The organism is Sporolactobacillus sp. Y61 (genome assembly GCF_040529185.1).
GTDB lineage: Bacteria > Bacillota > Bacilli > Bacillales > Sporolactobacillaceae > Sporolactobacillus.
Window position 1 is genome coordinate 519,043 of the sequence record NZ_CP159510.1, and the last position, 230,686, is coordinate 749,728.

The window sequence follows — 230,686 nt, forward strand, 5'->3', positions numbered from 1 at the left end:
CCCAGATAGCGACACTGATCAGGAATAAGCAGGCCAGAGTGACAGAAGTGATCTGCCCCGCTGTACCCAGATGTATGACAGGAGAATCAACAGCCCGATCAAGATAGGTCAGCCCGACAAAGAGAACGATCGGGGTCAGGCTGCAGCCGTAAAAAAAAGGTGTTCCCTGATCTTTGACATCTGACGACTGGCAACATACTTAAACAGAAGAATGATCAGAATAAGTCCAAGAAGGGTGATCAGGAGATTTCCTGTTATTTCAAGTAACGACCAGGAAAATATGCCATCCGCTGCCTTATTGAGTATATCGAAGCAAATCACTCCCAGCAGAATCATCGGTCCGTAGACCAGCAGATTTCGGGGATCAAAGGACATCTCTCCGGCTAACTGATCCATATAGGCTTTGGGGGTCCTCCCGATAATCATCTCCACACTTTTTCCATCTTTTTCCGCTTCAGACAAATGATCTTCCAGTTCACCGACAATATCTTCAATTTCCGTCTCTTTTTTCCCGCTCGATAATAAATAAAGTCGCAGATTCTTCAGAAATTCACGGCTTTCTTCAGACAGTTCCTCCATTTTCATTTTTCCTCCTCCAGCACATGATTCACGCTACTGGATATCTGACGCCAGCTTTTTTTGAACACATCCAGTTCCTTCTTCCCTGTATCGGTTAAGGTGTAATATTTCCGCTGTGGTCCTCCCGAGGGCAGTCTTTTCGAGTGGGTTTTAACCAGACCCTCTCTACGCATGCGGATCAATAAAGGGTAAATGCTTCCCTCACGGACCATGGTGAACCCGTAATCACTCAGCTTTTCCATCATTTCATAGCCATAAATCTCACCTTTCGCTATTATGGCCAGCAGGCATCCTTCTAAAATTCCTTTAAGCATCTGGCTCGACGACACAACGCTCACCTCATGAGGGAAAACTGACTTGTATTGCAATATAGATGGGTAAATAAAAAATGCTTGTCCAACATCCTTGTTATACAAGATAGCATAGCTTCGGATTCTTTTCAAGCACTCTCATCCCCCCTGCACGTGCTATAATTAAATTAACTACTTACTTTATATAAGGAGCCTGGCCTGAAATGAATGACACAATCCATAACCTTTTAAACCACCGCAGCATACGCAGTTTTACCGGTCAGAAGATCCCGTCTGACTATATCGATCTGATGGTTCGCGCCGCACAGCATGCCTCAACAAGTAACTTTTTTCAGCAATACTCGATCATACGCGTCACTGATCCGGCTAAGAAAAGGGCCCTTGCCCGGATCGGCAACCAGCACTACATAGCCGAAGCCGATGGACTGTTCGTTTTCATCATTGATATGCACCGCAACGCGGTTATTGCTGAAGCAAAGGGACAGAAAACAGATGTACTCGGCTCAACCGATTTTTTCTTCCGCGCCTTCAGTGATACAGTTGTCGCCGCGCAGAACCTCGTCACCGCGGCTGAAAGTCTGGGACTCGGCGCCGTATACCTGGGCAGTATTCTGAATGACCCCCGGTCCGTCATTGATTTATTGAAACTGCCGAAGCTGACGTTCCCCGCATTTGGTGTCGCGACCGGCTATCCGAATCAATCACCGCAGCTCAAACCACGCCTGCCTGAGGAAGCTGTTTATTTTGAAAATGAATACCATTCGATGACGAAACCTCTCGACGCGTTAAAGGACTACGACCATGAAGTCAACCAGTACTACGACCTGCGTGATGCGAACCGCCGTGTGGATACGTTCACCAATCAGATCGCAAAGGCGGTCTCCGGAACCCAGTCAGAAAGCAAAAAGAACATGTTAGAAACCCTGAAAGCACAGGGGCTGATCCGGTACTGACGGGATAACCCGCCCGCCTGTCAACTGCCTGATCTTTGCCGGACCTGCACGTACGTTGAGGCGTGAGGTCCGGCACTTAGTTTTTGTGTACCGTTAATCGGGCGTGCAAGATCTGACCGGGAGGCGCTCCTGTCGTCAATTTTCCTGCTTCAATCAGTTTTCTAATGCGCCAGAATATAAATACATCGCTGACCCACTGCTTCTCCTGCAACTCGCCAATGGCTTCACCAATCAGACGCATGCAGAGAAAGCCGTTTCGGTGTTCCGGCTGTCTGGAAAGCCGGCGTGCCAGTCGCAGGATCTCCGCATCAAAATAGTCCGGTGCGGCGGGCTGCACCCGCCCGTCCACCCAGATCCTCAGTTCGGAGGGTGCGCGGGACAGACGCAGCCATTCGTTTTCCAGCCGGTTCCGCTCATTAACGGTCAGTGGCGGATCTTGTACCTTTTTTTATACAGCATCGCCAGGGTTTCCGGAGCCAGCTGGCCGCTGTACGCGGTGATTGTTCCTTCACCGAACATCTCAAGCCTCTTTTTTTCAAAGTCAGAAGGATTGATGGCTTGAATCGGATTTGTCCGGCTGCACAGCAGACAGACAACGAGACAAAGTCCGCACTGCTCCCAGGCATTGTCCGATGCCCAAATGGTGACCGGCACCTGTTCAGGAATGGCTCTGATCGCATTCAGCTGATCGATCAGTGCTGCGTTACTGTCCTCATCAAAAAAATAGCCGTTAAAATTTTCCTTCATCCATGTCGTCCGCCGGTGCAAACCGTGCGCGTCGTTCAATCGGATTAACGGTCCGACTGAGAGGTCTGTGGATACGGTAACCACTTGCCTGCGCCAGGCCTTCATACTGCTCAGCCCGAATTTCAGACTCCCGGCCGCCGAATCGCCGAAGACAATATGCCAGTGATTCAAAGCAGCCTCCGTCAGCGGCTGTTCCGGCTGCAGACAGATCAGATCTTCATACATTCGGCGCATCCGTCTGGCCAGCCGCTGCTCATCCGGAACCTGTTCGGCAACTGCCGCCTCCTGAAACAGGTGCAGCAGCATCCACTTGCTCTCACGTTCATTCAGCCGGCTAATTGCTTCTGCCAGTTTCTCATACACGAAAAAATTGCCTCCCTTTGGTAAAAAAATATGACGCGGCCAGGATCCGCTGATTTATGAATAACTTTCTTCAATCTCACGCAGACGCGTGTAAAGAAAATCGTTTACCGGTGTCGGGATCCCATGCCTCCTGCCGAGTCTGCGAATCGTTCCCGCAAACAGATCAACTTCGGTCGGGCGATGCTGCAGCGTATCCTGACGCATAGACGGCATCCCCTCCGGATTCAGCGTATCATTAATTTTCAGCCAACCATCAATTTCCTCCTCACGCAATGGCACCCCTTCTGCCTGAGCTACGCGGATCACTTCTTTCATGGCCGCAATCACCGTCTCGCGGGGTCTGCCCGGAACCTGAATGCCGCCATAATTGGTTTTGAAAACTGCGGTTGACTGGTTCACTCCCGTATTCACCATCAGCTTGCTCCACATTTTGTGCAGGATATGCTTCGGAATTTCACAGGGAATTTCCGCTTTCTCAAACAGGCGCTGAAGTGCAGCCGTCTTTTCCGTACGCGTATCGTCCTTCTCACCGAAACTGACAAAACCGATTTTTGTCCAGGTCAGTTTATTACCGATTTTCGATGCATCCATGCCGGCAACAATACAGTAGAGCAGCCGGTTAAAACCAAATGCTTCACCGATCATCTGCTCACTGCTGATTCCGTTCAAAAATGAGATCAGGATCGTACGCGGCCCGACCTGATTTCTTGCAGACTCGATAGCCTGCTTTAACCCGGTATATTTGACCGTGAAAATCAGCAGATCAGCCGGTTCCACCTGCTCGCCTGCATCCACATAGTGAAAATCACAGGCCTCGCCGTTGCAGTACACACCCTCCCTTTTGTAGCGTTCAATGCGGCGGGTATCGGCAACAATCCGTACAGCATCTCTTCCCAGGTGGTCCACGAAACGCTTCCCATACATTATCCCGAGTGCCCCCAGCCCGATGATGGCAACTGTCTTGATCTCCATACGCTTCCCTCAATTCGTTTCAATTTTCTGTAAGATGAACTTTTCTTTAGTATAACGGTTCTCTTTCCCTTCTGGAAGACGTACGGTTCCGAAACCGGGAACAGCGGGGCCTCACTTTGTATCTTTTTTTTCAAAACGTGTGACAAAACTAATATCATTAGCTATAATACTAATAGTATTAGTTTAGGGGGTTCATACATGCGCCTGTTAACATTTGATCTCTTTCACCAGCTCACCTTTTTCCCATCCTGGTTTCCCGTGAACAGTTATCTGGTTGAAGATGAAGAAGCACTGACTTTGATTGACTGCGCCCTTCCTTTTAGTTCCCGGGGTATCGTTCAGGCTGCAGAGCAACTCGGTAAACCCATTACACGCATTGTCCTGACCCATCCGCACAGTGATCACGTCGGTGCACTTGATGTCGTAAAACAGAAATTCAGGGATGCTGCCGTGATTGTATCCAGACGCGACGCCCGGCTCCTGGCGGGCAAAACAGATCTGGATCCGGATGAACCGCAGATGCCGATTCGCGGCGGGATCCCAAAGGGTGTGAAGACGATACCGGATCAACTCGTACAGGACGGGGATACGATCGGATCTCTGCAGGTCGTTTCATGTCCCGGTCATACTCCCGGTCACATGGCTCTTTTCGATAAACGAAGCGGCGCTCTGTTTGCCGGTGATGCTTTTCAAACCCGTGCAGGTATCGCGGTAAGCGGCCAGATCCGACCGCTTTTTCCTTTTCCGGCACTTGCTACCTGGAACAAAAAAGCCGCCTGCGTCAGTGCCAGAAAACTGAGTCAGTTAAAGCCGCGGTATTTAGCTGTCGGCCACGGGAATGTCCTTGAATATCCTGAACAGGCAATGGCCCGTGCCCTGACTCAGGCAGAACAGAAGCTGGGGATGATGGACCATGCATAAAGGATTAACCCTGCAGCAAATCATTGAGCAGGCAGCAAGGCAGGTTGAGGAAGATGGGCTGCACAACCTGACACTCACGGCTCTCGCTGACCAGCTCCATATTAAGACCCCGTCTCTTTACAATCATATAAAAAACATGAGCGATCTGAAGAACCGGCTGGCAAGCTTCAGTCTCGCTCAATTTTCCGAGGCTCTGATCCGGTCTGCAATGGGCAAAGCACGGGACGACGCACTCTTTGCGATCTCAGATGCTTATCTCACTTTTATTAAAACCCATCCGAATCTTTATTGGGCAATCATTGAGGCCCCTGACCCATCTGATGCCGATTTTAAAAAACATTCAGACCGTCTGCTGGCCTTTTTGTTTCACATTCTGGAAGGTTACGCTTTGAGTGAGGAAGATCGTGTTCATGCGGTTCGGGGACTGCGCAGCATCATTCATGGATTCACCAGCCTGCAGCTTCACCATGGATTCAATATGCATTATGATCAGGAAAAATCATTAAAGTGGATTCTGTCTGCCTTTCTCCGCGGATTGAAAGAAAAGAATGAATCATGTGACGGAGCCGGTCAATCGGCCGAATAGTGAACATTGAAAACTTAATCGCCGGCAGCAAAACATCATCTATCATCCAGATCATGCGCTTTGGCGTTTGCAGCATTTGTTTCACAATAACGTCTGCGCGGGCATATGAAACCAATCTACCCGCTGTCAGGCGAATAACCGCTTTTTTAGAAACCGGATGATGCCTTCTCAGTTCCGTATATGTGACGCATCAGTGGACAGATGCTGGTGTTTCAGGGAAGGGAAAATTGTTCTGTCAAAAAGGCCAACCAGTGCGCCCTGAAACAGCAGGGCGAAAACGGTACCGATATTGATGGCGTAAATCTTTCCGGTTATGGCCCAGCTGAGGAGAATGATAAGTACCGGCGGCATAAACGTCACAAGCTGGGCTATAGCGGCGCTGCCTTTAAAGTACTTAAATCGAATAATCTGCATCAGATCATCACAGGGATGCAGCACCAGATTAACCCGCTGGTAAATGGAGATGCCTGCTGCGATGAGGCAGATCCCTGCCAGATCCAGGACAATGCGAAGCAGCAGGGGCAGGTGCATGATCCCCAGATTCACTAGAACATAGCTGAATGCATCCACCAGGAAACTGAACGGAAACATGAAAATGATGTTGCCAATGATCCGGTGCCAGTCTATTTTTCCAACGATCAGGGTATTGATAACGACGACGGCGGCACCGGTTAAAAAGAGGATGATATCCAGGTGAATGCCTGTCCACTGGGTGATGTTGACCGAGGAAGCTGTCCATAAAGCACTTCCAAGATTCAGGGCGACCGTCAGGGCATTTCCAAGGGCATTAAAAAAGATGGAAATGGAAAAGTAGGTCAGACTTTGATTCATTTTCAGTGGACCGGGTTGACTCTGATGCGTTTGCAACACAATACCTTCTTTAAACAGTTTTTCGTTAAATTCACAGGTCACTCTATACCTTTACCCACTTGAACGGGCAGTAAGACTCCCACCTCAAAGTCATGAGGGTAAACGAACTGACCCCGGGTGGGGGACTACTGCCCGCAGCCGCTCGATGGGTTCAACGAACAATCAGTGATGATGACGCAGACTAAAAAAGAGGAGGTCCTGTCGGAACGCCTGCACGGGCACGTCCTGTGCGCCTGAGAACCCCCACTGATTGACGTTTCACTTTAATGCTTGAGGTTTCGATTAAAATCGCGAATTTCCCGGTTCAGTTCATCAAGCGGTACGTTCCCTGTCATTTCGTCAGTCAGCTGATACTTTTTCTTTAATTTAATGATCCGTGTAACGCTGGCGTTGAGTCGTTCTTCAGAAATTTCTCCATTCTGCACAGCTGCTTTTATCGCAGATATCGCTTCTCTCGCCTGTGTATAATCATGACCGACAAGAACAAGATCGGCTCCTGCTTTCACAGACTGGACCGCCGCCGGCCCGAGTGAATACTGATTCGTTATGGCTTTCATTGTCATATCATCAGTCACAATCACGCCATTAAAGTGAAGCTGATTTCTGAGAAGATCTGTCATCACCCGATCGGACATAGAAGCAGGATAGGTTTTATCCAGTTTCGGAAGCAGGATGTGTGCCACCATGACGACGTCCGCCCCATCTTTTATCGCCTGTTCAAAAGGAATCAGTTCCAGCTGTTTCAGTTCGGACATATTTTTATTTACGACAGGCAGGGCAAGGTGTGAATCAACAGAGGTATCCCCATGACCCGGGAAATGCTTGATCACCGGAATCACTTTCTGATCCATCAGACCTTTCACCGCCTGAGTACCGAATGCCGCAGCCGTCTGCGGGTCACTACTGAACGAGCGATCTCCAATGACTGGATTGTCAGGATTGCTGTTGACATCGACAACCGGGGCAAAATCAAGATTGAATCCAAAAGATTTATCCGCCAGTCCAATGATGGAGGCATTCTGCCGGGCAAGCTGCGGCTGTCCGGTTGCCCCGATTCTCAGAGCCGCTAATGTATTTTCCAGACCGGGCAGTCTCTCCACCCGACCGCCTTCCTGATCCAGACTGAGCAGCAAAGGAAGACGATTCCCCTCATTTTCCTTTTTGATCTGATTTAATAGTTTGACGCTCTGGTCCGGATTGACCAGGTTGGGCGCGTAAAAAATGAATCCGCCAATTTTATTTTGCCTGATCAGGCCACGGGTCTTGGCGTCGAGTGAAGTTCCCGAAACGCCGGCGATAATCATCTGTCCGATTTTCTCATCCAGACTCATTTTTGAAAGGATCGCTTCAGGACGCTCCGGATCAATGAGACGGTTCGGATCCGTATATACGGAAAGATAGTCGATATGCGGGTCAGACTGCCTGTCCGTCGGGCGCGGTGCCACCCACTTCAAATCAACACGCCCCTGAAGATGGTAGATCAGAATGACCTGATCGGCTCCCTCATGCTTAAAAAATTTCACCTCATCCGGATGACCCTTGCTTTTTTTTATCTGACTGATTCGCAGCGAACGAACCTGTGGATCATACGACCGGATATCATAAACACTCTGATTCTGATGCACGATCACACCGTTTCGGTCCGGATAGTCCTCATATTGTCCATGATCTGTTTTCGTTGATGAATCCGGACTGCCCCAGGCCCCTCTGACGTCCTCGATGCCTGTTTTCCCTGCCGTAAAAGGGATATGGAGCGTCTGTCCTTTATCCGCCAGAGTAAAAATCCGGTCAATCAGTTGATCTGAACCTTGTTTCTTACTACTGGACGCTTTACCTGGTGAAGCCGCTGCGTTATGCTGCGTTTCTTTCGACGGGTTTCCGTTAATCAGGAAAAACAGGGACAGGCCTAAAAGAAACAGTGCCAGGAACACACCGGAAATGATCTTCATTAATCTGTGATTCAACAATACTAACCCCTCTGTTTCAGGCAACATGACACCAGATCTTGAGCTCATGATGCATTTTTTTCTATCTGTCTGGTCAGGTCCGGTCAATAGTTACAGACTTTAGTATACCTTTTAGAGTATAAAATTTAAATAAGAGATTGACAAATGCCGTCTGAAGTGATTAAATGAAATCTAATCCAATCGAAGGGATCCATGATGATGACGAAACGGTGGTTTAAGGGCCAGATCGGCTATTATAGCTTCTATTACTTTAGATAGCGTTCGTGTCCACTTCGGATACGGACGGGTAAAAACGTTTGTATCTGAAGCTGGAAGCTATAATGGTGAACCAGCAGGATACGTAAAATCCGATCTGACTGGCCGCCATCATCATCTGTAATCTCTCTTTCTTTCGTGAATCGCAATCACCGGCCAGTCGGATCTGTTGATCTGACTGGCTATTTTATTTTTCAGAAGGAGTGCAGCCGCACGTGTCACGATCTAATAAAATCAGGCTCAGTTTCACGCTCTACCTTAATTACTTTGTTCATGGAATCGGGCTGCTCATTCTCACACAGAATATGAAAGCCCTGAGCGGCGAATGGGGCACACCGCTCGCCACCGTGTCGTATGTCATTTCCGGAGTCGGTATCGGTCGGCTTCTGGCCTATTATCTTCTCGGCAGTCTGTCAGACCGTTATGGAAGAAAAAATTTTGTATACTTTGGCATGCTGAGCTACTTTATCTTCTTCATCGGTATGATCGTCACGACGGATTTCAGGGTAGCCTACCTGCTAGCCATTCTTGCCGGTGTCGCCAATTCCGCTCTTGATTCAGGTACCTACCCGACATTTCTGGAAATGGACAACCGGAATGGCGCAGCAAATATTCTGATTAAGGCAGCCATGTCTGTCGGAGAATTTGTTCTTCCTATATTTATCGGACTGAATGAAAACCTGGGCGGCTGGTACGGACTGAGTTTTATCTTTGCAGGTACTATTCTGGTGATCAATTTTCTTCTGATCATGCGGACGCCTTTTCCCAGACAGTCAAGACCGGATAAATCAGCCAATCATCACCTGATTGCCGGGCAGAATCTGTCCGGATGTAAAATTGGATTAATGATTATCCTTTCTATTTATGGATACACCTCTATGGCCGCCATGATCCTGTTCACTCAGTGGATTACGATTTATGGAACAGACATCCTGCATATGAGCAACATGAGCGCCCATTTTATGCTCTCCCTGTACAGCGTGGGTTCAATCACCGGGGTTCTGCTGATTTTCACTATAATGAAGAAGAGGCTGATTCAGGATATGAACCTGATCGTCGGATTGAACGGTCTGTCCCTTCTGACCCTGTTCATTGTCTGTTTTTCAACACAGCCGCTGCTGGTCAGCATCGGTTCGTTTATTTTCGGTGTGACCGCTGCCGGCGGTGTCATGCAGATCGGACTGAATATCTTTATTTCCCTGTTTCCGCAGGCTAAAGGGCGCGTTACCGGGATTTATTTTTCCTTTGGCAGTCTCGCCTCGTTCACCGTTCCGATTTTCACCGGCATGCTGTCAAACATCAGTACCGCCGCGGCTCTGCGGGCGGACCTCCTTATAGCCCTTGTATCCTTTACGATTTGGATTATCGGACAAAGATTACTTTCAGCTGCCGGCGAAAAGGCAAAAACACAATCGAGTCATGCTTGATTTCTACTTATTAAATTCAGGAAGGGAAGGTTATCATGATCTATTTCACTGCAGGAGAATCACACGGGCCGGAACTGACCGGCGTGATTGAAGGTTTCCCTGCCGGCCTTCATGTGTCTGTCGGGCAGATCAATCGTAAATTACGGGACAGGCAGACCGGTTATGGCCGCGGCTACCGGCAGAAAATTGAAAAGGACGAAGTCAGGATCACATCAGGCATGCGGCATGGCGTGACCCTCGGTTCCCCGATTACGCTGAAAATTGCCAATATCGACCACAAACACTGGGGCGAAGTCATGAAACCGGTCGGACAGCCTGATCCAGAGGTTGCGATGCGGGAAGTGAAGAACCCCAGGCCCGGTCATGCCGATCTGGTCGGCGGGATGAAATACGGACACCGCGATCTGCGAAATGTACTCGAGCGGTCCTCAGCCAGAGAAACGGCGATGCGGGTGGCCATCGGTGCGCTCTGTATCCAGCTGCTGCATCAGCTGGGTATTGAAATTGCCGGCTACGTGCGGCAGGTGGGACCGATTGAAGCGGATACCGGTCACCTTTTGTCCCCTGAACAGATTGAAGAAGAAATCAGCAAGAACGATCTGAGGATTGTTGATCAGGAAAAAGTCGCTCCCATCCACAACCTGATCGACAAGACAAAAAAAGAAGGAGATACACTTGGCGGCATCATCCGGGTCGTCGCACAACATGTCCCTGCCGGACTCGGCAGCTATACCAGCTGGAATGAGAAACTGGATGCGAAAATTGCAGCGGCAGTGGTGGGGATCAACGCCATGAAAGGGGTCTCATTCGGAGCCGGTTTTGATGCAGGATCCAGGCCGGGCAGTCAGGTCATGGACCCGATCTACTGGAATGAAGACCGGGGCTGGTACAGAAAGAGCAATCACCTCGGCGGATTTGAAGGGGGCATGACAAACGGTATGCCGCTGATCGTTAACGCCGTGATGAAGCCGATCCCGACACTGTACAAACCGCTGCACAGTGTGTCGATCGATACGAAAGAGGAACATAAAGCGAGCATCGAACGCTCTGACGTCACGGCGATTGTCCCGGCCTCCCTTGTCATCGAATCTGTTGTCGCCATCGAACTGTGCAGAGCCATTCTGGATACCTTTGATTCAAGCAGCCTGGCGCGACTGAAGCGCCAGTATCATGATTACTGTGATGAACTGAAAAACTATTAAGGGGGACCTTCTCTCTTGATTATTCATACTCTGGGGCCTGAGGAAACAGACAGCAGCAGCGCCGCCTATCATTATCTGAAAAAAAGGCAGACTGCCGGACAGATTGTCCTGCATGACTGTTTCGAAGACATTACGCATCATCTGACCGATTACCGCAGCGATTTTCTGATCATGCCCGCCGCCTACAAATCCTTTCGTGATCATATCGACTGGGCGGACTTTCATTACAGCCATCTGAGGGGGCTGAGGCTTGTGGCCTGTTTCCGTCATCCGCTGAATCCGCTTGTCCTGGTCCGTCGGAATGGGGCTTCAAACGGGATCGCCTGCACGCATCCGGCAACGACAACTCTGCTCAGGCACTATCTCGGCGACACTGCGTCAGACTGTGAGATCCGGTATGCAGACAGCAAGTACCTGGCTTATCAGATGTACCGCAGAGAAAAAGCCCGCTATGTGATCACCAGCCTCCGGATTGTCCGGCTGGATCCGGATGAAAGCATTGAACAGACCTGGACGCCGGATATGGTCTGGTGTGTCTATGAAATCCTTTAAGGACAGACGCGCGGACCGGGTGTGCGGGTGCCGCCGGAGCCCGGGTTTTTCTGAACCTTTATTTCGCAAAAATGAAAACTTTCTTTACGTGCAGGCTCTGTGAAACGGATCTGTTGTTTTTCGCGCCGGGTGCCGCTTTCCGCGTTCGCCCCGTGCGTTTCGCAGCGGGTTTCCCGCCGGGCGCGCTGATTCCGCAGGAGTCTCGTGTCCCTCACTTAACCAGTAAAAGGGTAATATCAACAGGCCATGTTCACCTGGCCTGAATTATAGAAATCGGAGGTGACCAGTTTTGAAAATATTACGAACAAACATCCGAAAGGGTCTGCATGGCGAACTCCGTGTACCCGGTGATAAAAGTATCTCTCACCGCAGCATCATATTCGGCGCCATCAGCAGCGGGGAAACGGAAGTCACCCACTTTCTGCCTTCTGACGACTGCCTGTCCACGATTCGTGCTTTTCAGGCGATAGGCGTCCCTGTTGAACACACCCATGACCGGGTGCTCATCCACGGCGTCACCCTAAGCGGGCTCCAGGCGCCCCGGCGTCCACTTAATATGGGTAATTCCGGGACGACCACCCGGCTGCTGCTCGGATTGTTAAGCGGGCAGCCTTTTTCTGCACAGTTAACCGGCGATCAGTCACTCAGCAGGCGGCCCATGCGGCGGGTCACCGATCCCCTGTCGGAGGCGGGCGCCCGGTTTGATCTGACAGAGGGCGGGACATTACCCATTACAGTACATGGAAACCCGAATCTCCGCCCGATCCGCTACCCTCTCCCGGTTGCCAGTGCTCAGGTCAAAAGTGCACTGATCCTGGCCGCACTCCAGGCCGATGGAAAATCGACGATCATAGAAAAGCAGCAGACCCGGGATCATACCGAACGGATGCTGAAAGCCTTCGGGGGTGACATAGAGCAGAGCGGCCTGACGATTACCGTAACCGGAAAACCCCATCTTACCGGGCGGAAACTGGCCGTCCCCGGCGATATCTCATCGGCAGCCTTTTTCATCGCTGCCGCCCTTCTGGTTCCCGGCAGCCTGATCACATTAAAACAGGTCGGCATCAACCCGACACGCAGCGGTTTTCTCGATGTCCTGAAACGTATGGGGGCCGATATTCAGGTAAAGCATCCCGTGCATCAGGCCGAGGCGTTCGCTGACCTTACGGCGCGCTGCTCAGAACTGAGGGCGATCCGGCTGTCACGCCCGGATATCCCCGCCGTCATCGACGAATTACCGCTGATTGCCCTCCTCGCCACTCAGGCTCAGGGGGTGACCGAAATAACGGGAGCTGAGGAACTCCGGGTGAAGGAAACCGACCGGATCACCGTGGTTACCGAGGAGCTGAATCAACTCGGTGCACGAATCACTGAATTACCTGACGGCATGCTGATCCACGGACCGACTCCGCTGCATCTTCCGGAAGATCAGAAGGTCGATTCGCATGGTGATCACCGGATCGGGATGATGCTTGCCGTGGCCGCTTTAACCCTTAAAGGGGAACTGAAACTGCTGAATGATTCGGCCATTTCTATTTCTTATCCCGGCTTTTTCTCCGATCTGGATCAGCTCATAGCGAAAGGTTCTGTCCGCCTGTGAATACCATTGTTATCGACGGCCTGGGGCTGATTGGCGGATCTATCGCACTTGCCATCCGGAAAAAGTGGCCGGAAAAACGGATTCTTGCAGTGGACGTGAATGCCGGCTCACTGGCTCTGGCAGAAGAAAGGGGCATTATTCATGAGGGTTTTGATCGTCTCGAAGATGCCGCACCGCTGGCCGATGTGATCATTCTTGCAACACCTGTCGCAACCATTATCCGCCATCTGATCCGGCTTTCCAGTCTGGAACTGAAGCCTGGCGTGCTCGTCACCGATGTCGGCAGTACCAAGAAAAAGATCATAGAACAGGCAAGTCATCTGATGAAAAAAGGGATCCTGTTCATCGGCGGACACCCGATGGCCGGATCCCATAAGACAACCCTGCACGCCGCGCGGGCAGATCTGTTTCAAAGCGCCTATTACTTTCTGATTTCGGATACCTTTGTGGATGAGCGTTACTACCTGGCCGTGAAGGATCTGAAGGATTTACTTTCCGGACTTGACGTCAAATGGCAGACAGTCACCGGCGAGCTGCATGATCAAATGATGGGGCAGATCAGTCACCTGCCGCATATCATTGCCTCCGGTCTGGTAAATATGTCTCAGGATCAGTTCAGCCACTCACCGCTTTCCCTGCGTGTCGCGGCCGGCGGATTCCGCAGCATGACCCGCATCGCTTCATCCGATCCCGATATGTGGACAGACATTCTTTTGAGCAACCGTGAAGTACTGTCGGGACTCCTTGATCAATTCATCAGCCGGATGAAGTGGGTTAAGCGGGCTGTTACTGATGCTGATCATGATGTGATTCGCAATTATTTTAATCAGGCCAAGCTGACCCGGGACAATCTCCAAGCCCACACTGGAAAAGCAGCCCCGAACTTTTACGATCTGTTGATCAATATCCCTGATCAGGTGGGTGCCATCGCTAAAGTCACGCGGATTCTGGCAGAGGCCCAGATTAATCTGGTTAATCTGCATATTCTGGAAATCAGAGAAGAAATTGACGGAATTCTGCAATTAACCTTTGCCAGCCGGAAAGATCTGGAACAGGCCGCAAGCGAACTGTCCCGGCACGGACTGAAACAAGTAGAAGGTGATGTCAGTTGACCCGTATGGTGCTTATTGGATTTATGGGGAGCGGCAAGACCACGGTCGGACAATTGCTTGCCGCAGCCCTGAACTGTCCGCATATTGATCTGGACCAGTCGATTGTTGCGTCAACCGGCAAGTCAATCAGCCGGATTTTTGCCGAACAGGGGGAAGCCTGTTTTCGCCGACTGGAGTCGGACAGGCTGGCGGCCGCTCTGACTCAGGAAGGCATTCTGTCAACCGGTGGCGGCACCCCGGTGAGCTTATTCAACCGGCAACGCCTGATCCGATCTGACGCGCTGGTCATCTTTTTAAAAACTTCGCCGGAGGGCATCCTGAAGCGTCTTCAGGGGGACACCGACCGCCCGCTGCTCAAAAACATGAACAGGACCCGGTTCATCACTCTTTTTCAGGAGCGGGAAAGCTACTATCACGAGATCGCAGACATCGAAATCGTCACAGATGACAAAACGCCGGAGAAGATCGCCAGAGAGATCATCGAGAAGGCGGCATCTCTATGAAAACAGGATCACAGAAAAGCCGGTTCCTGGCCAATCAGGCACAGGAACCGGCTTTCTCATACTTTGGCCTTCTTCCCGGAGACTTCAGGCCATCACCTTCTGAAAAAATTCATCATACAGCGCCTGGACGGCTTTTTTCTCAACCGCCTGTTTGACGCCAAACATCATGCTGACTTCCGACGAACCCTGGTTGATCATTTCGATATTGACGTGCGCCTCAGCGAGGGCCCGCGAGGCTCTGGCCGCCGTACCGATTGCCCGGCGCATCCCTTCTCCTACAATCATGATCAGAGCCAGATTATGCTCCACCTTAACTTGATCGACATGCAGATCATCCATAATCCTTTCGACAATCTTCCGTTCAATTTCGCTGTTCATCTGATTCTGTCTCAGAATAATGGTGATATCATCAATGCCCGATGGAATGTGTTCGAAAGAGATGCCGAAATGTTCGAGGATGATCAGGATTTTGCGAACAAAACCGATTTCCTTATTCATCAGATATTTGCTGACATAAATGCTGCAAAATCCTTCGTCACTCGCAATTCCGGCTACCGGGCCATGTTTGTGTTCCCTCTTATTTACAATCCGGGTGCCCGGTGCATCGGGATTATTCGTATTCTTCACGTTCACAGGTATCCCGGCACGAAACGCCGGAATCAGCGCTTCATCGTGAAAGACAGAGAAACCGCCATAAGACAGTTCTCTCATTTCACGATATGTAATTTCACGTATTTCTTTTGGATGGCGGACAAAATGCGGATTGACGGCACAAACCGCATCCACATCGGTAAAATTTTCATAGATCTCCGCTTGCACACCATTGGCCAGAATGGACCCTGTAATATCTGAACCACTGCGGGAGAAGGTGACGACATCGCCCGATTCGCTGTAACCGAAAAAGCCCGGAAAGACGATAATCCCCGGTTTTTCCTTAAGCGCACTCAGCCGTTTATAGGATTCAGGCAGAACACGCGCGTTCCCCGGATCATCACTGACGAGGAGCCCTGCTTCTTTCGGTGACATATACTGTGCATCCAGACCTTTGTAACGGAAGAAGGCAGCAACCAGTTTGGCGTTATTATCTTCGCCGCTCGCCTTCATGGCTTCCATAAAGGCCTCCGGACGGCTTTTATCATGATGAAGCCGCGTCAAGAGGTCATCTTCAATCTTGCGGATGATATCACCCGGAAGATGAAGCTCATCCGCTATACTTTGATAGCGTGCGACAATCGCCTGCAAAAGAGCCTCCGTCTCTCCCCCTTCCAGCGCCGACTTTGCACATCTGATTAATAAATCTGTGACCTTCATATCATCCGCAAAGCGTTTCCCGGGAGCCGAGACCACAACGATTCTCCGTTCAGGATCGGAGACAACAATATGATAAACTTTTTCAACCTGGGCGCCAGTTGCGAGCGAACTGCCGCCAAACTTGACTACCTTCATGCTTCGTTATTCCCACCTGTTCTGTCGCTTGCATTATTTATATTTTCAGACAACCATCCGTTCCATCTGTCAGACAGATCCATAAGGATTGGTTTCTCTAGTGTAGCACAAGCCCGGCTTTTATTCGAGAAAATCAGAGACTTTTCAGTTTTTTTGTACCGTTCCGGGGTTCGAGCGGTAACATCAGCTCTTTTCCGGCATAGACTACCGGTCCCTGAAATAAAAATAAGAAAATAACCGTCCGGGGGAGGGGAAAAATAAGATGAGACTTACTCCTTTTATTGATGAACTGCCGGTTCCCTCTGTACTCAAACCGCAATGGAAAAACACGCATGGGACGTATTATGAGGTCTCCATGACAGAATTCAGACAATCCCTTCACAGCGAATTGCCCGACACGACCGTCTGGGGTTATCAGGGGAATTATCCGGGACCCACCATCGAGGTCGAAAGCGGCGAGGCGGTGTGGATCAAATGGATCAACGCCCTGCCATCAAAGCATCTCCTGCCCATTGATCACACGGTCCATGGCGCCCATCGTGACGTCCCTGACGTCCGAACAGTCGTCCATGTCCACGGTGCCTGTGTGGAGTGGGAAAGCGACGGCTATCCGGAAGCCTGGTTTACACGGGGATTTGCGGAAACCGGCCCTTTTTTCAGAAAAGAAATTAATCAGTATGCCAACTGTAATCCCGCCAGTACGCACTGGTATCATGATCACGCTCTGGGGATCACCCGGCTCAACATGTATGCAGGACTTGTCGGATTTTACCTGATTCGCAATTCACGGGAACGCGCCATGAACCTGCCTTCCGGGAAATATGACGTTCCTCTGATGATTCAGGATAAAACGCTGAATACGGACGGTTCCCTTTATTACCCCAGACAGCCCGAACAACCGGTAGCCGGTCTGGATGTATCCATTGTCCCTGAATTTTTTGGCGATACCCTTCTGGTCAACGGAAAAGTACACCCCTGTTTCCGCGTTGAACCGCGCAAGTATCGCTTTCGGCTGCTGAATGCCGCCAACAGCCGTTTTTTCAGGCTGAAGCTTGATTCGGGACAGCTGATGTATCAGATCGCAACAGACGACGGTCTGATGAAGCAGCCTGTCGGCGTCACGGAAATCCTGCTGTCACCTGCGGAACGGGCTGACGTCATTATCGATTTTTCTAACCTTCAGGGACAAAAGATCCTGATGACTAATGATGCGCCCGTACCCTTTCCGGACGGGGAACCGGTCGATGAATCGACAGGCAGGGTGATGCAGTTCCAGATTACGCTGCCTCTCTCCCATATAGATACGAGTGTCATCCCCGCGCGTCTGGCGCCCTTCCACAAAATCAGTGAGCGGGCCGCTTCACTGGTCCGCCTTCTGACGCTGGACGACGCGACGGACCGGTTCGGACGCGAACGTCTGCTGTTAAATCAAAGGGGGTGGGACGCTCCTGTCACGGAAACACCGAAATTCGGTACAACAGAAATCTGGTCTCTGATAAATACAACAGCTGATTCCCATCCGATTCATCTGCATCTGGTTCATTTTCAGATTCTCGACCGAAGAGACTTTGATGTGGAGGCATTTAAGAAGGAGAAAAAAATCTATTATACAGGTCCGGCCCTCCCTCCGGAGCCGCAGGAATGCGGGTGGAAAGATACGATCCGTGCCGATCCCCGGCAGGTCACGCGGATCATTGTGCATTTTTCTACCTTTACCGGACTCTATGTCTGGCACTGTCATATGCTGGAACATGAAGACTATGAAATGATGCGCCCGTATCTGATTCTCAGGTGAGGGTCTGCGTTTTCTGCTGCCGCTTTGTTAATCCCCGTCATCGTTTTTCCGTTTTTTTCTGAGATAGTACATGAGTGAGAAACTGGCCAGGAAGCAAATGAAAAAGACGGCTCCGATAATCAGGCTGCTGACCGGATGCTGCCGATCTGAAAGAAAAGTAATCAGTCCCATAAGGATCCCGATACCTGCCGGGATAAGCAGGATTGCATAAAAAGGAAGACCTTTTCTCTGCTTTTTATCTGTTTCTTCAACATCAGCAGATACGTTCAATTGTAAAACAAGCAGAAGAATATTTGACAGCAACATGACAAAATTTAACGGCGATGCAAAAGCCGCATCAGGTCCGCTGGAAACAGCTGTATAGATGAGAATGGCAAGAATGCCCAGCGTCTGCGTGGCGAAGGCGATCCGAATATTTTTTAAAGTGACAAGTATCAGTCGTTCATCTTTGATTCTTTTCATCGTTTTCCTCCTTCGCAATCCAGAAAAGCTCATTAAGTGATTTTCCGAGAGCGTAACAAATCTGAAGACATAATTTTAACGTCGGGTTATATTTCCCTTTTTCAATCAAACTGATCGTCTGCCGCGTCACCCCGGTCTTCTCAGCCAGCTGCAGCTGAGTCATCCCGGACCTGACCCGGGCGGTTTTTACATGATTTTTCAATACACTGGATCACCTCCATGTCCCGATTGTAACATATACATTACATATTATGCAATATATATATTACGTTTCCCTGAAATAAAACCGGATTGAAAGGTGATTATTTTTCAATCCGGTTTACATCTGTGCGTTTGTTCGCCTTTATAAAACTGGCTCTGGCATCACTTTAGTGGCGAGATCAGCGTGGCAGTTTGTCGTGATCCACGTAACGCTCGCCCTTCAGCTCGCTGATCAGGTTAATCGCCGTTTTCGCTCCATCGCCACTCGTCACAATCGTGTGGACACTGACACCGGCCGCCACACCGGCCGCCCAGATGCCGTCTATGCTTGTGTGGCCGTATTCATCCACATTGATCACGGTTTTCACGTATTTTTCGCGGCCGTCTTTTGTCTTCAGCCCAATGGCCTGTGCTAGTCTCGCATTCGATCCGGTTGCCAGAATCACCTGTCCGGCCGAATAAGTCGTACCGTCTTCCGTTTGAATTTCAAATGACCCGTCTTTTTTCTCAATATTTGTTGCCTGAGCTTTTACAAACTCAGTACCGGCCCGCGCTGCCTGCTTCCTTCCGGTTTCGACCAGATTCGCTCCGCTGGTCTCCTCAATACCGTAATGGTTTTTCAGAAGCGCATGCCGCGTTAATCCCTTTTCATTATCAAGAAGCAGTGTTTTCAGATCGGCTCTGCCTGTAAAGATGGCAGCACTCTGTCCGGCAGGTCCGCCACCAATGATCGCAACATCATACATAAAAAATCCCTCCATTTTGGAAATTATCCTGTTTCCCCTTTTATCATAACTATTTTCACAGGTGAACGCTTGAATCATGCTTACAGCAGAGAGACTGGCGCCCTTTCGGCGGATGGGCAGGAAGATGGGATTATGCTAAAATGACTGGAAGATGACGGGAATCATTTGCTGGTCCTGCCGTCATTCTTTAATAAGGAGCTTTCCCTGTGAAAAAGATCATCCTCCCTGCCCTTTTTGGACTCATTTTCATCGTTCTGATCCTTACTGTCTTTTATTACCAGAATCAGGGACCCGCCGCCCGGCTGCAGCTGAATCATCCAGGAAAGATGCAGACAGCCCCTGAAAAAAAGACTGATGCTTTATGGCCGGTGAATCATGATACGATCAGCTATACCTTACAAAATCACGCGATTCACATCACGTTCAATAAAGGCCATAATTGGATAAAGGTCCCAGTAGAAACAGATGCATTATTTGGCGGAGAATACAATGGAAACAGAGAGGAACTGATTGAAGGCAGCTACATCCTTACGCAAAACCGGGCAGGATTTTTAACTTTTGATGAAGCTGACGGGGAAAACACAAAAGTGGTCTTTACCTGGACCCCCGATCAGGGAAAAACATGGAGAAAGTCCGTCGTCACAGGATATTTTCCCTCTTTACGTTTCAGAAAGGTCGCTTTTATCAATGCTCAGTCCGGCTATGTCATTTTATCCGGAGATCGAACCATGTCTCAGGAAGTCTCACGTGTCTATCTGACTCACAATGGCGGTCAAAGCTGGAAAAACGTATCAGATCCAGGGGTCACACGATTAATTTCGGATGGTGGATTTGTTAATGCGTCCACCGGGTTTCTGTCTTACGGAACGATTAACCCTGAGAAACCGGATCTCTATGTCACCCGTGACGGAGGAAAGTCCTGGGAGAAGGCGAGTATCCATATACCGGAAAAATATCAGAAGATCTTTGTTACAGCGGAGGTCCCAAAGATTGAGGGAGACCACTTATCTGTTCTCGTCAGCCAGGGACCAAACGGTGACTATCAGGGCGGCAAATTAAAAGGGAAGTTTATTTCAAAAGATAACGGCCGGACATGGACATTCTCAATGGAGGTACAGCAGGATGAAACAGAGCATGAATAGATGGGCAGCGATCACTGGCTGGCTTTGCTTCCTTTTCGCCGCCGGCCTTTTCTTCCTGCAAATGGGCTTTTTACTTCTATACAGACGGTTTGGAATGGAATATATAGACAATCGACTTTTCTTCATCGTGAATATACTCTGTGTCTTCTTTTTCGCCCTGTCTATCATATTTTTGCTGAAACGGATGGTGGTGATCAAATGGATCATCTCCGGTATCGTCGTTCTTTTTATCATCGTTAACAGCGTTCTGTTTGTTCAAAGCAACCGGGAAATCAAAAACCTCATCAGTCTGTCACCTGACTGGGAACATATGCTGGTCATAAAAGAACGTGTGAAAACGGGCGAGGCCATTTACTATCGCTCTTATTATGGCATACTGGCTCGCCCGAGAGAAAAATTGCCTGATCAGGTCAGTGGGCCTTTAAAAGTGCAGTGGCTGGCAAATGATATCGCAGCGGTGACTTACAGAACGGAGAATCATCAGTTGCAGCAGTTCATTGGGACATATGGGGACCGTGGAGGCGGAACTTCCTATTATTATGTGGGAGCTGAAATTCATGGACGCTGGCGGGCCGGCCATACCGAAGTAGTCAGCAGTACGAAGGGGATTTCTGTCAGCGAAAACCGAGCGACGGAAACCTTTAGCTGGGATGATGTGGAGCAGTTCGGCACACTGGCCGTGGTTTTAAAGCGAAACAATGAAGCGGTCTGGACCCTCTCCCTGAATGAAAATTTTAAGGTGCGGTCGAATGCGGCTGCACCGACGGTTGGAAACATCCGTCTTTTCAAGGCGAGCATGATGAAAAATCAGCCATTGACGTTAAATTATATATCGGAGAAGTAAACAGATATATATTTCATCAATTATGGTCCCACGTATGGAATTGGCAGCTCCCCCCACGAACATAACACATGGAAGAGGTGTATCCACTGATCAGCTGAAGAACACCTGCCGGCCGGCAAGCACAGACCTGGCCAGAAGTTAAGTCATTCCAAACCGTTTTCCTCTTAAGCCTGTCAGAAAGGCACCTCTCCCAATGGCTTCGGAGCAGGTGCCTTTTCTACAGAAATATTATTCTTTCTCTGGTTCTGCATCGATATATGACGTTTTTGATGATTCCTGCATCCGCCAGTAGACGATGAGACTGATAAAGATGCAGAAAGACACGTAAAAGAAGAAAAGGGGTTCGATCCCGATGCTTTTAAACCACAGTGCGACGAATTCAGCGGTTCCACCGAACAGAGCTACGGTCAGGCCGTATGGAAGACCAACACCCAGCGCACGGATCTCGGTGGGAAACAACTCTGCTTTAACGATCGCATTTATTGACGTATAGCCTGTGACAATCACCAGGCCAGCTAACATCAACAGAAACGCGGCGACTGCACTGTGGGACGCACGCATGACAAACATCAGCGGGACCGTCGCAAGCGTCCCGCAAATGCCAAAGAAAAACAGAAGCGGTCTGCGGCCAATGTGATCGGATAATAATCCGGCAAGCGGCTGCAGGATCAGAAAGATCAGCAAGGCAACGAAATTAATCACACTGACGACTTCTTTATCCAGTCCGACCGAGTTAATCATGAATTTCTGAATATACGTGGTATAAGTATAGAATGCTACGGTACCCCCGAGTGTCAGACCAACGACGGTCAGAACGGCACGTGGATATTTCAACAGCGCCTTCAGGGTCCCGGCATGCTTCTTCGTTTTTCCGGACATGTTTTTGAACTGTTCGGATTCATCCATAGTCAGCCGCAGCCAGAGTACAGCGAGTGCGCCAAGTGCGCCGATCACGAACGGGATGCGCCAGCCCCACACATTCAGCTGTTCCTCATTGAGGTTCAGCTGAAGAACGATCTGAACGCCGAGGGCAACCAGCTGACCTCCGACCAGCGTCACATATTGAAAACTGGAATAGAAACCACGGCGTCCTTTGCTTGCCATCTCGGAAAGATACGTCGCTGATGTCCCGTACTCTCCGCCAAGCGACAGCCCCTGAAAAAGGCGGGCCAGAACAAGAATGATCGGGGCAAAAACGCCGATCGTCTGGTATCCCGGCGTTGCAGCGATAATCAGAGAGCCGCTCGCCATGATCGAAATCGAGAGTGTCAGAGCCGCCCGCCGGCCATGTCGATCCGCATAGCGTCCCATAATCAGACTGCCGATTGGCCGCATCAGGAAACCGATAGCGAATATCGCAGCCGTGTTCAGCAACCGAGAAGTCGGGTCTTCTGACGGAAAAAAGTCTGTTGAAAAATAAACGGCAAAGGCTGCATAAACGTACCAGTCATACCATTCAATCATGTTTCCAAAGGAACCTTTAACCTAGAATATTCATGGCCCGCGGTATGAACTTTGCTTGTCGTTGAGCCACCAAGGTTTACAGCGATTTTCACTTTTCACCTGAAAAGTGAAAAAAGGGAATGAAAAAGGAGCTCATTCCTTGTATGATTAAGTTAAGCGAAACCAAACATACAGGGGGCTCCTCATATGTCCAGTGTAAAGGAATCAACGTTCCACTTCAATAAAAAGATTAAAGCCAGTTTCTCAGGCGGCGCGCTTTCTTCCGATTCCGGCTTATTACTTTATCGAGAATTCGATGAAAAGACTGGCCTCAGTGAGTTGATCCAGGAAAAACTGTACGTGAACGATCCGGTCACTCATGCCAGGCACACCAACCCAAAGGTGGTGATTCAGAAAATCTATCAGCACCTGGCTGGCTATCACACCGACGACCAGGCCGATGAGTTGGGAACAGATCCCATATTTACGACCCTGCTTGAGAAGAAGCACCTGGCTTCCCAACCGCGGCTGTCCCGCTTTAATCAACGCGTGGATGCCGACACCGTTCAATCGCTGGAAGCCGTCAATCAAGCTTACCTGGATCGACTCTATGCCCTCAGGCCCAGTCAGCAGGTAGTGCTTGACGTGGATTCAGCCAATTTTGAGACCGCCGGGCATCAGGAAGGCGCGGCCTACAATGCCCATTACCAGGACACCGGCTACCATCCGCTTCTCCTGTTTGACTCGCTGACCGGCTACTGCCTGAAAGCCGAACTACGTTCCGGCAATGTCTACACCTCCCGTGGTGTCGTCGATTTTATCCGTCCGGTGCTGGCACACTATCGCTCGCTCAATCCCGGACAGGATCTGGCCGTCCGGGGAGACAGTGGCTTCGCCGTTCCCGGGCTGTACAGCTTGTGTGAGGAAAAAGAGGTTTTTTACGCCATCCGTTTGAAGGCCAACCCCCGGTTGGCTGAAAAAGCACAGCGGCTTGTGGAAGCCCGTCAGAAAAAGCACGCCATGCCAGTCGGTTCTCCAGTCGTGTTTTATCGTGAATTTCAGTACCAGGCGGCTTCCTGGGATCAGGCCCGGCGAGTTGTTGTGAAACTGGAGCGCCCGGAAGGTGAGCTCTTTTTCCAACCGACCTTTATTGTCACGAATATGAGCCTTCCCGCTAAACGCGTCATTAAATTCTATCAAAACCGGGGCACGATGGAAAACCTGATCAAGGAAGGCAAGAACGGTTTTGCCTTTGATCAGCTGAGCAGCACCCGTTTTGAAGCCAACGCGGTGAAACTGCAGATTCGTATGCTGGCAAGCAATATTGAAGCCGGGTTTCGCCTGCTCTGTCTGCCGAAATCCGCTAAAAAGAAGCGGCTTTGTATGGATACTGTGCGCCTTCGCCTGATCAAGATTGCCGGCAGGCTCGTTCATTCCGGCCGTTCGCTCATTTTCCGACTCTGCAGTCACTGTCTTTACCAAAAGGCCTTCCGGCAGACGCTGGATCAAATCCATCGGTTGCCGGCATTGGCATAGTGTCCAGACCATCAATCTTAAAAAATTCAGAATTTCTGTTGGAAACGACGGGATTCGTCTGCCCTGAAAACGAGAAAATGGCTGTCCGCATGTTCCATGCGGGCCAACAGGCATTCAAAATCATCGTTAAGTTGTTCGCTTAGTAAAAATCTGTAAAATCCTTTGCGAAATTACCACCTAAACCATAGAAAATAAGCTGCTATGAATAATTCAGGTTTAAGAATGTTGGAGGCAATATGGCGCGACTTTGCGCGCTCTTCAGATGTTCTTTCAGTCATGTTGAACCTCTCCTTTGCATGAAAAAAGCTTGCCGGCCGGCCCATTGCAGGCGCTGCCGAATTGTTTTTCTTTTTTCGTAAAATTTTTACTTTCTCAAGATATAAGACAGACCCGATCCGGCCGCTTTGTTCCTCGAGAAATAATCATTCAGACAGTCTATTTAGCCAATAAATTTATTTTCATCCGTGGTCATGATCGCCCGCTCATCAATGTGCTCTGATCCGGAAATAATTCCTTTTTGTTATTATTACAATAACATAAAGATCATAATATAGCAGTATTTTTTATCAATTGATGAAATATTTTTTATTATTTTATGTTTTTACTGTAAACCATTTTCTTTTCTCTGTAGAACCATCTCCTCCTGGAAATAACCGGGAGCTGCCCTCACATTTAAACGAGCGCGTAACAGTTAAATAAATGTTTGATTGACTGAACAGATCCTGAACGAGCCGTTAATTTTACAGCCGTGTGCATATGATTCGTCATATTTTTTTTCAATGAATAGACTGGATCATAACGGAGGAATTTGTGATGGATCAGCAGATGACGGAAGCGGGATACCTGGGGATTAATGCATTGGGTACTATTGTTGCCGCAATTGGCGCAACACCGGGCCACGCCATTATTCCCGATCAATGGAAAAATGATTTCAGTATCATCGGAAACGCCCTGCAGGCAGCAGGCAACACGGGGAAGTCGGGTTCAGTACAGGTCTGGACGCAGTCGGAGACGGGACGCAGGCATTGGGCAACAGTCTGGTCATCCATGGATTGATCACTCAGAAGGACGGCCCTCGCACCGTCATGATCGGTAACTGGCTGCAGGCACTCGGCGGCACGCTTTCGCTGCAGGCACTTCTTGTTGATGAAGAACGGGATTGGGCGACTATCCTTACGATTATCGGTAATCTTCTGCAAATCGCCGGCAATTCGCTGCAGGCGGCTTCGGTTGCTCTTCAAAGAACGGGCAAAACAAACGCCGATCAGATCAACCTGGCAGGAGGCTGGGTCCAGGCTCTGGGTGCCTCCCTGTCCTATCTCTCTGCGACCACTTAACTGTTCAAACGTCAAACCCGCCGATCCTGCTCCCTTCCTGCTTCTGTAAAGTCCGCGCCTGTTATATGATGATGGGGATACACGCCTGAGCAGATCTTGAAATTTCGGATCAGTCCGCATTGGGCTCGCGACCCAATTGACCGTTCTGTTACTGTTTTGATCCGGTTCAATCGTTCCGGGCGTTACTGACCTGACTGATCCCCGGGTTCACAACCGATAAATCCGTAAAAAAACAGATAAACCAGTTCGTCAGTGAGTATTTTCATCGCCACCGGATGTTCTGCCGGAAGGGTTCCGTTTTTCGGATTCTGTGCATACTGCATGTACATGTCGATGTAGACCATCAGAGCCTGATCGGAAATCTGAGGTCGAATCAGTCCGGCTTCTCTCCCGCGCCGGATTAAAGTTCCCCAGAATCTGGCTTTACAGTCCTGATTAGCCTGCATCACTTCTGTACTGTCAAATTCCCCCTGCAAATCTTTTAAAGCAAATTTGTAAAAATCGCTATTCATGTCTTTCACAAAATCATGCTTACTCTGAATCATTTTTCTTACCAGAGTGGTGAAATCGATCGATGTATCGTCAACCAGCTTCTGAAACCGACCATACCCCTCTACGACGATATGCCGCATAACCTGATGACCGAGAGTCATCTTGCTGTCGAAGTACTTGTATAAAGTGACCGGAGACACCCCTGCCTGTTTTGCAATGGCCGTAATACTTGTTTTTGTAAAACCGTTATGCGTAAACAGATCCGTTGCAGCTGCCAGAATCCGCCTGTGGGTCTCAGCATGCCTCTCTTCATTCGTTGCCATCATATCACCTGTTTATAAATGAATTATTATTCACATATCATTTCATTTTATCATATATTTTTTGATTAAATAAGTTTTTTAAACTGAAATATTTAATATTTATATTTCAGTTTTTGTTGATTTTTCTTTCGTATCGTTCTATGATTCAGGATGAAGTCCGTAACGGAAGGAGAGATGGCTGTGACAGCTCCTGTTTTGCAAATCAACCATCTGCAGAAAAAATTTGGCAAGTTCCAGGCACTGAAAGACATCACATTCAATGTCTACCCCGGAGAAGTGTTCGGTTTTATTGGACCGAACGGGGCCGGTAAATCAACCACCATCCGAACCCTGCTGGGGATCATTAAAGCAAGTGGCGGTTCAGCTCAGTTTTTTGGGCAGGATGTCTGGACCAGAAGCGTGTCCATTCACAGGCGACTGGCCTACGTTCCCGGTGATGTGTACCTGTGGCCCAATCTGACAGGTGGCGAAATTATCGACCTGTTTCTTAAACTGGGCGGACAAAAGCATTCAGCCCGGACAGACCAGTTGATCAAACGGTTTGGACTGGATCCGGGTAAAAAATCCCGTACCTATTCAAAGGGCAACCGGCAGAAAGTGGCACTCATTGCCGCCTTTTCGTCAAATGCCGATTTTTATATCTTTGATGAACCGACTTCCGGCCTCGACCCGCTAAATGAACAGATCTTTCAAAATTTGGTTATGGAACTGAAAAAAGAGGGAAAATCCGTTCTGCTGTCCAGTCACATTCTCTCTGAAGTAGAGAAGATGTGTGACCGGATCGCGATTATTCGTCAGGGAGAAATCATTGAAACCGGAACACTGGCCGAGATGCGTCACCTGACCCGTACCGTCATCTCTGTAACCACACGGGAAGCGCCGGATGGCCTGGAAAACCAGCCCGGTGTATACAGTGTGAAAGCCGGCAGGCAGCCAAACCAGGTCTCCTTCTCAGTGGCATCCGAAAACACGGAATCAATTATGAATTATCTCGCTTCACGTGGCATCCAGGCGATTCAGAGTAATCCTCCGGCTCTTGAAGATCTGTTCATGCGTTATTATGAACAATCCGATCATACTGCGGATACAAAGGAGTGACGGGAGATGAATCACACGAACTTTGCACGTACCGGGATGCTGACACGATTTGGCCTGCGAAGAGACCGGATGCGCCTTGTTGTCTGGATCATTATTCTCGCCGGGCTGATGGTAACCGCAGCTGCCGAGCTTGATACAGTTTATGGGACTCAGAATGAGATTCAGGCCATTGTCAATACACTGAAAAGCCCGGGAATGGTATCACTCTTTGGGGCGTTTGCTTTAGAAGGGCGCGTCTCAACAGCTCAGGTTTTCGCAAATGAAATGCTTCTTTTTATGGCTCTGGCACAAATCATTATGAACTTTGCCCTGGCTGTCCGGGCAACCCGCGCTGAAGAAGACAGCGGTGTCACTGAAATGATCCGGGCCCATGCCGTTGGAAAACTGGCGCCACTGGCGGCTGCCGGGTTCGAGTTACTGCTGGTCAATTCGCTGATCGGCGTTCTCTATGGACTGGGTCTTTCAGCCGGAGACCTGCCGGGAGCAGATCCCGGTGGAAACTGGTTGATGGGTCTGGCGCTGGCCGCGTGCGGTCTGATGTTCGGCATGATGGCACTGGCTGTCGCACAAGTGGCAGATCACGCCGGATCTGCCACTGGAATAGCTTATATGCTGTTTGGAATCACTTTCCTCGTCCGGATGATCACGGATGTGGAAAATCCGGACTATACCTGGTGGTCACCGCTCGGATGGATTGAAAAAACGCTGCCGTACACGGATAACAACTGGATACCGGTGGGGTATATGGCACTCGCGGCAGCAGCTCTGTTTCTGATTGCCCTGTATGCTAATCTGCATCGTGACATGGGTGCCGGTGCGCTTTCTACACGACCCGGACGCCGAACCGCTTCTCCGATTCTTGCCGGACCTGCTACCCTGTTTCTGCGTCTGGTGCGGACGACTGTCATAGCATGGATTCTGGGCGTATTTGCTGTAGGTGCGATGTACGGCTCCATCTTCGGCACCATCGGTGATATTTTAAAAACCAACCCCACCATGCAGCAGGTTTTCGGTAAAGCAGCCGTAAACAGCGCCAACCATACGATTTTACTTAACTTTCTCGGCCTATTGACGATCATTTTCGCCGTACTCGCAGCTATTCCGGCCATTCAAATGATGAACAGGCTGAAAAAAGACGAGTCTAAAGGCTTGCTCGAGGTCATCTATGCCAAACCGGTGTCCCGTACCAGACAATTTTTTACCTGCCTGCTCACAGGTACGGTATCCGGAGCACTTGTGTTTCTGGCCGGTCTCGGAGGAACAGTGGTAACGGGTAACAGTGTGCTTAAGTCCGAAGCCGAACGGATTACGGGATCAGAATTCTGGACGGCCTTCTGGGGCATGCTGCCTGCCATCCTGGTCATGGTGGCGTGTGCTGCTCTTCTGGTTGGCTGGCTTCCGAGACTCATTGGTGTACTATGGCTATATTTGGCCTACGGATTCATTGCCCTGTACCTGGGTAACCTGCTCCAGCTGCCGGACTGGGCCAAACAGCTTGTCCCGTTCGGCTGGCCACCGGAAGTTCCGGTGCATGACGTCAATGGGGCGACGTTTTGGTGGATGATTGCACTATCCATCGTTCTCGTCATCGCCGGTTTAATCGGTTACCGGCATCGGGATCTGAATATGGGATAAGGAACTGATCATACCTGATTTCCGCCTGATTCCCTTCAGGGTGTCAGGCTTTTTTTCGTCCGGCAAAAAGTTCCGGTCATCGTGCCTGTGCGCCCGCTCCCCGCTTTGTGCTACTATAAGATGGATTCCCGTCAATGGAGTGAAAAAAATGGTTGAACATCACATGCACAGCTGGAGTGATTTTTTCAATCACCGTCCGACTGAAGAGATCGCCCGGTCAATCCTCGGGAAACGCCTGATTTATTGCAGCAGTCAGGGATTTCTCAGCGGTTTTATTGTCGAAACAGAAGCTTATCTCGGCGAGAACGATTCAACAGCCCATGCCTATAAAGGCAGACGGACCGCAGCAAATGAGGCGCTGTACGGGCCCGCCGGTATCATCTATATCTTTATGTTGCGCGGCTACCCAATGCTGAATGTCATCACTCAGGATCGGGGCGTGCCACAGGGGATTCTGATCCGCGCCGTTGAACCGGAAAAGGGCATGGATATCATGGAAAAGAATCGCGGTAAAGGCGGCTTCGGCCTGACCAGCGGCCCGGGAAAACTGACGACGGCATACGGCATATGTGATAAGTCGCTCAATTTAGTACCGATGGCCGACTCACCACTGTATATCGAGCTGGAAGGTGGCCGCGCGCCAAAAGAGATTGCTGCCTCTGCCCGTATTGGTGTCAGCCGCAGGGGCGGCAGCACCTTTGATCCCTTTCGCTTTTTCGTTAAGGGAAACCCGTACGTCTCCGGCATGAAAAAAAGCCAGATGGACCTGATCACATACGGATGGCGGACGAAACCCGGAAATCCCCAGTGAACCTTCAATCCGTGAGGGGTCGGACGCACAGGACGTGCCCGTGCAGGCGTTGCGACAGGACGCCCTTCTGCCACCAGACAGGATCTCAGGTCACCTTATTCATTCCGACCTTTCCCTGCCTGTTGACCAGAGATAAATCTGCGCTTCTGATCAAGTGGATTTTCCTTAGCTGTCAGTACATCCGGACTCAAACAATAAACAACGGTCCGGCTTCCGAGTTTCGACCGATACTTTTCCACATGGGACGAAGCTAATGGACGGCGAAAATAGCCGGGTACATATTTGTTCAGCATCTGCTGCATGACTTCAGTCCGCTCATGCAAATCGTCAATTGGCTGGACCCGGCCGAACAGCATCACGCTCATGTAAGCTGTACTCGTGTGTGCGGGCACAGGATCCGTCATGATTGCCTGTTCCTCGCAGACTGTAAAACAGGCAGGTGCTCCGCCACTCATGATCTTCGCTTTTCTCCCTGCTTCTGCACCATGAAAATAAATTTTTCCCTCGTGCCAGATAAAATTCACAGGAATGACATAAGGCCCGTCACTGTCGGACAAACCTAGAAAACCGACATGCATCTGCTGCAGAAAGCAGTCTATTTTTTCCTGATCATGGCATGCCAGCATGTGTTTCCGCATCTCCTGCATTGTATCCACCTCACTGTTTTTCGTATATACTCATTATAAAAATCCGTGTATTGATAAGAAGATACAGATTCAATTATTTTTACCAGTACAGACGGGAGATGAAAGCAATGGAAATTTATCCGATTCTCGACGAACACTTGCCGGAGGCGTTATATGTTCAACTCTATAACTATTTTAAACGTGAGATCGAGTCAGCCTCTTTGCCGGCCTGTTCGCGAGTGCCATCGATCCGATTTCTGGCCGACCGATTACATATTAGCTGTACAACCGTACAAACCGCCTATCAGCAACTACTTGCCGAAGGGTATCTGACAAGCCGGCCACGCAGCGGTTACTATATTGCCGAGCTGGACAGCAGGGCGTTTGCCGCTGCACCATCCACTCATCATCCGGACCGTCCGATTGATAAAAAAGCGCAATTTGCCTGCGACTTTTTCATTTCGGCAATCGATACCGCACATTTTCCGCTTACTCAATGGAAGAAATGCGCCGACAGGTGGCTTACCCCGTCCATGTTCAACTACGGCGATCCACAGGGTGAGCCGCACCTTCGGGAACTGTTAGCCTCTTATCTGCACCGTTCCCGCGGTGTGAACTGCCGGCCCGAACAAGTTGTGATTGCTGCCGGGACAGAAAGTATTCTGCGTCTGATCTATCAGTTAATTGAATGGAAAAACGGGGTACTGGGCATGGAAGATCCGGGCTATCGCGGTGTCCGGCGATCATTGAGAGATCAAAACATTCACCTGCTCCCCATTCCTCTTGATAAAGAAGGACTTTCAATCCGTGAATTAGAAAAAACTGCCGACGCCGTCTATATCACTCCGTCGCATCAGTTCCCGCTGGGTATGATCATGCCGGTTTCCCGGCGTCTTCAGATATTATCGTGGGCCCATAACAGACACAGCTGGATCATCGAAGACGATTACGATGGTGAATTTCGCTACCGCGGCAAACCGATTCCTTCCATGCAGGGAATGGACCGCTATCAGCGTGTGATTTATATGGGTACATTTTCAAAAGCACTGACCCCGGCGATCAGAGTGGCTTATATGGTCCTGCCTCTCCCGCTTCTCGACCGCTACCATCGTCTGGAGTGGCGGCAAACTGCTTCACGCCTGCATCAGCAAACTTTAGCACAATTTATAGAATCCGGGCAATGGGAAAAACACATCCGCCGTATGCGGACACACTATCGGAAAAAGCAGGAGTTACTGCTGGAGTCGATCAAAAGCATCATGGGAAGACATGTCACGGTCAGCGGTCAGGCTGCCGGACTGCACATTGTGCTCTATGTCAATAGTACGGTTCCCGCCGATAAGCTCGCTGCGATGGCCAGGGCATCCGGAATCAGGGTTCAGAGCACATCCGGCTATCTGATTCAACGCGATAGCATGCAGAAGCTGCCTCTTTTACTTGGATTCGGCGGCCTGTCCACCGAAGAGGCAAAGCAGGGAATAAAGCAACTGAACAAGATATGGTCGCCTTATTATCGATAGATTGGCAGAAAAAAAGAGAAAAAGCCTGTCACTTTTCCTCCCACTTTTTTCAACATTCTGTCAGTCATCACTTGTCTCGGACTCTGGTCAGCCGTAAACTGTTCAAAGTCACCATTAACGTTGCGCCCACATCCGCTAAAATGGCAATCCACAGCGTCAGCCATCCGGGGAAAACAAGCATGATCGTGGAAAATTTAATTACCAGTGAAAATGAAATATTCTGCTTGATCACCGCCAGTGCTTTGCGGCTTAACCTGATCGTATAAGGCAATTTTGTTAAATCATCAGACATCAGAGCAATGTCGGCAGTTTCCAGGGCAGCATCTGTCCCGGCCCCTCCCATCGCAATGCCCAGGGTGGCTTCTGCCAGTGCCGGGGCATCATTTACACCATCACCAACCATTGCGATATTTTGCCGCTTTCTATGAAACGACTTAATGACATTCAGCTTGTCTTCCGGTAATAGTTCTGCCTGTATGTCCGTAACACCGGCTGCTCTTCCTATCGAGCCGGCTGTTTCTTTATTATCTCCTGTCAGCATCACCGTGTGTTCAATCCCGGACCGGTGAAGTGCGCTGATCACCGGTTTTGCTGAATTCCTTAACTGATCCGCCACAGCAAGGACTGCCAGAAGGCTGCCGGCTGTTCCAAAGGCCAGTACCGTCTTCCCCTGTTTCTGAAAGGTATTGATCCGGGCACGGACAGGCGGCTGTATGCCATCGGGGAGAACTTCTTCAAAAAGCTTTGGACTGCCCGCATAATAAGTTTTCTGATTTATTACTGCTTTTGCACCTTTACCTGTTAATGATTGAAAGTCAGTCACGACCTGATCATGGAAATGAAGTCCGCGCGCTTCTGCCTCCCTGACAACGGCAGTGGCAAGCGGGTGCTGCGAAAGCTTCTCGAGTGCCGTCATTAACGTTAACAGATCCGCTTCATTCCCTTTTATCGTCAGAATATTTGTAACCTCCGGAACTCCTTTTGTTAACGTTCCTGTTTTATCAAAAGCAATGACTTTCAGCGAACCGGCCTGCTCGAGATGGATGCCGCCTTTGATAATCACCCCATTCCTGGCGGCGTTTCCAATTGCCGTTACAATGGCTACAGGGGTTGAAATCACTAATGCACAGGGACAACTGACCACGAGCATGGCTAAACCAAGATAGATCCAGTGCCCCCACGACGCGCCTGTAAAAAGTGGCGGAACAAGGGCAATCAGCAAAGCGCAAATAATGACGGCCGGCGTATAATATTTTGCAAAACGGTCAACGAAAGCCTGCGAAGGCGCCTTTTCTGCCTGGGATTCTTCCACTAAATGAATAATTCTGGAAAGTGTGGTGTCTTCGACTTTCTTCGTCACCTCGATTTCCAGTAATCCTTCTTCATTCAGCGTGCCGGCGAAGACTTCATCACCCATGGTTTTGGCTTTCGGAACAGATTCACCTGTAATAGCCGACTGATTGATCGTTGACGTCCCTCTGACGACTCTGCCATCCATCGCCAGCTTTTGTCCGGGCTTCACGATCATGATGTCACCGATTCGAACGTTTTCAACAGGCATCATCAATTCCTGACCATCGCGACGGATCAGTGTTTCTTTTGGCGCCATCTTCAGCAGAGACTGAATCGACTGTCTGGCCTTAACTGCCGAATAACTCTCCAGAGCTTCGCTTATGGCAAAGAGAATAACAACAACGGCGCCCTCCTCAAATTGACCAATCGCTGCTGCCCCAATAATGGCAATCGTCATCAGCGTATTCATATCAAAATCCAGACGGATCAGACTTCTAAGACCATCGATAAACAGGGAATAACCTCCTGTGAGGATAGCAGCAAGATAGCCGATTGTGGGAATCAGGCTCTGCTCTCCGATCTGAGTCCCGATGATCCAGCTGACAGCGGACAGAACGGCAGAAAGATAGACTTTCCTGTTTGCTTTTCGTTTCCAGAAAGGTTCCTGTTCTTCAATTTGTTCCGACTCATTGTACACCCTCAGGTTTTCAAATGCCCCGGCTTTTTCCAGAGCTTTGATTGTTGTATGGCCAATAACCGTAATCTTTGAAGCACCGAAGTTGACCCTGGCTTCAGAAACGCCCTCCAGCCTTCTCACATTTCTTTCGAATTTTAATGCACAGCCCATACAATCAAAGCCCTGTACGCGATAGGACGATACCTCTTGATCAGACATGAACCTTTTCTTCTTTTCCGGGCGAACGGACCAGGGTGAATAATTGTCTTACGTGCGCATCCTTAAGTGAATAAAACGCCATTTTCCCGTCTTTCCGGCAAGTGACAAGGCCCTGCCTCTTTAAAGCACGAAGATGATGTGAGGCCGTTGCGACAGAAGACCCAATGATGTTGGCAACGTCACAGACACACAGTGCCCTTTCCTGACACAGTGCAAATAAAACCTTTGTCCGGTTTTCATCCGCCATCGCTTTGCATAACTGAACGACGCGGGACAGGTCGTCCCTCTCAGTCTTCAGCTTCCCTTGTATGCGTGTTACCTTTTCTTCGTCATAACAATAAATGTCACATGTATCGTCAGCCAACCCGTCTCATCTCCTCATTCAAATGATTGTTTGATTATATTATAATCTATTTCGTCCATTATTCAAATGAGCATTTGAATATATCCGCGATGAGGCCATCATTGATTTTATTTTCAGATTCTTTAACCTTCTTTGACGTCATATTTATTTCATGCTAGACTGATAAGTAGACTATAAGTGATCGGTTATTCAGCAGCGTGAATCACTGACTCTGTCCTCTGTCTCCGGTACTTTCAGATTTTTTAGCACTCCGCGTGTTATTCGGAAGATACACTACCCTTGATATACCTTCTGATTCTCAAAATAATTAATTTATTCATCTCATTTCTGGTTGAATCATGAATTGATTTTTAAAAGGAGGAGATAACTTATTAGTTTGATAAAAAAATCAGAGAAGTTATCAGACGAAAACAGTAACGATGCCCATATCAGCTTTCGTCGCAACCCTGGTAAGTTTCTGAAAATGATTACGGTCATATCTACATTCGGGGGCCTTGTATTCGGGTATGACACAGGCGTCATTAATGGTGCCCTCCCGTTTATGTCCCGGGAGGATCAGCTGAACTTGAATCCCTTCACTGAAGGGGTTGTCTCCAGCTCTTTACTGCTTGGTGCTGCTTTCGGGGCGGTTTTTAGCGGCAGACTTGCTGATAAAAAAGGACGCCGAAGGATGATTATCTCTCTCGCTGTCCTTTTCCTTGTGTCAACGCTTGGCTGTACTTTAGCACCGACTGCCGGAGTCATGGTCTTCTTTCGATTCCTGCTGGGTCTGGCGGTTGGTGGCGCTTCAGTGACTGTTCCTACCTTTTTAGCGGAAATGGCACTTGTTGGAAAACGTGGCCGCATGGTGACTCAAAACGAATTAATGATCGTGACCGGACAATTACTGGCTTACATTTTCAACGCACTTCTTGCCAACCTGTTCGGTGATGCCTCACATGTATGGAGATATATGCTGGTACTGGCCACTCTCCCGGCTGTCGTTTTATGGATTGGCATGATGTTTGTCCCGGAGAGTCCACGGTGGTATGCAGCTAAAGGAAAATTTGGAAAAGCATTAAGTGTCCTTTCCAAAATACGCTTGGAACATCATGTCAAACCCGAACTGAGGTCGATCAAAAAATCCATCCGTGAAGACCGTCAACTCAAAAAAGCAACATTTAAAGACCTCAATACGCCGTGGATCCGGCGTATTGTCTTCATTGGCATCGGGCTTGCCGTCATTCAGCAAATCACCGGCGTTAACTCGATTATGTATTATGGAACGCAAATTCTCCGGCATGCAGGATTTAATACGGAAGCTGCCCTGATTGCCAATATTGCAAACGGTGTCGTTTCTGTACTGGCCACTTTATTTGGTATCTGGCTTCTTGGAAAGGTAAACCGTCGTCCGATACTCTTCACTGGTTTGACAGGAACGACCTCAGCACTGATCATGATCGGTATTTTTTCACTGACGCTTCATGGAACTGCATTACTGCCGTTTTTTGTTCTGGCGATGACAGTCACCTTTCTTGGGTTTCAGCAGGCCACTGTTGCTCCCGTCATCTGGCTGATGCTTTCAGAAATCTTCCCGCTCAAATTACGCGGATTAGGCATGGGGGTCAGTGTATTTTGCCTTTGGTCAACAAACTTTCTCATTGGCCTGTTTTTCCCGGTCCTGATGAACCAAATCGGCTTATCCACCACCTTCTTCCTCTTTGCAGTTTGCGGAATAGGCGCTCTTATTTTCGTCAAAGCATTCGTTCCTGAAACCAGGGGACATTCTCTGGAAGAAGTGGAACATCTATTTCGTATGATGGATAAGCATGCACAGAGCAGTCAGGCCAATCTGAACGATTAACTGAGCAATGTTTATACCGGTTATTTTATCTTTTTTCGCGTCAAAATGGAATGATTCATTATTAACGGCCTGAGCCCGTACTCCTCAGGCCTTTTTTTCATGCATACGATTTACAGGAGAGCCGCAGCCAAAATATGGACTTACCATCCAATTGTCACAATCGGCACACTACGTGTAATCATTGACAACAATTTCTCAGATCAGTGACAAAAATCATTGAAAACCCTTTCAAAAATAAACATTTTGAATTATGATAACATTCAAGAGCAGTCAAAGGATACAGAAGATACGTACATATTTCAATGACATGTTCCTGTCCCTGGTTTTATTGACTCGTTGTTTTTCAGTCGAGGGTTCAGGTTTGGCTGCCGGCGGCTTCAGTTGTCTATTACGGGAACGGTTCGTTCAGAGAGAGGCGCGGCTATTGGAAACGATCGGTACGATCAAACGGGGGACCGGCGCATTTTGGAGAGCCGGCGGCGCGGTGTTCGCGGGCAGTTTCATTACGTTTGCCAACCTGTATTGCACGCAACCGTTACTTCCGGTTTTTTCGCATCAGTTTCATGTGACGCCGACGGTATCCAGCCTCACTCTGTCAGTGTCGTCAGCCGTGCTTGCGGTCTGTATGCTGCTTGCGGCGGCGCTGTCGGAAAGACTGGGGCGGAGGAGGATCATGATCCTTTCTGTATTTGTTTCGTCCCTTGTCGTGATTCTGACCGCTTTCAGTCCGAATTTCACCACATTGATCATCCTGAGGCTCGCGGAAGGCGTCGTTCTGGCCGGTCTGCCATCGCTTGCAATGGCTTATGTGAGTGAAGAGTTTGATCCGGGAAGTTTAGGCGTGGCCATGGGGTTGTATGTCAGCGGCACGACTGTGGGCGGGATGTTCGGACGAATCGCCGCCGGTATGCTTACCGATATCTTTTCATGGCGTTACGCACTTGCCGTTATCGGCATCGTGAGTCTCCTATGCAGTGTTTATTTTTGGCTCGCCCTGCCTGCTTCGACACATTTTCACGGGCACTCTTTTTCGCTGAAAGAGACCATCCGTTCTTTTGGCCATCATCTGAAATCACCGGTCCTGTTTTCTGTTTTCGGCATCGGCTTTCTGCTCATGGGCAGTTTCGTAAGCCTGTATAACTATATCGGCTATTTATTGACGGGCGCGCCTTACCGGCTCAGCCAGACGGCATTTGGCTGGATTTTTACCGTTTATATCATGGGGACGATCAGTTCCGTCTGGATGGGGAAGCTGGCCGACCGTTTCGGACGGACGAAAGTGCTCGGCATCGGAATGATCATCATGTTGACCGGCGGTTTGCTGACACTAGCGCCGTCGCTCGTTGTCATTGTGATTGGAGCGGCTGTTTTCACCTTTGGTTTTTTCGGCAGCCACTCCGTTGCAAGCAGTTTAGTCGGGAGGCTGGCGAAGAGTGATCGGGCACAGGCTTCTTCTTTATATCTGCTGTTTTACTATGCCGGATCGAGTCTTGTCGGATCGATAAACGGCGTAAGCTGGAGTCTGTATCGCTGGCACGGGGTTATTCTGATGATTGGGTCTGCGATCCTGCTGTCCATGCTGCTGGAACTTTTAATTATTCGCTTCATGAAAGGGCATGTTGACTGATTGTATTGCTGTTTCGTACACGCGCAGGCAAAATTGGTGGGACTCTTTCGGGTAAAAGGGCGGCTTCTGAAGCGAATGGGCAACAGCCATGAGACGAGCCGTCAGGCAAAAGAATGGACCAGTTCGGGCAAACACTTTGTTTGAAGCGAGTCGGATCAAACGTTAGAATAATATGTATATGGACAAGGAGGGAATATGTTTATGCAGATTTCGGCAAAATCGCTGACAGACACGTATACGCTGAACAATGGCGTGAAGATCCCGGTGGTCGGGTTCGGGACGTGGCAGTCCGCAGACGGTGACGAAGCGTACCAGGCGGTCCGCTGGGCACTGGAAGCCGGCTATCGCCATATCGATACGGCCTGTGAATACCTTAATGAAGAATCGGTAGGAAAGGCAATTAAGGATTCCGGAGTTCCTCGCGAAGATTTGTTTGTAACGACTAAACTCTGGAACTATCAGCGCAAATCGTATGACGATACACTGCATGCTTTTGACGATTCGTTGACCCGGCTGGGTCTGGACTACGTAGATTTGTATCTGATTCACTGGCCAAACCCGATTGAGTACACCGATCGCTGGCAGCAACTCAACGCGGACAGCTGGCGGGCGATGGAAAAAATATATCATGACGGTCGTGCAAGGGCGATCGGCGTTTCCAATTTCCGCGAGAATCATCTTGATGAACTGGCTAAGACTCAGACTGTGGCTCCGATGGTCAATCAGATCTTTCTGAATCCCGGCGATCAGGAAAAAAGTCTGGTAGCTTACGATCAGGAACACAATCTGTTATCAGAAGCCTATTCGCCTCTTGGTACAGGTCAATTGCTCCATGTGCCTGAACTGGCCAGGATTGCCGAAAAGCACGGTAAGTCGGTACCGCAGATCCTGATCCGCTGGAGTCTGGAAAAGGGCTATCTGCCGCTGCCTAAGTCAGTCCACAAACCGTACATTCAGGCAAATACCGAAGTCTTTGACTTTGAACTGGATGACGACGATCTGGCTCTGCTGGCAAAGCTGGATGGTAAAGGGGCACAGCATCAGGATCCCGACACCAATACGTATCGCCATGTCGTTCCATTTCTCAGCAAAGCAAGTAAATAAGCGCGTGTCCGGACCGAATTTGACTGAACCTGGCCCGAACCCGGGCAGCCGGAAAGGTTTTTTTCGGATTCAGTGTTTTGAAAGAAGATATGGGAAGAGCAGAATTTTGTTTTTGTTGCTTTCCCGTTCAGGGACATCTCTCAGGTCATGCATTCTGAGAGATGTTCCTTTTCGTTTTCAACTTTTTTATTGATTCATTTTGTAAGGCTGGTGCTGATCCTGTCAGGCAGAAAAAAATGATCCGCATCATATGCCTTATGCCTTAGCGGAGGCTGATCGGATCATCTTAGTTTATAGCGCTGCATCCGCTCTAAGCGGATATTGCCATCCCGCCAGTGCCTGCACACCGGCGGATTTGTTTTCCTTTTTCTCAGAGAAGGGCATCCCCGCTGACGGCTCTTGATTCATCGTCAGAACAAGGTCCCGACGCCATAAGTAACGAGCATAGTCAGCCCGCCAACCACGACATTTCGCAGCACGGCCCTCCCTTTCGGCGCTTCCCCCAAATGAGCACTGACGTAACCGGTCAGGGCGAGGGCTGCAAGCACGGCCAGAACAGTAAACTGGACCCGGACAGGAGCCGGAAGCAGCACAATCGTCAAAAAGGGAAGAATCGCACCGACGGTAAATGAAAACATGGATGAAAAGGCGGCATGCCACGGACTCACGTATTCACCCGGTTGGATGCCAAGTTCCGCTGCGGAGTGGGCGGCAAGTGCATCTTTGTTCATTAAATCGACGGCCACTTTCCTTGAAAGTTCCGGAGACAGCCCATGATCTATATAGATCTGTGCAAGTTCCTTGATTTCGCCGTTATAATCATCTCTAAGTTCTGCTTTTTCAATATCAACCATTGCTTTTTCCGTATCTTTCTGGGTGCTGACAGATACGTACTCGCCACCGCCCATCGAAAAAGCACCCGCCAGAAGCCCCGCAAGTCCTGAAATCAAAATCGTCATCGAGTTCGTCGTCGCGCCGGCAACCCCAAGGACGATACCGGCTGTCGACACAATGCCATCATTCGCGCCTAACACCCCCGCGCGTAAAACATTCAATTTCTGATTCATTTTACTTCCTGATTGTTCCTCTGCCATAAAGATACCTCTTTTCCTGAACTGATCGTCCTTCCTGCTGTTCCCACAAATCTCTACAGTGAAAATCAATTATTCTAATTGATAATGGGAATCATCATCAGGACCCTGAAAACGCACCAAGCTGCCACCATTTAGGTGACAGCCTGGATACAATACATTATAATTATTTTAATAATATAATTATCTTATAACGGACCGGAGAAAATGTCTACCAGAAAAGCACAACATTCCCGATGTTGCATGGTCCCGGACTTTTTCCCTGACAAAGATGCGAAGCTTATAACATACGCTGTGATGATCCTGCCACCGTTGCAGGTTGTTATACCGGCAAGATTGCCCTATTATTCATTCTCTTAAAAGATGAAGGTGCATACGATGAAAATCCTGCTCGCTGAAGATGATGTGCGCCTCAGCAGGCTGATCATGAAAATGTTGAAAAAAGAGCAGTTCACTGCAGACTGGGTTGAAGACGGGAAAGCTGCTTACGATCAGGCTGCAACAGGCAACTACGATGTTCTGGTTCTGGACTGGATGCTCCCCGGACAGAGCGGAGTAAGCGTCAGCCGGGCACTCAGGGACAAAGGATACAGCGGCGCTATTTTAATACTGACGGCGCGTGACGCGCTGGAGGATCGTGTCCATGGTCTCGACTCCGGTGCTGATGACTATATGGTCAAGCCGTTCGCTTTTGAAGAACTCTTTGCCCGCATACGATCGCTCTCCCGAAGAAATTTCTTTCCACTTGAAAAGAACGTCATTCGAACCCATGATCTGGTCATCGACCTGTCCGGTCATATCGTAAAAAAGAGTGGAAAGACGCTCATGCTGACCCGCCGCGAGTATCAACTACTGATCTATCTGGTTAAAAATAAAGGGAGAATTCTTACAAAAGAGATGGTCATTGGCAGCGTATGGGAGGAAGCGAGTGACGTCACATTCAACACGATTGAAGCTTATGTAAAGCGTCTTCGCCGAAAACTCGGCCTGTCGAAAAAAAACAGTTATATTCAGACTATTCGCGGTCTCGGTTATATGTGGGTGGATTAAGCATGTTTAAACAACTGCAGAAGAGGCTGACGCTGACATACAGCCTCTTCTTTTTTCTTACACTTGCCATTCTTTTTGTGATTCTTTACTTTGTTTTTCAGAACATGATCTATCAGTCAGCCGAGGGGCAAATCGAAGAAATGGCGAGCAATCAGGCGACAGCGTTCAGCAAAGGACAGCGGATCAACAGCGGGCAATCAGAAAACTCTCCTTATCTGATAGGCCTTTTTTCGGAAAGCGGCAACGATCTTATCGATAAATGGAAATTACCAGACGACTTGCAGGATGATTTCGCCAGGCGGATCGCTGACCACAAGTTTTCCGGATTGATAAAATACAGATCTGCCGGAAACGGAGAAGACCTGCTGATCTATGCAATAAAACCCGTCAATTACAATCATGGATCTGCTTCCGGTTACCTGCTGGTTGCCAATGAATTGAAACAGACCCATGAACTGGTTGAAAGCTGGTTCCGTCTGCTTGTTGTGCTCGGTCTCGCCGCCGCCTCCTTTTCGCTGCTCATCGCCCACTTTCTGGCCAGACGTGCTGTACGCCCGATTCAGCAGAATTATGAAAAACAAAAAGCATTTGTCACCAATGCCAGTCATGAACTGCGTACGCCGCTCAGCGTGTTTTCTGCTTCTCTTGAATATTTTGAAACCGAAGAAAGGCATCGCATGTCCGAGTCATCAAAAGAAACCCTTCGTGATCTGAAGTCTGAAACAGCTGAAATGACCATGCTGATCCGCCATCTGCTGACGCTCGCTAAAGCAGACCAAAACAAGCTGTCAATCATTCGATCAGATTGCGACGTGCTGCATATTTTTCATGCTGTGATTCCGTATTACCGTCAGAGAGCGCTGCGCGAAAACAAGTCTTTCACAGTCAATCTCCCGAATCATCCGTTAATCATCCATGCGAATCCGATCGAAATAAGACAGCTCCTGACCATTTTCCTTGACAACGCCATAAAGTATACAGAAGCACATGATGAACTGGCGCTAAAATCATGGGCAGAAAAAGACGGCCGGAATTTCTGCTTCGAAATCAGAGACACCGGTATCGGCATAGCCGAAGTCGACCAGAGGCATATATACGACCGGTTCTACCGTGCGGAAAAGGGAAGGGCGCGCCAAAGCGGCGGGAGCGGACTCGGCCTGTCGATCGCCCATGAACTTGTTGATGCCTATCATGGACAAATCCGCTTTGAAAGCAAAGTTCATGAGGGAACTGTTTTTCAAGTCGCTCTTCCCATTCTCAGGCATCGCAGATAATTGAACTGGAACAACCAGATAATAGCCTTACGGATAACCTGATTCTGAAATATCATGAATTGTTCAGTTATCTTTCAGTTTCCTTTTGTATCATGATGGCAGAAAAGGAGACGATAGATATGTCTGGAATACCGCTTCACCCGTTGCTTGTCCATTTCCCGATTGCGCTGCTCCTCATGGGAACCGTTCTGCAGATTGTCGCAATTTGGAAGAAAAAGTTTTTTGATAAAGCCGCCCTGCTCCTGTTGTCGACCGGATTCATTTCCGGAGTTGCCGCCTATCTTTCAGGAGGGGGAGCGGTCAGGTTTGCCGCTGCGCATTGGGGCAGTGCCTATAAGTCGCTTGCTGAGATTCACGAACTGTACGCGTTCGCCACGATGGTGCTGTTTGGTATCGCCATCAGTTTACGCATGCTTCTTCATTACTTTCGAAGAAAATTCCTTATGCCGCTCATACTGGTCTTTTGCATCCTGGGATCGGTCACTCTGGGCATAACCGGCCATTACGGCGGCCAGATGGTGTACGTTCAGAAGCACGCCGGGTCCGCCGTTACAACGCTGACTGTCAGTCGGTGAATATACAGTTTTATTGATTACTGGTCAAATGCTTCATGTTGATGTGATCCTAAAATAAAAAGTGGCTGTCTTTTTCCCCGCCCCCGTGACTATGTGTCAGAGCGGCTTCATAAAGTAGCTTATACGGGGAGGGAGCTAAGTTGCAGCGGAAATTTCCGAACTTTACATCAGCACATTTTCTAAAACAGCATATCTTTGATACGGTTAACTTTTATGCACCGCGATGCGCAGATCATGTTCATGGTGGATATATCAACTGCTTTCTTGATGACGGAACCATATGTGATTATGAAACGAAGCAGCTTGTGGGTCAGGCAAGATTTTTGTTTATTTTCAGTGTGGCATCCATGTTGCATCCTGCCCGGGCGTACCGGCAACTGGCAGAGCGCGGCATTTCATTTTTGCAGAACCATCAACACGACCCCGTTCATGGCGGATACTACTGGGAATTGAAAGGCCAATGTGTCACTGATTCAACGAAAAAAGCATATGGCCATGCCTTTGTTCTGTTAGCCGCGGCTATGGCAGCAAGAGCAGGCATATCTTCTGCTGTTCCCATGATAGCCGATACATTCGATGTATTAGAGCGCTATTTTTGGAGGGAAAAAGAGGGGCTTTATCTTGATGAAATCTCAGCCGACTGGTCCGAAATATCTCCCTATCGGGGACAGAATGCCAATATGCATCTATGTGAAGCCATGATGACCGCCTATCAGGCCACCGGGAACAGGCGTTATCTTGATCGGGCCAAACACATTGCTGAATCGGTCATGTTTCGTCTTATTCCCCAATCGGGCGGCCTCATCTGGGAGCACTATCATGAAGACTGGACCATCGATTGGACGTACAATTTGGGCATCACGAAAAGTGAGCTGCGTCCTTATGGCTATATTTTGGGTCATTCCATTGAATGGAGCAAGCTGCTGCTGCTTATGGAACAGCTTGAACCCGGCAGTTGGCGTGTACCGATGGCAAAATCCTTATTCCGTTGCGCGCTTCACCTGGGATTAGACCGTGAGAACGGAGGGATTTACTTTAGTATGGCTCCTGGGGGTCACATCATCGATTCGGATAAATACTACTGGGTCATGGCAGAAACGTTAGGCGCATCAGCACTATTTGCCGTATATGATCGCAGCAGTCTGTATCTGTACAATGATCTATTTGCCTATTGCCGGACCTATTTTATTGATCAGCAAGGAGGAGGCTGGTATCAACTGCTTAACAGGTTCAACCACCGTTACAGCAATATAAAAAGCCCGCCTCCCAAAACAGATTATCATCCCATAACGAATTGTCTTACAGCATTAACATCCTTTTACAGATTATGAAGCGACAAAACCGCCACCGTTAATATGAATGGTCTGTCCCGTGATATACGAGCCATCACCTGAAGCGAGCAGCACATAGACAGGGGCCAGTTCGTATGGCTGACCTGCACGTTTCATTGGGACGTTACCTCCAAACGTTTTCACCATATCAGGTGTAAACGTTGCCGGAATAAGTGGCGTCCAGATGGGTCCCGGAGCAACAGCATTCACTCGAATTCCCTGGTCGACGACGTTATTGGCAAGCGCCCGTGTAAAGCTGACGATTGCCCCTTTCGTCGTCGTATAATCGATCAAATCCTTACGGCCAATGTAAGCGTTAATCGATGTGGTATTAATGATGCTGCTTCCTGCATGCATATGAGGAAGGGCAGCCTTTGTCATGTAAAAAAAGGGATGTATATTGGTGTCAAACGTTATATGCCACTGCTCATCACTAATATCCACAAAATGGTTTTGGACAAACTGAACCGCTAAATTATTGACGAGGACATCTACTCTGCCAAATGTTTCAAGGGTGCAGGTGATGACATACTTACAGTGCTCTCGGTTACGTAAATCCCCCGGAAGTAAGAGACAGCGCTGTCCCAGCTGCTCAACTGCCTGCTTTGTTACTCTGGCATCTTCATGTTCATCGAAATAGGCAAGGACCAGATCTGCGCCTTCTTTTGCGAACGCTACCGCCACTGCTCTGCCAATTCCGCTGTCACCACCACTGATGATGGCAACCTGGTTCTTCATTTTTCCGGTTCCAATATAGTGAGGATTATCATAAACAGGTCGAGGGATCATTAAATATTCCAGGCCGGGTTGTCTGGCCTGATGCTGGGGTGGGAATGTGTAGGTGACTTCTTCACACTTGATTTCTGATCCGAAATCGAAGGACTTTGAATCCATGATAACACCTCTTTAGGCCATTTACCTGTAATGTATTCAGAGGAAAAAATAATGTTAATGCCCAGGCTGGATAGGTCCTTTTTGTGTGTCAGTTCCTCCTCAACTGTTGTTTTTAAACCTTATCGTTAAAAGATAGGCCAGAATAATAGAAACGACGATCAGGAAAAGGTCGATCAGGAAGGAGCCCGGAGTTGAATAAAATGCGTTTGAAATATACCTGGATAGATACAGCATAAAAAGGAAGTTAATTATGTATTGGATCCACCAGACTATTTTTTCTATCATATCTAAATCCCCTTCCCATCTCTGTTAAATAGCAATAAAAAACACGCCTTAAGTTCCATTAAGTATACTTTATGGCGCGATATTTAGAAACTACTTTATCAGGCGCATACGCATGTTGTCCTTCCTCCTTAGCTCGAATCATTTGGCGGATGAACGTCCCGGAGTCATTTGCAATCTGCTGTCCCTTTGGAATGAATTTACGGATCATCTCATTGTGACGCTCATTCAGGAATCCGCGATCAATATAATCGTATAACGTACGCATCCGGACCCTGACCTTGTTTGTCCACTTCGGATCCCCTTTCTGCTGCACCACAGATCGCGTCCGGAGACCATCTGTCTGGAGACAGGATCTCTTCTCGGCACAGGTGAAGGCAGACGAGTCCTGTTACCCGCGATTTCTTTTTTTAAATAGCTGATGTAATGGGTTAGCCGCATGTGAATCACTTTTCAGACGGTAACCCCTTCTTATTTTTTCCGGTTGCTTTTCTTTGATGCGTCCCAGGGGCATCACCAGCATCAGCAGAGAATCAGCCCGCAGCGAATATACATTTTTTCCATACCTCCCTCGTCACTCACCTGCGACACGGTTCACTGTGACGCGGCAAATAGTAAAATAAGCAGAGATTTTCCGGTTAGGGGCAGAACGGAAATCTTTTCCGGGGGGGTATATAAGCGGATATTTTCCGATTATGTCAGGCAAAAAGCTCCATTTTCCCGTTTCTCCAGTCAATAGGCGGAGTCTCTCCGTCTATTTTAGCTATTTATAAATTTAATGACTCCGTAAGCGGAATTTTTCCGTCTATTCATCTGATCATGTGCTTAGCCTGATCCCCCCAACCGATAAGAGTGGATCCCAGGTCACTTCCACCAATATTTTCCATATGGGAGTCAATTTCCCCGATAGTCCCTGATTTTTGACCCTGCGACTTCAGATTTTTCCTCTATTTTGAGAGAAAATGATTTCATAACTCGTTATAATCCCTTTTGACACATGGGATTCCCCACGTCAGAAATAGAAACAGCCATGCGTGCATGGATAAGGTATTATAATGAGTCTGGCATTAAAGAAAAACCCGGTGGTCAGAGTCCGATTGAATTTCGGATTTCAACCACCGGGCAAGCAGCTTAAAACGGTGTCCAACTTTTGGGGTTGTCACTTTCCTCCTGTTAAGGCTTAGTCGCCTGAATGTTCGATGAGACAATATATTCTTCAATCCCTGTTTTCGGAGACCAGTCCCTGATAAATTCTTTTGAAGTGTCTTTAGGTTCAATGCTTATATCCTGAAAGCCAGCATCTTTCAACATGTTTTCCAAATCACTGATCGATGATGCACCGGAGATACAACTGGAATAGGAGGTATCGAGATCATTCTTAATCTCCGCAGGCAATTCTGCTGTCAATACAACATCAGAGATAGCAAGCCGCCCCCCTTTTTTCAGAACCCGGTATGCTTCTTTCAAAACCTGAGGCTTATCCGGTGCGAGATTGACCACGCAATTAGAAATGATCACATCTATCGTTTGATCTCCGACTGGAAGATGTTCAATTTCTCCGAGGCGAAAATCAACCTGATTAAAGGATCCTTTAGCTGCATGACTCCGTGCTTTACTGATCATTTCCGGCGTCATATCCACACCGATAACGTGTCCCCTGGAACCAACCTGATGGGCGGCGAGAAAACAATCGAATCCGCCTCCACTGCCGAGGTCGAGAACAGATTCACCCGGCTTTAATGAAGCAATAGCCTGCGGATTTCCGCATCCCAGACCCAGATTCGCTCCTTCCGGAACAGCGGACAATTCCTCTGCTGAGTAGCCGAGTTTCGCTGATACGTTGTCGCGTTCTGCAGATGAATTACAGCAGCAGCCGGCATTGGAAGAACAGCAGCCTGAAGCTGCTTCAGGCGCCACTTCAAGGGCAATTTTTTGATAACGATGACGAACGTTTTGTCTGATTTGATCGTTAGAAAGGCTCATAAAAGGTTACTCCTTGTTTCAATTATTTTAATAAGGTTTCTAATCGCAATACTGTAAAAAACTTTCTGTTGCAATAATTGATTTATTATCACTTGTGATTCGTGCTTTTAAACCAAGTTCAGCATGACGCTTTACTTTTACCCAAATAGAATCGTCGATAGATATACACCCACCAGAGTAATAAACAAAACAGGGATAGTAATCACTATGCCGATTTTAAAGTATTGCCCCCATTTAATTTTTACGCCTTTCTCTGCAAGTACATGGAGCCACAGTAGAGTTGCCAGCGATCCAATTGGGGTCATCTTTGGTCCAAGATCGGCACCGACAACGTTTGCGTAAACCAGGGCACGATGCATGATGCCGGTCATTGACGTCGCATCAATAGACAGAGCATTAATCATTACGGTCGGCATATTATTCATTAAGGCGGACAGAACGGCAGAGACAAAGCCCATCATTACCGTTCCTGCAAAAAGTCCACCCCTGGCTCCTGTTTCAATCACGCTGGCAAGCAGTTGAATAATCCCCGCATTCCTTAATCCGTAGACAACGACATACATACCTAAAGAGAAAAAAACGATCGCCCATGGTGCACTTTTCAGAATCACTTTTGTATGAATTGCCGGGCTTCTGTTGCCGAGTATCAAGAAAATAAACGCGATGGTGAGCGCAATAAAGGATACTGGAATGTTAAACAGACTGCTTACAAAATAACCTGCAACCAGTATGATCAGGACAAACCAGGAGATATGAAACATACGAATGTCTTTCAATGCTGATGAAGGGGTTTTCAGATCAGAGATCTCATATTGATGCGGCCAGTCCTTATGAAAATAGAGATACAGCACCGTAACACTGGCTACAAACGAAAAAAGAGTTGGTATGAACATGTGTAAAGCGTAACGGCTAAATGTGATGCCAAAGAAATCAGCTGAGACAATGTTCACCAGATTACTGACAACAAGTGGCAGCGACGTTGTATCGGCAATAAACCCACAGGCAATCACGAAAGGAAAAACACGCCGTTCATCAAATTTTAGTGCCCGAACCATGGCCAGTACGATCGGTGTCAAAATCAATGCACCCCCATCGTTGGCAAACAAGGCAGAGATGACCGCACCCAGTATGGAAATGAAAATAAACATCCGGATACCGTGCCCATCAGCCAATCGTGCCATATGGAGCGCTGCCCATTCGAAAAAGCCGATGTGATCCAAAATCAATGAAATAATGATGATCGCAACGAATGACAGGGTTGCATTCCATATGATTCCGGTGACGGTCCAGACATCATTGAAATGAACCACACCCACAAGCAGGGCAAGTACGGCACCCCCGCAGGCTGACCAGCCAATCGAAAGATTTTTCGGCTGCCAGATGACCAGCGTCAGAGTCAGTAAAAATACAATTATAGCTAAAACTGCAGACATCCTGTTTTCCCCTTTTCTCCCTGAACAAAAATTAAAATAAAGCCAAAAATAAAGTGGAGCCAGAATTTAGTAAATTCTAACTCCAATGTAAGTAATGGAGGATGGCTTAGCAGCAACCGGAAGGCCCGCACCCACAACCTCCTCCGTCAATGACCAGACTCCCGTCAACAACGCTTATCGTCAGTGAATCTGTCTGCTGCCCGGTTTCCTGATTCATGATCACCGGGACACCATTGATTGGGGTTGGCTGCTCACCTGATTTCTTATGATCCAGAGCAAATCTCAGTGAAACGCCGCAGCAGCCGGGTTGGGTATCAACACGCAGACAATCGCAGTTGTGTTCCTCCATACTTTGACTAAGTATTTCTTTAGCTTCATCTGTAACCTGCAACATTTTTCTTTACTCCTTTTGATGTATTAAGAAATTTTGAGCCCCTGTACTTTCATGCCTTTTCCCAGCCAGGGAATGACAACAAAATGATGTCCTGAATCCTCCGCTATGCGATGAATCCATGTACGCTCGGCCCTTGCCCGTGTTTTCAGCAATACATTTTCCGTCTGTGTGATCATCAGGCTCTGATTGATAACCCACCAGGCTGGCACGATCCCGGCACGCTTCAAATCTTTTGCCAGTCGTTCAGACTCAAACACCGGTGTGGTCTCTGCCAGCGTGACAATGACAACCGCTGTTTCCCCGGATCTCTTAATCGGGGCAACAGATGCTGAACTGAGGCAGGGACTTCGCCGGCCGAATGAGCTATTTCCCGATGATAGGCTTCTGTACTATCCAGAAGCAGCAATGTGTGTCCGGATGGGGCGGTATCAATCACAACAATTTCATTTTTAGACCTTTCAACGACATTGGCGAAAGCACGAAAGACAGCAATCTCTTCTGTACATGGTGATCGAAGGTCTTCCTTCAGATAAGCCAGACCTTCCTCATCCAGTTGATCCCGCGAGCGATCCAGCACCGTCTTCCGATAATCCTCAACCTCTTTTTTCGGATCAATCCGGCTTACTGTAATCTCTCCATACTCTGAGGAAATGGGATCTAAATGGCCGGCCGGATCTGTCGTCGTCAGGTGAACCTTGTTCCCACGCGCTGCCAGTTCCACAGCTATTTTTCTGGCAATCGTTGTCTTGCCGACGCCGCCTTTTCCCATCGTAAAGATAATACGCTGTTTTTTCTTAAGTAAATCATCAATCATTACCTGAAGTTCAGGGTACCCGGCAGAGTCTTCTCCATGTGTCTGGCGTTCGTTCCCTTTATCTCCATCTGAAAAATGGTCAGATAATAATCGTCTGATGTTTTGGACACCAGTCATGTTAAAAGGCGCAAGAAAAATATCGAATGACTGCAGGTCTTTCAGTTCTTCAGGAAGATTGGCCAGTGCCTGGTTTTCTCGTTCCAGAAAGGCAGCGGCTAAAGCATCATCCGCGCTCGCTCTTTTCATTCGTCCATTAATCAGCAAATACTGATTTTTTATTCCTGTTTTTTTCAGCTCTCCGGATGCCCGGGCCGCTTCTTTTATCGCTGAAGTCTCCGGACGGGTAACCAGCATCAACATGGTTTTTGTTCGGTCCGAAAGCGCCTGAACCGTTTCTTTATATTGCTTTTTCTTATCGCTTAAGCCGGCAAGCGGGCCCAGGCAGGAAGCACCATGTGTGTTCTCCTCGAGAAATCCGCTCCATGCCGTCGGCAGCTGCAGCAGGCGCAGAGTATGTCCGGTAGGTGCCGTATCAAAAATGATGTAGTCAAACGATTGAACAACTGACTGATCCGTTAGCATTGAAGAAAAAGCATCAAAAGCCGCAATTTCTACAGTACAGCTTCCGGAAAGCTGCTCTTCCATCTGTTTAACGGCTACATCCGGTAACTGATCACGGTAAGGACCAACAACTCTTTCCCGGTACTTAGATGCCGCTTCCTCCGGATCCAGATTTGAGACAAAAAGATTGGGCACCTCAGGTATTTCTTTATATGCCATATTCAGTGGCGTATCAAAAACATCTTGCAGGTTGGAGGCCGGATCCGTGCTGATCAACAGTACCTTTTTCCCCTCGTCTGCCAAGGCAGTAGCTGTCGCGCAGGCGATAGAGGTTTTTCCGACCCCGCCTTTCCCTGTAAAGAACAGGAAGGGTGTTAAATCCATGGATTGAGGATGAAACAGGTGAGACATTTGAATCTCCTTCTTTCCCTTACTTGTTCACCACGTTAAGCTTGATTTGAAACTGCTGCTTTTTACCGATTTCGTCAATGGATACTTTCGTCCAATCAGCCAGTTCCTGATTGCTGGGATAATTTCCCTTTTTAACGACCTTTCCATCAGCAATCGTTACAGGAAGCACATCCATGCCTTCACTTTCCAGCAGATCCTGGATGGCCTGGTTTTTAGCAAAAGCCCCCGATGGTTCGTTAAATTGAAACGGGAGATATTCACTCCGCCCTTTCTCAAATTGTGCACGGCACCGGTGATCCGGATCAGTTCCGGATCAATACCGGGTCCGCAGACACCGGTTGAGCAGCACATGGCTGGTTCAAAAATCTGGATGGTTTTCATCAAGACTCATCTCCATTTTTAATGATTCAGTGACTTCTCCTCTTCTGCAAACTGTTTGATTCGTTTACCAATGCCATCACGGACACGCTGGAACACCGCCCATTTTTCTACCTCTGTTCCCTGTGCTTTTGCCGGATCCTCGAACCCCCAATGTTCTCTTCGAACATGAGGAGGGGTCATTGGGCAACGTTCTTCTGCATCACCACAAAGCGTAACCACCAGGTATGCCTGATTTAACAGGTTTATGTCGATGACCTTCGACCCCTGCATCGAAATGTCAATACCGACTTCTTTCATCGCTTTTACCGCGTTCGGATTTAATCCGTGGGCTTCAATTCCAGCTGAACGGACGTCAAATTCTTCTCCTAAATATTTTTTACCAAACCCTTCAGCCATCTGACTGCGGCAAGAATTACCGGTGCAGAGAAAGTAGATGATTTTTTTCATGTGGACGATTCCTTCCATTTTAACTAACAACTGATTTGAGCCATGCTCATATCACTTAATGAAATATTAGTTACACTCAGAGCTTCCGCATCTGCCCACATGCTGATCCGGCAGAGAATCAATAATGACAGACACATAATCTGGAACTGATTTGTTCAGACTGTAATACACCCAGGTCCCCTGTTTTCTTTCCTGGATAATGCCTGCCAGACGCAGTTTTTTTAAATGCTGACTGATCGCCGGCTGCGAAGCATTTAGCAGGTCAACAAGTTCACACACACACAGCTCCCCGTGCTTTAAGTAAGAAAGAATCGTAAGGCGTGTTTTATCACCAAGCAGTTTAAGCAAGGAAGAAGTTTCAGCGACATCTTCAACTACTGCGTTCATATATTCACCTCCGCTTATATTCCCTAGCCTTTATATTACTGCAAACTTATATATGTTGCAATGAGAAACCATGCTCTTTGAGACATTGAAGCAGAAAACCGGATCAGGTCTGCTGAGCGTTATTTCAGCCGTCTCGACCCTCAGCGTAATCGTGCAATTTTATCTTCTGTCCAATGATTCGTTTGGTTCGGCAAACAATCACCCCTGAAAAAGAAAAGACTGCTACTATGATTAACTCATAGCAACAGTCTCAGTAAAGAACTTTATTCGATAGTACAATATATCTTACTTACTTATTTACAATTATTCCACCGTTACCGATTTGGCCAGGTTTCTGGGTTTATCAACATCGCATTCGTTCTGCAGGGCCGCATAATAGGCGATCAACTGCAGTGGAATGGCGCAAACAAGTGGTGTCAGGGCTTTGTGCACTTTGGGGAGCACAATCTGGTCACCGGGCTGGCTGGTCACACCATCCATACTGATGATACAGGTATGAGCGCCGCGCGCCGAGACTTCTTCGACATTATTTCGGATGCTGTTATTGACATTTTCCTGTGTGGCAAAGGCGAGAACCGGGGTTCCGTCTTCAATCAGGGCAATGGTACCGTGCTTCAGCTCACCGCCTGCAAAGCCTTCCGCCTGAATATATGAGACTTCTTTCAGCTTCAGAGCAGCTTCCATGCAGACGTAATAATCAAGGCCGCGGCCAATATAGAACGCGTTATGTGTGATTGACAGATAATCACGGGCAATGCCCTGAAGCAATGTTTTTTCATCAACCATCTGTTCCATCGCCTGAGCAGCGATACTCAGTTCATGGGTCAGGTCAAAGTCAGGTGTCATACCCTTTCGCTTCGCAGCCGCTACGGCAAGAAGTGAGAAGACAGCGATCTGTGCGGTGTAGGCTTTGGTCGATGCGACGGCGATTTCCGGTCCGGCATAGAGCAGCATTTTATAATCCGCTTCCCGGTAAAGGGTTGAGCCTTCCACATTGGTCATTGTCAGAGTCGGGTAACCCAGCTTTTTGACTTTAACCAGGACGGCACGACTGTCGGCCGTCTCACCGCTCTGGGAGATAAAGATAAACAGCGGTTTCTTCGAGAGAAGCGGCATATTATAGGAAAATTCACTGGAGATATGCACTTCTGTCGGGATCCCTGCAATTTGCTCTATCAACTGTTTTCCGACAACGCCGGCATGGTAGCTGGTACCGCAGGCGATGACATACACGCGGTCGCACTTCGTCAAAGCGTCAACAATGGCCGGATCAACCTTTATATTACCCTTCCCATCGCTGTACTTCTGTACCAGTCTGCGGATGACCGCCGGCTGCTCGTCAATTTCCTTGAGCATATAATGTGGATAAGCACCCTTTTCCGTATCAGCCGCATCAAAAGAAACGGTAAAAGGAGCTCTTGACTTCACGTTGCCGTCCAGATCTTTGATCGTATAGCTGTTCCGCGTGAGGACAACAATTTCCTCATCCATCAGTTCGACATAGCGTTTGGTCTTCTGAATCATGGCTGTCGCATCACTGGCAACGACATTGAAGCCATCGCCCAGTCCGATCAAAAGCGGGCTCTTATTTTTTGCCACATAAAGCGTTTCACTGTTTTCGGAGTCAAGGAGGGCAATGGCGTAAGAACCGTCGATCAGTTTCAGTGTCTTGCGCAGGGCTTCCTCCACACCAAGTCCATCGTTTACAAAGCGTTCAACCAGCTGAACGGCCACTTCCGTATCCGTGTCGCTCTTCATCGGGACGTCAGCGAGATAGTGCTCTTTCAGCTGACTGTAATTCTCAATCACCCCATTATGAACGATGGTGAACCGCCCAGAAGCGCTCTGGTGTGGATGAGCATTCCGACGGCTGGGTTCGCCGTGCGTCGCCCAGCGGGTATGCCCGATACCCAGTGTGGCATGAACAGCAGGATCAACCGATTTTTTCAGAACGTCAATCCGCCCTTTTTCCTTAAACACATGAACGCCGTCGCCATTGAGCAGAGCAATCCCCGCCGAATCGTAGCCGCGATACTCGAGATTAGTCAGACCCTTCAGTAAAATGTCACTTGCATCCTCATTGCCAATATAGCCAACAATACCACACATAGGAATGAACCTCCCTGTGAGGCAAGAAAGCTCAGGGGGCAATCCTGCCCCACTTGTTTTTTTGTGCTTACTGTCCGGGTTCTGTCCAGAAAGTTGCCTTCCTGTTTTGTGTGCGGACTTACGGTGCAAGCAAACCGAGAGGCATCCGCCGAGTTCTTCGATAAACCTCTTCCTCGTCAACTATTCCTGATTTTTCTCCGTCACTCGGAATAGTCCAGGCGCTTTCTATTCAGTTCAACTGCCCTCTTTTCCATTTCTGAGTCAAACACATGACTTAGTCTATCAATCCTGCATGCCCTTTCAACTGTTCTTTCTGCTTTATATTTATTCGCAGGAAGTGTCTCCTGTGCAGGGTCATTTTGCCAATTATATAAACGAAAACTTATTGCCTGATCTTGCCGCCAAGCTCAGATTCAATCACTTTGGCAATGCGGGAAACAAATGCATCGCAGGCCTCTTCGGTTGGTGCTTCTGCCATCACACGAATGAGCGGCTCTGTCCCTGACGGACGAACCAGGACGCGGCCGTCTCCCGCCATTTCTGTCTCAACCTGACTGATCACCGCGGCGACAGCCGGCTGATCGGTCACATGGAATTTGTCAGCAACCTCGAGGTTCACCAGTTTCTGAGGATATTTCTTCAGCCCGGCCGCAAGTTCGGATAATTTTTTCCCGGTTGCCTTCATGATGCTGACCAGCTGGAGTGCCGTCAGCATGCCATCCCCGGTTGTCGCGTGGTTGAGGAAAATAATGTGGCCGGACTGCTCGCCTCCGAGTACGTAACCACCGGCACGCATTTCTTCCATGACATACCGGTCCCCGACCTTTGTCTGCTTTGTTTCAATCTGAGCCTCTTTCAGTGTTTTATAAAGGCCAAGATTACTCATGACCGTTGTGACCAGTGTATTCTTATTCAAAAGTCCCTTTGATTTCATATAGGTTGCACAGATATACATGATCTTGTCACCGTCGATCACATTGCCGAGTTCGTCAACAGCAATCAGACGGTCCCCGTCACCGTCAAAAGCAAGCCCGCAGTCGGCCCCTTTTTCGACGACAAATGCTGAGAGCGCATCCGGATGCGTAGAACCCACGCCCTCATTAATATTCTTCCCGTTCGGTGAGGTCCCTATGGTCACAATATCCGCTTCCAGATCGGCAAACAGATGAGGAGCAAGTGAACTGGTTGATCCATTGGCACAATCCAGAGCCAGACTCATCGTTGAAAAGTCTTCATCCTCAATGGTCTGTTTCAGAAACTGGATATATTTCTGACTGCCTTCAAAATAATCACTGGAGGCGCCCAGGTTGACACCGGTCGGGCGCGGGAGGTCATCCTTTTCTCTTGCCAGCAGGGCTTCGATCGTTTCTTCCACGTCGTCACTTAATTTGAAACCGTCGCTGCCGAAAAATTTGATGCCGTTATCAGCTACCGGATTGTGAGAGGCGGAAATCATGACTCCGGCACTTGCATCCATGGCTTTCGTCAGATAAGCTACGCCCGGTGTCGTAATCACACCCAGACGCATGACTTCTACTCCAATGGAAAGCAGCCCCGCAATCAGGGCATCTTCAAGCATATACCCGGAAATACGGGTGTCGCGACCAACCATGACTTTCGGATGATCCGTCGTTTTTGTCAGGGCATAACCGCCTGCTCGGCCCAGTTTAAAAGCCAGTTCCGGTGTCAGCTCACTGTTCGCAACTCCTCTGACTCCATCCGTTCCAAAGTATTTCGCCATTTCCAATCTTCCTGCCTTTCCTTTCAACCTGGTTGCTGCTTTATTGTAAACTTCAGCCGGGTTTCTGTCAAAAGCCTTTTTAACTGATCAGCTCTGAGGAGTAAATTTTTGTGAGGCCCTCCGTGTCATGCGAATAGCTGATCTGATTTTACATATATTTCCAATTCTGCTTTTCCGCTTTTTTTGAAAAAGGGACAAGCCAAATTTTGATGGCCTTTTTTAATTTTTTTTGACTGTAGCTTTGCCTGGCATTCCCCCTTTCTGATATACTGTTCTTAACCGGTAAACCGGACTTGCATCGGTTTCACCAGGCTAGCCATATCCTCCTCTGTTAATCTGCGTGTCCGAATCGCTTCTAACAGGGCTGAGGATATTTCTTTTGCCGTCTTTTTTTGCGTACGGAGCAGTTTTGACCCCTTTTCATATAACTGCATCAAAATATCCGCAATCTGTGTAAGAAGATAGTGATTCTTCATCGCCTGATGATTCTGGCTGTTCACGTGTTGAATGGCGTACTGTACGTGCTTTTGTCGATTAAACCCCTGATTTTCAATCTTCCAGCGCCTTCGCCCAACCGCTACCAACACCTCTGCCTTCTTCTCCGTGATAGGCAGATTGGTCAGAAACAGAAAGGTGTGTGTTTTTTCTTTTTCCTGAACCGTAGCCTCCAGGGCATTTAGTTTTCTTTCCTGGTAGGCGATATCATTCACCCAGTAGGTCGTTGCAGATTGTCCCCGATACTTCAGCGCTTTCAGCGCCTCGAATTCCTGCGCCACACTCGGAATACTGCCTGCTTTGAAGCGAAACATGTATTTCCAGCGGTTAGCCTCACATCGCTGAAAGACTGATTCACACGCATATAGGCTATCCGCCAGGATACAGATGGGCAGACGCTTGAAGGTCGCTTTCAATCGGGTGCTCAGGCGCTCGAAGGCGCGACGTTCACAGTCCTGTTTGGTCACGTCCTCGTGCTCGTTCTCTATAAATTCCGAGTCGATACTCAGCACCATATCCCCAACGACCAGTTTGGCTTCCAGAACGTGATGCTGGTAATCCGTCCAGGTTTCTCCGGTCTTTTTGTGGGTATGTTCGCGTTTCAGGCAATGTGCACAATGCTTCTTGTTAAAGTGGAAAAGCCCGGTCCCATCAATGATAATCCCCCAATACTTCCCCTCGATCCGTTCGGCCTCAAAACACCGCTTTTTGAGGAGCTCCCGGATTAAACCGATGCGAATGTTTTCCAGTTCCTTCGGATCAAGCCGCGACAGGAAATCGTTGATCGTGTCATAGTGGGGCAGTTCATGAAGCTCCTGAGTAGCGAGCATCTTTTGCAGGTTATCGATACATTCTTCACGATTAAGTCCGTTGCTCAGGCTGCGCATGCTGGTGAACTGACAGACATTTTTCAGGATCATCATCCAAAGCATCAAGTCTGAATCATAGGTGACATAACTCTGGTGTCTCGGATCTTTGACCTTTCTGAGCCTGTTGGTGAATCCTTTAAAGAAATGATGGCATATTTTCTGAAACTCGAGAAAATAATTGACGTTCTTCTCCTGCTCTCGTTTCTCTTTCCGTGTAATCATAAGAACCTCCTAAAAAAATAGCACTATTATGGGATTTATTACTGTTAAATTATCTCATATATAGCATTATTTAGGGGGCTGTTGTTGATTTTATCGCGAAGAATTTTTACTCCTCAGAGCTGTTAACTGATGGTTACTTTCAGTTTCCCCGGGTTTGATACGGCAGTCATGCCTTCAGGGACGGCAACAGAAACCTGAACCTGGTGATCGCCCGTATCCAGACCTTTAAGATCCACTTCTGCACGAATGTCGTCCCTGTCCAGACGGTCCATGTCGGAAGCTTTTCCTGTGACTGAAACATCAACAGCACTGTTATGATCCAACGTGGCCCTGCGGTTATCCGACAGATTGGCTGCAGTCACAGGAACAGAGCTGAATTTCCTTGTTTCAGTACTGGCTTCGCTCTGCCCCGACGATGATGATGAACCGGAACTGTCCGATGATGAGCCAGAACTGCCCGATGAAGATGCGCCGGAAGATGATGATGATGAATCCCCATCCTGACCGGAAGCCGGCTTTTCAGAGGGAACAATGTGCACCGTCACTTTGACGGTTTTTGGCGTTACCTTTGTTGCACCCGGCGGTACGGGGACATTGACATTCACTGTTCGATCCTCTTTCAGACCATCAACAGATACAGACAGCGGTTCAATGGCCGTGATCTCATTCAGTGCATCTCCATCTTCAGCGAATACAGTGGCCTGTTTTTCTGAGAGCTCAAGTGAACTTACTGAATAACCATCGGCTGGCTTCCCTGTTGTAATACCCTGAATATCTAATTGTTTTGAGACTCTCGTAATCGGCACACGCACATGTACGGAGGACGGCGAAATATCCGTATTAACCTGGGATCCACTGTTATCGTAAGCGTGCAGTGAGATCATTTTGTCTACTGTGGAGTCCGCCCCTTTGAGGTTAACCACGCCTCTGACAAAGGCAATAGAATCCACCGTTTCTTTGCCTCCGGTAATCGTCACGCGCTGCTGATCGATAACTGGATCCCCGATCTGATAATCTTCACCTATAGAATCCTTATTCAGGATATCCACTGAGACCGGCATTTCTTTACTTGTCTTCTCCTGAAGCGTCACCCGTACCTTACGGGGAACAGGTGTCACCTTAAGTCCGCCCGGGAAGCCTTTCGTCTGAATCTGTACATCATAGGTTCCCGGCTTCATTCCTGTCATGTCAATAAATGCACTTTTACCTGCAAGCGGACGGGCCTTCAGAATCAGGTCATTTGAACCCGTCAGGCGCAGGTTGACCCGCTCAGGGGCTCCGCTGATCACGTACCGATCCGAGTCGTATCTCGCATCTAATTTTACGCTCATCGTCGTCTGCTGTGAACCATCAGCTGTTTTACTGACGTCCGAAGGGGCAGGAGGCTGACCGTTGCCTGCAGTCACAATGGCGTAAAGCATCATCGCAGTGACAAATGATATGATTTTTACAAACCAGTTGTTGTGCAGAAGTTTATCCATGATGTTTTCCTCTCCAGTTGAGAAATGAGGACGAAGCCGGTGCGGGATTGTTCAGTTCATGCTGCAGCATTTCTGACAGCTGTTCTTCTGATATTTCCCGGAACATTTCACCGTTTTTTGTCACCGTGATGCCGCCCGTCTCCTCTGAAACGACGACAGTCAGCGCATCGGTAACCTCACTGACCCCCATCGCCGCGCGATGCCGTGTACCCAGCTCTTTGGAAATAAACGGGCTTTCTGACAGCGGCAGGTAGCAGGCTGCGGCAATGACTTCATTGCCCCGGATGATCACTGCCCCATCATGCAGCGGCGTGTTCGGAATAAAGATATTGATTAATAACTGAGAGGTCAGATTTCCGCTGATCGGAATGCCGGTTTCAATGTAATCATTGAGCCCTGTCTTGCGTTCAATCGACATCAGCGCGCCAATTCGCCTTTTAGACATGTAAGAGGCAGCTTTAACCACCGACTCGATCATCTGTTTATGCTGCTCTTCGACAACTGTTCCTCTGGAAAACAGTTTACCACGACCCAGCTGTTCAAGCACGCGTCTGAGTTCCGGCTGGAAGATCACAATGATCGCGAACAGCCCATATGTAATCGCATTGTTCAGGATCCATTCGAGCGTTCTTAAATGAAACAGACTGCTCAGGAACCAGACCCCGACAATGAGCAATATACCCTTCGCAAGCTGAACGGCCTTTGTGCCCCGGATAATCATGATAACCTTATATATCAGATAACTGACAATCAGAATATCAATAATATCCGTAAGATAGTTTAAAATGTTGAAATGAGCCCATAAAGACATGGCTTTTCTCCTCCAAATCAGCCGTTCGTATCACGATATGAATACGGGGCCGGCGCAATCCTGTACGGCCCCTCAGGCAGACAACAGTAAAGTCCGAATGACTCAGCCGGAAGGTCAGGGTGCATCCGGACACCGTTCACTTCTATTTTTCATTCAGCAGTATGAATCAAACGTAACGGGAGCGGGGCTCCTCTTTCAGGAACGCTCCCCGGGCAGCTTAAGCATAATAAAATGGTCATCATTTTTCTCTGAAAGCTGGTTCTGCCGTCCCGCCCTAACCATAAGATAGGACACCGGAAGCGCGCAGACCACAACAGCCGAAAGCAGGGGATGACGGGATGTCCATGTCCGGATCGCATGCCTTTTTTCTGCGGGAAGGCGTTCCATCACGTGCTGCGTGAAGTCATCCGGCAGCCGCGGGCGGCTCAGCTGATGCAACAGTTCTGTTGACAGCTGAAGCTCGTGAAAATAATTCCGGCAGCTGTCACATGAGGCCAGATGCTGATCAAGCTCTTCCCTTTCACTTATCGTCGCCTCGCCATCCATTACTTTATTCATTAATGCAAGATATTTTTTATTAGAACACGTCATCGTTTCTCACCTCTTGAAGCCACCAGGGTTTTCCGCAGCATTTCCCGGCCGCGGTGGACACGGGTCTTGACCGTACCGATGGGAAGGTCCATCACTTCGCTTATTTCCTTCAGACTGAGTTCTTCAATGTATTTCAGGACCACAGCAGATCGATATTTTTCCGGAAGCTGTGCAATGCCGTGCTGAACCCACTGTTCCGTCTCACTGCGCAGCAGGTGTTTATCCGGGTGGGACGATTCATCCGGATCAGACAGCATCGTATTGAGTGACAGGCCATCCGTTCCGGGAACTTCAGCATCCAGGGAAACGCTGGCCTTCTTTCTGCGCAGGGAATCGATGGACAGGTTTGTCGCAATCCGGAAGATCCATGTAGAAAAGCGACGGTTTATGTCAAATCGATCAATATGGTTATAGGCACGAATAAATGTCTCCTGGGACAGATCTTCTGCTTCCTGACGATTTCCAACCATTCTGAAGCAAATATTAAATACGCTGTTCTTGTATCTGTCAACAAGTTCAGCAAAGGCCTGATGGTCTCCTTTTTTTACTTTTTTGATCAGCCGCTTCTCCTGATGTTCCATCCTGAACCTCTTTTGCAGCAATATTTTATACGATTTGAACCGGCGGAAGTTTCACCCTGACGGTTCACTATCTCACTTTGTTTCATTATTAACAAAACGGGTAACCTGATACTATACGACATATTCTGGAGGTGTCACATGAATAAGCCCCAATTGATCAGAAAAATTGAACAGGCCCGCAATCAAATGATTCTGGCCACGATCAGAGAGCCGCTTACTTCACGTCACGTTCAACACCTGAGTCGTCGACTTGATCAGTTACTGAACAAATATGATCACCTGACTAAATGATTCGTCAGTGCAATGAAATATACAGGCGCATGCCCATGCGCCATTTTTGTTTTTTTCATACGTTTTAGTCACAATGGATTAATCCAATTATACCATACCCCAAAGCGAAATTTTTACGATAAACAAGGGTTTTGACTTATCGAAAAGTATAAAAGGAAACAATCAGTTTACTTCTATACTGATAAAATGATCATCAAAAACTGATCGACAGCGAAAGCAGGTCTCCTGACATCAGGAGGCCTGTGATTTCGTCTATACGATAGCCATGCGAAAAGCAGCCTGCCACCTTCCCGCTTCATTCAGACGTTGACACCTAAAATCTTCAACTGTTCTTTAATGGTGGCCTCAAGTTCAGCAATTTCTTTTTTATCCTGATCCAGCTGTTTGATCACTTCATCCAGATCAATGGGTGGTTCTTCCTCAAAAGTGTCCACATAACGGGGAATATTCAAGTTGAAATCATTTTCTTTGATTTCATCAGGCGATGCAACATGAGCATATTTATCGACGTCTGCACGATTTTGGTACGTTTCAATAATTTTGTTGATATGCTCGCCCGTAAGTTTGTTTTGATTTTTACCTTTTTCAAACTCCTTCCTTGCGTCAATAAATAAAATATCTTTCGTTTTACGATTTTTCTTGAATACTAAAATCGTGGTTGGAATGGAAACGCCATAGAATAGATTCGCAGGTAAACCAATCACGGTGTCAAGATAATTCTTTTCAATGATTGTCCGGCGAATTCGCCCTTCAGCAGCCCCACGGAACAGCACACCATGCGGCAACACAATCGCCATCTTTCCGGTATCGTTCAAGTGGTAAAGGCTGTGCAATACGAAAGCATAGTCTGCTTTCGTTTTTGGAGCAAGCTTTCCGTATTCACTAAAACGCGGATCCTTCAGCTTCGTTTCACTATTGTCCCAGTGAGCGGAATAGGGTGGATTTGCGACCACGGCGTCAAAACTGCGTGGATGGTCGATGCCCTTTGCATCCGGTCCGTCCGGCCAATCACTTTCCAGCGTATCTGCATTATTTAACGTCATATTGTTAAAAGAAACACCGTGCATCATCAAATTCATGCGTGCCAGGTTGTACGTTGTCGTATTTTTCTCCTGACCGTAGAATTTAATCGCGCCAGGTTTATTTCCTCCCGGCAGCTCACCCTGAACGGTCAAAAGCAGAGAACCGGAGCCACAAGTCGGATCATATACAGAAAACGTACGGTCAGATTCTTCTACGCCATCCGTGACTATTTTGGCCAGAACCTTGCTGACCTCATGAGGCGTATAAAATTCTCCGCCTTTTTTACCCGCACTTGCGGCGAATTGACCAATTAGATATTCATAAATCGCACCGAGAATATCTTCTCCGTCTTCACCTTTATAGGCAATCCCGTTAATCAATTTGACGATACGGTTAAGCGATTTGGCACGTTCATTAGTCGAACTCCCAAGACGCGAGTCTCCCAAATTAATATCGTTGAATACACCATGGAAGTCCTGTACCGCCTCTTTATTCAGTCCGGCATTTTTATTGAAGTTATCAAAAATAGTCTGATAATCGCTTGGGATCACCTGGCTGTTATTGATTTTATTGATCAGCGATGCCCAGGTATCGTCCGGTGCAATCGCATAACCTAAACTTGATGAAATATCTTCTAAATATTCAGCCAGGTCGTCTCCTGCGGCCTGTTCTTTATAGGCGTCATTAATGGATTGACCGTTTGCCACATCAATCACATTATAATCTACCAGGTATTGCTCCTGATGTTCTGACAAATAACGATAGAACATAAATGCCAGGATGTAGTTTTTGTACTCTGATGCGTCCATATTTCCACGCAGTTCGTTTGCCATCGCCCAGAGCCGGCTGTTAATGCTTTGTAATTTTTTACTCATGTCTTTGATTTCCTTTCGATTTTGAATTTAAACAAACATTTGTTGCAACAAAGCTTTCTTTAACTTCTTGCAATGATCCAGCTCGCGCTGATGAAGAGTGATGAGGTGATCGAGATTCTTGAAGAAGGCTCCGATTTTCTGTTGTTCTTCAATGTTCAAAGGGATAGTAACCTTTAGCTTAAGGAAATCTTTTTTATTCATTACACGATTTCGACCAGCCCCTCCAGGAGATATGAACTCTAATTTTCTTCTAAATTCTTCTCGTGAAACTAAATAATGAAGGAAATTAATATCAGATTTCCCATCTGCTCTATAGGTAGGAAATCTATGTGACACTAATAATCCATTATCTGATTTATTTGCAATAGCGATTGCATGCTCCCAAGCAAAAGTAATATTTACAATTAAATCATTTTCTTTAACCACAAATAATTTATCCATAGCGACAGTTTTAGGGTCTTCAACCTTCTGATGAAAAGTACCTTTTGCATGTGATCTGACAGAAATTCTTTCATATGGATGATCAGGTTTTGGAACTTTGCGAATAACTTGAGTTACAAGATCATTTACCTTTCGCTGTTCCCAGGCGTGAGTAAATCCTGGAAAGCGAATTTCAGGAACATTTTCACCCTTTTTCGGAAACATTTTTTGCAGCAAACTTTTCTTCTCATCCTGCAAGTGATTTAACTTACGCTGATGAAGGGTGATGAGGTGATCGAGCCCTGCGAAAAAGGCACCGATTTTTTTTTGCTCATCTTTAATTGGAAATGGAAATTTCATATCTTCAAACGTTTGTCTTGAGATATAGAATATTGTTGAACCAGCAGATTCTAATCTCATTTTTTTTTGAACAGTCGAAGATTGAAAAAAAGTATATAGAAAATCTAAATCAAAATCTTCTTTAGGAACTAACCCAATAAAAGTTTGATTTGTGATCAAATCCCGTGTTACCACTGCAACAACCCCAAATGTAGCACTAGCAGAAACAATCAAGGAACCTTTAGGAATTATCCTTAAATTCATTTTCTTTATAGTTTCTTCCGACACATATTGCCCAGAAAGTGAATCATTCAAATACTTACCTTCAATATCTTCAATTCTGGTCCAAGGTATAGTTCCAGAGAATTCTTTTGGTTTATCGCGCATTGGAACAATGAAATCTGACATCACTTCTGAAAGCTTCCGCTGTTTCCAATCACCAGTGAAACCCGGGAACCTTATTTTGGGTACGTTTGTGTTATTTTCACTCATTATCATTGCCACCTAATCTTTTTATCTCTTTTGTCGTCTTAGATTCAAAACCGGGTTTTCACTTTCAACCCTCTCTTGCTGAGCCCGCAATAAAATCAATATTTTACAAGGTCATCAGCGAGTTCATAGATCGCTTCACGTAAACTATTACGGTACTTGATTTTTGAAAGTTTTTGGATGGCTCCGTCGTGTGCCATGGTCTTATAATTAGTGCTGGCCTGAGCGATAATATCTCGTATCTGACCGGTATCGTCCAGGTCCTGTAAACCATAGCGATGGCGACTGAACAGCTCACGCATTTGGCTGCTTGTAATAATATCCGTAATCCCCCACTTAACGCGGAAGTCTAAAAACATCCGGTCCAGACTGATCGTGTTTGCCTGTTGAATGATTTGTTCGCTGTCAGAAAGTTTCACAGGATATGTGAAATCAGCCCCATTCGGCGGGAAATGACCTTTGATAATCGCAAACGCAGCATTGATAATCCTGGACGCATAGTTTCGATCATCCAGACCATTCGCAAATTGTTTAATCTTCTCCTGCGTTTCCCGGGCTGCTTCAGTCTGTCCCTCGTGAACCTGGTTCAACAGTCGCTCAACCAGTTCTGTCAAATAATCATAATCGATTTTAACATCCTTGACGTGCGTCATTTTTAGTTCAATTTCGTATAAGGGAATTTTTTTCTCCTTAGAAATATGCTGCTTCAATTCGTTTGTCAGAACGGTTGTCAGCATCGTTTCCTGTTCAGAAGTCATACCTAATTTTTCAATCAATTCATCAGGGTGATCATAATCAAACCCTGTTTTTTCACCATTAACTTCATCAGGGTCGTATTGTTTCAGCTTTGCCATACCGGCATGATAATCACGTAACAAATTGAGCATATCCTCTTTTTGCTTTTCTGATGGCGGCAGCTGTTGAAATTCACGGGTTAACTGGCTAAGCTTTCCGACAACTTTTTTCACTTCATTAAACACTTCTTCAAATGACTTAGCGGTGAGCCCCTCTTTTTTATTAAACCGACGCCGATCATCGTCTGACAAATCGGCTGAATTTTTATTGGCGTATATGGCAAGTGCCCGATTCATCAATTTTTCATTTTGTGCCGGCCATCTGTAGTTGACCACGCGTCCCCAAGGTTTCTCCTGCATGTCGGCGATACGGTTTGTTCTGGAGTAGGCCTGAATAAGTCCTGCTCCTTTAAGTGTTCTGTCCACATAAAGCGTATTAAGTTCCGGTGCATCAAAACCCGTTAAGAGCTGATCGACAACAATCACAAGATCCAGGTAATTCTTATCCGTTGCCGACTTGTTCAAACGACTCGTCACATCTTGCGTGTACCCGGAGACATCATCCATACCAAAGGACGTGCCGAATTCTTCATTATAGGCTTTGATTGCATCATGCAGGCCCTGATTGGTCGGAAGCATATTGTCATTATTAGAAGCATTGAGGCTGAAGGTCACTGCAACTTTCAGCGTTTGGCCGCCATTCTTCCTGTGTTCAGCATTGACACGCTGAAATTCGTTGAAATACATCATCGCCATGGGCGTACTTGCTTTGCCACCCCCTACATGCGTCGTTAATAAGGCGTTATATTTGCCTTCATTTGAACGATTACGCCAGTTCTTGAAAATATCTTCAACCACTAATCGAACATGATCCGGGTTTTCATCATAGAAGCTTGGTTCAACTGCATCGTCCATATCTTCCTGCGACAAATTTTTAATCTTGTCTTTGATTTGCGCGTCTGTCCATTTGGGATAACGCTCACGATAGAATTTCGGTAAGTATTCCCTCTTCATCTGCTCTTCGTCAATGGTTGTTTCAAAATCAACTTTGAAGCCCAGGACGTTTCGATCGGCAATGGCTTCACGAATCGTATACGCATGAAGCAGCGGGCCGAAGATGTCTTCTGTACGAAGTCCGGTCGTCGTCTCATCAAACATTGGTGTTCCGGTATAACCCACCCATGCTGATTTTTTGAACGCTTTTTGAATCTTTGCGAAACTTTCTCCACCCGTAGACCGGTGCGCCTCATCGACAATAAAGACGATGTTTTTATCAGGCGCTTTGAAAGATGCCCGCTTAACAAGTGTCTCGAGCTTTTGAACACTGGTCACAATGATGTTATTGTCTTTACTTTTGAGTTTGCGATTTAAGTCTTTGGTATTATCCGTATTTTGAACACTTCCAAGTGCATCTTCTGTGCTGTCCGGATCATATGCCTGATAGTTTTCATTTGTTTGTTTCGTCAAGGCGATTCGGTCAACAACAAAAACGACTTTATCCACTTTAGGCATGCGACTGGCAAGCCATGCGGTTTTGAAACTTGTGATGGTTTTACCGGAACCCGTTGTGTGCCATATGTAACCGACCTTGTTCATTCCAAGTTCAAAATCAATGTGCTTCAGTTTTTCAATAACATTTTGCGTAGCATATACCTGGTAAGGACGCATGACTTTAAGCATCTGCTTATTTTTCGTCCCATCCAGAATCATATAATTCGTCGCCATTTGATGGGCCATTGGAATGCTAAGCATGGAATCCGCAAACTCTTTCCAGTTTCGTACGATGGTATTGTCGCTTTTACGCTGCCAGTTAAATGCAAAATCCTTATTGAATTTATCGGCCGTTGTATTGGCCATATACTTGACATTATTTGGCGTGATCGCAACTAAAATCTGCAAGGTTGAAAAAATATCGCGGTATTGATTTTCATCAGCATATTGATGCATTTGATTCAGTGCTTCATTCACATCATGCGTTTCACGCTTCTCTTCAATCTGAATAATCGGTAAACCGTTGATCATAAGTGTCGTATCGAAACGGCGATTTGGCTTACCGGTAATGACCGCCGGCCGTTCAATTTGATTGACTACCTGATAGACGGTATTGCCTGCCCCAATCTGTTTCTGATCGAATACGGTTAAGAAGACATGTCGCCCATCATCCAGATCAATCTCAATTTGCGATACACCGTTTAAACCGTATAAGAATTGCCCCGCTTCATAAGGCGTTTTAAGGTCGGAGATGATTTTCTTTACCTGATTAAATTCAACAGTACTTAGCGGATGATCAAGCGTGTTATGATTATGCTGTTCAAGAATGGCTTTAAAATTAGCCCAAAGCTGATCTGTCGTTTTGATTTGCGGTTCATATTTCCAGAGTTTCGTTTTAACCACGTAATCAAGCGGTTTTTCATGAACTGCAGAATCACCCGTTCTTTTTAAGTGTTCAGGCGCTGTAATGGTTCCACTGGTTATATACTGAATCAGTTCCGTTTCAAATCGGGTTTCATTCATCATAAGTAGCCTCCTCTAACCGTTTTAAAAGAATGACCTTCTCAGATTCTGCCACGCGATTTCGCAGCGCGTGCAAACGTAGCTGTTTAAAATAGACCTCTCCGATATTTTTCTGCTTTTCGATTGATGGAAGCTTTGGCATTTTAAGTTCTTTAAGCTGCCTCAACGTATATTTCAATACTTGTGAACCTTGCAGTCCGATCATCAATTGTTTTCGGATGGTCTTATTTTCATTAAGCAGATAAACCAGATATTTCGAGTCGATGTGATTCTCTGGATCGAGCCTCACATAATTTTGCGTGTAGAGATAATTTTCGTGAACTTTTCTTACCATAGAAGCGGTGCCTGAAGTCAGACTGAATACAACATCCCCGGCGTGCAACGTGTTCACTTTATCCCTTGTACGTATTTGTTTATTGTCGTTATCCGGCGAAACCATGCCAACCAGATCATCTGATAAATCGGTCTGACTGTAAAAATAGTAGAGCGGTGCCTGTTCATCGAAACTTTCAGTGAGCCGAAACTGTGGTGAGCCGCTGACCAGCTCAACCCTCTCACTTAATTTTTTCATAAACACCGTGCCTTTCTAAAATTACGTTTTTGATGATATAAATATATCATGGGAAAATAGATTTTGCAACATAAAATTTTAATTTCGCAAAATTACATTTTAAACAATAAAACATTCGCCGGCTGAAATCGCATAAGCTTTTTTGTACCACAACAAAAAAGCGATCATTTTGCTTCTTCGGCAAAATGATCGCTTCGTTCATATATTCTCCGATGGAGCCTAGCGGGATCGAACCGCTGACCTCCTGCGTGCAAAGCAGGCGCTCTCCCAGCTGAGCTAAGGCCCCATAATATGGAGCGGAAGACGGGATTCAAACCCGCGACCCCCACCATGGCAAGGTGATGTTCTATCACTGAACTACTTCCGCAAAATAAAGGGTGTATAAAAATGCCACCCATTTTAATAAATAAAGTAAAGTGCGGATGAGAGGACTTGAACCTCCACGCCCGGTAAAGGGCACTAGAACCTGAATCTAGCGCGTCTGCCAATTCCGCCACACCCGCATCATATGGTGGGCCATGAAGGCCTCGAACCTTCGACCCTCTGATTAAGAGTCAGATGCTCTGCCAACTGAGCTAATGGCCCACAGGTATAAGTGGTGGAGGGAGAAGGATTCGAACCTTCGTACCCTGAGGGAACGGATTTACAGTCCGTCGCGTTTAACCACTTCGCTATCCCTCCACGGTAAGCGCTGCAAACTATGGTGCCGGTCAGAGGACTTGAACCCCCAACCTACTGATTACAAGTCAGTTGCTCTACCAATTGAGCTAGACCGGCGAAATGATGGAGGATATAGGGCTCGAACCTATGACCCTCTGCTTGTAAGGCAGACGCTCTCCCAGCTGAGCTAATCCTCCATGGTGACCCGTACGGGATTCGAACCCATGAACCCACCGTGAAAGGGTGGTGTCTTAACCACTTGACGAACGGGCCATATCCTTTTTCTTTCGCAATCGACGTTCTTTATTATATCTAGAATGGACAGGCTTGTAAAGTAAAATATAAAAACTTATATTTTCTGAATATTACCAGGCTCTATCAGTCTGTTCTACATTCCCTGCCTTTATACCTGTTTTACACCTATCCCGAAAAGCAGAAATCCCGTCTCGCCACCTCACAGAACATTTACCACCCTGCTCATTTCGACCGCTCCCATGACACGGGCAAAGAGATGGATGAGCGAAAGGCTTTGGCTGTGATTATTTTGAAACCGGGACGTCGCCCAGATATTCTTCAAGCGCAAGTCCTCTCTTAAATATAGTGGTTGCAGCGGAACGTCCGACATATCTCAGATGCCACGCCTCATATTCATAACCGGTAATGGATTCTTTCCCTTTCGGATAACGGATGATAAATCCATATTCATGCGCATGCTGCGTGAGCCAGGCCGCTTCCCGTGTCCTGCCAAAAGCTTCAGTTGCCGCATATTGGCCGTTACGTCCTGATACATCAATGGAAAGGCCGGTTTCATGTTCGCTTGTTCCCGGGCGTGCGCTGTACGTCAATGCCTTTTTTTCTCCATCTTTGTTCACATAATAATTAAAAAGAGAGACCTGCGTCCGATGAGAACGATAAGCCGAGACGCCTGTCAGCCGGATCCCTTCCTTCTCTGCTGCGGCGAACATGTGCTCAAGCGCATGTGCCGCTTCCTGGCGCATTTTCCTTTTCTCAGATTTTCCGGAAAAAATGAAGGGAACCCGGGCATCAACCAGATTCTTTGGCACATAGCTGTCAGGCAGCTTGAAATATTTATTAACAAGAACCAGAGAGCTGTCCGGATCGGCGACAACATGGATCCCCTTCTGATTCATCGCAGACATTTCATGATCCTGTGTAGACGGGCTTGCTTCCTGACTTTGAGAAGACCGGTTTTCTGCTGATTTTTCAGCCGACTGCGACGCATGATCCGGCTCCTGATGAGATTGCGGAGCTGTGGTGCATGCGGACAGAGAAAGGAGCAGCGCTGCCGTCATTCCCATGAATCTTTTGAGTTTCAATATCACTGTACTCCTGTCTATCTTCAAAATTCTTTAAAAACTAATAAACCTATCATCTCACAAAACAGTCACAATAAAAAGGAACAATGAAGGGATACCACAATTTCCCACCCTTGTTCCGACTGCGTTATCCGCTTACCCGAAAATCAGTTTGACGTTAATGATGATTGAGATAGCAAGCGCACAATCAGTCAAGAGTAATTTACGGTTCAGACGGACGGTTTCCTCATGACGTTCCTGATCCGTTCTGGTTAATTGATGTTCCCGATATCCCCTGATCTCCATGATCTCAGCTCCTGTCCGGATTTCTCATACCATGATTCCCGTTTTCTCTGCTTTTATTCCTCATTTTCAGAATAAACGGCCAGTATATAGAAGGAGTTGATCGTTGATAAAGATCTTGTAAAATTACTGTTTTTTCAGTGTATGTGCAGTAAACTTGACAATGGCCGGCTGAGACATCAGCCGCGCATCCGCCTGACCGATTTTACCTGCAGACAGCTGCTTCGGACCAGACTGACTGCTCTCAAACTGCTTACCGATTTTTGCGAATCGTTCCTCATGATAATCCCAGTCTCTGTAAGTGACCCATCGCCTTTCATGATGCTGCAGGACGGGACTTTTCCGCCTGACCTCTTTCAATGTCCCTGACAGATATTCCCCGAGATGCATGGACGTATTATTTCCATAGCCAACCCCGATCAGGAGGACAAATCCCTGCCTGTTGAAGATTCTGCCAAGGGGAGAATCCATGCCCAGTCCGTCATTCAGCGCGTGCCCGGAAACAATCTGATCCCGTCCGGCTCCCCAGGCCGTAAAAGAATAGATCGGATGACTGCTCCGCCGGACGCCGGGAAACATGCGAAATGTTTCTGCCACGCGGCCCATACCGAGTGTCGGTGTCCGAAGCGGGTCAAATGGAGGCATCTCATGGTAAATCGTTGAAATCCAGCTCTGCGGTACGGTCGGATTTCCCCAGTCAGCCGGGTCTGAAACATCGCCACTGTGTGCGGGCATGACCAGCGTGCCTTCTGACGTCAGGACGTCCTGCAGAGCTTCAATCACCGTCACAGGACCGCCGCACACCCAGCCAATCCGGCTCATGGATGTATGGACGAGCACCGTCATCCCTTTTTTCAAGCCAATTTTTCTCAGATCACTGACCAGGCTGGACCGCGTTACAGGCCGCTTCGTCTGTCTGATCACATCTTTTTCACTCATGCTCCATCTTTCCTTCATTCGCTTTTCTTTATGGCATGACGCCTCAGAGAACTTTGCGGAGCCCGGACTCTTTCGTCAGGCACGCTTTGGTTGTTCTTATACAATCATCCATAGAATTTCTGTACGTTCTTATATCAAAAAAAGCACTCCGATCATTTTCGGAGTGCCTGATCATTCAGAATTCTTTGACCTGCCGGATCATTTGACAATCAATACCGGTACTTTAGACCGCTGAACAACACCATGACTGACACTTCCCAGAAACTCTTTAACACCGCTTAACCCTCTGCTGCCGATCACAATCAGATCATATCCGTTTTCCTCTGCGAATGTCAGAATCGCACGCACAGGCTGACCTTCCTCGACAAACGTATGTGTGCTGTTCGGGAGCTTGCGCAACAGGTTGTCTGCTTTCGACACGATCTCATTTCCATATTTAAATGTCGATTCGCGCACTTCACGGTAAACGTCACCGACAATAAACTGGTTGGCCGGTACCGTGACCACATGGAGCACATCCAGTACGGTACGTCCGTCCAGTTCGGTAATTTCAATCGCCTTTTTCAGTGCTTTTTTAGACAGATCTGAATCATCATAGGAAACCAGTATTTTCTTAAAAAGCATGATCAATCACCGCCTCTGACATTTTTTTCATGCCTCAGGAGATCTGTTTCTCTCTCTATTTTAAATCAGACGGACAGATTATGAAAGCAGATTTTCATGTGGGCGATGACTCGTCTGTCCATAAATTTCCGGATGTGACAAAGCAGACCGTCACAATTACCCCCTTACATTTTATTAATATCTGCGTTATATTAAAGTTTGCATAATTAAACATAATAAGTATTATTTGGTAACGTTTTCATTATTTCGTCCAAGCCGGTCTTTCGCGGCTCACTATGCGATCAGATCACCTGAATTCGTTGATAATAGAGGTTGTGTATATGAAAAAGGGATATATTTTTATCGCCTTTTCGGCTTTGTTTTTCAGTACGATGGAAATTGCTATTAAACTGGTGGCTACAGATTTCAATCCGCTTCAGCTTAATTTCCTGCGTTTCCTGATCGGATCCATCATCCTTTCTCCACTGGCTGTCCGCCATCTAAAAGGAAGTGGATTTTCGCTTAACCGGAGCAATGTGCTTTACTTTATGTTTTCGGGATTTATGTGCGTTGTGGTCAGCATGACCTTTTTCCAGATGGCTATTGTGTATTCAAAGGCATCGACGGTCGCCATTCTATTCAGCTGCAACACCGTCTTCGTTATACTCTTTGCCCATTTCTTCCTGAAAGAGAAACTGACGAAGCTGACGATCCTTTCACTTGCCATCAGTCTTGCGGGTATGATCTTCATCGTCAATCCGAAGAATCTGACGAACCCGCTCGGTATCTCTCTGTCCCTGATCGCTGCCGTCACTTTCGCTCTTTATGGGATGGTCGGTCGTAAAGGGAGCCTGAAATTCCACTATGACGGCATCGTACAGAGCAGTTTCAGTTTTCTGGCCGGAAGTATGGAATTACTCGTCCTGATGCTGATCACAAAAATAGATCCGGTCAGCCGGTGGCTTGAGAGTGTGGGACTGGGTGCATTCAGCAACGTTCCGGTCTTTCAGGGCATATCCTGGGGCACACTCCCGACGCTGATTTATCTCGGTGTCTTTGTCACCGGGCTTGGATTCAGTTTCTATTTTCTGGCCATGGAGGAAACTTCGGCTTCAACGGCTTCGCTTGTCTTTTTCATTAAACCGGCACTCGCACCGGTTCTTGCTCTTCTGATACTGAGTGAAGCCATCACGTCGAATGTCCTGGCCGGCATTCTGCTGATTCTTACCGGATCCTGCGTCCAGCTCTATTCAGACAACAAAGAAGCCAGACTTGCGGAACAGAGAAAAGTGGCCCAACATCCGGCACACGCTCATGAAGTCCATGTCAGATCATAATCGGTCTGTTTCAGAAAACGGGAGACTGTATCAGATGCAGTCTCCCGTTTTTTTCATGCCATCGCGAGAGGATTAGTTTCTGATACAAGGCGTAAAAAAAAGATCTCTCTAAGAGATCCAGTTTGGGGAAGTTCATTACTTCATTATTGATTATAGGTCTGACGCAGCTCCGGTCACATCGTACTCCGGTACACTTCTCTCTACTTCTGAGGTCTGATTTTTATCAGTTAATATCCTGCGAACCTGAAGTCACCTGGCACCTGCTTCTTTGTATCGTTTCGGCAAGTAAACGCAGTATGGCTCAGATGCCTTATAATCACCGGTTACCGCATAAGCCCGCGACCGGGATCCGCCGCAGATAAAGCGAAATTCACAGACCCCGCATTTTCCTTTTGTCGAATCTGGATCGCGAAGCGCTTTAAAAACCGGATGATTCCGATAGATGTCCGGAAGCGGCTTATTCCGGATATTCCCGCAATTGATCGGCAGAAATCCTGATGGCTGAACATCCCCTGTGTGACTGATAAACACAAAACCATTTCCATCATTCGTCCCGCGCGGTGCTTTTGCCAGATCGTCATGCGGTCTGCCGATCGGTTTCAATCCGAGTGCCCTGCGTCGCCGGTTTTCCTGAAAAGCAACCCGGCGGTAAAACTGGGCTTCCGTTGTGGAGACGATATAGGGCATTTTCTCCTGCAGATTGAACGCCCAGTGCAGAATCTCTTCGTGCTGCTGCGGTGTGACCGGTTCAAGCTCCCTGCCCCGTCCCACAGGCACAAGGAAGAACAGCGTCCAGACCGAAACGCCGCAGGCTTTCATCAGCTCTGCCATCTCCGGCAGCCTGTCGGCATTGAATCGGGTCACCGTTGTATTGATCTGAAATTTAATGCCCAGTTCATTCAGATAAGAGATACCCTTCATGGTCCGGTCGAAAATACCTTTTACACCCCGGAATGTGTCGTGTGAGGCGGCATCCGGTCCATCAAGTGAAAATGCCCAGCGTGCAATCCCCGCTTCCTGGGAGCGCCGAACCGCCTGTCTGGTCACACGCGGCGTGGCTGAAGGGGTCAGCGACACGCGCATACCCTTTCCCGAAGCGTAAGCGGCCAGGTCGAAGATGTCGTCGCGCATCAGCGGATCTCCTCCGGAAAAAACAAGCAGCGGGTTTTTCATCGAGTAGATCTGATCAATCAGTTCTTTCCCTTCTTCTGTCGAAAGTTCTCCGGGATAGGGGTGAAGCTGAGCCGCCGCCCGGCAGTGTCTGCAGTGAAACGGGCACATCCGGGTCACTTCCCAGATTACAATAAAAGGGTCCTGATTATAATCCCGTGGTATTATCATTTGTTCACCGCTTTCTTATCTTTTCGATTTAAATAAGCGACAGCCTGACCGGCTACCTGCATAGCAGCATCCACACAGTCCGGCAGCCCGACGCCATGCAGCATAGCGCCGCAGGTATACACCCCGTCCATATTCTGAAGAGCCTTCTCAAAGGCCTTTATACGCTGATTATGGTTCACCGTATATTGCGGCATATTATCGATCTGCCGTGTAATGACCGAGAAGAGCGGCGTACCCATCCGACTGATTTTTCTCAGATCATGGAGGGCGGCCTGTTCTATTTCTTCATCACTCTTTTCAACGATTGACGGATTTTCAGGTGTGCCGACATAAGTCCGGACCAGCGCATATCCCTCAGGAGCCGTATAGCTCCATTTGCGGTCCATCCAGCTGCAGGCTGTAATATTCAGGCCTTCTTTTTTCGAGACGACATAACCTGTCCCGTTCAATTGGGCGACATCACTTTTCCTGAATGCCAGCGCAACCGTTGCCGTTGTTGATCTTTTATCCCCGGACAGACGCCACGCTTCAGGAAAGTCAAGAAGCGGTCCGAACTGATCCGGCGTTGCGGCCAGAATCACAGCGTCGGCTGCAAGTTGCGTGCCATCTTTAAGGAAAACCCGTCCGGGCGTCACGCGGCGGACAGGTGTATTCAGTTTCAGTTCATCTGCAAAGGAAGCCAGTTTACCGACCAGCCTGTCCAGCCCGCATGACAGCGAGAGAAAACGTCCCGCCGTCTTCTTTGGCGCACCTGCCTGTTCAGGCGGACGTATACTCTTCATTCCTAAAATGAGGCTTCTGTGTTTCTTTTCAATCGAGGCGAACTGGGGTAAGGTCGCTTCAAGACTCATATCCGACAAAGAGCCGTTATAGATGCCCGACAGCAAGGGGTCGATCATATTCATGACGACTTCACGGCCAAGCCTTCTGCGGAAGAATTCCTCCAGGGAAATATCCTGGTCTTTATAGACGTGTGGAATGACGAGATCCAGAGCGGCACGCAACTTGCCGATCGGACTGATCAGTCCTGTGGTTACCATAGGAAGCAGTTTCGTCGGAATCCCCATCACCGATCCCCTGGGCATCTGCCTGAGCCGGTGATTGACATAGATGTAGTAAGTCCCTGCCTGTGACCGGATCAACTGGTCGCCCAGTCCGATATCCTGGATCAGGCGGGTCAGCGTCGGCTTGCGCGCCATATAACCTTCCGGCCCGCATTCAATCAGGAATCCATCACGATGAATGGTTTTAATCTTGCCTCCGATCCGGCCCGAAGCTTCCAGCAGCACGACATGCGCCTGCGGTTGGTTTTTCTTCACATAGTACGCGGCTGCCAGGCCGGAAATGCCGGCACCAATCACAATCACTTTCTGTTGTTTCAACTTCTTCCCTTCTTTACGTCGAACTTCCGGCTGCCTGGAAAAACAGCAGTCAATATGTTTATAGTAGCATGAGTGCGTCTGTTATACTTTTGTAAGCCGTTTCATTTTATGAGCGTTTTGTGACTTTTTTCAGAGTACAAAAAAGACTTCGGTCACACCGAAGCCTTTTTCTATCTCATTTCTCTTTTTCACATCACAGCCATCTTTTCATGGCTCTCCTTCTGCTTCAACATCCGGATGATCCGTCATCTCTTGGCACGCCCGGGAGCTGTCCTTGCTTATCAGAGCGTTATCGTGTTGAATGGATATAGACGGCCCGCAGCCGATCATCGATAAAGGAGGAACCCATGGCAAAATACCTGTTATTACTTATTCCACTCTACTTATACAGATACAGTTTTCTCTATCCAAATCTTGATGAATGGTTGAATTTAACACTTATCATAAGCTGTCTGATTTTGCTTTACAGACGCACGTCTCTTCACTCCGTCCTGGATTGGATCGTGGGGATTCTTTTTACCGTATATTTTTGTATTCTGTACCAAAAAACCGTTTTTTTCGTCGGGTTCACCTTTTTACAGAACCATGATTTCTCGCCTGAACACCTGAAATTCCTTTTTTCCACGGTCAATCTGATTCCATTCAGGACGATCATCGACCAGATTGGGCAATGGCCGGCAGCAGGGGCAGCAGGTTACCAGCTATCCGGCAATCTGCTGATGCTTGCACCGCTCGGCTTCTCACTGCTTTACTTTAAGTGGGCGAAGAACTGGAAACAGGCTTTGCTGTACGCTTTTCTATGTACCTTTGCCATTGAATTCATCCAGTTTCTTCACAATCTCTATTTTCGATTGTTTTCGATGGGTATGAACCGAAGCACGGACATTGATGATATTCTGTTAAACACTGCCGGAGCACTGCTCGGCATCGGGATATATACCCTCTGGTCGGGCATCACCGGCAGAAGAACGCGCGCGCATCAGCCGAAACAATCGGTGAGCAGCAAATAAGTAATCATCATTCTGCACGGTGGTCATGGAATCATCCACTGAAGCACGTAAGCCTGAAGCAGCGTGATGACTCCGGTAATCGCGACGAACAGCAGACTGTGCAGAATGGTAAACCGGAACAGATCACCTTCTTTGCCTGTCAGCCCGGTCGCCGCTGTTGCTACGGCAATCGACTGAGGCGAGATCATTTTGGCTGCGACACCACCTGTTGAATTAGCGGCGACCAGAAGCGTCGGGTCCACACCGATCTGATTCGCTGAAACTTTCTGCAGATTGGAAAACAGGGCGTTCGATGAGGTATCCGAGCCAGTAAGGAAAACACCCATCCAGCCGATAAAAGGCGCCAGAAACGGGAACACCATTCCGGTGGATGCCAGCCCGAGACCAAGCGTCGCACTCATTCCGGAATAGTTCTCAATATAGGCAAAACCAAGGACGGAAACGATCATAAGAAGCGGAAATGACAGCTTTTTAACCGTCATGATGAAGGTTGTGCCCCACTTCTTCCAGCTGATCCCAACCAGGAACTTGCTTAACACACAGGTCACCAGAATAGCCGTACCTGTTGCTGCAAGCAGATCCAGCTTATAAACGGCCCCATAAGGTGTGACCTGCTCCACAATCGGCTGTACCTGGGCAATCATCTGATCAAACCCGGGGATTGGCAAAAGCAACGTTGCCTTACTCAGAAAAGCTTTGATGGTCTCTGAACCGCCCCAGATACAAATCACCGCAACAAGTAAGACGAAGGGCGACCAGGCCTGCAAAATTTGCCCAAAAGAATGCACACGCCTGGAATCATCGCGTCCCGCTTCCGATTTATGAATTTCGTTTTTAAAACGAAAAAGTGATTTGGGCTGCCAGAATTTCAATAACAGGACAAGACAGACCATACTGACGATGGATGACGTGACATCCGGAAGTTCCGGTCCCAAAAAGTTGGCTGTCAGATACTGGGTACCGGCAAACGAAATACCGCTGACCAGCACAGCCGGGAGCACTTCCATCGTTCGCTTCCAGCCTGACATAATGAAGACAAGCCAGAATGGAACAAAAAATGATAAGAAGGGAACCTGACGCCCAACCATCTGGCTTAACGAAAGGGAATCTATCCCTGTCACCTGGGCAGAGGTCAGAATCGGAATCCCGACCCCGCCAAAGGCAACTGGAGCCGTATTCGCAATCAAACACAGCCCGGCAGCGTAAAAAGGATTGAAACCAAGACCGGCAAGCAGCCCGCCGGCAATCGCCACCGGGGTGCCATAACCTGCTGTACCTTCCAGAAAAGCACCAAACGAAAAAGCAATTAATAACGCCTGAAGACGCCGATCTTCCGTGATCGATGCAATCGAATCACTGATCACCTGAAACTTTCCTGAGGCAACAGTCAGTTCGTAAAGAAAGACGGCCGTAATGACGATCCAGCCAATCGGCCATAACCCCTGCAAACCACCAAAGAACGTGGCTTTCAGTGCCAGATCCACCGGCATCCTGTAAACGATAACTGCCTCAACAACAGCAATCCCAACAGTCAGAAGTCCGGCCTGATAACCTTTCATCTTCTTTATGGCCAGGCACCAGAAAAAAAATAACAGGGGAATACAGGCCAGGACAAAGGATAGAACCATGTTCCCCGTTGGATTATAATTTTGTGCCCACTGCATGAGTCACTTCTCCTTCCCTATTCTTGTAAAGCGCTTACATGATTTGATTGTATCTAGATTGTACCTATATTGCATCCGGCTTGCAATAGAATTGTGACATTTTTATGAACTTTTTTATTTCATATCGTCATAGTCTGGATTTTTCTGCATGACAGAAGAGCTGTATGGCCTATGCACCTGGTTCCAGTCTGTCTGTCGTGTCATGGACAATGATCAGCCTTTTCATTGCCGTCTGTTACACTTTACTTCCGAATACGGGTATAATAAGATCATGCTCGGACGTCGACGGAACGGCCATATCCGCGATAAGAGCGGATGCAGCGTCTCAATCAAAACTTACATTTTCGGAAAATGGTCTGCTTCAATCAAAGCCACTGCGAATGGCATATGAGGCGGATTATTTTTTTCTATCTGATGGACAAGCACGCCAAAAGAAACCGTTAGTGAAAACGAAGTTGATGAATCCCAATGAAGGGTGAAACAGGTATGATAAATGGCATTCCATAAAAAGAGTACTTACCTGATCGTAGTGAAAGAGTTACAGCAGTTTTTATTTATCATGGCTGGGAAACTTCGATTGATGTGTTTGATGAAAAAGCAAAGTGATTAGCAACAAACATGAGGATACTGTTGTCTTGCCTGAAATAATCTGCCATGACTGCAGAGAAAAATTAAATCCCCTTTTGTTAAGAGACCGTGCAAGCATTTTATTAAACTTGAGGGTGATTTCTTGAGAAGTGAAGAATTGCAGTTAAAGAAACAATTAGTCAAGATTCGTGATCATCAATTCTCCATCCCTGCCGGTTTCAACGAACAGGAAGCAGCAGAACTTGTCATGAGGGCACTGGGTGCAACAGATAGCGAGCTGAGAGATGACCTGGGTTATGGTATTCTTTGTGAATGGATTATTGAAAAAAAACTGTTAGGGTCCGAACAGCTGCATCTTATGCTTAAGCAGGCAACCTCCTCAGAAATGCTTTTTTGCCAGGCAGGGAATCCGGAATCAGACACCGTCTTTCTTCGGTCTTTTTCTTCTTTACTGATTGCGTTGATTCTGTACCGTGATAACACGGAGCATTTTTTGAAAGAGGATGAATTCAAAAAAGTTGTCCAATCCATCGCTCATTATTGTAATCTGGAAAGGGATTATCGTAGCTTCGTTACCGGAAAGGCTGGGCACATGCACCTGCACATATCAGCGATGCAATCGATGAATGCGCCAGGAGCAGATTTTTAACAAAAAATGAGCGGTCACTCTTATTGCAAAGTGTGCAGGCTCTTTTATTCCATGCTCCTCACGTTTTTGATGCAGAGGAAGATGAGCGTCTTGCGACCGTTCTGATTTCATTGATCAAGTATAAAAAAATACCACATGAAGACTTGCTTCACTGGCTTGATTCTGTTCAATTGAATGAACCTGATGTACCCGCACATTCTGCAGAAATGAGAGATTATTTAACTACCCGTATTAATTTCAAACACTTTTTGAGATGTCTCTTCATGAGGTTTTCCGAACAGTCATTAATTTCGAACGACAAATTAATGACTTTATTTAAAATAGAGCACAAGTATAATCCGTATTTCTTTAACAATTAACCAGATAAAAATAATGAGGAACCAGAATGCTTTGAAATAGAAATGTCTGTTCAAGACAAGGTTGATGATTCAAAACGGTATCTGGAGCAAAGGAGGGCGAAATTGTCCCGTTCGACGCCCGCTTTGTTCCGGTCAGGCGCACAGTTGTCTTTTTCGCGGTTCTATTTGGCGACTTGTCCCGTTCCGCCGGGAAGTTGTCCGGGTCATTCGGTTTTCTGTCCGGTGTTCCCGCGGAAAGCGAGCAACCGAAGGACCGGGCGCTTTTTGCCCGATTTTTCTTACACTAAAAATCATTGAATACGTATACATGTGAGGCTGTACGAAGCGGCAGAAAAAACAATCCTAAAAAGAGTGGCATAATAACTGACCATTTTGAAGAAACGAACATACATTCCGTGATATAATTTCAAACAGGCAATAGAAGATGCATATGAGCGGATGCGGTAACACCCTTGTGAAAGGGGGTGGGGCCAATGACAGTATTTCAAGCGCTAACACTTATGATTAGTTTTGGAGCGCTTATCTTGATGCTGTCTGACAGAAAGAAATAATCCGCTTCATATGCTCTTGCAGGAGCTGAAGCAGATCGGTTAGAAACGATTTAGCTAGAAGGCATTGCATCCGCTCTACGCGGATATTGCCATGCCGTCAGTGTTAGCAGCACTGGCGGATTTATTTTGCCTTGATCTACTATTATTATACACAGTTTGCGCGAGTCGATGCAATCATTCGTCTGTGTTTGGAAATTAATGAATTAATGGATTTTCTAAAAAAACAGTTCTAAAAAAAGAGTGGCATAATAACTGATGATTTTGAAGAAACGAACGTACATTCCGTGATATAATTTCAAATAGACAATAGAAGATGCATATGAGCGGATGCGGTGACACCCTTGTGAAAGGGGGTGGGGCCAATGACAGTATTTCAAGCGATGACACTTATGATCAGTTTTGGAGTGCTTATCTTGATGCTGTCAGACAGAAAGAAATAATCCGCCTCATATGCTCTAGCAGGAGCTGAGACGGACCGTAGTAAAATACGCAATGTTGATGAAGCACTGCATCCGCTCAACGCGGATATTGCCATGCCGCCAGTGTTCAAGCACTGGCGGATTTAGTTTGCCTTGATCTAATGTTATTATACACAGTTCGCGCAAGTTAATGCAATCATTCAAAAGTATTGTCAGCATTCATTCTCATAAGAAGGGCTTGCTTTTTTTACAGGTAAAGAAAGTATATCGTTTTGCCTTGCCGGTACGACGATAAAGTCACAAGATTCGGTTGGGCGATCAGGTAAGCACCCAGTCTGAGAAATAACCGGCGATAAAGAGCCCGCCCGTCGGAACAACAGCATCGCCAATGAAAGTCATGCTTTTAAAAGAGGGGACGTTATATTGGAGTTAGAAAAAGGAGCCCAAATAGTGGGCTCAATAAAATGCTTTATATTTAAACCGTTAATCTCATATTTATTGTATAGTGAACCTCACACGACTCAAGTCGTGTGCTTCTGGGAACATTGCACACTTACCTAACGTTCAGGCAGAGGTCACAACTCTTTTACCAAGGCTCGTCCCGAGCCGAAGAATATTCTTTGCTGCGTTAATATCTCTATCGTGATGATGCCCACAGCCAGGGCATGTCCAGTCCCTTATGTCTAACGTATGCTTTCCGTCATCATAACCACATTCCGAGCATATTTGTGATGTCTTATAGGGATTGACAATGACTAATGTTTTACCACACCATGCACATTTGTATTCAAGCATCCGTCTCATTTCCCGCCAGGATTGATTAACAATTGCTCTGGATAATTTGTGATTGCGTAGAAGATTTTTTGCTTTCAAATCTTCCATGACAATGACATCATTATCTTTAACTAATTGCACTGTAATTTTATGGAGATAGTCATTGCGTTGATTAGTCATTTTCTCATTGTATTCAGCAACCATTAATTTGGCTTTTTTATAATTTTTAAAGTCATCAAGGCATCTGGGATTAAGTACCTTATTATGCTTATCCCATGCAATTTCTTTCTGAGCTTGCAATCTACGTCTAGCTAACCGTTTCTCCCAGTAATGTTTCTTCCTGGCTAAGATTTTGTCAAAACGAATGGTAGGGAACTTAATACCATCAGATCCAATGACTAAATCGGCAACACCCAGGTCAATACCTAATTGCCTTCCTGTTTTGTTGAATGTTTGCTTTTCATATTCAACAAGCAGCACAGCATAATATTTTCCTGTTGGTGATAGACGAACAGTTACTGATTTAATTTTTTCAGGAATTTTAATTCCTGCTTTGAATCTCATAATTCCTAATTTCGGTAATTTAACATGATGTTTATTACTCGACTTCGACAGTTGTAGGCACAATCTTTCAAGTGAGCGATTAAAAGAATCCCTTGTTCTAGGGATTTATTTAAATTATCCACATGTGCATAATAGGTCATCCAAAAGTTATCCATAGGCACACATCTGTGGATAACTATGCTTGATGTTGAAACTCACCTGTAATATAATATAGGCATGTACTTACGAAGGGTTTCTCGAAAAAATAAAGATGGTCGTACAGTAGCCTATCTGCAGCTGGCTCAAAATGAGTGGGATTCCAAGGCCAAATATGCCAAAGCAAGGGTGATTTATTCGTTCGGTCGCGAGGATCAACTGGATGTTGACGCGCTCCGTCGGCTGGTGGAAAGCATTTCAAGGTATCTCTCTCCTGAAGAAGCCCTGCGGGCTCAGTCTGAGATTGGTCAGGCGGCTGATTTTGCTTTCAAAGCATCCAAAAGGCTGGGTGGAGTCTGGACACTGGATCAGCTCTGGAAAATGCTGAGCATGGACCAGATCATTCATGAATTATTGGCGGGTCGTAAACATGATATCGACGTCGAACGACTCATCTTCGCTATGGTAGCCAATCGAGCTCTGGATCCAACAAGCAAGCTGGGGCTTGAGGAGTGGATACAGGATGAAGTGGCACTGCCCGGACTCAATGAGGCACATGTCCATCAGTTTTACCGTGCCATGGATTTACTCCTGGAAATGCGCAGCCAGCTGGAGGAACAGGTTTATTTTTCGACAGCGAATCTACTGAATCTTGAAGTCGACCTGATCTATTTTGATACAACCTCGTCCTACTTTGAGGTTGAGCCCCAGGAAGCTCCGGAAAAGGAAAATCTGCGAAAGCTGGGCTATTCCAAAGACAAACGTCCGGATCTGCTGCAGGTGGTCATCGGCATGGCCGTTACGAAGGAAGGCTTGCCCATCCGATGCTGGGTCTGGCCAGGTAACACGGCGGATAAAACAGTCGTTGAAGAGGCCAAAAAGGATTTAGTTGGCTGGAAGCTGGGACGGGTGATCAGTGTGATGGACCGTGGCTTTTCCACGGAGGACAATCTAACGACGCTGCAGCGTGCCGGAGGGCATTATATTGTTGGTGAGCCCATGCGTTCCGGTAAGAAAATTGTGGATGAAGCGATGTCCCGCAAGGGACGTTATCAAAAGGTTCGCAACCATCTTGAGGTTAAGGAGATTGTCGTCGGGGACGGAGAAAAGCGGCAGCGTTTTATCCTCGCCTACAACTCAAAAGAAGCAGAGAAAGATAAGAAACAGCGGGAACGACTGGTTCGTGATTTGGAGATGGCTCTGGAAGACTTACATCAGTTGCCTGAAAAGAAGCATACCAAAGCGGCCTGTACCCTGCGGTCACATAAGCTTTATGGTCGTTATCTTCGCCAGCTGAAGGACGGGCAGCTGAGAATTAATCGGCAGGCGCTTCGAGATGCGGCGCGTTATGACGGGAAATACCTGATTCGAACATCGGATGACACCCTGTCCGCAGAAGAAGTGGCGCTGGGATACAAGAACCTGATGGCTGTAGAAAATGGATTCCGAACCTTAAAGTCTACACTCTGTCTTCGACCGATGTACCATCGGATCGAGGATCGGATTAAGACGCACGTTTTACTGAACTGGCTGGCTCTGCTTCTTATTCGGCTGGCGGAACTGAAGACCGGTGAAACCTGGCCAAAACTGAAACATACCATGGATCAGATGGTTCTGGGCAAATTTTCTTCAAAAAAAGGAGACTTCTATCAAAGGACGGAAATCACCGCAAAACAGCATGAAATCATTAAGGCTCTTGGGATAAAGGTCCCTCGAAAGATATGTCGAATCGACCTTAAATCCTAGATACACACATATAAAAATTAAAAGTCCGAAAACAGGCTACCTGTCGCCTGTTTTCGGACTTTTGTGTACCTAGAAACTGTCGAAGTCGAGTATTAACTTGTTTCATGTTTTTACCTACACATTTTGATTGAAAACTTTGTTTCGGATATTTCTTTGATTTAAACTTTGGAAAACCGGTATGTTCTTTGAAAAACTTTTTATATGCTTCCACCAGATCATGATTCGTACATTGTAAACTGGTACTCTCAGCATCTTTTAACCATGGATACTCCATCTTCAAGGCTTTAAGCATGTTATTCAATGCAAAAGCGCTAAGAAAAGAAGAGTCGGGATTGTTGTGGTATCGTTCAATCATCATGTTTAACATCTGATTCCACACAAAACGGTTATAGCCAAAGTTTAATTTAATTTTAAGTTTTTGTTCTTTGTTAGGATATATTCTTAACTTTAAACCTTTTAATACCATTGTTGTTTCACCTCTTTTCTTTAACTATAATATATCATTATGTCATTATCTTGTAAACATTATGATTAAATATTATTATATTTATGAGGTGAAATGATATGGGTACGATAGCAAGTAACAAAACAAGAACACTATTGACCATTGAGAAAGACTTAAAGAAAGAGTTGGAACAAATAGCCGAAGAACAAAACAGATCATTTAACAATTTAGTGATTACAGTATTGAGAAGATACGCCGATTCATCTCATGGCTGAAGTCACGAGTGTTCTCGGCTAATAATAAATGTATGAAATAACGCACTGTGATGCGATTTTCTGTGCATTTTTCAATAGATGGAGTACTTGGAATGGTTTATCGGATAAAAACGGTTCAACTTTCAAAAGAGTCTTTCGGTCAGGAACTGGGTGTCTCCTTAAGCCCGGAAAATAAATGGGTTCAGCTCGCGGATCAGTTGCCGTGGACCCGGATGGAGGATGTTTATCGTGTCCTTTTTCCGTCTTCACGTGGCCGAGCGTGCAAACCCTTTCGGCTTCTGTTTGGCGCCCAGCTCATTAAACAGTCCACGGGCCTTTCCGATGCTGATTTGATCAAGGCCATTCGGGATACGCCTGCTTATCAGTACTTCATCGGTTGTCCCACGTACGTGGTCAGCCGACCCTTTGACCCTTCTGCCCTTACACATTTTCGGAAACGGATCGCCCCCATCAGTACCCAGTTGCGTCAAATCATGGGCGCCTGGTGTAAAGACCGGCTTCAAGGCAGCGTGGGCAGCGACCGGACGACGATCCTTGATGCCACGGTCACGCCAGTCAACATTCGCTTTCCAAAGGACCATTCATTACTCAATCAGGCCCGCACCTTCCTTGAAAAGATGATTACGGAACTGGCTCATCAGCTCCACGTCCCCATGCCACGGACGTACAAACGGGAAGCACATAAAGCGTATGTCACCTTCACCAAGAAGTCCCGTCGCACAGCTAAAGAAACGCGCCACCAAGTCAAAGCACAACTGCAATACATGCGACGTGACTTGCGTTATGTCGAAGAGCTGCGCGCAAAAGGCGGTGAATTGACAGAGAGACAACGCAGCCGACTGACCACGATCCAGCAGCTGTTTACGCAGCAGGAGTACATGTACCGAAATAAGACCCATCGAGTGGATCATCGGATTGTCAGTCTGTCCCAGCCATACGTGCGCCCAATCAAGCACGGCAAGGCGAAACAAAACACTGAGTCTGGTCCGAAAATTGATGCCTCGATTCAAGACGGGATCATCGAAATCGAACGGGTCGATTTCAACGCATTTAATGAAAGTACCGACTTTCAAAAGGCCATTGAGCGCTATAAAGAACAGCACGATCATTACCCTGACGAAGTGTTAGCCGACAAACTGTACCGCAATCGTGAAAACATCGCGTTTGCCAAAGAGCGAGGCATTGCGATTATCGGACCCAAACTCGGGCGCAAGCCCAAGAACGTTGATGAAAAGCAACGACGCGCCGACAACGCAGCAGCACGTGACGCTGAAAATCGTCGAGGGGAAATTGAACGTCGTTTTGCTTTTATCAAGCAAAAGTGCGGTCCTGGTTTAGTACGCGCCAAAACCGCTGAAACAATTGCAGTCACCATTGATATGGGGATCACGATAGCGAATATCGATACGGTCTTACGCCTTTTTTCTTTGGCCCTTTTACTTGTCATAAAAATCAAGGATACGTACCTGACGATTAGCTACAAAATAGGGGAAAAGACTGATTTTTACCAGTCTGATTCAGCATCCACTAACTAATGAAACAAGAAGATAAAAATGTGAACTCGCCAGGCGCGTGATACTTCCTCCGTGATGTGAACCATCGTTTGTATTACCATTCAAGATAGAAAAACGTAAGAGGCAATGATGAACATAAAAAAAATCTCCCTTTCAGGAGATTTTTTTAGAAGATTGATTAAATTAAACCTTGTGCAACCATCGCATCAGCTACTTTTGTAAATCCGGCGATATTTGCTCCAACTACTAAGTTGCCGGGGTATCCGTATTCTTCAGCAGCCTTTACGCTGTTACGGTAAATGTTAACCATAATTTCATGCAGCTTGCTGTCAACTTTTTCAAATGACCAGGACAGTCTTGCACTGTTTTGAGCCATTTCCAGAGCTGAAACCGCAACACCGCCGGCATTTGCAGCTTTCGCCGGTGCAAATAGTACTCCACTGTTTAAGAAGACATTCACTGCTTCAAGAGTGGACGGCATGTTAGCCCCTTCACCAATTGCCTTAACCCCATTTGATACCAGGGTTTGTGCAGAGTTTACATCAATTTCATTTTGTGTTGCACAAGGAAGGGCAATGTCACATGAAATGGACCAAATGCCTGAGCTCCCTTCAAAGTATTGTGCTTGTGGATGATCATTGACGTATTCGTAAATTCTCTTACGCTCAACCTCTTTAATTTGCTTAATCGTTTCAACATTTAAGCCGTTTTCATCATAGATATAACCATTAGAATCACTGCAGGCAACAACTTTAGCGCCGAGCTGTTGCGCTTTTTCAATGGCATAAATGGCAACATTTCCTGATCCGGAGACAACGACGGTACTTCCTTTGAAGCTTAGACCCTTATCCTTCAGCATTTCTTCAACAAAATAAATAACACCATAGCCGGTTGCTTCAGTTCTTGCCAGGCTTCCGCCGTAAGTAAGTCCCTTACCGGTAAGTACGCCCGGTTCATTATTGCCGCGAAGCTTCTTGTACATACCAAACAGGAAACCAATTTCTCTGCCCCCTACGCCGATATCTCCTGCCGGAACATCGACATCAGGTCCGATATGACGATATAGCTCTTGCATAAAGGCCTGGCAGAAACGCATGATTTCACCATCAGATTTACCCTTGGGATCAAAGTCAGAGCCGCCTTTAGCGCCACCAATTGGTTGACCGGTTAAGGAATTTTTTAAAATTTGCTCAAAGCCTAGAAATTTAACAATGCTGGAATTTACAGATGGGTGGAAGCGAAGTCCGCCTTTATATGGTCCAATTGCACTGTTAAATTGAACGCGGAACCCTCGATTTACTTGAACTTTACCTCTATCATCTACCCAGGGGACGCGGAAAGAAATCGCTCTTTCCGGTTCCACAATTCTTTCTAAAATGCCTTGCTCCATATATTTTGGATGTTTTTCCAAAACAGGCACGAGGGAGTTGAAAACTTCCTCAACAGCCTGATGAAATTCATGTTCAAAAGGGTTGCGGTGTTTTACCGTTTCAAACACCTCACTCACGTAGTCTCTCACTGCTGGTGTTCCCGATTTTTTTATATCCTCGATAGTTTGCATAGAAATCAACCCCTTTACTAAAACTTAAAATTCATTTTATCATTCGTCAAGTCTTTACTGAAAAGTCTTTTTTTAGCCACATTTTTTTTATAAGCCTTGAATTTACACTTAGAAAATATAATGACTCATCGCTGAGCCTTCCTGTACAGATTTGAGAAAACTATCGAAAGCAGGTGAACAACGATAAGTCACTTTCACCATCTTCATCCATTTGAATGGGAAGCACACTGAAACATGTCATTTCAGGCAAATCCATACACTCAATCGCAGCCTTGCCGGGCCGATCACCAGCTACGATCAGCCGCAAGCTGAAACGTAATCAGCAGCGTGATGGCGCGTACTCGTCGGTCCATGGCGAAGCGAGCTACCGTACCCGACGGAAGGACTGTCATCCGCAGTCCCTGCTAGCCAATCGGGCACTTCATGACCGGGTACAACGGTTGATTCTCGATCAGCAATGGTCTCCTGAGCAAACTGACCAGTGGATGAAACGGGATCATCTCTTTGGAAGATTAGCTATACGACCATTTATCGCGGGATTAAGCGGTATACACCTTCTGCCCGTTGCATTCTTCTTCAGGATACGGGTATAATAAGATCACAGGGAACATAAAATAAAATCGCCAGTGCGTCAACGCTGACGGAATGGCAATATCCGCATAGAGCGGAACAGCGCAATAAGAATTAAACACATGAACATGAATGGTCTGCTTCAATTATCGCCACTGCGAATGGCATATGAAGGATCATTTCTTTTTTCTATCTGACAGCATGAGGACGAGCACACCAAAACTAATCATCAGTGTGATCGCTTGAAATACTGTCATCGGCTTCACCCCCAATCTATAAGGGCGTCGCGGTCCGCACATATGCTTCATCTATCGCCTGTGTTGATTATAGCATGTCACTACCCAATTGGGGGACGTTCAAGGTGAAGAAAGAAAAAGTTAAAAAGAAGCCGACAGGGAATCATCCTTACCGGCTGTTTGTATACTTTTTTTCGTGTTATTTTTTAAATCTGCCCCTGCTTTAAGCCTTCACTGGGTAGATCTGACTCTCCAATTTTGGACAGTCAACTCGGTTCAAATTTGAGCGGTACAGTCCCGCCCATTGCATCTTTTACACCTTACCGGGTATAATAAAATCATAGGGAACATAAAATAAAATCGTCAGTGCGTGAACACTGACGGAATAGCAATATCCGCGATAATAGCGGATGCAGCGCTAAACGAATATTTTACAGAGTGATCCGTTTCAGCCACCGCAAATGGCATATGAAACGGATTATTTCTTTCTGTCTGACAGCATAAGGACGAGCACGCCAAAACTAATCATTAGTGTGATCGCTTGAAATACTGTCATCGGCTTCACCCCCTTTCAAGAGGGTGTCACCGCATCCGCTCATATGCTTCATCTATCGCCTGTGTTGATTATAGCATGTCTCTAATTTTGGGGAATGGATTAATGTGCTCAATTTTGAACTGGTGTAAACAACCCAAGGGGGACCCGTTCAAGGTGAAGAAGGAAAAGAAGCCAACAGGAAAATCAGCCTAACCGTCTGTTTCTATGCCCTTTTTCACCATTATTTTTCAAATCTGCCCCCGTTTTAACCCTTCGCTCGGCGGATCTGCCGGCTCTCTAATTTTCGACAGTCAACTCGGCTTAAATTTGAGCGGTGCAGTCCCGCCCATTGCATCTTTTACACCTTACCGGGTATAATAAAAGCGCAGGGAACATAAAATAAAACCGCCAGTGCGTCAACACTGACGGAATGGCAATATCCGCGATAAGAGCGGATGCAGTGCTTTAACTTAACAGCTTTTCAACCGTCCGTCTCAGCTCCTGCAAGAGCATATGAGACGGATTATTTCTTTTTATCTGACAGCATCAGGACGAGCACACCAAAATTGATCATCAGTGTGATCGCTTGAAATACTGGCATGGGCCCACCCCCTTTCAAGAGGGTGTCACCGCATCCGCTCATATGCTTCATCTATTGCCTGTGTTGATTATAGCATGTCATACCTCATTTAGGTGGGTTTATCATTTTTATAAGATATGGTCACCAATTTAGTCACCAGGCAGCATAAATAAAAATGCATCAAGGTCAGCCATCGATTAAAAGCCTTGATGCATCAACGTTTTATGAGAAAGCTTCCAACTGGACTTGAGCCAGCGACCCCTTCCTTACCATGGAAGTAAAAACCGAATATATCCTGTTAGAAACGGGTTATGTATCCTGGACTACTTCCCTGGTGAACACAACAGAAAATAGTGTAAAGTAATCGTGGCATCAAAACCAGTGATGTTATTTACAGGGATGTTGATCAGGAAAAATAACACACACGTGTGCAGTGAGTATTATTACTGATTAGGTTGATAGCGGGAATAGCTACTTAATTTTCTCTTTAGCCATGTTAATGAGTTGATTTGAGGTTATTAGGAATTTTACACGTCTCGGGGAGTGTGGATGACCAGGGAAGCATCTGATCCACGAGCTCCGAATCCTTCAAGTCCCTATTGGGATGAGCTGTTCAAAAAAGGTACTTGAGATATCGGAAGGGATGGCGTCCATTTTTTTTAGCTGTCTGAACGATTAACAATCTCCGAAGCGGAGTTATGCGATAATTCCTTCCTCTAAATTTCTCCATAGGTGGTGGGCTTCTCTGGCAACATGTTCCAATATGTTTCGCGGTGCAGTAGTAATAGCCGCGCACTGCTTGATCAGAGCATCTAATTCTAATTTAAATGCTTCTAAATCCCTTGCTTCATTAATGACTATTTGCCTGAAAGTATTTAAAACTGGCAGCATCTCAGTGCGTGGTTTTCGTACTATTGTTCTGAGTGCGTTTGCCTGGAGAAAAAGTCGCTCAAACTTTTGTGTCATTCCCCTTACCTTATCTTGCAGGTCATAATTTGTTGGATCTAAATAATGCTGAACAAAAGCAAGATGATCAGCCATTTGTCTCAACCAAAACGTACTTTCATGGATGACCGAATCCGCTACAAACACTTGACCGCCACTTTGTATTAACCCAAATACTTTCTGGGACTCCTCGGCTTCTCGTATCATATGATCCATAAGTGCTACTGGCGTTGAAACAATCAAGTCACAGTGTAAAGCCTTATTCATGCCAAGCATAAGGAAATGACGAAATTCACTTATCGCTTGTTGCGATTCATTAATTAAAATACCCAAATCCCCCTGTTTCTCTTCCGCCCTCTGCCATATCCCTCCCAAACTCTGAACCATACTCTGATTTGCACGTGCTAATTCCAATTCATGATGACTTATTTCCCTGTCAAAAAATTGACCATGCTCTAAATTACTTCGCAACCAGAAGGCTACTATCCCATATGCATCCCTTTCGTAGTTATCCGTATATCCCATAAGTACACCTCTTTCCATTACCAACGATTTATTCTGAGGAAATTTGGATATGCAAAAATGATTATATTACAGTTAAAATAAAAAAAGACCTTCAATTGAAGGCTACAATATAACAAATGTCTCGCACTGTTCAAAACATGAAATTAGAGGATATGGTTGTGAAGCGAAAAACAATCTTATGTGTCAGTAAAAGAAGTACTGAGTGGCTGGAATTAATTTAACTGTAGATGTCTATCAAACGTTTAGTCAACCACAGATTTCATGATAAAAAATTCTCTACTGCTCTATAATTAACGGAAATAGACTGTTACGTAGTTGTCGAAAACTGCGAAACAGATGGAGAGGTGACTGAAGAATGGATTTTAAATTTTACAAAGTAGAAGTGCTTATTCCTGAAACCTTTATCGTTCCACTTAGAAACCTACATTCCCGGAGATTTATACCAATAATCAAGCCTGATTCCTTATAAATCAAGGGAATCAGGCTTTTTTGCGCTTGCTTTTTTTACCAAAACATGGTATAATTATACCATGTTTTGGAGGGATGAAGATGTCGCTGGTTCATTTGAAAAACAAGAAGAATGGTGTGACCTATGTATATGAATCCGTTGGATATTGGGACAAGGAGAAAAAACAGACACGAAACCATCGGAAATGTATTGGTAAACTGGATCCGAAAACTGGGAAACTGATTCCATCTAAAAAGTATACCGAAGGTCTGAAAGACCTTCTGAACCAGAAAAAGAAGAAACGGGGACCGGTTCCGTCAGTTACTTATCAGCGTCGTTTCTACGGGGCAACTTACCTGTTTGACGCCATCGGCGCCAAGCTTGGAATCACAGAAGATCTGGCGCGATGCTTTCCAAAGTCCTATCAGCAGATTCTTTCGCTGGCTTATTATCTGGTGCTGGAAGATCGCAATCCGATGAGTCGTTTTCCCCGCTGGGCGAAAACCCATGTGCATCCCTATGGTAAAAATATGCCCTCTCAGAGGAGCAGTGAACTGTTTGGCTCAATCACGGAAAATGCCAAACACCATTTCTTTATTCTCCAGAGCAAACGGCGTATCCATGAAGAGTATCTGGCTTATGACACCACCTCCGTTTCATCCTATTCCAAAGCACTGAAGCAAGTCCGCTACGGTAAGAATAAGGATCATGATCCGCTGCCGCAGATTAACCTGGCGCTCCTTTATGGAGAGACCTCCGGTCTGCCGGTGGCTTATCGTAAACTGCCGGGGAATATTTCTGATGTCAAAACCATACGGACACTGCTCGCTGATGTGGACTTTCTCAAACAGAAGAAAGTGAAAGTGGTCATGGACCGTGGCTTTTACAGTGAGAAGAATATTAATGCTTTTTATCAGGATCATGTCAAATTCTTGATGGGTGTCCGAGTGTCACTGAAATTCGTTCGTCAAAAGTTAAACGCTGTCCGTCAGAGCATGATTACCCGTGCTCATTATGCTTCCGACTGCAATCTCTATTATCAATCTTTCCTGACCGACTGGGACTATACCGAGGTCAAAAAGCGATCCGGGCAAATCATCACTGGCAAGAAAAGGCTGTACCTTCATCTTTTCTATAATGACCAAAAGGCAACCGACGATAAGATGGCGTTCAATAAACTGTTGGACCGTCTGGAAGAAGAGCTGCAGTCCGGCAGGAGAGAACCTGAACATGAAAAGCTATATTCACGTTACTACGAATGGAAGGAAACGCCCGTAAGGGGGCTCTCCCTGACGCCAAAAAACGAAGCCATAGCTAAAGCAGAAAGGGACTTTGGTTATTTCGCACTGATTTCTAATGGAATCAAAGATCCCATTGAGGCACTGGAAGTTTATCGAACAAAGGATCTGATCGAGAAAGCCTTCGGTAATTTAAAGGAACGACTGAACCTGCGTCGGACTTCTGTTTCCTCTGAGGAAAATCTGGAAGGCAAACTTTTCGTCCAGTTCATTGCCCTGTTCTATCTTTCGTACATAAAAAAGGCCATGAGCGATCATCATCTGTTCAAACAGTACACCATTCAGGAACTTCTGGATGAACTGGACGTAATCGAACAGTACAGTCAACCCGGTGGTCACACCCATTTGGGTGAGTTGACAAAGAAACAGACGAATCTTTATCAATACCTTGATGTGGATTCGCCTGCCTTGGTATAATTTCACGGGAATTCAGGTTAGAAATAAATTGAATGAAGCTGGAGTTCTTACAGTTGGGAAGTATGACAATGTTATATCATATTCAAAAGTAAAGGGATATTGGCGACCATTAGAGGGGGCTAATCCATATGACGGCGTAATTGGTCAAATAACCTCGGGAACCGAGTGCAAAATGGAGTTTAGATGTCATCTTAAAGAAGTGGCTTTTGTTAAAAGTATAATCAAAGAAGTTCATCCATACGAAGAGCCAATCATTAATATAATTCCTTCGTTATGAGAAAAGATTATTTCACAGTCTAACGTCACTGCGCAACAGAACCTTTCAAGGTATCTATAAATAAATTCCTTATCGGTGAGAAAATCTTTCGCAACAAAATGAATGAGCATATAAAAAAACACCTCTCACAGTTTCAGCGCTCACTATGGAAACTGGTCTTGGCAATACCCTTTGGATCGGATCTATCCCTAACTACTTTACTAATAGCAAGCGATTTTAGAGGAAAAACCCTTATACACCGCGCTTTTAAGCTTCCAACTGGACTTGAACCAGCGACCCTTTCTTACCATAACTGCGCCGGTTGTTTTTGTTAATATGTTACAGTATGATAAAGCCCGATATAATAGGGCTTTTAATCTGTTTAGTTGGCTGTGGTTGATAAAAAACAGGCTTTTACGTTTGATTTTTGCCTCCGAATCTGCCCCGCTTTAAGCCCTCACTCGGCGGATCTGCTGGCTCTCCAATTTTGGACAGTCAACTCGGCTCAAATTTGAGCGGTGCAGTCCCGCCCATTGCATCTTTTACACGTTACCGGGTATAATAAAGGCACAGGGAACATAAAATAAAACCGCCAGTGCGTGAACACTGACGGAATGGCAACATCCGCACAGAGCGGAACGGCGCTTTTAATCAAAGAGATTCATACAGAAAATGATCCGCTTCAATCAAAGCCACTGCGAATGGCATATGAAGCGGATCATTTCTTTTTATTTGACAGCATCAGCACCAGCACTGCAAAACTAATCATCAATGTTAATGCTTGAAATACTGTCATCGGCTTCACCCCCTTTCAGAGGGCATCACCGCATCCGCTCATATGCTTCATCTATTGCCTGTGTTGATTATAGCATGTCACCCCCAATTTGGGGGGCTAAATCAAATTTTGCGTTTATTCGAGACGTAGCCAGCATGTTCGACACGTTCAAAGAAAAAGAAAGCCATTAAAAGAAGCCGACAAGGGAATCATCCTTACCGGCTGTTTTCATGCTTTTTTTCATATTATTTTTCAAATCTGCAGCCAAATCTGCCCCCAAACCCATTTTCACATAAAAACAGCGGGATACCGGGCACCCGATAAACCCCGCTGTTATCACGTTTTTTGTTTAAGCTTCCAACTGGACTTGAACCAGCGACCCCTTCCTTACCATGGAAGTGCTCTACCGAACTGAGCTATGGAAGCATTGGCTCCACAGGCAGGGTTCGAACCTGCGACCAATCGGTTAACAGCCGATTGCTCTACCGCTGAGCTACTGTGGAACAATAAATATGGACTATGTATATTATAATGAACCTTTCCTTACCATGGAAGTGGTCTCATTAATAAAAATCATATAAATATAAACAGGTCGCCATCATTTCTGATGGTTTCCTGTCATTTATCATTTGCCTGGCAGTGACCTACTCTCACAGGGGGGCAACCCCCCACTACCATCGGCACAGAAGAGCTTAACGACCGTGTTCGGGATGGGAACGGGTGTGACCTCTTCGCTATGACCGCCAGACTGAAAATCACCCGGGGTCGGGCGACCCCTCAAAACCGGTAACGAAAGATACAGCACGTCTTTTTTTTCTTTTGTCCGCTGACTTTGGGTTAAGCCCTCGGCCGATTAGTATCTGTCCGCTTCACGCGTCACCGCGCTTCCACTCCAGACCTATCCACCTCATCATCTCTGAGGGGCCTTACCAGCTTAAAGCTGTGGGAAATCTCATCTTGGAGGGGGCTTCATGCTTAGATGCTTTCAGCACTTATCCCGTCCACACATAGCTACCCAGCGTCTGCTCCTGGCGGAACAACTGGTACACCAGCGGTGTGTCCATCCCGGTCCTCTCGTACTAAGGACAGCTCTCCTCAAATTTCCTGCGCCCGCGACGGATAGGGACCGAACTGTCTCACGACGTTCTGAACCCAGCTCGCGTACCGCTTTAATGGGCGAACAGCCCAACCCTTGGGACCTACTTCAGCCCCAGGATGCGATGAGCCGACATCGAGGTGCCAAACCTCCCCGTCGATGTGAACTCTTGGGGGAGATAAGCCTGTTATCCCCAGGGTAGCTTTTATCCGTTGAGCGATGGCCCTTCCATGCGGTGCCACCGGATCACTAAGCCCGACTTTCGTCCCTGCTCGACTTGTGGGTCTCGCAGTCAAGCTCCCTTGTGCCTTTACACTCTGCGAATGATTTCCAACCATTCTGAGGGAACCTTTGGGCGCCTCCGTTACCTTTTGGGAGGCGACCGCCCCAGTCAAACTGCCTGCCTGACACTGTCTCCGGACCGGATCACGGTCCCGGGTTAGAATGTCGGTATCGAAAGGGCAGTATCCCACCGGCGCCTCAGCCGAACCTGGCGGTCCGGCGTCAAAGGCTCCTGCCTATCCTGTACAATCGATACCCACATCCAATATCAGGCTGCAGTAAAGCTCCATGGGGTCTTTCCGTCCTGTCGCGGGTAACCTGCATCTTCACAGGTACTATAATTTCACCGGGTCTCTCGTTGAGACAGTATCCAAATCGTTACACCTTTCGTGCGGGTCGGAACTTACCCGACAAGGAATTTCGCTACCTTAGGACCGTTATAGTTACGGCCGCCGTTTACTGGGGCTTCGGTTCAAAGCTTCTCCCCGAAGGGATGACCTCTCCTCTTAACCTTCCAGCACCGGGCAGGTGTCAGCCCCTATACATCACCTTTCGGTTTAGCAGAAACCTGTGTTTTTGGTAAACAGTCGCTTGGATCTTTTCACTGCGGCTCAAAGGGCCCGAAGGCCCTTTGAGCACCCCTTCTCCCGAAGTTACGGGGTGATTTTGCCGAGTTCCTTAACGAGAGTTCTCCCGAGCGTCTCAGAATTCTCTTCTTGCCCACCTGTGTCGGTTTGGGTACGGGCGCTGGTTCACTCGCCAGAGGCTTTTCTAGGCAGTGTAGGTTGTGGCCCTTCGGTACTTAAATTTCCCTCCTCATCACCGTCCGGCCTCAGGCAGCGGGATTTGCCTCGCTGCCAGCCTCGCGGCTTGAACGCACGCTTCCATCCGTGCGCTGACCTCGCCTTCCTGCGTCCCCCCCTTCACTCAAACGTGTTCCAGCGGTACAGGAATATCCACCTGTTGTCCATCGCCTACGCCTTTCGGCCTCGGCTTAGGCCCCGACTGACCCTGGGCGGACGAACCTTCCCCAGGAACCCTCGGGCTTTCGACGGAGGAGATTCTCACTCCTCTTTTCGTTACTCATACCGGCATTCTCACTTCCAGACGCTCCAGCCTGCCTTCCGGCAGACCTTCCCGGCCTCTGGAACGCTCCCCTACCATGACTCTGAAAGAGTCATCCGCGGCTTCGGTGCTGCGCTTAGCCCCGTTACATTTTCGGCGCGGCGCCACTCGACCAGTGAGCTATTACGCACTCTTTAAATGGTGGCTGCTTCTGAGCCAACATCCTGGTTGTCTGGGCAACGCCACATCCTTTCCCACTCAGCGCAAACTTAGGGACCTTAGCCGGCGGTCCGGGCTGTTTCCCTTTCGACGACGGATCTTATCACTCGCCGTCTGACTCCCGGAGCCTGAGCGTCTGGCATTCGGAGTTTGACTGAACTCGGTAATCCTGTGGGGACCCCTTATTCAATCAGTGCTCTACCTCCAGACCTCTTTCTCCGAGGCTAGCCCTAAAGCTATTTCGGGGAGAACCAGCTATCTCCGTGTTCGATTGGCATTTCACCCCTACCCACACCTCATCCCCGCATTTTTCAACATGCGTGGGTTCGGGCCTCCATCCAGTGTTACCTGGACTTCACCCTGGACATGGGTAGATCACACGGTTTCGGGTCGGCAACCCTGAACTCATTCGCCCTCTTCAGACTCGCTTTCGCTGCGGCTCCGCCTCTCCGGCTTAACCTTGCTCAGAATCGCCACTCGCCGGTCCATTCTACAAAAGGTACGCTGTCACCCCCGAAGGGGCTCCAACTACTTGCAGGCACACGGTTTCAGGATCTCTTTCACTCCCCTTCCGGGGTGCTTTTCACCTTTCCCTCACGGTACTGGTTCACTATCGGTCACTGGGGAGTATTTAGCCTTGGGAGACGGTCCTCCCGGCTTCCGACGGGGTTTCTCGTGTCCCGCCGTACTCAGGATCCACTCCGGAGAGCGCGCCTCTTCGGCTACAGGGCGTTTGCCTTCTTCGGCCGGCCCTTCCAGGCCATTCGCCTGAAACGCGCTTTTCTGACTCCATGCGGAGTGTCCTACAACCCCAGGGGGCAAGCCCCCTGGTTTGGGCTGTTTCCTTTTCGCTCGCCACTACTCGGGAAATCGCATTTGCTTTCTCTTCCTCCGGGTACTGAGATGTTTCAGTTCCCCGGGTCTGCCTTGACGCCCCTATGAATTCAGTGCGTCATCCTGTCCGTCAGGACAGGGGGTTTCCCCATTCGGAAATCTCCGGATCAAAGCCCACTTACAGCTCCCCGGAGCTTATCAGAGTTCGTTCCGTCCTTCATCGGCTCCCAGTGCCAAGGCATCCACCGTGTGCCCTTTAAAACTTAACCACCGACACAATCATTGATCATGTCCTGGACAAAATGGAATTCTTGACGTGTTTTCTGTATCTTTCGTTATCCAGTTTTCAAGGATCGTCCCGCGTGCCCTGCGGCACGCCGGGTATTGAAGGAATGACTCCTTCAAAACCAAACAAAAGCGCAAACGTTTCGCTATCGATCGTTTCCTTAGAAAGGAGGTGATCCAGCCGCACCTTCCGATACGGCTACCTTGTTACGACTTCACCCCAATCATTTGTCCCACCTTCGGCGGCTGGGCCCATAAAGGTTCCCGCACCGACTTCGGGTGTTACAAACTCTCGTGGTGTGACGGGCGGTGTGTACAAGGCCCGGGAACGGATTCACCGCGGCATGCTGATCCGCGATTACTAGCAATTCCGGCTTCATGCAGGCGGGTTGCAGCCTGCAATCCGAACTGGGGGCGGCTTTATGGGATTGGCTCAGCCTCGCGACCTCGCTGCCCTTTGTACCGCCCATTGTAGCACGTGTGTAGCCCAGATCATAAGGGGCATGATGATTTGACGTCATCCCCACCTTCCTCCGGTTTGTCACCGGCAGTCACCCTCGAGTGCCCAACTGAATGCTGGCAACCAGGGTCAAGGGTTGCGCTCGTTGCGGGACTTAACCCAACATCTCACGACACGAGCTGACGACAACCATGCACCACCTGTCACTTCGTCCCCCGAAGGGGAAAACCCGATCTCTCGGGCGGTCGAAGGATGTCAAGACCTGGTAAGGTTCTTCGCGTTGCTTCGAATTAAACCACATGCTCCACTGCTTGTGCGGGCCCCCGTCAATTCCTTTGAGTTTCAGCCTTGCGGCCGTACTCCCCAGGCGGAATGCTTAATGTGTTAACTTCAGCACTAAGGGGTTGGACCCCCCTAACACCTGGCATTCATCGTTTACGGCGTGGACTACCAGGGTATCTAATCCTGTTCGCTCCCCACGCTTTCGCACCTCAGCGTCAGTAACAGACCAGAGAGCCGCCTTCGCCACTGGTATTCCTCCACATCTCTACGCATTTCACCGCTACACGTGGAATTCTACTCTCCTCTTCTGTACTCAAGCTCCCCAGTTTCCAATGCCCGCCTGCAGTTGAGCTGCAGAATTTCACATCAGACTTAAGAAGCCGCCTGCGCGCGCTTTACGCCCAATAATTCCGGACAACGCTTGCCACCTACGTATTACCGCGGCTGCTGGCACGTAGTTAGCCGTGGCTTTCTGGCCGGATACCGTCACGACGCGGACATTTCCTCCCGCATCCGTTCTTCTCCGGCAACAGAGCTTTACGATCCGAAAACCTTCTTCGCTCACGCGGCGTTGCTCCATCAGACTTTCGTCCATTGTGGAAGATTCCCTACTGCTGCCTCCCGTAGGAGTTTGGGCCGTGTCTCAGTCCCAATGTGGCCGATCACCCTCTCAGGTCGGCTATGCATCGCAGCCTTGGTGGGCCGTTGCCCCGCCAACAAGCTAATGCACCGCGGGCCCATCAGTCAGTGATGGCCGAAACCATCTTTCAGCTCCGCACCATGCGGTGCGGAGGATCATCCGGTATTAGCTGCGGTTTCCCACAGTTATCCCAGTCTGACCGGCAGGTTGCCCACGTGTTACTCACCCATCCGCCGCTCACCTCAGGGAGCAAGCTCCCCTCTGTGCGCACGACTTGCATGTATTAGGCACGCCGCCAGCGTTCGTCCTGAGCCAGGATCAAACTCTCCAAAAAAGTGTTGCTTCTTCCGGATCCCTTTCGGCATCCGGGTCAGTCTTTTTCGTTCATCAGATCCATAGCAAATTGAATTGATCAGGGGATAAACCCCTTAAATCACGCTTGGCTTTTGTTCAGTTTTCAAGGAACATTCTCTTCGTCGCTTATCTCAGGCGACCTAAATAATTATACTTTGTTATCTTCATGTTGTCAACACCTTTTTTTAAAATCAGAATGTCGACGCATGCATTGACGCATACATTTCTGAAAGACAACAATGATGATTATACCAGCTGATTCTTTTTTGTCAATCATTTATGCCCATTCTATAATATTCCTTATTTTTCCACACCGTAAGCATCGCTGCACGTCCACATATTCAGGCAGGCCTGGACATAGAATGGTACAAACATCAGGAACGGGGTGGATAGCTCATGTTATGGGTTGTGAACGGAAAGAAGCTGAAAAACCTGTTTTTCATTATTATCGCTGCCTTTTTTGCGGCTCTGATCCTGTTTGTCCAGAAACAGGAATTGAGCGTATTCACGCCAGTTAAACAATCCGGTGCCCTGGCCAAAGTTGAAACGAAACAGAAACATCTGGCACTGACGTTTGACAGTAACTGGGGTGACAGGCAGATCGGGCTGATTTTAAAAACATTGAAAGACGAGAACGTGAAAGCTACTTTTTTCTTCTCCGGTGAATGGGCGGAACGTCATCCTGAAATCATCAGAAAAGCCCTTAAAGACGGCCACGAGGTTGAATCGCACGGAATGAGACATGAAGATTACACGCAGCTTGATATTGAAAAAGTCAGGCGGGATATGCTTTTCTCCGGTGCAACACTCTATAAAACAGGTGGCACAAGACCCGTGATGATTCGCCCACCCTACGGAAAAATTAATGAGACTGTCTTACAGGCAGCAAAAAGTCTTAACCTGCAGCTTGTTCTCTGGAGTGTCAATCCCCAGGATGAGATGAATCCAGGCTATAAAGAGATTGTCCACAGCGTTCTGAAAGATGCCGGAAAAGGGGATATTATCCGGCTTCATGCTTCCGATTCAGCAAAACAGACCTATCGGGCATTGCCCTTCATTATTCGTGAACTGGAAAACAGAGGGTATACCTTTGTCACTGTTCAAACCCTGATGGCCGACGGGAAGTCCAGCCATCGGCTGCTTGACTGATTCGATCACTCGGCGTTTTCCGCCTTTTCAGCCTGCTTCTGTAACACTTTTGTTATCGCATCTGACAGCTCCTTCTGAAACATGGGACCCGCGACCGTCTCCTGAAGGATCTTCTCCATTTGTTTACGAAATGGTTTGGTTTTCTGCAGTTCAAGATAGCCCTTCTGCAGTTCGGGATCCTTCAGAATGTCAATCATCATGCCCTGATAATCAGGATCCTTCATCATTTTTTTTAGCAGCTGTTCATTCTCCTTTTCCATCGTCTTTGCCAGCTTCCGGGAAAAGTCGGGGTCTTCCAGGAGTTCCTGCCAGACTTTGTGTCCTTCATCTGTTGTCAGCGTCTCAATAATGGTCTGTTTTACCGTCGTATCATTCATGACGACTGCAGATCTCAGTTCTTTGTCCTGCAACATTTCTTTCAGCGTGTCTCTGCCTTCATCGGTACGCAGCATATCCAGTACCATCCGTTTGCTGTCTTTATAAGTGGACGTCTCTTCTCCGCATCCGGACAGGATGATAAGGATAATAGCTGAGAAGACAATCACTGCTTTCTTTATCATGAACATGGCCCTCCTCACACATCCACCGTTAATATGTGAGGATCCCGCTACTTTATTCTCTGAGTATAAAAAAAGAGACACTCAATGGAGCGCCTTTTCTATTCAGCCATTGGATGATTCCACTTTCCGAAGAATTTTTTCAGCTATTTTGTCATAAATCCCGGCAACAGGGTCATCCTTGAAATAAACACCCGGGGCAAAAATTTCCGGATGGGGATCAGGCTGACGGAGGGGTAATCTGCCCAGAAGATCAGTCTGCAGAAGATCACTGAGTTTGTCACCGCCACCCTGGCCAAAGACATGTTCTCTTTCCCCGGTTTTTCGACTTTCAAAATAAGACATGTTTTCAATGACACCCAGAATCTCGTGCTTCGTTTTTACAGCCATTTGACCCGCCCGGGCTGCGACAAATGCGGCTGTCGGATGCGGTGTTGTCACAATAATCTCTTTAGAATGCGGAAGTCTGCTGTGCACATCCATGGCGACATCACCCGTACCCGGCGGAAGATCAAGAATCAGATAATCCAGATCGCCCCAGTCAACATCATGGAAAAAGTTATTCAGCATTTTTCCGAGCATCGGCCCGCGCCAGATCACAGGGGAATTGTTTTCTACAAAGAAACCCATGGAAATCACTTTGACACCAAAACGGTCGACCGGAATAATCCGGTTATGCGCCACCGCCGGTCGATTTTCGATACCCATCATGTCAGGCACGCTGAATCCGTAAATATCGGCATCCAGGAGTCCGGTTTTTTTCCCTTTTCGTGCGAGCGCGAGGGCCAGATTAACGGAAACCGTTGACTTGCCGACGCCACCCTTACCACTTGCGACAGCAATAAAAACCGTCTTATTTTCAGGGGAAAGCAGTGTCGGTGCTTCCCTGGGAAATCCACCGAGTGCTCTGATCTCGTCTTCACTGAGTTGTGTAAAACGCATGCCGACCGATCCGGCTCCCGCCTCTTTCAGTTTCGATGAGATTTCAACCTGAATCTGCATCTGTTTGACACGATCTGCCTTACTCAATGCAATCTTCATACTGACAAGGTCCTCTTTAATCTTCAGCTCACGCAAGGCACCTGTCTCCATCAGATTTTTATGTAAAAAAGGATCCTGAACGGTCTTCAGTACTTCTTCGATCTTTTGCTGATCTATCATCGATATTCCAGTCCTCCCGTGTCATCGTTTTCATATCCAGTATACCAGACATCTGTGTTCATGACGTGAAAAAAGGCCGGAGTATTTACTCATCAGCAGGTGTTTTTTCAGACGTGAAATAGCGCATAATCCCCTGGCTGATGGCATGTGCCGCCTTCCTCTGATAATTTTTCTGAATCAGCAGATGACGCTCATCCGGGTTAGATAAAAAACCGACCTCAACAAGTGCTGCAGGAGGGGCGGCTTTTTTTAACAGATACACGTGGCCGATCGGTCTGGCATAGCGGTCCGTATTGCCCAGATTCTTCTTCAGCGAGTCCTGAATAAACCGGGCGAACTTCTGATTTTTTATCGACTTCGGGTGATAAAAGGTCTGCGCACCGCGCCAGCGGGCAGAAGGGATGGCATTCATATGGATACTGATGAACGCATCCGGACTGGATGTCTGGATCAGTCTGGCACGACGCATCAGATCCTGCGTTTTATGGCGTCCGGTATAATCTTCATCCGACAGGTCTCTGTCGCTGTCCCGGGTCATGATGACAAGAGCCCCTGCTTCCTGAAGATAGTTGCGGATATCCCGGGCAATGGCAAGCGCGATTTCTTTCTCTTCGGTTTCACCGCCGACTGCACCGCCATCTGGACCACCATGGCCGGCATCAACCACAAGCACACGTCCGGAAAGTGGCAGATTCCATGCCTTCCAGGTGTGCATACTGGTGATCAGCCAGCCGACGGCCACAACCACGGACAATGCACCAACAACCAGTATCCCCGCCAGCCACTTCCGTCTCATTTGCCCTGCCCCCTTGTCCTGCTTTGTCTCTTGGACATGTATATGGGCAAAATCGCCTTTTATGACGTACTTAATGTAATTTCATTCTCAGACGTTTCACGGATAAATCAAAACCGTCCAGCCACCATCCATGCAAAAAGGTTCTGCATGCCTGATCAATCCCGCGCAGTTCTTCCGGATCGGTTGACCAGAAACGCCAGAAATCAAAGAAATCTTCATGCAGCATATCGAATTTCGGTTGACTCCGTTCAAATACCACCTCTTCCCGTTCACCATAAAAACCGAAGCGCCCCATCGATGAGCCCAGCAGAAAAGATTCAAGCGCGTATTCTGCGCACATCTCCATGGCCATACTGCTGCCCGTAGGCAGAGCACTCAGATACCGATCGAAAGTATGATGAATCGCGCTCTGGATCTTCTCAAAGGAGAGATCCTGAAGTGCCCGCCTCTCTGAATGTATTTGTTTATCCCGCTTCTTTTTCTGAAAATCCATAACAACAGCCATCAATTTTCCCTCCTTTCCCTTTATCATCCGACGGAGTCGCGATTTTAAAACGTAACAGCTTTTGCCATCCCTTTATGTGGCAAAAGTCCGGTTTTAAAAAAAATTTTCCGACTGGCAAGCTGCAGGTGCCGACAGAGACTTCATTTTTCCGATCCTTTTCGCAAAAAATTTGTATTTTCTTTAAAGGTAAAAAAAAATAAGCCCGGTAAACGGACTTATAGAAAAATGAAACTAAAGAGAGTACTCCACTACTCACTTATGACATTACACTTTTCGACTATATGATCGCGGATTTTGTTAAATTTCACATGAAGAAAACCGTGTCGACCGGCAGGTCATAAACCTGGCCGGAGCCTTAGTTTATCTGTAAAAGCAAAAACTCCCGGCTAAAAAACCGGGAGTTGCAAAACATATATAAAAAACAGATCAGCGTTTTGAGAACTGCGGTGCGCGACGGGCGCCCTTGAGTCCATATTTTTTACGTTCTTTCATTCTTGGGTCACGGGTCAGGAAGCCTGCCTTCTTCAATACCGGGCGATATTCCGGATCTGCCTTCAGAAGCGCACGGGCAACACCATGACGGATCGCACCAGCCTGACCGGTAAATCCTCCGCCTTTCACGTTAACCAGCACGTCATATCTTCCTTCTGTTTCTGTTGAAACAAGAGGCTGTTTCAGAATCGTGCGCAGTGTTTCAAGGTTGAAGTAGTCATCCGCATTACGGCCATTAACGACGACTTTTCCGTCACCCGGAACGAGCCTGACGCGGGCAACTGAATTCTTACGACGGCCGGTACCGGTATATTGTAATTGTGCCATTCTTATTTCCCCCTCCTTATCCACGAAGTGTGTAAACTTCAGGTTTTTGTGCGGCATGCGGATGTTCCGCGCCTTCATATACGTGCAGTTTCAGGAACATTTTGTGTCCAAGACTGTTGTGAGGAAGCATGCCCTTAATGGTACGTTCGAGCATTTCCCTTGAACGCGTCTCACGCATTTGCTGGGCTGAACGGGCCTTAATGCCTCCCGCAAAGCCTGAATGACGAATATACTGTTTGGTCTGCAGTTTTCTGCCTGTCAGACGAATTTTTTTCGCATTAATAATAATCACATTGTCACCGACGTCCGCATGAGGCGTATAAGTCGGTTTATTCTTGCCGCGCAGTATCGCTGCGACCTGGCTTGCAAGGCGGCCGAGAATCTGGCCGTCCGCATCAATAACCAGCCATTTGCGGTCAGCTGATGCTGTTGTAGCCATATATGTTGTACGCACTACTGTTTCCTCCCTGATTACATTCATATTCTCTCAGCGACCCACAACCGCTTAGAGCCGGAAATGATCAATTTCCGTTTCCGTTCATGATTCTATTTGATCCAATATATTTTGGGGCTAATAGTGGTCAAATCAGAAATGCCGAAGTATATTTTATAACACACAGACTTGATTGTCAATCACTGATAATTTTTCGGGAGAAAGAATTAATAGATCACCCGCCACAATGTCAGCCCATGGGCAGGTGCCGTCTTTGACGCTGCCTGCCTGTCTTTTCCTTCAATGATTCGGCCAACGCTCTCCGGTACCCGTGCATGCAGACCGACATCCAGAAGTGTCCCTGTGACGATCCGAACCATCTGGTAGAGAAAACCGCTTCCGACGATACGGATCACGGTCTCATCAGGATCCACAGGGAAAATCTCCAGTTCATAAACCGTCCGGACTTTATTCCTGACGCTTGTATTTGCCGCACAGAAGCAGGAAAAATCATGCGTGCCGACAATATACTGTGCCGCTTCATTCATTTTCCCAAGATCCAGTTTATCAGGGACGTGCAGGGTGTAAAGTCGTCTGAACAGATCTGGCTGCGGTCTGGTCAGCAGACGATATCTGTATTCTTTTTTCCTGACATCATACCGGGCATGAAAAGATTCCGGTACCCGTTCCGTCCTGAAAATATGGATATCTTCCGGCAAAAGGCTGTTCAGCGCCAGCGTCCAGTGATCGACCGGAATCTTAAGCGGACTGCTGAAATGGAAGACCTGACCTTTCGCATGAACGCCCCGGTCCGTACGCCCCGAGGCTGTGATTTTTATCTGGCTGCCATGATGCATTCGGGAAAGGGCCAACTGAATTTCGCTCTGAACGGTGCGTTTTTCCGGCTGCACCTGATAACCATAGAAATGCGTTCCATCATAGGAAACCGTGCATTTGAGTTTATCCATTATGTTAACCTGCCTTCAGCTTCGGACAAGAATCAGTACGACAGTCAGTAAGCCGAGCAGGACCATCAGTTCCGTGTCCCGGTGCCCCCAGCTCAGTTTATGAAGCCGCGTCCGCCCGGCCTCCCCGTGATAGCCCCTGGCTTCCATCGCCATCGAAAGGTCTTCAGCTCTCTTAAACGCACTGACAAATAGTGGGACGAGCAGGGGGACAACCGCCTTCATCCGGTTTTTCACGGAGCCGCTGGAAAAATCAGAGCCACGGGCAGCCTGCGCCTTGATAATCTTCTCCGTTTCTTCCAGAAGTGTTGGAATAAAACGCAACGAGATCGACATCATCAGGGCAAATTCATGGACCGGAAACTTCAGCTTTTTCAGTGGCCCAAGTAAGCTTTCCATGCCATCCGTTATTTCTATCGGCGAGGTCGTCAGAGTCAGAAGAGTCGTCATGATAATAATCACTAAAATTCTGATGGAAATAAATATCGACTGGATTAGTCCATTAAGATAAATATGAAACCAGCCCAGGCTGAACAGGAGCGGTCCTCCCGTCGTAAAAAAGAGGTTCAGGAAAAAAGTCAGGAGAACGATGAAAAAGACGGCCTTTAGTCCCCTGTAAATAAATTTAAACGAGACTTTCGAGAAAATAATCCCCGCAACACAGAAAAGCAGCAATAATCCGTTAGTGACCCAGTTATTAGCCAGAAAGACAATGATGACAAATAAAAAAATGGAAATCAGTTTTGAACGCGGATCCAGCTGGTGGATAAATGACTTCAGCGGAACATATTGTCCGATCACAAGATTAAACATGGTCAGCGCCTCCATTCAGAATCCGGATAACCGTATCAGCCGTTTCATTGAGTGTGAATACCGGACCTGTTTTTTTCCTGCGGCCCATTTTTTGGTTCAGCTGATCCAGAAACAGCATGGTCTGCGGGGCGTCCAGTCCGGCCTGATGCAGCTCCTCTTCCCTGGAAAATACGTCTTCAGGTTTCCCGTCCATTATTTTCTTCCCATGATTCATCACAATCACCTGATCGGAATATAAAGCGGCATCGTTCATATTGTGTGTGACCATAATAATGGTTGTTTTTCTCTCTTTATTCAGTCCGAGAAATAGCTGCAGAATCTCCTCCCGGCCCCTCGGATCAAGGCCGGCTGTGGGTTCATCAAGAATGATTGCCTCGGGGTGCGCTGCCAGTACACCTGCAATAGCCACGCGGCGCATCTGGCCTCCACTGAGATCGAACGGTGACCGTTGCCAGTATGGGGAAGGAATACCGACCCGTGTCAGACTTTCTTCTGCTCTCTTCACCGCTTCGTCCTGCGGCACACCGAAGTTTATCGGCCCAAAACAGACATCCTTGATGATTGTTTCATCAAACAGCTGATGTTCCGGATACTGGAAAACAAAACCCACTTTCGCTCTCAGAGTCCTGAGATCCTGTTTCTTTTTATCTGCTGTCAGGTTATACGAACCAACGACCACTTTCCCGAAGAAGGTTTGAGTAATCCGTCGATATGCTGGACAAGAGTAGATTTTCCTGATCCAGTTTGACCGATAATGGACGTAAATGAACCGGACGGGATACGAAGATTAATATCATCCAGGGCTTTACGCGCAAACGGTGACCCCGGGTTGTAGATGTGGTTTACTTTTGTGAACGTAATGTCCATAATTCATTCACCAACTCTTCCTGGGTTAATGCATGATCCGATAAACCGACCCCTTTTTCCCTGAGCAAATTCCGCAGCTTTATGGAAAAGGGCAGATCAAGACCGATTTTTTCCAGCAGTTCCGGTGTCTGGAAGATCTCACGCGGACCACCTTCCCGGATCATTCTGCCATTATTCATCACAAGGACACGGTCCGCGTAGATCGCTTCATTCAGATCGTGAGTAATGGATAGTACGGTGATTCCGCGTGTTCTGTTCAGGGTTCGCATCGTCCTGATGATTTCTCTTCTGCCCTCAGGGTCGAGCATAGAAGTTGCTTCGTCAAGAATGATAATCATCGGCTGCAGGGCAACAATACCGGCTATGGCCACACGCTGCTTCTGTCCTCCGGAAAGCCGGTGGGGTTCCTGACTGGCGAACTGATCCATCCGGACCAGTTTAAGCGATTCTTTAAGCCTTTTAATCATTTCATCACGCGGAATCCCATGGTTCTCCATTCCAAAAGCGACATCATCCTGCACCGTTGCGCCGACAAACTGGTTATCCGGATTTTGAAAAACCATACCCACTTGTCGCCGGATTTCCCAGATTGCTGATTTATCCCTCGTATCATAGCCACCGACATGGACCGTCCCTTTCTGAGGAAGGAGCAGCCCGTTCAGGCATTTGGCCAGTGTGGACTTACCGGATCCGTTGTGACCAATGATGGCCAGCCATTCACCCCGATTAACCGAAAAACTGACATCCTGCAACACCCATGGGTGATCTTCTGTATATTGGTAAGATACATTGTCGACTTTAATGATTTTCTCCATTACACGCTCGGACTCCCCTCATCCTGTTCTTCTCTATGTACCGGAAATGTCTGGACGACATCTCCAGACGCTCATCTCATCATCTCGGCCGAAGAAGAACCTGGTAAAGCCAGGACCCTCTGGCACCGGCTGAGCCATTTGCAGTGTAAAAAAAAGGCAGAAAACAGGTCCCTCTCGGAGCCATGCCTCTGCCCGTTGTGTCTGGTACATTATTTTACCAGTTCGATAATAGCCTGTTCCGCACCATCGCCCTTGCGCGGACCTGTTTTAAGAACACGTGTGTAACCACCCTGGCGTTCTTCATAGCGTTTTGCTATGTCATCGAACAGCTTTTGAAGCGCATTCTGACCGGATTCCTGGTCAGCCACTTCTTTACGGACAAAAGCAGCCGCCTGACGACGCGCATGAAGATCACCGCGCTTAGCCAGCGTAATCATCTTCTCAACGATCGGCCTCAGTGCCTTAGCCTTAGCGTGGGTTGTCTGAATCCGTTCATTAATTATCAAATCGGTCGTCAGATCACGGAACAATGCCTTCCTCGCTGCCGAGTCCCGGCCCAGTTTTGCATATGCCATGTACCTGTACCTCCTTTTTTCAACCTGGTTTCTTCTTTTTTGCGCAAAAAAGAGAAATATTGACTTGATCACCGTCTGTTATTCTTCAACTCTAAGTCCAAGCCCAAGTTCATTCAGTTTCTCTTCCACTTCTTCAAGAGATTTACGGCCGAGGTTTCTGACTTTCATCATGTCCTCTTCTGATTTCTGAGTCAGTTCCTGAACTGTGTTGATCCCGGCACGCTTCAGGCAATTATAGGAGCGTACGGAAAGGTCAAGTTCTTCGATCGTCATCTCAAGTACTTTTTCTTTTTTATCTTCTTCTTTTTCAATCATGATCTCAGCGGTCTGAGCCTGATCAGTCAGTCCGACAAAAATATTCAGATGTTCGGTCAGAATCTTTGCCGCAAGGGATACAGCTTCTTCAGGGCGAATACTGCCGTCTGTCCATACGTCAAGCGTCAGCTTGTCATAATTGGCTACCTGACCCACTCTTGTTTTCTCTACCTGATAGTTTACACGCTCAATCGGTGTATAAATAGAATCGACCGGAATGACACCAATTGGCAGGTCCTCAGATTTGTTCCTTTCAGCAGGAACATATCCGCGACCTTTTTTTGCCGTCATTCTGACATGAAAATGCGCGCCCGCATCAACATGCGCGATCTCCAGTTCCGGATTCAGAATCTCAACATCACTGTCGTGAATAATATCAGCGGCTGTCACTTTTCCTTCTCGCTTAACGTCGATTTCCAGTGTCTTTTCTTCATCTGAATAGATCTTCAAAGCCAGCTTCTTGATATTCAGAATGATCGCCGTTACATCTTCTACAACGCCTTCGATAGTGGAAAATTCGTGAAGCACCGTATCAAACTGAACGGTCGTAACAGCCGCGCCCGGGAGGGAAGAAAGCAAAATTCGACGTAAAGAATTACCCAGAGTCGTACCGTATCCACGTTCGAGCGGCTCCACAACAAACTTGCCGTAACTTCCGTCGTCTGCTATCTCAACCGTATCGATCTTTGGTTTTTCGATCTCAATCATCAAAAATGAACCCTCCTTCAAACGTCGAAATCATGGCTCTTCAGGGCCAGAATTTCCCGATTATACCTGTTTCAGGTTTACGGCTCGCTTCTTTCACATATTAATAGCATTATGAACGGATCGCCTTCATGCTATACACGGAGAGATCAGACGCGACGACGCTTCGGTGGACGGCATCCGTTATGAGGAATCGGGGTTACATCGCGGATCGTTGTGACTTCAAGGCCCACTGCCTGAAGTGCGCGGATTGCGGCTTCACGTCCGGCCCCTGGTCCCTTGACAGACACTTCGATTGTCTTCATTCCACTGTCCAGCGCGCTCTTGCCTGCCGCTTCAGCAGCGGTCTGAGCCGCAAAAGGTGTCGATTTTTTGGATCCCTTGAATCCGAGACCTCCTGCACTTGCCCATGAGATCGCATTACCATGGGGATCGGTAATTGTAACAATCGTATTATTGAATGTGGAGCGGATATGTGCCACCCCGTTTTCCACATTTCTCTTAATGCGGCGCTTACGCGTACGTTGTTGTTTAGCCATAAATGTTTTTACCCTCCTTCACTTATTTTCTTTTATTAGCCATCGTGCGCTTCGGGCCTTTACGCGTACGAGAATTATTCTTTGTGTTCTGTCCACGGACAGGAAGTCCGCGACGATGACGGATACCTCTGTAGGATCCGATTTCAATCAGTCTCTTGATATTCAGAGAAACTTCGCGGCGCAGGTCACCTTCCACACGATAGTGGTTAACGACTTCACGAATACGTGTCTGTTCTTCTTCAGTCAGATCGCGTACACGTGTATCTTCAGAGACCTTTGCTTCCGCCAGAATCTTCTTCGCTGTTGTCAGACCAATACCATAAATATAGGTCAGAGAAATAACGACTCTTTTTTCTCTTGGAATATCGACACCTGCAATACGAGCCATGCGTTAAAGCACCTCCTTTTCAGCCTTGTCTCTGCTTATGCTTTGGATTTTCGCAAATCACCATGACAACGCCCTTACGACGCACAATCTTGCACTTCTCACACATCTTTTTAACTGATGGTCTGACTTTCATCGATGAAACCTCCTTATTTCATGCAGAGCATCTTCTGATTATTTATGTCTGAACGTTATACGGCCACGTGACACATCATAAGGCGACAATTCAACTGTAACCTTATCACCGGGGAGAATGCGAATAAAATGCATACGAATTTTGCCCGATACATGTGCCAGTATTTTATGACCGTTTTCCAATTCGACACGGAACATCGCATTCGGTAACGGTTCAACTACGGTGCCTTCAACTTCAATGACATCTTCCTTAGCCATCGGCTGACTCACCCTTCCTGTTATTACTGAGTCTGCCATCCAGATAATGTGCGATGGCAAATCTGAGTTTTCCATTTGTTACGCGTCCTGTTTCCTGCAAGCTCTTCTGAACTTCGACAGATACATACGATTGAAGATCAAGATGGCTGATGTTCTTCTTTTTTGCATGATCAAACTTGCGACGGTTACCATCCGCAATTTCAACGTAACGGTCGTCAATAAGTTTTACAATGACAAAAAAAGAACCGGTCTCTTTCCCCTTAATACCTGGACAAGTTGTCCGGGGACAGGCCGAGGAGCCTGATCACTACCCATCAATCATCACCTTCACTTAATGCTTTGTCAAGATTTCATGCCCATCGTCCGTAATAACCAGCGTATGCTCAAAATGAGCACATCTTTTTCCGTCCTGTGTTTCGATTGTCCAGTCGTCATCTCCAACGATCCAGATATCTCGCGTGCCCTCATTGACCAAGGGTTCAATTGCCAGCACCATTCCGGGTAACAGGACCGGACCCTGACCGGGTTTCCCATAATTGGGTACATCGGGTTCTTCATGGAGATGACGACCGATGCCGTGGCCGGTCAACTCATGAACTACTGAATATCCGTAAGACGCCACACAGGACTGAACCGCATAGGATATGTTCGTCAGACGGGACCCCGGACGGGCTTCTGCCATACCGTTGTCGAGTGCAGTTTCTGCTGCTTCAAGCAGTCTGCGATCTTCTTCGGCTATGTGCCCTGCCGGATATGTCCAGGCAGAATCCGCATGAAAGCCTTCATACCGGGCACCAATATCAATCGTGATGATGTCTCCGTCCTGCAGGATACAGGAACCGGGAATTCCGTGCGCCAGCTGATTGTTAACGGATGTGCAGATGCTGTTGGCATAACCGTCAAAACCTTTGAAAGATGGCTCTGCTCCGGCCTTTCTGATCAAGCGCTCTGCTAGCAGGTCGAGCTCAATCGTAGAAATCCCCGGACGTATTGCCTGTTGCAGTTGATTAAGTGTATCAGCAACAATTTGTCCGGCCTGACGAATTTTCTCAATCTCGCTCTCAGTTTTCAGTTGAATCACTCAGCCTCCGACTCCAGAATCTGCGAAATATCCTTGAATACGGCCTGAATGGACTGATCACCGTTCACCGTCTTTAACACATTCTTCTTTTCATAGAAAGAAACAAGTGGCTCCTGCTGCTTCATATTCACCTGCAGTCTTTCATGAACCGTGGCCGGGCGGTCGTCCGAACGCTGCTTCAGAGCACTGCCGCATCTGTCGCATATGCCCTCTTGTTTCGGCGGGTTGAAAATCAGATGATAACTTGCTCCGCAATTTGGGCAGACACGACGTCCCGTCAGACGGGCAGCAAGTTTTTCCGGATCCACATTGATATCAAGCACCGCATCGATCTTTCTTCCGCCCTCAGCAAGCATCTCATCCAGTTTTTCAGCCTGCAAGACGGTTCTTGGAAAACCATCCAGCAGAAACCCTCTGTTGCAATCTTCCGCCGACAAGCGTTCCCGGACAATACCGACAGTCACATCATCAGGAACCAGTGCGCCTTTATCCATAAAGGACTTCGCTTTTTTCCCGAGTTCTGTTCCGTCTTTGATGGCCTGTCGGAACATATCACCTGTTGATATATGAGGAAAACCGAACTGTTCGACAATCCGATCAGCCTGCGTCCCCTTACCGGCGCCCGGAAGCCCCATTAATATCAGATTCATGTCACCACTCCCGACTTGATCTGCGGATCTATTATCTTCTTCGGATAAACCCGTGATAATTTTTCTTAACCAGCTGGCTTTCAATACGTTTCATTGTATCCAGTGCAACACCGACAACGATCAGAAGGCTGGTGCCTCCTATTCTCGCGCTTGCCGGTAAATCGCCAATTTCCCCGAATACGATCGGCAGAAGCGAAATCACCGCAAGGAAAATAGCTCCGAGAAACGTCAGGCGGTACAGGATCTTCGTAATAAACTTCTCCGTGTTCTTTCCCGGTCTGATTCCGGGAATATAGCCCCCCTGCTTTCCCAGATTCTTTGCCATTTTTTCCGGATTCACCTGTACGAACGTATAAAAATAGGTGAATGCAATAATCAGTGCGGCATAAATAATCATGCCATAGACCGTCGAATAATCAAAGATCCTGACGATCCAGTCGGTCACATTATTGCGTGGGAAGAAACGGGCGATGGTCGGTGGCGTAATCATCAGTGAAATAGCGAAGATCACCGGGATCACTCCTGCTGCATTAACCTTAATCGGCAAATGGGCAGGTTCGACGCTGTATGTCTTCGTTCCGACAGTACGTTTTGCATACTGAATGGGGATCTTTCTAATTCCCTGCTGAACGAAGATGGTACCCACAACAATCAGAAGAACAATCACAACAATAGCCAGCAGGCCCAGTATTTCCATAAACGCGTTGGTTGAAGCTTCAAAACGCTGGACATAAATCTGGTTGATTGCTGTAGGGATACGGGCAACGATGCCTGCAAAAATCAGGATCGAAATACCATTTCCTACACCGTAGGCAGTGATCTGATCGCCAAGCCACATCAGAAAAGCTGTTCCGGTCGTCAGAACAGACGCAATGATGAGATAGGTCCAGATATTCGGATTCGCGACAAGACCGGGAAAGTTTGCGTTGAATCCGAAGGACAGACCAAGAGCTTCAATGAATCCCAGCACGATGGTGCCGTAGCGGGTCAGCTGATTCAGCTTACGCCTTCCCATTTCGCCCTGCTTGGACCACTCAGTCAGCTTCGGAACGACATCCATCTGCAACAGCTGAACAATAATGGATGATGTGATGTAAGGCATAACACCCATCGAAAAGATGGAAAAATTCTGCAATGCCCCTCCACCGAATGTGTTAAACAGACCAAACGCGCTGGAATCACTGATATTAATCAATTCTGTATTGATATCCGGAACAGGAATAAATGTCCCAATCCGAAAAATAATCAACATAAGAAGTGTAAATACTACCTTTTTGCGAATGCCTGCGTCCCGCCACATACTGGAAAGCACTTGAAACATCAGATCACCTCAATGTTTCCGCCGGCAGCCTCGATAGCTTCTTTGGCAGAAGCAGAAAATTTTGTCGCTTTCACAGTTAATTTGGCTTCGATCTTGCCTTCACCGAGTATTTTAACACCGTCATTCAGTTTCCTGATCACGCGTGTTTTAAGAAGAAGTTCCGGTGTTACTTCTGTACCGTCTTCAAAACGGTTCAACTTTTCAAGGTTGACAATAGTATACACTTTGCGCGTAGGATTCTTGAAACCCTTCTTCGGCAGCGTCTGGAAAAGAGGCAGCTGACCGCCTTCAAATCCAAGACGAACATTGCCGCCGGAACGGGATTTCTGTCCCTTTTGTCCTCGCCCAGATGTTTTACCAAGTCCTGAACCATAGCCACGGCCCACTCTTTTCCGTGAAAAACGTGATCCTTCAGCCGGTTTTAATTCATGAAGTTTCATCTTGGCACCTCCTTGTTCCAATATACTTACATTAATCATTCAGCTCGCGGACAGATACCAGATGCGAAACCTTGGTGATCATTCCGCGAATAGATGGATTGTCTTCCTGAACGACAGTCTGATAGGTTTTCCTGAGTCCGAGCGTCCTGACTGTTACACGCTGTGATTCCGGCCGGCCGATCACACTGTGTTTGAGGGTGATTTCCAATTTCTTTGCCATTGCTGTTCCCTCCTTAGCCGAGCAGCTCTGCCACAGATTTGCCGCGAAGTTTTGCGACATGTTCTGCACGCTTCAGATTCTTAAGACCTTCGACCGTTGCCCGGACCATATTAATCGGATTATTGGATCCCAGTGATTTAGACAGGATATCACCCAGTCCTGAGAGTTCAAGCACCGCACGGACAGGTCCGCCGGCAATGATTCCGGTACCTTCAGACGCCGGTTTCAGAAGAACACTGCCTGCTCCCGAATGTCCGACAACCTGATGTGGAATCGTTGTATTTACAATCGGCACATTAAATACATTTTTCTTAGCATCTTCAATAGCTTTCCTGATGGCTTCAGGTACTTCGTGAGCTTTACCCTGTCCGAAACCAACGTTTCCTTTTTTGTCACCAACGACAACCAGTGCCGCAAAACGGAACCTGCGCCCGCCTTTTACTACCTTTGCTACACGATTAATCGAAACAACACGGTCTTCAAATTCCGATTTGTTGCGATCTGATTTGTTACGATCACGATAAGCCATGGATTCCCCTCCTTATTTTTAAAATTTTAATCCGGCTTCCCGGGCGCCTTCAGCTACAGCTTCAACACGTCCGTGATAAATATAGCCACTGCGGTCGAAAACGACACGGTCAATACCCTTTTCAGCTGCACGTTTACCTATGATCTCGCCGACACGTTTCGCTGCTGCCACATCACTGCCTTTTTCAAGATCAAAAGCCTTATCGATAGATGAAGAGGAGACAAGTGTGACACCCTTTGTGTCATCAATCAACTGGGCATAAATGTTCTTTGATGAACGGAAAACATTCAGACGCGGACGTTCACTTGTTCCAACAATCCGGTGGCGGACATGCATATGCCTTTTCAGGCGGAGTGCATTCTTATCCTTTTTAGTGATCATGCTTCTATCGCTCCTTTCTCAGTCACATTACAGCCGTCTATTATTTCTTACCTGTTTTTCCTTCCTTGCGACGGACATGTTCGCCTTCATAGCGAATACCCTTGCCCTTGTAAGGTTCAGGGGCACGGACAGAACGGATATTAGCAGCTACTTCACCGACACGCTGCTTATCAATACCCTGGACACTGATCTTGTTGTTGCCTTCTACATTCAGTTCAATGCCCTGTTCCGGAACAATTTCTACCGGGTGAGAATAGCCGACATTAAGAACAAGATTTTTACCTTTAATATTCGCCCGGTAACCAACTCCCACCAGCTCAAGATTTTTGACATAACCTTTGGTTACACCTTCAACCATATTGCTGATCAGACTGCTTGTCGTGCCATGCAGCGCACGATGCTTATTTGAATCATCCGGCCTTTCGACCTTCACTTCATTATTCTCCTGTTTAATGATCATATCCGGATGAAATGTACGGGACAGTTCCCCTTTCGGTCCTTTAACCGTCACATTCTGACCGTCTATAATAACCGTTACGCCATCCGGAATGGCCGTCGGTTTTAATCCAATACGGGACATGAGAACACCTCCATTCTTGTTTCACGCTTACCAGATGTAGGCGAGAACCTCTCCGCCTACATTCTGCTGGCGGGCTTCTTTATCCGTTACAATGCCTTTTGATGTGGAGACGATGGCGATGCCGAGACCACCAAGTACCTTAGGCACTTCGTCAGCTTTAGCATAAACACGCAGACCAGGTTTACTGATTCTCTTAAGGCCTGAAATGACGCGTTCTTTGTTACTGCCGTACTTCAGAAAGAGGCGGAGTACACCCTGTTTGTCATCATCTATATACTCAACATTTTTGATGAAACCTTCACGTTTGAGGATCTCAGCTATTTCTCTTTTGACTCTGGAACCTGGCAGCTCAATCTGCGCATGACGAACAATGTTCGCATTACGAATACGGGTCAGCATATCTGCAATAGGATCTGTCATGACCATGCAAATCGACCTCCTTCCCTATTACTTATTATTTTACCAGCTGGATTTTCTGACGCCGGGAATCTGTCCCTTATGAGCCAGTTCACGAAAGCAGATCCTGCATAACTTGAACTTTCTCAGTACCGAATGAGGACGTCCGCAGCGCTCACAGCGCGTGTATTCCTGCACTTTGAATTTTTTCGGACGGTGTGCGGATACAAGCATCGATTTTTTTGCCAAAATGGATTCCCTCCTTATTGATTATTATTTTGCAAAGGGCATGCCGAGCAGAGTCAGCAGCGCCGACGCTTCTTCATCAGTCTTCGCAGTAGTCACAATGACAATATCCATACCGCGGACCTTGTCTACCTTGTCGTAATCAATTTCAGGGAAAATCAGCTGTTCACGAATGCCAAGCGTGTAATTACCCCGACCATCAAAAGATTTCTTTGAGATCCCGCGGAAATCACGGACACGCGGCAGGGCAACAGTAATCAGTTTATCCAGGAAGTCATACATACGGTCCCTCCTGAGGGTCACTTTGGCACCGATTGCCACGCCTTCACGCAGTTTAAATGCCGCAATAGATTTCTTCGCACGGGTAATTACCGGTTTCTGACCAGACAATGCAGTCAGATCTTCAACGGCACTGTCCAGAACCTTAGAATTATGAACAGCATCGCCAACACCCATATTGATAACAACTTTCTCAATCGATGGAACCTGCATAATCGATGTATATTTGAACTTGTCAATTAATGCCGGGACAACTTCTTTTTCATACTTTTCTTTGAAACGGCCCATGAGTTTGCCTCCTTTCAAAAACAATCAGATCAGTCGATGACTTCGCCTGATTTTTTGGATACACGTACTTTCTTGCCATCTACTATCTTGTGGCCCACTCGCGTAGGTTCATTCGTTTTCGGATCAACGAGCATAACATTTGAAACGTGGATCGGCGCTTCATGTTCCAGAATTCCGCCCTGCGGAGCCGCCTGTGAGGGTTTTGAATGTTTCTTGACCACATTGACCCCTTCAACAACGACACGTTCTTTTGAAGGATAAGCTGTGAGGATCACACCCTGCTTGCCCTTGTCTTTTCCGGAAATCACCTGGACTTTATCGCCCTTTTTCACATGCAATTTCGCCATACTGAGTAGCACCTCCTTTTCCTGAACGTTCAAATTACAATACTTCCGGTGCGAGTGAAACGATCTTCATGAACTGTCCTTCACGAAGTTCACGTGCTACCGGCCCGAAGATTCGTGTTCCACGCGGACTCTTATCATCGCGAATCAGAACAACCGCATTTTCATCAAAGCTGATGTACGATCCGTCTGTCCTGCGCACGCCTTGTTTTGTACGGACGATAACCGCTTTGACAACTTCGCCCTTCTTAACAACGCCACCTGGTGTTGCCTGTTTTACAGAACCAACAATGACGTCGCCGATATTCGCTGTCTTACGTCCGGAACCTCCAAGCACTTTAATGGTCAGTACTTCACGGGCACCGGAGTTATCGGCAACCTTTAAGCGGCTTTCCTGCTGAATCATACAGATGTGACCTCCCTTCGACCCTTAATCGCATAGATACTGCGATCAGATAATGACGGATTCCTCAACAATTTTAACGAGACGAAAACGTTTATCTTTCGAAAGCGGGCGAGTTTCCATGATTTCAACGATATCGCCGGCTTTTGCCTGATTATTTTCATCATGCGCTTTAAACTTCTTTGAATACTTGACATGTTTGCCGTAGAGTTTATGTTTCTTTGATGTCTCAACCAGAACTGTAATGGTTTTATCCATTTTGTCTGAAACAACACGACCAACCAGAACTTTACGGGCATTGTTACGTATGTCTTCAGCCATTCATTGAACCTCCTTTTCAGCCGTTTTGAACATTCAGTTCACGTTCACGCAAAATCGTTTTCGCACGAGCAATGGATTTTCTCACTTCACGTATGCGGGCAGTGTTTTCCAATTGTCCGGTTGCAAGCTGGAAACGCAGATTAAATAATTCTTCTTTCAGCGTCTTCACATTTTTTTCAACCTCGGCAGTGGATAAATTACGAAGTTCTTCAGCCTTCATTTGCGTCACCACCCACTTCTTCGCGTTTCACAATCTTCGTTTTGATCGGAAGTTTGTGGCCTGCGAGTCTCAAAGCTTCATTGGCTACTTCTTCATTGATGCCGCCCACTTCAAAGAGTATGCGGCCAGGTTTAACGACTGCAACCCATCCTTCAGGAGCACCTTTACCGGAACCCATGCGGACGTCCAGTGGTTTTTTGGTATAAGATTTCTGCGGGAAGATTTTGATCCATACTTTTCCGCCACGTTTCATGAAACGCGTCATAGCGATACGGGATGCTTCAATCTGGCGGCTGGTAATCCACGAGGATTCCAGTGCCTGAAGTCCGTATTCACCGAATGTTACCGTAGCACCGGCTTTGGTCTTACCATGCATTCTGCCACGATGCTGTCTGCGGAATTTTACACGTTTTGGCATTAACATAATTATCTTCCTCCTTCCTTATTGTCTGTTCCTTTCGTCGGAAGGACTTCCCCGCGATAGATCCAAACTTTAACGCCGATTTTACCATATGTTGTATCTGCTTCTGCAGTACCGTAGTCAATATCAGCGCGAAGTGTGTGAAGCGGTACAGTTCCTTCACTGTAATCCTCTGTTCGTGCCATATCAGCACCACCCAGACGTCCGGCACACTGTGTTTTAATCCCCTTGGCACCGGCCCTCATGGCTCTCTGCAAGGTCTGTTTCTGGGCACGTCTCCAGGAGATACGGCTTTCCAGCTGTTTCGCAATGTTTTCCGCAACCAGTCTGGCATCAAGATCCGCATGCTTGATTTCGAATATGTTGACGTGAACACGTTTGCCGGTCAGGTTATTCAGTGCTTTGCGAAGCGTTTCAACTTCTGAGCCACCCTTACCGATGACCATTCCGGGTTTCGCCGTTTTGATCGTAATATTGATCCGGTTTGCGGCACGTTCCAGTTCAATGGATGATACGGCTGCATCCTTCAGCCTGTCTTCAATATATTTACGGATTCTGATATCTTCGTGAAGATATTTTGCATAGTTCTTCTTATCAGCATACCATTTGGATTCCCAGTCACGGATCACTCCGATTCTGAAACCTATAGGATTAATTTTCTGACCCACTCATTATCCCTCCTTCTTTTCTGATACGATAACCGTGATGTGACTCGTACGTTTGTTAATTTTGCTTGCACGTCCCTGAGCACGCGGACGGAAGCGTTTGAGCGTTGCGCCTTCATCCACATAAGCTTTTTCAACATACAGGTCACTGGTATCCATATCATAATTGTGTTCTGCATTAGCAATAGCAGATTTCAGTACTTTTTCAATGATCGGAGAAGCGGCTCGCTGCGTGTTCTGCAGAACTGCCAGAGCATAGCCGACCTCTTTTCCCCTGATAAGATCGATAACAAGACGCGCCTTACGGGGAGCAATTCGAATTTGTCTGGCAACAGCTTTTGCTTGCATCAGATTTCCTCCTTTCCTTAACGAACGCTTGTTCTCTTATCGAAAGATACATGTCCGCGGTACGTTCTTGTCGGTGCAAATTCACCCAGTTTATGTCCAACCATATCTTCTGTAATGTAAACCGGCACATGTTTGCGGCCATCATAAACAGCGATGGTATGGCCAATAAAGTCGGGGAATATCGTTGACCTTCTTGACCAGGTTTTAATGACTCTTTTTTGATCCTTATCATTCAGTGCAGCGACTTTCTTCATCAGGTGATCGTCGACAAAAGGTCCTTTTTTCAAGCTTCGGCTCATGAATAGGCCTCCTTCCAAAAATAATTTATCATCCGTATTTATTTTTTGTTTTTGCGGTGTCTGACGATGAACTGTTCAGACTGATTCTTCTTCTTCCGCGTCTTGTAACCCGTCGTCGGCATGCCCCATGGTGACATCGGTGACTTGCGCCCTACAGGAGCCTTTCCTTCACCACCACCATGCGGATGGTCGTTCGGGTTCATAACAGAACCACGGACAGTCGGGCGGATACCCTTCCAGCGTGAGCGACCCGCTTTACCAACCGACACAAGGCCGTGTTCCAGGTTGCCAACCTGCCCGATTGTTGCGCGGCAGGTTTCCAGGACCATCCGGACTTCACCGGATACAAGACGGATCAGTACGTATTTACCTTCTTTACCGAGAAGCTGTGCAGATGCCCCTGCCGAACGAACGAGCTGTCCGCCCTTTCCCGGCTTCAGTTCAATATTGTGAACCGTTGTACCTACAGGAATGTTTTTTAACGGCAGCGCGTTACCGGTTCTGATATCTGCTCCGGTCCCTGACATTATTTCTGTTCCTACTTTGAGACCCTGGGGAGCAAGGATATACCGTTTTTCACCATCCACATAGTGAATAAGTGCAATATTTGCTGTCCGGTTTGGATCATATTCAATCGTTGCAACGCGGCCTGGAATGCCGTCTTTATCACGTTTAAAATCAATCAGACGGTACTGACGCTTGTGACCGCCGCCCTGATGACGAACAGTCAGTTTGCCCTGATTGTTTCTGCCTGCTTTGTTCGGCAGCGACCGAAGCAGCGTTTTTTCCGGAGTCGTTGTTGTTATTTCAGCGAAATCCAGCGAGCTCATATTTCTCCGGCCGTTGGACGTCGGTTTATACTTTTTAAGTGGCACGATCAATAACCTCCTTCTTTACTGATGCTCATTCGCCCTCGTAAAAATCGAGTTCTTTACTTTCAGGTGTCAGAGTAACAATCGCTTTTTTGCGTCGTGCTGTGTAGCCGGAATAGCGGCCATAACGTTTCGGCTTACCCTTCACGTTCATGGTATTGACTTTATCGACCTTAACTTCAAAAACGGCTTCCACAGCGCGTTTGATTTCAGATTTGTTTGCACGAAGATCAACATCAAACGTATATTTCTTGTCCGCCATCTGATCAGTTGTTTTTTCAGTCAGCACGGGGCGCTTAATAATATCATGCGGATCCTTCATTATGCAAGCACCTCCCCAAGTTTTTCGGCAGCGTCCCTGGTGACAATCAGTTTGTTATGTGCCAGAACATCAAGAACGTTGACCTGGGATGCTGTCAGTACCTTTACACCAGGAATATTGCGGGAGGACAGGATCACGGTGTCATCCGCTTCATTCGTGACAACAAGAGCTTTTTCTGATACTGACAGATTCTTCAATACAGCAATAAATTCTTTTGTTTTCGGAGCTTCAAATTTAAGGCTGTCCAGAACAATTAAATCCTTTTCTCCGACTTTCCCTGATAAAGCAGATTTAATAGCCAGCCTGCGCACCTTTTTAGGAAGTTTATAGGCATAGCTGCGTGGTGTCGGTCCAAATACCGTACCGCCGCCGACCCACTGCGGGGAACGTGTGGATCCCTGACGTGCGCGGCCGGTTCCTTTCTGGCGCCACGGTTTTCTTCCGCCGCCGCGTACTGCAGAACGGTTTTTAACAGCGTGCGTGCCCTGACGCTGTGACGCCTGCTGCATCACAACCGCCTGATACAGGACATGTTCATTCGGTTCAATGCCAAAAACGGCATCAGCCAGTTCAACATTTCCGACCTCAGCACCTTTTTGATCATAAACAGTTACTTTTGGCATGGAAGCATCCTCCTTTCTTATTTAGCTTCTGCCGCTTTACGGGCAGATTTTATCGTAATATAGCTTTTCTTTGCGCCCGGGACATTGCCTCTGATCAGAAGCAGTTTCCGTTCAGCGTCAACTTTTGCAACAACGAGGTTTTGTACAGTTATTCTCTCTCCGCCCATACGGCCGGCGAGCTTTTTGCCTTTGAACACGCGGGCCGGGTCGATAACGCCCAAAGAGCCCGGACGACGATGGTAACGTGAACCATGTGTCATCGGTCCGCGGGACTGGTTGTTCCGTTTAATCGGGCCCTGATAGCCTTTCCCCTTCGAAGTACCCGTTACGTCAATGACGTCTCCTGCTTTGAAAATATCAGCTGTTACTTCCTGACCAACTTCATAGTCGTCAAGGTTTACATCACGGATTTCCTTAATGAAGCGCTTAGGTTCCGCCTTTGCTTTATCGGCGTGTCCCTGAACCGGTTTGACAATGCGTGATTCCTTCAGTTTGTCAAAGCCAAGCTGAACGGCTTCGTAACCATCTGATTCGGCCGTCTTTTTCTGAAGAACCACATTACCCGATACATCAACAACCGTAACCGGGAGTGCATCGCCGTTTTCCGCAAAAATCTGCGTCATACCGATTTTTTTGCCTAAGATTCCTTTAGTCATCCGTTACACCTCCTGTTTCATATAGGGATTTATAACTTAATTTCGATGTCTACACCTGAAGGAAGATCCAGTCTCATTAATGAATCAACCGTCTGAGGTGTCGGCTCAACAATATCAACTAAACGTTTGTGCGTACGCATTTCGAACTGTTCACGTGAGTCTTTGTATTTGTGCACGGCACGCAGAACGGTGTAAATCGACTTTTCTGTGGGGAGCGGAATCGGTCCTGAAACCCTTGCTCCCGAACGTTTTGCCGTTTCCACAATCTTTTCAGCCGACTGATCCAGAATACGATGATCATATGCCTTTAAACGAATGCGAATCTTTTGCTTTGCCATGTTACATTCCCTCCTTTTTTCGTCCATTTTTTAAAAACAGACTTGCTCCACGAAAATTTCCATCTGCACCCGCCTTGGCAAAGGAGCCGGGTGTATCCGCAACCTTCCGCATCATCGCTAACAAACAACTTACTCATTATACATGAGCATACCGGACAAATCAAGAATTAACCTGTTTTTTTCTCCAGCTCTTCAGGTTGGCCGCTGTAAAGTTAAAAAAAGGACATCCCCCTGGAGGGATGTCCTTTTTATCTGTTTCTTATTCAACAATTTCAGAAACAGAGCCGGCGCCTACTGTACGGCCACCTTCACGAATCGTGAACTTTGTTCCCTTTTCAATAGCGATCGGTGAAATCAGCTGAACATCCATATTGACGTTGTCGCCGGGCATAACCATTTCTGTTCCTTCCGGAAGAGTGATTGTGCCGGTTACGTCGGTTGTCCTGAAATAGAATTGCGGACGGTAGTTTGAGAAGAAAGGCGTATGACGGCCACCTTCTTCTTTCTTCAAAACGTAAACCTGAGCTTTGAAGTGCGTATATGCTGTAACTGTACCTGGTTTAATTAAAACCTGGCCGCGTTCTACACCATCACGGTCAATACCACGAAGAAGCGCCCCGATGTTATCACCGGCTTCAGCGAAGTCCAGAGTTTTACGGAACATTTCAACACCGGTTACAACGGTCTTCTTCGGTGCATCAGTCAGACCAAGAATTTCAACTTCGTCACCGATTTTAACCGTTCCGCGCTCTACACGGCCGGTTGCAACCGTACCACGACCGGAAATGGAGAAGACATCTTCGACAGGCATCATAAATGGCTTGTCATTGTCACGCTGAGGTGTCGGGATGTAGTTATCAACGGCATCCATCAGTTCAACAATATGTTTTTCTTCTTCAGGGTCGCCCTGGAGAGCTTTCAGAGCAGAACCTTTGATAACCGGTACATCGTCACCCGGATAACCGTATTCACTGAGCAGGTCACGAACTTCCATTTCAACCAGTTCCAGAAGTTCAGGATCGTCAACCTGATCCGTCTTGTTCAGGTATACAATGATTGCAGGAACACCGACCTGGTGTGCCAGCAAAATGTGTTCACGAGTCTGCGGCATCGGACCGTCAACAGCGGAGACAACAAGAATCGCACCGTCCATCTGTGCTGCACCGGTGATCATGTTCTTTACATAGTCTGCGTGGCCGGGGCAGTCAACGTGTGCATAATGACGCTTTTCAGTTTCATATTCAACGTGTGCCGTTGAAATCGTGATCCCACGTTCACGTTCCTCCGGAGCACCATCAATAGAATCATAAGCACGTGCCTTAGCTGTACCTTGCTTGGCAAGCACACTTGTAATCGCTGCAGTCAAAGTTGTTTTACCGTGGTCAACGTGACCGATTGTGCCAATATTAACATGCGGTTTTGTGCGTTCATAATGTTCTTTAGCCATGGATTTATAATCCTCCTTTAATTCAATGCAAAGTTTTAATTTATATGCAGTAAGGAAGCAGGCAGGCTCGTTGTTTGCCATCTCCCTTAGCTTACAATAAAAAACAAAGTGTGACAATTACCGGGCATACAAAAGTTGTTATTCACCTGTAGCCTTTTTAATGATCTCTTCACTGATACTCTTCGGCACCTGTTCATAGTGGTCAAATTGCATCGTGAATGTCCCGCGTCCCTGAGTAGAGGAACGGAGTGAGGTCGCATAACCGAACATTTCAGCCAGCGGCACATGTGCATTAACGGCCTGTGCGCCTGCGCGGGCTTCCATTCCGTCAACACGTCCGCGACGGCTTGTAATGTCTCCCATAATATCACCGAGATACTCCTCAGGGATATTAACCTCAACCTTCATGATAGGTTCGAGGATCACCGGAGCACAGGTATTTTTAGCTGCTTTAAGTGCCATCGATGCAGCGATCTTAAAGGCCATTTCACTTGAGTCGACATCGTGGTAAGATCCGTCAACCAGGCTCGCCTTTACATCAATCATCGGATAGCCGGCAAGCAGGCCATTTGCCAGCGATTCTTTCAGCCCGGACTCAACTGCCGGGATGTATTCACGCGGCACAACGCCACCGACAACCTTGTCTTCAAATACAAAGCCTTCTCCTTCTTTAAGAGGCTCGAATTCGATCCAGACGTGACCATATTGCCCACGTCCGCCGGACTGACGGATAAATTTACCTTCACAGCGACCCGCTTTGGTTAAGGTTTCTCGGTAGGCAACCTGAGGAGCACCTACATTAGCGTCAACTTTAAACTCGCGGCGCAGACGGTCAACAATGATGTCCAGGTGCAACTCACCCATACCTCCGATAATCGTCTGACCGGTTTCGTCATCCGTGTGCGTTTTAAAAGTAGGATCTTCTTCAGCCAGTTTTGCCAGAGCGATATCCATTTTATCCTGATCTGCTTTTGATTTTGGTTCAATCGCAACGTGAATGACCGGATCAGGGAAATCCATGGACTCCAGAATGACCTGATTATCTTCATCACAGAGTGTATCTCCGGTCGTTGTATTCTTCAAACCAACGGCAGCTGCGATATCACCGGAATATACCTGCTTGATTTCGCTTCTGTGGTTGGCATGCATTAACAGGATTCGTCCAAGGCGTTCCCGTGTATCCTTTGTTGAGTTCTGGACGTATGAGCCCGCTTTGGCAGTACCGGAGTAGACACGAAAGAACGTCAGTTTTCCGACATACGGATCCGTCATCACCTTGAACGCAAGTGCGGAGAACGGTTCGCTGTCATCTGCTTTACGCTCCGCATCTTCACCGGAATCCGGAAGTGTTCCTTTAATCGGAGGAACATCAAGCGGGGACGGAAGATAGTCGATGACGGCATCAAGAACATGCTGAACGCCCTTATTTTTAAAGGCTGTTCCGCAAAGAACCGGGAAGAATTTAACATCACAGGTTGCTTTACGGATAGCGGCTTTTAATTCATCAACTGTGATTTCCTGACCATCCAGATATTTCACCATAATGTTGTCATCAACATCAGCGACCGCCTCAACCAGCTTGTCGTGATATGCTTCAGCCTGTTTTTTGTATTCATCAGGAATCTCTTCGGCGTCAATGATCGAACCCATTTCATCCTCATAAATATAGGCTTTCATACCAACCAGATCGATTTCACCTTTATAGTGATCCTCAGCTCCCATTGGCAGCTGAATCGGATGGGCGTTAGCGTGCAGACGTTCATGAAGCGTCTTGCATGAATACAGGAAGTCGGCACCGATTTTATCCATCTTGTTTACAAAGACAATTCTCGGTACGCCGTATGTCGTTGCCTGGCGCCAGACCGTTTCCGTCTGCGGTTCGACCCCCGACTGGGCATCAAGTACTGTGACGGCACCATCAAGGACACGCAGAGAGCGTTCCACTTCAACTGTGAAGTCTACATGCCCCGGTGTATCGATAATGTTGATCCTGTGATTCTTCCACTGGGCAGTCGTCGCAGCAGATGTAATCGTGATCCCGCGTTCCTTTTCCTGATCCATCCAGTCCATCTGTGAAGCACCTTCATGGGTTTCACCAATTTTATGGATTCGACCGGAGTAGTAGAGAATTCGTTCCGTTGTGGTTGTTTTACCGGCGTCGATATGGGCCATAATCCCAATATTTCTCGTCTTCTCCAAAGGAAAATCCCTTGCCATGTTTTTCACTCCTTCCTATGCGCCTCGTGCATTACCAGCGATAATGAGCGAAAGCCTTATTAGCTTCAGCCATTTTATGCATATCTTCGCGCCTTTTAACTGACGCACCCGTATTATTGGAGGCATCAATAATTTCATTCGCCAGTCTTTCGACCATCGTTTTCTCGCCGCGAAGTCTTGAATAGTTCACCAGATAACGGAGACCCAGAGTCGTCCGTCGTTCCGGACGCACTTCAACCGGCACCTGGTAGTTTGAACCGCCGACACGCCGTGCTTTTACTTCAAGCACCGGCATAACATTCTTGAGTGCCTGTTCAAAAACTTCCATGGCTTCATGGTTGGTGCGTTTTTTTATTAAATCAAAAGCCTGATAGAGAATCGTCTGAGCCTTGCCTCTCTTACCATCTTTCATAATCCGGTTGATCAGCCGTGTGACCAGCTTCGAATTATAAAGCGGGTCAGGCAGTACGTCTCTTCTTTCAACAGGTCCTTTTCTGGGCATGATGGATCCTCCCTTCTGTTTCAGTTATTTATTATTTCTTCGGTTTCTTGGCACCGTATTTTGAACGGCCCTGCTTACGATCGACAACACTCGCCGTGTCCAGTGCGCCACGGATGATATGGTAACGGACACCCGGAAGATCCTTGACACGTCCGCCGCGGATCAGCACAACACTGTGTTCCTGAAGGTTGTGACCGATCCCCGGGATGTACGCGTTCACTTCAATGTTATTAGAAAGACGGACACGCGCATATTTACGAAGCGCAGAGTTCGGTTTCTTTGGTGTCAGCGTACCGACACGGGTACATACGCCCCTCTTCTGCGGAGCAAAATCATCTGTCAGTGATTTTTTGAAGCTGTTGTAGCCTTTGTTCAACGCAGGAGCTGTTGACTTCTTCGTTCTTGACTTACGTCCCTGATTAATTAATTGATTAATTGTAGGCATCTAACCAGTTCCTCCTTTCATTTTCTAATCCCACTGATCCAGGCGGTTCCTTTTTCGCGCAAAAAAGTGTTTTTGCAGAAGGACTGCTTCCGCAAAAACAGTTATCTTTTTATTGCAACCGTCGAAGCCCCGACTTCAATGCCACAGGCTTGACCCAGTTTTTTCATTGAATCGACAGGACTGACCGGTACATCCAGTTCTTCCGCAAGTTTCAGCACTTTACTGGTTACACGGACATCGGCGTCACGGGCTATAATGACTTCCTGAGCCCGCTTTTCCTTTAACGCTTTTAATGTCTGCTTCGTCCCAATAATAATTCCATTCTTCGCCTGTGTCACTTTTTCATAAGACATATTTCAAATCCTCCAAAGTAACAGAGTGTTCAAGAACACTCAGATATAATAGCACCTGCCAAACCCTGTTGTCAACACCCGGATCAGCTTTCCTGATTAATCAGTTCCCCTTCAGGTTTTTTCTCTTTTGTCTGGGCATCTTCGTCGGCTGTCTGAACCTTAATGTTACGATATCTTTGCATGCCTGTTCCGGCCGGGATCAGCTTACCAATGGTGACATTCTCCTTCAGTCCGACCAGTTCATCGGTTTTACCCTTTATCGCTGCATCAGTGAGGACTCTCGTCGTTTCCTGGAAGGAAGCTGCCGAGAGGAAGGACTCTGTTTCAAGGGCTGCCTTCGTAATACCGAGTAATACCGGATGACCGGTTGCCGGAATCTTATGATGCAGAAGCACTTCGCGGTTATCATCCTTGAATCGGTGGATGTCCATCAGCGCACCCGGAAGAACCGACGTATCGCCGCCGTCAATGACGCGGATCTTCCGCATCATCTGACGAACCATGACTTCTACGTGCTTATCACCGATTTCAACACCCTGCATCCGATAAACTTTCTGCACTTCACGGAGCAGATAGTTCTGAACGCCGCGCAGTCCGACGACATGAAGCAGCTCTTTCGGATCGATTGACCCGACGTTGAGCGGATCGCCGGCTTTGACTTTGCTGCCTTCACCGACTTTCATACGGGCGCTTAACGGAATCGTGTAGGTCTTGGTTTCCAGGTCGCCTTTTACAGTCACTTCACGTTTGTCTTTCAATTCACTGATGGAAGTCACTTCACCATTAATTTCAGTGATGGTTGCCTGGCCTTTTGGATTTCTCGCTTCGAAAAGCTCCTGAATACGCGGGAGACCTTGCGTGATGTCGTCTCCGGCAACACCACCGGTATGGAATGTACGCATCGTCAGCTGAGTACCAGGTTCACCAATCGACTGAGCGGCGATAATGCCGACGGCTTCACCCACCTCAACTTCAGATCCGGTGGCAAGGTTACGACCGTAGCACTTTCTGCAGACACCATGACGCGTCTCGCAGGTAAATACGGAACGGATTTCCACCTCTTCAATTCCGGCGTTCACGATGTTCGTGGCTGTGTCTTCATTAATCAGCTCATCTTTTTTAACGAGCACTTCGCCGGTTTCCGGATGATAAACGGTCTTATTTGCCCTACGTCCGACTATACGGTCAAACAGGCTTTCGATTTCTTCGGTTCCTTCGCGGATGGCTCGAACGACAATTCCACGGTCTGTACCGCAGTCGTCTTCTCTGACAATCACATCCTGAGCCACGTCGACCAGCCGGCGTGTCAGATAACCTGAGTTGGCGGTTTTAAGAGCCGTATCCGCAAGTCCCTTCCGCGCACCGTGTGTAGAGATAAAGTACTCCAGTACGGTCAGACCTTCGCGGAAACTTGAGATAATCGGCAGCTCGATAATACGCCCTGACGGGTCGGCCATCAGGCCACGCATACCTGCCAGCTGCGTAAAGTTGGAGGCATTACCACGGGCACCGGAATCACTCATCATAAAGATCGGGTTGGTCTTTTCCAGCGAGTTCATCAGTTTGGACTGGATGGTATCTTTAGCGTCGCTCCAGATACCAACAACACGTTCATAACGTTCATCTTCGGTAATTAACCCGCGACGGAACTGTTTCAGGACTTTCTGAACATTTTCTTCCGCCTTGTCCAGTATTTCTTTCTTTTCCGGAAGGACGATGACGTCGGATACCCCAACGGTAATTCCGGCTTTCGTTGAATACTGGAATCCAAGTGCTTTCAGGCGGTCAAGAAATTTCGATGTTTCTGTAACTTTATAGCGTTTGAACACTTCAGCAATGATATGTCCCAGATATCCTTTTTTGAACGGCGTGATCTCATCACGTGAAGCAATCTCTTTCGGAATATTGGAACCCATCGGCACGAAATATTTTTCAGGAGTTTCCACCTGAAGGTTGTGATCCGTTGGTTCATTAATATACGGGAAAGATCTGGGCAAAATGCGATTAAAAATCATTTTGCCGACTGTTGTGATCAGATACTCGCTGTTCTGTTTATCCGTAAATGTCGGGTTATGCAGCGATGCAGCCGGGATCGCAACCCGGGTATGCAGATGTACATAACCGTTATGGTACGCGAGCATAGCCTCGTTTGAATCTTCGAATACCTTTCCTTCACCAACGGCCCCTTTTCTCTCAAGGGTCAGATAATAGTTACCCAGCACCATATCCTGTGATGGTGTAACAATCGGTTTACCGTCTTTCGGGTTCAGGATATTCTGGGCCCCAAGCATCAGAAGACGTGCCTCAGCCTGTGCTTCGGTTGAGAGCGGAACGTGAACAGCCATCTGGTCACCGTCGAAGTCCGCGTTGTAAGCTGTGCAGACCAGCGGGTGAAGACGAATAGCACGGCCTTCAACAATCTTTGGCTCAAAGGCCTGAATACCCAGACGGTGCAGCGTTGGTGCACGGTTCAGTAAAACCGGATGTTCTTTAATCACGTCTTCCAGAACACCCCAGACTTCCGGGCTGACTTTCTCAACCTTTCTCTTGGCACTCTTGATATTATTCGCAATGCCGCGTCCGACAAGTTCTTTCATGACAAAGGGTTTGAACAGTTCAAGCGCCATTTCCTTCGGCAGCCCGCACTGATACATTTGCAGGCTTGGTCCGACAGCAATAACCGAACGTCCGGAATAATCAACACGTTTGCCAAGCAGATTCTGACGGAACCGGCCCTGCTTTCCTTTCAGCATGTGAGACAGTGACTTGAGCGGACGGTTACCCGGTCCGGTGACAGGACGTCCGCGACGTCCGTTGTCAATCAGAGAGTCGACCGCTTCCTGAAGCATACGTTTTTCGTTCTGGACGATAATGCTCGGTGCACCAAGCTCCAGCAGCCTTTTCAGTCTGTTGTTGCGGTTGATGACGCGTCGATACAGATCATTCAGATCGCTTGTTGCGAAACGACCGCCATCCAGCTGAACCATCGGACGCAGTTCAGGAGGGATGACCGGCAGAACGTCCAGAATCATCCATGACGGCTCGTTGCCGGATTCACGGAACGCTTCGACCACTTCAAGTCTTTTAACGGCGCGGGTCCGTCGCTGGCCCTGAATGTTTTTGATCTCCTGCTGAAGGGTTTCAGATTCTTTATCCAGGTCAACATCCTGAAGTAATTTTTTAATGGCTTCAGCACCCATGCCCGCTTTGAATGCCGTACCGTATTTTTCACGGTAACTGCGGTATTCCTTTTCGGAAAGAAGCTGTTTCTTTTCGAGCGGTGTATCACCTGGTTCAGTCACAGCATAAGAAGCAAAGTAGATGACTTCTTCCAGCGCTCTGGGGGACATGTCGAGCAGAAGACCCATCCGGCTTGGAATACCTTTGAAGTACCATATATGGGAAACAGGTGCTGCAAGTTCAATATGACCCATTCTTTCTCTGCGGACTTTCGCCCGGGTCACTTCGACACCGCAGCGGTCACAAACCACGCCTTTATACCTCACGCGTTTGTATTTTCCACAATGACATTCCCAGTCTTTTGTCGGCCCGAAAATACGTTCACAGAACAGACCGTCTTTTTCCGGTTTCAGCGTTCTATAGTTGATGGTTTCAGGTTTTTTGACTTCACCATGCGACCATGAACGAATTTTGTCTGGTGATGCTAAACCAATCTTCATAAATTCAAATTTATTAACATCCAGCAAGGGGGCAACCTCCCTTATTTTTCAGTGTTTCGGCCATCCTGGAGCCGAGTTGTTTCACCAAGCTGTTTGCCTGAAGAGGTTGATTCTTTCCAATGGATCGTCAAACCTGCACATTCAGGTTATCATCAACATTTTCTTCTTCATCTTCAAGTTCCTTAATCACAATTTCCGATTTATCTGCAGCAAGTACTTTAACATCCATGCCAAGGCTCTGAAGTTCTTTAATTAATACTTTAAAAGCTTCAGGAACACCGGGTTCCGGTAAATTTTCGCCTTTGACGATGGACTCATAAGTTTTCACACGTCCGACGACATCGTCGGATTTAACCGTCAGAATTTCCTGGAGTGTGTGGGCAGCGCCATAGGCTTCAAGTGCCCATACTTCCATTTCACCGAAACGCTGGCCTCCGAACTGTGCCTTTCCTCCAAGAGGCTGCTGCGTAACCAGTGAATAAGGACCTGTAGAACGTGCGTGCAGTTTATCATCAACCATGTGTGCCAGCTTGATCATATACATCACGCCGACAGAAACCCGGTTGTCAAAGGGTTCGCCTGTACGTCCGTCATACAGGACTGTTTTTCCGTCACGGGGCATGCCCGCTTCGTCCAGCGTGCTCCAGACATCTTCCTCACGCGCTCCGTCGAAAACGGGGGTTGCCACGTGGATGCCCAGTTCATGGGCGGCCATACCAAGATGGAGTTCGAGTACCTGCCCGATATTCATACGGGATGGCACGCCGAGCGGGTTCAGCATGATGTCGAGCGGACGGCCGTTAGGCAGATAAGGCATATCCTCTTCAGGAAGAATCTTGGAGATGACACCTTTGTTACCGTGACGTCCGGCCATCTTGTCGCCTTCATGAATTTTTCTCTTCTGAGCGATGTAGACACGAACCAGTTCATTGACACCCGGCGGCAGTTCATCCCCGGCGTCCCGGGTAAAGACCTTGACATCATGGACAATACCGCCGCCTCCATGTGGTACCTTAAGCGATGTATCACGTACTTCGCGTGCCTTCTCACCGAATATGGCATGGAGAAGCCGTTCTTCTGCAGTCAGTTCCGTAACGCCTTTCGGGGTCACTTTTCCGACCAGGATATCTCCATCCCGCACCTCGGCGCCGACGCGGATAATGCCACGGTCATCCAGGTTCCTGAGGGCATCTTCACCGACATTCGGAATGTCGCGGGTGATGTCTTCCGGTCCCAGCTTGGTATCGCGGGCATCGGATTCGTATTCCTCAATATGAATAGAAGTGTATACATCATCTTTGACCAGCTTTTCACTCATGATGACGGCATCTTCATAGTTATATCCGTTCCAGGTCATGAATCCGACAAGTACGTTACGGCCGAGAGCAAGTTCACCGTTGTCCATTGATGGACCATCGGCAATAATTTCGCCTTTATCAACAACCATACCTGTTTTAACAATCGGTTTCTGGTTGTAGCACATCCCCTGGTTCGAACGTTCAAATTTAGACAGTTTGTAAGTCACCGTATCGCCTTCGGTCTCCTGCCCGTCAACCGTCTCCAGCGTACGTACCCGGATCCTGTCTGCAGAAACGTACTCTACACGCCCGCGGAATTTTGAACGGATAGCAGCACCGGAATCACGGGCCGAAACGTATTCCATACCTGTTCCGACAATCGGGGCTTCCGGTTTCAGCAGAGGAACGGCCTGACGCTGCATGTTGGCACCCATGAGTGCACGGTTTGAGTCGTCGTTGGCGAGGAAGGGAATACATGCGGACGCAACAGAGACGACCTGCTTTGGAGAGACATCCATGTAGTCCACACGATCACGATGGACGACCAGATTTTCACTCCGGAAACGGGCGAGAATATGATCCTCCTTAAATGAGCCATCCTCGTTCAGTTCGGCATTCGCCTGCGCAACGACGTAGTTATCTTCTTCATCCGCAGTCAGATAATCAATATGTTCCGTCACCTTTCCGGTATCCGGATCCACGCGGCGGTACGGTGTTTCAATGAAACCGTATTTGTTGACACGTGCATAGGTAGACAGAGAGTTGATCAGTCCGATGTTCGGGCCTTCAGGCGTTTCAATTGGGCACATGCGGCCATAGTGTGAGTAGTGAACATCACGGACTTCCATTCCCGCGCGCTCTCGCGTCAGGCCACCCGGACCCAGTGCGGAAAGCCTGCGCTTGTGGGTCAGTTCAGCAAGCGGGTTTGTCTGATCCATGAACTGCGACAGCTGCGAACTTCCAAAGAATTCTTTTATTGAGGCAATCACAGGACGGATATTAATCAGAGCCTGTGGTGTGATACTATTCGTATCCTGTATCGACATCCGTTCGCGGATCACCCGCTCCATTCTTGAAAGGCCGATACGGAACTGGTTCTGAAGCAGTTCCCCGACCGACCTGAGACGGCGGTTCCCCAGATGGTCAATGTCGTCTGTGTCACCAATGCCGTGCAAGAGGTTAAAGAAATAGTTAATCGACGACAAAATATCTGCCGGGGTTATATGTTTAATCGACTTGTCAATACCGCAGTTGCCGATCACTTTAATGACTTTCCCCTGGTCTTCTTCAAGCGGTGAGTAAACGCTGATCGACTGAACTCTGACCGTCTGGCCGGCAATGACACCATCTGTCGGGGTATATTCAACATAACCCAGTTTCTTCTCAATGATCGGAAGCAGACGGTCCAGCGTCCGACGGTCAAGAAGTGTCCCTTCGTTGGCAACAATTTCACCGGTATCCGGATCAATCAGTTTCTCAGCGAGGCGCTGGTTGAACAAGCGGTTTTTGATGTTCAGTTTTTTATTCATTTTATATCGACCGACATTAGCCAGATCATAGCGTCTCGGATCAAAGAAACGTGCTTCGAGCAGGCTCTTCGCGTTCTCAACAGTCGGCGGTTCGCCCGGACGCAGACGTTCATAAATTTCAACAAGTGCTTTGTCTGTATTATCGGTGTTGTCTTTTTCCAGTGTATTTCTGAGATATTCATCATCGCCAAGAAGATCAATGATTTCCTGGTCTGTACTGAATCCAAGGGAACGTAAAAGCACCGTTATCGGAACTTTACGTGTGCGGTCAATTCTCACATAAGCAATATCCTTGGCATCTGTCTCATATTCAAGCCATGCACCACGGTTAGGGATGACAGTCGCTCCGAAACCTTTCTTGCCGTTCTTGTCGATTTTATCATTATAGTAAACACTTGGAGAGCGGACAAGCTGTGAAACGATTACCCGCTCGGCACCGTTGATAATAAATGTCCCGGCTTCCGTCATCAGCGGAAAGTCGCCCATGAACACTTCCTGTTCTTTCACTTCGCCGGTTTCTTTATTAATCAGCCGCACTTTAACACGCAGCGGTGCGGAATAGGTCACATCGCGTGATTTCGCTTCGTCTACCGAGTACTTGGGTTCTCCCAGACTGTAATCGACAAATTCCAGAATCAAGTTTCCCGTAAAATCTTCCACCGGTGAAATGTCCTGAAACATTTCCCTGATTCCCTCATCAAGGAACCATTGATAGGAGGCGGTCTGAATTTCAATAAGATTAGGGAGTTCAAGAACTTCCTTAATCCGAGCGTAGCTCCTGCGTTGGCGGTGGCGTCCGTATTGTACGAGTTGACCTGTCAACTATTTCACCCCTCAAATCAAGCATATTGAAAAAATCGGCAAACTGAATAGAAAAGCTTACCGTCATTCAAAAATTATTTGATTAGTATTCCCAATAAAAGGGAATAGCATACTCACAAAAGTATCAATGTTAGCATTAAAACATAATATCATAGTCGATTTTTATTGTCAATCTTTTTTGCACAAAAAACATGATACCCCTTCTTGCGTGCTTCTATCTGAACGGTACCGAACAGTTCGCGTAGTGCAGTAAGAGCTGAAGGAGCCCCCTGTTTTTTTTGAATAACCGACCAAAATTCACCACCGCTCACCAGATGATGAAAGGCATCCTGAAAAATCTCCCGGACTATTTTTTTCCCTGCGCGAATCGGCGGATTGGTCACAATCGCAGCAAACGTCCCGTCAACATGTGTAAACAGATGGCTCTGAACCACATCGGCCGTCACATGGTTGGCGTTCACATTTTCATGAGCCAGGCGGACAGCCCGTTCATTGATATCAGCCATCATGATCCGGCGTTCCGGGAAGGCTTTAGCCAGGGCAATACCAATCGGTCCGTAACCACAGCCCATGTCAAGAATTCTTCCTGGAACCGGCGGCTCACGGAAGGATTCGATCAGTAATCTGGATCCGAAATCAACACCTTTTCTGGAGAAGACGCCGGCGTCAGTTGTAAAATGGCAGGGGATGCTTCTCAGCTCTACGCTGATGACCTGAGGATGACTTTCTGCCTGGGGATGTTCCGAATAATAGTGATCGTTCATTGACATCGGCACCTCAATCCAAAGTTCCTTATTTTCGGACCTGTCATAACAGATACTACGCTGCACTTATCGTGTAAAATAATAAGAAAGGCCCGCGCAAGCGCGGGCCTTGTGAGCAGAAACTTATTTCAGCTCTACTTTTGCGCCAACATCTTCGAGTTTGCCTTTGATTTCTTCGGCTTCTTCTTTTGCAGCGCCTTCTTTAACAGCTTTCGGAGCTTCGTCTACCAGATTCTTAGCATCCTTCAGACCAAGGCCGGTGATTTCACGAACAGCCTTAATAACTTTAATTTTCTGTCCGCCGACTTCAGCAAGAACCACATCAAATTCTGTTTTTTCTTCAGCCTGGGCAGCACCGGCACCTGCAGGAGCAGCGACCTGAGCAGCTGCCGATACACCAAATTCATCTTCAATTGCTTTTACGAGGTCGTTCAGTTCAAGAACCGACATCTCTTTAATTGCACCAATGATATCTTCTTTAGTCATTGATTATAATCCTCCTCAAATTGCATTTTTTCACTTCATTTTTTGTAAATGTTAACAGATCAGGCCGGGATCAGGCTTCCTGCTGTTCCTTCTTGTCGGCAACAGCCTTGACGCCAATCGCAAACTTGCGAATTGGAGCCTGCAGCACATTGGCCAGCATAGAAAGCAGTTCTTCTCTTGTCGGCAACTTGGCGAGTGTCTGAAGTTCTTCAATAGAAACCGGTTTGCCTTCAATAACACCGGCTTTGATTTCCAGCGCTTCATGATCCTTCGCAAAATTGTAAAGAATTTTTGCCGGGGAAATGACGTCCTCCTTGCTGAAAGAGATGGCTGTTGGGCCAGTGAGTGCTTCATCAAGAGAAGTCATGTCGGTTAATGCTGTTGCACGACGGGCAAAAGTATTTTTATATACTTTGTAATCCACATCGGCTTCGCGAAGCTGTTTACGCAGTTCCGTGACTTCTGCAACAGACAGACCGCGATAGTTCACAACGATGGCTGCCACACTGTTTTTCAGTTTATCGGCAATCTCATCTACAACCTTCTTTTTTCCTTCGATGATTTTCGCATTGCTCATTTTCTGTTACACCCCCTTTTCCCCGCAGTCCGGAAATTTCAGATTTTGCCTGATTCTCATAAAAGGCAATAAAAAACCCTCAGTCCAATGAAGACATGAGGGACCATTTCTATCCAACACATAACGGTTATCAAGAATCTGAAAACCTCGGCGGGGAGAATTAAGCATCTGTGATGCCCCTGCTGTCTTCGGTTATTGCTATTCAATGTGTACAAACAACAACTGCGATTATATTATCCTTCTACCCGTCTGTCAAGCGCTTCAGCGGGCAACGGCTGTTGATACCTTTACTCCAGGGCCCATTGTTGATGAGATAGCGATGTTCTTCAGATACGTCCCCTTTGCTGCAGAAGGTTTAGCCTTTACCAGGGTATCAACCAGAACCCGGAAATTTTCTACCAGCTTGCTGTCTTCAAAGGAAATCTTGCCAATCGGCACGTGGACGTTACCATCTTTCTGAGCACGATATTCTACTTTGCCGGCTTTAATTTCCTTAACCGCTTTTTCTACATCAAACGTTACCGTTCCGGTCTTCGGGTTCGGCATCAGTCCTCTTGGACCAAGCACACGGCCGAGGCGGCCCACCTGAGCCATCATATCAGGAGTGGCAACGACGACGTCAAAATCGAACCAACCTTCATTGATCTTATCAACATATTCCTGTTCGCCGACAAAATCAGCTCCGGCAGCTTCCGCTTCCTTAGCCCTGTCGCCCCTGGCAAACACCAGAACGCGCTGCGTTTTTCCTGTTCCGTTGGGAAGGACAACCGCCCCGCGGACCTGCTGATCGTTCTTTCGGGTATCAACGCCCAGTCGTACGGCAACGTCAACAGACTCATCAAAACCCGCATGAGCAATCTTTTTTACAAGTGCGACAGCTTCATCGATATCATAAGCCTTTGAGCGGTCGACTTCTTTGATTGCATCAAGATATTTCTTTCCTCTTTTAGCCATTCCAAATCCTCCTCTGTGGTATTAACGGTTTGCATCAGACCTCCCACCGATCAAAAACAGCTCGAACTTCATTCACTTTTAGTGAAGAACGGATCAGTCTTCCACAACAATGCCCATGCTCCGGGCCGTTCCTTCAACCATCCGCATGGCGGCATCTACATCGGCCGCATTAAGATCAGGCATTTTCAGTTCAGCAATTGAACGCACTTTATCGCGCTTAATCGTTGCTACTTTCGTTAATTTCGGTGAACCCGAACCGGATTCAATACCCGTTTCCTTTTTCAGCAGAACAGCTGCCGGTGGTGTCTTTGTGATGAACGTAAATGAGCGATCCTCAAATACGGTGATTTCCACCGGGATGATCATTCCTGCCTGATCAGATGTACGTGCGTTGAACTCCTTGCAGAAGCCCATAATATTAACGCCCGCCTGGCCCAGTGCCGGACCTACTGGCGGAGCCGGATTTGCTTTCCCTGCCGGAATCTGCAGTTTAACCAGTTTGACTACTTTCTTTGCCATGAGAGCACCTCCCTGAAACAAATTGTGGTACGGGCACAGCCCTCCCACTCAATTGATAAATCTCTATGGCCTGTTCAGTTTCCCGTTATGATGATGAGATCGGTTAAGGTTTTGCTCATACAAACATTGAAATTATACACGCCGGCTGATAAAATTGCAAGGCGAAGTCAGTCAAGCTTTCGAACCTGTTCAAAATCCAGTTCAACCGGTGTTTCACGGCCGAACATGTTCACATGCACTTTCAGTTTGTTCTTCTCCGGGTCAATACTTTCTACGTTGCCGACGAAATCAGCAAACGGACCTTCCTTGACCTTAACCTGTTCATTAATTTCAAAATGAACATCCACAGTTTTCTCTTTCAGGCCCATTTGCTTTAGAATGCCATCTACTTCTTCCGGGAGCAGCGGAATCGGTTTTGAACCCGCTCCCGTTGAGCCGACGAAGCCTGTAACACCGGGTGTGTTGCGCACAACGTACCATGAATCGTCTGTCATAATCATTTCAGTCAGGACATATCCGGGGAACACCTTCCGCATAGCTGTCTTTTTCTGGCCGTTTTTAATTTCTGTCTCCTCTTCCATCGGAACGAGAATCCGGAATATTTTATCAGCCATACCCATGGATTCCACTCTTTTTTCGAGGTTGGTCTTGACCTTGTTTTCATAACCCGAGTATGTGTGAATAACATACCAGTTCTTTTCCATAACTTTCTTCCTCCAATGATTATCCTTCAGGCCATTATCAGTCTGTGATCACACGCATAAGTTCCGTAATGCCCAAGTCAACCAGTACAAAGAATACAGCCAGAAATACAACAGTCACAATCACTGTAACCGTATATTTGAACAGTTCTCTGCGCGTTGGCCAGGTGACTTTCCTGGTTTCCGTAATGATGCTCCGGAAAAATTTCCCGGTCCCCTTTACAATACCTGCCATGCTTGTTATACCTCCGATTCCTCGTTCTTCATTCCCCTGTGCGCGGTGTGCGTGTATTACAGTGCTGCAGAACTTATTGATTTCGGGCCGTACTATCTTCTCTCTGTCAGTTCCTGTCCTTTGCTGCCGATGCTGCCGACGTACAGCAGGAAAAATCTTTTTCCTGGCGCTGTTAAACTTATCTTCATTTCGCTTCAGGCGCCCGCGGACAGCGGGCGATCCGTGAGCCGCCTCGTCCGGATACCCGCGCTGCGTGGGCTTACCCGAACGGCGGGCTCAGACAGGAATAATTTCATACACTAAAAGAAAGGCGTCATGACGCCTTTCCTGTCGCAATTCTACTCTTTTTTCAATTTATCACATCACTGCAGGCCTGTCAATAAACACAGGGGCAGATCAGATACTCAGCTTTTTCATCTGCAGGCAATGTTCAAGTTTTCTTTTCACGCGCTGCAGCGCATTATCAACAGACTTGATATGTCTTTTCAGGTTCACAGATATTTCCTGGTAGGTCCGTCCGTCGAGATACTGGCGAAGCACTTTTCGTTCCAGCTCACTCAGCATATGCGATAGTTTTTCCTCGATATCGTCACATTCTTCCCGGTTAATAAACAGCATCTCCGGATCGGAAGAATCATCTTCACCGACAACATCCATCAAAGTCCTTTCAGATTCTTCATCATAAATCGGTTTGTCAAGAGAAATATAAGAATTCAGCGGGATATGCTTCATTCTGGTCGCCGTTTTTACAGCCGTAATCATTTGCCTTGTAATGCAAAGTTCTGCAAACGCTTTAAAAGAAGCGGGCTTGTCTCCCCTGTAATCACGGATAGCCTTATACAGGCCGATCATGCCCTCCTGAATAATATCTTCGTGTTCACCCCCGACCAGAAAATAGGCTTTCGCTTTGGCACGGACAAAATTCTTATATTTAAAAATGAGGTACTCCAGAGCCTCTTTGTTTCCATCCTGGACAATTCTTAGCAAATGTTCATCATCAAGTAACCGAAACGTTGCTGTGTCAGACTGAACTGGATTGTAACTCATTTTCATCCCCCGGAAACGTTGATGCCTTTGTTTGCGATTATACAGTAAAGAAATTAGAATCGTCAAGAAAATTCAAAAACCTCTGCGCATTTTCTCCAGCTTTTCCCTTATGGTCCGGTCAAGGGGAATCTTTGACCCTTTAGTCTGTGGTCTGGTATCGATGATGGCTTGTTTAATCTGACTGTCAATGGTCCTGATTTCTTCAACCAGTTCCCGTGACGGCATGCGCAGTGCACCCTGCGAGAAAACGGCCCATTGTTCCGCCATGTCAGATGTTGCGACATGGATCCGCGTTTTAACGTTTTTCATTTTTTTAATCAGGCCTTCAATCTTCTGATCTGCCTTTTCACTTTTTTTGGTGTAAATCACTTCTACTCTGGATTTATGCGTCCGGATCTCTTTTCCAGGGATCAGATAAGCGTCAAAGATAATGATGACCCGCCAGCCCGTAACTGCCTGATATTCAGCCATCTTATCAATCAGCATATCTCTGGCATTTTCGAGCTCTTTCTTTTTTAGCGCCTTCAGTTCCCTCCATGCTCCGATCACATTATATCCGTCAACGATCAGAATGTCTTTCAAAATACTCACCCTTGCTTCCGCTGTCTGCGCTGCCTGAATACTTCATACATCATCAGTCCGGCAGCAACTGAAGCATTCAGTGAGGTGACCTTTCCGTTCATCGGAATGTGTATGAAAAAGTCACATTTTTTTCTGACTAACTGCGAAATGCCTGTACCTTCATTACCGATGATGAGGCACACAGGCATCGTATAATCGGTTTCATCATATGATGAATCGGCATCCGCCGCCGTGCCGGCAAACCAGATACCCTTTTTCTTCAACTCATCAATGGTCTGAGCTAGATTGGAAACGCGGGCGACAGGTACGTATTCGATCGCACCTGTTGACGCTTTGGCCACAACAGAGGTCAGACCCACTGATCGCCGTTTCGGGATAATGATGCCCTGACAGCCCGAGGCATCAGCTGTACGCAGAATTGAACCCAGGTTATGCGGATCTTCGATATTATCCAGCATCATAAAGAAAGGCGGTTCATCGCGCTTTTCTGCAAGAGCAAATAAATCGCTGATTGTCGCATACCGGTAGGCGGCAATCGATGCCACAACGCCCTGATGCTGTGAAGAGCGGGAAAGCTGATCCAGCTTTTTTCTGGGAACAAACTGCACGGCAATCTGGTGACTTTTTATCAAGTCAAGCAGCTCGCCTAACCCGCGTCCTTCTTTGTTCATCCAGACTTTGTTTATTTCTCTGCCGGATCGGATCGCTTCCGCAACCGGATGACGCCCGATAATCCATTCATCGCTCATCGCTTGCGCCCCCTTCTGTCGGATGATCTGTAAATATTTTCGCCATTATCTCCTGAATGCGATTGCCTTTTCCTGAAAAATACAGATAACCGATCAGAGCTTCAAAACCGGTACTGAAATTATAGGTCTGCACGTCGGTGTTTCTGGGCACGGAATGAGACCTGGTATTACGCCCGCGGCGAACAACGTCCATCTCTTCATCGGTCAGGAAATGCTGTTCCTGCAATTCATGAAGAAAAGTGCATTGTGCCCTGGCTGATACATAATTGACCGTCTGCTTATGCAACTGATGGATCTTTGTTTTTCCGGCACAAATGACATGTTCACGGACATAGACTTCCATAATCGCATCGCCCATGAACGCCAGGACCAGACTGTTGACTGTTGCCGGATCCACCGTTTTTCCTTTAATGGTCATTCTCCGTCCCTCTTCCAGCGAACGCCCTGCGGTGTGTCTTCCAGTATGATGTCCGCTTCTTTCAGCTGCTCTCTGATGCGGTCTGCTACATCAAACTTTTTGGCCTGCCGCGCCTCTTCCCGCTGCCTGATCAGTTTTTCAACATCACTGTCTAATATACTGTCTGATGGTTCGCTTAGTTTCAGTCCAAGCACACCCGAGAGTTCATCGAGCATATTCAGATAAGCAGCGATAAGCGTCAGATCCACGTCCTGCTTCTGCAGGGCAATATTGCTGTCCCGTACGATATCGAACAGGACAGCAATCGCATTGGCCGTATTAAAGTCATCATCCATAGCTTCATGAAACCGATGGCGATAGGCTGCCTCTGTCTCCTTGTCCCCGCTGAGGGTCACGTGCTCCTGCCTGAGCAGATGTTCGAGATTATACCTGGCCGTTTTCATACGGGAGAAGGCCTGCGACGCATCACGAAGCAAAGCATCACTGAAATTAATGGGATGGCGATACTGAACACCTAAAATAAAAAAGCGAATTACCTGCGGGTCAAATTTTTTGATCAGATCATGCACAAGGATTACATTCCCGATTGATTTCGACATTTTCTCGTGATTGATCTGAATATGACCGTTGTGAAGCCAGTACCGCGCCATTGTTTTGTGATGGAGCGCTTCGGACTGAGCAATTTCATTTTCATGATGAGGAAAAACAAGATCCGCACCGCCGGCATGAATGTCGATGGTGTCGCCAAGATATTTTTCTACCATAGCCGAGCATTCAATGTGCCAGCCGGGCCGGCCTTCTCCCCATGGGCTGCTCCATTTGATTTCTCCGGGTTTGGCTGCTTTCCACAGAGCAAAATCAAGTGGATCGTCCTTGTTTTCGCCAATCTGGATACGGGCACCTGATTTCAAGTCATCTATGGACTGGTGAGAGAGTTTTCCATAATCCTTAAATTTCCTCGTCCGGAAATAAACATCGCCGTTAACAACGTAGGCATAACCCTCATCAACCAGTTTTTTTATAAAAGTGATGATTTCATCCATGGTCTCTGTTGCCCTGGGATTGACGGTTGCCCGCTTGACATTCAGGGCATCCACATCACTCAGATATGCTTTAATGAATTGATCAGCAATTTCAGGAACCGGGATGCGACGCTCTTTAGAGGCGTTGATCAGCCGGTCATCGACATCAGTAAAATTAGAAACGTAGTCTACAGAATACCCGAGATACTCAAAGTACCGTCTAACCGTATCGAATACAACCGCGGGACGGGCGTTTCCGATGTGAATGTAGTTGTAGACGGTGGGCCCGCAGACATACATGCGTACTTTTCCTTTCTCCAGCGGAATGAATTTTTCCTTTTTTCTGGTCAGTGTATTAAACACGCTCAGTACCATTATGATCTACTCCTTTTCATGGTTTCCAGTTCTTCTTTCAGTTGTTTGATTTCTGCTTCCAGGCGTGTCATTCTGTCCGCCACGGGATCGGGCAGATCGGCGTGATCCAGATCATGATGATGGATCTTTCGTCCGTTTTGTCTGACGACGCGCCCGGGGATACCTACTACTGTGGAGTCTGGAGGAACATCGTGAAGCACAACCGACCCGGCCCCGACTTTGGAGTGATCGCCCACCCTGATAGAGCCCAGGATGCGGGCTCCCGTTGATATCAGTACGTCATTTCCTATCGTCGGGTGTCGTTTTCCCTTTTCTTTACCTGTACCACCCAGCGTGACTCCCTGAAAAATTGTTACATCATCACCTATTTCGCATGTCTCACCTATAACAATACCCATCCCGTGATCCATAAAAAAGCGGCGGCCGATTTGAGCACCGGGATGAATTTCAATTCCAGTCAGAAAACGGGTGAACTGTGAGAGGGCACGGGCAATGAAAAAAAACTTTTTTTTCCATAACCAGTGAGCCACCCGATGCGCCCAGATCGCATGCAGACCGGAATAAGTCAGGATGACTTCCAGTTTGCTGCGTGCGGCCGGATCCTGATCGAATACATTCCGCAGATCCTCAGCTATAATATTGCGCACCTTCAGATAACACCTCCGTTAATCAATCGAGATAATGAGAAAAACTTGCCGGCTGCCTGTCTTGGGCGTTGCCGGAGCTCTCGTTTTTCTTAACCTTTTTTCAAAAAGGTTTCAGACTTTTTTATCATGTGAATAAAAAGGCGCCTTTGTGCCGGCTGACACAAAGACGCCTTAAACGCGGTTCCACTTTGCTTGAGAATCATTCTCCACTCATCGGCCCGTAACGGGGGTACCGTTTTCGTCTACTCCGGTTTCAACGAAAAAACTCAGAGGTGCATTCAGTATCAGTCTGCCTGAGCGGCTCTCACCCGCGGCTGCTCTCTCTGTACCGGCAGACTTGATTCCTACTATTCCTCTTCATCGTTTTTTATGCTATTTTATGCAACAGCCCGAACCCGGGTGATCCAGAATCACCCGACGTGCTGCGTTTCGAGATAATGATCCATACGTTTAATGACCAGATCCCGCCCGAGCAGTTCCAGGGCTTCCGGAAGTTCCGGACCATGCTGGGATCCAGTTGCAACGACGCGGATGGGCATGTACAATTTCCATCCACGCTGTTTCGTCTCCTTCTGAACGACTTTGATCTTCGGTGCGATCTTTTCAGCCGTCCACTCCGTCAGAGTTTTCAGTTCGCGGTTAAATGCAGAAAGAACGTCATGGACCTGATCCCCGCAAGAATCTTCTTCTCATCTTTTGTCGGCTCTTCAATAGTAATCCGCTTGTTAAAAAACATATCGCTGACTTGAACAATTTCTTCACCATAGTGCAACTGTTCCTGATAAAGCAGGACAACCTTCTCCGCCCATGCTTTCTGTTCCGGAGTCATCTCCCGCGGAAGCAGCCCTTTCTGGATCAGATAGGGTACAGTAAAAGCAATATACTCTTCTTTTGAAAGCTCGTTGATATACTGCCCGTTCATCCATTCCAGTTTAGACTTGTCAAACATCGCCGGTGATTTACTGAGCCGGCCGGCATCAAACATCTTAATAAACTCGTCCCGCGTGAATATTTCGTCTTCACCTTTTGGCGACCAGCCGAGCAGTGTAATAAAATTGAACAGCGCATCCGGCAGGAAACCCATGTTTTTATATTGTTCAATAAACTGAACAATACTGTGATCACGCTTGCTCAGTTTCTTATGATGTTCGTTAACGATCAGGGTCATATGGCCATAAACGGGCGCCTGCCAGCCAAAGGCACGGAAAATAAGAATCTGTTTCGGTGTATTTGAGATGTGTTCCTCACCGCGGAGAACATGAGTCATTTTCATCAGATGGTCGTCGACAACAACAGCAAAGTTGTATGTTGGCACGCCATTCTGTTTCACGATAACAAAGTCACTGACATCGTTGGAATCGAATGAGACATGGCCCTTGACCATGTCGTCAAATTCAATTTTCTGATTCTCAGGAACTCTGAATCTGATCGTCGGTTTGCGCCCTTCGGCAACATATCTGGCAATCTGATCCGCAGTCAGATTGCGGCATTTGCCTGAATAGTGCGGTGCCTGCTTATGGGCCATCTGATATTCACGTTCTGCTTTCAGTTCTTCCTCCGTACAGTAACATTTATAAGCAAGCCCTTTGTCGAGCAGTTCCTGTGCGTATTTTTTATAAATATCGAGTCGTTCCATCTGCCTGTAAGGGCCATAGGGTCCTCCGACATCGACACTTTCATCCCAGTCAAGACCAAGCCACTTCAGAAACTTCAGCTGGCTTTCCACGCCGCCTTCCACATTCCGCTTCTGGTCGGTATCCTCGATACGGATGATAAATTTTCCACCTGCATGGCGGGCAAAAAGATAGTTAAATATCGCGGTACGCGCATTACCTATGTGCAGGAATCCGGTCGGACTCGGTGCATAGCGCACCCTTACTTCTTCAGTCAATGCATTCACCACTTTCTGTTATTCCTATTCATTTTAGCACGTATCACTGAAGGTAAAACAGTTTTTTGCAATTTTTTACATGCATGCACGGCTCAGGACATGTGCTGCCTCCGGATGGGTCAGTCCTGCTGCAACTTCTCGATGAGGCAGATCGCTTCCGCAGCGATTCCTTCCCCTCTTCCGGTAAATCCGAGCTTTTCGGTCGTTGTCGCCTTGACGTTAATTTGGTCCATATCGATGTTCACGACGGATGCGATTGTGGTTCTCATTTCTGCGATGAAGGGCGCTATTTTCGGGCGCTGGGCAATGACGACGCTGTCAATATTACTGATTGTATAATCTTTTTCCCGGACTAAAGACGCAACATCCGCAAGCAGAATCTTTGAATCTGCATCTTTATAAGCCTCATCGGTATCGGGAAAATGACGACCGATATCCCCCTCGCCCATAGCACCAAGCAGTGCATCACTGATCGCATGCAGCAGGACATCAGCGTCTGAATGCCCGGCAAGCCCTTTTTCATCAGGAATGTGAACACCGCCAATGATCAGTTTACGTCCGTCAGCGAACTGATGGACATCAAATCCGTGGCCAACCCGCATGGTTATTCTCCTCTTCTTCAAAAAACTTTTCTGCTACAACCATGTCCTCCGGAGTTGTCAGCTTAATGTTCCGATAACTCCCCATGACAACCCTCACCGGAAGATCAAGATGTTCAACAAGCGAGGCATCATCAGTTGCCCCGAATGGATGATTGGTCTCCGCCCGATGTGCGCGAAGAATCAGAGACAGGCGAAAAGCCTGAGGCGTTTGTGCCGCCCACAGGCTTTTTCGATCCGGCGTATCGGCAACCTGGCCCCGGCCATCCACCTGCTTAATGGTGTCTTTTACCGGAACAGCAAGAAGTGCTGCGCCATATTCATACGCCTGCTTTGCCGTTTCGGCTATCCCGCGTCGGGTGACGAATGGGCGGGCGCCGTCATGAATAAGAACAATACTGTCCGGATCAGAATCTTCGAGAGCCAGAAGTCCGTGATAGACACTTTCCTGCCGCTCAGCTCCACCCGGCGCAAAATCAATCTTTTTCGTGATCCCGTACGTTTCGATTAATGACCGGAAGGTGTGATATTCAGCATTTTGCACGACTAGAACGATCTTTCTGCAGGATGGATCCTGATCAAAGACACGGAGCGTATGGATGATTACCGGTTCACTGTGCAGGGGGAGAAGGACTTTATTTTGATTCGATCCCATACGCGAACCCTGCCCTGCAGCGACGATCACCGCTTGATAATTCATTATTTTTAAAACCTCCGCAACTGCATCTGTCTTACAGTGCTTTTTCCAGCAATTTCGGTTTGGCAAAAATCATTCGACCCGCAGACGTCTGCAGAACACTGGTAATAATCACATCGATGGTTTTTCCAATATACCTATGTCCTTCTTCTACCACAATCATGGTTCCGTCGTCAAGATACCCGACACCCTGATTCTGCTCTTTCCCGTCTTTTATAACCTGAACCTGAAGCTCTTCTCCCGGTAAAACAACCGGTTTGACGGCATTAGCCAGGTCATTAATATTTAAAACACGTACACCTTGGAATTCACAGACTTTATTCAGGTTGAAATCATTTGTTACAACAATGCCACCTGACTCTTTTGCGAGACGAACCAGTTTGCTGTCCACTTCCGTTATATCATCATAGTCTCCTTCATAAAGATTGACATGGATCGAGTGGTCCTTCTGAATCCGGTTCAGAATATCCAGTCCGCGCCTGCCGCGGTTTCGTTTCAGCACATCGGATGAGTCCGCTATATGCTGCAGTTCTTCAAGGACAAAATGTGGTATAACCATGGTGCCCTCCAGAAAACCCGTCTGACAAATATCAGCTATCCGGCCGTCAATGATCACGCTTGTATCAAAAATTTTATAAGGCGAACCTGTTTCGGACAAACTTAGCTCAGATCTTGCTTCCTTTTTTTTCTCCTTCGAACGGGCAGGCAGATGAAACAGACCAATCAGCTCATCTCGCTTTCTGGATCCGATCTGATAAAAAAGGTATCCGAGAAAAAAATAAATAAAAATGGGAAGGACGTTGCTGATTCCGGGAATATTCAGTGCAGCAAGGGGCAACTGGATCAGGTAGGATATTACCAGCCCGAAAATCAGGCCAAGTGTCCCGAATAAAACATCGGTAATTGGCGCTTTCATAATTCTGTCCTCAAACGTTTTCATTAAATGCACTAATGAGTCCACAAACCAGAATGTCAACAATGTCATGATAACCGCGCCGACTGCCATGCCAATAAACGGGGATGCCAGCCATTCCGGCATTCCTTCACCAAAATTAAGCAGTACGATGATTTTGGGTATATAAACAAAGCCGAGTGTCCCGCCCAGCAGGATGAAAAATAATTGTATTACTCGTTTTAACATATGTGGTCACCTCCTCCACTCAGTATGGACAAAATAAAAAAATAAAAACGGATTTTCGGGATTAACAGATAAAAATCTTTAAAATTACCTGCAAAACAATTGCTGGTTTGTCATTCTGCTAGACTTTCGGTGGGAAAAAGGGCGAATCTGACAGCGGTACTTCAGTTTTCCCCAGCGCCAGTTGCATAACTTGAACAAGTGAGTCTGCTCCAATGATCTGAATCCCCTCAGGTTTCCGCCACCCGCCCATATTTTTTGCAGGAATATACGCTTTGGTAAACCCGAGTTTACTGGCCTCGTTCACTCTCTGTTCGATCCGGGACACCCGCCTGACTTCACCGGTCAGTCCGACTTCCCCAATGAAGATGTCGGTCACACCGGTCGGACGGTTACTGAAACTGGATGCAATGCTGATGGCAGTTGCCAGGTCTGTTGCCGGTTCATCCAGTTTTATCCCGCCGGCAACGTTCACGTAGGCATCCTGGTTCTGAAGCAGGAGCCCGGCTCTTTTCTCGAGCACAGCCATAATCAGTGACATCCGATTATTATCAAGTCCTGCTGCCATCCTGCGCGGGTTCCCGAAATTAGTGGGTGTAACCAGTGCCTGGATCTCAACAAGAATCGGCCGGGTTCCTTCCATGGCGGCGACAACGGCCGATCCTGATGCGCCACTTGTCCGTTCCTGAAGAAATATTTCCGATGGATTTAAGACCTCTGTCAATCCTTCCTCTTTCATTTCAAACACACCCATTTCATTCGTAGAACCGAAGCGGTTTTTTACCGCCCGAAGGATACGAAATGTGTGATGGCGCTCCCCTTCAAAATATAAAACGGTGTCGACCATATGTTCAAGAGTCCTTGGACCTGCAAGCGCCCCGTTTTTTGTGACATGACCGACAATAAATATGGCGGTTCCGCTGGTCTTGGCGATCCGCAGCAATTGACCTGTGCATTCTCTGATTTGTGAAATACTGCCCGGTGCTGAAGTAACATCAGGATGATAGATCGTCTGAATGGAATCAATAATCATCACTTCCGGATGAACCTCTTTCATATGCATCTCAATCTGACTGATGTCCGTTTCTGACAGAACATAAAGCCCATCCGAACTGACATTCAGCCGTCCGGCGCGCATTCTGGTCTGCCGAATCGATTCTTCTCCCGATATATACAACACCGTATGGCCATGTGAAGCCAGATGATCGGAAACCTGAAGGAGAAGTGTCGACTTGCCTATGCCCGGGTCACCTCCTACAAGGGTCAGTGATGCAGGGACAATGCCTCCGCCCATCACACGGTTAAACTCCTTCATTCCGGTAATAATCCTTGGTTCCTCATCCAGGGTCACATCAGACAGGAGAGCGGGACGATTATTTTTTTTAACCGGGCCATGAGCGGCGTTTGCCGGCTGTATCAATTCTTCAACCATGGTATTCCAGTTCCGGCACTCCGGACAGCGTCCCATCCATTTGGGGCTTTTATAGCCACATTCCTGGCATATAAATACTGATTTTGCCTTTGCCATTTAATCACCTTGCCTGATTCAATTAAAAATTCGGGATCTATTAAGAAAACCTGACGACTGACAAGTCGCAGACACCGCCAGAAACCTGGTCTTTCCGAACATTTTTTACTTTCTTAAAGTGCAAAAGAGCCAAGGCTTTTTTCAGGCTTTGGCTCTTTTAGCCGCAAAAACGGTCCGGCCTGCCGGACATCAGGATTTCGCGACTGCTGCTTCTTTTTTGTTAACTGTATAATCACCGTCTTGATAATCAATAACAACATGGGTTCCCTTAGTAATATGCCCCATAAGCAGCTCTTCGGACAATTTATCTTCAACGCGTTTTTGCAGCGCACGACGCAGTGGACGGGCACCGTATTCGGGATCATAACCTTCCTCAACGATCCGGCTCTTAGCCGCATCGGTCAAATCGATGACAATACCCTGGCTGGACAGACGATGTTTCAGACGTTCAGCCAGAAGCGAAACAATCTCCATCAGCTGAGGCTTGGTCAAATGGTGGAACACAATAATCTCATCAATCCGGTTCAGAAATTCAGGTCGGAATGCCCGTTTCAGTTCGGTCATCACCTTCCCCTTCATTTCTTTATATTCCTCTCCCTTGTCTCCGACGGTAAAGCCAACATATTTGTTCCGTTTGAGTTCGGTAGCGCCGACATTTGATGTCATGATGATCGCTGTGTTCCGAAAATCAACGGTCCGTCCCTTCGAATCCGTCAGTCTGCCATCATCCAGTACCTGAAGGAGAATATTGAAAACATCGGGATGTGCTTTTTCAATTTCATCAAAAAGAATCACTGAATAAGGCTTCCGTCGTACTTTTTCCGTCAGCTGTCCGCCCTCATCATGGCCGACGTAACCCGGAGGAGAGCCGACAAGCCGGGAAGTTGTGTGCTTCTCCATATATTCGGACATATCAATACGGATAATCGCTTCTTCATCACCAAAGAGCGTTTCCGCAACCGCCCGGGCCAGCTCCGTTTTCCCCACACCGGTAGGGCCAAGAAAGATAAATGAACCAATCGGACGTTTGGGATCTTTAAGACCTGCCCGTGCTCTCCGGACAGCGTGTGAAATTGCTGTGATCGCTTCATCCTGACCGATAACACGTTTGTGCAGAATTTCTTCCATATGCAGCAAACGCTCGCTCTCCTTCTGTTCCATACGGACGACAGGAATTCCTGTCCAGTTGGCAACAACCAGCGCAATGTCATTTGGAAGCACCTGGGTGTTTTCTTGCCCCTGTTTTTCTTTCCACTCTTTTTCGCAGAGATCTACCTGTTCTTTCAGCTTCTGCTCATGATCACGGAGTGAGGCGGCCTTCTCAAATTCCTGACTTTGAACTGCTGCATCCTTTTCTTTTTTCACCGTCTCAAGCTTCTGCTCCAGTTCTTTAAGGTTCGGCGGAGCCGTATAAGAACGCAGACGTACTTTAGATGAGGCCTCATCCATTAAATCAATCGCCTTATCGGGAAGGAAGCGGTCGGAAATATAGCGGTCTGAGAGGCGTACAGCGGCCTCTATCGCCTCATCCGTAATCTTAACCCGATGATGCGCTTCATAACGGTCGCGAAGTCCCTTTAATATCAGGACTGACTGTTCCTTTGTCGGCTCTTTAACTGTAATCGGCTGGAATCGGCGTTCAAGAGCCGCATCTTTCTCAATATACTTTCTATACTCATCAATAGTTGTGGCTCCGATACACTGCAATTCTCCGCGGGACAGAGAGGGTTTAAGAATGTTCGAAGCATCTATTGCCCCTTCAGCACCACCCGCACCAATCAGCGTATGAAGTTCGTCGATGAACAGAATGATATTGCCCGCCTGTCTGATTTCATCCATTACTTTTTTCAGCCGATCTTCAAACTCCCCGCGGTATTTTGTTCCGGCCACAACAGTTCCCATATCTAATGTCATGACCCGTTTGTCACGGAGAATCTCGGGCACTTCATTATTATCAATTTCCTGTGCCAGGCCTTCTGCAACAGCGGTTTTCCCGACACCCGGTTCTCCGATCAGAACCGGGTTATTTTTCGTTCTTCTGCTCAGTACTTCAATCACCCGTTCAATTTCCTTACTTCTTCCGATAACCGGATCCAGGTTTCCTTCACTGGCCATAGAAGTCAGGTCCCTTGCCAGGCTGTCCAGAGTCGGCGTGCTGGCATGAGCTGCATTGCGGCTCTGTGAACCACCGGACGTAGCTTCATGACTCCCAAGCAGCTGTAAAACCTGCTGTCTTGCCTTATTCAGGCTGACACCCAGATTATTGAGTACCCGGGCAGCCACGCCTTCACCTTCACGTATCAGTCCAAGCAGAATATGTTCTGTACCCACGTAAGAATGACCAATCTTTCGTGCTTCATCCATTGACAATTCAATGACCCTTTTTGCTCTGGGCGTATAGTGTGGCGTCTGAACCGTTTCGCTCCCGCGTCCGATCAGTGCCTCCACTTCCTTCTGGATTTTCTCCGGACTGAGGTTCAACGCCTTAAGCGCCTTGGCTGCGATACCGTCACCTTCCCGGACCAAACCAAGAAGAATATGTTCCGTGCCGATATTATTATGACCAAGTCTCATGGCTTCTTCCTGAGAGAGTGCGAGCACTTTTTGAGCGCGTTCTGTAAATCGTCCAAACATCATGATTGTGGCCCCCTTTTCATATCCACTGTCCGCAGGATGGATCACATGATTAAAAAAGAACCTTAACTGTACCTTATTCGAAAAGCTCCTCCGTTGACCACATCCCGCCGACTACCGGGTATCAGACAGGAATACTCTTTCCTGTTCTGTCTATTGTAGTGAACATTCTGTAATGGTTCAACCAAAGTCACTCCAGCTGTCCGTTTTGCATCACTTTATTTTCAACCACTTACTTATTATTTCTGCACCCTGCTGAAAAATTCCTTCATTCCCTGCCAACAAAAAATATCGGGATCCATGCTCAGGGTGCTGCCTGATCAGCGTCTGTACGTCAGTGACTGCAACATCGCCTTTAAAATATTCGCACGCATTTCGTCTCTTATCGGGATACCAAAATCGAGCACACCACGATCAGTAGCGCTGAGCATCAGCCTTGCTTCCCTTTCGCTGATGACATCTTCTTCCAGAAGATGAACAATAATCGAGTCGGCCATATTCTCAGTCAGACTGTAGTCAATTAAATGAATCATTTCATCAATTAAGTCGGCATCTGTGACGGGACGGACTTTGATCACCTGAATATAACCACCACCACCCCGTTTACTTTCAACGACATATCCTCTTTCAACAGAAAAACGGGTTTTTAAAACATAATTAATCTGGGAGGGAACACACTGAAATTTTTCAGCTAGCTCACTTCGTTTAATCTTAATCGCATCATCACCTGAGTCCAGTATATCCTTAATGTATTTTTCAATAATATCTGAAATGTTCCTCATCGGGGCACCATCTCCCTGACCTTGACTAACTTTGACTATAATTTTATTATGTATGTATTTGCAAAAATAATCAACCTCTGTCATCCCCAATTTGGAAAAATAACGGAACAGGAAGAACTTATGGAGGAGAAATTTGAGGGAGCCTGTCAGCTGTCAGAAGCTTTACTTATCTAAAAATTCTTCCCTGCAAAATTCCCGGCATTCATAAAAGATAAAAAAATTTACGTTGCTTCTTTAACGAGACGGAAGCACCGTAAATTTCACTTTAACTTCATATAACAAAGCTGTAAGTGGAGCCTGGGAGGATCGAACTCCCGAACCTCCTGCGTGCAAAGCAGGCGCTCTCCCGGCTGAGCTAAGGCCCCATTCGGACAAAATCCTGTATAAAAAAATCGGGAAGACAGGATTTGAACCTGCGACCCCCACGTCCCGAACGTGGTGCTCTACCAAGCTGAGCCACTTCCCGAAAATGCGCCCTAGAGAACTCGAATCCCCAACCTTCTGATCCGTAGTCAGACGCTCTATCCAATTGAGCTAAGGGCGCAAAATAACAGAATAAATGGTGCCGAGGGCCGGACTCGAACCGGCACGGTAGTCACCTACCGCAGGATTTTAAGTCCTGTGCGTCTGCCAATTTCGCCACCCCGGCACACTGGTAAATGAAATGGAGCGGAAGACGGGATTCGAACCCGCGACCCCCACCATGGCAAGGTGGTGTTCTACCACTGAACTACTTCCGCAATATGTAATATCCGGAATGAATAAATATAATAACAAATGGTGAGCCACGAAGGATTTGAACCTTCGACCCTCTGATTAAAAGTCAGATGCTCTACCCCTGAGCTAGTGGCTCACACAGATTAAAACAGTGCCGGTCAGAGGACTTGAACCCCCAACCTACTGATTACGATTCAGTTGCTCTACCAATTGAGCTAGACCGGCATGAAAATGGAGGATATAGGGCTCGAACCTATGACCCTCTGCTTGTAAGGCAGACGCTCTCCCAGCTGAGCTAATCCTCCATATCGCCTGGCAGTGACCTACTCTCACAGGGGGACAGCCCCCCACTACCATCGGCACAGAAGAGCTTAACGACCGTGTTCGGGATGGGAACGGGTGTGACCTCTTCGCTATGACCGCCAGACTTGAAAATCACCCGGGGTCGGGCGACCCCTCAAAACCGGTAACGAAAGATACAGCACGTCTTTTTTCCTTCTGTCCGCTGACTTTGGGTTAAGCCCTCGGCCGATTAGTATCTGTCCGCTTCACGCGTCACCGCGCTTCCACTCCAGACCTATCCACCTCATCATCTCTGAGGGGCCTTACCAGCTTAAAGCTGTGGGAAATCTCATCTTGGAGGGGGCTTCATGCTTAGATGCTTTCAGCACTTATCCCGTCCACACATAGCTACCCAGCGTCTGCTCCTGGCGGAACAACTGGTACACCAGCGGTGTGTCCATCCCGGTCCTCTCGTACTAAGGACAGCTCTCCTCAAATTTCCTGCGCCCGCGACGGATAGGGACCGAACTGTCTCACGACGTTCTGAACCCAGCTCGCGTACCGCTTTAATGGGCGAACAGCCCAACCCTTGGGACCTACTTCAGCCCCAGGATGCGATGAGCCGACATCGAGGTGCCAAACCTCCCCGTCGATGTGAACTCTTGGGGGAGATAAGCCTGTTATCCCCAGGGTAGCTTTTATCCGTTGAGCGATGGCCCTTCCATGCGGTGCCACCGGATCACTAAGCCCGACTTTCGTCCCTGCTCGACTTGTGGGTCTCGCAGTCAAGCTCCCTTGTGCCTTTACACTCTGCGAATGATTTCCAACCATTCTGAGGGAACCTTTGGGCGCCTCCGTTACCTTTTGGGAGGCGACCGCCCCAGTCAAACTGCCTGCCTGACACTGTCTCCGGACCGGATCACGGTCCCGGGTTAGAATGTCGGTATCGAAAGGGCAGTATCCCACCGGCGCCTCAGCCGAACCTGGCGGTCCGGCGTCAAAGGCTCCTGCCTATCCTGTACAATCGATACCCACATCCAATATCAGGCTGCAGTAAAGCTCCATGGGGTCTTTCCGTCCTGTCGCGGGTAACCTGCATCTTCACAGGTACTATAATTTCACCGGGTCTCTCGTTGAGACAGTATCCAAATCGTTACACCTTTCGTGCGGGTCGGAACTTACCCGACAAGGAATTTCGCTACCTTAGGACCGTTATAGTTACGGCCGCCGTTTACTGGGGCTTCGGTTCAAAGCTTCTCCCCGAAGGGATGACCTCTCCTCTTAACCTTCCAGCACCGGGCAGGTGTCAGCCCCTATACATCACCTTTCGGTTTAGCAGAAACCTGTGTTTTTGGTAAACAGTCGCTTGGATCTTTTCACTGCGGCTCAGAGGGCCCGAAGGCCCTTTGAGCACCCCTTCTCCCGAAGTTACGGGGTGATTTTGCCGAGTTCCTTAACGAGAGTTCTCCCGAGCGTCTCAGAATTCTCTTCTTGCCCACCTGTGTCGGTTTGGGTACGGGCGCTGGTTCACTCGCCAGAGGCTTTTCTAGGCAGTGTAGGTTGTGGCCCTTCGGTACTTAAATTTCCCTCCTCATCACCGTCCGGCCTCAGACAGCGGGATTTGCCTCGCTGCCGGCCTCGCGGCTTGAACGCACGCTTCCATCCGTGCGCTGACCTCGCCTTCCTGCGTCCCCCCTTCACTCAAACGTGTTCCAGCGGTACAGGAATATCCACCTGTTGTCCATCGCCTACGCCTTTCGGCCTCGGCTTAGGCCCCGACTGACCCTGGGCGGACGAACCTTCCCCAGGAACCCTCGGGCTTTCGACGGAGGAGATTCTCACTCCTCTTTTCGTTACTCATACCGGCATTCTCACTTCCAGACGCTCCAGCCTGCCTTCCGGCAGACCTTCCCGGCCTCTGGAACGCTCCCCTACCATGACTCTGAAAGAGTCATCCGCGGCTTCGGTGCTGCGCTTAGCCCCGTTACATTTTCGGCGCGGCGCCACTCGACCAGTGAGCTATTACGCACTCTTTAAATGGTGGCTGCTTCTGAGCCAACATCCTGGTTGTCTGGGCAACGCCACATCCTTTCCCACTCAGCGCAAACTTAGGGACCTTAGCCGGCGGTCTGGGCTGTTTCCCTTTCGACGACGGATCTTATCACTCGCCGTCTGACTCCCGGAGCCTGAGCGTCTGGCATTCGGAGTTTGACTGAACTCGGTAATCCTGTGGGGACCCCTTATTCAATCAGTGCTCTACCTCCAGACCTCTTTCTCCGAGGCTAGCCCTAAAGCTATTTCGGGGAGAACCAGCTATCTCCGTGTTCGATTGGCATTTCACCCCTACCCACACCTCATCCCCGCATTTTTCAACATGCGTGGGTTCGGGCCTCCATCCAGTGTTACCTGGACTTCACCCTGGACATGGGTAGATCACACGGTTTCGGGTCGGCAACCCTGAACTCATTCGCCCTCTTCAGACTCGCTTTCGCTGCGGCTCCGCCTCTCCGGCTTAACCTTGCTCAGAATCGCCACTCACCGGTCCATTCTACAAAAGGTACGCTGTCACCCCCGAAGGGGCTCCAACTACTTGCAGGCACACGGTTTCAGGATCTCTTTCACTCCCCTTCCGGGGTGCTTTTCACCTTTCCCTCACGGTACTGGTTCACTATCGGTCACTGGGGAGTATTTAGCCTTGGGAGACGGTCCTCCCGGCTTCCGACGGGGTTTCTCGTGTCCCGCCGTACTCAGGATCCACTCCGGAGAGCGCGCCTCTTCGGCTACAGGGCGTTTGCCTTCTTCGGCCGGCCCTTCCAGGCCGTTCGCCTGAAACGCGCTTTTCTGACTCCATGCGGAGTGTCCTACAACCCCAGGGGGCAAGCCCCCTGGTTTGGGCTGTTTCCTTTTCGCTCGCCACTACTCGGGAAATCGCATTTGCTTTCTCTTCCTCCGGGTACTGAGATGTTTCAGTTCCCCGGGTCTGCCTTGACGCCCCTATGGATTCAGTGCGTCATCCTGTCCGTCAGGACAGGGGGTTTCCCCATTCGGAAATCTCCGGATCAAAGCCCACTTACAGCTCCCCGGAGCTTATCGGAGTTCGTTCCGTCCTTCATCGGCTCCCAGTGCCAAGGCATCCACCGTGTGCCCTTTAAAACTTAACCACCGACACAATCATTGATCATGTCCTGGACAAAATGGAATTCTTGACGTGTTTTCTGTATCTTTCGTTATCCAGTTTTCAAGGATCGTCCCGCGTGCCCTGCGGCACGCCGGGTATTGAAGGAATGACTCCTTCAAAACCAAACAAAAGCGCAAACGTTTCGCTATCGATCGTTTCCTTAGAAAGGAGGTGATCCAGCCGCACCTTCCGATACGGCTACCTTGTTACGACTTCACCCCAATCATTTGTCCCACCTTCGGCGGCTGGGCCCATAAAGGTTCCCGCACCGACTTCGGGTGTTACAAACTCTCGTGGTGTGACGGGCGGTGTGTACAAGGCCCGGGAACGGATTCACCGCGGCATGCTGATCCGCGATTACTAGCAATTCCGGCTTCATGCAGGCGGGTTGCAGCCTGCAATCCGAACTGGGGGCGGCTTTATGGGATTGGCTCAGCCTCGCGGCCTCGCTGCCCTTTGTACCGCCCATTGTAGCACGTGTGTAGCCCAGATCATAAGGGGCATGATGATTTGACGTCATCCCCACCTTCCTCCGGTTTGTCACCGGCAGTCACCCTCGAGTGCCCAACTGAATGCTGGCAACCAGGGTCAAGGGTTGCGCTCGTTGCGGGACTTAACCCAACATCTCACGACACGAGCTGACGACAACCATGCACCACCTGTCACTTCGTCCCCGAAGGGGAAAACCCGATCTCTCGGGCGGTCGAAGGATGTCAAGACCTGGTAAGGTTCTTCGCGTTGCTTCGAATTAAACCACATGCTCCACTGCTTGTGCGGGCCCCCGTCAATTCCTTTGAGTTTCAGCCTTGCGGCCGTACTCCCCAGGCGGAATGCTTAATGTGTTAACTTCAGCACTAAGGGGTTGGACCCCCTAACACCTGGCATTCATCGTTTACGGCGTGGACTACCAGGGTATCTAATCCTGTTCGCTCCCCACGCTTTCGCACCTCAGCGTCAGTAACAGACCAGAGAGCCGCCTTCGCCACTGGTATTCCTCCACATCTCTACGCATTTCACCGCTACACGTGGAATTCTACTCTCCTCTTCTGTACTCAAGCTCCCCAGTTTCCAATGCCCGCCTGCAGTTGAGCTGCAGAATTTCACATCAGACTTAAGAAGCCGCCTGCGCGCGCTTTACGCCCAATAATTCCGGACAACGCTTGCCACCTACGTATTACCGCGGCTGCTGGCACGTAGTTAGCCGTGGCTTTCTGGCCGGATACCGTCACGACGCGGACATTTCCTCCCGCATCCGTTCTTCTCCGGCAACAGAGCTTTACGATCCGAAAACCTTCTTCGCTCACGCGGCGTTGCTCCATCAGACTTTCGTCCATTGTGGAAGATTCCCTACTGCTGCCTCCCGTAGGAGTTTGGGCCGTGTCTCAGTCCCAATGTGGCCGATCACCCTCTCAGGTCGGCTATGCATCGCAGCCTTGGTGGGCCGTTACCCCGCCAACAAGCTAATGCACCGCGGGCCCATCAGTCAGTGATGGCCGAAACCATCTTTCAGCTCCGCACCATGCGGTGCGGAGGATCATCCGGTATTAGCTGCGGTTTCCCACAGTTATCCCAGTCTGACCGGCAGGTTGCCCACGTGTTACTCACCCATCCGCCGCTCACCTCAGGGAGCAAGCTCCCCTCTGTGCGCACGACTTGCATGTATTAGGCACGCCGCCAGCGTTCGTCCTGAGCCAGGATCAAACTCTCCAAAAAAGTATTGCTTCTTCCGGATCCCTTTCGGCATCCGGGTCAGACTTTTTTCGTTCATAAGATCCATAGCAAATTGAATTGATCAGGGGATAAACCCCTTAAATCACGCTTGGCTTTTGTTCAGTTTTCAAGGAACATTCCATGTTGTCCTCTTTGAGCGACTCGTCTATTTTACCAACAAGCAAAGTGATTGTCAACAGCAAATCGACAATTACTTTTTTCATAAACAGACATGAGCTCTCCAACGACAACTTAATCTATTTTAAAGAGCGTACCGAAAAAAGTCAATAACCAAATTATGGTCGCTTATGACTTATCAGCAACAGTAAAATATTATCAGTATTTTTCTGTTTTGTCAATAAAGCCGCAGTGAATCCCTGCAAAGGACACAGATTATTCCATCCCCCCTTAAGTGATGTTTATGCTTCATATGTTGATTGGAGCGAAAGATGTGGAAAATTCCTGCGGGAACAGCGGGCAGACGCAGGAACTGCAAGTGGCTTAGTTTTTCTGAACCTTTACCCCGTAATCATTTTATGCTTTTGAATGTATAAAGAAATCGCCTCCCGGGTGCTGAAGCACACCTGTAAGAAGGCGATACCTGTTTCAATCTTTTTGTATTTCCTGCTTACTTATCCTCACGCTTTCTCATTAGAGGGAAAAGCAGTACATCACGGATTGATGATGAATCGGTCAGCAGCATAACCAGACGGTCGATACCTATCCCGAGACCACCGGTCGGCGGCATACCATACTCCATTGCTTCCAGGAAATCCTCATCAATAACCTGTGTTTCATCAAGGCCGGCTTTGCGGTCACGCATCTGATCTTCAAAACGATGACGCTGATCAATCGGATCGTTCAGTTCACTGAAGGCATTCGCGTATTCACGACCAACAATATACAACTCAAAGCGGTCACTGAAACGCTGATCTTTCGGATCCTTTTTCGCAAGGGGCGAGATCACAATCGGATGACCAAAAACAAAGGTTGGCTGAACGAGTGTGTTTTCTACTTTCTGTTCAAAGAATTCATTGACTACATGTCCATAAGTCATGTTTTCCTGAACCTTGACACCATTATCTGCAGCCAGTCTGCGTGCCTCTTCATCTGACATCTTCGGCCAGAGATCTACACCGGTTGCTTCTTTGATTGCATCGACCATGTGCACTCTCCGCCATTTTGGCTTAAGGTCTATCTCGTGACCTTCATAAGTAATGACTGTGCTGCCAAGTACTCTACTGGCAACTGACGATATCAAATTCTCCGTCAGTGTCATGATATCACGAAGATCATCATATGCGGCATAGAGCTCAAGCATGGTAAACTCCGGATTATGTTTTGTATCAATACCCTCGTTGCGGTAAACACGGCCAATTTCATACACCTTTTCAAATCCGCCGATGATCAGTCGCTTTAAATGCAGTTCAATGGCAATCCGCATATACAGATCCATATTCAGTGCATTATGGTGTGTAACAAAGGGCCTTGCTGCCGCTCCGCCCGGTATGTCGTGCATCGTCGGCGTCTCTACTTCGAGATAATCCAGTTCGTTCAGATAATCACGGATAGTCTGAACAATTTTACTTCTGAGTACAAAGGTCTTTCTTACATCCGGATTGACAATCAGATCCAGATATCTCTGACGGTAGCGCTGTTCAACATCCTTCAGTCCGTGAAACTTGTCCGGAAGCGGGCGCAGCGATTTAGTCAGGATGGAGAAATGGGTTACCTTAACTGAAAGTTCACCGACGCGGGTTTTAAATACCGTTCCCTCAACCCCTACAAAATCACCGATGTCTATATGTTTAAAAAGATCATATTGCTCATCACCGACATTGTCCTTACGGATATAAAGCTGTATTTTCCCTTCGAAATCTCTGATATCTGCAAATCCTGCTTTTCCTTTACGCCTTTTTGCCATCAGCCTGCCGGCAGTGACAACATGTACTGCTTTTTCCTCCAGCTCTTCTTCGCTGAAAGTATCGTAAAGTTTGTGGATTTTTTCCGTATTATGCGTCCGTTCAAATCGTCCGCCAAAGGGATTAATCCCTTTTTCAATTAAAATCTTCAGCTTTTCCCGTCTGGCCTGAAGCTGATCAGTCAGATCCACTTCCTGACTCATATGTTATTCAACCTCCAGTCGATTCTCGTGTCATGTCATGATTTCTGATGCGGATTAGAAAATGACTTCCCGCCGGATCCATTACCCGCAGATTCGTCCCGTCGCGTCATATTCCCGATTCATAAAGAAAACTGCCAGCGAACACCGGCAGTCTGTTATCTATCCGAATTATAGAGAATTTAAGAAATACTGTCAACTTTGTCCGACAAGTGCCAGCTCTGAGGAGTAAATTTTTGTGAGGCCCTCCGTGTCATGCGAATAGTTGATCTGATTTTACATATATTTCCATTTCTGCTTTTCCGCTTTTTTTGAAAAAGAGACAAGCCAAATTTTGATGGCCTTTTTTAATTTTTTTTGACTGTAGCTTTGCCTTGCATTCCCCCTTTCTGATATACTGTTCTTACCCGGTGAACCGGACTTGCATCGGTTTCACCAGGCTAGCCATATCCTCCTCTGTTAATCTGCGTGTCCGAATCGCTTCTAACAGGGCTGAGGATATTTCTTTTGCCGTCTTTTTTTGCGTACGGAGCAGCTTTGACCCCTTTTCATATAACTGCATCAAAATATCCGCAATCTGTGTAAGAAGATAGTGATTCTTCATCGCCTGATGATTCTGGCTGTTCACGTGTTGAATGGCGTACTGTACGTGCTTTTGTCGATTAAACCCCTGATTTTCAATCTTCCAGCGCCTTCGCCCAACCGCTACCAACACCTCTGCCTTCTTCTCCGTGATAGGCAGATTGGTCAGAAACAGAAAGATGTGCGTTTTTTCTTTTTCCTGAACCGTAGCTTCCAGGGCATTTAGTTTTCTTTCCTGGTAGGCGATGTCATTCACCCAGTAGGTCGTTGCAGATTGTCCCCGATACTTCAGCGCTTTCAGCGCCTCGAATTCCTGCGCCACACTCGGAATACTGCCTGCTTTGAAGCGAAACATGTATTTCCAGCGGTTAGCCTCACATCGCTGAAAGACGGATTCACACGCATATAGGCTATCCGCCAGGATACAGATGGGCAGACGCTTGAAGGTCGCTTTCAATCGGGTGCTCAGGCGCTCGAAGGCGCGACGTTCACAGTCCTGTTTGGTCACGTCCTCGTGCTCGTTCTCTATAAATTCCGAGTCGATACTCAGCACCATGTCCCCAACGACCAGTTTGGCTTCCAGAACGTGATGCTGGTAATCCGTCCAGGTTTCTCCGGTCTTTTTGTGGGTATGTTCGCGTTTCAGGCAATGTGCACAATGCTTCTTGTTAAAGTGGAAAAGCCCGGTCCCATCAATGATAATCCCCCAATACTTCCCCTCGATCCGTTCGGCCTCAAAACACCGCTTTTTGAGGAGCTCCCGGATTAAACCGATGCGAATGTTTTCCAGCTCCTTCGGATCAAGCCGCGACAAGAAATCGTTGATCGTGTCATAGTGGGGCAGTTCATGAAGCTCTTGAGTAGCGAGCATCTTTTGCAGGTTATCGATACATTCTTCACGATTAAGTCCGTTGCTCAGGCTGCGCATGCTGGTGAACTGACAGACATTTTTCAGGATCATCATCCAGAGCATCAAGTCTGAATCATAGGTGACATAACTCTGATGTCTCGGATCTTTGACCTTTCTGAGCCTGTTGGTGAATCCTTTAAAGAAATGATGGCATATTTTCTGAAACTCGAGAAAATAATTGACGTTCTTCTCCTGCTCTCGTTTCTCTTTCCGTGTAATCATAAGAACCTCCTAAAAAAATAGCACTATTATGGGATTTATTACTGTTAAATTATCTCATATATAGCATTATTTAGGGGGCTGTTGTTGATTTTATCGCGAAGAATTTTTACTCCTCAGAGCTGGACAAGTGCAGATTCCCGGACGTATGTTTCCAGCAGTTCGCGGAATTCCCCGGCAGTATTGCAGACATTGATCTTTTTCCCGACTTCGTTACCGCTCCGTAATCCCTTAACATGCCAGGCCGCATGTTTACGCATTTCGAGAACAGCCGGATGCTCTCCCTCAGTTGGTGAACAAAGAGCCTGTTCATCGTCCTTTTATTATAATGGATCATGCCGTGGCCGGCTACCCTTTCTGCACAGACCAGGCCGATACCAAAACGCCCGGCAATCAGGCGGAAAAAGCGTTGCGTGCTCCTGCCATCGGAGAGAGAACTACCCTGTTTTTCAATTCAACTCGTCCAATTTAAACATCCGTCCACCTCTTATAACTCTTTCATTTCAGAAACCGTTACGCCAAGTTTATCACATATTCGCTGAATCAGTTCAGCCTCAGGCACTCTGTTTTCCCTTTCAATTTCTCCCAGCAGCGTCAGAGAAATACCAAGTTCTTTTGCCAGCGCTGTCTGAGTGTATCCCTTCAGTTTACGGAATGCCCGTATTCTCCTTCCCCATTGCCCGTCCTTAATCATCAAATCGAACTCCTTCTTATTTCTTCGTCCACAAATCCGGAGTGTAAACGCGCAACTTGCCATCCCGACAGAGCCTCTCATGCACGGCCCTGATCCGATAAAAACAGTATAGCACAGACTTCTCTCTCATACGTTATCCGGCACCGGACAGAGAAAACGGGGGAGACAGATGATCGTTTCTGTCCTCCCCCGTATTTTTTCGCTTTTTCAGCAAATGTCAGTTAATCCTCAGTCTGATAAAGCGGTGTACTCAGATATCTTTCTCCATTATCCGGTACGATAACTACAACTTTTTTACCCTTACCGAGTTTCTTTGCTACCTGAATGCCGGCATAGATTGCAGCGCCTCCTGAGATACCTGCCAGAACGCCTTCTTTTCTTCCGGCCTGACGGGCGTACTCGAACGCCTGTTCATTGGAGACATCAATGACTTCATCATAGACCTTCGTATCCAGAGTATCCGGAACAAATCCTGTACCAATACCCTGAATTTTATGCGGTCCGCCCTTGCCGCCATTCAAAATAGCCGAATCTTTCGGCTCAACAGCATAGACCTTAATGTCTTTAAACCGCTCTTTCAGCGCTTTACCTGCACCGCTTAATGTTCCTCCGGTACCTACACCGGCAACGAAAGCATCCAGTGAATCAAAGGCCTCAGCCAGCTCCTTGCCTGTTGTCCGGTAATGCACTTCAGGATTTGCCGGATTCTTGAATTGCTGCGGCAGAAAATAGCCTTTTTCCTGAGCCAGTTCCTGAGCCCTGGCAATAGATCCCTTGATCGCCTGGGCACCCGGTGTAAGGATCACTTCTGCTCCATAAGCCTTAAACAGCTTACGCCGTTCGATACTCATCGTCTCAGGCATCACGAGGATAGCCCGGTACCCTTTGACTGCAGCTACAAGTGCCAGACCAATTCCGGTATTCCCGCTTGTTGGTTCGATAATGGTATCATTCGGCTTCAGTTTGCCATCCCTTTCGGCAGCTTCAATCATCGACAGAGCAATACGATCTTTCACACTGCTTCCGGGATTGAAGTATTCGAGTTTGGCATATAATTCAGCGTCATTTTCCCCGGTCAGGTGGTTTAAACGTACGACAGGCGTATTTCCAATCAGTTCTGTTACTGAGTTAGCTACAGTCATCTTTATCTCTCTCCCTTGTCCTAAATTCGTAGTAATCATGTATGATTTATATACTATATTATCAACCCTGCACCGTGAGGTCAACTAATTAGATATAAGTTGAATAAGAAATCATTTTTTCATCCCTGGCTGGGGTGAAGCATGGCTTTTAATTCTGCTTCGGTGTAGTGATAACTGTTCTGGCAGAACCGGCATGTCGCATCCGCCCCATGATCCTCTTCAATCATTTGCCTGATCTCCGCTTCACCCAGGTGGGCTATGGAGGTACCGAACTTTTCTTTAGAACAGTCACAATGGAATCTGACCGGCATCTTTTCAAGAATTTTGTAGTCTTTTTCAGGGAAAAGATCCTGCAGAAGATCTTCCGGCGTTCGGCCACTGTCAATCCGTTTCGATATGGGGGGAATTACCTTCAGCCGATCCTCAACCTGAGTGATCACATGATCCTCTGCCCCGGGGAGAACCTGGATCAGGAAGCCGCCGGATGCCCGGACGGTATGATCCGGATTGACAAGGACACCTGCTCCGACTGCGGAAGGTATCTGTTCTGAACGGGCGAAATAGTATGTAAAATCCTCACTGATTTCACCGGACACCATCGGAACACGTCCTGTAAAATTATCTTTAAGACCCAGATCCCTGACGACGCTCAGAAATCCATTTTTACCAACTGCCCGGGCCACATCCAGTTTGCCGTGCGGATTCAGTTCGAAGTGGACCCTGGGATTGGTCACATACCCCCGGACGTTACCGGCGGTGTCTGCATCGGCGACAATGACACCGATCGGACCGCCCCCCTGAATAGTGACTGTCAGTTTTTCATCACCTTTCATCTGGGCCCCCATCATCAGGGTTGCCGTTATCGTTCTTCCGAGCGCTGCCGATGCGGTCGGCCATGTGCCGTGACGATGTTGCGCCTCCCGGACGGTATCTGTCGTCACTGTGGTCATGACCCGTAATGTACCCTTACAGGCCAGCGCTTTAATCAAATAATCGCTCATCTTATGAACCCCTTTCCATCTGACGATTGCGCTGATAAATAAAATTAAGGCCCCTGAGAGTCAGCAGCTTGTCTACATGATCAATCACCTTCGTCTCACCGGAGATCAGGGTGCACAATCCACCTGTAGCAATAACGACAGGCTTCTTTTTCGCCTGCATTTTCATCCGTGAAACAATACCTTCAACCTGCCCGACATAACCGAACAGGACGCCGGATTGCATCGCATGAACGGTATTTCGCCCGACAATATGCGGCGGCTTGGCAATTTCTATTCTTGGCAGTTTTGATGCCTTTTGATACAGAGCTTCTGTCGAAATATTAATCCCGGGTGCAATAGCACCACCGATATAATTGGCATGTTCATCAATATAGGAGTAGGTGGTCGCTGTGCCAAAATCAATGACAATCATAGGGGCCTGATAATCATGAACAGCGGCAACTGCATTGACAATCAGATCGGCACCAATCTCCCTTGGATTCTCATATTTCAGATTCAATCCTGTTTTTATCCCCGGCCCGACGATCAAAGGGGTGAGGTGAAAATACTTTTCACACAGGCGTTCCAGAGCAAACAACACCGATGGAACGACCGTTGATACGGCCACGCCGTCAAAATCCTGAAAAGAAAGTCCGCTGTATTGAAGCATATTGTTTATGAGCATGGCAAACTCATCTTCCGTTTTCTCCGTATGTGTTGAAATTCTCCAGTGATTGATCAGTTCACCCTCATTAAAAGCGCCCATAACGATATTTGTATTACCCACATCACATACAAAAAGCATTTTCTCCACCCCGCATCCGTATCATTCTTCGCTTTCTAAAAAAAAGAAGGCACCTCCTGTTTGGAAATGCCCTCTTTATCTTATTTTCCATTATCCCCGATCAAATCTTCTTATCATCCGGAGTATCCGGAGCGTCTGTCTTTTTCGGTTTGTTCTTGTCCGGCGTCTCCTGATCACGGGAATGAATATTCACTTTCATATCCCCATCCCCAGGGTCTGTGGATTCAGAGCTTTTATCGGGCTTTGTCTTTTCCTGGTCTTCATCCTGAGAAGCATAACGGTTCTTGCTCGGCTCGATGTATTTACCTGTTTCATACAGCGATTTAATCTGACCTTCATCCAGCGTCTCATATTTAAGCAGATTCTGGGCAATACTTTCGAGTTGATCACGATGCTCAGTAAGCAGCCGTTTGCAGCGCTCATGCTGTTCCTTGATGATTTGCTGCACTTCAGAGTCAATCTCAAAAGCAATGGTGTCGCTGTAATTCTGGTCGTTCTGCAGGTCACGTCCGAGGAAGATCTGACCGTTGTTATTATTTCCGAACTGCATCGGACCAAGTTTCTCACTCATGCCAAATTCGGTCACCATACGGCGGGCCAGATTGGACACACGCTGCAGGTCATTACTTGCCCCTGTCGATACTTCACCGAAAGTGACCTCTTCAGCCACACGGCCGCCGAGCAGACCGCATATTTTTTCCAGAAGTTCCGGTTTCGTGAGCATGCCCCGGTCTTCTTTCGGCAGGGATACGGTATATCCGCCTGCCTGACCACGCGGAATAACCGTGACTTTATGCACTTCATCCGCGCCGTTCAGGGCAAGACCGATAATGGTATGGCCGGATTCATGATAGGCCACAATCCTCTGTTCCTTTTTGGAAATGACGCGGGATTTTTTAGCCACACCGGCGATGACGCGTTCAACCGCTTCATCGATATCTTCCATATTGATGACTTTCTTATTTGCCCTTGCGGCAACAAGGGCTGCCTCATTAAGCAGGTTTTCCAGATCGGCACCGGAAAATCCAGGGGTCATTCTGGCCACTGTTTTTAAATCAATATCTTTTGCCAGTGGTTTATTCCGTGCATGTACATGCAGCACGGCTTCCCGGCCTCTTAAATCCGGACGCCCGACCGGTATCTGACGGTCGAAACGGCCCGGACGCAGAAGTGCAGGGTCAAGAATATCCGGACGGTTAGTTGCTGCAATAATAATAATGCCCTCATTAGCACCAAATCCATCCATTTCAACAAGCAGCTGGTTCAGTGTCTGTTCGCGTTCATCATGCCCGCCGCCAAGCCCGGCACCTCTTTGACGGCCCACGGCATCAATTTCATCGATGAAAATGATACAGGGCGAATTCTTCTTCGCCTGTTCAAAAAGGTCACGGACACGGGAAGCACCGACCCCGACGAACATTTCCACAAAATCCGAACCGCTGATTGAGAAGAACGGCACGCCGGATTCACCGGCAACGGCTCTTGCAAGTAATGTTTTACCAGTCCCCGGAGGTCCCTCAAGCAAGACCCCTTTGGGAATTCGTGCGCCCAGGGCAACAAATTTTCTCGGATCCTTCAGAAAATCAACGATCTCCACCAGTTCCTGTTTTTCTTCATCTGCACCCGCAACATCTTTAAAAGTGACTTTCTTCTTATCCTGTGAATAAAGTTTTGCTTTACTTTTTCCAAAATTCATGACACGGCCGCCGCCGCCCTGCGCCTGATTCAGCATGAAAAAGATCAGGAAAAAGATAATGATCAGAGGAAGCAGCGAGGTGGCCAGAGTAATCCACCCGTTCGTCCGTTCCTCCGGTTTTACATCGAGATTGGTTTTCACCATATCAGTAATCTGGTTAACCGCTTTTTCGCTTGCCGGAATATAAGCCTTAAAAGTTGTATTTTCATCATAACTTTTCAGGCGGCCGGTTACTGAATAAACACTGCCTTCAGGCTGCAGTGTTGCACGTTCCACATTGCCGTCCGCAAGATTCTGCTGGAGGGCGGTGAAAGTCATCGGCTTTACGCTTTTGTTGGACCCTGTCAGCCAGCTGACAATGCCAATGATCACGACGAAAATAAATAAGTATATCAGGATATTCTTAAAAAGTCGATTCATGCCTTACCTCCTCCCGCTCTAACCAAACCATAGATAATAGTACCACAGACCGATAATTTCCCTCAACAAATTAAACTTTTTCGAAAATGTCCCGCGGCCCTCCCGAAATGAACCGGCAATCTGGAAGGGTCAGTCAACTTTCTCGTGGCGGAACATCTGTCACTCATTCACGGATTTATAAATTTCCGGTTTCAAAATACCAATAAAAGGAAGATTGCGGTACTTTTCCGCATAGTCGAGCCCGTAGCCGACCAAAAAGGCATCGGGGACGGTAAATCCGGATAAATCGGGCCTGATATTATTTTTTCTGCCTGATGGCTTGTCCAGGAGCGTCACTATTTTTATGCTTTTCGCCTTTCTTGTTTTAAACAGTTTCACCAGATAGCTCAGCGTCAGGCCGCTGTCTATTATATCCTCTACGATGAGAATGTCACGATTCTCCACCGATGTATCAAGGTCCTTAAGAATCTTGACTTCACCTGAAGAGACCGTGGAATTACCATAGCTGGATACATCCATAAAATCAATCTCAATCTGTATGGGCATGTGCTTCATCAGATCTGCCATAAAAGGAAGAGCACCTTTAAGTACACCGACGACAAGCGGAAAACGTCCCTCATATTCTTTTGAGAGCATCTCGCCGAACTCATGCACTTTTTTCTGGATTTCCTCTTCTGTAATTAATATTTCCCTGACATCTTCCTTCATCCATCTGTCCTCCCAAAATCTTCAGCCGGTACAAAAGTCAGCTTCAGATATCTTTTCCTGTTTCCGGGAGTTCCAGGCTCCAGATCCCTTGCCCGTTTCAGTAAGGGCATCCAGATTATGGAACCCTTCCCGTCAACGACCAGCGGCCAAATCGAACGCTGCCTTCGATCAATCTTTTCATTAATAAAGATCCGCCGGACTTTCTGAGCATGCTCCATCCCATTGGGAATCATACGATCTCCCTGGCGCGGGGACCGGGCGGTCAGTGGAGCATCGCTCTCTGACCAGTTCAGAATCATATCTGCAGGTCCCGGCACACTTTTCCTGTACTGCTCCTGATTGAGAAATTGTGCACGGATCGTTCCCGCCGGAATTTCTGTTCGTCCGGGAATATTCAGAACAGTCTTATAACTATCCTCCTTGACAGGAGGGATAAGACCGACCAAACAGGTCGTGTAAGATTTTCTCGCAGTAAGCTGATGAGGAAAATAAGTGCTGCCCGAAGGCTGACTGGAACGCAGCAGCTGAAGTAAATGCTCAATATGTATAGATTGATGCAATGGCTTACTATGCTGGTTCATGTAAAGGTAATTTAATATTAGATGAATTAGCCTCCTTTGTAAAGGAGATGGCAACGACAGTAAAACAGGAATGGACAGTTTTATGGAGTCATCCGACTTCTGAAGAATGACTTGCTGAAGATGCGCTGCAGCCTGTTGGTTCAGATAGGTTTCATCCTCTGATATACATTCGCTCTCATATTGAAATTTCAGGTGTACCAGTGGATTTTCCCTTTTCAGAAAGGGAAGCACATGCTTCCTGAACCGGTTTCTTGTATGATGTTCCGACTCATTGGTCGTATCGTACCGCGGGTGAATGCCCTTTTCTCTGCAGTAAGCTTCCAGCCCTGCCTTCGTCTGCGTCAGAAAAGGACGGATAATTTCTGCTCCGGCAAATGGCCGGCGGACGGGTATGCCGGCCCGTGCTCTTCCCGCACTCCCCCTGACGGCACGCATCAGCATGGTCTCCACCTGATCGTCTCCATGATGGGCAAGGACAAGCGCGTCTGCGTGAAATTCGCGGATCACTTCAGCAAAGGCCCGGTATCTGAGTGTCCGTGCCGCGGCTTCCGTGCTTAATCTTTCCCTCAGGCTGTATGAACGGACATCGACTGTTTTCCCACGGAAAATAATACCGTTTTCCCGGCAAAAAGCAGCCACATATTCAAGATCCGCCCGGCTCGCTGCACCTCTGAGACCATGGTCGACAGAACAGACGGTCAGCCGGAGCGACCAGGCTTTTCTTCTGCTCAAAAGATAACAGAGCAAAGCCATGGAATCCGCACCGCCACTGACTCCGGCGACCAGACTTTCGCCGGGTGCGATCAGATGATGGGCACGTATAAATTGTGTCACACTTTCCTGTACATCCATGATGCCGTGTACTCCTCATTCCGCCGTTTTCTCATGTTTTGCTGATCACTTATAATACGTACAGAATGACACAAATCACATAAATTGTCACCATTAAAGCGGCAGAAAATCCCGCTCTGATCCATTCACCTGCCGGACTCCCCTTCTTTTTTCTCTGCAGCTTCCGCGGCTGCCCGGCACGGCTTATCTCCATTATTTGCTGCATCAGCTCACTTCGCATTCGGCCGGCTGAATCATACCGGCTGTTCAACGCGGAATAAAGAACTTTTTTAAACGGAAACAGCTTCGGGTTACTTTCTATAACCCTGAAAAGCTGTTGATCCGGCTGCCCATTTCTGTTTATTCGCCGGCCGAGGGCAGCGTAAATCATGATCATGGCGCAGGCAAATAAGTCGTAACCGGGATCCGCCTTGCGGGTGCCGAGGCCCCAATAGCCGCGATCATAAAACTCAGTATATTCCCTGACTGACCGCCCCAGACGTGTGGCTCCTCCGAAATCGAGACAGCGGAGCGAGTAACCGGGATCAATCAATATCAGATTTTCCGGCTTGAGATCTCCGAATATATAACCGCGGCTGTGCAAGTTCTGAAGCTGACCAAGCAGTTGAATAAGAAAAACCGTCACCCATTCAAAGGGTTTCCTTTTTAATGCCCTGTCCAGAGGTTCACCCGATAAATATTCCATGACGCAGAAAGCGATCGTCTCTCTCCCCTGTATCACCCAGTCATCGCTGTCATACAGTTCCGGTCCCGGTGGCGTTCCCGGAAAACTCTGAAACGTTTTCAGTACATTGATCTCAGAGATCAGGGAAGCTCGATCCCTGGCCAGTTTCACAGCAACCTTCTTCTGCTTCCCGGAAACAGCCAGATAAACCGTGCCCTGTGCTCCACTGCCCAGTTTTCGTAGCAGATGATAAGTCTTCCCGTGCCATTTTCCGATCATGCGGGTACCCGCTGTAAAATTCAGGTCAGCGCGGTCCATCGTCATACAGTTCGTCACGGAATAATTGATTCTTCTTCGACAGGACGTTGAAACTTTTCATCGCCTCTTTAATAGCCGGTCCCGTCGGCGTGATACCGTGAGTGGTGATTTTGTCGAAAACTTTTTCGATATGATCCAGCTGGGGCGTCCAGGAAATGACCTTATTGACCACTTTTCTTTTCCCGGGAAATAAATAAAGACAGAATTGATTTGCTCCCATACGTGCTGAAAGGCTCAGTGACAGGTCGGTCAGGGCTTCCCGCACCGTCGGCAGTTTCATCTTCATACTCGCACTTGTATCTACAAGCAGGCACACCTCAAGACTGACCGTTTCACCCAGTTCTTCCACAACTTCCATGACTTTTCCTCTTTTTTCGGGAGGCAGATCCTCCATCGTCCCTGAATCCCCGAGGATTTCCTGCAGCTCTTGATTGACAACACCCTGAATCGTCTGTGTCATGGCCTGTTTCGTGACCATCTGGACAGTCTGAACAAGCTGCCGGGTCTGTACAATACGGCTGATCCCTCCCCCGGCACGCGCAATGCCCTCAATTTCCTGAGATCCTCTGCTGTCCTCGCTGTCAAAACGGTCCAGAACACCAATGACGTTGACAACAAGTCCATGTTCCCTTGCAAGAGCGGCCATTGCAATCGGATCTTCGCCCTGATTGGAGCAGCCGTCCGTGATTAATAGAACTTGTCTGATTGTCGCTTTTTTCATTTGCTCTGCTCCTTCCCTGAATCTAGCATTATCATAGACAGGAAAGAGAGTTTCTATACCGCCCGCCGTAAAAGAATGGAGCTTCCCGATTACTCTGCACGGCTGAGCCTTTGTTTGTTTCCACCCGCCGGAATGGAACTCCATTTTGGCAGATAGTGACGGATCCTGGCCACGATGACGGTCATATCATCATCGATCCGCCCGCCCGTCAGCCGGATCACTTCTTCAAGAATCAGATCGGCGACTTCCTGGGGATGATCGGTCTGTAATTCCCTTATCTTTCTTTTCAGCCAGAGTTCTTTGTTTTCAATGTGCTTGGGTGCATCAAAAATGCCATCACTCATCATAATCAGCAGATCTCCGGACTTCAGCTGCTCTGTTTTAACATCGACATCAAAGTCTTCAATCATGCCGATTGGCAGGTTGCCGCTGTCCTGAATCCAGATCTTGTTTCCCCGTTTAATAAAACTCGGATTTGAGCCGATCTTCAGGAACTTCGATTTGGCATTCTGCAAATCAATCAGTGCAAGGTCAAGGGTCGCATAAATCTCTTCTGTCGAGCGCAGAGACAGGATAGAATTAATAGATTTGATCGCCAGTGTTTCGTGGATTCCCGATTTCAGAACCTTGGCCAGAAGCTGCAAGGTATCTTTACTCTCCACACCCGCCCGCTCGCCGCTGCCCATTCCGTCGCTGATTGCAAGGGCATATTTTCCCGCACCCGCTTCGAACAGTGCATAATTGTCTCCCGAGACCAGCCCGCCGCCCCGTGCCGCGGTTGCCACTCCGGTTTCTATCTCAAAAGCCCGGGCAGATGTGAACACGGCACTAAACGGGGCACCTGTGATTTCGCCTTCCTGTTTTTTTGATACAACAATATTTTCGCCGAGAATATCTGACAGAAGCGGTGCAATAACCTTTTCACAGGCACCATAATCGTCATGCTGGAGGACCACCTCTATATCGATCGACCCGGACTCCAGATTGTAGATTTCCACACTTTCTGCGCGCAGACCGACAGCATGAAGCCTGGCGAGAATTATCTCCTCCTGCCGGTCATGGAGCCCGCGTTCACGTTTCATCTCACTTGCAAAATCCCCCATGACGCGTGAGACGCCATGAAGCTGGTCTGCCACAAGGCGCTGGCTTTCCTTGACCTTATGCCTCATCAGTTCCTGAATCTCCGATACACGCTGTTCTCTTGCAATTGCACCAAGGGTCTGATCCGGGATAGAACAATACGCCCGCCATTTTCGTTCTGCCGACGAATGGACCCCTTTCCGGTCTGACCGGGTTTCTTCTCTCAGCTGAAGCATCATTTTATGGGTCTGATCAAAATTTTTAACCCAGCAGTATTCCTTTTTATAGCAGTTCTGGCAGGTATTCGCCGTCACCTTGCTTAAAAAGAGATCATCTTCATGTTCCGTATCCGGATCCGGTGCATGAAAGCTGCGGGCAAGGGTCTGAAACAGGCTGGAAAACTGTTCCACTCGGCTGACCGTCACATCTCTGAGTTTCCGGACATACTGTTGCTGCTCTTTCTGATACTCCCTGGTACCGGGAATGAGAGAGGCAAGCCTGTCCATCAGCCCTTTTGGGGTCAGCATGAAGAGAGAAACGGCAATCAGCGAATCCAGCATTTCCGGAACCAGACCACTGTAACCTCCTCCATAAAGCCCGATAAGAAGCGTCGCGATGAACAGGCCTGCCGCGACGCCGGCTTTTCCTGTTTCTTTCAGGAGACCGCCAAGTACGCCCGAAAAAGCGAGGAGACTCATCTGGTACAGACTGGAGCTGCTCGACATACCGAGTACTAGACCCATGATAACACCCACCGTTGATCCAATGGCTGCTCCACCAGCCAGTGCGAACAGGAGAACGACATATCGGGCCAGAACATGCTCAATCGAAACATCCATGATCGCCCATCCGGTTGTTCCCGCAAGAATCGAAGATAAAAGGATAACAAAACAAATAATCTCTTCATTTTTATATAACCTGCGACCCATTCTGCTGGACAGAAGTGGCACACTCTGGATGAAAATTAATGTCACCAGGATGGCAAGCGAAGCTTCAACAGCAGCGGTCATCAGGTCGGTCCAGACAAGGTTCAGTGTAAACGCAGCCTGATAGAGGAGCCGGACAGACAAGGCGGAGATAAACACCATAACAGGCAGCCATCTGACTTCATTTTTTTTACTGATCAGTCTCGCAATATGTCTGACAAAAAGAAATACCATCAAAGCCATCAGACTGTAGAAGGCCAGTCCGACCGAAACAGTCAGTGCACCGAATATCGCCATCATGGAGGCCTGCCATCTTTTTTTCCTGTTCAGCCAGAACACTGTTGCAAAAAATGGCAGAATAAACGGGGTCAGGCTGGACAGGATCACAGCGCGTCCCAGCAGAAACCCGGCGATCAGAAAGAATAGATCCGTCTTCAGAATGGTTTTGATTATGGCTTTCCGTATCGACCGGCCGATCTGCATCTGTTTTGAGGAAATGCCGGCTCCTTCAGCCAGCGGATCTGTACCACGTGCAGCAATACTGCCAATTCTCTGAATCATACCTTTCGCCACCTTTAACCTGATAGTGTATGATTCATTAAATCACAACAGAAGCCCATAATTTGTCATAATAAAGGATCGTGGTTAAAAAAAACTTCGACGGAATTCACCGGCCTCAGTCATAAGAAGTGAAGATCCGGCGACGGGTGACCCGGCGCCGCTGCCCGGTGGCTCAATAAATTAGACGGAAAAATTCCGCTTAATTTAGTAAAAGAGATAAAGGCGCGCTTTAATAGACGGAGGGATTTCGCCTATTGACTCAAAAAACATGAAAAGGGGGGATTTTTCATTGCCTGATCGGAATTTCTCCGCTTATTAGATTCTGAAGCCCGTTCTATTTTGCATTTAAGCGGAAAAGCTCCGCTTATTAAGCCAGAACGACCATATTTAAAAATAATGGAAGGCATTTATCCCCTGCCTGAAGGCACAAGATTTCTGCCGAATATTTTCATTAAAACAAATAAAAAAGAGCACCGGTCCTGTTCCGGATGCTCTTCTGAACTTTATCTTATCGATGAACGGGGGATCAGCCTCTTCGTGCACCTCTGCCGCCCCGTTTTGATTCTGTCTGACGTTTAAGTGTGGACAGGCGGTCTTCACTGTCTTTCAGATAGCGGGAAATTTTATCTTCAAAGCTCGGCTCCCGGGTAAAACGTCGGTTGCCTCCTCGGTTGCCTCCTCTTGGTCCTCGGTATGAGGTCGCCTTCGGTTTATCGACAGCTTTGCGAATGGACAGCCCGATTTTTCCGTCAGGTGCCACCTGCAGTACCTTTACCGTTACTTCATCTCCAACCGACAGAACGTCGTGAATATCTTTAACATACCGATCTGCAACTTCACTAATGTGAACCAATCCTGTTTTGCCGCCCGGCAAATCAACAAAAGCCCCGAAGTTGGTTATACCTGACACTTTACCCTTCAGCTTGCTGCCCGCTTCAATTGACATAAAAAAAGGCTTCCTCCTAGTTTAGTATCTCTCAACATCTTATTATACATAGCAAAAAAAGAGCCTGTCAATGTTCTTCCTGTCCAGGCCGGGAAAAAATGATTTCATTTTTATCCTGATCAGACATCAGATAATCACGTCGCGCGATTTGACCAATGTAATCGTCATCATGAAGGAGCGTAATCTCCTTCTTCAACTGACTGATATGTTTATCGGAAGTATCAATCTGTTTTTCCAGTGCCGCTTTATGTGCAAGGGCCTGATCCATCTGATGCCCCTGGGCAACAAGGGAGGCAGCCATCACCGTACAGATCACAGTAAACACAACGGCAAACGCCGCCAGCCGGCGTATCAGTCCTCTGCGGCGTTTCTTCTTTCGTTTTTCGGCAATCTCCCGGGTCTGAACATATTCTGTCCGGAGCCGCGTCACACGCTGTGATACCATTTGATCCATAGGTTGTCCTCCTTTATTTGCCGACTTTCCCCTTCAGGAATGCCAGGCCTTTCATTAAAATACGGGAAAAACGAACCCACTCTGTCCTGAAACGAATCAGCCACTTGTCCGGCAGAATAAGATAGAGGAGACCGCGGATGATCTTCAGAGGAACATTCAGCAGTAAGAGCAGAATGCGCAAAATGGTGTTCAACGTCATTTTACACAATTTACAGACAACCTTCAATAGGAAAAAGAGCGGACGCAGCAATAAAAGACGGACAGTCTTTGCGGTAAATTGCCACAATTGGACAATTTGAGCAACCAGACGGATGAACCCGTGCATAAACGGCCCTTCCAGCAACGCTTTATAAACTGAATACCCAAGCAGAATGCCCAGGAAAAGATAAAGACGAAGCTGTCCATCATTGACCGGGAGCAGCAGGGAAAACAGCAAAAGAGCCTGCATGATCCAGAACAGGGGGTCTGCGATCAGGAGCAGTATCCGGCGCTGTTTCCCTTCAGGTCGGATAAAAAAGTGATAAACCGAAAAGGAGGCGCCGATCCAGATCCCCATCAGAACCATCAGGCCAAGAGATTGAAACTGATCTTCCAGTGTCATCGAAACAGTTTGCCGAAAAAGCCTTTGGACGCTGCCCCATTCTGATCGTCCAGATAACTGATTTCAAAAATCCGTCCTTCGATCACGACTACGCCCTGTTCCACATTCAGATTCTGCATCTTCAGTGAGGAACCTTTAACTGCAAGAAATCCCATAACAGTCTCCAGAAGGAACTCTTCATGATCGAAACTTTCGACATGTTTAACCCCTGTTATTTCAATCGTCTTCCGGCTTTTCAGAATAAGATCATGATTTTGTACCGGCTTGTCCTTATTCGGAAGCTGATTTCCATAAAATTGAACCATCGGACTCCCTCCCTCTTCCACTAGATTATGAGGGGGTCGTCCGGGTTAGAACCGACTTATTCCGATCTGCTGCTTCTTTCAGGCTGAAGGCTTTTCATCAATAATTTCGTACAATGAAGCGGCTTCTTCCTTCTTTACCGTTTCTTTCAAAAGGGTAATCCGTATAGTCAGCTTTTTCTGGCCGAAATGCAGGACCAGCACATCACCGGTCTGGACATCACTGCTCGCTTTCCCCGGCCGACCGTTGATATCCACGCGGCCCTGATCCGCCATCTCCTTTGCAACCGTCCGTCTCTTAATCAGGCGAGAAATCTTCAGAAATTTATCCAGTCTCATTTTTTTACAGCATCCTTCAATTTATTACCTGCCCGGAATCCGGGTACCTTTGTTGCCGGGATCGTGATCGACTCCCCGGTTTGCGGATTCCTGCCGGTTCTGCTTGCCCGCCTGCGCACTTCAAATGTCCCGAATCCGACAAACTGTACTTTTTCCTCATGATCCAAAGCTGAAATGATCTCATCAAGCAGACTGTTTACAATCGTTTCAGTTTCTTTTCGGGTAAAACCGGTCCGGCCGGCAACCCTCTGAATCACTTCATTTTTATTCATCTTCTATTCCTCCAATTACGGCTTTCATTCCAGTTTTACGCGTACAGGAATGCTTTTTCGTTCATTTTATCATATCCGCGGGAAGGATCACAGTATAGCCACCCTGAGAAGTGGCACAGGTCATCAGCAATGTTTCCTTCTGTTCTGAAAATGTTTACCGGCCAGCGGGAGACGGATCAGATCAGTGGGACTGAAGTACCTGAAAAGAAGCAGCAGAACCAGAAACAGGAGTCCTCCTGCTATGCTGCCGCTCACAGCTACAACAGCCGCCGATCCACGCGTCTGCGGCATCAGCCCGCCGATGCCGCTTTTCCAGAGCCACACGGTCAGCACCATGATAAAAACAGCCCCAACCAGTCTGGCCAGACGGGTGACCGGAAGGTTGTCCAGAAGCGCAAAGCGACGCAACGCCCAAATGTTCAGCCATGCCGTGAGCGCTGTAGCAAGCAGGGTCGCGACGGCTGCACCGGAAACAGAGAACAGGGGAACGAGCAGCAGATTACTGCCGCATTTTACGATCGCCCCGGTCAGCAAATGCCAGAACGGCAGCCACGGCCGGCCGGACGCCTCCAGAATTCCTGAACTCGTCAGAACAACGGACAGGGTCATCATGACAAAAGCAATCAGCATAAAGGTCGGCGTTCCTTCAGCATTTCGGAACAGCATGATATTGACTTCTTTACCTAAGGAAGCGAGTCCTGCGGCGGCTGCCAGTCCGAAAGCAAGACTGAGCCGCAGCGCAAGACCCGCCTGTCGCTGCATTTCTTTCCGGCTTTTCAGGGCAGTCAGCCGGGCGAGTCCGGGAATCATCGTTGCCGTCAGCGAAGCGGCAGCAATCAGCCCAAACTGAGTGAGCAGGTACCCCCGGTCATAAACCCCCTTCGCAACCCGTGGATCCGGGACGCCGGCTTCTCCAAGCAGCGGGATCAGCGTCAGCGCATCAGCCAGCTGGAATGCGATGAGAGGCATCGCCAGAATAGAGAACAGGCAGCCCGTTTCAAGTATTTCTCTCAGTAGTTTCCCGTCGAATGTTTCTCGCGTGCTGCGCCGGATCACCAGGCGTGACAATGGCCGTGTACCGGCAAAACACATCAGAATGACCAGCGCCGAAACAGGTGCAATGACCGAACCGGCCGTCGCCGCCAGTCCGAATTGATAAGGCGTCCCGTGATGCAGAAACAGGTACCAGGACAGGCCGATGATCAGCAGCACACGAACCATTTGTTCGCTGATCTGTGAAACCGCTGTAGGCAGCATATTTTCATGTCTGCCCTGAAAATAGCCGCGTAAAACGGCAATCAGCGGAACAAACAGATAGACGGTTGACGTGAACCGGATCAGCGGTTCAAGACTTTTATCACCCATCGCCTTTGTCAGAGGCCCGGCAACAAAAAAAAGCAGAAAAAACAGCAAACTGCACAATATAAGAAGCGCAATGAGGGCATGATGCAGAATCTGCTGTTTTCTCCACCCGCCTGCTTCAGACTCGGCCAGATACTTTGCGATGACAATGGGAAATCCAGTCCCGCCAATAGCTACCGCAATCGCATAGAACGGATAAATTTGCTGATAGACGTAAAAACCGACATCCCCGGCAAAATTCTGATACAGGAGCCGGTAGGCCACACTCATGACCTTGACCAATAGAGCGGCGGCGGTCAGAGTCATCGCTCCGCGCCAGATCCGGCTCCCTTTATTCCTGACTTCACGCACAAATGCGTCCACCTTTATCGATCCTTCTTAAAGTGGATTATATCATAGTCCGCTTACTCGCTGCATGAATAAAAGAGGGCGACAACGTGCCTCCCTCTTACGATCATATTACAGTCGCCGCACAGCATGCAGGCGGCTCTAGTGTTCCATTTGCCTGCCGAGAAACCCGGCGGCTGTTTCCGCCAGTTTTATTTCCACGTCGGTAAGCGTTCCGTCATTTTTTTCGATCAGCATCACAGTTCCAATCGGATCTCCGCCGGCAATAATCGGGGCGATGACATAGGGCCCCTTATACTCATCCTGACCATCGATCAGCTGCTCGCCCCTGTTTTTTTCATGTAGGGTCTGCCTGAGCTCCATTGCATGTTCGGGAGCCGATGCGATCCTTTTATCCATCAACGCTTTCTTCGGTCCGCCTGACACGGCGATGACTGCATCACGGTCGCTGATGACTGCCAGTTTACCCGAGTGCTCTGCCAGCGATTCCGTAAATTCTTTGGCAAAATCCCCAAGCTCACTCATCGGGGAATACTTCTTCAAGATCACTTCACCGTCATGATCGACAAAGATCTCCAATGGATCCCCTTCCCGGATGCGCAGTGTGCGGCGTATTTCCTTTGGAATGACAACCCGCCCGAGATCATCAATACGGCGGACAATGCCAGTTGCTTTCATACAAGGATGTCCTCACTTTCGTTATAGAGGTCGTTCAACTCCTCCCCGAATGAATGGCAGCGGATCACTCCGCCCCAACTCGCCCGTTCCGGTCTGAACGCACAGGATAAATCATGTATTCCTTGCGTTATTATTCGCGCCGGAGTCCAAAGTATACATGCCACGCCCAAATTATCCGGCTTTTTCCGGGGTCCTCTGAAGGGGCAGCATCTCCTTCAGAAATTTGAGAGCATCATCAAGAAACTGATTTTGCCTTCGTACATGCTCCCTTAACGTTAATTTCATTTTTGCCCCTTCAGAAGCAAAGCCGATATCCAGATTCATTTTACTAATCGACTTGAACAGTTCTTCTCTGTCCAGCCTTCTCCAGCCCATTTCCGAAAAAATGACCGTCAGGCCGGTATCCTTCCTGCTGACTTCTTCGATCATCAGCCTGTCGGCCATCACGCGAAGCGATGCAATCCGGAAAAGATCGGCAACTTCATGCGGGTAATCCCCAAAGCGGTCGATCATCTCATCCTTAAGGTCGTCCAGATCCTGGAGACTTTCTGCCCCTTTAAATCGCTTGTACATATCAATTTTCTGAATGGAATCCTCAATATAGGCATCAGGAATATACGCATCCGCTTCAATATCGATGGTGGCTTTTGGAGGAAGCGCCTCGCGTTTCTGACCGCTTTTCTGGCCGCTTTTCCGCTCCTCGACAGCTTCTTTAAGCATTTGCGAATACAGATCGTAACCCACAGAATCAATAAATCCGTGCTGCTCGGCCCCAAGCAGATTCCCGGCACCGCGGATGGACAGATCCCTCATCGCAATTTTGAACCCGGATCCCAGTTCAGTGAACTCCTTAATCGCCTGAAGCCGTTTCTCTGCGGCCTCGTTCATGACCTTATCGCGCTGATAAGTAAAATAGGCATAAGCCACACGGTTAGATCGGCCGACACGGCCACGCAGCTGGTAAAGCTGTGCCAGCCCCATCTTATCGGCATCATAAACAATCAGCGTATTCACATTCGGAATATCGACACCGGTCTCAATAATTGTTGTACTGACAAGCACATCATCTGTTCCATCGAGAAAATCGATCATGGAAGCTTCAAGCTCCGATTCCTTCATTTGTCCATGAGCATAGGTCACGTTGGCATCCGGAACAAGCTGTGAAATGATCTCAGTCATCCGCTGTATGGTTTCAACTCGGTTGTACAGAAAATAGATTTGCCCGCCACGGGCCATCTCACGCTCAATCGCCTCGCGAATCAAGGCCTCATTGTATTCCATAACATAGGTCTGCACAGGAAATCGGTTTTCCGGCGGCGTCTCAATGATTGACAGGTCGCGTACGCCGAGCATCGACATATGCAGTGTCCGCGGAATAGGCGTCGCTGTCAGGGTCAGGACATCAATATTTGCCTTAAGTCGCTTGATTTTCTCTTTATGCGTGACCCCAAAACGCTGCTCTTCATCGACAATCAAAAGACCCAGATCTTTAAAACGGACATCCTTCGACAGCAGACGGTGTGTACCGATCACCATATCAGTGGTCCCGTTTTTCAGCCCTTTAATCGTCTCCGTTTGTTCCTTGCGCGAACGAAAACGACTCATGACGCCAAGCGACACGGGAAAATCTTCAAATCGCTCACGTGCTGTCTCATAATGCTGCTGGGCAAGTATCGTTGTAGGGACAAGAAAGGCCACCTGTTTACCGCCTTCAATAGCCTTAAAGGCAGCTCTCAGCGCCACTTCGGTCTTTCCATAACCGACGTCACCGCACAGGAGGCGGTCCATAGGCTTCTCACTTTCCATATCTTTCTTAATTTCTTCAATCGCCTGAAGCTGATCGGCAGTTTCCTGGTAGGGAAAAGCGGCTTCAAATGCTTTCTGGGCCGCCCCGTCTTTCGGAAAGGCAAACCCCCTGCTTGCTTCGCGCTTTGCATACAGCTTAATCAGATCATCGGCTATGTTCTGAATGGACGATTTTGCTCTGCTTTTAACCTTCTTCCATTCCCCGCCGCCCAGAGAATAGATTTTCGGTTCTTTTCCTTCCGAACTGACATATTTCTGTACCTGGTCAATATGTTCAACAGGGACATATAACTTGTCGTTCCCTTTATAGATAATCTGAAGATAATCTTTATGCGTTCCATTGACTTCAAGGGTTTCCGTTCCTGCGTAACGCCCGATACCGTGATCGACATGAACCACATAGTCGCCGACTTTCAGCTCATTGTAATTTTTCAAACGTTCCGCATTGGACAGCTTACGGCCTTTATGACGTTTTTTCCCTGCTTTTCTGGTAAAAACTTCTTTTTCTGTAATCACAGCCAGTTTCTGAAGCGGCATTTCAAACCCATTATCAAAATTGCCAATCATAATCTGGTTCCGTCCGAACTCCGGCAGTGCCTTATCCGATGCCTGTTCCGCATCGATTCCATAATCCTCCAGCACTTGTTCCAGCCGCTCAGCACGTTCCCTGCCGGAAGCAAGAAACACAACGGCAAAATCACTGTTCATCCACCGGTCGACTTCCGTTTTCAGCAGATTGATCTGTCCATGAAAATTCTGCATGGACCGGCACGTTAAGTGGATGACATTCTGGGGCTGAAACGGCCCGTGATAACGCAAAAACAGGGACAGAAGCAGAATCGGCTGCTTCAGTTGTTCCTCAAGTGACGTCCAGTCACGGGTAATCAGTAAATCGGCTACAATAGCCCCTTTTTGCAGCATATCGACCTGCCACTCTGCCTCTTCATGATCAAGCCGGGCAGCCATTTCCTGAATCCTGCTGACCTCATCAAACACGACCAGCGCATCAGACGGCAGATAATCGGTCAGTGTCTCGGCCTTGATATAGAAAAGCCGGGTGTATTTGGCGATATCCGGAAAGGTCTCATGCTGTTTCAGTGCTTCCAGATCGGCTCCGATCCTTTCACTTAAAAGCGCTTTCACCGAAGAATCCGTGACCTTATTCAATGTTTTTGCCAGCATTTTCTCAAGAGCCGCTGCCGCACGTTCATAACTTTCATCATACAGAAGAAGCTCCCGGGCCGGGCCGATCACCGGGCTTTTTTGCACGGTCTCAAGGGAACGCTGCGTCTCACTGTCAAAGTAGCGAATGGAGTCGACTTCATCATCAAACAACTCAATACGCAGAGGGTGCTCCTCGGTCAGTGGAAAAATATCGATAATGCCGCCTCTGAGGCTGAATTGACCAGGGCCAGTGACCATCGGCTCGCGCTCATATCCGATTTCCTCAAATCTCTTGAGCGTTTGATCAAGATCAACCTGCGCCCCTGCCTCAAAACGCATCATCCCTTTTTTCCAGACGTGCGGAGGAGCCAGAAGTTTTTTCAGTCCGGCTGCAGGTACCACAATCAAACACTTTTTCCCAAGGACCAGATGATTCAGTACATCAATCCTCTGTGCCAGAAGTTCCGGGCTTGCCGTGGCAAACTCCGAGGCAATCAGATCATTGGCCGGATACATGAACAATTCCTCTGAATCTATCAGTTCAGACAAATCATTAAACAGCTTCTGGCCCTGGTACAGATTATGGGTCACAGCAACAACCGTTCCAGGTCGCTGCCGGTAAAGTGATGCTATCCAGAGCGCTTTCGCCCCTCCGGACAATCCGGATAAGAGCTGCCGCGTCATGCCCTCTGCATATCCTTCAAGTACGGTACGAATTTCACTTACTTTTTGATTATAGAGTGTGCTCAGGCCAAGCATGGGCCAACCTCTCTTTCTTTAAACCGAAAAACGCTTTGACGCCCGGCCAAAGCTCCCGCAAACATTCTCCCCTCCGCCGGTTAAGCGTTGGATCATTGTAGCTGGAAAAACCCGGAAAAATGAGGAGGAAGTCAGGATGTATTATTCCCCCATCCGGGTCCCGTTATTCGCATTATACTTATTCATCAACTGCTGAAAAGGGGTGTCCACCCAGTCTGCCGCCGCGTCTGCCGCCCGTTCAATGCTTGCGGCGATCCATTCTTTTTCTTCACCTGAAAATCCGTTCAGTACATAGTTCACCACAGCCCGTCGTGATCGTTCGGGATGCCCGATGCCGACCTTTATCCGGGCAAAGTCCTCAGTATGGAGATGATGAATCAGCGATTTGATGCCATTATGTCCGCCTGCACTTCCCCTCTGCCTCAACCTGATTCTGCCGACAGGAAGGTCCATGTCATCCTGAATGACCAGCAGATTATCTGCAGTCAGTTTATAGAAACCAAGGAGCGGTCCGACTGCTTCTCCGGAAGCATTCATATAGGTCAGCGGCTTAACCAGAAGAACATCTTCACCACAGATCACTGTTTTAGCAAACAGGGCATGAAACTTTGTTTTTGTCAGTTTCGTGCTGAAGCGTGCTGCCAGTTGATCTATGACTTCAAAACCTATGTTATGTCTTGTATGCTCGTATTCAGAACCGGGATTACCCAGTCCGGCGATAACTTTCACACTATTCCCTCTCTTTCGGGATGAACGATGCCGGTCCGTTATTTGTCCGGTATGAAAAAAGACGTAACCCAGGTGTGTGTTACGTCCCCTTCCATTTTATGCCGGAATTGTATCTTTATTCAGCCGGATTTTCCTCAGGAGCAGCTTCCTCAGGGGTTTCTTCTGCTTCTTCATTCGCATTCTTTCCGCTGTAGGAAACAGAAACAACAACTTTCTCGGGGCCCCCGACAATCGTATAGTTTCCTGCAGGTTTAATATCACTGATACGGATACTGTCACCAACAGAAAGGCCGGACACATCGACTTCAATCGCCCCCGGAAGATCATTCGGCAGTGCACGGACAGGCAGTTCGGTAATCTGATGGTTGACAACAACTTCTCCAACTTCAACCGCTTCGGTGCCCTTGAGGACGACAGGAACCACCGCTTCTATCGTTTCATTGACATTAATTTCCAGAAAATCAACATGCTGAATGCTACCTTTCAGATAATTAAACTGCAGTTCATGTGCCATAACCGTGCACGGTTTCTGATCTGCAATATTCAGTGTAATAATCGCATTTCTGCCTTCTTTTCTCAGCAACTTGTTTAACGCGCTTGCATTTACGCTGATTGATTCATTGTCGATCGTCTTACCGTAGACAACCGACGGAATTTTTCCTTCTCTTCTTAATGCTTTGGTGATCGACTTTTTCGAATCGTCACGAATGGCTGCATCTAACGTCGCCATGTCTTGCACATCCTTTCAAGATCTATAATTTGCATTTTTTTCGGCTGATTGATTCAATAAGCCGCCTCACCCTGTCCGTGACAGCGTGTCCATCGAAGAGGTCAGTTGAACAGCCGGCTGACCGAAAGCTTCTCATGAATGCGGATAATCGCTTCACCGATGAGCGGGGCAACCGATAGCTGGACAATCTTGTCTATCTGTTTTTCTGCAGGCAGGGGAATCGTATTGGTCACAACCAGCTTACTGATTGCCGATGCCTGTATTCTTTCAATGGCAGGGCCTGATAACACAGGGTGCGTACAGCAAGCATACACCTTTTTCGCTCCACGCTCAACCAGAGCGTTTGCTGCCAGTGTAATGGTACCCGCCGTATCAATAATATCATCAATAATAATCGCTGTCTTACCCTGAATATCCCCGATAATGTTCATCACTTCGGAAACATTCGGACGCGGACGCCGCTTGTCAATGATTGCAATTGGTGCTTTAAGCCTGTCCGCCATTTTGCGTGCCCGTGTCACGCCACCATGATCCGGGGAAACAACCACGATATCCTCAATCTTTTTACTCAGAAAATACTCGGACAAAGTTGGCACACCCAGGAGCTGATCAACAGGAATATCAAAGAATCCCTGAATCTGGGGAGCGTGAAGATCCATAGTCAGAATTCGGCTTGCCCCCGCGGTTTCCAGAAGATTGGCAACGAGCTTCGCTGTGATCGGCTCACGGGCACGGGCTTTCCGGTCCTGCCTGGCGTAGCCATAATAAGGGATCACAACGTTGATCGTCTTGGCGGACGCCCGTTTCAGAGCATCAATCATGATCAAAAGTTCCATCAAATGCTGGTTCACAGGATCGCACGTGGATTGAATCACGTATACTTCACAGCCACGAATACTTTCTTCAATGCTGATTCGAATTTCACCATCACTGAATGAAGTGACCACACACTTCCCCAATTCAATACCGATATGATCCGCGATCTGTTGTGAAAGGTCGGGGTTGGAGTTGAGGCTGAATACTTTAAGATTCGGATCTAAATAGCTGCCCATGCTAATGGTTCCCTCCTGTTAATCATTTAACCTGTAATTCAGTTTTAAGGCATATTTTTCCTTATTGGTCTGTCTTGACCGGGCGATGGCAAGTGCGTCATCATTGACAGAGTCAGTGATCGTTGAGCCCGCGGCCACAAAGGCGCCATTGCCAATAGTCACCGGAGCGACCAGGTTGGCGTTGCAGCCGATAAAAGCCCCGTCCCCGATCTGTGTCGTATATTTATTTTTTCCATCATAATTAACTGTAATCGTTCCGCAGCCCATATTCACATCTTTACCCAGAACGGCGTCTCCAAGATATGTAAGATGAGAAGCCTTGCTCCTCTCGCCAATTTCAGACTTCTTGACTTCAACAAAATTGCCTACCTTTACCTGATCGTGAAGCTTCGACAGCGGACGGATGTGAGAAAACGGACCGATCTGTACATGATTGCCCACAAAACTGTCCTCAAGGACGGACTGATCGATACGGGTGTCTGAACCAATCCGGCAATTGTGAATCCTTGTCTGCGGCCCAATTACGCAATCTTCACCGATTTCTGTCTTGCCCGAAATCAGGGTTCCGGGATAAACAACCGTATCCCGGCCAATCGAACAGTCCGCAGACAGATAGGTCGAATCAGGGTCGATCAGGGTGACGCCGGCCATCATATGCCTGCGATTAATCCTTTTTCTCATGTACCGCTCAGCCTCCGCGAGCTGTACACGATTATTTACGCCAACCGTCTCTTCAAAGTTCTCCGTACGGACGGCCAGCACTTTCTCCGATCGTGCGGTCATCAGTGTGATCACATCAGGGAGATAGTATTCCTTCTGAACATTATGGTTATCAACCTTGTCCAGAAGTTCAAACAACAGACGATTATTAAAACTGTAAATGCCAGTATTGATTTCTTTAATCTGCTTCTGACGCTCTGTCGCGTCCTTATCTTCAACAATCCCGACAAATCGGCCGGTGCTGTCACGCAGAATCCGCCCATAACCTGCCGGATTCTCCAGGTTTGCTGTCAGGACAGCTGCTGCGGCATGCCCGCGTTCCTGCTCCTTAACCAGTTTTTCAATTGTACTGTGCGTAAGCAGCGGGGTATCTCCATAAAGGACGACGGTCGTCCCGTCCAGCCCTCTGAGTTTCTCCGATACCTGAAGTACAGCATGCGCCGTTCCGAGCTGCTCCTTCTGAAGCACGCATTCGGCGTCTGATCCGACACACTTTTCGACTTCTTCTGCCCCATGACCTACCACAACAAATATTTTCGAAAAATTGGCTGATTGCGCCTGATCAATGACATGACGAATCATCGGTTTCCCGCAGACCGGATGCAGCACTTTATCTAGTTTCGACTTCATTCTGGTCCCCTGTCCGGCAGCCAGAATCACCGTAAATCGGTTGGACATATCGTGAATAGCCTCCATCTTTCTCATCTGAACCCATCTATCCTTTTTAGACTATAGCTTAAAAGTCTGCTATTTTCAAGGAGACAGGGGATTTCTTTGACTGTCCGGTCAACCCGGCCTTTTTCTTTTCCTGACATGAAAAAAGAGCCGGCTTTCGGCTCTCACATAAAAATCATACAATTTAACGCTTTCATGATGCCCCGGCCTGCTGGAACGAAGGATCTTCCGCACACGCCTGCCGATATTCATTCAAGACAGCCGTTTGAATTTTCTCCCGTGTACCTGAGGTGATCGGATGAGCAATATCCCGGAATTCACCGTCAGGCGTCCTTTTGCTGGGCATGGCTACAAACATGCCGTTATTTCCGTCGATCACCCGGATATCATGAACAACAAATTCTCTGTCAATGGTGATTGAGGCAATGGCCCTCATTCGGCCGTCCGTATGTGTCAGCCTCAGTCTGACATCTGTTATTTCCATCGAAACGACACCACCCTTTTCCCTCGAAGTTCGGAACGCTTACATAGGAATTTCAACAGAAAAGGGTAAAAATCCTGCACCAGTCAGAAAATTAACACGAAAACTTCACAGAATGCGCATAAGAAGCCTGCAGTTATGTTTAGCTGTTCCTGACCCGGTTCTCAGATTGATCAAGTGAATCCATAATATTTCCGTCCTCAATAACCGGGCAGCTCTCCGGTTCCTTCATTGAAAGCTTCAGCAGTGAAGTATAGTGATCGACAAGCTTCGTCTGCTCATCTTTTTTCTCAACAAAGACAGCCATACCGGCAACGACCGCACCGAATTCCTTCGTCATGTTGATCATGCCTTTCATTGTCCCGCCGGCTTTCATAAAATCGTCGACAATCAGGACATGGGCGTCCTCCTTCAGACTGCGTCTGGGCAGCACCATCGTCTGAATCCGCCGTGACGACCCGGAGATATAGTTAATACTTACCGTTGACCCTTCCGTCACCTTACTGCTGCGGCGAGCAATGACTACTGGCACATTCCGCTGGGAAGCAACGGCATAAGCAATCGGAATACCTTTTGTCTCCATTGTCATGACAACGTCAATCTGTTCATTGATAAATGCCGATGTAATCAGACGCCCGAGTGCATTCACAAGTCCGGGATCGCCAAGTATATCTGTCATATATAAATAACCGCCGGGTAAAAGCCGGTCCTTACTGGCCATTGTTTTTTTCAGGCCATTCAGAAGACGGCCTGCCTCTTCGGAACTCATACAGGGCATATAGCTGACGCCGCCTGCCGCTCCGGCAAGCGTATGAAGTCTGCCGACACCGGTGGATTCCAGATTTTCCTTAATAATCGTCAGATCTTCACTGATTGAGGATTTGGCAGATTCATACCGCTCTGAAAAACAGGATAGCGGAACAATCTGATAAGGATGCTGCAACAGATAACGGGTCATGTCGACCAGTCTGCTGCTTCGCCTGAGTTTCATTTTATCCCTCCAAATCCGAATATTTTATATGCTATTTTACACCATTATTCGTATTTAGACAAGAGCAAGCGGTTTACAGGGCCGGACGGCATAGACTTCGGAGCAATATCCTTTCATACTGTTCACCAGGCGCTGCATTCTCGATTCATGCTGCGTCAGGCCGAAAACGGTCGGACCGCTCCCACTCATCAGGATCCCTTCCACGCCGATGACACGCATATTTTCTTTAATTCGCCCGATTTCAGTGACCTGTTTCATGGTGACGGCTTCCAGTGCATTGCCAAGCGCTGCACATATCGATGCAAAATCTCCCTTTTTAACGGCTGATTTCATACGCATGACATCAATATGCTCGGTTTTCTGACTGTCCCACGCCTGATAAGTCTTTGCCGTTGATACAGAGACATCCGGCTTGACGAGAACGACCCAGCAGGGCGGCAGTGGCGGCAACGGCTCAATCTGCTCGCCGCGTCCGGTTGCCAGTGCTGTTCCGCCGCGGACACAGAAGGAGACATCCGACCCGATCATTCGGGCGACCTCCAGCATATCTTCATAGCTCATGCCAATGTTCCACAGGCGGTTCAGCGCCCGGATCGTTGCCGCCGCATCGCTGCTTCCTCCCGCCAGACCGGCAGCTACAGGGATCTGTTTCTGAATAAAAAGATCAACACCCTGGTGGATTGCATATTTTTCTTTCATTATCTGCGCCGCCTGAAAAGCAAAGTTCCGCTCATCCTCAGGAACATAGGAAGCTGAGGTTTCTAATACGATCTTGTCATCTGTCCGCTCATCGCATTCTATACGGTCTGCCAGATCGATGGCCGCCATGACCATGCATACTTCATGGTAACCGTCTTGCCGCTGTCCGAGTACGTCAAGCGACAAATTGATTTTTGCCGGAGCTTTTTCAAGTACCTTCACTGTCTCCCCCGCCTCTTTTGTTTCGTACTCTCATCATAATCGAAACGGCGTATAAGAAAAAGGGGTTCCGCATCAAACCTTCGGATACCCCTTTTCATACTCAATCATTGCTTTTACCGGCAGTCATGTTCTGTTCTGCCTTTTCAATGGCCCGCCGTACCATGTTACCCGCATCGCGGGCACGGATGCCGCCCCATCCTTCTTTCTGGACCGTATCGTAAAAACCCAGCTCTTTAGCAAGTTCTACTTTAAACGACTCAGACATGATGCCTCTCCGTCTGGCCATGATCGGCACAACCCCTTTCCAATGGTCGAGCAGCTATATATTGTGCAAAGGGACTTCCTTCTATGCGTCAAACGTGATACAATGCCCTTGAAAGGGATTGCAGGCAGCATAAACGCGCCTCACCGGTCAATCCGGTGTGCGCGTATCCGCCAGATCATATGAAATTACGTTCTTTCATGCAGGTTGAGAAGACAGCTGCCCTCTTTACTGACCGCTTGCCATCTCGCCCGTAAAGGTGAGTTCTACCGAGTCCGTCAGTACATCCGTGTAGCTGTAAGAAACACGGTCATAGGCACTGGAATCTTTATCCAGACGCACGGTAAAGACAGACGGATAGGTACCTTCCAGAACACCAATGCGATGAATCGTTTTGCGCCTGCCTCCGTTTGCCTTGAGGGTCAAACGTTCGCCGACACGCTCATCTAAAGCGCCTTTGATATCTTTAATGGTTTTTCCCATCTCGACAATCCACCTCGCTTAATTATAAGTGTAACACAATGGACGTCAGAAAGCAAATAGTTTGAATTATATCAGGAAACCATCTTTATTGTCAATGATTTTGCTGATGTATTCCGCCCATTTTTTCATACATTAGCTTGCGCTTAAATTGACAGATCATTCCGGAAAAAATATTTTTTTACATGATCCGCATCATTCGGAGGGATACGGCAGGCCCGTCCGCAGCATACCACGGCTTTCCACGCCGCCCAGTCCGCCGGCGCCGGTTAAGGTATTGCGCAACACTTCCCAGACATTTACGCTGTCAAGAAACGAGGTAAAACTGATTTTCGCTACCAGATAGACCGGATCAAGCGCATGAATATTCACCCGGTCCGGTGAACTGGCAAAATTGGATCCCGCTCGAATCAACTGCTCAAAGTTGGACTGGCAGGCTCCCGCAAAAATAATCATCTGATCAAGGCTGGAAAAACGGCTTCGCACTTCCTTTACCGTCCGGACAAAATGGCCGGAATGGCGATACGCTTTGATTTCTTCTGCGGTTCCTTTGTTTTTCAGAAAAGCATCGTGACCAGTCAGAACAAGGATATCCGGACGAATCCGTTCAACAAGCTGCGGGACCCGATCGGGCATCTCAGACTCCGGCATATGCTTACCGATGACCGGAACCCGAAGCTTTTCATAAACCACCAGACATTTTCTCATGTACCAGGAATCACCGTCGATGTGGAGCACGCGTCCCGGCATCTCAAAATACGAGCTTCCTGATCGATAGCCGCTTGTTGCCGTATACTCCCTCCTCATGCGCATTTGTCGGTAATCCTGACGAAACAGCTTATACGATTCTGCTTCGCGCATCTTCAGGGTTGCTTCATGCTTCTCACGGTCATCTTCGCTCACCAGAACCAAATCATCCATCGGCGCATCTGCACAAAGCCGCATATCATGGCCGGTCAGCTCCGCAACCCCGGCTTCTTCACTGATCCGTACGACACGAAACAGTAAATCGCACTTATAGGAGATCCGCGCCACTATATCGCCAGTCTGAATCATTATGCTTTTCCCCACTTTCGTATCTGCATCCGCAGATCAAGCCGAAAAAAAGAGGGCCATCCGTACCACTCTATGCCCTTTTACTACAGTTTATTCCTGATCACCCGGCCTCGCAGGCAGCAAAAAAACAGCTGACCGGTGCAGCTGTTTTTATAATCACGTCATGTGTTTCCGCAAGGCGTCACTCAACCGGGCAAATTCCTCGATGGAGAGTGATTCGCCACGGCGCCCCGGGTCAATACCCGCATCAGCCAGGGTTTGAATCAGTTTCTCTTTTCTTTCTTTAGAAAAAAGATTGTTCACCAGATTATTGATCAGGGTCTTTCTTCGCTGAGCAAAGCTGGCACGGACCACTTTAAAAAAGAACGTTTCATCTGTAACAGCAACCTTCTTCTTCGGGCGTATATCCAGCCTGATCACCGCAGAATCTACATTAGGCTGTGGTACAAATACCGTTTTCGGAACAGTCATCACGACTTTCGGATCGGCCTTATATTGAACGGCAATTGACAAGGATCCGTAGCTTTTTGCCCCGGGATCGGCTTCCAGACGTCCGGCCACCTCTTTCTGGATCATCACGACAATCCTTTTGACCGGCAGATCGTCCGACAACAGTTTCATCAATATCGGGGTCGTCACATAATAAGGCAGGTTGGCAACCACCGTTACGGATGATCCCGGGGGACATACCCCGGCAAGCAGCTGCCGGAGGTCCATCTTCAGCACGTCACCGTACCGGATGGAAACATTATTGTGGTTTTGCAGCGTTTCGCTCAAAATCGCCTCCAGCCGCCTGTCGATCTCCACGGCAATCACCTTTTTCGCTGCATCGGCCAGAAGTTGCGTCAGTGCACCGGCGCCCGGACCGATTTCAAGAACCAGATCATCTTTTGAAAGTTGGGCACAAGCCACGATTTTTCTTAATATATTTTCATCAACAAGAAAATTCTGCCCCAGACTTTTTTTCAGCGTCAGGTGGTGACGCCGGATGAGATCGGCCGTCCGTTTCGGTGACGAAATATATTTATCCAACGATTCAGCCTCCCCGGGTTATGGCATCTATAGCCTGCTGCAGTTCATCAGGCGTAATCTGAAACATCTTCAGCCGTTTATAAAGCTGTTTGCCATTTGTATAACCCATTTTCAACTGCTCGCCCAGCCTCTCGCGCAGCCGTCTTGAGTCCGATCCGCCAAGGAGGCCGTATGCACGCAGCTGGTCCATGGAAATCTGTTCTTCCGGCTCTTCGATCACGGAATGCACTTCGGCAAGTGCTGAGCGAATCGCTTCCGGTGAGGCATGCTCGATACCCAGACTTTCGCCTTCTGCACCCTTTCCCTCTTTCCGGGTGATAAAGGCATGTTTGCAGCCGGGAACTTCCTGACTGATGATCTTACGAATACGTTCGCCCGGATAATCCGGATCCGTCATGACGATCACCCCACGCCTTTTCTGAGCGTTCCTGATCGTTTCAATCGTCCGGCGGCTGACGCGCGAACCGTTCGTTTCAATCGTATCGGCATGAACGGCTCTGTTGATGGCCGTTGTATCACTCTTTCCTTCCACAACTATGATTTCTTTTATAAACATCATTTTCCCCTTGTCTGATCATTTCAATGATTGCGGGATATGAAAACATTTTTCAGCATTCCCGGTTGTAATCTGTGCGATTTCGCTGAGGGAGAGCCCTCTGATTTCCGCCAGCTTTTCAGCAACGAGCCAGACCCGGGCCGGTTCGTTCCGCTTCCCCCGAAAGGGATGCGGGCTGAGATACGGGCAGTCCGTCTCAATCATCAGGTGGTCGAGCGGAACTCTGGCGGCCGTCTCACGCTGCAGTGCCCCGTTCTTAAAGGTCAGTGGGCCACCAAAGCTGATATAAAAATTTAATTCAATGAATTTCTCGGCCCATTCCAGGTTATCACTGTAACAGTGCATCACTCCGCCTGTCGTTTCGGCATGCTCTTCCTTTAAAATACGCCAGGTATCTTCTGTCGCTTCACGATTATGAATAATCAGCGGCAGTCCGGCCTCCTTTGCAACACGAATCTGCCGCCGGAACACGGTATGCTGCACCTTTTTCGGTGATTTATCCCAGTGATAATCAAGGCCGATTTCACCAAGGGCGACTATTTTCCGATGGACCAGTTTCCCTTTGATCCAGTTAAGATCATCGTCAGTCATATCCACTGCGTCCTCCGGATTCCAGCCTATCGCTCCGTAAATCGACGGATAAGCATCAATGATCGGAAAGACGCGTTCCATGGATGGACGGTCAACCCCGATGACCATCATCCGGCTGACGCCCGCTGCATGCGCACGCTCCAGAACGGGATCAAGATCTTCCTTAAATGCATCGTCATTTATGTGTGTATGCGAATCAAACAGCATGGACAGCCTCCTCATCCTGATTTATGCCCTCTCCGGGGAAAGGTCCTGCGAGAGTGAAAAAAAGCGGGAAGCATGCACCACCCGCGCATCTTCCCATCTGCTGCAGCGCCGGCCTTTCGGTCAGCTAATCTGTTCACCGTATTTTCGCACCATTCGGAAGCGATCCGGCCACCGTCGCTACTTTCACCTGACCGTCACCTTCCCCGGCCAGAAGCATGCCCTGTGACAGTTCGCCGCGCAGTTTGACCGGCTTCAGGTTGGCAATAATGATGATCTTTTTACCGACCAGGTCATCAGGCTGATAATATTCAGCAAGTCCGGAAACAATCTGTCTCTTTTCGTAGCCGAGATCAAGCTGCAGTTTCAGCAGCTTGTCTGCTTTCTTTACTTTTTCAACCTTCAGTACTTCTGCGACACGCAGATCGATTTTTTGAAAATCAGTCAGTTCAACCTGATCTGCAGCGGCTGCTTTTGATTTCTTTTCTTTGTTACCATTCGGTTTGGTTCCCGCTGCTCCGCGCATCCGTGATTTAATGTAGGCGACTTCCTTGTCAATATCCAGACGGGGGAAAATGGGATCTTCTTTATGGACATGCCAGTCACCGGTATTCACAGCCGGATCAGTAAGCGACTCCCATGCCTGATCGGAGGGATCCGTAACACCAAGCTGGCTGAAGATTTTTCCCGGTGTGGATGTGAAGAATGGCCGAATCAGTATAGAGACCGCGCGAATGGTATTGATCAGGTGAGCAAGAACAGAATCAAGATCTGCCCATTTCGTCTCATCCCGGGCAAGCGTCCATGGCTGCGTCTTGTCAATATATTTATTAGTCTGTCCAATCAGTTTCCATATGGCCGAGAGCGCAACGGAGAACTGCAGATTTTCCATCTGGTCCTGAACCGTCCCGACGGTATCAGCCAGCACATTTTCCAGCGGGCCGTCAAACGGTGTCACCTGTCCGGTATAAGCAGGCACTTTGCCGTCACGGTACTGCTCAACCATCGCCACCGACCGATTGAGCAGATTGCCCAGATCGTTTGCCAGATCGAAGTTAATCCGTTCAACAAATGCTTCAGGCGTAAACAGTCCATCCGAGCCGAATGGCACTTCCCGCAGCAGATAATAACGCAGAGCATCCAGTCCATAGCGGTCGATCAGTGGCTCCGGATCAACGACATTGCCTTTCGATTTTGACATTTTCCCGTCCTTCATCAGCAGCCAGCCATGCCCGAATACCTTTTTGGGCAGGGGCAGACCGAGCGCCATCAGAATGATCGGCCAGTAAATTGTATGGAAACGAACAATCTCTTTCCCGACCAGATGTACATCGGCCGGCCAGAATTTCTTAAACTTCGTCTCATCGTCCGATCCATAGCCGAGGGCGGTAATATAATTCGTCAGCGCGTCCAGCCAGACATAAACAACATGTTTCGGATTGCTCGGAACTTTGATTCCCCAGGAGAAGGAGGTCCGTGAAACAGCCAGATCTTCCAGTCCAGGTTTGATGAAGTTGTTGATCATTTCCTTTTTCCGCGATTCCGGCTGGATAAAATCAGGATGTTCTTCATAATACTTCAGCAGCCGGTCCGCATATTTGCTCATTTTAAAGAAGTAGCATTCCTCTTTCACCCTTTCAACTTTGTGACCGCTGTCCGGGCTTTTCCCGCTGATAATTTCTCCTTTGTCGTTCTTTTCTATATCAACAAGCTGAGATTCGGTATAATAGGTTTCATCAGGAATACTGTACCAGCCCTCATATTCACCCAGGTAGATGTCGCCCTGATCCAGCAATTGCTGAAAGATCTTCTGAACGACCCTGGTATGGCGCGGCTCAGTCGTGCGAATAAAATCGTCATAGGAAATATCAAGCTTCTTCCACAACTGCTTAATCTGCGCAACCATCCCGTCCACGTAATCAATCGGTGATACGCCCTTCGCTTTTGCCTTCTCTTCGATTTTCTGACCGTGTTCATCCGTTCCGGTCAGAAACATTACATCGTAGCCTCGCAGTCTTTTATAGCGGCACATCGCGTCACCGGCAACGGTTGTGTACGCGTGGCCAATATGTAATCGTCCGCTTGGGTAGTATATCGGTGTCGTCAAATAGAATGATTTCTTTTCAGTCATACAGCATCACTGCCTCCTTAAAAAGCACTCCTCCGAAAATGAAGATACTAAAAAAACTATACGGTTCACTGTGTGTAATGTCAAGAATACTGCCAAAGCCGGATCCGGACAGGTCATCCGCTTTTGTCGTCGATATGATGGTAAATCCGGTACACGTCCCGCTTCGGCACAGAACGGTCGACAGCCGTCTGTTTAATGGCATCCCGGACTGTCATATTTTTATCCTTTACATAATGGTCGACATGTGCAGAGACATCAAGTATCCGCCACCACAGGTCATCCGTCTGTTTCTGCGCTTCCTCCGCGCCTGCAACAATCAGGCAGACTTCACCCTTCACTTCCCCTTTTTCTTCAAGACTGCTGAGCACATCAGTGATTTTCCCTCTGAAAAAGGTTTCAAACCGCTTGGTCAGTTCTTTCGACAGTGAAATCTTCCGATCGCCAAACGCTTCATGCAAATCCTTAAGTGTATGAAGAATTCGCCGCGGCGATTCATAGAAAACCAGCGTGTACGGGAGTCCGGTCAGAGCCTGTAGGGCCTGAGTCCGCTCTTTTTTCTGTCGGGGGAGAAAACCGTAGAACAGAAAATGATCAGTGGACAGGCCGGAAGCGATCAGACCCGTGACTGCAGCGTTTGCTCCCGGGAGCGGGACAACCGGGATCTTCTGACCAATACAGGACGCGGCAAGATCTGCTCCCGGATCAGATATACCCGGTGTACCGGCATCGGTCACCAGTGCAACGGTTTTCCCGGACAACAGTTCTGCGATCAGCTTTTCACCGCTTGCTCTTTTATTATGTTCGTGATAACTGACAAGAGGCGTATGGATCTCAAAGTGTGCACAGAGCTTCATAGTATTACGCGTGTCTTCGGCAGCCACAATATCAGCTGTCTTCAAAATCTCAAGCGCACGAAACGTGATATCATCAAGATTGCCAATTGGCGTAGGCACAAGATATAGCGTCCCCTTCCCCTCATGAGCCGTCTGAAAGCTGATCTGTTCTTCCATTTTGCACGCCCCTTCGGATTAATGCTTCTTTTTTTTGCCGCGTCAGATGCTTGATCGCCCACTCTCGGCGCATGGCAGCCGATTTATCCGGGAGGGGCTCTTCGTACACGATGCGCAGCGGTTTATGGCTGCGTGTATATTTGGCCCCTCTGCCGCTCAGATGTAGAGCAAATCTCTTTCGCACATCTGCTGCATAGCCTGTATAAAAACTTCCATCCCTGCATTCAAGGATATAGACACTGTACGTCTTCATTTTTCCGGCCACACATCCTCTGTATAGTGGCCATTCCTGTCGTAAACAACGATCGGTGGCAGAACAGTAAGTCCCGGCCGGCCACCTGCCGTCCCTTCTATGAGCAGCATGTTTGCCTGCCTGCCCTTCCGCGGATGGATCATCTGCAGCTTTTTCGGTTCAATACCTGACTCCTGCATCACAGATAGAATTTCAGCCAGGCGTTCGGGCCGATGAACCATCGCCAGTCTTCCGCCCTGTTTCAGCAGAAGTGCGGCCGTACGCACCACATCTGTGAGCGTAATCAGAATCTCATGCCGCGCAACCGCCAGATGCGGATTCATTTTCGTATCCCGTGCGGCTTCTTTCGTAAAGTAAGGGGGATTGCATGTGACGACATCACAGAGGTGCCGGCCCATTTTTTCCGGAAGTTTCTTAGCATCCCCGCAGATAAAATTAACCTGATCTTCAAGGCAATTCAGTGCCGCGCCGCGAACAGCCAGATCACACACTTCAGGCTGAATTTCAACGCCTGTAATCCGGCCTCGTGTCCTCTGTGAAAGGAGGAAGGGTACGGCACCATTTCCTGTGCACAGATCAACCAGCCGGCCCTGCCGGATGGGGACATACACAAACCGGGAAAGCAGGACGGAGTCCAGTGAAAACGGAAAAAGATCATCAGATTGAATAATTTTCAGACGGGTCTGAAACAGAAAATCCACACGCTCATTCTTTTTTCCGGCTTTGCTGTGCATCGGGATCCTCACTCTTTCCCATTATTTTGTTACGGGTCACAGGCTATTTAATTAAAGCCCGTTGGTAAAAAAAACCGCCTGAAACAAAACAGACAGGCAAGTCGATGGGGTTTATCGCATGAACGGGCAGTAAGACCCCCACCTCAGGGTCATGTGGGTAAACAAACAGACCCGGGCGCGGGAGAACCTGCCCACAACGGCCGAATGGAATCAACGAACAATCAGTGAGGATGGGCGCAGGCTAAAAAACGAGGGCGTCCTGTGCACCCGAAAAACCGCCACTGATTGAAGTTTCACTCTATTTAGCCGGCCGAACGCGGGACCCCTATTTCTTGTTCAGAAACGACAGACAGAACAGGCAGTCTCCGTCCTTACGCACACTGCCGTAATGCAGATTACAGATATGAAACCCTTCCTTATACAGTCTGGCCAGATTATCATATCCTTCACCCACATCCGGACCCTGTGACCGGGCATCTCCGGAATATTCGGCTACCTGCTGCTTTTTTTCGGATTCTATCCGTTTCCGCAGATTACGGTTTTCAAGCGTCAGATTATTATTTTCCTCCAGAAGTGCGGTCAGTTGTGCCTTCAGGTTTCCGAAGTCCACATAAACCTGGCCCAGCTGCTCTTCCAAATGACTGACTTGCGAGAAAATGTCCCTTTTCTCCAAGTTCATCCACCTCTATTTAGCAGGAGATATAGCTCCTTCTTCAATCAGTTCATCTAATGTGTATTCAACAACCTTGTTCTGTTCTTTCAGTTCGATCTGAACAAGCCGCTCAAGAATATTGAGACCGACCACGCGTCCCGGTCCATAATGGATACGAATCGACTGGCCGATATCCGGTAAAGCCTGTTTCGCCGATTCATATTGATCATTTTCATATTTAAGGCAGCACATCAGGCGCCCGCAGACGCCGGATATTTTAGCCGGATTCAGCGACAGATTCTGATCCTTTGCCATTTTAATAGAAACTGGCTCAAAATCGCCCAGAAATGTCGAACAGCACAGCATCCTTCCGCACGGGCCAATACCACCGAGCATCTTCGCCTCATCACGTACGCCAATCTGACGAAGTTCTATTCTTGTCTTGAACACGGAAGCCAGATCCTTGACCAGCTCACGAAAATCTACCCTGCCATCGGCTGTAAAGTAAAAGATAATTTTATTTCGATCAAATGTATATTCAACATCCACCAGCTTCATTTCCAGATGGTGGTTGTAAATTTTCTGCAGGCAGATATCCATTGCTGCTTCTGCATCCTCTTTATTCTTCTGAACCTGAAGTCTGTCAGAATCTGTGGCCACCCGAATAACTTTTTTCAGGGGGAGTACAACATCTTCTTCATCTACTGTCTTTCTTCCAATGACTACCCTGCCGCATTCCACACCCCGGGTGGTCTCCACAACGACCTGCGCCCCTTCCGGGATAGCCAGCTGTTCCGGGTCAAAATAATATATTTTACCGGCCTTCTTAAATCGAACGCCGACAATATCGTATTTCATGCTGAATAAATACCTCCTAATTTGATTACAAGCCGTTCCATGACACTGAGTCCGTTAACATGTGCATCAAGCTGTTTTCCGGCTTCAAAAATCAGGGTCATCGCCTGGATGGTCTGATCCGGAGAGATTCGGATCATCTGTGCATTCAGTGCTTCAGACTGATCCTCATAGATTACCTGCTCCGGACGCCCCGTCTGAAAGGACAGAAGATCCTTATACCAGAAAAGCAGTAAATCCAGACCGACGGCCAGTTTTTGAGCATCATCAAATTCAGGAATAAATTTTTCATAGATAAAAGGTAAAACCGGTTTTGCAGTATTGCCCAGTCTTTGTGTTAATTGTAGCACTTGCGAACGTGCCTTCGCAAACCATTCATCATGGCACAGTTTCTGTGCCTCGTTAAAATCATGCGTCAGCTGCGCCGCCGGACGAGCCAGCCGGCGCGGCTGATCATCTTTTTCCAGCTGCTCTGCAACAGCCTGATCCGACAGCGGAATAAAGCTCAGAACCTGGCAGCGGGAGATGATCGTGTCCAGCAGCTGGTGAACATGATCGGTTGTCAGCAGGGCAAGTGTCCCCGGATGGGGTTCCTCTATAAATTTCAGAAGACTGTTTTCCGCCTGAACAGTCAGTTTATCTGCATCTTCAATGATAAAAATTTTTCGTGAAGACTCTGCGCCTCTGTAAGAAAACTCCTTCAGCAGTAAAGCAATCTGATTTTTCTTAATAGACTGGGCGCCCTCCCCCGCACGGATCCGGATCACATCAGGATGATTACCTGAAGCAATTCTCCGGCAGTTGCGGCAGGACAGACACGGTTCCCCTTCTACCGGGGACTCGCAGAAAAGCGTCTGGGCAACAAGCAGGGCCGTCTCGCCCTTACCGGTTCCGGCTGCCCCCTCCAGCAAATAAGCATGGGCCAGTTCGTCCCTTTTGATGGCATGCTGAAGGACACGTGCCACTGTATGCTGCTGTTTCTGTAATTTTTTCCAGTCCATTTGCATCACCCACTCTCCCGTCTTACACAACCCGGCGCGGTCAGAAGTTAAATGTATAAATTTATCAGCATCCCGCGGATCTCGTCTAGACGATCCAGGAGATCAAGCTGTTTTTTGTTTTTATCCAGCAGGTCATGCGTCAGTTCCATCAGTTTTTTGTCCACTGTCCTGACAAGGGTCTGCCTCGCGCCGCCATTCTGCCAGGAACGGAATCGTTCGGTATCGAGCCCCTGGCGTACAGCTTCCTGCATGAAGGAACGCACAAGCTTCTTATACAGCTGCAGATCATGCACCGTCCGGGACCCGGAAACACGGGCAGCCTGTTCATCTACGTGACGCATCAGTGTTTTCAACGCTTCAGCATTCAGGTGTTCTTGTCCTGCAGCGAGCGTGCGGCTGAATGAACCGTTCAGCTTTGCTGTTATTCTCCCCCGACCGGCTGCTTTCTCTGTCACCCGGTTTTCCTGACCGATCTTAATCGACACCTTAGACGCCTCCTTAAAAATGCCTGAACTGGTCGACATCCAGCACAAACACAGTGGCGCCGCCAACTTCTACTTCAACCGGTTGCATCATGTACCCGTCCGTGATGCTGTCTAATGAAGAAATTGGCGACATGATCTGCATTCTGCTTCGGCAGTGATTATGAATCAGCTCCAGAAGTCCTTCAACTTTCTCATCGTCTGTCCCAATCATAAACGTGGTATTTCCGGCACGCAGGAACCCGCCGGTGGAAGCAAGCTTCGTGACATGAAAGTCAGCTTTAACAAGTGCTTCCTGCAAACCCGAACTGTCCTTTTTCTGAACAACCGCCAGCACCAGTTTCACCAGAACCACCCTTTCAATCCGTTTTTTTGAATTGTGTCCATAAGGAGCGGAAATCCTCCCATATTTCATGAAAAACCTCATTTGCCGCCTGTTCACCGTTTATTCGGCAAATGCGTTGTTCATTTTCCTGAAGGATCTTCTGAAATCCTTCCCGTACACGCTGGTGATAGGCAAGTGACCGCCTCTCGACCCGGTCCAGCTCATCAGCTCTTTGCGTCGCACCGGTCTCCGGTGCCCCGCTCCGCTGCTTCATCCGCTTTCTGCCTGCCTCCGGGGATACATCAATCAGATAGGTTCTGTCGGGAGTCAGACCCCCTGTTGCAAATCGATTGACCTCGCGCACCCATTTCACCGGCTGACCCAGTCCGTAAGCCTGGTAAGCGATGGAGGCATCAACAAACCGGTCACTGAGAACCACCTGACCGGATTTCAGAGCCGGAATAATTTTTTCTTCAACATGTTGACTGCGTGACGCGGCGTACAGCAGAATCTCTGTCCTGTCTGTAAGCGCCTGATGAGCCGGATCAAGGATCATGGACCGGATTTCGTCGCCGATCGCCGTTCCTCCCGGTTCACGTGTCAGAACAAACGACACCCCCTGCGTCTCAAGCATTCGGGCCAGTTTATGAATCTGTGTCGTTTTTCCGGCTCCGTCCGGTCCTTCAAAAGTAATAAAAAGTCCCTTGTCCCTGCTCATAATACCCCTGCTTTATATATCTTTATTTTGCCTTTTGTGATGCCATCATTCTGAAAAACAGTACCTTCACGAACCAGTCGTTCGACCAGTTCCCGTTGTGCCCGGGTAATCCGTTCACCTTTTATGATCACTGGTATACCTGGAGGATAGGGAATGACATATTCCGCCGCAACCTGTCCTTCGGCAAGATTCAGAGCGGTATCCTGCTTCTCAGTCTTTGAAAGTTCACTGTATGTCCCGGCAAGCGTTGAACATAGCTGGAACCGTACGGGTTCAGGATCTTTCCTCCGATGAAAAGGATGCAGCTCCTCAAGGCTCTCACGAATGCCGGTAAGTGCGGCATCCAGGGGGATCCGATCGGTCAGACCCAGTGTCAAAAGAACATGCTCTGAATCAGCCATCTCAGGATAAATCCCGGACTCAATCAGCCGCTTCTGCCAGTCGTACCCGTTCACACCCGGCCCTGCATCAAGCGTAATCTTAAATGGGTCAACCCGATAATAGCCCGGATCAGCCTTAAGGACATGGACCTTCCCAATCTTCTCAAGTCCGCGGACGAACCTGTTTCGGCATTCAAGAATATGATCAACTCTCAGTCTGTCCAGATTAGCCAGTACGTATCTGGCCAGATCAAGAGAAGCCATAATCGGATAGGAAGGGCTGGACGTCTGCAACGCTTCTCTTGCTTCCCGTACGCTCTCTGTCGATACACGCTGTGAACAGACATGCAGCCAGGCGCCCATCGTCATCGCCGGCAGCATTTTATGCGCAGAGTGAACCACGAGATCCGCGCCCAGATCCAGTGCACTCGGTGGCAGAGGATGACCCAGGTGGAAATGTGCGCCGTGGGCTTCATCAACCAGCACGGTCATGCCATGCGCGTGGGCCTCCCGGATCAAACCCGCGATGTCCGGGGCCATACCATAATAATTCGGATAGGTCAGAATCACTGCTTTTGCCTGAGGATACTTCCGAAGGGCCTCTTTCCACGCCCGCGGATCAACACCTGCTGTAAGCCCTGATTTCCTGTCTCGAAAAGGAGCAAGAAATACAGGCCGGACACGACCCAGACGGAGCGCGTGGAAAACTGATTTATGGCTGTCCCGCTGAACCAGAACGGTATCTCCTTCGTGACAGGCCGCCTGAACCATGATCAGATTCCCGACAGTAGACCCGTTTACAAGAAACAGACTCGCCCGGGACTGATAATATTGGGTCAGAAGCGCCTCCCCCGCCCGGATGATCCCCTCCGGATGATACAGATCGTCAAGACCGGCCACCTCTGTTGCATCTAAAGCAAGGAGCGGTCTGAAATACGGCGCCGCCTTCTCCGGGAAGATCAACCCGTCTTTGTGACCGGGAACATGAAAAGAAAACGCCTGACGGTTATGATATTGAAGTAAGCCATCAAATACAGGCGTACATGCTTGATCCATATTTTTGCCTCTATAAAGAATATATTTTTATCCATCTGAAATGCACTTTTTTCATACGTTTATTCTACCATAACAGACAAAAAGCCAGCCACCTGCAGGCAGGTGACCGGTGCACGAAAACAAGTATTCATTTTTTACTGCCCGGACCCGGCTGAGTCAGGAATTCGGCCCGGGCGATGACCAGGAGGCCGAAGATAAACAGGAGAAACCCCCAGGCCTGGCTGGAGCGGTCGATTGTCATCCATAACAGTCCGCAGCTGAACAGAATCAGGCCAATAAGAAACATCAGGATTCGTTTCAATGGGCGTCACTTCCGATCGATGAAATTTCCGGTATATGCCTTCGCTTTTCTGTCATCCTCCTGCCATGACATGATATCGGTGATATATTGCCTCATCCAGGCCTGCCGTCCAAGAATACGAAACGCGGAGGTACCGATCAGTACACCGCAGGCATTCAGGATGAGATCATCGACATCAAAAGGATGGACAGGAAACCGCGGGATGCCATTCAGCAGAAAAACCAGGATCTCAACACCCAGGGAGGCTGTGAAACCCGTTATCATCAGTTTAAAAAAAGTCAGACGGCCACGCGTCGCAAAGCCGGTGAAAAAGATGAACGGAATCGGAAGGACGATTTGCCAGAAAAGAAGCCAGTACCCCCCGGCGCTGTGAAGAGAAGATGAAATGGTCTGAAGGGGCCGCCATTGATACCATGTATCCGTTCCGGACGAAACCGGCTGAACGGTAAGCAGAACAGTAAACACCAGGTAACCGGCAAGAAGTGACAGAAAGATCCCGCGGTTAAAGGTCAGATGTTTTTTCGTTAATTTTTCCCAGAGGAGGCATACACCAAGGACTGTACCGTAACCTATAAAGAAATCAAGAATATCAGGTTCAAGAAGATGTCTCAGGATTCTCCCCTGCCTCTCAAGGAAAGCTTTCATAATTATCTGCAGTCATCACTGCTCCTGTTCTCATCATAATACAGATCCGTCCGCAGCAACCCGCACACTTCGTGCGGAATAGCGCAAAAAAGATGCGGGATCACGCATATCCCGCATCTTGCTCTTTTCTTGTGCGTCTAGGGGGTGGGGAGCAACTGCCCGCAGCAGCCCGATGGATTCAAATCATTAGAATCGATTCAGATGCATGTCCACTTTCCCCGCATTAACCTGAACGTGATTCTCTTCACTCCTTCACTATAAAACTTACCTCTTCAATACCTTGCCGGAAAGTATGTTATACTAAACGTAAATTCATCTGTTAGTCTCGCTGGGGGAGCTTTCATAGCTGAGATCGGTATCGCCGAGACCCTTTGAACCTGAACCAGATCATACTGGCGTAGGAAAGTGGCTAAACTTGCATCCTATTTTTATATCTACGTTACGATGCATATTTGTAAACCACTTTCTGCTTATGAAAGTGGTTTCTTTATTTTTATTCATTTATTACATGGAAGGAAGGGACCCTATGTTATTTTCAAAGCGGTTAAAACAAAAGGCCAAACCCATTTTACATGAGATTTTTGATCATCCTTTTGTGAAAGGCATTGCAAGTGGAACATTGCCTAAAGAAGCGATTACGTTTTACGTTCAACAGGATTTTCAATACCTTAATGCCTTTGTGAAGCTTTATGCCTACGCCATTATCAAGTCTGAAACGCGTGATGACATGGATTTTTTTAAAGAGCAGATTGATTACACATTGCATAGTGAAAACATGGCTCATGGAAATTTATGCCAGGTCGCAAACCTCTCATATGACACATTGAAAGAAGGTAAAATCGCGCCTGTCACTCTTCTATATCAAGAGCATATGCTCGACCAGGGAGTTAACGGAAGTTTACTTGATATTTTAGCCTGCTTAATCCCTTGTCCCTGGACGTATTGGGAAATCGGGAAAAGGTTGGTGGAGCAACATCCATCTCTGGAAAACCATCCGTTCAAAGACTGGATTACGTTCTATGGCACTTATGGAAATGGTGAAATGGCCTTTGCCGAAGAACTGTTCCGACGCCTGAATGAAAAAGCCGGGAAAGCATCAACAAAAGCATTGGATCAGGCAGAACACGTCTTCTTACGCAGTTGCGAATTAGAATGGATGTTCTGGGAAATGGCTTATTATCGGCAACACTGGACATTTAACGATCGCATCAAAATTTAATGCACCGGGCAGGAATAAGAAAAGCCTTCATTTCACGATGGACACCCTTGCCTTTGGCTCGCAGTTCCTACGTTCAAGGCCTGCAGCGGACTTTCACCACCTGGCTGCCGCCCGACGCACCTTTAATCAGTGGGGGGATGAAGACACCCCACTGATTAAAGGTTCACTTTATCCCGGGCTCCTTGCGGGGGGTAAGCAGAATCCCTTCCCGATTAATCTTCTCCGCGGCTTCCACCCGTGAATGTACACCCAGCTTCTGAAAAATGCCGGTCAGATACTTTTCTACCGTCCGCTGGCCGATCAGAAGAGACTTCGCAATTTCCCGGTTGGTCTGCCCGCTGATTACGGCAGACATAATATCTTTCTCCAGATGGTTGAAATGGACTCTTGTCGCGCTTTCTATGGCCTTCTCACTGATTGCAAGTTTTCTGAAAAGCCACATCGGCATCAGCACTTCATCACGGAGCGCGGCCCGAAGCGCAGCGACGAGAGATTCAATAGAGGCCGACTTACTGATCACGCCGGACACCCCGCGGTCAACCATTTCTTCAAATAAAGGCTCAATTTCATTTTCATAACCTGTATATATCAATACTTTAGCTTCCGAATCAAGATCCAGTATCAGATCTGTTGCTTCAAGGCCGTCCATCTGCGGCATATTCAGGTCTATCAAATATAATTTAAAATAATGTCTTTTGACTTCAGCAGCCAGATCGCCCGATGGTGGCAGTGCTTCTACGTCAAATCCCGCCGCTTTTAACACCGTTTGCGTCCCTCTTGCTACAACAGCATGATCATCCATGACTAATACCGATGTCATCTTTCACACCTCGTTATTTATTGTCATTACCCGCCGGCAGATCAATCCGGACAGCCAGTCCGCCCGGCGCCGGCTTTTCCTGAGCCTGCGTCAGCCTGATGGATCCGCCCAGCCCTTCTACTCGGCTGATCAGACCCGGAAGGCCCATCGTACTGAAGGAAGGATCAATCTGACTGTCATCGATACCGGCTCCATCGTCCCGGTAAATCAGAAGGACGTGCGCTCCATCAAACCGGACAGCCAGGAAAACATGCCGGGCACCAGTATGAGCTGCCACATGATCTAATAACTCCTGCGCCGCGCGATAAAGGCAGAGGGCCCCTTCTCTCTTCAAACCTTTCGGGATCGGGTCGATATGGGTCTCCAGAAAGAAGCCTGCCGACAGGCTGACCTGTTCAATAAGTTCGTTAAGAGCCGGACCAGGTCCTTTTTTTAATGCGGGTTCAGGATACCAGGCGCGGATGATTTTTCGCAGATCTCCGGCAATGTCCAGCACCCGCTCCCGGGCATAGGTGAGCATGCCCTTTATTTTCGCATCCTCCGTCTTTCTTATTTTCATATCAATTTCACGGGCAATAGCCAGCTGATCCTGGACGGCGGTATCATGTAAATCTCTTGCCAGCTGCTTTCGTTCATACTCCGATAATGAAAACAGAAACCGGTTCATTTCAGGCGGAATACGTGATCGGTCCGTTTCCATCCTGCGGAGCGCATGCAGCAGCCGGTCCGTCTGATCCAGATTTTCAATCACAACTTTCGCATAGTTCAGCAGGGTCTCCAGCCACATGCGCTCCTCCAGGTTGAGCATTTTCACCGGCTTTCGCCAGATACAGACAAGCAGCAGATTTTCATCCTTTCGCTGCTTCAGTAAAACAGCCATACCGGAAGGGCTTTTCCACATGCCACTGACTGGCTCTGTATGATCCTGCAGACGGCTGGTCCACTCCGTTATCCGGTTTTTATTCCCGTTTAGCGTCCGGACTTCCTTGTCACTGCCGATTCTGACCACCTCCGCATGCAGCGCGGGAAGATGGGAGGTCACTATTTCCCTGAGCATAAGGGCCACATGATCCAGCGTGTATTCTGTTTTCGACCATTGCAGAAAACGGTTCAGGCTCTCCTGCCTCGCTCTTTTTTCGGCACCTTCATGCTTTCTCAGCCAGTGATCCAGATACTCCCTGACATAAAGAGCCAGAATCCCGGTACTGAAAACAAGGATCCCGAGACTCATAATCTCTCCCGGATTGCCTGCAAGCTGCTCCCTTATGAATATGAGAAAAACACTCAGAGTCACAAGCGTCATGCAGAAGCTGAGCAGGCTGTAATAGCCGAGCCGGCTAATCTCAAACGACATATCAATAAACACACCGGAGAGAACCGGAATGCATAAGGTCAGAGGAAGAAGCAGTGCAAAAGGTGTGGTCCATTCAACAGGAAGCGGCGACGTGCCGGTAAGCATGTTCGGCAAAGCATAGAAAGCAACAAAGGGAAAAAGGGTGAGAAAAAATCCTGCCATCAGCAGCTGAATCATCCGTCTGTATTCCGATCCTTCGATCCGCCTGTACAGCCTTGCCAAAAGGACGCACAGCAAAAGAAAAACAAAAACCGAAAAAATCAGTTCCTGAGGATAATAGGCACTGACCGACCTGTCCTCGATAAAAATACTGTGAAGAACAATTAATCCGCCACACAGATACAGACAGCCCAGCAGCCATCGAGACAACAGGAAAAAGCCAAAAGATCCGAAATAAACACGCATAAAATGAACCAGGAGAATCAATGTAAAAACCAGGGAAAAGCTGGTGACTTTCAGACTCCAGCTGTCATGTCGCGCATTAGCCGACATCTCAAGCAAAAGCGGTGAGACAACGATCAGAAGGGCGATCAGTACGGGTACCGCCGGATTTATCTCCTTTTTCATATGCAGAAAACAGGCGAACGAAAAACAGATAAGGAAAAAAGCGGCGGGAATGACCAGAAAGAAAAACATTGCCGATTTCGAAACCGACTGATCAACAGACAGGCGAATCACCTCATTCTCCCGCAGAAGATCGATATGTCCCGCCTGTCCGATCATCTCGTATGCGGTCATACTTTTTACTTTTGAAGGTAACTTTCCGTCAACGGACAGTATCCGGTCACCCGGCCGGATATGGGCGGAACTGCCCCAGCTGAAAGGAGCGACGCTTTGAACTGTATACCCCTGATCAGTGTGTTCTGTATAGACACCTATATAAGGCTTGTCAATAATACTGATCGTAAAATGCAGAACAAGTACGATGACTGTGATCATACTGATAAAAAACAAGTGCTTTTGCAGCTGACGGCTGATCTCGTTTTGCATGCTCCCGCCTCCCTCGTATCAATCTGCCGGCCAGCGTATTTTTACTGAAAGCCCTTTGCCCTTCTGAGACCGGATCACGATCCGGCCGCCTATACCCTCCACTCTGCCGATCATCCCGGGGAAACCCATTGTACCAAAGGACTGACCGACTTTTGATACATCCATGCCCACGCCGTCATCTTCATAATACAAGCCAAATTCGTTTCCTTCTTTACTCAGGCGCAGGGTCACCCGTTTCGCCCCGGCATGTTTCATGGCATTATTTAACAGTTCCTGAACCACCCGGTACACAGTCATTTCAAATTCTTTCGGCAGCATCGCCGTCCGATCATCGATAAACGTTTCCAGAACAAAATCCCCGCGTAAATTTACTTTTTCAAACAGTTCATCAAGTGATTTCTTCAAACCTGCCCGATAGATAAATTCAGGGTGGATTTCATAAATGACCTGGCGGAGGATGTAAACACTGTCCAGGACCTGTTCCCGGATGTAGCCGAGAAAGTGCCCGAGCTTCCTGTCCTGAGTCCACTCCCTCCAGCTGTCCATATCACGGGCGAAAGCGAGCTGATCCTGCAGATTATGGTCATGGAGATCTTTGGCAAGCTCCTTTCGCTCCTGTTCAGAAATGCGCACCATCATTTTCTTCACCGTGATCGGCAGGGCCCTGCCTTCCCGGACCGGCTGTCTGAGTTCAGCAAGCAGCTCTTTCGTATTTTTCAGGTTTTCAGTTGCAATCTGAGCATAACTGATCAGTGTCGCCAGCCATGAGCGCTCGTCGGGATTCAGCCGGGTTCTCGGTCCGCTCCAGCTTCCTGCAAGTGTGATGTCTTCCGAATGTCCGGCTGAAAGCAGAGCCGAGAATCCTTTTTTACTGAATGCGATTTTTCTGTCCGGTTCGGTGAACAGGGAGACCCTGTTTCCATCGATGACCGGCGATTTTTCGCCAGTTAGGCCCTCTCGAATCAGCCTGACGTTCTCAAAGGGAAGACATGCCTCAATTTCTTTTTTCAGGATTTTCCCAAGTCCGCTGGTGTCCGGATCCATCTTCATCCACTGCAGGAAGCGGTTCAGGCTGGTCTGGTAATCCTGCCGTTTAGGATACAGTCTTTTTCTCAGTGAATAATCCAGGAATTCTTTCAAATAAAGCGTCATCGTAACAATCGTCCAGACAGCAAACGCCAGTCTGATCCAGTCCATGGAGCCATATGCACTGCCGTTCTGCGCCATCATGGAAAAAACACCCGACACAAGCACTGCTGCACCCGCACCAATCGTCCCGCAATAAACCAGCCTGCCCGTTACAAAGGAAACATCTATAAATCGGTCAGACACAGAAAGATAGAACCACGTCAGAGGAATCAGGGAAAGAAAGGGCATCGTCCACTGCCATGTGATCACTTCCTGCTTCAACAGCAGCGCTGGCAGCCCATAAAATATCACGAACGGCAGCAGCGCAGCGGTCACCCCGGCAGCCGGCACCTGAAGCAGTATCCGGGATGCTTTAGTTTCAGCCGTGAAGAGCTGATAAAACAAGGGAACAAGCAGGAAAAGAAATAAGGCAGCACCCGCTGTGAGCACAACAGACAGCGGATGACCCGCTGGCATCAGGACGGCAGCCACTATAAAAGCTGCTGCGGAAAGCACATACTGGATCAATAAATAACGGTCAGAAAACAAATGAAGATGCCGGGACTGGCCGTACTGATTCAGATAGTGCAGCATCAGCGTCGGACTGATCAGGAAGGAAAAAAGAATAAAGAGATGCACGGGCCCGTTCTCCCTGAGTCCGGAAGCCGCACTGATCGCCGTAAATACCGGCCCGATGAGCGAAAGAAAAATGATCAGGACAGATACACCTGCCCCCTGCCCGCGGGCGAGCATAAAGGCAGCCAGGACCAGACATAAGGCAAAGAACAGGACGGGGAAAAGAAAGTGGATGATCAATCCTTCAGGGGAGCCGGCCGGGCTGAAGGAAAGCGTCTGCCTCTCCCCGTTATGCAGCCATTCCAGATGCTGTGCATGACGGATTTCACCGTTTCCGGATTCCTGCCCTCTGTCTGCTGCTGCCTGTCCGTCCACAGAGAGCAGACGATCCCCCTCCTGAAGCCGGCTGCCTGTCCATCCAAGATGATCACTGCTTTCTACCAGCACGCGTCCGTCCGACGACTTCACATGAATGCCGGCATAGGGGAACTGAAACATCAGGAAAATAAAATACAGAAACGCCGCAAACGAGAGGATCAGACAGATGAGGCGCCTATGAATGACAAATACATGATGAAATGAACGGGACATCAGCAACACCTGCCTTTAGCACCGCCCGGAAGGAAACCGGCCCATCCGGTAATCTTTGGAATCTTATTTTAAGTTTATCAAAAAATACACACTTTCGGACATATCTGACAAGATTCCCTCCTCTTTTCCTTCTGATAAAGAAACCCTTCGCCCGGTTCTTCTGATCCTTTTTTCAAAGTAAAAAAGAGAAGCCTTTTGTTGCGGGGATGCTTCTCTGTTACCGGATCATTTTGTTGTTTCCTTTGTCTGATCAATCAGGTTCAGCTGAGACAGTTTTTTAATCAGAAAACCGTATTTCCAGTCCGTTACATCCGTCTTCACAATCGTTCTCCGGCAGGAATCACAGATTAATTGATTTCCGATATGCAGACCTTCCGACTTCAGTTGATTACAGATCATACATGTTTCATGAATCGGGGCGTGTGCCTCTTCTGCCATAGTTGATGCCACCTCCTGTCACAGGATAACCTGATTTCTCGTAATCTATTCATCCTGATCCTTACTTGCATTCTATGGTGCATTTTCAGTCAGGTGCCTGCCCGGAAAAAACACATCAGTCTCAGCGGTACAAATTGAAGAAAAGCGGTCGGAAGTTCCGACCGCTTTTTCTGATTATATCCGATTGATTTGCCCCAGAATATTTTCAATACCATTCGTTGCATTTGCTGCCCGCATCATCCGATCTCTGTATGCGTAGCGGTTTTTGTATACGTCAGTGAGGGTCCGCTGCAGCTTCTCAGGAGTGAGCGTATCATTATCAAGCACTTTGCAAAATCCTCTTTTTCTGAATGATTCAGCATTCAGAATCTGGTCGCCACGACTCGCCCTCAGGGGCAGCGGTACAAGGATCATCGGTTTTTTTAAAGCGAGAAATTCAAAAATCGCATTCGAACCGGCCCGGGATAAAATAATCGTTGAGGCGGCCATCACGTCGGGCAGCTCTTTATCAATAAAAGCAAACTGTCTGTACCCCGTCATGTTCAAAGAATCATCGACATTCCCTTTCCCGCAAAGATGGACAATCTGATAATCTTTCAGCAGGTCAGGAAGAGAGGTGCGTACGGCGTCATTGATCGCCCTTGCTCCAAGGCTGCCGCCCATGACAAGTAACACCGGTTTATTCGACTGAAACCCGAGAAAACGGAAACCTGCTTCCCTGCGCCCCTTTTTCAGACTGTCGCGGATGGGTGCACCGGAGTAGACCACTTTACTTGCCGGAAAATGTTTGCCTGCTTCCTCAAATGTCACAAACAGTTTGGTTGCGAACCGCATCGCTATACGATTAGCCAGCCCGGGCGTTATATCCGATTCATGAATGTAAACAGGAACCCGGTTCATCCAGCCGCCGATCACAACCGGGACAGAAACAAACCCGCCCTTTGAAAAAATGATATCCGGCCTGATTTTCCTTATGATAAAATAGGCCTGCATGACACCGGCAAAAACCTTGAACGGATCCTTGAAATTTTTCATATCAAAATAACGGCGCAATTTTCCGCTTGAAATGCCCCGGTAATCAATGCCATGCGCTTCAACCAGTTTTTTTTCAATACCGTTTTTTGATCCCATATAGGTAATCGACCATTGATCCTTCATCCGGTCAATCAGCGCCAGATTCGGTGTAACGTGACCTGCTGATCCGCCACCTGTAAAAATGATTTTCTTCACCATTTTATTGTCTCATTCCAATCAGCCTTTTTTCACCCGTTAAAAAGTGTAATACAACTGATGTCATTGTAAACCACTATTTTAAAAAAAGCAGCGGGATTTTTCAGCCTGGAAACTCTCTCTTCATTTATTATCCGGTAATCTGCTTTTGATCATTGTTTTCAAACTGGCTGTTGTACAGATCAGCATAAAACCCGCCTTTTTCAAGTAAAGTGGTGTGCGTACCCTGTTCAACAACATGTCCATGGTTCATGACCAGAATCAGATCGGATTCTCTGATCGTCGACAGGCGATGTGCGATGACAAAGCTTGTACGGTTTTTCATGAGAGTCTGCATGGCTTTCTGTATATGGACCTCCGTCCGGGTATCAACACTGCTCGTGGCTTCATCAAGAATCAGGATCACAGGATCCGCAAGAAGTGCCCGGGCAATCGTCAGCAGCTGTTTCTGCCCCTGCGACAGATTTGAGCCTTCCTCATTAATGATTGTGTCATAACCATCAGGCAGTGTCCGGATGAAATGGTCGGCATGCGCGGCAGCGGCCGCACGGACAATCTCCTCTTCTGTAGCTTTCTCGCGTCCGTAGGCAATGTTCTCACGGATTGTTCCGCTGAACAGCCAGGTATCCTGAAGGACTATCCCGAACAGGTGGTGCAGCGCATCCCGTTTCAATGTCTTAATATCCACACCGTCAATGGTGATTCGCCCCGCATCGCAGTCATAGAAACGCATCAGCAGATTAATCAGCGTCGTCTTTCCGGCACCTGTAGGACCGACAATGGCAATGGATGAACCGGCAGCTGCATCGATGTTCATTTGTTCGATCAGCGGCTGATCGGCTTTGTACCGGAAAGAAACCTGTTCAAATCGGACGTGTCCTCTCGGTTCCGGCAAAACTGCCGGTTCCGGCAAATCGGGGGTATCCTCCTCTTCATCCAGGATTTCAAAAATCCGTTCCGCTGAAGCAATCGTCGACTGGATAATGTTCGAGATATTCGCAATCTGATTCAGCGGCTGGCCGAACTGCCGGGCATATTGAATAAATGCCTGGATGTCGCCAATCTGAATCGTACGGTTAATCACGAGCATACCGCCGACCACAGAGATCAGCACATAACCGATGTTTCCAATAAACATCATCATCGGCATGATGATTCCTGAGAGGAACTGGGCTTTCCATGCTGAGTGGTACAGGCTGCCGTTGATCTCTTTGAACGTGTTAATCGCCTGCGGTTCGCGGTTGAATGCTTTGACCACCTGGTGACCGGTAAACATCTCTTCGACATGCCCGTTCAGTTTGCCGATTCGTTCCTGTTGCTGTTTGAAATAGAGCTGCGACCGGCCGGCGATCCCTTTTATACCTACAAGGCTGAGCGGGATCGTCACAAGCAGAACAACCGTCAGCAGCGGACTGATTGTCAGCATCATCACAAGCACACCGAGCAGGGTGACAATTGAAGTAATCGAGGTGGTCAGGCTTTGCGAAAGTGTATTGCTGATGTTCTCCGAATCATTGACCGCCCGGCTGAGCACATCCCCATACGGATGCGTGTCAAAATAGCGAACCGGCAGTCTGGCCAGTTTTTCATTGACCTGCCTGCGCAGGGTGTAGACCATTTTCTGTGAAACGCCACTCATCAGATATTGCATCACATACATGAACAGAGAACTGAGTACGTACAGAACAATCAGGGTGACGACAATATTCCAGATATAATCGAAGTCCATCTGCGCGCCCGGTACGCCCCGGATTTTGTTCATCATCCCTTCAAAAAGCCGGGTGGTGGCATCACCCATCAGCTTCGGTGCAAGGATCGAAAATAGCGTGCTCAGGACAGCGGCGGCAAAAACAGTGATCAGAACCCCCACATGCGGCCTCAGGTAACCCAGCAGTCTGTTGAACGTTTTTTTGAAATGCTTTGGTTTCTGAAGCGGCAGGTGCATGGTCCCATGGCCACCTCCGTGGCGACGGCCGCCTGGAGACTGATTTTTACTCATGCCAGCTCCTCCTTATTCCCCTGCGATGATACAATTTCCCGGTAAACCGGGCAGGTTTCCATTAATTCCTGATGCGTTCCAATTCCGGTCACCGAACCCTCATCCAGAACGATGATTCGGTCGGCATGGAGCACTGTACTGATACGCTGTGCGACAATAATCAGGACAGCCGACTCCGTCATATGTCTCAGCTCTTTCTGCAGTTTTGCACCCGTCCGGTAATCGAGTGCCGAGAAACTGTCGTCCAGTAAATAGATATCGGTTTTTCTGATCAGGGCACGGGCGATTGCGAGCCGCTGCTTCTGGCCACCGGAAATATTTTTACCGTCCTGAGCAATGACCGAATCATATCCGTCAGGCATTTGACTGATAAATTCATCTGCCTGCGCTGCACGTGCCGCCTCCCTGACCGACACATCTGCCGCCGAACCGTCCCCATAACGGATGTTTTCTGCTACCGTTCCGCTGAACAGGACCGCTTTCTGCGGGACATAGCTGATCAAACTTCGCAGGTCCTCAAGCCGCATCTCGCGGACATCCGTCCCGTTTACTTTTACGCTGCCTTCCGACACGTCGAAAAACCGGGGGATCAGATTCAGCAATGTCGACTTTCCGGCACCTGTCCCGCCAATAATTGCCGTCATCTCTCCAGGCTGAGCGGTGAAAGAAATATCGGAAAGGGCCGGTTTTTCTGCTCCAGGGTAACGGCAGGTTACATCTTTGAATGTTACACCACGGTCACCGGCCGGCGCCGGATAGTCTTTCGTCCTGCCGGCATCACGGATGTCCGGCTGAATGTCCAGCACTTCATTGACACGCACAGCCGACACCTGCGCCCGCGGAACCATAATCAACATCATGGCCCCCATCAGGACAGAAAACATGATCATCATCGCGTACTGAATAAAGGCCATAAGATCTCCGACCTGCATCGCACCCTGGTCAATTCTCAGCCCGCCGAACCAGACGATCGCAACCGACGACAGGTTCATAATCAGCATCATCACCGGCAGCGCCGCGGCCATAATCTGATTAATCCGGATCGATGTTTGCATCATATCCCGGTTAGCCGTATCAAACCGCTTTGTTTCATGCTTTATCCGATTGAACGACCGGATGACGCGGATCCCCGTCAATTCCTCACGCAGCACCAGATTCATTCGGTCCATTTTTTTCTGAATCTGTTTAAAAAGCGGAATAGCCCATTTCGCCAGAACAACGACCCCGGCGATCAACAGCGGCAGGGCGACAATAAAAACAAGAGATAATTGAGCATCCTTGTATACCGCCATAATAATCCCGCCAATACACATCAGCGGTGCCATGGTCATCAGCTTAAGCATCATCATAAAGACCTGTTCGATCTGGGCGATGTCATTGGTCGTCCGGGTGATCAGTGAACTTGTCCCGACCTGATCAAACTCTTTCAGGGAGAACGTCTCGACATGTGAAAACATTTCATTTCGCAAATCACGTCCGAAGCCGTTTGCCGCTTTTGAAGCCAGATAATTTGAGACGACCGTGAACCCCCCGGCCACAAGCGTCACGAGCAGCATGAGGACGCCCATCTTATAAATGTAAGGCATGTCCCCCTTAACGATACCGGTATCGACAATATCCGACATCAAAGTCGGCAGATACAGGTTAGCAAGGGATTGCAGAAAAACAAAAACCACGGAAAGGACCGCCGCCCGTAAATAAGGCCGGAAGTATTTTGATAAACGGATCAAATCCTGCATCTCCAATCTCTCAAAAAGCGGTAAATAATTTTATTGAATAAATCATATCTTAACAACTCTGTGTGAACAACAAATGAATGATCTGATACCTTCTGTACCTGCGACTTTTCCCGGCAGATGATACAATAAACGTATCTTACCATCTGGAGGCTATTTGTGGTTAAACGAATGGAACTTGTCATTTTTTTCCTGTTATTACTCTCTTTCCTTCTCAAAATCTATCATGATACCCAATTTTTCAAAATGAATCGGGTCACTGTTCAGAGTGATAAAATACACTCAGAATCCGAGATCAGGATTGTTCAGATCAGCGACCTGCATGATAAAGTCTTTGGAAAAAACAATAAGCGCTTCATAACTGCAGTGGAAAAAACGCATGCTGACGCCATTGTCCTTACAGGTGACCTGATTAATACAAATACCCGTTCATTCATCCCTGTTTTTTCATTAATTGAACGGATCAGCACTAAAAATAAACAGATATACTTCGTCTCAGGAAATCATGACTGGACAAACCCGAAATACAACCTCCTGCTGAAAGGACTTCAGGAGCGTGGAGTCAGGTTGCTGAACAATAAACAGACGCAGATTGTGGCAAACGGCGTACCGGTAAACCTGGTCGGGGTCGACGATCCCTCAACAGATCATGAGGATCTGAACAAAGCCTTCAGGAATGTGGACAAAAGTCAATATACGATTCTGCTTGCCCATGATCCGGCCGTGACAGAAGAATACCCGAATATTCCTGCCGAACTGATTCTGAGCGGACATACACACGGTGGACAAATCAGGCTTCCATTGATCGGTGCTCTTATTGCCCCGGGCCAGGGCTTCTTTCCCAGACTGGATAAAGGACTATTCAAACTTCATCCGAATCAGTTTCTTTATGTAGACAGCGGGCTGGGTACCAGCGTTTTGCCTGTACGACTGTTTAATCAAAGTCAGTTCAGTCTGATTACCATTAGAGAAAAATAATAGCTTTCTAAAAACACTTACGAAGGAAACACGGATCATCCATCGTTACTCTTACTTATCATACAGTCATCCATAGCATTTCATACTTTCTATCCTGAAGCGCATTCATGACCTGAAAAAAGCAACTCAAAGGGATTCTGCACCTTTTATCATCCCCTATTTGGTGTTGCGAGGCAACATTGAGGTAACTGGGCCGTTTCATCGCAAAAAAAAATACGTACTTTTCATTAAAGAAAAGTACGTATTTTCATTTGCCTGGCAGTGACCTACTCTCACAGGGGGACAGCCCCCCACTACCATCGGCACAGAAGAGCTTAACGACCGTGTTCGGGATGGGAACGGGTGTGACCTCTTCGCTATGACCGCCAGACTTGAAAATCACCCGGGGCCAGACGACCCCTCAAAACCGGTAACGAAAGATACAGCACGTCTTTTTTCCTTCTGTCCGCTGACTTTGGGTTAAGCCCTCGGCCGATTAGTATCTGTCCGCTTCACGCGTCACCGCGCTTCCACTCCAGACCTATCCACCTCATCATCTCTGAGGGGCCTTACCAGCTTAAAGCTGTGGGAAATCTCATCTTGGAGGGGGCTTCATGCTTAGATGCTTTCAGCACTTATCCCGTCCACACATAGCTACCCAGCGTCTGCTCCTGGCGGAACAACTGGTACACCAGCGGTGTGTCCATCCCGGTCCTCTCGTACTAAGGACAGCTCTCCTCAAATTTCCTGCGCCCGCGACGGATAGGGACCGAACTGTCTCACGACGTTCTGAACCCAGCTCGCGTACCGCTTTAATGGGCGAACAGCCCAACCCTTGGGACCTACTTCAGCCCCAGGATGCGATGAGCCGACATCGAGGTGCCAAACCTCCCCGTCGATGTGAACTCTTGGGGGAGATAAGCCTGTTATCCCCAGGGTAGCTTTTATCCGTTGAGCGATGGCCCTTCCATGCGGTGCCACCGGATCACTAAGCCCGACTTTCGTCCCTGCTCGACTTGTGGGTCTCGCAGTCAAGCTCCCTTGTGCCTTTACACTCTGCGAATGATTTCCAACCATTCTGAGGGAACCTTTGGGCGCCTCCGTTACCTTTTGGGAGGCGACCGCCCCAGTCAAACTGCCTGCCTGACACTGTCTCCGGACCGGATCACGGTCCCGGGTTAGAATGTCGGTATCGAAAGGGCAGTATCCCACCGGCGCCTCAGCCGAACCTGGCGGTCCGGCGTCAAAGGCTCCTGCCTATCCTGTACAATCGATACCCACATCCAATATCAGGCTGCAGTAAAGCTCCATGGGGTCTTTCCGTCCTGTCGCGGGTAACCTGCATCTTCACAGGTACTATAATTTCACCGGGTCTCTCGTTGAGACAGTATCCAAATCGTTACACCTTTCGTGCGGGTCGGAACTTACCCGACAAGGAATTTCGCTACCTTAGGACCGTTATAGTTACGGCCGCCGTTTACTGGGGCTTCGGTTCAAAGCTTCTCCCCGAAGGGATGACCTCTCCTCTTAACCTTCCAGCACCGGGCAGGTGTCAGCCCCTATACATCACCTTTCGGTTTAGCAGAAACCTGTGTTTTTGGTAAACAGTCGCTTGGATCTTTTCACTGCGGCTCAGAGGGCCCGAAGGCCCTTTGAGCACCCCTTCTCCCGAAGTTACGGGGTGATTTTGCCGAGTTCCTTAACGAGAGTTCTCCCGAGCGTCTCAGAATTCTCTTCTTGCCCACCTGTGTCGGTTTGGGTACGGGCGCTGGTTCACTCGCCAGAGGCTTTTCTAGGCAGTGTAGGTTGTGGCCCTTCGGTACTTAAATTTCCCTCCTCATCACCGTCCGGCCTCAGGCAGCGGGATTTGCCTCGCTGCCGGCCTCGCGGCTTGAACGCACGCTTCCATCCGTGCGCTGACCTCGCCTTCCTGCGTCCCCCCTTCACTCAAACGTGTTCCAGCGGTACAGGAATATCCACCTGTTGTCCATCGCCTACGCCTTTCGGCCTCGGCTTAGGCCCCGACTGACCCTGGGCGGACGAACCTTCCCCAGGAACCCTCGGGCTTTCGACGGAGGAGATTCTCACTCCTCTTTTCGTTACTCATACCGGCATTCTCACTTCCAGACGCTCCAGCCTGCCTTCCGGCAGACCTTCCCGGCCTCTGGAACGCTCCCCTACCATGACTCTGAAAGAGTCATCCGCGGCTTCGGTGCTGCGCTTAGCCCCGTTACATTTTCGGCGCGGCGCCACTCGACCAGTGAGCTATTACGCACTCTTTAAATGGTGGCTGCTTCTGAGCCAACATCCTGGTTGTCTGGGCAACGCCACATCCTTTCCCACTCAGCGCAAACTTAGGGACCTTAGCCGGCGGTCTGGGCTGTTTCCCTTTCGACGACGGATCTTATCACTCGCCGTCTGACTCCCGGAGCCTGAGCGTCTGGCATTCGGAGTTTGACTGAACTCGGTAATCCTGTGGGGACCCCTTATTCAATCAGTGCTCTACCTCCAGACCTCTTTCTCCGAGGCTAGCCCTAAAGCTATTTCGGGGAGAACCAGCTATCTCCGTGTTCGATTGGCATTTCACCCCTACCCACACCTCATCCCCGCATTTTTCAACATGCGTGGGTTCGGGCCTCCATCCAGTGTTACCTGGACTTCACCCTGGACATGGGTAGATCACACGGTTTCGGGTCGGCAACTCTGAACTCATTCGCCCTCTTCAGACTCGCTTTCGCTGCGGCTCCGCCTCTCCGGCTTAACCTTGCTCAGAATCGCCACTCGCCGGTCCATTCTACAAAAGGTACGCTGTCACCCCCGAAGGGGCTCCAACTACTTGCAGGCACACGGTTTCAGGATCTCTTTCACTCCCCTTCCGGGGTGCTTTTCACCTTTCCCTCACGGTACTGGTTCACTATCGGTCACTGGGGAGTATTTAGCCTTGGGAGACGGTCCTCCCAGCTTCCGACGGGGTTTCTCGTGTCCCGCCGTACTCAGGATCCACTCCGGAGAGCGCGCCTCTTCGGCTACAGGGCGTTTGCCTTCTTCGGCCGGCCCTTCCAGGCCATTCGCCTGAAACGCGCTTTTCTGACTCCATGCGGAGTGTCCTACAACCCCAGGGAGCAAGCCCCCTGGTTTGGGCTGTTTCCTTTTCGCTCGCCACTACTCGGGAAATCGCATTTGCTTTCTCTTCCTCCGGGTACTGAGATGTTTCAGTTCCCCGGGTCTGCCTTGACGCCCCTATGAATTCAGTGCGTCATCCTGTCCGTCAGGACAGGGGGTTTCCCCATTCGGAAATCTCCGGATCAAAGCCCACTTACGGCTCCCCGGAGCTTATCGGAATTCGTTCCGTCCTTCATCGGCTCCCAGTGCCAAGGCATCCACCGTGTGCCCTTTAAAACTTAACCACCGACACAATCATTGATCATGTCCTGGACAAAATGGAATTCTTGACGTGTTTTCTGTATCTTTCGTTATCCAGTTTTCAAGGATCGTCCCGCGTGCCCTGCGGCACGCCGGGTATTGAAGGAATGACTCCTTCAAAACCAAACAAAAGCCCAAACGTTTCGCTATCGATCGTTTCCTTAGAAAGGAGGTGATCCAGCCGCACCTTCCGATACGGCTACCTTGTTACGACTTCACCCCAATCATTTGTCCCACCTTCGGCGGCTGGGCCCATAAAGGTTCCCGCACCGACTTCGGGTGTTACAAACTCTCGTGGTGTGACGGGCGGTGTGTACAAGGCCCGGGAACGGATTCACCGCGGCATGCTGATCCGCGATTACTAGCAATTCCGGCTTCATGCAGGCGGGTTGCAGCCTGCAATCCGAACTGGGGGCGGCTTTATGGGATTGGCTCAGCCTCGCGGCTTCGCTGCCCTTTGTACCGCCCATTGTAGCACGTGTGTAGCCCAGATCATAAGGGGCATGATGATTTGACGTCATCCCCACCTTCCTCCGGTTTGTCACCGGCAGTCACCCTCGAGTGCCCAACTGAATGCTGGCAACCAGGGTCAAGGGTTGCGCTCGTTGCGGGACTTAACCCAACATCTCACGACACGAGCTGACGACAACCATGCACCACCTGTCACTTCGTCCCCCGAAGGGGAAAACCCGATCTCTCGGGCGGTCGAAGGATGTCAAGACCTGGTAAGGTTCTTCGCGTTGCTTCGAATTAAACCACATGCTCCACTGCTTGTGCGGGCCCCCGTCAATTCCTTTGAGTTTCAGCCTTGCGGCCGTACTCCCCAGGCGGAATGCTTAATGTGTTAACTTCAGCACTAAGGGGTTGGACCCCCCTAACACCTGGCATTCATCGTTTACGGCGTGGACTACCAGGGTATCTAATCCTGTTCGCTCCCCACGCTTTCGCACCTCAGCGTCAGTAACAGACCAGAGAGCCGCCTTCGCCACTGGTATTCCTCCACATCTCTACGCATTTCACCGCTACACGTGGAATTCTACTCTCCTCTTCTGTACTCAAGCTCCCCAGTTTCCAATGCCCGCCTGCAGTTGAGCTGCAGAATTTCACATCAGACTTAAGAAGCCGCCTGCGCGCGCTTTACGCCCAATAATTCCGGACAACGCTTGCCACCTACGTATTACCGCGGCTGCTGGCACGTAGTTAGCCGTGGCTTTCTGGCCGGATACCGTCACGACGCGGACATTTCCTCCCGCATCCGTTCTTCTCCGGCAACAGAGCTTTACGATCCGAAAACCTTCTTCGCTCACGCGGCGTTGCTCCATCAGACTTTCGTCCATTGTGGAAGATTCCCTACTGCTGCCTCCCGTAGGAGTTTGGGCCGTGTCTCAGTCCCAATGTGGCCGATCACCCTCTCAGGTCGGCTATGCATCGCGGCCTTGGTGGGCCGTTACCCCGCCAACAAGCTAATGCACCGCGGGCCCATCAGTCAGTGATGGCCGAAACCATCTTTCAGCTCCGCACCATGCGGTGCGGAGGATCATCCGGTATTAGCTGCGGTTTCCCACAGTTATCCCAGTCTGACCGGCAGGTTGCCCACGTGTTACTCACCCATCCGCCGCTCACCTCAGGGAGCAAGCTCCCCTCTGTGCGCACGACTTGCATGTATTAGGCACGCCGCCAGCGTTCGTCCTGAGCCAGGATCAAACTCTCCAAAAAAGTGTTGCTTCTTCCGGATCCCTTTCGGCATCCGGGTCAAACTTTTTCGTTCATAAGATCCATAGCAAATTGAATTGATCAGGGGATAAACCCCTTAAATCACGCTTGGCTTTTGTTCGGTTTTCAAGGAACATTCCGTGTTGCCTTTCTCGACTGCAACTTTTAAAGTATATCATGTCGCTTCAAGAAAGTCAATAACTTTTTTCACCTTTTTCAACGACAAAAACTATTATATTATCACACCGACATTCTGTCAAGAACTTTTTTGCAGCTTTTGAAGAAAAAGCCTTCAGAAAAACGATGTCTTCTCGGGTAGCGCCTGGCTTACCAGTCAGCAGGTTTTTCTTTATCCTGAAAAAACGCGGCAATGAGTATATTAACATCCCGCACTCTATCCGTCAACACCTGAACCTTCATTTCAGCCGGATAATTTAATGAAGACCAGTGCGGCTACGCCAGGCAGTCCAAGAATCCCGCTTATCGACGCTGTAGCAAGATTAATAGGTATATGCAGATTAAAGGATTCTCCGATCACGTTGAGAAGAAAAAGCATAAATACCCCTACTGTCAGTCTGACAGCCAGTTTTCCCAGCCATCTTAACGGACGTAAGGATCCCGACAGGACAAGCATCAGCAAAAAAAGAACAACAGCACAACCGGCAATAAGTAAAAACTGTTGCATCAGAACAGACCTCCTCTCTTACCTGTTATAAAAGTATATGGAGACCTGTCCATTTAAGAACCTTTACCGGTTGTTTATCCGCACATGCTGTTCACGTACTTCTTTTAACAGAAACAGGTATCTGACTTCTGACAGTTTAAGCTGATACAGTACTTCATCAGAAGGATCTATACTGGATTCAATCACCCGCTTCTTATTCATCCAGTCATCTTTGCATCGATACAGGGCATCAATCAGGGCGTCGGTCATTTGTTTTCGAAGCAGCCCTTTCTTCTTTCCAAACATGGTCAATCCTCCCCAATTCTGATCAGTCTTTTTTTCGAGCAGGACAATTTAAAGGGGCTACAATTCCCTGCGACCTTCAAGGGCTTTCGAAAGGGTCACTTCATCAGCGTATTCCAGATCCCCCCGACAGGCAGACCGTGGGCAATTCTTGAGGTTTTCACACCGATCGGTTTGACCAGTCTGGAGATATACATCGCCGTCGCTTCGCCTTCGACTGTCGGATTTGTCGCCAGAATGATCTCCTTAATCTGTTCATCTTTAAGCCGCCTGATCAGTTCGGCGATCCTGATATCCTCGGGCCCGATCCCGTCAATTGGTGAGATGACGCCGTGGAGCACATGATACAGACCATGGTAGTCCCTCATTTTTTCCAGTGCGACGACATCTTTCGGATCCTGTACGACACAAATGGTCGAATGATCGCGGGAAGAGTCGTCACAAATGGAACAGGGATCATGGTCACTGATATTCTGGCACACAGAACAGTAAACCAGTTTCCTTTTCACATCAACCAGTGAACGGGCAAATGACATCACGTCTTCTTCGTTCATATCCACGGTAAAAAAGGCAAGACGTTGAGCAGTCTTCGGCCCTATTCCCGGTAACTTCATATAACTGTCAATTAATTTTGCAATGGGTTCAGGGTATTGCATAATACATTTTCCTCCCTGGAAAATCCGGATAAAGAATCAGCAGCGAATCCCGCGATCCGATGATCCATCGGTTTACGGAATTCGCCGCTTCAGCCTGCTTCGTCACTGATCGTCAGAAACCCGGTAAATTCATCCCTTTTGTAAATTTTCCAAGGCGCTGAGCGGTCAGTTCATCCGCTTTTGTCAGTGCATCATTAACTGCGGCCAGAACCAGGTCCTGCAGCATATCTACGTCATCCGGATCCACTGCTTCCGGCTGGATTGCCACATCGACAACCTGTTTATGACCGTTGGCCTTGACTGTCACGACACCGCCACCCGCCGTACCCTCTACTATTTCGTCTTTCAGTTTTTCCTGCGCTTCGGCCATCTGTTTCTGCATTTTCTGTACCTGACGCATCATATTGTTCATATTTCCACGCATAATTCTGATCGCCTCCTGATTAATCTTGCCTGTTTAGTCCCGTATATCCAGAAGATCGGGACCTGCTATTTTTTTTGCTTCCTCAATCATTGGGTCTTCTGCAGGTTTCTGGCCGTTGTCTTCTCCCTGCTCCTTCGACCGCTGAATATATTCTGCTTTCAGCTTTTTCCATATTTCTTCCGGAACCGGGTACATGGTTTTCTGCTTATGGATAACTTGCTGCAGGGCCGACTGCACCAGTTCAGGTATATGACTCTTTTTATCCATGACCATCTGACAGTGAAAATCATATTTGAAAGACAGGATGAAGCCCTCCGGAGAACTGGCGACGGGCCGACTCTCAAGCAGCCAGGCATGTGCCGCCACATTTTCGGCACGGACTTTCGCCATCACTTCTCCCCACGCCGACCGGAGCTCCATGAGATCCTCTCTGGTTGCCGTATCAAGTACATGATTCAACTGCGTCACTGGAAGTTTCAGATTGCCGTGCGACGATATCCGCCTGCGTGATCCGGCCGGTGCGGCATGTGCTGTACCGGTCGGCGATGAAGCCAGACTGTCCATTTTCTTTTCAATCGCCGTCACTCTTTTCTCCAGAGGAACAAGGTCGGGCGCAGGTCCGGTCGCCTGATCTGCCGGCGCCCGGCACAGTTTAACAATGGCCATTTCGAGGAAAATCCTCGGGTGGTTGGTCCGCTTCATTTCCAGAAAAGCCTTGTTCAGTTGATCAATCATCGTGTAGAGCCGACTGGCAGGTATTTGATCCGCCTGTTTCCGGAAGGCGTCGTCTACCCGCGGCCGGCTAAGTATATCTTCCAGACTTGGCGAGGTCTGATACAGCAAAAGATCCCGGTAATAGAGAAGCAGCTGTTCAATCAGTCTGAGCGGATCCTTGCCCTGATCAAGCAGGGCACCTGTCTTGCTGATTGCCCGAGCCGCATCTTGCTGGTCAAGCGCTTCGACCAGTTCGCAGATTAGCTGGTCGGATACCAATCCCGTAACATCAAGCACATCCTGAACAGTAATTTTCCCATCACTGTAGGCTGCTGTCTGATCCAGAACACTCAGCGCATCACGCATACCGCCTTCGCTTGCTTTGGCAATCAGTTGTAATGCCGCGTCTTCCGCTTCGATATGCTGGTCATGTGCAACGAACTCCAGACGTTCGGCAATCGCCGCCGAGGGAATTCTGCGAAAATCAAACTGCTGACAGCGCGAGATGATCGTCAGCGGTATTTTCTGCGGCTCCGTCGTCGCCAATATAAACACCACATGTTCCGGGGGCTCCTCCAGTGTTTTCAGCAGTGCATTAAACGCCCCTGTCGACAGCATGTGCACTTCATCAATAATATAGACTTTATAACGCACTTCACTTGGTGCATATTTAACCTTGTCACGAATCTCACGGATTTCATCGACCCCATTATTTGATGCGGCATCAATTTCGATGACATCAGAAATACGGCCCTCCGTGATGCCGCGGCAGGCTGCACATTCATTACAGGGATCAGCGACCGGCGCATGCTCACAGTTGATGGCCTTGGCAAGAATCTTTGCAGCACTGGTTTTCCCGGTCCCGCGTGGCCCGGTAAATAAATAGGCATGTGAAAACTGCTGTTTGACCAGGGCGTGCTGCAGTGTCTGTGTGATATGCTGCTGTCCGGCTATATCATGAAAAGTCTGGGGCCGGTATACTCTGTAAAGAGCCTGATAAGCCAAAAGTGCCCCTCCTTCCGCTGCCGTATTCCGGCTCTTTTAGATCATAAATTCATTATAACGGTATCAGGCCGTGAAGTGAACTGCAACCTCATCACTGTATGTATCAAGTTTTTCTCAGTCCCTCGGTCAGAGGGGGGTACGGGCCTCGTCGCTCTCAGCCGGACCCGCTGTCATCTCATATCCTGATTCTCACTCTGCCCGGTGCTTATGCCGGCATTTTCTTTATACTTCTTCTTAACGGATAAGTTTATCGTCAAGAACGTTCCGGCGACGGCAATGAGCAGACCGCAAAGCATGATTGTGTATCCCGCCGTCAGCCACTCACTCAAAATCCCATTGATTCCCATACCGATTAATGTGGCGGTTGAAGCCAGGCTGCCCACTAATCCAATAAATCTGGCAAGCTGATTATAGGGAATATATTTTTGCCAGAATGTTGATGAAGACATATTAAACACGGCATTTGCAACGCCCGTCAGGAAGGAGGCAACGCACATTGACAGGATCGAATGGCCGATGCCGATCATACCGTAGCATAGTCCGAGAACCAAACCGGAGAGACCTAATTGTATTTTCAAGGGCCATTTCACAACCCATCTTGCGGCAAACATACTCGTCACCAGGATTCCGAGGCTCAGTGCGCCTACGACATAGCCGACGGAATACGTATTTAAACCGGCATCGTTGATGTGTGCCGTCAGCATCACATCTGCGCCCGCCACGCCGAACAAAATCAAAAGAAAAGTAACAAGCAGATTGACCATCACGCTATCGCGAAGCGGGGACATCCCTTCTTGCCATATTTGATAGAACGATTTGTTCTTAAACCCGCCATGCGTTTGCTTCCCCGATTCATTTAATTTTCCCTGATCCGCCAGTTTGATCAA

General features: G+C 48.2%; 217 protein-coding genes, 18 tRNA genes, 9 rRNA genes, 5 pseudogenes, 1 riboswitch and 2 other annotated features (1 of these 252 cut by a window edge). Of the genes and pseudogenes, 41 read left to right on the forward strand and 208 right to left on the reverse strand.

From position 1 onward, the window contains the following. Positions 1–135: 135 nt before the first annotated feature. Together ABNN70_RS02525 and ABNN70_RS02530 are read right to left on the reverse strand one after the other, a co-directional pair. Positions 136–579, reverse strand: a complete 444-nt coding sequence (locus ABNN70_RS02525; protein ID WP_353948668.1) for a hypothetical protein — start codon at positions 577–579, stop codon at positions 136–138. A gap of 2 nt (positions 580–581) precedes the next feature. Next, complete coding sequence (locus ABNN70_RS02530; protein WP_353948669.1) at positions 582–908, reverse strand: PadR family transcriptional regulator; 327 nt, start codon at positions 906–908, stop codon at positions 582–584. A gap of 185 nt (positions 909–1,093) precedes the next feature. On the opposite strand from ABNN70_RS02530, the gene ABNN70_RS02535 reads away from it, so the two are divergent. Beyond that, entirely contained in the window at positions 1,094–1,843 is a 750-nt protein-coding gene (locus ABNN70_RS02535) for an NADPH-dependent oxidoreductase (RefSeq protein ID WP_353948670.1), read from the forward strand. A 76-nt stretch (positions 1,844–1,919) separates the two neighbouring features. Here the strand turns inward: ABNN70_RS02535 and ABNN70_RS02540 are convergent, their stop codons facing one another. From ABNN70_RS02540 to ABNN70_RS02550, 3 genes are read right to left on the reverse strand one after another with little or no spacing between them, the layout of a single operon-like run. Beyond that, positions 1,920–2,270: a DUF3658 domain-containing protein gene (locus ABNN70_RS02540; protein WP_353949361.1), complete on the reverse strand. Its 351-nt coding sequence runs from the start codon at positions 2,268–2,270 to the stop codon at positions 1,920–1,922. Continuing rightward, entirely contained in the window at positions 2,267–2,953 is a 687-nt protein-coding gene (locus tag ABNN70_RS02545) for a DUF1835 domain-containing protein (protein ID WP_353948671.1), read from the reverse strand. Before ABNN70_RS02545 ends, ABNN70_RS02540 begins: the two co-directional genes overlap by 4 nt. Before the next feature lie 54 nt (positions 2,954–3,007). Then, entirely contained in the window at positions 3,008–3,925 is a 918-nt protein-coding gene (locus ABNN70_RS02550) for a ketopantoate reductase family protein (RefSeq protein ID WP_353948672.1), read from the reverse strand. A gap of 198 nt (positions 3,926–4,123) precedes the next feature. On the opposite strand from ABNN70_RS02550, the gene ABNN70_RS02555 reads away from it, so the two are divergent. Together ABNN70_RS02555 and ABNN70_RS02560 are read left to right on the forward strand one after the other, a co-directional pair. Beyond that, entirely contained in the window at positions 4,124–4,846 is a 723-nt protein-coding gene (locus ABNN70_RS02555; protein WP_353948673.1) for an MBL fold metallo-hydrolase, read from the forward strand. After that, complete coding sequence (locus tag ABNN70_RS02560; protein ID WP_353948674.1) at positions 4,839–5,432, forward strand: WHG domain-containing protein; 594 nt, start codon at positions 4,839–4,841, stop codon at positions 5,430–5,432. Before ABNN70_RS02555 ends, ABNN70_RS02560 begins: the two co-directional genes overlap by 8 nt. 168 nt (positions 5,433–5,600) lie before the next feature. Here the strand turns inward: ABNN70_RS02560 and ABNN70_RS02565 are convergent, their stop codons facing one another. Further along, positions 5,601–6,299, reverse strand: coding sequence for a hypothetical protein (locus tag ABNN70_RS02565; RefSeq protein WP_353948675.1), 699 nt, complete (start codon positions 6,297–6,299; stop codon positions 5,601–5,603). Between the two features lie 266 nt (positions 6,300–6,565). Next, positions 6,566–8,266 (reverse strand): beta-N-acetylhexosaminidase, encoded by a 1,701-nt coding sequence (gene nagZ, locus ABNN70_RS02570; RefSeq protein WP_353948676.1) that lies wholly within the window; start codon positions 8,264–8,266, stop codon positions 6,566–6,568. A gap of 473 nt (positions 8,267–8,739) precedes the next feature. Between nagZ and ABNN70_RS02575 the strand changes: the two genes are divergently transcribed. From ABNN70_RS02575 to ABNN70_RS02600, 6 genes are all read left to right on the forward strand, one after another. After that, positions 8,740–9,951 carry an MFS transporter gene (locus ABNN70_RS02575; protein ID WP_353948677.1) on the forward strand — a complete coding sequence of 404 codons (1,212 nt, stop codon included), beginning with the start codon at positions 8,740–8,742 and terminating at the stop codon, positions 9,949–9,951. A 35-nt stretch (positions 9,952–9,986) separates the two neighbouring features. After that, on the forward strand, positions 9,987–11,153 hold the full coding sequence (gene aroC / locus ABNN70_RS02580; protein WP_353948678.1) for a chorismate synthase: 1,167 nt from the start codon (positions 9,987–9,989) through the stop codon (positions 11,151–11,153). A 15-nt stretch (positions 11,154–11,168) separates the two neighbouring features. After that, a complete protein-coding gene (locus ABNN70_RS02585) occupies positions 11,169–11,705 on the forward strand; it encodes a hypothetical protein (protein WP_353948679.1) in 537 nt (178 codons plus the stop codon). 289 nt (positions 11,706–11,994) lie between these two features. After that, complete coding sequence (gene aroA, locus ABNN70_RS02590; RefSeq protein WP_353948680.1) at positions 11,995–13,305, forward strand: 3-phosphoshikimate 1-carboxyvinyltransferase; 1,311 nt, start codon at positions 11,995–11,997, stop codon at positions 13,303–13,305. Continuing rightward, positions 13,302–14,417: a prephenate dehydrogenase gene (locus ABNN70_RS02595; protein WP_353948681.1), complete on the forward strand. Its 1,116-nt coding sequence runs from the start codon at positions 13,302–13,304 to the stop codon at positions 14,415–14,417. Before aroA ends, ABNN70_RS02595 begins: the two co-directional genes overlap by 4 nt. 5 nt (positions 14,418–14,422) lie before the next feature. Further along, positions 14,423–14,920, forward strand: coding sequence for a shikimate kinase (locus ABNN70_RS02600; RefSeq protein WP_353949362.1), 498 nt, complete (start codon positions 14,423–14,425; stop codon positions 14,918–14,920). 84 nt (positions 14,921–15,004) lie between these two features. On the opposite strand, the gene ABNN70_RS02605 is transcribed toward ABNN70_RS02600, so the two are convergent. Further along, positions 15,005–16,366 carry an aspartate kinase gene (locus tag ABNN70_RS02605; RefSeq protein ID WP_353948682.1) on the reverse strand — a complete coding sequence of 454 codons (1,362 nt, stop codon included), beginning with the start codon at positions 16,364–16,366 and terminating at the stop codon, positions 15,005–15,007. Between the two features lie 262 nt (positions 16,367–16,628). Here ABNN70_RS02605 and ABNN70_RS02610 point away from each other — a divergent pair, with 262 nt between their 5' ends. Further along, on the forward strand, positions 16,629–18,161 hold the full coding sequence (locus tag ABNN70_RS02610; protein WP_353948683.1) for a multicopper oxidase: 1,533 nt from the start codon (positions 16,629–16,631) through the stop codon (positions 18,159–18,161). Positions 18,162–18,188: 27 nt separating this feature from the next. Here ABNN70_RS02610 and ABNN70_RS02615 read toward each other — a convergent pair whose 3' ends face one another. The 3 genes from ABNN70_RS02615 to ABNN70_RS02625 form a co-directional block, all read right to left on the reverse strand. After that, on the reverse strand, positions 18,189–18,623 hold the full coding sequence (locus ABNN70_RS02615; protein ID WP_353948684.1) for a branched-chain amino acid ABC transporter substrate-binding protein: 435 nt from the start codon (positions 18,621–18,623) through the stop codon (positions 18,189–18,191). Then, positions 18,604–18,825, reverse strand: coding sequence for a helix-turn-helix transcriptional regulator (locus ABNN70_RS02620; protein WP_353948685.1), 222 nt, complete (start codon positions 18,823–18,825; stop codon positions 18,604–18,606). The genes ABNN70_RS02615 and ABNN70_RS02620 overlap by 20 nt, the downstream gene beginning before the upstream one ends. Positions 18,826–19,003: 178 nt before the next feature. Further along, the gene (locus tag ABNN70_RS02625) at positions 19,004–19,570 is read right to left on the reverse strand and encodes an FAD-dependent oxidoreductase (RefSeq protein WP_353948686.1); all 567 of its coding nucleotides are present in this window, start codon (positions 19,568–19,570) and stop codon (positions 19,004–19,006) included. 206 nt (positions 19,571–19,776) lie between these two features. Here ABNN70_RS02625 and ABNN70_RS02630 point away from each other — a divergent pair, with 206 nt between their 5' ends. Both ABNN70_RS02630 and ABNN70_RS02635 read left to right on the forward strand, forming a co-directional pair. Then, positions 19,777–20,712, forward strand: coding sequence for an oxidoreductase (locus ABNN70_RS02630; RefSeq protein ID WP_353948687.1), 936 nt, complete (start codon positions 19,777–19,779; stop codon positions 20,710–20,712). Then, a complete protein-coding gene (locus ABNN70_RS02635) occupies positions 20,705–21,556 on the forward strand; it encodes a hypothetical protein (protein WP_353948688.1) in 852 nt (283 codons plus the stop codon). Before ABNN70_RS02630 ends, ABNN70_RS02635 begins: the two co-directional genes overlap by 8 nt. A 228-nt stretch (positions 21,557–21,784) precedes the next feature. Here ABNN70_RS02635 and ABNN70_RS02640 read toward each other — a convergent pair whose 3' ends face one another. After that, the gene (locus ABNN70_RS02640) at positions 21,785–23,020 is read right to left on the reverse strand and encodes an MFS transporter (RefSeq protein WP_353948689.1); all 1,236 of its coding nucleotides are present in this window, start codon (positions 23,018–23,020) and stop codon (positions 21,785–21,787) included. 186 nt (positions 23,021–23,206) lie between these two features. Between ABNN70_RS02640 and ABNN70_RS02645 the strand changes: the two genes are divergently transcribed. The 3 genes from ABNN70_RS02645 to ABNN70_RS02655 all read left to right on the forward strand — a co-directional run bounded on the left by ABNN70_RS02645 (position 23,207) and on the right by ABNN70_RS02655 (position 25,872). Continuing rightward, positions 23,207–24,535 (forward strand): IS1380 family transposase, encoded by a 1,329-nt coding sequence (locus ABNN70_RS02645; protein WP_353947865.1) that lies wholly within the window; start codon positions 23,207–23,209, stop codon positions 24,533–24,535. Positions 24,536–25,348: 813 nt separating this feature from the next. Beyond that, on the forward strand, positions 25,349–25,591 hold the full coding sequence (locus ABNN70_RS02650) for a hypothetical protein (RefSeq protein ID WP_353948690.1): 243 nt from the start codon (positions 25,349–25,351) through the stop codon (positions 25,589–25,591). Continuing rightward, positions 25,561–25,872: a hypothetical protein gene (locus ABNN70_RS02655; protein WP_353948691.1), complete on the forward strand. Its 312-nt coding sequence runs from the start codon at positions 25,561–25,563 to the stop codon at positions 25,870–25,872. Before ABNN70_RS02650 ends, ABNN70_RS02655 begins: the two co-directional genes overlap by 31 nt. 182 nt (positions 25,873–26,054) lie before the next feature. Here ABNN70_RS02655 and ABNN70_RS02660 read toward each other — a convergent pair whose 3' ends face one another. Next, positions 26,055–26,687, reverse strand: coding sequence for a TetR/AcrR family transcriptional regulator (locus tag ABNN70_RS02660; protein WP_353948692.1), 633 nt, complete (start codon positions 26,685–26,687; stop codon positions 26,055–26,057). Positions 26,688–26,867: 180 nt separating this feature from the next. On the opposite strand from ABNN70_RS02660, the gene ABNN70_RS02665 reads away from it, so the two are divergent. From ABNN70_RS02665 to ABNN70_RS02675, 3 genes are all read left to right on the forward strand, one after another. After that, on the forward strand, positions 26,868–27,785 hold the full coding sequence (locus ABNN70_RS02665) for an ABC transporter ATP-binding protein (protein WP_353948693.1): 918 nt from the start codon (positions 26,868–26,870) through the stop codon (positions 27,783–27,785). Between the two features lie 6 nt (positions 27,786–27,791). Continuing rightward, positions 27,792–29,420, forward strand: a complete 1,629-nt coding sequence (locus ABNN70_RS02670; RefSeq protein WP_353948694.1) for a hypothetical protein — start codon at positions 27,792–27,794, stop codon at positions 29,418–29,420. A 148-nt stretch (positions 29,421–29,568) separates the two neighbouring features. After that, positions 29,569–30,231, forward strand: a complete 663-nt coding sequence (locus ABNN70_RS02675; protein WP_353948695.1) for a DNA-3-methyladenine glycosylase — start codon at positions 29,569–29,571, stop codon at positions 30,229–30,231. 95 nt (positions 30,232–30,326) lie between these two features. Here ABNN70_RS02675 and ABNN70_RS02680 read toward each other — a convergent pair whose 3' ends face one another. Next, positions 30,327–30,878, reverse strand: a complete 552-nt coding sequence (locus ABNN70_RS02680) for a pyridoxamine 5'-phosphate oxidase family protein (RefSeq protein WP_353948696.1) — start codon at positions 30,876–30,878, stop codon at positions 30,327–30,329. Between the two features lie 107 nt (positions 30,879–30,985). Between ABNN70_RS02680 and ABNN70_RS02685 the strand changes: the two genes are divergently transcribed. After that, complete coding sequence (locus tag ABNN70_RS02685; RefSeq protein ID WP_353948697.1) at positions 30,986–32,377, forward strand: PLP-dependent aminotransferase family protein; 1,392 nt, start codon at positions 30,986–30,988, stop codon at positions 32,375–32,377. A gap of 67 nt (positions 32,378–32,444) precedes the next feature. On the opposite strand, the gene ABNN70_RS02690 is transcribed toward ABNN70_RS02685, so the two are convergent. Beyond that, positions 32,445–34,565, reverse strand: coding sequence for a heavy metal translocating P-type ATPase (locus ABNN70_RS02690; protein ID WP_353948698.1), 2,121 nt, complete (start codon positions 34,563–34,565; stop codon positions 32,445–32,447). After that, positions 34,558–34,929, reverse strand: coding sequence for a metalloregulator ArsR/SmtB family transcription factor (locus tag ABNN70_RS02695; RefSeq protein ID WP_353948699.1), 372 nt, complete (start codon positions 34,927–34,929; stop codon positions 34,558–34,560). The genes ABNN70_RS02690 and ABNN70_RS02695 overlap by 8 nt, the downstream gene beginning before the upstream one ends. 463 nt (positions 34,930–35,392) lie before the next feature. Here ABNN70_RS02695 and ABNN70_RS02700 point away from each other — a divergent pair, with 463 nt between their 5' ends. From ABNN70_RS02700 to ABNN70_RS02710, 3 genes are all read left to right on the forward strand, one after another. Then, positions 35,393–36,772 carry a sugar porter family MFS transporter gene (locus tag ABNN70_RS02700; RefSeq protein WP_353949363.1) on the forward strand — a complete coding sequence of 460 codons (1,380 nt, stop codon included), beginning with the start codon at positions 35,393–35,395 and terminating at the stop codon, positions 36,770–36,772. A gap of 424 nt (positions 36,773–37,196) precedes the next feature. Continuing rightward, the gene (locus tag ABNN70_RS02705; protein ID WP_353948700.1) at positions 37,197–38,399 is read left to right on the forward strand and encodes an MFS transporter; all 1,203 of its coding nucleotides are present in this window, start codon (positions 37,197–37,199) and stop codon (positions 38,397–38,399) included. A gap of 201 nt (positions 38,400–38,600) precedes the next feature. After that, positions 38,601–39,503, forward strand: coding sequence for an aldo/keto reductase (locus tag ABNN70_RS02710; RefSeq protein WP_353948701.1), 903 nt, complete (start codon positions 38,601–38,603; stop codon positions 39,501–39,503). Positions 39,504–39,913: 410 nt separating this feature from the next. On the opposite strand, the gene ABNN70_RS02715 is transcribed toward ABNN70_RS02710, so the two are convergent. Next, on the reverse strand, positions 39,914–40,597 hold the full coding sequence (locus ABNN70_RS02715) for a VIT family protein (protein WP_353948702.1): 684 nt from the start codon (positions 40,595–40,597) through the stop codon (positions 39,914–39,916). A gap of 375 nt (positions 40,598–40,972) precedes the next feature. On the opposite strand from ABNN70_RS02715, the gene ABNN70_RS02720 reads away from it, so the two are divergent. From ABNN70_RS02720 to ABNN70_RS02735, 4 genes are all read left to right on the forward strand, one after another. Next, positions 40,973–41,644, forward strand: coding sequence for a response regulator transcription factor (locus ABNN70_RS02720; protein ID WP_353948703.1), 672 nt, complete (start codon positions 40,973–40,975; stop codon positions 41,642–41,644). A 2-nt stretch (positions 41,645–41,646) separates the two neighbouring features. Continuing rightward, positions 41,647–42,918 (forward strand): HAMP domain-containing sensor histidine kinase, encoded by a 1,272-nt coding sequence (locus ABNN70_RS02725; RefSeq protein ID WP_353948704.1) that lies wholly within the window; start codon positions 41,647–41,649, stop codon positions 42,916–42,918. A gap of 119 nt (positions 42,919–43,037) precedes the next feature. Next, positions 43,038–43,493, forward strand: coding sequence for a DUF2231 domain-containing protein (locus tag ABNN70_RS02730; protein ID WP_129930277.1), 456 nt, complete (start codon positions 43,038–43,040; stop codon positions 43,491–43,493). Positions 43,494–43,633: 140 nt separating this feature from the next. After that, positions 43,634–44,824 carry an AGE family epimerase/isomerase gene (locus tag ABNN70_RS02735; protein ID WP_353948705.1) on the forward strand — a complete coding sequence of 397 codons (1,191 nt, stop codon included), beginning with the start codon at positions 43,634–43,636 and terminating at the stop codon, positions 44,822–44,824. On the opposite strand, the gene ABNN70_RS02740 is transcribed toward ABNN70_RS02735, so the two are convergent. From ABNN70_RS02740 to sigW, 16 genes and pseudogenes are all read right to left on the reverse strand, one after another. Then, positions 44,819–45,718 (reverse strand): SDR family oxidoreductase, encoded by a 900-nt coding sequence (locus ABNN70_RS02740; RefSeq protein ID WP_353948706.1) that lies wholly within the window; start codon positions 45,716–45,718, stop codon positions 44,819–44,821. The genes ABNN70_RS02735 and ABNN70_RS02740 overlap by 6 nt on opposite strands. A gap of 343 nt (positions 45,719–46,061) precedes the next feature. After that, positions 46,062–46,316, reverse strand: a complete 255-nt coding sequence (locus ABNN70_RS02745; RefSeq protein ID WP_353948707.1) for a hypothetical protein — start codon at positions 46,314–46,316, stop codon at positions 46,062–46,064. An 857-nt stretch (positions 46,317–47,173) separates the two neighbouring features. Next, entirely contained in the window at positions 47,174–47,983 is an 810-nt protein-coding gene (locus ABNN70_RS02750) for an arsenite methyltransferase (protein WP_129930282.1), read from the reverse strand. A gap of 137 nt (positions 47,984–48,120) precedes the next feature. Continuing rightward, positions 48,121–49,416 (reverse strand): arsenic transporter, encoded by a 1,296-nt coding sequence (locus tag ABNN70_RS02755; RefSeq protein WP_353948708.1) that lies wholly within the window; start codon positions 49,414–49,416, stop codon positions 48,121–48,123. A gap of 106 nt (positions 49,417–49,522) precedes the next feature. Continuing rightward, positions 49,523–49,810 (reverse strand): hypothetical protein, encoded by a 288-nt coding sequence (locus ABNN70_RS02760; RefSeq protein ID WP_353948709.1) that lies wholly within the window; start codon positions 49,808–49,810, stop codon positions 49,523–49,525. 23 nt (positions 49,811–49,833) lie between these two features. After that, a pseudogene (gene arsA, locus ABNN70_RS02765) lies at positions 49,834–51,596 on the reverse strand (arsenical pump-driving ATPase). Between the two features lie 19 nt (positions 51,597–51,615). Continuing rightward, a pseudogene (gene arsD, locus ABNN70_RS02770) lies at positions 51,616–51,977 on the reverse strand (arsenite efflux transporter metallochaperone ArsD). An 18-nt stretch (positions 51,978–51,995) separates the two neighbouring features. Beyond that, positions 51,996–52,424, reverse strand: a complete 429-nt coding sequence (gene arsC / locus ABNN70_RS02775) for an arsenate reductase (thioredoxin) (RefSeq protein ID WP_353948710.1) — start codon at positions 52,422–52,424, stop codon at positions 51,996–51,998. Between the two features lie 66 nt (positions 52,425–52,490). After that, entirely contained in the window at positions 52,491–52,811 is a 321-nt protein-coding gene (locus tag ABNN70_RS02780) for a metalloregulator ArsR/SmtB family transcription factor (RefSeq protein ID WP_353948711.1), read from the reverse strand. 303 nt (positions 52,812–53,114) lie between these two features. Continuing rightward, the gene (gene glmS, locus ABNN70_RS02785; protein ID WP_353948712.1) at positions 53,115–54,920 is read right to left on the reverse strand and encodes a glutamine--fructose-6-phosphate transaminase (isomerizing); all 1,806 of its coding nucleotides are present in this window, start codon (positions 54,918–54,920) and stop codon (positions 53,115–53,117) included. Positions 54,921–55,302: 382 nt separating this feature from the next. Continuing rightward, positions 55,303–56,661 (reverse strand): phosphoglucosamine mutase, encoded by a 1,359-nt coding sequence (gene glmM, locus ABNN70_RS02790; RefSeq protein ID WP_353948713.1) that lies wholly within the window; start codon positions 56,659–56,661, stop codon positions 55,303–55,305. Positions 56,662–56,936: 275 nt separating this feature from the next. After that, positions 56,937–58,247 carry a transposase family protein gene (locus ABNN70_RS02795; RefSeq protein WP_353947737.1) on the reverse strand — a complete coding sequence of 437 codons (1,311 nt, stop codon included), beginning with the start codon at positions 58,245–58,247 and terminating at the stop codon, positions 56,937–56,939. 122 nt (positions 58,248–58,369) lie between these two features. Then, a complete protein-coding gene (locus tag ABNN70_RS02800; RefSeq protein WP_129930291.1) occupies positions 58,370–59,728 on the reverse strand; it encodes a CdaR family protein in 1,359 nt (452 codons plus the stop codon). Continuing rightward, a complete protein-coding gene (cdaA, locus tag ABNN70_RS02805; protein WP_353948714.1) occupies positions 59,721–60,539 on the reverse strand; it encodes a diadenylate cyclase CdaA in 819 nt (272 codons plus the stop codon). Before cdaA ends, ABNN70_RS02800 begins: the two co-directional genes overlap by 8 nt. Before the next feature lie 195 nt (positions 60,540–60,734). After that, complete coding sequence (locus tag ABNN70_RS02810; protein WP_353948715.1) at positions 60,735–61,130, reverse strand: zf-HC2 domain-containing protein; 396 nt, start codon at positions 61,128–61,130, stop codon at positions 60,735–60,737. After that, positions 61,127–61,711 carry an RNA polymerase sigma factor SigW gene (sigW, locus tag ABNN70_RS02815; protein WP_353948716.1) on the reverse strand — a complete coding sequence of 195 codons (585 nt, stop codon included), beginning with the start codon at positions 61,709–61,711 and terminating at the stop codon, positions 61,127–61,129. Before sigW ends, ABNN70_RS02810 begins: the two co-directional genes overlap by 4 nt. Before the next feature lie 138 nt (positions 61,712–61,849). On the opposite strand from sigW, the gene ABNN70_RS02820 reads away from it, so the two are divergent. Beyond that, positions 61,850–62,002: an aspartyl-phosphate phosphatase Spo0E family protein gene (locus ABNN70_RS02820; RefSeq protein ID WP_353948717.1), complete on the forward strand. Its 153-nt coding sequence runs from the start codon at positions 61,850–61,852 to the stop codon at positions 62,000–62,002. 299 nt (positions 62,003–62,301) lie between these two features. On the opposite strand, the gene ABNN70_RS02825 is transcribed toward ABNN70_RS02820, so the two are convergent. The 16 genes from ABNN70_RS02825 to ABNN70_RS02900 all read right to left on the reverse strand — a co-directional run bounded on the left by ABNN70_RS02825 (position 62,302) and on the right by ABNN70_RS02900 (position 72,869). Next, complete coding sequence (locus tag ABNN70_RS02825) at positions 62,302–63,900, reverse strand: type I restriction-modification system subunit M (RefSeq protein ID WP_353948718.1); 1,599 nt, start codon at positions 63,898–63,900, stop codon at positions 62,302–62,304. A gap of 27 nt (positions 63,901–63,927) precedes the next feature. Next, the gene (locus tag ABNN70_RS02830; RefSeq protein ID WP_353948719.1) at positions 63,928–65,151 is read right to left on the reverse strand and encodes a restriction endonuclease subunit S; all 1,224 of its coding nucleotides are present in this window, start codon (positions 65,149–65,151) and stop codon (positions 63,928–63,930) included. Between the two features lie 95 nt (positions 65,152–65,246). Next, positions 65,247–68,456, reverse strand: a complete 3,210-nt coding sequence (locus ABNN70_RS02835; RefSeq protein ID WP_353948720.1) for an HsdR family type I site-specific deoxyribonuclease — start codon at positions 68,454–68,456, stop codon at positions 65,247–65,249. Then, positions 68,449–69,027: a restriction endonuclease subunit S gene (locus ABNN70_RS02840; protein ID WP_353948721.1), complete on the reverse strand. Its 579-nt coding sequence runs from the start codon at positions 69,025–69,027 to the stop codon at positions 68,449–68,451. The genes ABNN70_RS02835 and ABNN70_RS02840 overlap by 8 nt, the downstream gene beginning before the upstream one ends. A 213-nt stretch (positions 69,028–69,240) precedes the next feature. Further along, positions 69,241–69,313, reverse strand: a tRNA-Ala gene (locus ABNN70_RS02845). A gap of 6 nt (positions 69,314–69,319) precedes the next feature. Then, positions 69,320–69,394: transfer RNA gene (locus ABNN70_RS02850), tRNA-Gly, on the reverse strand. Between the two features lie 50 nt (positions 69,395–69,444). Further along, positions 69,445–69,530: transfer RNA gene (locus ABNN70_RS02855), tRNA-Leu, on the reverse strand. Positions 69,531–69,536: 6 nt separating this feature from the next. Continuing rightward, positions 69,537–69,612: transfer RNA gene (locus tag ABNN70_RS02860), tRNA-Lys, on the reverse strand. Between the two features lie 11 nt (positions 69,613–69,623). Next, positions 69,624–69,708: transfer RNA gene (locus ABNN70_RS02865), tRNA-Tyr, on the reverse strand. Between the two features lie 20 nt (positions 69,709–69,728). After that, positions 69,729–69,804 (reverse strand) — tRNA-Thr (locus ABNN70_RS02870). Between the two features lie 7 nt (positions 69,805–69,811). Further along, positions 69,812–69,884, reverse strand: a tRNA-Val gene (locus ABNN70_RS02875). Position 69,885: 1 nt separating this feature from the next. Then, positions 69,886–69,960: transfer RNA gene (locus tag ABNN70_RS02880), tRNA-Glu, on the reverse strand. Between the two features lie 266 nt (positions 69,961–70,226). Next, positions 70,227–71,024, reverse strand: a complete 798-nt coding sequence (locus tag ABNN70_RS02885; protein WP_353948722.1) for a M15 family metallopeptidase — start codon at positions 71,022–71,024, stop codon at positions 70,227–70,229. A 135-nt stretch (positions 71,025–71,159) separates the two neighbouring features. Next, positions 71,160–71,309: a hypothetical protein gene (locus tag ABNN70_RS02890; protein ID WP_353948723.1), complete on the reverse strand. Its 150-nt coding sequence runs from the start codon at positions 71,307–71,309 to the stop codon at positions 71,160–71,162. A gap of 123 nt (positions 71,310–71,432) precedes the next feature. Beyond that, entirely contained in the window at positions 71,433–72,245 is an 813-nt protein-coding gene (locus ABNN70_RS02895; protein ID WP_353948724.1) for an AAC(3) family N-acetyltransferase, read from the reverse strand. 198 nt (positions 72,246–72,443) lie between these two features. Continuing rightward, positions 72,444–72,869: a universal stress protein gene (locus ABNN70_RS02900; RefSeq protein ID WP_129930300.1), complete on the reverse strand. Its 426-nt coding sequence runs from the start codon at positions 72,867–72,869 to the stop codon at positions 72,444–72,446. A 320-nt stretch (positions 72,870–73,189) separates the two neighbouring features. Here ABNN70_RS02900 and ABNN70_RS02905 point away from each other — a divergent pair, with 320 nt between their 5' ends. Then, positions 73,190–74,185, forward strand: coding sequence for a DMT family transporter (locus ABNN70_RS02905; protein ID WP_353948725.1), 996 nt, complete (start codon positions 73,190–73,192; stop codon positions 74,183–74,185). Between the two features lie 249 nt (positions 74,186–74,434). Here the strand turns inward: ABNN70_RS02905 and ABNN70_RS02910 are convergent, their stop codons facing one another. Both ABNN70_RS02910 and hemG read right to left on the reverse strand, forming a co-directional pair. Beyond that, positions 74,435–75,526 (reverse strand): TIGR04053 family radical SAM/SPASM domain-containing protein, encoded by a 1,092-nt coding sequence (locus tag ABNN70_RS02910; protein WP_129930302.1) that lies wholly within the window; start codon positions 75,524–75,526, stop codon positions 74,435–74,437. Further along, positions 75,523–76,908 (reverse strand): protoporphyrinogen oxidase, encoded by a 1,386-nt coding sequence (hemG, locus tag ABNN70_RS02915; protein ID WP_353948726.1) that lies wholly within the window; start codon positions 76,906–76,908, stop codon positions 75,523–75,525. The genes ABNN70_RS02910 and hemG overlap by 4 nt, the downstream gene beginning before the upstream one ends. Before the next feature lie 347 nt (positions 76,909–77,255). Here hemG and ABNN70_RS02920 point away from each other — a divergent pair, with 347 nt between their 5' ends. After that, a complete protein-coding gene (locus ABNN70_RS02920; RefSeq protein ID WP_129930304.1) occupies positions 77,256–77,918 on the forward strand; it encodes a VanZ family protein in 663 nt (220 codons plus the stop codon). A 23-nt stretch (positions 77,919–77,941) separates the two neighbouring features. Here the strand turns inward: ABNN70_RS02920 and ABNN70_RS02925 are convergent, their stop codons facing one another. Next, positions 77,942–79,582 (reverse strand): lactate permease LctP family transporter, encoded by a 1,641-nt coding sequence (locus ABNN70_RS02925; protein ID WP_129930305.1) that lies wholly within the window; start codon positions 79,580–79,582, stop codon positions 77,942–77,944. 973 nt (positions 79,583–80,555) lie between these two features. Here ABNN70_RS02925 and ABNN70_RS02930 point away from each other — a divergent pair. The 3 genes and pseudogenes from ABNN70_RS02930 (at position 80,556) to ABNN70_RS02940 (ending at position 82,169) form a co-directional block, all read left to right on the forward strand. Further along, positions 80,556–81,178, forward strand: a pseudogene (locus ABNN70_RS02930) (DUF2785 domain-containing protein). A gap of 473 nt (positions 81,179–81,651) precedes the next feature. Then, the gene (locus tag ABNN70_RS02935) at positions 81,652–81,729 is read left to right on the forward strand and encodes a putative holin-like toxin (RefSeq protein ID WP_353949364.1); all 78 of its coding nucleotides are present in this window, start codon (positions 81,652–81,654) and stop codon (positions 81,727–81,729) included. 362 nt (positions 81,730–82,091) lie between these two features. Next, the gene (locus ABNN70_RS02940; protein WP_353949365.1) at positions 82,092–82,169 is read left to right on the forward strand and encodes a putative holin-like toxin; all 78 of its coding nucleotides are present in this window, start codon (positions 82,092–82,094) and stop codon (positions 82,167–82,169) included. Positions 82,170–82,712: 543 nt separating this feature from the next. Here the strand turns inward: ABNN70_RS02940 and ABNN70_RS02945 are convergent. Then, a complete protein-coding gene (locus tag ABNN70_RS02945) occupies positions 82,713–83,549 on the reverse strand; it encodes an RNA-guided endonuclease TnpB family protein (RefSeq protein ID WP_353948727.1) in 837 nt (278 codons plus the stop codon). Positions 83,550–83,702: 153 nt separating this feature from the next. Here ABNN70_RS02945 and ABNN70_RS02950 point away from each other — a divergent pair, with 153 nt between their 5' ends. Beyond that, entirely contained in the window at positions 83,703–85,367 is a 1,665-nt protein-coding gene (locus ABNN70_RS02950) for an IS1634 family transposase (protein WP_353948728.1), read from the forward strand. On the opposite strand, the gene ABNN70_RS02955 is transcribed toward ABNN70_RS02950, so the two are convergent. Then, positions 85,357–85,833: a transposase gene (locus tag ABNN70_RS02955; RefSeq protein ID WP_353948729.1), complete on the reverse strand. Its 477-nt coding sequence runs from the start codon at positions 85,831–85,833 to the stop codon at positions 85,357–85,359. The two genes, ABNN70_RS02950 and ABNN70_RS02955, sit on opposite strands and share 11 nt — an antisense overlap. A 98-nt stretch (positions 85,834–85,931) precedes the next feature. On the opposite strand from ABNN70_RS02955, the gene ABNN70_RS02960 reads away from it, so the two are divergent. Then, the gene (locus ABNN70_RS02960; protein ID WP_353948730.1) at positions 85,932–86,087 is read left to right on the forward strand and encodes a hypothetical protein; all 156 of its coding nucleotides are present in this window, start codon (positions 85,932–85,934) and stop codon (positions 86,085–86,087) included. A gap of 92 nt (positions 86,088–86,179) precedes the next feature. Next, positions 86,180–87,622: an IS5 family transposase gene (locus ABNN70_RS02965; RefSeq protein WP_353948731.1), complete on the forward strand. Its 1,443-nt coding sequence runs from the start codon at positions 86,180–86,182 to the stop codon at positions 87,620–87,622. A gap of 157 nt (positions 87,623–87,779) precedes the next feature. Here the strand turns inward: ABNN70_RS02965 and gdhA are convergent, their stop codons facing one another. Then, a complete protein-coding gene (gdhA, locus tag ABNN70_RS02970) occupies positions 87,780–89,162 on the reverse strand; it encodes an NADP-specific glutamate dehydrogenase (RefSeq protein ID WP_129930881.1) in 1,383 nt (460 codons plus the stop codon). Between the two features lie 215 nt (positions 89,163–89,377). Between gdhA and ABNN70_RS02975 the strand changes: the two genes are divergently transcribed. After that, complete coding sequence (locus tag ABNN70_RS02975; protein ID WP_353948732.1) at positions 89,378–89,755, forward strand: hypothetical protein; 378 nt, start codon at positions 89,378–89,380, stop codon at positions 89,753–89,755. 153 nt (positions 89,756–89,908) lie between these two features. On the opposite strand, the gene ABNN70_RS02980 is transcribed toward ABNN70_RS02975, so the two are convergent. The 4 genes from ABNN70_RS02980 to ABNN70_RS02995 all read right to left on the reverse strand — a co-directional run bounded on the left by ABNN70_RS02980 (position 89,909) and on the right by ABNN70_RS02995 (position 92,553). Beyond that, on the reverse strand, positions 89,909–90,040 hold the full coding sequence (locus ABNN70_RS02980; RefSeq protein WP_353948733.1) for a putative holin-like toxin: 132 nt from the start codon (positions 90,038–90,040) through the stop codon (positions 89,909–89,911). A 406-nt stretch (positions 90,041–90,446) separates the two neighbouring features. Continuing rightward, entirely contained in the window at positions 90,447–90,524 is a 78-nt protein-coding gene (locus tag ABNN70_RS02985; protein ID WP_353949366.1) for a putative holin-like toxin, read from the reverse strand. 502 nt (positions 90,525–91,026) lie between these two features. Continuing rightward, positions 91,027–91,155 carry a putative holin-like toxin gene (locus tag ABNN70_RS02990; RefSeq protein WP_353948734.1) on the reverse strand — a complete coding sequence of 43 codons (129 nt, stop codon included), beginning with the start codon at positions 91,153–91,155 and terminating at the stop codon, positions 91,027–91,029. A 624-nt stretch (positions 91,156–91,779) separates the two neighbouring features. Next, entirely contained in the window at positions 91,780–92,553 is a 774-nt protein-coding gene (locus tag ABNN70_RS02995) for a DUF2935 domain-containing protein (protein ID WP_129930879.1), read from the reverse strand. 549 nt (positions 92,554–93,102) lie between these two features. Here ABNN70_RS02995 and ABNN70_RS03000 point away from each other — a divergent pair. Both ABNN70_RS03000 and ABNN70_RS03005 read left to right on the forward strand, forming a co-directional pair. Next, on the forward strand, positions 93,103–94,716 hold the full coding sequence (locus ABNN70_RS03000; RefSeq protein ID WP_353948735.1) for an IS1634 family transposase: 1,614 nt from the start codon (positions 93,103–93,105) through the stop codon (positions 94,714–94,716). Continuing rightward, positions 94,691–94,993 carry a cytochrome C biogenesis protein gene (locus tag ABNN70_RS03005; RefSeq protein ID WP_353949367.1) on the forward strand — a complete coding sequence of 101 codons (303 nt, stop codon included), beginning with the start codon at positions 94,691–94,693 and terminating at the stop codon, positions 94,991–94,993. Before ABNN70_RS03000 ends, ABNN70_RS03005 begins: the two co-directional genes overlap by 26 nt. 697 nt (positions 94,994–95,690) lie before the next feature. Here ABNN70_RS03005 and ABNN70_RS03010 read toward each other — a convergent pair. The 6 genes from ABNN70_RS03010 to ABNN70_RS03035 all read right to left on the reverse strand — a co-directional run bounded on the left by ABNN70_RS03010 (position 95,691) and on the right by ABNN70_RS03035 (position 101,244). Further along, on the reverse strand, positions 95,691–95,768 hold the full coding sequence (locus ABNN70_RS03010) for a putative holin-like toxin (protein ID WP_353949368.1): 78 nt from the start codon (positions 95,766–95,768) through the stop codon (positions 95,691–95,693). Between the two features lie 331 nt (positions 95,769–96,099). Next, a tRNA-Thr gene (locus tag ABNN70_RS03015) sits at positions 96,100–96,173 on the reverse strand. A 2-nt stretch (positions 96,174–96,175) separates the two neighbouring features. Next, positions 96,176–96,250: transfer RNA gene (locus tag ABNN70_RS03020), tRNA-Asn, on the reverse strand. Positions 96,251–96,378: 128 nt separating this feature from the next. Beyond that, positions 96,379–96,495: ribosomal RNA gene (gene rrf / locus ABNN70_RS03025) — 5S ribosomal RNA — on the reverse strand. Between the two features lie 85 nt (positions 96,496–96,580). Further along, positions 96,581–99,512: ribosomal RNA gene (locus tag ABNN70_RS03030) — 23S ribosomal RNA — on the reverse strand. 181 nt (positions 99,513–99,693) lie between these two features. Beyond that, positions 99,694–101,244: ribosomal RNA gene (locus tag ABNN70_RS03035) — 16S ribosomal RNA — on the reverse strand. The 16S, 23S and 5S rRNA genes sit together here with 2 tRNA genes alongside, the layout of an rRNA operon. Before the next feature lie 416 nt (positions 101,245–101,660). Between ABNN70_RS03035 and ABNN70_RS03040 the strand changes: the two genes are divergently transcribed. Then, positions 101,661–102,413 carry a polysaccharide deacetylase family protein gene (locus ABNN70_RS03040; RefSeq protein WP_353948736.1) on the forward strand — a complete coding sequence of 251 codons (753 nt, stop codon included), beginning with the start codon at positions 101,661–101,663 and terminating at the stop codon, positions 102,411–102,413. A 5-nt stretch (positions 102,414–102,418) separates the two neighbouring features. On the opposite strand, the gene gerD is transcribed toward ABNN70_RS03040, so the two are convergent. From gerD to ABNN70_RS03675, 127 genes and pseudogenes are all read right to left on the reverse strand, one after another. Next, positions 102,419–102,973 carry a spore germination lipoprotein GerD gene (gerD, locus tag ABNN70_RS03045; protein WP_353948737.1) on the reverse strand — a complete coding sequence of 185 codons (555 nt, stop codon included), beginning with the start codon at positions 102,971–102,973 and terminating at the stop codon, positions 102,419–102,421. A 102-nt stretch (positions 102,974–103,075) separates the two neighbouring features. Next, positions 103,076–104,131 carry an Mrp/NBP35 family ATP-binding protein gene (locus tag ABNN70_RS03050; RefSeq protein WP_353948738.1) on the reverse strand — a complete coding sequence of 352 codons (1,056 nt, stop codon included), beginning with the start codon at positions 104,129–104,131 and terminating at the stop codon, positions 103,076–103,078. Between the two features lie 85 nt (positions 104,132–104,216). After that, positions 104,217–104,927, reverse strand: a complete 711-nt coding sequence (gene cwlD / locus ABNN70_RS03055; protein ID WP_353948739.1) for an N-acetylmuramoyl-L-alanine amidase CwlD — start codon at positions 104,925–104,927, stop codon at positions 104,217–104,219. Between the two features lie 70 nt (positions 104,928–104,997). After that, on the reverse strand, positions 104,998–105,432 hold the full coding sequence (locus ABNN70_RS03060; protein ID WP_129930048.1) for a DUF2521 family protein: 435 nt from the start codon (positions 105,430–105,432) through the stop codon (positions 104,998–105,000). 426 nt (positions 105,433–105,858) lie between these two features. Continuing rightward, the gene (gene rpsI, locus ABNN70_RS03065) at positions 105,859–106,251 is read right to left on the reverse strand and encodes a 30S ribosomal protein S9 (protein WP_129930047.1); all 393 of its coding nucleotides are present in this window, start codon (positions 106,249–106,251) and stop codon (positions 105,859–105,861) included. 16 nt (positions 106,252–106,267) lie between these two features. Beyond that, positions 106,268–106,705 (reverse strand): 50S ribosomal protein L13, encoded by a 438-nt coding sequence (gene rplM / locus ABNN70_RS03070; protein ID WP_129930046.1) that lies wholly within the window; start codon positions 106,703–106,705, stop codon positions 106,268–106,270. Positions 106,706–106,911: 206 nt separating this feature from the next. Further along, positions 106,912–107,652: a tRNA pseudouridine(38-40) synthase TruA gene (gene truA, locus ABNN70_RS03075; protein ID WP_353948740.1), complete on the reverse strand. Its 741-nt coding sequence runs from the start codon at positions 107,650–107,652 to the stop codon at positions 106,912–106,914. Positions 107,653–107,667: 15 nt separating this feature from the next. Beyond that, a complete protein-coding gene (locus tag ABNN70_RS03080; protein ID WP_353948741.1) occupies positions 107,668–108,462 on the reverse strand; it encodes an energy-coupling factor transporter transmembrane protein EcfT in 795 nt (264 codons plus the stop codon). Continuing rightward, positions 108,455–109,141 carry an ATP-binding cassette domain-containing protein gene (locus ABNN70_RS03085; RefSeq protein ID WP_353948742.1) on the reverse strand — a complete coding sequence of 229 codons (687 nt, stop codon included), beginning with the start codon at positions 109,139–109,141 and terminating at the stop codon, positions 108,455–108,457. Before ABNN70_RS03085 ends, ABNN70_RS03080 begins: the two co-directional genes overlap by 8 nt. Continuing rightward, entirely contained in the window at positions 109,117–109,329 is a 213-nt protein-coding gene (locus tag ABNN70_RS03090) for an ATP-binding cassette domain-containing protein (protein WP_353948743.1), read from the reverse strand. Before ABNN70_RS03090 ends, ABNN70_RS03085 begins: the two co-directional genes overlap by 25 nt. Next, positions 109,305–110,144 (reverse strand): energy-coupling factor ABC transporter ATP-binding protein, encoded by an 840-nt coding sequence (locus ABNN70_RS03095; RefSeq protein WP_129930042.1) that lies wholly within the window; start codon positions 110,142–110,144, stop codon positions 109,305–109,307. The genes ABNN70_RS03090 and ABNN70_RS03095 overlap by 25 nt, the downstream gene beginning before the upstream one ends. A gap of 209 nt (positions 110,145–110,353) precedes the next feature. Beyond that, positions 110,354–110,719 (reverse strand): 50S ribosomal protein L17, encoded by a 366-nt coding sequence (gene rplQ, locus ABNN70_RS03100; RefSeq protein ID WP_129930041.1) that lies wholly within the window; start codon positions 110,717–110,719, stop codon positions 110,354–110,356. A 78-nt stretch (positions 110,720–110,797) separates the two neighbouring features. Then, positions 110,798–111,742, reverse strand: coding sequence for a DNA-directed RNA polymerase subunit alpha (locus ABNN70_RS03105; protein WP_129930040.1), 945 nt, complete (start codon positions 111,740–111,742; stop codon positions 110,798–110,800). 146 nt (positions 111,743–111,888) lie between these two features. Beyond that, on the reverse strand, positions 111,889–112,278 hold the full coding sequence (gene rpsK / locus ABNN70_RS03110; protein WP_129930039.1) for a 30S ribosomal protein S11: 390 nt from the start codon (positions 112,276–112,278) through the stop codon (positions 111,889–111,891). Between the two features lie 22 nt (positions 112,279–112,300). Continuing rightward, positions 112,301–112,666 (reverse strand): 30S ribosomal protein S13, encoded by a 366-nt coding sequence (gene rpsM / locus ABNN70_RS03115; protein WP_129930038.1) that lies wholly within the window; start codon positions 112,664–112,666, stop codon positions 112,301–112,303. A gap of 19 nt (positions 112,667–112,685) precedes the next feature. After that, positions 112,686–112,799 (reverse strand): 50S ribosomal protein L36, encoded by a 114-nt coding sequence (gene rpmJ / locus ABNN70_RS03120; RefSeq protein ID WP_010024581.1) that lies wholly within the window; start codon positions 112,797–112,799, stop codon positions 112,686–112,688. A gap of 38 nt (positions 112,800–112,837) precedes the next feature. Further along, entirely contained in the window at positions 112,838–113,056 is a 219-nt protein-coding gene (gene infA, locus ABNN70_RS03125) for a translation initiation factor IF-1 (RefSeq protein ID WP_129930037.1), read from the reverse strand. 331 nt (positions 113,057–113,387) lie between these two features. Further along, the gene (gene map / locus ABNN70_RS03130) at positions 113,388–114,137 is read right to left on the reverse strand and encodes a type I methionyl aminopeptidase (protein ID WP_129930035.1); all 750 of its coding nucleotides are present in this window, start codon (positions 114,135–114,137) and stop codon (positions 113,388–113,390) included. Then, entirely contained in the window at positions 114,134–114,787 is a 654-nt protein-coding gene (locus ABNN70_RS03135; protein ID WP_129930034.1) for an adenylate kinase, read from the reverse strand. The genes map and ABNN70_RS03135 overlap by 4 nt, the downstream gene beginning before the upstream one ends. Positions 114,788–114,818: 31 nt before the next feature. Continuing rightward, positions 114,819–116,108, reverse strand: a complete 1,290-nt coding sequence (gene secY / locus ABNN70_RS03140; protein WP_129930033.1) for a preprotein translocase subunit SecY — start codon at positions 116,106–116,108, stop codon at positions 114,819–114,821. Beyond that, a complete protein-coding gene (gene rplO, locus ABNN70_RS03145; protein ID WP_129930032.1) occupies positions 116,108–116,548 on the reverse strand; it encodes a 50S ribosomal protein L15 in 441 nt (146 codons plus the stop codon). The genes secY and rplO overlap by 1 nt, the downstream gene beginning before the upstream one ends. A gap of 31 nt (positions 116,549–116,579) precedes the next feature. After that, entirely contained in the window at positions 116,580–116,768 is a 189-nt protein-coding gene (gene rpmD / locus ABNN70_RS03150; RefSeq protein WP_129930031.1) for a 50S ribosomal protein L30, read from the reverse strand. 13 nt (positions 116,769–116,781) lie between these two features. Further along, positions 116,782–117,297 (reverse strand): 30S ribosomal protein S5, encoded by a 516-nt coding sequence (gene rpsE, locus ABNN70_RS03155; protein WP_129930030.1) that lies wholly within the window; start codon positions 117,295–117,297, stop codon positions 116,782–116,784. 18 nt (positions 117,298–117,315) lie between these two features. Continuing rightward, a complete protein-coding gene (rplR, locus tag ABNN70_RS03160; protein WP_129930029.1) occupies positions 117,316–117,678 on the reverse strand; it encodes a 50S ribosomal protein L18 in 363 nt (120 codons plus the stop codon). Between the two features lie 40 nt (positions 117,679–117,718). Continuing rightward, on the reverse strand, positions 117,719–118,258 hold the full coding sequence (rplF, locus tag ABNN70_RS03165; RefSeq protein WP_129930028.1) for a 50S ribosomal protein L6: 540 nt from the start codon (positions 118,256–118,258) through the stop codon (positions 117,719–117,721). Between the two features lie 27 nt (positions 118,259–118,285). Beyond that, positions 118,286–118,684 carry a 30S ribosomal protein S8 gene (rpsH, locus tag ABNN70_RS03170; protein ID WP_129930027.1) on the reverse strand — a complete coding sequence of 133 codons (399 nt, stop codon included), beginning with the start codon at positions 118,682–118,684 and terminating at the stop codon, positions 118,286–118,288. A 33-nt stretch (positions 118,685–118,717) separates the two neighbouring features. After that, positions 118,718–118,903 carry a type Z 30S ribosomal protein S14 gene (locus ABNN70_RS03175; RefSeq protein ID WP_129930026.1) on the reverse strand — a complete coding sequence of 62 codons (186 nt, stop codon included), beginning with the start codon at positions 118,901–118,903 and terminating at the stop codon, positions 118,718–118,720. A gap of 24 nt (positions 118,904–118,927) precedes the next feature. Beyond that, positions 118,928–119,467 (reverse strand): 50S ribosomal protein L5, encoded by a 540-nt coding sequence (gene rplE / locus ABNN70_RS03180; protein WP_129930025.1) that lies wholly within the window; start codon positions 119,465–119,467, stop codon positions 118,928–118,930. Between the two features lie 29 nt (positions 119,468–119,496). Next, a complete protein-coding gene (gene rplX / locus ABNN70_RS03185; protein ID WP_129930054.1) occupies positions 119,497–119,805 on the reverse strand; it encodes a 50S ribosomal protein L24 in 309 nt (102 codons plus the stop codon). Positions 119,806–119,848: 43 nt separating this feature from the next. Beyond that, complete coding sequence (gene rplN, locus ABNN70_RS03190) at positions 119,849–120,217, reverse strand: 50S ribosomal protein L14 (RefSeq protein ID WP_129930024.1); 369 nt, start codon at positions 120,215–120,217, stop codon at positions 119,849–119,851. Positions 120,218–120,262: 45 nt separating this feature from the next. Further along, positions 120,263–120,535 (reverse strand): 30S ribosomal protein S17, encoded by a 273-nt coding sequence (gene rpsQ / locus ABNN70_RS03195; protein WP_353948744.1) that lies wholly within the window; start codon positions 120,533–120,535, stop codon positions 120,263–120,265. A 16-nt stretch (positions 120,536–120,551) separates the two neighbouring features. Further along, positions 120,552–120,755 carry a 50S ribosomal protein L29 gene (gene rpmC / locus ABNN70_RS03200; RefSeq protein ID WP_129930022.1) on the reverse strand — a complete coding sequence of 68 codons (204 nt, stop codon included), beginning with the start codon at positions 120,753–120,755 and terminating at the stop codon, positions 120,552–120,554. Beyond that, positions 120,745–121,179 carry a 50S ribosomal protein L16 gene (gene rplP / locus ABNN70_RS03205; RefSeq protein ID WP_129930021.1) on the reverse strand — a complete coding sequence of 145 codons (435 nt, stop codon included), beginning with the start codon at positions 121,177–121,179 and terminating at the stop codon, positions 120,745–120,747. The genes rpmC and rplP overlap by 11 nt, the downstream gene beginning before the upstream one ends. A 2-nt stretch (positions 121,180–121,181) precedes the next feature. Beyond that, positions 121,182–121,844: a 30S ribosomal protein S3 gene (gene rpsC, locus ABNN70_RS03210; RefSeq protein ID WP_353948745.1), complete on the reverse strand. Its 663-nt coding sequence runs from the start codon at positions 121,842–121,844 to the stop codon at positions 121,182–121,184. A gap of 3 nt (positions 121,845–121,847) precedes the next feature. Next, a complete protein-coding gene (gene rplV, locus ABNN70_RS03215; protein WP_129930019.1) occupies positions 121,848–122,189 on the reverse strand; it encodes a 50S ribosomal protein L22 in 342 nt (113 codons plus the stop codon). A gap of 17 nt (positions 122,190–122,206) precedes the next feature. Further along, on the reverse strand, positions 122,207–122,488 hold the full coding sequence (gene rpsS / locus ABNN70_RS03220; protein ID WP_129930018.1) for a 30S ribosomal protein S19: 282 nt from the start codon (positions 122,486–122,488) through the stop codon (positions 122,207–122,209). A 38-nt stretch (positions 122,489–122,526) separates the two neighbouring features. After that, positions 122,527–123,363, reverse strand: coding sequence for a 50S ribosomal protein L2 (rplB, locus tag ABNN70_RS03225; protein WP_353948746.1), 837 nt, complete (start codon positions 123,361–123,363; stop codon positions 122,527–122,529). 28 nt (positions 123,364–123,391) lie between these two features. Then, positions 123,392–123,682, reverse strand: a complete 291-nt coding sequence (gene rplW, locus ABNN70_RS03230) for a 50S ribosomal protein L23 (protein WP_129930016.1) — start codon at positions 123,680–123,682, stop codon at positions 123,392–123,394. Beyond that, positions 123,682–124,305 (reverse strand): 50S ribosomal protein L4, encoded by a 624-nt coding sequence (gene rplD / locus ABNN70_RS03235; protein ID WP_129930015.1) that lies wholly within the window; start codon positions 124,303–124,305, stop codon positions 123,682–123,684. Before rplD ends, rplW begins: the two co-directional genes overlap by 1 nt. A gap of 17 nt (positions 124,306–124,322) precedes the next feature. After that, positions 124,323–124,961, reverse strand: coding sequence for a 50S ribosomal protein L3 (gene rplC / locus ABNN70_RS03240; RefSeq protein WP_353948747.1), 639 nt, complete (start codon positions 124,959–124,961; stop codon positions 124,323–124,325). Positions 124,962–124,990: 29 nt separating this feature from the next. After that, positions 124,991–125,299 (reverse strand): 30S ribosomal protein S10, encoded by a 309-nt coding sequence (gene rpsJ / locus ABNN70_RS03245; protein WP_129930013.1) that lies wholly within the window; start codon positions 125,297–125,299, stop codon positions 124,991–124,993. A 259-nt stretch (positions 125,300–125,558) separates the two neighbouring features. Beyond that, positions 125,559–126,746, reverse strand: coding sequence for an elongation factor Tu (gene tuf / locus ABNN70_RS03250; RefSeq protein ID WP_129930012.1), 1,188 nt, complete (start codon positions 126,744–126,746; stop codon positions 125,559–125,561). Between the two features lie 138 nt (positions 126,747–126,884). Continuing rightward, the gene (fusA, locus tag ABNN70_RS03255; RefSeq protein ID WP_353948748.1) at positions 126,885–128,963 is read right to left on the reverse strand and encodes an elongation factor G; all 2,079 of its coding nucleotides are present in this window, start codon (positions 128,961–128,963) and stop codon (positions 126,885–126,887) included. A 31-nt stretch (positions 128,964–128,994) separates the two neighbouring features. Continuing rightward, entirely contained in the window at positions 128,995–129,465 is a 471-nt protein-coding gene (gene rpsG, locus ABNN70_RS03260; protein WP_129930010.1) for a 30S ribosomal protein S7, read from the reverse strand. Positions 129,466–129,496: 31 nt separating this feature from the next. Then, positions 129,497–129,910, reverse strand: coding sequence for a 30S ribosomal protein S12 (gene rpsL / locus ABNN70_RS03265; protein WP_353948749.1), 414 nt, complete (start codon positions 129,908–129,910; stop codon positions 129,497–129,499). Positions 129,911–130,011: 101 nt separating this feature from the next. Next, positions 130,012–130,263 (reverse strand): 50S ribosomal protein L7ae-like protein, encoded by a 252-nt coding sequence (locus ABNN70_RS03270; protein WP_129930008.1) that lies wholly within the window; start codon positions 130,261–130,263, stop codon positions 130,012–130,014. An 83-nt stretch (positions 130,264–130,346) separates the two neighbouring features. Next, positions 130,347–133,970, reverse strand: coding sequence for a DNA-directed RNA polymerase subunit beta' (gene rpoC, locus ABNN70_RS03275; RefSeq protein WP_353948750.1), 3,624 nt, complete (start codon positions 133,968–133,970; stop codon positions 130,347–130,349). A 100-nt stretch (positions 133,971–134,070) separates the two neighbouring features. Next, positions 134,071–137,592, reverse strand: coding sequence for a DNA-directed RNA polymerase subunit beta (gene rpoB, locus ABNN70_RS03280; RefSeq protein WP_353948751.1), 3,522 nt, complete (start codon positions 137,590–137,592; stop codon positions 134,071–134,073). Positions 137,593–137,741: 149 nt separating this feature from the next. Next, complete coding sequence (locus ABNN70_RS03285) at positions 137,742–138,356, reverse strand: class I SAM-dependent methyltransferase (RefSeq protein WP_353948752.1); 615 nt, start codon at positions 138,354–138,356, stop codon at positions 137,742–137,744. Between the two features lie 123 nt (positions 138,357–138,479). After that, a complete protein-coding gene (gene rplL, locus ABNN70_RS03290) occupies positions 138,480–138,842 on the reverse strand; it encodes a 50S ribosomal protein L7/L12 (protein ID WP_353948753.1) in 363 nt (120 codons plus the stop codon). Positions 138,843–138,912: 70 nt separating this feature from the next. After that, a complete protein-coding gene (gene rplJ, locus ABNN70_RS03295) occupies positions 138,913–139,419 on the reverse strand; it encodes a 50S ribosomal protein L10 (protein ID WP_129930003.1) in 507 nt (168 codons plus the stop codon). A gap of 61 nt (positions 139,420–139,480) precedes the next feature. Further along, positions 139,481–139,629: a sequence feature (ribosomal protein L10 leader region), on the reverse strand. Positions 139,630–139,680: 51 nt separating this feature from the next. Then, entirely contained in the window at positions 139,681–140,373 is a 693-nt protein-coding gene (rplA, locus tag ABNN70_RS03300) for a 50S ribosomal protein L1 (protein ID WP_353948754.1), read from the reverse strand. A gap of 93 nt (positions 140,374–140,466) precedes the next feature. Continuing rightward, positions 140,467–140,892 (reverse strand): 50S ribosomal protein L11, encoded by a 426-nt coding sequence (gene rplK, locus ABNN70_RS03305; RefSeq protein WP_129930001.1) that lies wholly within the window; start codon positions 140,890–140,892, stop codon positions 140,467–140,469. A 167-nt stretch (positions 140,893–141,059) separates the two neighbouring features. Then, the gene (nusG, locus tag ABNN70_RS03310; protein ID WP_129930000.1) at positions 141,060–141,596 is read right to left on the reverse strand and encodes a transcription termination/antitermination protein NusG; all 537 of its coding nucleotides are present in this window, start codon (positions 141,594–141,596) and stop codon (positions 141,060–141,062) included. Positions 141,597–141,633: 37 nt separating this feature from the next. Continuing rightward, entirely contained in the window at positions 141,634–141,828 is a 195-nt protein-coding gene (gene secE, locus ABNN70_RS03315) for a preprotein translocase subunit SecE (RefSeq protein ID WP_129929999.1), read from the reverse strand. Positions 141,829–142,224: 396 nt separating this feature from the next. Beyond that, the gene (gene sigH / locus ABNN70_RS03320) at positions 142,225–142,875 is read right to left on the reverse strand and encodes an RNA polymerase sporulation sigma factor SigH (protein ID WP_129929998.1); all 651 of its coding nucleotides are present in this window, start codon (positions 142,873–142,875) and stop codon (positions 142,225–142,227) included. A 72-nt stretch (positions 142,876–142,947) separates the two neighbouring features. Continuing rightward, positions 142,948–143,457 carry an NYN domain-containing protein gene (locus ABNN70_RS03325; protein WP_353949369.1) on the reverse strand — a complete coding sequence of 170 codons (510 nt, stop codon included), beginning with the start codon at positions 143,455–143,457 and terminating at the stop codon, positions 142,948–142,950. Positions 143,458–143,462: 5 nt separating this feature from the next. Then, positions 143,463–144,206, reverse strand: a complete 744-nt coding sequence (gene rlmB, locus ABNN70_RS03330) for a 23S rRNA (guanosine(2251)-2'-O)-methyltransferase RlmB (RefSeq protein ID WP_129929997.1) — start codon at positions 144,204–144,206, stop codon at positions 143,463–143,465. After that, positions 144,196–144,624 (reverse strand): Mini-ribonuclease 3, encoded by a 429-nt coding sequence (locus ABNN70_RS03335; RefSeq protein ID WP_129929996.1) that lies wholly within the window; start codon positions 144,622–144,624, stop codon positions 144,196–144,198. Before ABNN70_RS03335 ends, rlmB begins: the two co-directional genes overlap by 11 nt. Continuing rightward, a complete protein-coding gene (gene cysS / locus ABNN70_RS03340) occupies positions 144,621–146,021 on the reverse strand; it encodes a cysteine--tRNA ligase (RefSeq protein ID WP_129929995.1) in 1,401 nt (466 codons plus the stop codon). The genes ABNN70_RS03335 and cysS overlap by 4 nt, the downstream gene beginning before the upstream one ends. Beyond that, positions 146,021–146,668 (reverse strand): serine O-acetyltransferase, encoded by a 648-nt coding sequence (gene cysE / locus ABNN70_RS03345; RefSeq protein WP_353948755.1) that lies wholly within the window; start codon positions 146,666–146,668, stop codon positions 146,021–146,023. The genes cysS and cysE overlap by 1 nt, the downstream gene beginning before the upstream one ends. Positions 146,669–146,827: 159 nt before the next feature. After that, positions 146,828–147,038: a binding site (T-box leader), on the reverse strand. A 40-nt stretch (positions 147,039–147,078) separates the two neighbouring features. Further along, a pseudogene (gene gltX, locus ABNN70_RS03350) lies at positions 147,079–148,559 on the reverse strand (glutamate--tRNA ligase). 119 nt (positions 148,560–148,678) lie between these two features. Next, complete coding sequence (gene ispF, locus ABNN70_RS03355) at positions 148,679–149,161, reverse strand: 2-C-methyl-D-erythritol 2,4-cyclodiphosphate synthase (protein ID WP_129929992.1); 483 nt, start codon at positions 149,159–149,161, stop codon at positions 148,679–148,681. Continuing rightward, positions 149,139–149,858, reverse strand: a complete 720-nt coding sequence (gene ispD, locus ABNN70_RS03360) for a 2-C-methyl-D-erythritol 4-phosphate cytidylyltransferase (protein ID WP_353948756.1) — start codon at positions 149,856–149,858, stop codon at positions 149,139–149,141. The genes ispF and ispD overlap by 23 nt, the downstream gene beginning before the upstream one ends. Before the next feature lie 31 nt (positions 149,859–149,889). Then, entirely contained in the window at positions 149,890–150,996 is a 1,107-nt protein-coding gene (locus tag ABNN70_RS03365; RefSeq protein ID WP_353948757.1) for a PIN/TRAM domain-containing protein, read from the reverse strand. A gap of 118 nt (positions 150,997–151,114) precedes the next feature. Then, positions 151,115–152,521, reverse strand: a complete 1,407-nt coding sequence (radA, locus tag ABNN70_RS03370; RefSeq protein ID WP_353948758.1) for a DNA repair protein RadA — start codon at positions 152,519–152,521, stop codon at positions 151,115–151,117. 189 nt (positions 152,522–152,710) lie between these two features. Next, positions 152,711–155,158: an ATP-dependent protease ATP-binding subunit ClpC gene (gene clpC / locus ABNN70_RS03375; RefSeq protein WP_353948759.1), complete on the reverse strand. Its 2,448-nt coding sequence runs from the start codon at positions 155,156–155,158 to the stop codon at positions 152,711–152,713. Between the two features lie 317 nt (positions 155,159–155,475). Continuing rightward, a complete protein-coding gene (locus tag ABNN70_RS03380; protein WP_129929987.1) occupies positions 155,476–155,937 on the reverse strand; it encodes a CtsR family transcriptional regulator in 462 nt (153 codons plus the stop codon). Between the two features lie 291 nt (positions 155,938–156,228). Then, a tRNA-Ala gene (locus ABNN70_RS03385) sits at positions 156,229–156,302 on the reverse strand. Positions 156,303–156,329: 27 nt separating this feature from the next. Beyond that, positions 156,330–156,403, reverse strand: a tRNA-Pro gene (locus ABNN70_RS03390). Between the two features lie 4 nt (positions 156,404–156,407). After that, positions 156,408–156,481 (reverse strand) — tRNA-Arg (locus ABNN70_RS03395). Positions 156,482–156,497: 16 nt separating this feature from the next. Next, positions 156,498–156,586, reverse strand: a tRNA-Leu gene (locus tag ABNN70_RS03400). 16 nt (positions 156,587–156,602) lie between these two features. After that, positions 156,603–156,677: transfer RNA gene (locus tag ABNN70_RS03405), tRNA-Gly, on the reverse strand. A 38-nt stretch (positions 156,678–156,715) separates the two neighbouring features. After that, positions 156,716–156,790, reverse strand: a tRNA-Lys gene (locus ABNN70_RS03410). A gap of 16 nt (positions 156,791–156,806) precedes the next feature. Then, positions 156,807–156,879, reverse strand: a tRNA-Thr gene (locus ABNN70_RS03415). A gap of 7 nt (positions 156,880–156,886) precedes the next feature. Further along, a tRNA-Val gene (locus ABNN70_RS03420) sits at positions 156,887–156,959 on the reverse strand. A gap of 5 nt (positions 156,960–156,964) precedes the next feature. After that, a 5S ribosomal RNA gene (rrf, locus tag ABNN70_RS03425) occupies positions 156,965–157,081 on the reverse strand. A gap of 85 nt (positions 157,082–157,166) precedes the next feature. Then, positions 157,167–160,097 (reverse strand): 23S ribosomal RNA (locus ABNN70_RS03430). A gap of 181 nt (positions 160,098–160,278) precedes the next feature. Then, positions 160,279–161,827: ribosomal RNA gene (locus ABNN70_RS03435) — 16S ribosomal RNA — on the reverse strand. 625 nt (positions 161,828–162,452) lie between these two features. Further along, a complete protein-coding gene (gene lysS, locus ABNN70_RS03440; protein WP_129929978.1) occupies positions 162,453–163,949 on the reverse strand; it encodes a lysine--tRNA ligase in 1,497 nt (498 codons plus the stop codon). 400 nt (positions 163,950–164,349) lie between these two features. After that, the gene (locus tag ABNN70_RS03445) at positions 164,350–165,660 is read right to left on the reverse strand and encodes a transposase family protein (RefSeq protein ID WP_353948760.1); all 1,311 of its coding nucleotides are present in this window, start codon (positions 165,658–165,660) and stop codon (positions 164,350–164,352) included. Positions 165,661–165,773: 113 nt separating this feature from the next. Beyond that, positions 165,774–165,917, reverse strand: coding sequence for a hypothetical protein (locus tag ABNN70_RS03450; protein ID WP_353948761.1), 144 nt, complete (start codon positions 165,915–165,917; stop codon positions 165,774–165,776). A 227-nt stretch (positions 165,918–166,144) separates the two neighbouring features. Next, on the reverse strand, positions 166,145–166,348 hold the full coding sequence (locus tag ABNN70_RS03455) for a helix-turn-helix transcriptional regulator (protein WP_129929986.1): 204 nt from the start codon (positions 166,346–166,348) through the stop codon (positions 166,145–166,147). 224 nt (positions 166,349–166,572) lie between these two features. Beyond that, complete coding sequence (cysK, locus tag ABNN70_RS03460) at positions 166,573–167,493, reverse strand: cysteine synthase A (RefSeq protein WP_129929977.1); 921 nt, start codon at positions 167,491–167,493, stop codon at positions 166,573–166,575. A gap of 119 nt (positions 167,494–167,612) precedes the next feature. Beyond that, on the reverse strand, positions 167,613–168,494 hold the full coding sequence (hslO, locus tag ABNN70_RS03465) for an Hsp33 family molecular chaperone HslO (RefSeq protein ID WP_353948762.1): 882 nt from the start codon (positions 168,492–168,494) through the stop codon (positions 167,613–167,615). A gap of 1 nt (position 168,495) precedes the next feature. After that, positions 168,496–169,278, reverse strand: coding sequence for a type III pantothenate kinase (locus ABNN70_RS03470; protein WP_129929975.1), 783 nt, complete (start codon positions 169,276–169,278; stop codon positions 168,496–168,498). Positions 169,279–169,378: 100 nt separating this feature from the next. Next, on the reverse strand, positions 169,379–171,394 hold the full coding sequence (gene ftsH, locus ABNN70_RS03475; protein WP_353948763.1) for an ATP-dependent zinc metalloprotease FtsH: 2,016 nt from the start codon (positions 171,392–171,394) through the stop codon (positions 169,379–169,381). Between the two features lie 159 nt (positions 171,395–171,553). Beyond that, positions 171,554–172,102, reverse strand: coding sequence for a hypoxanthine phosphoribosyltransferase (hpt, locus tag ABNN70_RS03480; RefSeq protein WP_129929973.1), 549 nt, complete (start codon positions 172,100–172,102; stop codon positions 171,554–171,556). After that, the gene (tilS, locus tag ABNN70_RS03485) at positions 172,099–173,535 is read right to left on the reverse strand and encodes a tRNA lysidine(34) synthetase TilS (RefSeq protein ID WP_353948764.1); all 1,437 of its coding nucleotides are present in this window, start codon (positions 173,533–173,535) and stop codon (positions 172,099–172,101) included. Before tilS ends, hpt begins: the two co-directional genes overlap by 4 nt. Before the next feature lie 49 nt (positions 173,536–173,584). After that, positions 173,585–174,478: a protein kinase gene (locus ABNN70_RS03490; RefSeq protein WP_353948765.1), complete on the reverse strand. Its 894-nt coding sequence runs from the start codon at positions 174,476–174,478 to the stop codon at positions 173,585–173,587. A gap of 25 nt (positions 174,479–174,503) precedes the next feature. Continuing rightward, on the reverse strand, positions 174,504–175,238 hold the full coding sequence (locus tag ABNN70_RS03495; RefSeq protein WP_129929971.1) for a VWA domain-containing protein: 735 nt from the start codon (positions 175,236–175,238) through the stop codon (positions 174,504–174,506). Positions 175,239–175,327: 89 nt separating this feature from the next. Then, on the reverse strand, positions 175,328–177,805 hold the full coding sequence (spoIIE, locus tag ABNN70_RS03500) for a stage II sporulation protein E (RefSeq protein ID WP_206184322.1): 2,478 nt from the start codon (positions 177,803–177,805) through the stop codon (positions 175,328–175,330). Positions 177,806–178,331: 526 nt separating this feature from the next. Then, positions 178,332–178,751 (reverse strand): S1 domain-containing RNA-binding protein, encoded by a 420-nt coding sequence (locus ABNN70_RS03505; RefSeq protein ID WP_353948766.1) that lies wholly within the window; start codon positions 178,749–178,751, stop codon positions 178,332–178,334. 67 nt (positions 178,752–178,818) lie between these two features. Further along, positions 178,819–179,205, reverse strand: a complete 387-nt coding sequence (locus ABNN70_RS03510; protein WP_129929969.1) for a septum formation initiator family protein — start codon at positions 179,203–179,205, stop codon at positions 178,819–178,821. 13 nt (positions 179,206–179,218) lie between these two features. Next, positions 179,219–179,806, reverse strand: a complete 588-nt coding sequence (gene yabQ / locus ABNN70_RS03515; protein ID WP_129929968.1) for a spore cortex biosynthesis protein YabQ — start codon at positions 179,804–179,806, stop codon at positions 179,219–179,221. Further along, the gene (gene yabP / locus ABNN70_RS03520; RefSeq protein ID WP_129929967.1) at positions 179,803–180,111 is read right to left on the reverse strand and encodes a sporulation protein YabP; all 309 of its coding nucleotides are present in this window, start codon (positions 180,109–180,111) and stop codon (positions 179,803–179,805) included. The genes yabQ and yabP overlap by 4 nt, the downstream gene beginning before the upstream one ends. A gap of 78 nt (positions 180,112–180,189) precedes the next feature. Further along, positions 180,190–180,447, reverse strand: a complete 258-nt coding sequence (locus ABNN70_RS03525) for an RNA-binding S4 domain-containing protein (RefSeq protein ID WP_129929966.1) — start codon at positions 180,445–180,447, stop codon at positions 180,190–180,192. Further along, entirely contained in the window at positions 180,444–180,719 is a 276-nt protein-coding gene (locus ABNN70_RS03530; RefSeq protein ID WP_129929965.1) for an HU family DNA-binding protein, read from the reverse strand. The genes ABNN70_RS03525 and ABNN70_RS03530 overlap by 4 nt, the downstream gene beginning before the upstream one ends. 123 nt (positions 180,720–180,842) lie before the next feature. Further along, the gene (locus ABNN70_RS03535; RefSeq protein WP_353948767.1) at positions 180,843–182,444 is read right to left on the reverse strand and encodes a polysaccharide biosynthesis protein; all 1,602 of its coding nucleotides are present in this window, start codon (positions 182,442–182,444) and stop codon (positions 180,843–180,845) included. A gap of 126 nt (positions 182,445–182,570) precedes the next feature. Further along, a complete protein-coding gene (spoVT, locus tag ABNN70_RS03540; RefSeq protein WP_129929964.1) occupies positions 182,571–183,107 on the reverse strand; it encodes a stage V sporulation protein T in 537 nt (178 codons plus the stop codon). A gap of 171 nt (positions 183,108–183,278) precedes the next feature. Then, positions 183,279–186,836, reverse strand: coding sequence for a transcription-repair coupling factor (mfd, locus tag ABNN70_RS03545; RefSeq protein ID WP_353948768.1), 3,558 nt, complete (start codon positions 186,834–186,836; stop codon positions 183,279–183,281). Between the two features lie 141 nt (positions 186,837–186,977). Continuing rightward, positions 186,978–187,565, reverse strand: coding sequence for an aminoacyl-tRNA hydrolase (gene pth, locus ABNN70_RS03550; RefSeq protein WP_129929962.1), 588 nt, complete (start codon positions 187,563–187,565; stop codon positions 186,978–186,980). A 115-nt stretch (positions 187,566–187,680) separates the two neighbouring features. After that, a complete protein-coding gene (locus ABNN70_RS03555) occupies positions 187,681–188,295 on the reverse strand; it encodes a 50S ribosomal protein L25 (RefSeq protein WP_129929961.1) in 615 nt (204 codons plus the stop codon). A 101-nt stretch (positions 188,296–188,396) separates the two neighbouring features. Next, positions 188,397–189,347 (reverse strand): ribose-phosphate diphosphokinase, encoded by a 951-nt coding sequence (locus ABNN70_RS03560; RefSeq protein WP_129929960.1) that lies wholly within the window; start codon positions 189,345–189,347, stop codon positions 188,397–188,399. An 18-nt stretch (positions 189,348–189,365) separates the two neighbouring features. Next, positions 189,366–190,745 carry a bifunctional UDP-N-acetylglucosamine diphosphorylase/glucosamine-1-phosphate N-acetyltransferase GlmU gene (gene glmU / locus ABNN70_RS03565; protein WP_129929983.1) on the reverse strand — a complete coding sequence of 460 codons (1,380 nt, stop codon included), beginning with the start codon at positions 190,743–190,745 and terminating at the stop codon, positions 189,366–189,368. Positions 190,746–190,935: 190 nt separating this feature from the next. Further along, positions 190,936–191,226, reverse strand: a complete 291-nt coding sequence (gene spoVG / locus ABNN70_RS03570; protein WP_129929959.1) for a septation regulator SpoVG — start codon at positions 191,224–191,226, stop codon at positions 190,936–190,938. A 139-nt stretch (positions 191,227–191,365) separates the two neighbouring features. Further along, positions 191,366–192,214 (reverse strand): pur operon repressor, encoded by an 849-nt coding sequence (purR, locus tag ABNN70_RS03575; protein WP_129929958.1) that lies wholly within the window; start codon positions 192,212–192,214, stop codon positions 191,366–191,368. A 54-nt stretch (positions 192,215–192,268) separates the two neighbouring features. Next, positions 192,269–193,135 carry a 4-(cytidine 5'-diphospho)-2-C-methyl-D-erythritol kinase gene (ispE, locus tag ABNN70_RS03580; RefSeq protein ID WP_129929957.1) on the reverse strand — a complete coding sequence of 289 codons (867 nt, stop codon included), beginning with the start codon at positions 193,133–193,135 and terminating at the stop codon, positions 192,269–192,271. Between the two features lie 100 nt (positions 193,136–193,235). Next, positions 193,236–193,421, reverse strand: a complete 186-nt coding sequence (locus ABNN70_RS03585) for a small, acid-soluble spore protein, alpha/beta type (RefSeq protein ID WP_129929956.1) — start codon at positions 193,419–193,421, stop codon at positions 193,236–193,238. A gap of 204 nt (positions 193,422–193,625) precedes the next feature. Further along, on the reverse strand, positions 193,626–193,880 hold the full coding sequence (locus tag ABNN70_RS03590; protein ID WP_129929955.1) for a Veg family protein: 255 nt from the start codon (positions 193,878–193,880) through the stop codon (positions 193,626–193,628). A 192-nt stretch (positions 193,881–194,072) separates the two neighbouring features. Next, positions 194,073–194,936: a sporulation peptidase YabG gene (gene yabG / locus ABNN70_RS03595; protein WP_129929982.1), complete on the reverse strand. Its 864-nt coding sequence runs from the start codon at positions 194,934–194,936 to the stop codon at positions 194,073–194,075. Between the two features lie 153 nt (positions 194,937–195,089). Further along, the gene (gene rsmA, locus ABNN70_RS03600) at positions 195,090–195,965 is read right to left on the reverse strand and encodes a 16S rRNA (adenine(1518)-N(6)/adenine(1519)-N(6))-dimethyltransferase RsmA (protein ID WP_129929954.1); all 876 of its coding nucleotides are present in this window, start codon (positions 195,963–195,965) and stop codon (positions 195,090–195,092) included. Positions 195,966–195,969: 4 nt separating this feature from the next. After that, the gene (gene rnmV, locus ABNN70_RS03605) at positions 195,970–196,521 is read right to left on the reverse strand and encodes a ribonuclease M5 (protein WP_129929953.1); all 552 of its coding nucleotides are present in this window, start codon (positions 196,519–196,521) and stop codon (positions 195,970–195,972) included. A gap of 18 nt (positions 196,522–196,539) precedes the next feature. Beyond that, positions 196,540–197,319: a TatD family hydrolase gene (locus ABNN70_RS03610; RefSeq protein ID WP_353948769.1), complete on the reverse strand. Its 780-nt coding sequence runs from the start codon at positions 197,317–197,319 to the stop codon at positions 196,540–196,542. A 133-nt stretch (positions 197,320–197,452) separates the two neighbouring features. After that, positions 197,453–199,447: a methionine--tRNA ligase gene (metG, locus tag ABNN70_RS03615; RefSeq protein WP_353948770.1), complete on the reverse strand. Its 1,995-nt coding sequence runs from the start codon at positions 199,445–199,447 to the stop codon at positions 197,453–197,455. Between the two features lie 113 nt (positions 199,448–199,560). Further along, on the reverse strand, positions 199,561–200,457 hold the full coding sequence (gene rsmI, locus ABNN70_RS03620) for a 16S rRNA (cytidine(1402)-2'-O)-methyltransferase (protein WP_353948771.1): 897 nt from the start codon (positions 200,455–200,457) through the stop codon (positions 199,561–199,563). After that, entirely contained in the window at positions 200,423–200,710 is a 288-nt protein-coding gene (locus ABNN70_RS03625) for a GIY-YIG nuclease family protein (RefSeq protein WP_353948772.1), read from the reverse strand. Before ABNN70_RS03625 ends, rsmI begins: the two co-directional genes overlap by 35 nt. Then, a complete protein-coding gene (locus tag ABNN70_RS03630) occupies positions 200,707–201,444 on the reverse strand; it encodes a tRNA1(Val) (adenine(37)-N6)-methyltransferase (protein ID WP_353948773.1) in 738 nt (245 codons plus the stop codon). The genes ABNN70_RS03625 and ABNN70_RS03630 overlap by 4 nt, the downstream gene beginning before the upstream one ends. Positions 201,445–201,769: 325 nt before the next feature. Then, positions 201,770–202,117: a DNA replication initiation control protein YabA gene (yabA, locus tag ABNN70_RS03635; protein WP_353948774.1), complete on the reverse strand. Its 348-nt coding sequence runs from the start codon at positions 202,115–202,117 to the stop codon at positions 201,770–201,772. 12 nt (positions 202,118–202,129) lie between these two features. After that, entirely contained in the window at positions 202,130–202,954 is an 825-nt protein-coding gene (locus ABNN70_RS03640) for a stage 0 sporulation family protein (protein ID WP_353948775.1), read from the reverse strand. Continuing rightward, on the reverse strand, positions 202,951–203,958 hold the full coding sequence (gene holB, locus ABNN70_RS03645) for a DNA polymerase III subunit delta' (protein ID WP_240697334.1): 1,008 nt from the start codon (positions 203,956–203,958) through the stop codon (positions 202,951–202,953). Before holB ends, ABNN70_RS03640 begins: the two co-directional genes overlap by 4 nt. 41 nt (positions 203,959–203,999) lie before the next feature. After that, positions 204,000–204,437 (reverse strand): YaaR family protein, encoded by a 438-nt coding sequence (locus ABNN70_RS03650; protein ID WP_240697333.1) that lies wholly within the window; start codon positions 204,435–204,437, stop codon positions 204,000–204,002. Between the two features lie 13 nt (positions 204,438–204,450). Next, positions 204,451–204,780 (reverse strand): cyclic-di-AMP receptor, encoded by a 330-nt coding sequence (locus ABNN70_RS03655; protein WP_129929944.1) that lies wholly within the window; start codon positions 204,778–204,780, stop codon positions 204,451–204,453. A 13-nt stretch (positions 204,781–204,793) separates the two neighbouring features. Continuing rightward, a complete protein-coding gene (tmk, locus tag ABNN70_RS03660; RefSeq protein WP_129929943.1) occupies positions 204,794–205,477 on the reverse strand; it encodes a dTMP kinase in 684 nt (227 codons plus the stop codon). Next, complete coding sequence (locus ABNN70_RS03665; protein WP_353948776.1) at positions 205,474–206,913, reverse strand: aminotransferase class I/II-fold pyridoxal phosphate-dependent enzyme; 1,440 nt, start codon at positions 206,911–206,913, stop codon at positions 205,474–205,476. Before ABNN70_RS03665 ends, tmk begins: the two co-directional genes overlap by 4 nt. 127 nt (positions 206,914–207,040) lie before the next feature. Next, positions 207,041–207,214 (reverse strand): hypothetical protein, encoded by a 174-nt coding sequence (locus tag ABNN70_RS03670; protein ID WP_165364305.1) that lies wholly within the window; start codon positions 207,212–207,214, stop codon positions 207,041–207,043. Between the two features lie 6 nt (positions 207,215–207,220). Then, on the reverse strand, positions 207,221–207,859 hold the full coding sequence (locus ABNN70_RS03675) for a VanZ family protein (protein WP_353948777.1): 639 nt from the start codon (positions 207,857–207,859) through the stop codon (positions 207,221–207,223). A gap of 320 nt (positions 207,860–208,179) precedes the next feature. Further along, positions 208,180–208,280, forward strand: a riboswitch (TPP riboswitch). Between the two features lie 105 nt (positions 208,281–208,385). Between ABNN70_RS03675 and tenA the strand changes: the two genes are divergently transcribed. Beyond that, entirely contained in the window at positions 208,386–209,078 is a 693-nt protein-coding gene (gene tenA, locus ABNN70_RS03680) for a thiaminase II (RefSeq protein WP_353948778.1), read from the forward strand. Between the two features lie 163 nt (positions 209,079–209,241). Here the strand turns inward: tenA and ABNN70_RS03685 are convergent, their stop codons facing one another. The 7 genes from ABNN70_RS03685 to ABNN70_RS03715 form a co-directional block, all read right to left on the reverse strand. Continuing rightward, entirely contained in the window at positions 209,242–209,898 is a 657-nt protein-coding gene (locus ABNN70_RS03685; protein ID WP_353948779.1) for a response regulator transcription factor, read from the reverse strand. Positions 209,899–209,911: 13 nt separating this feature from the next. Then, positions 209,912–212,242, reverse strand: coding sequence for a histidine kinase (locus ABNN70_RS03690; RefSeq protein WP_353948780.1), 2,331 nt, complete (start codon positions 212,240–212,242; stop codon positions 209,912–209,914). 18 nt (positions 212,243–212,260) lie between these two features. Further along, positions 212,261–214,537: an ATP-binding protein gene (locus tag ABNN70_RS03695; protein ID WP_129929937.1), complete on the reverse strand. Its 2,277-nt coding sequence runs from the start codon at positions 214,535–214,537 to the stop codon at positions 212,261–212,263. A 225-nt stretch (positions 214,538–214,762) separates the two neighbouring features. After that, a complete protein-coding gene (locus tag ABNN70_RS03700; protein ID WP_129929936.1) occupies positions 214,763–214,975 on the reverse strand; it encodes a sigma factor G inhibitor Gin in 213 nt (70 codons plus the stop codon). Between the two features lie 174 nt (positions 214,976–215,149). Next, on the reverse strand, positions 215,150–216,205 hold the full coding sequence (locus ABNN70_RS03705) for an undecaprenyldiphospho-muramoylpentapeptide beta-N-acetylglucosaminyltransferase (protein ID WP_206184323.1): 1,056 nt from the start codon (positions 216,203–216,205) through the stop codon (positions 215,150–215,152). Between the two features lie 130 nt (positions 216,206–216,335). Next, entirely contained in the window at positions 216,336–218,204 is a 1,869-nt protein-coding gene (locus ABNN70_RS03710) for an ABC transporter ATP-binding protein (RefSeq protein WP_353948781.1), read from the reverse strand. Beyond that, a complete protein-coding gene (locus ABNN70_RS03715) occupies positions 218,201–219,934 on the reverse strand; it encodes an ABC transporter ATP-binding protein (protein WP_353948782.1) in 1,734 nt (577 codons plus the stop codon). Before ABNN70_RS03715 ends, ABNN70_RS03710 begins: the two co-directional genes overlap by 4 nt. 165 nt (positions 219,935–220,099) lie before the next feature. Here ABNN70_RS03715 and ABNN70_RS03720 point away from each other — a divergent pair, with 165 nt between their 5' ends. After that, positions 220,100–220,918, forward strand: coding sequence for a metallophosphoesterase (locus ABNN70_RS03720; RefSeq protein ID WP_353948783.1), 819 nt, complete (start codon positions 220,100–220,102; stop codon positions 220,916–220,918). Between the two features lie 253 nt (positions 220,919–221,171). On the opposite strand, the gene rrf (ABNN70_RS03725) is transcribed toward ABNN70_RS03720, so the two are convergent. The 9 genes and pseudogenes from rrf (ABNN70_RS03725) to ABNN70_RS03765 form a co-directional block, all read right to left on the reverse strand. Next, positions 221,172–221,288 (reverse strand): 5S ribosomal RNA (rrf, locus tag ABNN70_RS03725). An 85-nt stretch (positions 221,289–221,373) separates the two neighbouring features. Continuing rightward, a 23S ribosomal RNA gene (locus ABNN70_RS03730) occupies positions 221,374–224,304 on the reverse strand. 181 nt (positions 224,305–224,485) lie between these two features. Then, a 16S ribosomal RNA gene (locus ABNN70_RS03735) occupies positions 224,486–226,036 on the reverse strand. 418 nt (positions 226,037–226,454) lie between these two features. Then, positions 226,455–226,718 carry a pro-sigmaK processing inhibitor BofA family protein gene (locus ABNN70_RS03740; RefSeq protein WP_129928612.1) on the reverse strand — a complete coding sequence of 88 codons (264 nt, stop codon included), beginning with the start codon at positions 226,716–226,718 and terminating at the stop codon, positions 226,455–226,457. Positions 226,719–226,781: 63 nt separating this feature from the next. Continuing rightward, positions 226,782–227,003 (reverse strand): YaaL family protein, encoded by a 222-nt coding sequence (locus ABNN70_RS03745; protein ID WP_353948784.1) that lies wholly within the window; start codon positions 227,001–227,003, stop codon positions 226,782–226,784. A gap of 57 nt (positions 227,004–227,060) precedes the next feature. Then, positions 227,061–227,656, reverse strand: a pseudogene (gene recR, locus ABNN70_RS03750) (recombination mediator RecR). A gap of 112 nt (positions 227,657–227,768) precedes the next feature. Further along, on the reverse strand, positions 227,769–228,080 hold the full coding sequence (locus tag ABNN70_RS03755) for a YbaB/EbfC family nucleoid-associated protein (protein WP_353948785.1): 312 nt from the start codon (positions 228,078–228,080) through the stop codon (positions 227,769–227,771). 33 nt (positions 228,081–228,113) lie between these two features. Then, entirely contained in the window at positions 228,114–229,799 is a 1,686-nt protein-coding gene (gene dnaX, locus ABNN70_RS03760) for a DNA polymerase III subunit gamma/tau (RefSeq protein WP_353948786.1), read from the reverse strand. Between the two features lie 170 nt (positions 229,800–229,969). After that, positions 229,970–230,686 carry the 3' portion of an MFS transporter gene (locus tag ABNN70_RS03765; protein ID WP_353948787.1) on the reverse strand. Its footprint extends 549 nt past the window's final position, so 717 of the gene's 1,266 nt are visible here — the last part of the coding sequence; the start codon falls outside the window, past its right edge; its stop codon occupies positions 229,970–229,972.

Coding starts and splice junctions, on each gene's coding strand:
- ABNN70_RS03590 (WP_129929955.1), bottom strand. CDS start 193,880: ATGGGAAAAACCATTAAAGATATCAAAGGCGCTTTAGATGAGCGTGTC.
- secY (WP_129930033.1), bottom strand. CDS start 116,108: ATGTTTCAAGTGCTTTCCAGTATGTGGCGGGACGCAGGCATTCGCAAA.
- ABNN70_RS02670 (WP_353948694.1), top strand. CDS start 27,792: ATGAATCACACGAACTTTGCACGTACCGGGATGCTGACACGATTTGGC.
- rpsK (WP_129930039.1), bottom strand. CDS start 112,278: ATGGCTAAACAACAACGTACGCGTAAGCGCCGCATTAAGAGAAATGTG.
- ABNN70_RS03285 (WP_353948752.1), bottom strand. CDS start 138,356: ATGAACGATCACTATTATTCGGAACATCCCCAGGCAGAAAGTCATCCT.
- rplQ (WP_129930041.1), bottom strand. CDS start 110,719: ATGGCATATGCAAAACTGGGCCGGGACTCGGCAGCGAGGAAGGCATTG.
- ABNN70_RS02995 (WP_129930879.1), bottom strand. CDS start 92,553: ATGGGATATACGGATAACTACGAAAGGGATGCATATGGGATAGTAGCC.
- rnmV (WP_129929953.1), bottom strand. CDS start 196,521: ATGTTTATAAAAGAAATCATAGTTGTGGAAGGAAAGAGTGATACAACG.
- rpsJ (WP_129930013.1), bottom strand. CDS start 125,299: ATGGCAAAGCAAAAGATTCGCATTCGTTTAAAGGCATATGATCATCGT.
- ABNN70_RS02675 (WP_353948695.1), top strand. CDS start 29,569: ATGGTTGAACATCACATGCACAGCTGGAGTGATTTTTTCAATCACCGT.
- ABNN70_RS02555 (WP_353948673.1), top strand. CDS start 4,124: ATGCGCCTGTTAACATTTGATCTCTTTCACCAGCTCACCTTTTTCCCA.
- ABNN70_RS02955 (WP_353948729.1), bottom strand. CDS start 85,833: ATGGTATTAAAAGGTTTAAAGTTAAGAATATATCCTAACAAAGAACAA.
- sigW (WP_353948716.1), bottom strand. CDS start 61,711: ATGGAACATCAGGAGAAGCGGCTGATCAAAAAAGTAAAAAAAGGAGAC.
- ABNN70_RS02680 (WP_353948696.1), bottom strand. CDS start 30,878: ATGCAGGAGATGCGGAAACACATGCTGGCATGCCATGATCAGGAAAAA.
- ABNN70_RS03755 (WP_353948785.1), bottom strand. CDS start 228,080: ATGCGTGGAAATATGAACAATATGATGCGTCAGGTACAGAAAATGCAG.
- ABNN70_RS03000 (WP_353948735.1), top strand. CDS start 93,103: ATGTCGCTGGTTCATTTGAAAAACAAGAAGAATGGTGTGACCTATGTA.
- rplR (WP_129930029.1), bottom strand. CDS start 117,678: ATGATCACTAAAAAGGATAAGAATGCACTCCGCCTGAAAAGGCATATG.
- spoVT (WP_129929964.1), bottom strand. CDS start 183,107: ATGAAAGCAACTGGCATTGTCCGCCGTATTGATGATCTCGGGCGGGTT.
- ABNN70_RS02830 (WP_353948719.1), bottom strand. CDS start 65,151: ATGAGTGAAAATAACACAAACGTACCCAAAATAAGGTTCCCGGGTTTC.
- ABNN70_RS03560 (WP_129929960.1), bottom strand. CDS start 189,347: ATGGGCAGCTATTTAGATCCGAATCTTAAAGTATTCAGCCTCAACTCC.
- ABNN70_RS02975 (WP_353948732.1), top strand. CDS start 89,378: ATGGGAAGCACACTGAAACATGTCATTTCAGGCAAATCCATACACTCA.
- ABNN70_RS02825 (WP_353948718.1), bottom strand. CDS start 63,900: ATGAGTAAAAAATTACAAAGCATTAACAGCCGGCTCTGGGCGATGGCA.
- ABNN70_RS03700 (WP_129929936.1), bottom strand. CDS start 214,975: ATGGCAGAAGAGGCACACGCCCCGATTCATGAAACATGTATGATCTGT.
- ABNN70_RS02535 (WP_353948670.1), top strand. CDS start 1,094: ATGAATGACACAATCCATAACCTTTTAAACCACCGCAGCATACGCAGT.
- ABNN70_RS02985 (WP_353949366.1), bottom strand. CDS start 90,524: ATGACAGTATTTCAAGCGATCACACTAATGATTAGTTTTGGCGTGCTC.
- hslO (WP_353948762.1), bottom strand. CDS start 168,494: ATGAGCGATTATTTGATTAAAGCGCTGGCCTGTAAGGGTACATTACGG.
- glmM (WP_353948713.1), bottom strand. CDS start 56,661: ATGGCGAAATACTTTGGAACGGATGGAGTCAGAGGAGTTGCGAACAGT.
- rpmD (WP_129930031.1), bottom strand. CDS start 116,768: ATGGCAAAGAAATTGGAAATCACCCTCAAACACAGTGTGATCGGCCGG.
- ABNN70_RS03630 (WP_353948773.1), bottom strand. CDS start 201,444: ATGCACAGCAAAGCCGGAAAAAAGAATGAGCGTGTGGATTTTCTGTTT.
- ABNN70_RS03610 (WP_353948769.1), bottom strand. CDS start 197,319: ATGCTGTTTGATTCGCATACACACATAAATGACGATGCATTTAAGGAA.
- rplJ (WP_129930003.1), bottom strand. CDS start 139,419: ATGAGCAATGCGAAAATCATCGAAGGAAAAAAGAAGGTTGTAGATGAG.
- cwlD (WP_353948739.1), bottom strand. CDS start 104,927: ATGAGACGGAAGTGGCTGGCGGGGATACTGGTTGTTGGTGCATTGTCC.
- ABNN70_RS03710 (WP_353948781.1), bottom strand. CDS start 218,204: ATGAGTAAAAATCAGTCTCCAGGCGGCCGTCGCCACGGAGGTGGCCAT.
- ABNN70_RS02610 (WP_353948683.1), top strand. CDS start 16,629: ATGAGACTTACTCCTTTTATTGATGAACTGCCGGTTCCCTCTGTACTC.
- ABNN70_RS02560 (WP_353948674.1), top strand. CDS start 4,839: ATGCATAAAGGATTAACCCTGCAGCAAATCATTGAGCAGGCAGCAAGG.
- ABNN70_RS02910 (WP_129930302.1), bottom strand. CDS start 75,526: ATGATAATACCACGGGATTATAATCAGGACCCTTTTATTGTAATCTGG.
- ABNN70_RS02640 (WP_353948689.1), bottom strand. CDS start 23,020: ATGATTGAATGGTATGACTGGTACGTTTATGCAGCCTTTGCCGTTTAT.
- cysS (WP_129929995.1), bottom strand. CDS start 146,021: ATGGTACTGAGCGTGTTTAATACACTGACCAGAAAAAAGGAAAAATTC.
- rplD (WP_129930015.1), bottom strand. CDS start 124,305: ATGCCAAAAGTAACTGTTTATGATCAAAAAGGTGCTGAGGTCGGAAAT.
- ABNN70_RS02525 (WP_353948668.1), bottom strand. CDS start 579: ATGGAGGAACTGTCTGAAGAAAGCCGTGAATTTCTGAAGAATCTGCGA.
- ABNN70_RS02920 (WP_129930304.1), top strand. CDS start 77,256: ATGGCAAAATACCTGTTATTACTTATTCCACTCTACTTATACAGATAC.
- ABNN70_RS02650 (WP_353948690.1), top strand. CDS start 25,349: ATGGATCAGCAGATGACGGAAGCGGGATACCTGGGGATTAATGCATTG.
- ABNN70_RS02795 (WP_353947737.1), bottom strand. CDS start 58,247: ATGATTACACGGAAAGAGAAACGAGAGCAGGAGAAGAACGTCAATTAT.
- ABNN70_RS03105 (WP_129930040.1), bottom strand. CDS start 111,742: ATGATTGAGATCGAAAAACCAAAGATCGATACGGTTGAGATAGCAGAC.
- metG (WP_353948770.1), bottom strand. CDS start 199,447: ATGACTGAAAAGAAATCATTCTATTTGACGACACCGATATACTACCCA.
- tmk (WP_129929943.1), bottom strand. CDS start 205,477: ATGAGCAGGGACAAGGGACTTTTTATTACTTTTGAAGGACCGGACGGA.
- ABNN70_RS02965 (WP_353948731.1), top strand. CDS start 86,180: ATGGTTTATCGGATAAAAACGGTTCAACTTTCAAAAGAGTCTTTCGGT.
- ABNN70_RS02645 (WP_353947865.1), top strand. CDS start 23,207: ATGTCCAGTGTAAAGGAATCAACGTTCCACTTCAATAAAAAGATTAAA.
- rplC (WP_353948747.1), bottom strand. CDS start 124,961: ATGACTAAAGGAATCTTAGGCAAAAAAATCGGTATGACGCAGATTTTT.
- ABNN70_RS02600 (WP_353949362.1), top strand. CDS start 14,423: ATGGTGCTTATTGGATTTATGGGGAGCGGCAAGACCACGGTCGGACAA.
- sigH (WP_129929998.1), bottom strand. CDS start 142,875: ATGAGTTACAATCCAGTTCAGTCTGACACAGCAACGTTTCGGTTACTT.
- ABNN70_RS03005 (WP_353949367.1), top strand. CDS start 94,691: ATGTGGATTCGCCTGCCTTGGTATAATTTCACGGGAATTCAGGTTAGA.
- yabP (WP_129929967.1), bottom strand. CDS start 180,111: ATGGTTCAATTTTATGGAAATCAGCTTCCGAATAAGGACAAGCCGGTA.
- ABNN70_RS03625 (WP_353948772.1), bottom strand. CDS start 200,710: ATGAAGACGTACAGTGTCTATATCCTTGAATGCAGGGATGGAAGTTTT.
- ispF (WP_129929992.1), bottom strand. CDS start 149,161: ATGCGGGTTGGCCACGGATTTGATGTCCATCAGTTCGCTGACGGACGT.
- rplN (WP_129930024.1), bottom strand. CDS start 120,217: ATGATTCAGCAGGAAAGCCGCTTAAAGGTTGCCGATAACTCCGGTGCC.
- ABNN70_RS03470 (WP_129929975.1), bottom strand. CDS start 169,278: ATGCTTTTTGTATGTGATGTGGGTAATACAAATATCGTTATGGGCGCT.
- ABNN70_RS03690 (WP_353948780.1), bottom strand. CDS start 212,242: ATGCAAAACGAGATCAGCCGTCAGCTGCAAAAGCACTTGTTTTTTATC.
- ABNN70_RS03640 (WP_353948775.1), bottom strand. CDS start 202,954: ATGAAATACGATATTGTCGGCGTTCGATTTAAGAAGGCCGGTAAAATA.
- rpsQ (WP_353948744.1), bottom strand. CDS start 120,535: ATGGCTGAAGACATACGTAACAATGCCCGTAAAGTTCTGGTTGGTCGT.
- ABNN70_RS02625 (WP_353948686.1), bottom strand. CDS start 19,570: ATGTATGATGTTGCGATCATTGGTGGCGGACCTGCCGGACAGAGTGCT.
- ABNN70_RS03450 (WP_353948761.1), bottom strand. CDS start 165,917: ATGCGTAAACATGCGGCCTGGCATGTTAAGGGATTACGGAGCGGTAAC.
- yabQ (WP_129929968.1), bottom strand. CDS start 179,806: ATGACACTGGAAGATCAGTTTCAATCTCTTGGCCTGATGGTTCTGATG.
- ABNN70_RS03745 (WP_353948784.1), bottom strand. CDS start 227,003: ATGTTTGGAAAGAAGAAAGGGCTGCTTCGAAAACAAATGACCGACGCC.
- ABNN70_RS03445 (WP_353948760.1), bottom strand. CDS start 165,660: ATGATTACACGGAAAGAGAAACGAGAGCAGGAGAAGAACGTCAATTAT.
- ABNN70_RS03010 (WP_353949368.1), bottom strand. CDS start 95,768: ATGACAGTATTTCAAGCATTAACATTGATGATTAGTTTTGCAGTGCTG.
- ABNN70_RS02925 (WP_129930305.1), bottom strand. CDS start 79,582: ATGCAGTGGGCACAAAATTATAATCCAACGGGGAACATGGTTCTATCC.
- ABNN70_RS03685 (WP_353948779.1), bottom strand. CDS start 209,898: ATGACATCGGTATTAGTCATGGATGATCATGCTGTTGTAGCAAGAGGG.
- tuf (WP_129930012.1), bottom strand. CDS start 126,746: ATGGCTAAAGAACATTATGAACGCACAAAACCGCATGTTAATATTGGC.
- ispD (WP_353948756.1), bottom strand. CDS start 149,858: ATGAATTATCAAGCGGTGATCGTCGCTGCAGGGCAGGGTTCGCGTATG.
- ABNN70_RS02980 (WP_353948733.1), bottom strand. CDS start 90,040: ATGAAGCATATGTGCGGACCGCGACGCCCTTATAGATTGGGGGTGAAG.
- lysS (WP_129929978.1), bottom strand. CDS start 163,949: ATGAGTCAGGAAGTGGATCTGACTGATCAGCTTCAGGCCAGACGGGAA.
- hpt (WP_129929973.1), bottom strand. CDS start 172,102: ATGAAGGAAGATGTCAGGGAAATATTAATTACAGAAGAGGAAATCCAG.
- spoVG (WP_129929959.1), bottom strand. CDS start 191,226: ATGGAAATAACAGATGTCAGACTGAGGCTGACACATACGGACGGCCGA.
- rpsI (WP_129930047.1), bottom strand. CDS start 106,251: ATGGCACAATTACAATATACCGGTACCGGCCGTCGTAAGAATTCAGTT.
- rplK (WP_129930001.1), bottom strand. CDS start 140,892: ATGGCAAAGAAAGTAGTCAAACTGGTTAAACTGCAGATTCCGGCAGGG.
- ABNN70_RS02835 (WP_353948720.1), bottom strand. CDS start 68,456: ATGAATGAAACCCGATTTGAAACGGAACTGATTCAGTATATAACCAGT.
- rpsS (WP_129930018.1), bottom strand. CDS start 122,488: ATGAGCCGAAGCTTGAAAAAAGGACCTTTTGTCGACGATCACCTGATG.
- ABNN70_RS02900 (WP_129930300.1), bottom strand. CDS start 72,869: ATGCTTTTTAAGAAAATACTGGTTTCCTATGATGATTCAGATCTGTCT.
- mfd (WP_353948768.1), bottom strand. CDS start 186,836: ATGCTTGGCCTGAGCACACTCTATAATCAAAAAGTAAGTGAAATTCGT.
- ABNN70_RS03495 (WP_129929971.1), bottom strand. CDS start 175,238: ATGAAAAAAGCGACAATCAGACAAGTTCTATTAATCACGGACGGCTGC.
- ABNN70_RS03135 (WP_129930034.1), bottom strand. CDS start 114,787: ATGAATCTGATATTAATGGGGCTTCCGGGCGCCGGTAAGGGGACGCAG.
- ABNN70_RS02730 (WP_129930277.1), top strand. CDS start 43,038: ATGTCTGGAATACCGCTTCACCCGTTGCTTGTCCATTTCCCGATTGCG.
- spoIIE (WP_206184322.1), bottom strand. CDS start 177,805: ATGATTCAGAGAATTGGCAGTATTGCTGCACGTGGTACAGATCCGCTG.
- glmU (WP_129929983.1), bottom strand. CDS start 190,745: ATGTCCAACCGATTTACGGTGATTCTGGCTGCCGGACAGGGGACCAGA.
- ABNN70_RS03505 (WP_353948766.1), bottom strand. CDS start 178,751: ATGTCAATTGAAGCGGGCAGCAAGCTGAAGGGTAAAGTGTCAGGTATA.
- rpsG (WP_129930010.1), bottom strand. CDS start 129,465: ATGCCCAGAAAAGGACCTGTTGAAAGAAGAGACGTACTGCCTGACCCG.
- ABNN70_RS02780 (WP_353948711.1), bottom strand. CDS start 52,811: ATGAACGCAGTAGTTGAAGATGTCGCTGAAACTTCTTCCTTGCTTAAA.
- radA (WP_353948758.1), bottom strand. CDS start 152,521: ATGGCAAAGGCAAAATCAGTATTTATATGCCAGGAATGTGGCTATAAA.
- ABNN70_RS02755 (WP_353948708.1), bottom strand. CDS start 49,416: ATGTCTGCAGTTTTAGCTATAATTGTATTTTTACTGACTCTGACGCTG.
- cdaA (WP_353948714.1), bottom strand. CDS start 60,539: ATGTCTTTATGGGCTCATTTCAACATTTTAAACTATCTTACGGATATT.
- ABNN70_RS03740 (WP_129928612.1), bottom strand. CDS start 226,718: ATGCAACAGTTTTTACTTATTGCCGGTTGTGCTGTTGTTCTTTTTTTG.
- ABNN70_RS03270 (WP_129930008.1), bottom strand. CDS start 130,263: ATGTCTTATGAAAAAGTGACACAGGCGAAGAATGGAATTATTATTGGG.
- clpC (WP_353948759.1), bottom strand. CDS start 155,158: ATGATGTTTGGACGATTTACAGAACGCGCTCAAAAAGTGCTCGCACTC.
- ABNN70_RS03490 (WP_353948765.1), bottom strand. CDS start 174,478: ATGATCGGAAAATGGCACGGGAAGACTTATCATCTGCTACGAAAACTG.
- rplL (WP_353948753.1), bottom strand. CDS start 138,842: ATGACTAAAGAAGATATCATTGGTGCAATTAAAGAGATGTCGGTTCTT.
- rplV (WP_129930019.1), bottom strand. CDS start 122,189: ATGCAAGCAAAAGCTGTTGCCAGACAAATTCGAATTGCTCCCCGTAAG.
- ABNN70_RS03090 (WP_353948743.1), bottom strand. CDS start 109,329: ATGGACATTACGTTCACAAAAGTAAACCACATCTACAACCCGGGGTCA.
- gdhA (WP_129930881.1), bottom strand. CDS start 89,162: ATGCAAACTATCGAGGATATAAAAAAATCGGGAACACCAGCAGTGAGA.
- aroC (WP_353948678.1), top strand. CDS start 9,987: ATGATCTATTTCACTGCAGGAGAATCACACGGGCCGGAACTGACCGGC.
- secE (WP_129929999.1), bottom strand. CDS start 141,828: ATGGCAGGTATTGTAAAGGGGACCGGGAAATTTTTCCGGAGCATCATT.
- ABNN70_RS02720 (WP_353948703.1), top strand. CDS start 40,973: ATGAAAATCCTGCTCGCTGAAGATGATGTGCGCCTCAGCAGGCTGATC.
- ABNN70_RS02895 (WP_353948724.1), bottom strand. CDS start 72,245: ATGAGTGAAAAAGATGTGATCAGACAGACGAAGCGGCCTGTAACGCGG.
- rplE (WP_129930025.1), bottom strand. CDS start 119,467: ATGGGCCGTTTCAAAGAAAAGTATGAAAAAGAAGTTGTCCCGGCATTA.
- rplP (WP_129930021.1), bottom strand. CDS start 121,179: ATGTTAATGCCAAAACGTGTAAAATTCCGCAGACAGCATCGTGGCAGA.
- ABNN70_RS02740 (WP_353948706.1), bottom strand. CDS start 45,718: ATGGATTCAAAGTCCTTCGATTTCGGATCAGAAATCAAGTGTGAAGAA.
- ABNN70_RS02660 (WP_353948692.1), bottom strand. CDS start 26,687: ATGGCAACGAATGAAGAGAGGCATGCTGAGACCCACAGGCGGATTCTG.
- ABNN70_RS02990 (WP_353948734.1), bottom strand. CDS start 91,155: ATGAAGCATATGAGCGGATGCGGTGACACCCTCTTGAAAGGGGGTGGG.
- ABNN70_RS03510 (WP_129929969.1), bottom strand. CDS start 179,205: ATGGATCAAATGGTATCACAGCGTGTGACGCGGCTCCGGACAGAATAT.
- ABNN70_RS02905 (WP_353948725.1), top strand. CDS start 73,190: ATGAAAAAGGGATATATTTTTATCGCCTTTTCGGCTTTGTTTTTCAGT.
- infA (WP_129930037.1), bottom strand. CDS start 113,056: ATGGCTAAGGAAGATGTCATTGAAGTTGAAGGCACCGTAGTTGAACCG.
- ABNN70_RS02800 (WP_129930291.1), bottom strand. CDS start 59,728: ATGGATAAACTTCTGCACAACAACTGGTTTGTAAAAATCATATCATTT.
- ABNN70_RS03040 (WP_353948736.1), top strand. CDS start 101,661: ATGTTATGGGTTGTGAACGGAAAGAAGCTGAAAAACCTGTTTTTCATT.
- ABNN70_RS02940 (WP_353949365.1), top strand. CDS start 82,092: ATGACAGTATTTCAAGCGATGACACTTATGATCAGTTTTGGAGTGCTT.
- purR (WP_129929958.1), bottom strand. CDS start 192,214: ATGAAACTCAGGCGAAGCAGCAGACTGGTCGACATGACCCGTTATCTG.
- ABNN70_RS02810 (WP_353948715.1), bottom strand. CDS start 61,130: ATGACGTGTTCTAATAAAAAATATCTTGCATTAATGAATAAAGTAATG.
- ABNN70_RS03695 (WP_129929937.1), bottom strand. CDS start 214,537: ATGTCCCGTTCATTTCATCATGTATTTGTCATTCATAGGCGCCTCATC.
- ABNN70_RS02725 (WP_353948704.1), top strand. CDS start 41,647: ATGTTTAAACAACTGCAGAAGAGGCTGACGCTGACATACAGCCTCTTC.
- arsC (WP_353948710.1), bottom strand. CDS start 52,424: ATGAAAAAAATCATCTACTTTCTCTGCACCGGTAATTCTTGCCGCAGT.
- ABNN70_RS02935 (WP_353949364.1), top strand. CDS start 81,652: ATGACAGTATTTCAAGCGCTAACACTTATGATTAGTTTTGGAGCGCTT.
- ABNN70_RS02690 (WP_353948698.1), bottom strand. CDS start 34,565: ATGTCTGATCAAGAGGTATCGTCCTATCGCGTACAGGGCTTTGATTGT.
- ABNN70_RS02605 (WP_353948682.1), bottom strand. CDS start 16,366: ATGAAGGTAGTCAAGTTTGGCGGCAGTTCGCTCGCAACTGGCGCCCAG.
- ABNN70_RS02635 (WP_353948688.1), top strand. CDS start 20,705: ATGAATAGATGGGCAGCGATCACTGGCTGGCTTTGCTTCCTTTTCGCC.
- ABNN70_RS02715 (WP_353948702.1), bottom strand. CDS start 40,597: ATGGCAGAGGAACAATCAGGAAGTAAAATGAATCAGAAATTGAATGTT.
- holB (WP_240697334.1), bottom strand. CDS start 203,958: ATGCAAATGGACTGGAAAAAATTACAGAAACAGCAGCATACAGTGGCA.
- ABNN70_RS02960 (WP_353948730.1), top strand. CDS start 85,932: ATGGGTACGATAGCAAGTAACAAAACAAGAACACTATTGACCATTGAG.
- rplA (WP_353948754.1), bottom strand. CDS start 140,373: ATGGCTAAAAGAGGAAAGAAATATCTTGATGCAATCAAAGAAGTCGAC.
- ABNN70_RS02950 (WP_353948728.1), top strand. CDS start 83,703: ATGTACTTACGAAGGGTTTCTCGAAAAAATAAAGATGGTCGTACAGTA.
- ABNN70_RS03555 (WP_129929961.1), bottom strand. CDS start 188,295: ATGGCGACGTTAGATGCAGCCATTCGTGACGATTCGAAAAAGTCGATC.
- rplF (WP_129930028.1), bottom strand. CDS start 118,258: ATGTCCCGTATTGGATTAAAACCGACGGCCATTCCGGATGGCGTAACG.
- rpsE (WP_129930030.1), bottom strand. CDS start 117,297: ATGGCTTATCGTGATCGTAACAAATCAGATCGCAACAAATCGGAATTT.
- ABNN70_RS03525 (WP_129929966.1), bottom strand. CDS start 180,447: ATGAGACTGGATAAATTTCTGAAGATTTCTCGCCTGATTAAGAGACGG.
- fusA (WP_353948748.1), bottom strand. CDS start 128,963: ATGGCAAGGGATTTTCCTTTGGAGAAGACGAGAAATATTGGGATTATG.
- tilS (WP_353948764.1), bottom strand. CDS start 173,535: ATGGATGTACAGGAAAGTGTGACACAATTTATACGTGCCCATCATCTG.
- ABNN70_RS02700 (WP_353949363.1), top strand. CDS start 35,393: ATGATTACGGTCATATCTACATTCGGGGGCCTTGTATTCGGGTATGAC.
- ABNN70_RS02760 (WP_353948709.1), bottom strand. CDS start 49,810: ATGTTGCAGGTTACAGATGAAGCTAAAGAAATACTTAGTCAAAGTATG.
- rpsL (WP_353948749.1), bottom strand. CDS start 129,910: ATGCCTACAATTAATCAATTAATTAATCAGGGACGTAAGTCAAGAACG.
- gerD (WP_353948737.1), bottom strand. CDS start 102,973: ATGATAAAGAAAGCAGTGATTGTCTTCTCAGCTATTATCCTTATCATC.
- ABNN70_RS02820 (WP_353948717.1), top strand. CDS start 61,850: ATGAATAAGCCCCAATTGATCAGAAAAATTGAACAGGCCCGCAATCAA.
- rsmI (WP_353948771.1), bottom strand. CDS start 200,457: ATGGAAGAACAGATCAGCTTTCAGACGGCTCATGAGGGGAAGGGGACG.
- ABNN70_RS02550 (WP_353948672.1), bottom strand. CDS start 3,925: ATGGAGATCAAGACAGTTGCCATCATCGGGCTGGGGGCACTCGGGATA.
- truA (WP_353948740.1), bottom strand. CDS start 107,652: ATGGATAAACTCAAATGCACGGTTTCCTATGATGGAACGCATTTCTAT.
- ABNN70_RS03675 (WP_353948777.1), bottom strand. CDS start 207,859: ATGAAAGCTTTCCTTGAGAGGCAGGGGAGAATCCTGAGACATCTTCTT.
- ABNN70_RS03665 (WP_353948776.1), bottom strand. CDS start 206,913: ATGGATCAAGCATGTACGCCTGTATTTGATGGCTTACTTCAATATCAT.
- ABNN70_RS02840 (WP_353948721.1), bottom strand. CDS start 69,027: ATGAAAAAATTAAGTGAGAGGGTTGAGCTGGTCAGCGGCTCACCACAG.
- rpsM (WP_129930038.1), bottom strand. CDS start 112,666: ATGGCTCGTATTGCAGGTGTCGATATTCCAAGAGAAAAAAGAGTCGTT.
- ABNN70_RS02710 (WP_353948701.1), top strand. CDS start 38,601: ATGCAGATTTCGGCAAAATCGCTGACAGACACGTATACGCTGAACAAT.
- ABNN70_RS03335 (WP_129929996.1), bottom strand. CDS start 144,624: ATGACCATTAAAGGAAAAACGGTGGATCCGGCAACAGTCAACAGTCTG.
- glmS (WP_353948712.1), bottom strand. CDS start 54,920: ATGTGTGGTATTGTTGGCTATATTGGCAATGAGGATGCAAGTGACATT.
- nusG (WP_129930000.1), bottom strand. CDS start 141,596: ATGGAAAAGAACTGGTATGTTATTCACACATACTCGGGTTATGAAAAC.
- tenA (WP_353948778.1), top strand. CDS start 208,386: ATGTTATTTTCAAAGCGGTTAAAACAAAAGGCCAAACCCATTTTACAT.
- ABNN70_RS03585 (WP_129929956.1), bottom strand. CDS start 193,421: ATGGCCAGACGGAGAGGCATCATGTCTGAGTCGTTTAAAGTAGAACTT.
- ABNN70_RS02750 (WP_129930282.1), bottom strand. CDS start 47,983: ATGAGCCTTTCTAACGATCAAATCAGACAAAACGTTCGTCATCGTTAT.
- rpsH (WP_129930027.1), bottom strand. CDS start 118,684: ATGGTCATGACAGATCCTATTGCAGATATGCTGACCCGTATTCGTAAT.
- ABNN70_RS03050 (WP_353948738.1), bottom strand. CDS start 104,131: ATGATAGATCAGCAAAAGATCGAAGAAGTACTGAAGACCGTTCAGGAT.
- rpmJ (WP_010024581.1), bottom strand. CDS start 112,799: ATGAAAGTCAGACCATCAGTTAAAAAGATGTGTGAGAAGTGCAAGATT.
- ABNN70_RS03530 (WP_129929965.1), bottom strand. CDS start 180,719: ATGAATAAAAATGAAGTGATTCAGAGGGTTGCCGGCCGGACCGGTTTT.
- ABNN70_RS03080 (WP_353948741.1), bottom strand. CDS start 108,462: ATGTTTAATCTTGTGATCGGACAATATGTTCCGCTGAAGTCATTTATC.
- ABNN70_RS02890 (WP_353948723.1), bottom strand. CDS start 71,309: ATGGAGATCAGGGGATATCGGGAACATCAATTAACCAGAACGGATCAG.
- ABNN70_RS02615 (WP_353948684.1), bottom strand. CDS start 18,623: ATGAAAAGAATCAAAGATGAACGACTGATACTTGTCACTTTAAAAAAT.
- ABNN70_RS03060 (WP_129930048.1), bottom strand. CDS start 105,432: ATGGCTGTTGTTATGGATTTTCAGAAAAAGAAGCGGGATAAACAAATA.
- ftsH (WP_353948763.1), bottom strand. CDS start 171,394: ATGAATCGACTTTTTAAGAATATCCTGATATACTTATTTATTTTCGTC.
- rpmC (WP_129930022.1), bottom strand. CDS start 120,755: ATGAAGGCTGAAGAACTTCGTAATTTATCCACTGCCGAGGTTGAAAAA.
- cysK (WP_129929977.1), bottom strand. CDS start 167,493: ATGACTGTAGCTAACTCAGTAACAGAACTGATTGGAAATACGCCTGTC.
- ABNN70_RS02685 (WP_353948697.1), top strand. CDS start 30,986: ATGGAAATTTATCCGATTCTCGACGAACACTTGCCGGAGGCGTTATAT.
- ABNN70_RS03365 (WP_353948757.1), bottom strand. CDS start 150,996: ATGTTAAAACGAGTAATACAATTATTTTTCATCCTGCTGGGCGGGACA.
- rplW (WP_129930016.1), bottom strand. CDS start 123,682: ATGAAGGATCCGCATGATATTATTAAGCGCCCCGTGCTGACTGAAAAA.
- ABNN70_RS03095 (WP_129930042.1), bottom strand. CDS start 110,144: ATGGAGAAAATCATTAAAGTCGACAATGTATCTTACCAATATACAGAA.
- rplO (WP_129930032.1), bottom strand. CDS start 116,548: ATGAAACTTCATGAATTAAAACCGGCTGAAGGATCACGTTTTTCACGG.
- rlmB (WP_129929997.1), bottom strand. CDS start 144,206: ATGAGCGATGAATGGATTATCGGGCGTCATCCGGTTGCGGAAGCGATC.
- ABNN70_RS03380 (WP_129929987.1), bottom strand. CDS start 155,937: ATGAGGAACATTTCAGATATTATTGAAAAATACATTAAGGATATACTG.